The sequence below is a fragment of the Mucilaginibacter achroorhodeus genome, assembly GCF_007846095.1.
In the GTDB taxonomy this organism is placed as follows: Bacteria; Bacteroidota; Bacteroidia; order Sphingobacteriales; family Sphingobacteriaceae; genus Mucilaginibacter; species Mucilaginibacter achroorhodeus.
In genome coordinates this window covers 688337-878358 of the sequence record NZ_VOEI01000002.1, presented here as the reverse complement: position 1 = coordinate 878358, position 190022 = coordinate 688337, and the positions used below count along the sequence as shown (strand labels likewise).

Below are 190022 nucleotides of genomic sequence, written 5' to 3'. Positions count from 1 at the left end.
AGGGTCTTCTTCAGATTATGAGCCATTAGCTCAGAGCCTAAGTCATAGTTCACCCTGCCTCCTCGCGATCTTTTATCCTACTAAAATAATTATGCAAATCTAAAGGAGCTTGTCGAAGACCTTTTGCAATGACAGGTGGTTCGACAAGCTCACCATGACTAAAGTTATATTCTCAGTCTGAACTGATCGCAGATTTTTATAAACTGTTATTGGCCTGCACCCATTAAAGGCGCAAACTTCTTGCTGTAATCCTGTAGCTGTGCATTTAGTTTATTGTGCAGATCGGTTTGATGTGCTTTCTCGGTGTTTTCAACCAAATGATTAAGCACTTGCATACCTATCTGTACATCGCGCAAAGGCACACGTTGCGCATCACTTTGTAACAGGTGGTAAAAATAACCGAACTGGTCCATCAGGTATTTATCAATGTTTACAGCCATTTTGTTACCCAGCTTGTTATCACCAAGGTTATAGGCCATCTGCGCCAGGTACATTTTACGGCCCGCCATATCTATAAACGGATAAAGGTCATCAGGCAACTCATTGTCAAACTTATGCAGCACTTTAAGCGCTTTATCATTTTGGCCGTTGTTATAAAGTGTAGTAGCCAAATCAAGAAAGGTAGTCGTAAGCACAGGGTAGAACATACTTGTAGATTCGGGATCAAGGTATCGCGCGGTCTTAAACTTGCCGAACTTAAATTTGTTCATCACATTATCATACATCACATCGGCATTTACCTTGCTTAACTGATCGTGATTAGCGGTATCAGCTTTTAAAGGCAATAACCGGTAGGTAAAGCCTTCTTTATACAGGTATTGCTGCAAGCCCATCAAATTGTTTGTGCCTACGGTAGTTGCAAAGCAAATAGGGCGTTTCCAGTTGTTGTGCGCCAGGATGTCTATTACCGCGAGATCATCCTTGGTAATGTAGTTTGATGTGTATTTCCACTCGAGTGTATCAGCCAGTTGAGCTTTTTGCGCTGGAGATATCACTTTGTTTTTAATTACATCATCGGCATTAATGGTAAGTTTAAAGTCTTTGGTTGGCAGGTAGTTCACATATTCGCCGCCCTGGCTCTGGCCCTGCATGCTTTTATCGTCAGATGTGATAAAATCAAATATCTCCCTTAATTCCACAGCGCCCTTGATACCGCCATCGTTGTAATAGATCACATCGCGCACGCCATCCTTATATTTATTATATGGCATGGTAATGGGCAGCGGAGCAGAGGCGTTCATGGGCCGCTGCATCTGGCGAATGTACCATGCACCGCTAAACAGGCTTAGATTTACAATACGTACATCCGGCCTTATGCCCTCAACTTCCTGGTCGTACCATAACGAGTAAGTATCGTTATCGCCATAGGTGAACAAAATGGCATTTGGCGGGCAGGATATAAGATAGTTATAAGCCATATCGTGCGCCGTCATTTTGGTAGAGCGGTCATGCCCGCGCCACTCTTGCTTAGCCATTAATACAGGTGCAATAAGCAAGCAAACTGCGGTAGCAATGTAAGCGGCTTTTTTAGCATCTACCTTTTTACGGATGCCATCCGTAAGCGCAATTACTGATAGGCCTATCCATATTGCAAATGCGTAGAATGACCCTACATAAGAATAATCGCGTTCGCGCGGCTGCACCGAGGGCTGGTTTACGTAAAATACAACGGCCAGCCCGGTAAAAAACCAAAGCAAAACCACAACCAGCGCATCGCGTTTGCGGCGTTCAACATGGTAAACCAAACCTATTAAACCCAGTATCAAAGGGATGCCGTACAACGGTGTGTACGACGGGTTGCTGGTTACATTTTGTGGAAGATGTTTACCGCTGTCAAAAATACCGGTAGTCCAGTTGCCATCAATGCTTTCGGTGCTTTGCTGCCCGTCAACATCGCTGTAACGACCTGCATAATTCCACAGGAAATAGCGGAAATACATTTGGTATATCTGCCAGCTAAACATCCATTTCATGTTATCTGCAAAAGTAGGTGCTTGTCCTTCGGGTATCTGTCCCCAGCCACGGTAAAATCCCTGATCGCCGGGGTCTGTGCTGTACATCCGCGGGAGTATGGTATTATGGTCATACTTGTAGCCTAAAGTTTTTCCGGCTACTTCGTATTTTTTTTCGCCTTTTTGGTAGATGGTACTGCCTTCTACCTGGTCTGTTACCTGCGCATCAAAGTACTGCCCGTAAAGTAGTGGGTTTTCGCCATACTGGATGCGGTTAAGGTAGCCATACAATGTAAAAGCATTATCGGGATGCGAGTTATTCAAATTAGTATTTGCTGTAGCCCTGATAGGGATATAGGCGAAAGAGCCATAACCAAGATAGATGAACGCAACGCACAAAAATGCCAGGTTTAACACCGGTTTATTTTTGCGGATGCTGTAAACAATGCCGAACACGATAACACCTATCAATAAAAGGAAGAATACGATAGCCCCGCTGCCAAAGCCCATTCCAAGCGAGTTCACAAAATACAGATCAAAAAAAGCTGCAAATTTGATAGTATAACCTCTGATGCCGTATTGTACGAAGCCAAGTATTACAATACCCGTTAAAAACGCCAGGAAAGCGCTCCATGCCGTAATGTTTTTATATCGCCTAAAGTAATATACCAATGCAATTGCCGGTATGGTTAACAGGTTAAGAAGGTGTATACCGATGGATAAACCCATTACATAGGCAATAAAAACCAGCCATTTATCGGCACCGGGCTCATCAGCGTGGGCATCCCATTTCAATATCGCCCAAAAAACGACTGCGATACAAAGTATAGATAGCGCAAATACGATGGTCTCTACTGCTGAGAACCAAAAGGTATCGGTAAAGGTAAAAGCCAAAGCGCCTACCAAACCAGCGCCCATTATCACCGTGGTTTGTGCATTACCAAAATCCTTTTCGCGGCCAACCAGCAGTTTTTTGGCAAGTGCGGTAACGGTCCAGAACAGGAACATTACGGTAGCACCGCTGGCAATGGCAGCCATGGAGTTGGTGTAAAATGGCACCTTGGTATTATCGCCCATGGATAGCAGCGAAAATACTTTGCCCAGCATGGCAAATAACGGATAGCCCGGCTGGTGCGATACCTGCAAACGGTAAGCGCATGATATAAATTCTCCGCAGTCCCAAAAGCTTACGGACGGTTCTAAAGTAAGGATAAAGGTGGTGGTAGCTATTAAAAAGCATAGCCAGCCAAGTAAGTTGTTAAGTTTTGTGTATTGCATGCGCCACAGTAAAGTTTAGCTGCGGCAAATATCAATAAATAATGCCTTGTTTTAACTTAATGCTAACATGGTTTAACAATTTTAACAGAATTTAACCATGTAGATGTTGTTTGTGGTTTCTATAATCCGGAAATATCGTGGCTCTCTACGAGTATAAATTTTAATGTTACAATAAATAACGCTTAATTTGTTGCGTATGCAAAACAACTACTTAAAGCTTGCAGGTAAAAGCATAGCATTTTGCGCAGGTATTATGTTTACTGCCTTAACAGGCAAGGCACAATCGGTATATCTGCCGCAGTCATATCAGTTCTATCAAAAATTTAATGCGGATATCTATTCAAAAAGCAGTAGCATGCATACATCGCTAAGGCCGTTTTTGATAGACAGCACCATTAGCAACCGCTACAATCAGCTGATGCAAATGGGTGTGGATAGCAGCCGTAAAAGTTGGTTCTTAAGAAAAGTCTTTAACGAACATCTACTGGATATCAGAAACAAAGATTGGACATTCTATGCCGATTATTTGCAGGACAATACAATTGGTCACGATTTTTCTGAAACCAACAAGCAGCCTATACTATTTAAGCCTCTTGGGTTCGGTTTTACATCTCGCATAGGTACTAATACACGTGGTTTTCAATTAGGTGGTACGGTTGGTAAAAAGTTTTCTTTTTACACCAGTGGATATGAGAATCAGGCAGCTTTTCCGGCTTACTATACTGAGTATGTGAGTAAGAAAGGTTTTGTACCCGGCCAGGCATATGATCGTAATCTATCAAAATCATACCGCGATTTTTCTTACGCAACGGCAATTATCTCCTATACACCAATACAGCAGTTAAACATCACTTTAGGGCAGGATAAAACCTTTATAGGTGATGGTTATCGCTCAATATTGTTATCAGATTTCGCCGCCAATTATCCTCTGTTGCGTTTAACCGCCAACGTGGGCAAATTTCAGTATATGATGATGTGGACCTATCTGCAGGATCTTACCCTGCCGAAGTTTGATACCTTTGGCAGCAACCGCCGCAAATGGGGTGTTTTCCATTATTTAGATTACAATGTTAATAATAGCCTGTCATTTGGTTTCTTTAACGCGTACATAGCCCCCGAAGCGGATGACCAGGGTAACCGCCGCGGGTTTGATGTAAACTTCGTTAACCCGATTTTATTCTCAAGCAGCCTTGGGCCATCATCACAACCCGGCAATGCGTTGGTTGGCTTTACGGGCAAATACAAGATATTTGATAAACATGCAGTGTATGGCCAGTTGCTGTTCGATCGTACAAAAGCCGTAGATGCTGCAAACAATAATGTTAAGAACACAGGTGGAGTGCAGCTGGGTGTAAGAGGTGCTGATATATTCGGCGTAAAGGATTTAAACTATCTTGTGGAGTACGATGCGGTTAAGCCTTATACTTACTCCAGCCCGCAGGTGATCAGTGCATATACTTTCTATAGCCAACCGCTTGGTGATCCGCTTAGCGCAAACTTCCGTGAGGTTGTAGGCTTGATGAACTATACTTATAAACGCTTTGATTTTCAGGGCCAGTTGATGTACGCCAAATACGGCCTGGATGCCACTGCCGCTGACAATGCCGGACGCGATGTTACCAAACCACTTGTACCTACCGTAAACAGCACTAATATCGGCCAAGGACTAAATACTAACTTATACTATGCTGAAGGAACAGTCTCCTATTTGTTAAACCCTAAGTACAACCTACGTTTTGAATTAGGCGCTTTGTACCGCCAGGAGAAAAATGTGCAAACAGATAAAAAGACCACCATGCTTACTTTTGGTATTAAAAGCAGCTTCAGAAACCTGTATCACGATTTTTAATCTAGTTTGACAAGGGCTATCCGGTAATAAAATACTGTAGTGCTCACCATTTTATCTGTACCTGTCACCATTTCTTAGCAACGATTTGTGCTCACTTTTGTATTGTATTAAAACACATAACAAACATGAGCACAAACAAAATTGCATTAATAACAGGCGGAAGCAGGGGCCTTGGTAAAAACGCTGCACTTAAAGTAGCGTCAAAAGGTATTGATGTTATCATTACCTACCGTAGCAAAAAAGAAGAAGCAGAAGAAGTTGTAAACCAGATACAGGCCGCAGGCCAAACAGCCGCTGCGCTTCAATTGGACACAGGTAAAGCATCTCCATTTGCCGGCTTCAAAGATCAATTGGTAAAAACCCTGCATGATACCTGGGGACGTGATAGTTTCGATTTCCTGGTGAACAACGCCGGTATAGATGCGGCATCACCTTTTGCACAAACTACTGAAGAAGATTTTGATAATCTTTTCAATGTGCACTTTAAAGGGGTTTACTTCCTTACTCAAACTTTGCTGAATAACATAGCCGACGGTGGCCGTATCATTAACCTATCAACCGGTTTAACGCGCTTTGCAACGCCCGGTTACGCTGCCTACGCATCTATGAAAGGTGCTATAGAGGTGTTCACTAAATATCTGGCTAAAGAGTTGGGTAGCCGCGGCATAGCTGCAAATATGGTAGCACCGGGTATCGTTGAAACCGACTTTACCAAAAAAGCTTTTGATAGCCACCCGCAAATGCACGAATTTATTTCGTCTATCACGGCCTTAGGTCGCCCCGGGGTACCAGACGATATTGGCGGCGTAATTGCGTTTTTATGTACCGAGGATGCCCGCTGGATAAACGCGCAGCGCATCGAAGCATCGGGAGGGATGTTTTTGTAAGGGCCCCTTCTCAGAATTTGTCATTCTGAGCAGAGCGAAGAATCCATTATACATTAGGCGGCGATTAGGACTTCACTACGTTCAGCATGACAAGTAATATTTAAGCCACTCTCTTTTGGAGAGGGGTGAGGAAGACGCTGGAAAATAAAAGAGATGGTTCAACTACGAGCCATCTCTTTTTTGTTTACTATCTTTCGGCCTAAATATTTGGATATGGAATTTGGCCGCGTACCCGAGCACGAACTGGCGAATATCGATTTCTCTTTACCTCCCGATCCGGCGTTTACTACCGAAACACTCGCCCGCGCCGATAGCTCACAGCCTTTGCAAGTGCATGTAGGCTGCGCCAAATGGGGCCGTAAAGAATGGGTGGGCCAGATCTATCCGCCCAAAACAAAGGATGCCAATTTTTTAGATGAATATGTTAAGCATTTCAACTGCATTGAACTGAACGCTACCTTTTATCAAACCTACGGGCCCGATACCATCTCTAAGTGGAAAAACAAGGCAGATTCAAATCCCGATTTTAAGTTTTGCCCAAAATTTTCGCAAAGCATCAGCCACATCCGCAGGTTAAAAAATGCAGATGATATTACCACCGCCTACTACGAGGGCGTTATGGCTTTTGAGGAAAAGCTTGGGCCTATGTTTCTGCAACTGAGCGATAACTTTAGTCCTAAAAGCCTGCCGGAATTAACAGCTTACCTGGAGCATTTGCCTACCGACGTGCCAGTTTATGTAGAGCTTCGGCATAAAGACTGGTATGCTGTGCCCGAAAACCGGGAGGCGGTTTTTAACCTGTTCAGGAGGTTGAATATCGGCTCCATTATTACGGACGCCAGCGGACGCCGCGATTGCGTACACATGATGCTTTCAACCCCTCATGCGTTCATTCGTTTTGTTGGTAACAGTTTACATACAACAGATTATAGCCGTTGCGATGAATGGATAGACCGCATAGCTCAATGGAAAGAACAAGGCTTGCAATCCGTGTGGTTTTTTATGCATCAGCACGATGAACGCTACTCGCCCGAACTGGCTGATTACGTAATAAAGAAAATGAACGAACGTCTTAATGTAAACATCCCAAGGCCTAAATTTATTGATAAGGGCTTGTTTGGTTGAAATTCAAAGGGTTATGTTTACAACAAAAAACACCATTATTCTGAGTGATAATGAAGAATTTGCTAAACTTTATACAAGTCGCAGATCAGATGCTTCACATGCGTTCAGCATGACAGATTTGGAATAACAAAAGCACAGACAAAACGCCGCCGAACAAAATGCTGTATAGTGTAACGTGCGGATAGTACAGGCATTGCTACAGCACAAACATTGTAGCGCGTTACCGTAGCTGCGAGTTTTATTGATATTTTGTTTATTAGATTGGTATCAATGAGCTCGCTTGGGCTCGGTTTTCTTTGGTTACTTTCTTTTTTGCGTAAAAAGGAAAGTAACATCCACTGGGATAAATACAACTCACTCCCATTGCTAACGAAGAACTAATTGGCTGATAGCTACTATCGCCGAAAGAACCTCTACGTTGCTTAGATTCGCAATTATGGTAACCGCATTTAATTCTATATTTGCAGCATGAGCAAACTTTGGCAAAAAACCACCAACGTTGATAAATTAGTTGAGAACTTTACCGTAGGCCGAGACCGTGAACTGGATAACCAGATGGCGGCTTTTGACGCTTTAGGCTCATTGGCTCACACCCGTATGCTGGCATCGATCGGGTTGCTTAACAATGATGATCTTGCCCTTGTACAACGCGAACTTAAGGTGATCTACAACGAGGTACAGGAAGGAGATTTTGCGATCGAAGATGACGTAGAGGACGTACACTCACAGGTAGAATTGATGCTTACCCGCCGCATTGGCGAGGCCGGCAAAAAGATACACAGCGGCCGCTCACGTAACGACCAGGTTCTGGTGGATCTTAAACTGTTTTTTCGCCATCAGCTACAGCAGGTTGTTAACGAAACGGATAGTTTATTTAGATTACTGATACAGTTAAGCGAAGAACATAAAGACGTACTGCTGCCCGGCTATACACATTTGCAGGTGGCCATGCCATCATCGTTTGGGCTGTGGTTTGGGGCTTATGCTGAGAGTTTGGTTGATGATTTGGAGATGGTTTTAGCCGCCTGGAAGATCACCAATAAAAATCCTTTGGGATCCGCTGCAGGTTACGGTTCATCGTTCCCGCTAAACCGCACCATGACCACCGAGTTGCTCGGTTTCGACAGTATGGCGCACAATGTAGTATATGCCCAAATGGGGCGTGGTAAAACAGAGCGGATAATTGCGCAGGCACTGTCTTCAATAGCAGCTACTTTGGCAAAAATGGCAATGGATCAATGCTTGTATTTAAGCCAGAACTTTGCTTTTGTAAGTTACCCCGAGCATTTGACCACCGGCAGCAGCATTATGCCGCATAAAAAGAACCCGGACGTTTGGGAAATTATGCGCGGTAAATGTAACCGCCTGCAAGCCCTGCCAAACGATGTAGCTATGATGACAACCAACCTGCCGTCAGGCTATCACCGCGAATTGCAATTGCTCAAAGAGTTGCTTTTCCCCGCGTTTACAGATCTGATGGATTGCCTGCAAATGGCTAACTTCATGCTCCAAAATATCACAGTCAATAAAAATATTTTGGATGATTCCAAATATGCTTACCTGTTCAGCGTGGAAGAGGTTAATAAGGCAGTGTTGAATGGTACACCTTTCAGAGATGCATACAAGCAGATAGGTTTGGATATAGAGCAGGGAAAGTTTAATCCTGAGAAAACCGTTGCACACACACACGAAGGCAGCATTGGCAACCTGCAGAATGAGCAGATAAGTGCAGCCATGGATAAAGTGATCAACAGCTTCGACTTTAAAAAAGTTGAGGATGCGATAAGTTGGTTGGTTCGTTAAGTCAAGAGCCTGAATCAGGAAGTCTTAGGTTAGAAAAACGGTGAAATCATCATAAAAATCAGTGTAATCCCACAGCAAATGCACGGACGCAACAGAGCAGACATATATCCCGGACTGGAGGTTGACATCATCCTTAAAAAAGACCAGCGCAGCGGCAAGATTACCCGCGGCGTGGTGAAAGACCTGCTTACCAGTGCAACGTATCACTCGCGCGGTATAAAGGTACGTTTAGAAGATGGGCAGGTTGGCCGTGTTGCCAATATCGTTGAAGAAGATTAAATTAGGCCACATATCAGCCAGATGGTAACCCGCACCAAGCCCAACAAACAGATCATTTTCCGTGTAGATGCGCATTATCGCTTAATTATTTCCTTAGCGGTAGGTGTGGTCGCGTTTTTCTTATCGAGGCATCTCAAGTCGGTTCCAGAGATCACCTTAATTACCTGGATAGGCATTGCAACCAGCATTATTATACTGGATTGGGTGATTATTTTGGGGGCTCACCCGCGCGAGATCAGGAAAATTGCCAGTCTGGAAGATTCCAGTCGCACACTGATTTTTTTGGTGGTGCTCGCCTCGTCGTTAGTTAGTTTAGTGGCTATTTATTTGTTGTTAAGATCATCTAAAGACGTCCCGGAGGAAACAACGGCAGCGTACATTATATTAGCCATGGTAGCAGTGGTAATATCCTGGTGGTTGGTTCATACCATATTTACCATGAGATATGCCCACTTGTATTACAATAAGGATAGCGCTGGTAAAGAAGCTGGCGGACTCGATTTCCCCGGCGATATGAAAGATCCCGACTATCTCGACTTCGTTTACTTTTCCTTCGTGATCGGCATGACGTTCCAGGTTTCCGACGTTGAGATCTCGTCCCGCCGCATCCGCCGCCTGGCCTGGATGCATGGGCTTATATCCTTTGCATTTAACACTGCCATAGTGGCTTTGAGTATTAATGTCATATCGGGATTGGTATCTAAGTAAGACCGCTATTAGCACTTTTCTCTTTATGTCATTGCGAGGAGCGTCAGCGACGCGGCAATCTCATAGGTGCTTCTTTATGCTATTCCGATGAGATTGTTACTTCGCCATCCGGCGAATCGCATAGCCATTATTTTTTTATTCCCCTTCAATCTTAGAGTGTGTCTTCGTATCATTCATCAGCCAGTAAACAGCTAACGAAATACCGATGCAGAACGTAACATACCAGTAAAACCACTCCTCGTGATGGTTATTCTTAAAAAGTAAGCCGATGTATTCTGCAGTACCCCCGAAAATGGAAACTGCAATAGCATATGGGAAGCCTACGCCTAAAGCACGGATATGCGCCGGAAATAACTCTGCTTTTACCACAGCGTTAATGGACGTATAATTACTCACAACCATCAACGCGAAGGTGATAAGCCCAAAAGCGAGCCAAAAATTAATGGTATTGCTCAAAAAAGTGAGTATAGGAATGGTGGTTAAAACGCCCAATATGCCAAAAGCTTTAAGCATGGGCTTGCGGCCTATCCTGTCTGAAACATAGCCATACAACGGTTGCAACAGCATAAACACAATGAGTGTTAGGGTAGAAATGAGTGTTGCATCGCCCTTATCAAAACCGCTGGTGTTTACCAGGAATTTTTGCATGTAAGTGGTAAAGGTATAAAAGGCTACAGTGCCGCCAAGTGTTAAACCTATCACGGTTAAAACCTCACGCGGATGCTGGCTGAGTGCTTTTAGCGTGCCGCGTAATTCGGGCTTTTTAGTTTCGCCTTCAAAAGTTGCAGATTCCTGCAGGCTTCTGCGGAGGTACATAACAATAATGGCCAATGCGGCACCAATTGCAAAGGGTATGCGCCAGCCCCAGCTGTGTAGCTGTGCTTCGGTCAAGAAAACGCGCTGCAATAGCACCAATACGCCCAATGCCAGCAGTTGCCCCATAATGAGGGTGACATATTGGAAGCTGGAATAAAAGCCGCGGTTTTTCTTGTCGGCCATTTCGCTTAGGTAAGTGGCGCTGGTGCCATATTCGCCACCCACGCTAATGCCCTGCAGCATGCGGGCAAGCACCAATAATATCGGCGCTGCCACGTTAATTTGGTTATAGGTAGGTGTTAAGGCTATCACTAAAGATCCGGCGCTCATCATCAAAACAGAAAACGTAAGCGCTTTTTTACGGCCGTGTTTATCGGCAAATGTTCCCATCAGCCAGCCGCCTATGGGGCGCATTAAAAATCCGAGCGCAAAAATACCGGCAGTATTTAGCAACTGCGCAGTTTGGCTTCCCTTTGGGAAAAAGGCACCCGCAAAGTAAAGCGAGAAAGCCGAATACACGTACCAATCATACCACTCAACCAGGTTACCTAAAGAGCCGCCAATAATAGAGCGGATGCGGCTTTGGGTTGTTGGTGGGTTGGTTGGCATAAGTGTTTATTGGTTTTTGACGAAGATAGTTAATTAGTTTGCTGATTGATTAGTGCTTCGTTAGGAATGTCAAGGAGCTTGTGAAGGTTAGTGGACGTACTTTCTTTTTCTCAAAAGAAAAGTCGCGACTTGGTAACGCGCTGCAATGGTTGTGCCGTAGCACTGCCTCTGCAATCCGCACGTTATACTATGTCGCATTTTTCGATATCGTTGGGTTTATGGCTATAACTTTTCTTGTTTCCTGTCAGGAAAGCTTTGGTGAGGTGTTTTTTATCTTGTAAATTCTAAAATTCTGTAAATTCTGATTCCATTTTCCTTATCTTCCCTCATGCTTTTCACCGAAGATTTTTTGCATTATGTGTGGCAGTTCAGGCTGTTTAACCGCATTAACCTGCGCACTACTGAGGGTGAAGAGCTGGAGATACAATCCGTGGGTTTGCACAATAAAAATGCCGGTCCTGATTTTCAAAACGCGCGTATCAGGATAGGGGAAACTACCTGGGCGGGCAATGCTGAATTGCATTTGTCATCATCTGACTGGCAGCGGCACGGACATACCACTGATGGTGCGTACGATAATGTGATACTGCACGTGGTTTACACTGACGATACGCCTTTAATGCGTGCTGACGGTAAACGTGTGCCTACGCTTGAACTTAAAGATCGAATACCTGCAGAACTGCACCACCGCTATCACAACCTGGTTTTTGGTAACCAAAGTATTATTCCCTGCGAGGGCAGCATCAGCACAGTTGATGGTATCACCATGCAAAACTGGTTAACGCGGATACTGGTAGAGCGATTGGAAAAGCGGTCGGAAGCGGTTATTGCCTCGCTCGAACAAAACCGTGGCGATTGGGAAGAGACATTTTACCAATTTTTGGCAGGTAATTTCGGTTTCAAGGTAAACGCCTTGCCTTTTGAATTGCTGGCCAAATCGTTGCCGCAAAATATACTGGCCAAGCACAAGAACAACGCCCTGCAGGTAGAAGCTTTGATCTTCGGGCAGGCAGGATTTCTGGACGGAGAATTGGAAGAAGCTTACCCCAAAGCTTTGCAGAGTGAGTACAACTTCCTCCGCAAAAAATACAACTTAATACCGGTTGAGAACCACCTTTGGAAATTCTTACGAATGCGACCGCAGAATTTCCCAACGGTGCGGCTGGCGCAGTTTGCCGCATTGGTATTGCAGTCCAACCACTTGTTTTCGAAAGTTTTAGAGATAAAGGAAGTAAAGGAAATGCGCGAGTTGTTCAGAAATATCAGCGTGAATGAATACTGGGAAACTCACTATCGCTTTGGTAAGGAAAGTAACGCATCATCAAAAAGCCTGGGTGCTGCTTCTGTCGATACGCTAATATTGAACACGGTTGTGCTTTTTCTTTTCAGCTATGGCAAGCACATGAAGTTGCAATATTATGTAAGCCGCGCTTTAAAAATGCTCGAAAATATACCGGCTGAACAGAACAATATCACAGATGATTTTGTTAACTTAGGGATCAAGATCAACTCGGCATTTGATTCGCAAGCGGTGATCGAACTGAAAAATAGCTACTGCAATTACAAGAAATGCCTGCAATGCGGCGTTGGTATTAAAATTTTAAAGCCAAATTGATATGCTACAACGGATAATCACCTTTTTTGAGCGCTACTCTTTTGGGGTATGCACTTACATTGGCGAGCGTTTAAATATATCTATCGCCAAAATAAGGTTGTTTTTTATTTACTCATCGTTTTTGGCGGTGGGCTTCCCGCTGGTATTTTACTTCTTCGCCGGCATCGTTTTAGATATTCGCAACTACGTAAAACGCAAACGTACAAGAGCTATTGATCTGTAGTTAAACTATCCCATCAAGCATTTTGATGTACAGCTTAATGCCGTGGCCTATCTCATCCACATAAATAAATTCATCGGCAGAGTGTGAACGCGCTGAATCTCCTGGGCCAACTTTAATACTTGGGATATCCAATAAAGACTGGTCCGAAGTTGTTGGAGAACCATAAGTTTTACGGCCTAATGCTACACCAGCTTGTACAAACGGATGATTTTTATCTATCGATGACGGTTTTAAACGAATGCTGCGCGGGCGAACCTCACAGTTAACGTGTTGGCGGATGATCTCTAATACTTCCTCATTACGATAAGCATCGGTTACCCTAACATCAACGGTAAAGGTGCAAGTAGCAGGTACCACATTATGCTGCGAGCCGGCGTTGATAATAGTCACCGACATTTTTATCGGCCCAAAAACTTCCGATTCTTTAGGGAAACGGAAATTGCGGAACCATTCGATATCTTTTAATGCTTTGTAGATGGCATTATCGCCTTCTTCACGGGCGGCATGGCCTGCTATACCAAATGAAGTACAATCCAATACCATTAAACCACGCTCGGCAATGGCAAGTTCCATCAGCGTTGGTTCGCCTACAATGCCGAAGCTCAATTCGCCTAATTCGGGGATGATCAATTCGAGGCCATTTACACCTGAGATTTCTTCTTCGGCAGTGGTAGCCAGGCAAAAGTTGTACTTAAGATCGGTGCGATTGTAATAGTAAAGGAAAACGTGGATAAGTGATACCAGGCAACCACCGGCATCATTGCTGCCTAAGCCGTAAAGTTTGCCATCTTCTATTTTGGCGTCATAAGGGTCGCGTGTGTAACCGCTATTGGGCTTAACCGTATCATGATGCGAATTAAGCAAAATAGTTGGCTTGCTCGCATCAAAATGCTTGTTCCAGGCCCAGATGTTGTTGAGCTTACGATGCGTTCCTACACCGTGGGTTTTTAGGGTTTGCTCTATCAGATCGGCAGTGCGATCTTCTTCTTTACTAAATGACTGTGTTGAGATAAGCTGCTGCAATAATTGCAGGGCTTGCTGCGACAACGTGGTAATATCTGACATAAAACGCTAAGGAATTCTCCTTACAATGAACGGCAAAATTACGGTTTTTGTTCAACCTCAGCAAAACAGCCATGTTATGAAAATGTAAAGCGACAAGCGTTAGCTGGCAATAGCCATTTCAGGAAACTCGATTTTGGTTGCTATAATGCAAGTATCATAACGTTTAATGCCTTTGTTATCAACAAAAGAAGATGTCTCTATTCGGCCCTCGATGTAGATCTTATTACCCGGCTGCAGTCTTTCAATAACATATTGGGAGATATCTGCAGTAACTTTTATCTGATGATTTTCGGTGTGCACCGTCTTATCGCGGCCTTTTTTAACCATTTCCAGCGTAGCAACAGTAAAGGCCCAGTAGCCCGTATTATGATTAGCGTTTTTGGTAACGGGAAGCGAAGAGACTTCTCCCAATAAAATGACTTTATTAACTCCTGTAGTTGTAGACATAATTTAGTGACCCCGATAGTTAAAATACCATCGGATGCGTAAAATTAATGAAGATTTTTATTTCTAAGAAAATTAATTTCTAAAATTTAATTAGAACAAAATTTCAATAACTAATCTAAAAGCAAAGTATCATCTTCATCGCCCAAACTTAGCTGGATCATGTCATTACCGGCTATACCTTCAATAGATCCTTTGATGTGTGCGGCATTCAGTAAAACTTTTTCCAATTGCTTTTCGCGTGCCTTCCACATTTTCTCCATGGCATCGCGTTCTTTTTGGATAGAGAGGCGCATGCTCATGTACCCTTCCCTTATGGCCTTCCATTGCTCAGAAAATTCGCTACTGGTGAGGTAATCGTAAAGCAGGTGCATTTTGTCGCCTTTGTTTTCCTGCGCTTTGGCCATATTGGCCAGCTTTATAACGCCATCACGCAAAATATAGGAAACAGCTTTTACTTCGTCAAAACTGCAGATCCAAACGCCATCACGTTCGCCAAAGCAATCCATGCCTTTGGGGTAGCATTGCGTAACAATAACGGCCACATCAACCCCCATGGCACGCATATCTTTCTTTAATTTCTCTATCCACTCATTAGAGAACGCGGTAGTGCGTTTACTTTCGTAGATGATGCGGCCGCATTCCTGCCCAAATTGGTTACGTACCGTTTGCACACAATCCGCACCGCGTACGCCCTTGCCAACCTCGCTAATCATATCAAACGGGAAGTAGTTGCGTAGTTGTTCTTCCAGTATCAGTTCCTGCGCTTCGCCCTGTAACTGCATTGAGCCTTGTTCGGCCCGGCGTTTCATTTCATCGGCCAGGCGTTTCTGGTCTTCCAGTTGCTTTTCAAGTTCTTTAACCTTCAACTGGTATTCGGTATCCTTAAGGTTATGCTTTTCGGCTTCCTGTTTGCGTATCTGTTCAGCAATATCAGCGCGCTGCTCCTGCAATTTACGGTGCAGGGCAACTTCCATCTCTTCCTCTTTTTGTTTAAGTGCCTGTTCGCGTTGCAGGTACTCCAATTCTTTCTGGCGCGATTCTTTCAGTTTTTCAGCACTGGCATTTACAGAGTTTTGCAGCATGGTTAACTGCGTTTCAAAATCTGCAGATATACTTTTGCGCAGGTTTTCTTCAAGGGCCTGCTGCAACTGTTTTTTCTCGCCGGCAAGGCGCTGTTCAAATTGCTCCTGCTGCTGGCGTGCCTGGTTACTAAACTGCTCCTCTTTTTTTCTAAACTCTTCTTCTTTCTGGCGGGTGTAATCCTGCATCTTCAGCCTTAGCTGCTGTTTATATTCCTCGGCCATTACTTCCTCAATCGGGAAGCCATGTCCGCAGCTTGGGCACTTAACTTCTGTAGCCATAATTTTTAATGAAAATCAAAGATAAACGGATTTTGCGGGTTTGTAAATTTAACCGCAAAGTGATGCTCAGCCTTCAACTACTTCTGCTTGCAGCATCAACCGCTCTTTATATTCTTTGGGTGTGATGCCTTCAAAGCGTTTAAAGAATTTGGTAAAGTTAGATGCATCAAACGTAAGTTTAAAAGCTATCTCTTTTACCGGGATATTTTGCTGCAACATCTCTTTGGCAATGCTCATCAGCTTATCCTCAAAATACCAGCACGGCGATTTACCGGTAAGTTGCTTAATGGTATTTGTTAAATGAGTAGGGTGGATGTGTAAGATCTCGGCAAGGTCGCGTATCTCAAACATCTCGGTTGTGCGCTCACTCAAAATATCATCAAGATGCTTATCCAACTCGCGCATGAAATCGGCAAATATCTCGTGCCGGCGGCTGAAGATCTTCTTTGGGATAGGAGTGGGCATGCCGCTATTGTTGGTTTTAAACAAATTAAACAATTATCACCCAAACAACTGTCATTTACAAGGTAAAAAGTCCAAGTTTTATGCTACTGGATCTGGCTCGGGAAAAACGTTGGTTTAGTTGGCGGTGGTATCTGCATCTCACTACTCAGATCAGGCAGCAGGTGCTGCAGTACGTTAGCCGGCATATTGCCAACGTCCATAAACGTCCAGGTTTTGCCTTTATCTTCGGATATACCTAAGAGGTAAGAGTGACTGATGTACCGCCCATTGATCATTTTCATTACCACTGTCTCGGGGAAAAGCACATGAACATTATCGCCTGTTTTGTAAAACGGGCCGGGTGCATTCACCCAACCATCAAACTGCATCACACCGCGGCCTTTTAGTTCTGCAGTACGTTCCTGCATTATCTTTTCCATGGTATCGCGGCCTCCCGATAATTTTACCAGCGGCGGGTAGCTCAGGCTTAACACCGTTTTAAAGTCACTGTTAAAGGTAGCCTTAGCAAACTTATCTGCCAGGCGTTTTACCAATACGGTGTCTTGCGCATAAGTGGTAACAGAACAAAAAAGTACAACACAAAGGCAAAGCAGCCTGATCATCCGGCAATTGAAGTTTTATGGGTATTGAATAAGTTATCGAGCGAAAATTTATTATGATCTGCAAATAAATACAACAACGCAAAATAAGCGCCGTAAATTATCTGCGTAAAAACGCTGTTCCATTGTTCCTGCATGCACGATCCGAATATCAGCGCCAGCATAATGGCCACGCCTAATATGTTAGCAAAACGGGTAAACAAGCCGGCAATAAGCAGTAACCCCGTTATCAATTCAAGAAACGGCAATACATAACTAAACGGTTGTACCAGCGCTGCCGGCAGCATTGTATCTGCGAAAGATTTAACCATACCTGCGCTAAACTTTTCCAGTTTTGGAATGCGCACCAGGCCATGGCCAAACATGCTGAAAGCAATTGGCAGGCGGGCAAGCAAATACGCAATATGGTACTTTTGCATAGCTTTACAGTTTAATTGGCTGCTGTGGCTGTGGAATAGTAAGGCTATGATTAAAATTCGGGAAGATCTGGTCCACCGCCTTTATAGATCCTTGGTTTAGGTCAAGAAAAGTCCAGCTTTTGCCCTGGTCTCCGCTTACGGCCAGCAGGTTGCTGGTACCCTGGAAACGGCCCTGCTTGGTTTTCATCACAATAGTTTCCGGTACAAGGCAGTGGATCTCTTTGCCGGCTTTATAGAACTTGCCGGGTTCGCCTATATTTATTTTTTCAAAGCTAAAGCCCTGCTGTTTCATTTGCGATAAACCGGTTGATAGCATTTGCAGCATTTTGGTTTTGCCACCCGCAATATCAATGGCTTTGGGATAGGTATGTGCTACTACGGTCTGGTAATCGCCTTTGATTAGCGCGTTGGCAACTGTTTGGGCATGTTTTTTAACCACTGCAGGGTTTTGTGCCATAGTTGCCGCAGGCAATACAAGCAATACCAATAGTTTTAAGTAAAATCTCATTTATTGTTTAGTTGGTTTTAAAAGCACCTTATTCGATAGGTCATCAGTGCCATCTATCTTATCGGTATGTGTTATCCCAAGGATGTTACTCACCAGGTTAAATACAGATACATTTTGGAAAGGTACAATATTTAAATGTTTTTTAAATGCCGGCCCCCAGGCAAAAAACGTAGCGTGCATGTCTTTTACTAAAGCCGGGTCGTAACCGTGCCAGCCGGGGTGGATCTCTCTTCCACTGTGCCAAATGTTAAAAACCCTGGGCCAGCGTGGTATCAGCAATATATCACCTATGCGGTTTTGCCAGTCGTCGGCAGCGCTGTAGTGTAAATGGGCAGGCGTATTGGTTTTAAGGTAAACATCGTAATCCTTAGCTTCTTTTTTAAGCGCATTATACGCTGCTGAAACGTCGCCTTTATTTTTAGCATAAAGCTCAACCAGGATCCCATCGCCTGAGATAACATATTTTGAGGTATCGATAGATGCCGGGATGCTGAGCGGATTTTTATCATCAACCCTGGTCATGCCGTGGTCTGATACAAAAATGTAGTTCACATCCTTAAGCCCGGTGGTTTTCACAGCTTTTTGCAGCTCGTTTACGGCTGAATCTATAAAATGCACTTCATGCTCAGTCTCCGGTGATTCCGGGCCGTGCAAGTGTGCGGCATGGTCAACCTGCGGAAAGTAAAAACTAATAAAATGCGGGCGTTTGTTGGCCGGCAGCTTAAGCCAGTCTACAACTGCCTGTATACGGTTGTGGATGTTTATTTTATCGTTGTAAACGTAATAGTAGGTTGGTTGTATGCCTTTTATCTTTGCCTCTGATGCTACCCAGTAAAAACTTGCAGAAAGCATTTTTTGCTGCTCTGCGCGCACCCATAATGGCGAACCGCCGTACCATGAGCCATCAGCCACTTTGTCTTTGTTGTTCATGGAGTAACGATCATCGCGCTTACGATCATAAAAAACGTTATTTACCAAACCGGAATGCGATGGATAAAGGCCGCTTACAATGGCGTAGTGGTTAGGGAAGGTTACCGAAGGGTAAGATGGTATCATTGACGATGCGCTTACGCCTTCACCGGCCAGGCGCAGCAGGTTATCGGCATGGTAGCGTTTGGCAAAATCATACCTGAAGCCATCAGCAGAGATCAGAATCACGTAAGGTTTTTTTTCCTGTGCTTTGCTGTTTTCCCTGCCGGGAATAACTTTTTGAACGGTATCTACAACCTTTTGTGCCGAACAAGTGAAGAATGCCAGCATTGCCAGCAGTAATAAGCTATAAAATTTCATCTCCGTATATGATTGGGCAAAATTATCTAAAGCAGGTTAAGATAATGTTTAATGAGCAATTTGTTACAAAATTGCTACACACGTAAAACCGTTGTTACCGTGCGTGTTTAACTGATTAAAACACTTACATTTAACTATGCGCAGTTGGAAAATTCTTATACCTGCATTTTTTGTACTGATGGCTGTGGGATGCAGCAAGCAAAAGCCACAGGTTTTTACCAGCGATTGCATCACTGATATCAATTGCAGCAAACCTACTTACCGCCATTTAATGGATAGTCTTAAATATTACAACGGTAAATTTGTAGAGGTAGAAGGCACATATCAGCAAGGGAAAAACCTGTCGGCTATTGTAAACGACAGCACCTTTTCTGATAAGGCCGCTAAACACGCGTTCTGGATAAATTTCTCTCCGGATTGTCCCTTATATAACAGTCAAACGCATAAAGGTTTCTTTGAAGCCAGCGACGGGCAGTTTATAACCATCAACGGCAGCCGCATGGCCGTTCGTGGCAGGTTGCAATTACGAAAAGCATCGGGCAGCAACCCCTACGTTGCCATTTTAAATGATATTGTTTACATAGCGTTGAAGTAAGATTGCTAAAACAATTAGCTAAGGAACAGGTTATTTAATAAAAACGATTTGTTATGGCTACCGATAAAAATAACACCAACGAAGAATTTGATAATGGCATAAAGGGATCAAATACAGTTAAAGACCCTGATGAGTGGACAACCGGGCACGAACCGATGACCGGCGCACAGCACTCTTACCTTAAAACTTTGTCTGATGAAGCAGGCGAGGAGTTTGACGAAACGCTGAGCAAGGCAGATGCATCAAAACGGATTGAAGAACTGCAGCACAAAACCGGCCGCGGTTTAGATGAAAATAATGTTGATTAAATTTCGATTTTAAGTCCGTCGTAAGCCAGTTCAATGCCGGCAGGTAATAGTGGGTTTACGTTGGCATGTTTTCCCAGGCGATGGCTGATGTGGGTGAAATAGGTTTTTTCAGCGCCTATTTCTTTTGCAAAGGCTATCGCTTCATCAAGGGTAAAATGCGAGATGTGATTTTCTTTCTGCAGCGCATTTATTACCAGTATTTTACTGCCTTTTATTTTCTCCTTTTCAGTATCTGATACCGTTTTTGCATCAGTGATGTAGGTAAAATCCTTTATCCTGAAGCCCAAAACCGGCAATTTGTAATGCATCACCTCTATTGGGGTAAAATGCACGCTGCCGATGTTGAATGTCTCCTTATCTATAGTGTGCATTTCTACCTGCGGGATGCCGGGGTATTTAAAACTATCAAAGATGTACGAAAACTCCCGCCTTAGGCCTTGCTGCACACGCTCGGTAGCGTAAATATCAATAGCCTTTTGCTGTTTATAATTAAACGCGCGTATATCATCCATGCCTGCCACATGGTCTTTATGTTCATGGGTAAATACAATAGCATCCAACGTCATTACATGCTCACGCAACATCTGGTATCTGAAATCTGGTCCGGAATCTATTACGATCGTTTTATCCTCGGCTTCTATCATAATAGAGGTGCGCAGGCGCTTGTCGTGCTTGTCTGCAGACAGGCATACGTCGCAAGTGCAGGCTATAACGGGTACACCCTGCGAGGTTCCGGTTCCTAAAAAAGTGATTATCACAGCTGCAGTTGGGTTTGTTTAAGTTGGTGTAAAAATGCAGCTTGTTTATCGTCGAGCAAGTTGTAATCTATCTCCAGCGTGCGGGCAAGCTCTGCCACCGCAGCAATTTTACTTTCCAGGTTGGCAAATTTGTTCACCATTACCACCTTGCTGTTCTGCAGCAGGCAGGCGTTGGTTTTAAAATTGCCCTTTTCATACCTCACCTTGTAACCGCTGCTTTTCAGCAGTAGCTCCAATTTCTCAAGCGTATGGTTGGTCATGGTGAGCATCGTTCAAAAATAGTAACATTTGCCGAGAGATAGGGTTTATAAACTTCTTAAAAAAGTTTATAAAGTAAGTTGCAGTCAGCAGGATTAAATCATATATTGTGATACCAATTGCTTACCCTGTTATAAATTATTGTACCCACTATGACCCACAAGCCCGAACGGTTTCTCGCGCTGGATGTATTCCGCGGAATGACCATTTGTTTCATGATCATTGTTAATACGCCCGGTAGCGGGGCAACGCCTTTTTCACCGCTTGAGCACGCCGCCTGGTTTGGTTTTACACCTACCGACCTGGTTTTCCCGTCGTTCTTGTTTGCGGTAGGTAATGCCATGAGCTTTACCATGAAAAAGTTTGACAACCTGAGCACCGGTGATGTTATCTACCGGATATTAAAGCGAGGGCTATTAATATGCCTTATCGGCTATCTGATGTCATGGTTCCCGTTCTTTAACCATACCCCTGAAGGATGGGTTTTTAGGCCGATAAGCCATACACGTATTTTAGGTGTACTGCAGCGCATCGGCTTATGTTACATTTTTGCGTCGTTAATTATCTACTTTGTAAAGAACCGCACTTCCATATTTATCATCAGCGCGTTTTTACTGGTTGGCTATTGGGTATTGCTGCTTATTTACGGCGATCCATCGGCACCTTTCGGTATGCTGACAAACGCAGGTACTTACCTGGATAAGTTTGTAATGGGTGATGATCACCTTTATCACGGGGAAGGTGTTCCTTTTGATCCTGAAGGGATATTAAGCACTTTACCGGCAATTGTTAATGTTATTGTAGGGTACTACGCAGGTAAATTTATCCAGGAAAAAGGTAAAAGTTACGAAACCATTGCCCGTTTAACTTTAATGGGCGCATTATTCATATTCCTGGCGCTTTGCTGGGGCATGGTTTTCCCGATCGGTAAAAAACTTTGGACAAGCCCTTTCACACTGCTTACAACCGGGTTAGATATGGTTATCATTTCAGCGCTCATCTACCTGGTAGAAGTACGGGCAAGCAGGGGCAAGTGGACATCGTTCTTTACTACGGTAGGTAAAAACCCACTGGCTATCTATATTTTATCTGAGGTCTTGATCATCTCTTTGTGGATGATAAAAGTTGGCGACACTAATGCAGTAGGGTGGGTAAACAATGTTTTCTTCCAAAAGATAGCCCCCGGCGCAATAGGCTCATTGCTGTTCGCTGTATGCTATATGCTGATATGCTGGTGTGTAGGTAAGATATTGGATGAGAAGAAGATCTATATAAGGGTATAATAAGACTTATCTTACCGACAATGTCATTGCGAGGAGCGGCAGCGACGCGGCAATCTCATAGGCAGACCCGATGCTGGTCCTTGGAGATTGCCACGCTACGCTCGCATGAATGTAAAACAAGAGAGGCGATGCATTTTGCACCGCCTCTCTTGTTTTATAAATTCTTACCTAACTTCTCCAACATGTCCTGCGGTACTTTTTGCAGGTCTAAAACCAGGAAGCCATCCAGGCAATCGGCAAATTTGGGGTCGATGTTAAAGCTGATGATCTTGGCGTTAAGGCCAATATATTGGCGAAGCAACACCGGTATCTTCATGCTGTGTGTTTCCACCTCGGATATTAGTGCATCAAGGCCTTTGAATGAATCGCTGGCTGCCATAAGTGCATCGGTATCTACGTTCTCAAAATTAACCTTGAATTTTTTACGGGGCTTAACCAGTTGCGCCATATCATGGTCAAAGTGGTTGCGGTTAATGTAATCCACTATCAGCGATTTACTGAACGCAGAAAAATTATTACTGATACTTACCGGCCCTATCAGATAACGGTAGCGTGGGTTATCTATCAAATATTTTAAAATGCCTTTCCAAAGCAGGAACAATGGCAACGGCTTTTGCTGGTATTCCTTACGAATCCATGAACGACCAAGCTCAAGGCTCTTTTTTAATACAGGAGTAAATTGCTCCTTCAGTTTAAACAGCTCGTTGATATAAAATCCCTTTTTACCAACGCTGTAGAAAATCTCGTCGCCAAGGCCTATACGGTATGCGCCTACAATGGCTTTACCTTCGGTATCCCAAATAAACAGGTGGTGATAATAAATATCATACTCATCCAGGTCGGTAGCTTTGTTGGTGCCTTCTCCAACCTCCCGGAAGGTGATCTCACGTAAACGGCCTATCTCACGTATGATGCAGGGTATCTCTGACGTAGGTACAATAAAAACCTCGTAGTTTTTTTCAACCCAAACGCGGTAATTCTCGCGCAGTGGCTCTACTTCCTTTTCCAGTTTTTCAGCCGGTGTTTCAGGGACTATCGCCTCGGGCAGTTTCTTAATCTTAAAAAGATTACGAGGGTTAAAGATCTTTTTTTCCTCTTCCAAACCGGCACCAAGGGCGTAAGTTTTGGCGCGCAGGTAGTTTAATATCTTGCCACTGTTGTTGTTATCAGGTATGTCATTAAACTTTATAGGCTTGCCAATACGCAGCTTAATGGTATGGCCCTGTTTGTTAAATAACTCTGATGGTAGCTTAGCCGTACGCAGGGTAGGGTGTATCATGCTCAGCAGGTTAAACAGCAGGCCATTGTTGCCATGAAAGTAAATAGGCACAACGGGTACTTTTGCTTTAGCGATGATCTTGCCAACAACCGGGTGCCACAACCTGTCTGTAACCTCACGTTTCTCTACCTTAAATGTAGAAACCTCACCGGCAGGAAAAATACCGATAGGTGTGCCGTTGTTCAACAGCTCTAAAGTGGTCTTTAATCCGCTGATGCTTGATGAATGTTCTACATTCTCAAAGGGGTTTACGGCCACAAAATAATCAGCCAGGTTGGGTATCTTTTTAAGGATAAAGTTAGCCATTAACTTAGCATCACTGCGTGCCATGGTTAATATTTTAAGCAATACCATACCTTCGATACCACCATAAGGGTGATTGGCAATGGCTATAAAGGCACCTTCTTTGGGCAGGTGTTTTAATTCGCTTTCATCAAAATCAATGGTGATACCGCAACCTTTTAAAATGGCATCCACAAATTCGGGGCCTTGTTTAGGTTGTGCCTGAGCAAAAAGCTCATTAACCTGGTTTATCTTCATCACTTCCATCAACAGCGCTGCCAGCCCGGGCATTTTCAGTTTATCCAGTTTAGTGGCTTTAGCAAACTCTTCGGTGGTTATTATTTTCATTTGTTAGGGGTAACGCTTAAAAATATCTTAAAATTACTATTTTAACGGCTTATTAACCTTATACAATACATGAAACCGCAGCTTAAGGAGCAATTTTCCATCACAAAAAAAGAATGGAACGGTTTGTTGATATTGCTGATAATAATAGCGTTGGTCTTAGCAGCGCCATACATTTATCAAGGCTTCCACAAAGATACTACAATTAATGAAAAGGCCTTTGCAGCCGCTGTGGCCGAACTTGAAAAGGCAAATCCTCAAAAAAAGAAAGCTGCCACACCCACAGCCTTATTTAAATTTGACCCCAATAGTGCCACTTATGCCGATTGGCAAAAACTTGGCTTAACTGCAAAACAGGCGCAGATCCTCAAAAACTACACCACTAAAGGCGGTCACTTCCGTAAGGCGGAGGACCTGCAAAAGATCTATGGTTTAACCAAGGTTGATTACGCCCGACTGGCCCCGTTTATTATCATAGATAAAGAAACAGCCAAGCCCGCAGGCATAGTTGAACTTAATTCAGCAGACTCTGCCAGACTTACAAATTTAGAGGGCATTGGTCCCGCCTTTGCCAAGCGCATTATCAATTACAGGCAGCGCTTAGGAGGCTTTGTAAACGAAGAGCAGTTGAAAGAGGTGTATGGGCTTGATGAGCTGAAGTACGCGGAGATAAAAAACCAGGTAAAGGTTGAACCGAAGAAGGTACGCAAGATCAATATTAACACTATAACCTTTGATCAATTAAGATTGATGCCATACCTTAACTACAAACAAGTTAATGCCATTATCGAATATCGAACCCAGCATGGGAATTACAGCGGGATGGATGATTTAAGCAATATTGCCATTATAGATGCCCAAATTTTGCGTAAAATTGAACCTTATTTAGTTTTTAAATGATAGAACAACAGATAAAGGCAGCTATCCGCGACATACCTGATTTTCCGAAGCCGGGAATAATTTTTAAAGACATAACCCCAATACTTAAGGACCCGGTGCTTTGTGAAAATATTAATAGCGCGTTTACAGAGAAGGTGAAAGATATGGGCATTGATGCCGTTGCCGGTGTAGAAAGCCGTGGTTTCTTGTTTGGTTTATCGTTGGCAACAAAGCTGGGTGTACCGTTTATTCCGGTGCGCAAGGCGGGTAAACTGCCGTATTCGGTAAACCAAAAAGTTTATGAGTTAGAGTACGGCACGGCTACCATTGAGATACATACCGATGCTTTTCAAAAAGGTGATAGGATACTGATACATGACGACCTGCTGGCCACCGGTGGCACCGTTACCGCAACCAGCGAACTTATTAAAGAAATGGGTGGCGAGGTGGCCGGTTTTAGCTTTGTAGTAGGTTTAAGCTTTTTAAAAGGCCGCGAAAAGATTGAACCGATAAGTGATGACATAATCATACTTGCGGATTACTAATCGCTAAGCCTGGCAATTGAAATTACTATAATCTTAACAACCATGATAGTGGCCTGTGCCTAATTTGAAAGGCACAGGCCTTTTTATTTACTTTTTAATAAAAACGTTTTGTTGTGAATTAATTCGGGGCAGATTTGTTATTATTACGATTGGGAAATGCCGTTTGCAACCATTTAAACGCAGATATTACTTTCCGCCGCCAATTATATATATGAAACTGTTTTTCAGGTTATTACTTGTTGCATCTCTTGTTACTCCTGTAATGGCATACTGCCAGCATGCAGATAGTTTGCTTAAAGTACTTAAAAATGAACTGGGCAAAAAGAAAGCGTATGACGACGCTAAAGAAGCCCGGATCGAAAAACTAAGAAAGCAATATGAACAGACCTCGATAACCGACCATCTTAAGCAATATAACCTGGCGTTGGCTTTATATGAGGAGTACAAATCTTACCAGTATGATTCGGCATACGTTTACGTAAACAAGTTAAGGGACATCAGTACCTCCATTAATGATATGTCCAGGGCTTACTACAGCCAAATAAAGCTTGGGTTTATCCTGCTTTCATCAGGCATGTTCAAAGAGACCTTTGATAGTATGCGAATGATAAACTCCGGTTTGCTTAGTGATAGCATGCGTAAGGAGTATTATTTTATCATGTACCGCTGTAACAGCGATCTGGCCAAGTATAATAGTGATAAGTATTTTACTCCAGACTACATTAAAGCGGCCAACGCCTACATAGATTCCGCCATAAATTTAACTGCGCCCGGTTCGGCAGAAAATATTTACTACAAAGGGTTAAAACATATTGGCAATAACGATAATGCAAAGGGTTCTGCTGAATTAGGGAAGCTGGTTGCACCTAACGTCCCCATATCCATGCATTTTAGGGCCATGATAACTTGTTCGCTGGGTTTAATATATGTTAGCAATGGCGAAAAGGAGAAAGGTTTGGAGATGCTTTTGCGATCGGCAATCGCAGATGTGCGGTCTTCTACTAAAGAGACGGTAGCGCTTTTCACGCTTGCCGAACAGCTTTATAAGGCAGGCAACGTAAAAGATGCTTATGAGTTTATACAGTTAGCCAAAGCCGATGCCGACTATTACGGTGCAAGGCAACGTAAAATACAAATAGGTGCCATACTGCCAGTAGTTGCTGCCGAGGAGTTAAATAATACCGAAAGTGAGAAAAGAACAATACTTGCTTATTTGGGGGCGATAGCGGCGCTTGCATCGATGGTTATCATTTTCCTGTTGATGATATACAGCCAGTTAAAGAAGCTAAAGCAAAAAGAGCGTATAATCGAAGAGAAGAATGAACTCCTGAAAAGTGTAAATAATCAATTGGTTGAGGATACGAGGATAAAAGAAGAATACATAGGGCAGTTTTTTAAGATCATATCCGGTTATATACTTAACATAGAAAAACTTAAGGTATCGGTAGAAACCAAGCTTTCCATCAAAAAATATGACGAGATACGTGCAATTATCAACGGTGTAAATATTAAAAAAGAGCGCGAAGCATTATACCACAGCTTCGACCATATATTCCTTAAGATCTTCCCAAATTTTGTTGCCGTTTTTAATTCTCAGTTTGAAGAGAAAGATCAGATATGGCCGCATGAGCACGAGGTATTGAATACCGACCTAAGGATATTTGCACTCATCCGCATGGGCATCAGCGATAACGAAACAATAGCCAAAATACTCGAATACTCGGTAAACACCATCTACGTTTATAAAATGCGCATTAAAGCCAAAGCAAAAAATCCGGAATTATTTGAACAACGGATAATGGATATCAAAGCAGTAGATAGCATTGAATAACGCATTCAAAATTGTAGCATTTCTGTTACTTTAATAACTATTTAAGCCTCATTTTTCTTTAAAAAAAGCCTTTTTTGGTTCATAAACGCTTATATTTTTCATGTGTTTATAAATATTAAGTATTTAAAAATCAGTATATTAAGTAACAAAAAAGTTATATTTTTTTTCAAAGAAGGGTTGGCTATAGTTTATCAGGAAAAGGAGCTACATATTTGTATATAGAAAAGGTGTTTTAATAAGTATTCTTAAAACGTGTTTTCATTAAAGCGACCAATCGCTTCAATTATAGACCAATTATTTAGTAAAATTAATTTATCAGGCCGAATTGCGGCGAAACGTACCGGGCGGTTTTACCGCATAGGTGCGGTGCTTGATGTAACCGTTAAAAACACGCGCTTGTATAAAGATCTTTATATAACCAATTATTAATTAAACCACAAACTATGCAATTTAAACACTTACTCGCATTTTGTTTTCTTGCTATAACTTGCCTGTTTGTTCAGCCGGCCATGGCCCAGAACAAAACCATTACGGGTAAAGTTACCGACAAGAAAGACAACTCGCCATTGATTGGCGTATCGGTAGGCGCCCCGGGTGGGGTAGGCACCCTAACCGGTGTTGATGGTAGTTTCAAACTATCTGTCCCTGCAGGCGTAACAAGCCTAAATTTCAGCTACATCGGTTTCAAGCCGCTTACAGTTGCAATTAACGGTCAAACTTCATTAAACGTAAGCCTTGAGTCGGCAAGCACCAACTTAAGCGAGGTTGTAGTTATCGGTTACGGTACGCAACGTGTTAAAGATGCTACAGGTTCTGTGGCTTCATTAAGTCCTAAAGATTTTAACAAAGGTGTTATTGCTACGCCAGACCAGTTGCTTCAAGGCCGTATCTCAGGCGTGCAGGTAACTCCGTCAAGTGGTGAGCCCGGCGCAGCTTCAACCATTAATATTCGTGGTGCGGGTTCAATCCGTGCTGGTGATGGTCCATTATATGTTGTTGACGGTATTCCATTGGATAACTCTGGTGCTACTGCAGGTGGTTATGGCGTTGGTGCAGGTAGCTCTACCGCACGTAACCCATTAGCGTTTTTAAACCCTAATGATATTGAAAACATTTCGGTATTGAAAGATGCATCATCAGCTGCTATTTACGGATCACGTGGTGCTAACGGTGTAATTTTGATAACAACTAAAAAGGGCCGCAAAGGCCAGGGCGTTCAGTTCTCAGCAAGCACCAGCTTGGCTAACACTGCAAGCCGTTATGATCTGCTTGGTCGCGATGAGTTCCTTAAAGCGGTTGCCGCTGTAGGTTCAAATGCAGCGCCGGCATCTGAAGGCGGTATTGATTATGGAGGTAACACAGACTGGCAAAAGCAAATATTCCGCACAGCTATTTCTCAAAACTACAACGTGAGCTTTGGCGGTGGCAATAATACAGGTAATTATCGCGCGTCTGTTGGTTATGACGATCAACAGGGTGTTGTTAAAAACTCGGCTTTAAAGCGTTTAAATGCCCGTTTTAACGGTGGCCAGTCTTTCTTTAACGACAGGCTTAAGTTTGAATTACAATCAACTTTTTCAAACGTAAAAGACCAGTTTGCTCCTATATCTGATAACGCCGGCTTTAATGGTAGCTTAATTGGTGCAGCTATACAGCTAAACCCTACGGTACCGGTATTTGATGATCAGGGTCGCTATTTTAACCTTAATGGTTACGAAGCCGGTTTTCCAAAAGGTAATACCTTCCGTAACCCAGTATCATTGTTAAATCAAATTGATGACCGCGATAACGTAAACCGCTATTTAAATAACCTTAGCATGACAGTTAAACTGTTTGAAGGTTTATCATACAAAGGAAATATCGGTGCAGATATATCACGCGGTTTAAGAAAAACTTTCTACGATCCAAACGTTATCGGTTATACTGACGCAATTGGCATCAGACAAGTAAATTATCCTTCTCCAACAGGTAATGGTACTGCTATTTACCAATACGGTCAAACTACCAACTGGACAACGGAGCACACTTTGAATTATGACAAAAAGTGGAAAGATAACAGCTCTTTAACAGTATTGGCCGGTTATTCTTACCAAACATTCAGAAGAGAGAATTATAACGAGTTTGGTTTCAAAACCGGTACTGCCGGCAAATTAGTTAAGGACATTAACGATTTTCAACAACATACGCCGTACCCGGTTGGTGATACTGCAACTTACCGTTTACAATCGTACTTTGCACGTGTAAACTACAGCTATAAAGACCGCTACATTATTACCGGTACTATCCGTCGTGACGGTTCAAGTAAATTTGGTACCAACCACAAATACGGTAACTTCCCCGCTGCCGCTGTTAAATGGCGTATCAGTAACGAAGATTTTATGCCTAAAGGCGGTTTCTTCGATGATTTAGCCTTAAGAGTAAACTGGGGTAAAACCGGTAACCAGGAGTTCCCTCCATACTTGTCAAAAACTGTAAAACAATTACAGGATTTCGGCGGAAACTCTGTAGCCCGTTTGTACCAGGGTAATGATGACCTTAAGTGGCAATCAAACATCACTTATGGTGCAGGTTTAGATTTCACTTTCTTAAAAGGCAGGGTATCGGGTTCGGTAGATTACTTTAATAAATCTGTTAACGACCTGCTGTTCTTACAGGATATTGCACAACCTTCGTTCTCTACAAGGGTATACGTAAACCTTCCTGCAAAAGTTGAGAATAAAGGTGTGGAGTTCAACGTAAACGTTGCTGCTGTTCAGTCTAAAGAATTTACCTGGGATATCGCTTACAACATGAGCTTTATCAAAAGTACAGTTAGTAACTTTAAAGGCAGGCAGATCGTGACCGGTAATATCGATGGCCAAGGTTTATCTGGTGCCTATTCACAAGCAATTGTTGATGGTTACCCATTGTTTACATTCAATGTACCTAATTATGCAGGTTTAGATGCAAACGGTTTCGGTATCTATCCTCAAGGTATTGACGTACTAACCCTGCAAGGCAGTCCTAATCCTAAATTCACTGCTGGTTTAACCAACAGCTTCGGCTACAGAAACTGGACTTTCAGCTTCTTCCTTAACGCAGCAACCGGTTTCCAGATCTACAACAACACTGCTAATGCGTTCTTCTACAAAGGTAACCTGGTTAGCGGTCGTAACGTAACCAAAGCAGTAGCTGCTACAAACGAAAATCCGCTCAACTCTGGTGAGGTATCAACGCGCTTCTTAGAAAAAGGTGATTTCTTAAGATTAAGCAACGCTACTTTGGGCTATACCTTCAATCTTAACCAGAGCGTTTTCAAATCATTCCGTCTTTCTTTAACCGGTCAAAATCTGTTCTTGATCACCAAATACAGTGGTTTAGATCCTGAGATCAATACCGATAAACAAAGAAATGACGTAGCTTCAAGAGGTATTGACTACACGGCTTACCCCAAAGCACGTATCTTCACATTAGGTTTAAACGCAAGTTTTTAATAACATGACAAAGAAAAATATAATCTCACGTGCAGCCATTTGCGGTTTAGTGGTGCTGGCTGTTACCGGTTGTGCAAAACTGGATGAGAAACTTTACGGATCAAAGTCTTTTGACGATCCAAACGCTAAAGCCGGGGCTGCCGACCTGAACGGTGTGTACTCGCAATTATTTGGTCAAACAGATCAGGCAAACACCTACGCTTTACAAGAGCACCCAACTGACGAAATGATGGGCCCAACCCGCGGTACAGACTGGGGCGACTTTGGTACATGGCGTAAATTGCATACACACACCTGGACACCGACACACAACCAGGTGAACGATACCTGGGATCAGTTAAATATTGGTGTGTTCCGTGCAACACAGGTTATTTCTACAGCTTCTGATAATAACATCAAGGCACAGGCAAGTTTCCTTCGCGCTTATTTTATGTTCCAAATTGTTGACCTATATGGCCAGGCACCTTTCCGTGATCCAAACGCGCCGGTGTCATCTATTCCAACTGTTATGAGCCGCCCGGAAGCTACAGCATTCATCATCAAAGATCTTGAATTTGCTGAAGCAAACCTTGCTGCAACATCAGCCAATATCGGTGTAGCTAACAAAGCAGCAGCAGACGCGCTGCTTGCTAAAGTGTACCTTAACAAAGCTGTTTACACTGCAACAACTGTTGGTGGTCCATTCACTTTTGCAAAAGATGATATGGATAAAGTTATCACTTATGCTAATAAAGTAACCGCTGCCGGCTACCAGTTAGAGCCTGCCGGTAAATACTTCCAGGATTTTGCCTGGGATAACTCAGAGCAATCTCGTGGTAACATATTTGGTTTTTACAACACCACTACCAGTGCACCTGCATCAGCAAAAAATCGCTGGAGAATGGGCTTGCACTACAACCAGACACCCGATGGCTGGAACGGTTTTACAACTCTTGCAGACTTCTACAACTCTTTCCAATCAACAGATGAGCGCCGTGGTGTGGCATATCCTGGCTTAACTGATAAAGTTGGTTTAAGGGCAGGTTTTGCAGTGGGTCAGCAATACGGCCCAGGTGGTAAAGCTTTAACTCAGCGTAGCGGTAAGCCACTTATCTTTACACCTGATGTAAACCTTAACTTCTCTACTGAGGCACAAGGTATCCGTGTATTCAAATACTTCCCGCAACCATCAGCCAACAATACCGTTAACGATGATAACTCATCAAACGATTACGTTATCTTACGTTACGCCGATGTAATGTTAGAGAAAGCTGAAGCTATCTTCCGTGGTGGTACCGATCCTAACGGCCAAACTGCTTTGGGTATCATGAACATGATCAGCACGCCTCGTGGTGGTAAAACTTATACTTCGGTAGCGGAAGCAGACATACTTGCTGAACGCGGCCGCGAGCTTTACTGGGAAGGTTGGAGAAGAAACGACCAGATCCGTTTCGGCAAGTTCAACGATCCGGTTGACCAGCGCCCTAACGCATCAGACAAAACACGTACTTTATACCCAATTCCTCAGCGTGCGGTTGATACCAATCCTAACCTGAAACAAAACCCGGGTTATTAATAAATTAATTGAAACGAGCTTTCTAATTAATTATATTTGATTTTAACAGAACGTAGCAAAGAAATTTGCTACGTTCGTTTTTTGAGAGCGATTTGTAATGCTTAAGAATAACAGTTTCTTACCCCTGATTTTTATTCTTTTTAGTTTTGCCTCCTGCCATAATAGCAGTGTGAGCGATACACTTTTTTCGTTGCAGGATAATAGCAGCGTAGGGATCGATTTTGCAAATAATCTTGATGTTCAGGACCGTACCAACGTATTCTCGTTCCGAAATTACTACAATGGGGGCGGGGTTGCAATAGGCGACATCAACAATGATGGGTTAAACGATGTGTACCTTACATCAAACCAAGGGGGCAACAAGCTTTATCTGAATAAAGGTAATTGGAAGTTTGATGACATAACCGATAAAGCCGGCGTTAAGGGAACCAAATACTGGAGCACCGGGGTTACCATGGTAGATATAAACGGTGACGGCTGGTTAGATATTTATGTTTGCCACAGCGGTAACATCATTGACCGAAAGGGTAATGAGCTTTTCATCAATCAGCATAACGGAACTTTTAAAGAGGAAGCTGCGAAATACGGTCTTGTAGATAACGGACTTTCAACCCAGGCGATATTCTTTGATATGGATAACGACGGCGACCTCGACTGTTTTATCCTCAACAATTCTTTCAGGCCTATCGGTTCTTTCGATTTTAGCCAAAACCTGCGCGCAGTAGTTGATCCGCTTGGCGGCGCAAGGCTTTATCTTAACGATGGCGGGCACTTTAAAAACATTACCCAGCAAGCAGGTGTCTATTCCAGCGATATTGGCTTTGGCCTGGGCGTTTCTGTAGCCGATGTAAATGATGACGGTTACCCGGATATCTACGTTTCAAACGACTTTTTTGAACGCGATTACCTATACATCAACCAGCATAACGGAACCTTTAAAGAGGATATCCAGAACCAGATGGGGCATCTGAGCCTTGCATCCATGGGATCAGACATTGCCGATATCAACAACGATGGTAACCTTGATATTTTCACTACCGAGATGCTACCCGAAGGGGACAAAAGGTTGAAGAAAATGACATCGTTCGAATCTTTCGATGTGATCAAATTAAAACAGCACGACGGTTACTTTAATCAGTTTATGCAGAATTGCCTTCAACTGAACAATGGTGATGGCACATTCTCTGAAATAGCCTTTAGCGCAGGTGTACCTGCTACCGACTGGAGCTGGGGGGCGCTTTTTTTTGATATGGATAACGATGGTTGGAAAGACATTTTCGTATCAAACGGCATATATAAAGACCTTACGGACCAGGATTATGTAGAGTTTTTGGGTAACCGTGAGAATATGGACAAGATAGCCGAGAAAAAGAAATTTGACTACAAGGATTTTACCGAGAAAATGGTTTCTACGCCGCTTGTCAACTATGCATATCACAACAATAAGGATCTTACATTTAGTAATAAGGCTATAGATTTTGGTCTTGATAAACCTTCTTTCAGCAACGGTGCTGCATACGGCGATCTGGATAACGATGGCGACAACGACTTAATAGTTAATAACGTTAACATGCCGTTGTTTATCTACAAAAGCAACGCTGAAAAACTCAAAAATAATTTTATACAAATAAAGCTACAGGGCACATCTTTGAACCGTTTTGGTGTGGGTGTAACGGTTAAGGCATTTGCCGGCAAAACCGCGCTTACTTACTACCACCAGCCAACCCGTGGTTTCCAGAGCAGTACATCACCAAATTTACTTACCATGGGTTTGGGTAAGATCAATAGGCTCGACTCTTTACAGATCATTTGGCCGGGTGGTTTATACCAAACCGTCAAAAATGTAAACGCCAACAAGATTTATACTTACAAGGTAACTGATGCAAAAAGTAAGTATAACTACGTAAAGCCTGCTGTAAAAGCAATGTTTGTTGAAACCGAGACCACCCTGTTTGATTCGATTCCAAAGCATACAGAGGATAATTTTATAGACTTTGATAACGAGCGCTTAATGTTGCAAATGTTATCTACCGAGAACCCTTACATGGCCAAGGGAGATGTAAACAACGATGGCCTGGAAGATTTTTATTTCGGTAATTCTAAAGAAAATGCCCCAGCTATTTACATACAACAGCGCAACGGAGGCTTTAAAAAGGCTAACGTGCCTGATTTTGAAAAACAGGTGTACCTTGAGAATGCGGGCGCTGCCTTTGGCGACTTTGATGGCGATGGTGATCAGGACCTGATCATCGGGGTTGGGGGTAATGAAGAAGAGGCCGGTACAAATATTTACTATCCCCGTTTTTATGAAAACGACGGAAAGGGTAATTTTCACCGCAATGCGCAAAAGGCGATACCGGTAGCAGTAAATACTTCGGTAATAGTGGCCTGCGATTATGATAAGGATGGGCACCCAGATCTTTTTATCGGTGGCAGAAGCGTACCCGGCACCTATGGCGAATCGCCAAATTCTTACGTTATGCATAATGACGGCACCGGCCGATTTACTGATGTTACTAAACAGGTTTTAGGCACTGATAAACCGGGGATGGTAACAGGTGCCGCCTGGGCTGATCTTGATGGGAATGGCTATCCAGACCTGGTTATCGCCGGCAATTGGATGGGTGTAAATATTTATCGTAATAACGGCAGAAGTTTCACCCAGGATAAGCAATTGGAAAAATACAAAGGATGGTGGAGCAGTCTTTCAATTGCCGATGTTAACGGCGACGGTAAGCCCGATATACTGGCGGGAAACCTTGGCTTAAACAGCAAGTTTAAAGCCACCCCGCAAGAACCTATGCAGCTTTTTGTTAAAGATTTTGATGGTAACGGCACAAAAGAATGCGTTGCATCTATCTATCGCGAACACCAGCCATATGTGTTTCATATGAAGCCAGATCTGGTAGGGCAAATGCCTGTTTTAAAGAAACAATATTTGCGGTATAATGATTACGCCGGAAAAACCTTTAGCGAAGTGTTTACTAATGAGATGCTAAAAGGGTCAGAAGAGCATGAAATAACCCACATGGCATCTACCATTTTTATGAACAATGGCAGTGAATTTAAGCCTGTGTTGATGCCTTACAATGCCCAGCTATCAAGTGTTAACACCATTTTATGCGATAATATTGACGGCGGAAAAACGCCTGCTGTTATACTTGGCGGCAACTTCTATGGCTTTAAGCCCGAAGTTGGAAGGCTTGATGCCAGTTACGGGCAGGTATACAGATACACGGATAATGGTTTTGAGTATTTTGCGCCTAAAGAGAGCGGCATTAAACTTGGTGGGCAGGTGCGCTCATCGCTGGTTATAAAAAGTGCTGCCGGCAAAAAATATTATCTGTTTGGGTTTAATGATGATAAGCTAAGGGCTTACAAACTACGTTAAGCAATATGCCAAAAGCAAAGCAACGGAAGCGGGAAGAGCGGAAAACGATTTACAAAAAGCTGATGATACTGTGCAGCCTTATAGGCGCCGGCCTTGCTATTTACAGTTCTTGTAAAACCCAAAAAGAAGGCAGCGGCATTTTTAAATCGCTTAGTGCAGATAAAACTAACATCAGTTTTGTTAACCGTAACATAGCTACAGATTCTGTAAACATCCTGGATTACCTGTATTTCTACAACGGAGCCGGTGTTGCTACAGCCGATTTTAATAACGATGGCTTAGAGGATATTTATTTTGTATCAAACCAGGAAAGCAATAAGCTGTACCTCAACAAAGGAAATCTGAAATTTGAAGATATCACTGCTAAAGCCGGTGTTGCAGGTACAGGTAGCTGGAAAACCGGTGTTACGGTAGTAGATATAAATGGCGATGGTTACAAAGATATTTACGTAAGCGTGGTGTCTAATTTTAAAACCTTCAAAGGTAAAAACCAACTCTACATAAATAACGGAGACCTTACATTTACCGAATCTGCTGCTAAATACGGCCTGGCTTTTTCGGGCTTTTCTACACAGGCATCTTTCTTTGACTACGACAAAGATGGCGACCTGGATATGTTTTTGCTTACATCATCTGTACATAGCAACGATACCTATGGCGACAGCACCCAGCGGTTTAAAGTAAGCCATGATGCAGGCGATCATCTTTTCCGCAATGATAACGGCCACTTTACCGATGTTACTGAAGGATCAGGCATCTACTCCGCGCCAATTGGTTACGGCCTTGGTGTAAGCGTAGGCGACCTTAACAACGATGGCTGGGATGATATTTATGTAAGTAACGACTTTTTTGAGCAGGATTATTATTATCTGAACCAGCGTAACGGCAAATTTAAAGAAGAACTGAAAAGCGCCTTTGGGCATACCAGTTTATTCTCCATGGGAAACACTCTTGCCGATGTAAACAAGGACGGCCACCTGGATGTGATAAGCACCGATATGCTGCCCGGCGAAATGAAGGCCCTTAAATCAACCATCAACGATGAGCCGCTGGATATTTACAATCAGGAAGTTAATGCCGGGTATTATTATCAGTATTCAAAAAATAGCCTGCAATTAAATGTAGGCAACGGGAAAAAGTTTGTAGATATTGCCCTGTACTCAGGCATGTCCGCAACAGATTGGACGTGGTCGCCACTGGTGTATGATTATGATATGGACGGCCGCAAGGATATGTTCTTTTCAAACGGCATCAAAAAACGTTTAAATGATATGGATTACCTTAAATACCTGGGCGATCCTAACGTTATAAAAGACTTTAAAACAAGTCGTTTCTTCGATAGGGAAAAAATTAACCTGATGCCTGATGGGCAGGTGCATAATTATCTCTACAAAGGTGGCGACGAATTGAAATTCAGTGATATATCTGCAGGTAACGACATGGTTCAAAATTCCATCTCGGCAGGTGCCGTTGCCGTGGACCTTGATAACGATGGCGACCTTGAATTGGTAACCAACAACATGGACGAACCGGCTTTTATCTATCAAAATTTAACGATGGAAAATGCCAGGGACGTAAAACCATCATTTATCAAATTAAGTGCTAAATACACCCCGCAAAATCCGGATGCAATAGGTGCTAAGTTTTTTGTAAGGTCGCAGCAACAAGTAGATCACCAGGAGATACAAACCAGTACCGCATACGCAAGCACACAAGGTAGTAACTTGCTGTTTACGTTTGCTGCAAATGATAAGCCGTTAGAAATGATGGTGGTTTGGCCGGACAATTCTTACCAGTTGATAAAGGATTTCGCAATGGGTAAGAAAACGGTTATAAATTACAAAAAAGAAAATACCCAATCATCTGCAGATATCAGCACAACAATTAATGATTTTATCAAAGGTGAACAGCAGTTTAGTTATGTTGATGTAAAGGCAACTGTTTTAGCCAATGTTGCACCCTTTGAAACACCAGATTTTAACTACTACAATTTACTACCCCATAGCTACCTGCCACATATTCCCGCCATTGCAGTAGCTGATGCCAACAATGATGGAATAGAAGACATTTATGTTGGCGGTATAGCCGGGGAAGATAAATACATTTTAGCCGGCAATAAGGATGGGAAGTTTAACAAAATTGCTGTGGAAGCGTTTGGTGCCTTTAAAGATATGGCCGACGTTGATGCGGAATGGATGGATGTCAACGGCGATGGCTTAAAGGACCTGGTGGTGTTAAGTGCCAGTCATCCGTTTGCTGAGGTTGAAAAACGTAATCAGCCACGGTTGTTTATCAATAAGGGTAATCTTAAGTTTGAGGCTAAAGAATTACCAAAGATAGCTGCCCAGCCATCGCAGGTATTCACCTATGATTTTAACGGAGATGGTTTGCAGGATATGATGCTGGTAAGCGCTGTGCCGTTCCGTAATTACACCATGGAGTCGGAATCAGTGGTGTTGCTTAACAACAGAAATGGAGATTTTATTGTTGCACCCAAAAGTGCCTACAAGGAACTTACCAGTTTAAAATTCGTGACAGATATAAGCGCGACCGACGTAAACGGCGATGGTGTAAAGGATATTGTTGTGAGCGCTGAGTGGCAACCGCTGCAGGTGTTTATCAACAAAAATAAAAAAATAAGCAGACAGGCGATTCCAGGGCTTGATAAAGCTAAAGGTTGGTGGCAAACAGCGTTGGTAACAGATATTGATGGCGATGGCAAAGCTGATATACTTGGTGGCAATTGGGGGCTGAATAACAAATACAATGTTACGCCCGAGCAACCGCTTTACGCTTACAACAGCGATGTTGATAATGATGGCAAAAACGACCTCATAGTATCTTATTACTACGAAAGCAAATACTATCCTTTTCGCCCCAAAAATGATCTGGAGCAGGAATTGCCTTTCCTGAAAAAGGAATTCTTAAGCTTCCAGAAGATGGCAGATAAAACTACCGAAGAAATATTTAAAGATCAGTTGGATAACAATAGCCGATTAGAAGCTAATCAATTTAACACCATGTTCTTTAGCAACATGATGAACAGTAAAGACGGAGTTGCCCTCCCATATCTTTATCAGCAGGCGCCTGTAAAAAAAATCGTATCTCTCAATAATGAAGAGAACGATATCTTGATCAATGGCAATTTTTGGGGTGTTGTACCTTACGAAGGGAAATACGATGCGCTGGGTCTTGTCTCAACGCATTATGACAAGAACACAAAGCAATTCAGCAAGCCGCAATATTGGGTAAATGCACTTATCAATTCGCAGGAGTTAACGCATTTTTATCCTTATAAAACCGTTACAGGCAGCAGTTTCATAGCTACAACTTATGATGGTAAACTGGTTTTAGTAACCAGATAGCTAAAAGATAGGCGACGAAAGTACTGTGACCCACTTAGCCGTATCAGGCTGAAACATCCTATCGGTTACCAATAGTTCATACGGCATGGCGGGTGAAGTAAGATGATGGTCTTTTTGATATTGTTTCAATTTCCTGAAAGCGTTTTTAACGGTTTGTGGTCCGCCGGTAATGGTGGTTTGTAAGGTATTGCCGCCCAAAACCATTTTATTAACAAAGATATCTTTGTTGCCGGTAACAGGTTTATCAACAGGCAAGGCAACCATCACTTGGTAGGCGTGGTCGTCTGTTTGATGCACGTTAAGCATGGGAACACCTGTTTGTTTTATATTTTGTTGCTTGGCGTAAAGTTTAAGCTTATCTACAAATTGATATACCAAATTGCTTTGAGGGTATTCCTTTAAGTTTGTAGTGGTAACCAGCATAAACTCAGTCATTATCTTTTCAACTCTGAATTTAAATCCATAAATGTTACTATCTGTCTGCATAAACTTTTTAAAGCTTACCAGTATCTGCTGCATATCATCACGCAGCTTTCTCATTGCAAAATATTGTTTAACGCGTGTGATCGGATTTAAGGAGCTTTGTATTTCGGCGTTCCATTGAACGTTACATGCAATTTCTTCAGTACTGTTGTAGCTGAGTTTGCTATCCGCATCTAAATCTCCCTTTTTTAATTTGGCCATTACACTGCCATAGGTGCTATGGTGCAGCTTAACATCAATGTCTTGGAAAGTGTAATTTACGCTATCGTTAGTTTTAATTTTACCCGGCCACCATTTTTGCCAGGGTGCTTTGTTTACTAAAAATCGGGCTACGTTTAAATCATTAGCATCAACCTCTACGTTGCTGGTTACCTTTATATATTGTGGTATGATAAAGTAGATACTTACAACAAAAAGAAAAAGCAGGGCGGTGATTAGTAGAGCCGGTTTCTTCATAATTTACACAGCAAATTGGCACCAATAGCGCTTATTGGCAAGGGGCTAAAATTAGCTATTTAAAGTGGTAAAAATCAACCTCAAAAATGCTTCGTTATAGCCACAAAAGCTTTATATTTATCTTTTAAATACAAACACCAATTTGAAGTTGTACCGCGGTTGCAGCTTTGTATATACCTGTTTTTTAAGCTATGAAGCGTTTTTTATTACTGATTGCCTGTATTGCGGCCTCGGTTTCGTCATGCAAAAAAGCCGACTACCAAAAGGTTACTCATAACCCCGAACTTTATCGTATTACCGTCAAAAAGCTTAATGATATCGTATTAGAAAATAACTTTCCGCCCGTAATCGCCTCACGTAATTACGTATACGCAAACATTGCCGCATATGAAGTAATTGCTGCCGGCGACCCTAAGCATTACCGCTCTCTGGCAGGGCAGATCAAACATATGCCCGCCACGCCTAAGCCCGAAAAAGGCAAGGATATAGATTTCCAATTTGCTTCATTGCTATCCTTTTGCTATGTGGGTAACGCTGTTACCTTCCCGGAGGGAAGTATGTTTACTTATGTTGATGAATTGAAGCAAAAAGCAAAAGATGCAGGTATGCCATCTGATGTTTTTGAAAATTCTGTAACATATTCAGATTCTTTAGCCAAAGCAATTATGCGTTGGAGTAAGAAAGATAATTATGCGCAAACACGTTCGGCCAGCAAATACACTGTAGTACGTAAAGACGGTCGCTGGATACCTACTCCGCCAATGTACGCTCAGGCGCTTGAGCCTCACTGGGGAGAGATAAGGCCGATGGTATTAGATTCGGCATCGCAGATACCTGCACCCGAGCCACCGCCCTACAACATGGCGGACAAGAACAGCGTGTTTTATAAGAGCGTAATGGATGTTAAAGGAAAAGTAGATAGCCTTACAACAGACCAAACCCACATGGTTGATTTTTGGGATGATAACGCTTTTAAACTGAACGTTATAGGCCATGCCTCTTTCGCCACCAAAAAATTTGGACCGGCAGGGCATTGGATGAACATTGCGGGTATTGGTTCAAAAATGACCAATGCTGATTTTAACACCACCGTAGCGGCTTACACAAAGGCTTCTATCGCGGTGTTTGATGCCTTTATTAATTGCTGGTACATTAAATATCAATCAAATAGTGTACGCCCCGAAACGGTGATCAACAAACTCATCGATCCTGACTGGAAACCACATATCCAAACACCCCCGTTTCCTGAATATATCAGCGGGCATGCAGTAATATCAGCTGCAGCTGCAGAGACTTTGACTGATAGTTTTGGTGATAAAAAAGCTTACACCGATGCTTCTGAATCTGAGTTTGGCATACCGCCCCGTTCATTCAAGTCATTTAGGGATGCTGCACGGGAAGCATCTATGTCGCGTGTGTATGGTGGTATCCACTACAAAATAGCTTGCGACATCGGCACCCAGACCGGTATCAAAATAGGCGATCTGGTGAACCAAAAATTACAAATGAAGATCAAGTAAACCAATCGCTATACATGAGAAAGATTTTTGCTTTACTTACCGGCCTGGCCGTCACCGCTGGTGCGTTGGCCCAAAGCGTTAACCCCTGGGTTATCAAAGCCGATAAAATAGACCCTAACAACTATTACGGTATCACTGTAGCAAACGGTATGATCGGTATCGTATCATCGCCCGAGCCTTTTAAGGTTAAAAACGTTGTGCTGGCAGGTGCGTATGACCTTTACGGCCGTGGCAGGGTAAGTAATTTCTTGAACAGCTTCAATCTGCTGAACATGTACCTGGAAGTAGACGGCAAACGGCTTGACGGCAAAATGGTGAGCAACTACCGCCAGGAACTGGATATACAGCACGCCGCCATGACCACAACATTTGATTACGGCGATAAGGCAACTATCAAATATACTTATTACTCTTTGCGCCAGTTGCCATTCACTGTATTAACAGATGTAAGCATCACGGCAAAAAAGGCTATCAACATTACCGCTGCCAGTGTAATGGAAGCCCCTGACGCTTTAAAGGAAGTTCAAAATTATTATAACGAGATAGACAGGCCGCATGTAACCATCAGCCTCTTAACGTCCACAGCAAAATCGCCGACCGGCAAATTGCAACTGTGTGCTTCAACCTCGTTTTTATTTAACGAGGAGCACGGCAAAGAGCCCCGCGTTATCCACGAGATGTGGGATAACAACATGCACCTGATGAAATTCAGTAAAGCCATCAGCGTCGGGCAAACTTACAAGTACGGCGTTACAGGTTCTTCCATCACATCCGCCCACCACGCCGACCCGCTCAACGAGGCTGAACGCCTAACCATCTTCGCCAAGCTGGAGGGAAAAGACAGGCTTATCCAGTTTCACAACAAAGCCTGGGACGAGCTTTGGAAAAGCGATATTCAGATAGAAGGCGATGCGCAGGCGCAGCAGGATGTACACAGTATGCTGTATCACCTGTACTCGTTCTCGCGTGCGGGCACGGCATTATCACCGTCGCCAATGGGTTTATCAGGATTAGGCTATAATGGTCACGTTTTTTGGGATACTGATCTTTGGATGTATCCTGCTATGCTGGTACTACACCCGGAGATCGCGAAGTCTATGGTTGAGTACCGTTTTGAACGCTTGGAGAATGCAAGGAAGAACGCTTTTTCGCATGGATATAAAGGCGCTATGTTCCCATGGGAGAGTGCGGATAGTGGGGTAGAGGAGACACCGGTTTGGGCACTAAGTGGTCCGTTTGAACATCATATAAGCGCCGATGTAGGTAACGCAGCGTGGCTTTACTATTGCGTAACGCAGGACAAACAATGGCTGCGCGAAACAGGCTGGCCGCTACTTTCTGCCACTGCAGATTTTTGGGCAAGCCGGGTAGAACGCAATGGCCCGGGGCATTACGATATTAAAAATGTGGTGGCTGCAGATGAATGGGCCGAGAATATCGATAACAATGCCTTTACCAACGCCGCTGCAAAAGCTAACCTGATGAACGCTGCAGCCGCGGCACAAGTTTTAGGTATCCAGGCTGACACCGATTGGGTAAATGTGGCCAACAACATCCCGATCCTGAAAATGAGCAACGGCGTTACGCAGGAACATGCCCAATACAAAGGCGAAGGGATCAAACAAGCTGATGTAAACCTGCTGGCCTATCCGCTTAAAACCATCACTGATCCTGCGCAGATCAAAAAAGATCTGGAATATTATGAAACCCGCGTTCCTAATGAAGGTACCCCAGCCATGACGCAGGGTGTGTTTGCACTGCTTTACGCACGCCTTGGCAACGGGCAAAAAGCTTACCACTGGTTTAAGGATGCCTATGAGCCTAACCTCAATCCACCTTTCCGGGTAATTGCAGAAACAAAGGGCGGCACCAACCCATATTTTGCAACCGGTGCAGGCGGTATCATCCAGGCTATGCTAATGGGTTTCGGAGGTCTGGACATTACATCAACCGGTATCACTCAGATCAGGAGCGCACTTCCTCCGAACTGGAAATCGCTTAAAATAACCGGTGTAGGAATAGAGAAGAAAACTTATACGGTGAAATAATGGTGTTCACGTTCACGGCATGAACACCGTGAACGCCCGTGAACGCTGACAAAATTTTGTCAGTTTGTGATATATCAGTGAAGCATCAGGTCTATTTTAGTCGTAAATACTAACAAATTGTGCTTAAAATAGTTAAATAAGGATGAGTAAAGCAGCTATCATAACCGGCCTTTCAGTAATTGATACCGACCGGGTAATAGAAATGGCATGGGAAGACCGTACGCCCTTTGATGCCATTAAAGCGCAGTTTGGTTTAACGGAAAAAAATGTGATAGACCTGATGCGGAGACAAATGAAACTCAGCAGCTTTAAAATGTGGCGGGCCAGGGTGCAAAGCCGGCGCACCAAACATTCAAAATTACAGGTTGATGGAACAGACAGGTTCAAATGTAACCTTCAAAGGCAGATAACTTTGAACAAAATAAGTAAGCGGTAAATAGTAAATCGCAAATTCATTTTTTCTTTTGGCAACGGTATTTTTCTAAATTGCCTATATGAAACGTATCTGCTTGCTTATCACCTTGCTATTATCATTATCTGCATCAGCACAAACCACTATTAAGCAGGATGCCAATATTGCCGGGATGGTGAACGAGATTTCAGCAAAAAACATTGAGGCCATTGTGCGTAAACTGGTAAGTTTTAAAACACGACACACATTAAGCGATACCATAAGTAAAACAGAGGGTATAGGTGCTGCCCGTAATTGGGTCAAAGCCGAATACGAGCGATACGCAAAAGCATCCGGCGGCCGTATGACGGTGATGTTTGATGAATTTACACAGCCAAAGGGTAGCCGTATAGACAAGCCAACGCCTATGAAAAACGTTCTGGCTGTTTTAAAAGGAACTGATACTGCTGATAAACGTGTGTACATTGTTTCGGGGCATTATGATTCAAGGGCTACGGATGTAATGGATGCAAAATCTTTTGCTCCCGGTGCGGTTGATGACGCATCCGGAACGGCCGTTTCGATGGAATTGGCAAGAGTTATGGCAAAACAAAAATTCCCGGCTACCATCATATTTATGGCTGTAGTGGGCGAGGAGCAGGGGCTGTATGGTTCTGCCAACGTAGCCAAACGCGCTAAAGCTGAGGGCTGGCAGATAGATGCCATGCTGAATAACGACATTGTAGGTAATACCTACGGTATGGAAACCGGTTTGAAGGATAACCGCAGTGTTCGTGTTTTTAGCGAGGGCGTGCCTGCTGCAGAAACTGAGAAAGAAGCTGCTATTCGTAATTCTGTGGGAGGGGAAAATGATAGTCCGGCACGCGAACTGGCCCGTTATATTAAGGAAGTTGCAGAACGTTATGTTGAGCAACTGGATGTGAAATTGATCTATCGCCGCGACCGGTACCTGCGTGGTGGCGACCATACGCCGTTCTCTCAACAAGGTTTTACCGCGGTCCGTATCACTGAGATGAACGAAGATTTTAACCGCCAGCACCAGGATGTCCGTAAAGAAAAAGGCGTTGATTATGGTGATCTGCCCGATTTTGCCGATTAAGATTACACCCAAAAGGTAGCGAGGATGAATCTATCCGTATTAGCTAACCTGGCATTCGCGCCCGGCAGGCCGCAAAATGTCGGCATTGTTACCAGCGGCTTAACTAACAAAACGCAGCTAAAATGGGAAGCACCCAAAGGCGGCAAAGCACCCGCAGGTTACTATGTTTTAATGCGCGAAACCATCAGTCCTTTTTGGGAAAAGAAAATATTTGTAACCGGAACTTCTGCTGAGATTGGCTACTCCAAAGATAATTACCTGTTTGCTGTGCAGGCTGTTGATGCAGATGGGCACGAAAGTATACCTGTATTTCCTAAGCCTGTGAGGTGAGATTTAAATCTTGCAGGCACTGGTCTAAGGTTGCACCTTAGACCTAAAATCGAGCAAGTTTTCAGCTTGCATAAAGACAAATCTTTCAATGGGAAGAAAATATAAATTCCATACTCATCATGATATTTACTTTGTAAGTTTCGCCACAGTAAACTGGGTAGATGTTTTTGTGCGTAGAGTTTATTGTGAAATTATAGTTGATAGCTTGCGCTATTGCATCACTCATAAAAGTCTTGAGGTTTATGCCTGGTGCATTATGTCGAGCCACGTTCATTTGATCATCAGTACAGAAGAAGGAAATCTATCAGATATCATGCGCGATCTCAAACGCCATACTGCTAAAGCTATTCTTAAGGAGATAGAAGAAAATTTGCAGGAAAGTAGGCGTGATTGGATGCTTTGGATGTTTAAGCGAGCAGGCGAACGAAATCCTAATAATGAAACGTATCAGTTTTGGCAACAGAATAATCATCCTGTGCAGCTTCTACAAATGAAATGATGCAGCAACGCTTGGATTACATACATAATAACCCGGTTGAAAGCGGTAGCGTATCATTTCCTCCAGATTATCTGTATAGCAGCGCAAAAGATTATTATACAGATGAACCTGGGCTGGTGCCGGTGTTACAGTTAAGCTGAAAGCTTAACATATTTTAGGTCTAAGTTGGAAACTTAGACCAGTGCATAGAGATTTAAATCTTACAGGCACTGGTCTAAGGTTGCAGGCACTGGTCTAAGGTTTCACCTTAGACCCCAAATCAAGCAAGCTTTCAGCTTGCGGTATATCTAAATCTTCTCTTTCTTCTCCTCTGCTTCCTCAACATCATCGCTATCTGCAATTAACGGTTGTTGCTGCGCATAAGCGTTTTCATCCAATTGTATTTGCAAAAATATGGGGAAGTGGTCCGAATCATAATTGTTTAATCGCTTAAGGCTCCTTAATTTAAAATGCCGGGAGATAAACGCATGATCTAAGGGGAAACGCATAAAAAAGTGATGCGCGTTAAATGAATTAAAGAACCCTCGGCCACGGCGTGGATCAAGCAGGCCACTCATCTTCAGGAAAAGGTCGGTGGTATGGCTCCAGGCTACATCGTTAAGGTCGCCGGCTACAATAACAGGTATATTGCTTGCCTTAGCGAGATCAGCCACTAAAAGCAATTCCTTATCCCTTTCGGTCGATCTTAGATTTTCACCAGGTGCGGGTGGCGTAGGGTGCACTGCATAAAACTGAACCAACTGGCCGTTGCGCAATTTTATCTTGGTATGTATAGACGGGATATCTTCCTCAACAAGGTAATGTACCGCCGTATCCACCAGTTCCAATTTTGAGTAGAGCAATAAGCCATACATATTCTCCAACGGCACTTTCTTTGAAAAAGCATACTTTCCAGATAAACTATTTGTTTCCGCATCCCACCTGTTGTTCGCTTCCAATAGGATCACCACATCGGGGTCGGCTTTTGCTATCTCCTTTAAACAGCCTTGCGTGTTGGTGTTGGTTTGCAATACATTGGCTATCATGATGCTCAGGCTTTTTTCACTGTTGGTGTCGGTGGCCTTAAGAACCTGTTTTTTACCCAATGGAGTAAAAGGGATGATAAGCCACGCCAGGTAAATAATGTTAATGCCTAATAGCAATACTTGCAGATATTTGAAGGTAGGAGCGCCATTATAAAGGGCAAGCAGCAAAATCACCGCCAATATATTTAGCAGGAGTTTTTGCAGTCGAGGGTAATCAAACACCCTAAATATCCAATAATCATGGCGTACGAGGGGCAGCAGCGTAAAAGTAAATAATAAGCAGGTAAATATGCCAAGGGCAGTATCCATAGGTCTCCGTTATAACGTTAAGGCTATGAGATAGCAATTCCAGGCACAAAATGTTTTAGCTCATCAAACTCTCGTAAGTTTCACTGGTGCGGTGTGGTTGGCATTCCACTGGCAAACGTAAACGCTTTTATCCTCATCAATGCATACATCATGGCCATGCATAAAGGTTGCATTTTTAGCCTGTAAGGTTTGCTGCAACAAACCATTTTTATACACCGGGGCCATGCCGCCGGGGTTAGAAACTACTTTATTATCCTTATCTAAAATGGTAACAAAGCCCGATCCATCGAACTGCTTGCCCTGCGCGTTTTTAGACCAGCACACGCCAGCGTAGATATTGTCGTCGTTGATTACAGCGCGGCAAACATACATACCGGGCAGATCGATCCGTTTAATGAATTTGCCATCCATGGTGAATACTTTAAAGCAGTTTTCCTCGCGCGAAGTGCAAATGAGCACAGGGTTGTTTTTATCCCGTGTGTCCACCGTAATACCGTGTGCATTCCGCAGGTTATGGTCCGGATTGGTGTTGTGATGCCCGCCGAAATGATGAATGTATTGCCCTTTAGCGTTATATTGGATGATATAATCAGATCCATAACCATCGGCCACATAAATATCGCCGTTGGGCGCTACTGCCGTTTCGGTAGGTTTAAAGGGCTCATCATCTTTATAGATACCGATGGTGCGCGGGTGACCAATAGAAAATATCAGTTTGCCATCGGTAGTGGTTTTTAAAACCTGGCCGGCTTGCCCGTAAGTGCCGCCGGTGCGGTCTAATGCCCAGCCGCAATCGGTAAGCAAAAGAAAATCTTCACCGCCTTCTTTGCTGATGGTGAGGCCGTGCCCGCCGGGTAGCGAGGTGCCCCAGTAATCAAGCAACTTGCCCGATTTATCAAAAATGAGCACATTGTTATGCGTATGGTCGCCCAGCATAATTAAACGTCCCTTGCTGTCCTGTACCATTTCGTGGCAGTTGGCAAGCGGCGTATTGTTTACGCTTATTTTAGCCCAGCCTTTGTCAACCTTGTAGGTGAATCCATTATGGCCGATAAGCTGACCGTCAGCAGGTTTATCTTTATGCAGTATGGTAAAACCTTTAGCGGTTGATGCGGTAGTGGCTGCAGCAGTTGCAATGGCGGCCGACTTTAAGAAGCCTCTGCGGGAGTTGTTCATAAACAGGTATAAATGGTATTAATCCAAAAATACGCGTATTGGCTGTTTATGCAAGTTAAACTATAAATAAATGGTGTTTAGTCTTCGTCGTTTTTCAACTGATCGATCTTCAGTAAACGGCGCACCAGCCTGAAGATGATGTATACACATATTGGCGCCGCCACAACATCAATGGTGTAATGGATGTGTTGTACCAGTAACAGCACCATCAGGATAGCTGCTGAAATAAAGGCCACTATCTTATCATTACGCTTTTCTAAACACAGGTAGATAAGCACCATGGTAGAGGTATGGCCCGAGAAGAACAGATCGCGGGTGATGACGGTGTTGCCGTAAAAGAAACCGGTCAAGGGGTCAATTAAATGGATAAGGCCTTTTGGGGGATCTAAGGAGACAAACAAGATGGTAAGCATCCTGGCCAGGTTAACAAATATCAACGACCATACGTAATTGATGTAAATAACCGGGTTATACAATGCCCTGATCAGGATAAGCAAACCCATTCCCCATATCAAAGTAAAGATAATGATGGAGACATCATGGGCCGGGATATGATCAAGCACCCAGTCGTTAAGTTCAGTACCTTTTCTGTTTTGGATATAGTTAAAGAAGAACGGCATCCCAAGCAGCATAACTGCCACGATAGATGAACCTATAAGCAGCTTATCGCGTTTTTTGGGCGATTGCAAAGCAGATACCCATGCTTCCTTAATAGTCCTCTTATGTTTCGGTGCCACTGTATAAATTAAAAGAGCGCAAAGTTAAAAAAAGGCATCAATATTAAGGAGTAGTTATCTCAATATAAAGTTGGAGTTATTTACGCATTCCTCCATTATGAAAAGTAATCTCCCCTCTTTGCGCAGCAGAAAGAGGGCAGGGGGTGAGTAAACTATTTTTCATTACCCAGGCAACCCGGGGCATTATACTAAGCGTAATCACTATAAAAACCACCAAATACATTTTGATATGAAAAAGTACATTTTAGGTATTTCGTTGATGTTTGCTGTAATTGTAATTGCCGTTGCAGCATGCTCAAAGTCAAATAGCAACCCAACGCCTTCGTCGCCAACAACGCCAACAACGCCGGGCGGTGGTACCACCAATGCGGTAAGTATTAAAAACTTTGCCTTCTCACCGGCAAGTATCACCATTAAAAAAGGGCAAAGCGTTACCTGGACAAACGAAGACTCCGCCCCGCACACAGCGACTGAAGATGCGAATGCTTTTGACAGTGGCAGCCTGGCTACCGGCGCAAAGTACAGCAAATCATTTGATGCAACGGGCACATATACCTATCACTGCACGTTCCACTCGAGCATGGTGAACGCAAAGGTGATAGTTACAGATTGATCAGAATTTTTATTAGCCGATAAGTAGAATAGTGTAGATTGCGTAGCCCCGAAAGGGGCTTTTTTATTTTAAACCGAAAGCTTGTTTTACCTAAATTATTTAAGCTTTCACAACTTATGGTTATAACATGTCTTAAACTTTAACCCTAAATGGTACGTATTTTAATTAAGTTGTTTGAAATTTGATTGAATAACGGAACTTAGCGAACCTAATTTGTAACGATGCAGCAACCACCAGTACCGCAGAATGAAATGGAAAGGGTTTTAGAACTTTCCGATTACGATCTTGATTACACCAGCTTTCAAGACTCTTTTAAAGATCTTGCCAAGCTTGCAGCAAAGGTGGCAGGCACTAATATATCACTGGTAAACCTGATAGATTCATTTACCCAGTGGAGTATTACCAACCACGGCTTGGATATTGAACAGATGCCGAGGGAAGAATCGGTGTGCCAGTACACCATTATGGGTGATAGCTCATTTGAAATTAAGGACCTTACAGCCGATGACAGGTTTAAAGATCGTTTTTATGTAACGGGTAATCCTAACGTTAAATATTACTTTGGTGTTCCGCTTACCACAGAGGAAGGCCGTAACATAGGCGCACTTTGTGTGCTTGACCAGGACGTGAAAACACTTTCGCCTGAAAAGGTTGAACTTCTTAAGATCATCGCTAATGAGATAGTTAACCGCTTAAGGGCACATAAGGTAATTGTTGCGCTTAGAGGCAAACTCAAGGAAGCTAATGAGACCAAAAAGAAGGTGGCCCACGATATTCGCGGCCCTTTGGGCGGTATAATTGGCTTAGCGCAAGTAATCAGCGAGCAGGGGCACGAGAATGAAATTGACGAAGTATTGGAATTTATCAACCTCATACAACGTAGTGGTCGCTCACTGTTAGAGCTGGCAGACGAGATACTTACCGTGGAGGCACCTACCCGTGAGCTTAAAAGTGACGAATTCAATTTAGTTGTATTGAAGGAAAAACTGGAACAGCTTTACATGCCGCAAGCGCGTACCAAGGGTATCAATTTCACTATCAACACTTCGGTGAATGCGGCAACCATACCGTTCTCGCGCAATAAGTTGCTGCAGATCATTGGTAACCTGATCTCCAATGCCATGAAGTTTACGCCTAAGGATGGAAGGATAGGGGTCGATCTAAGCCTAAAACAGGGCGAAACTGAAAATATTTTACAGGTTAACGTAACCGATACCGGTGTAGGGCTAAGTAAAGATGCAATAGAAAAGATATTGAGCGGTAACGCAAAATCAACCGATGGTACCGGCGGGGAGCACGGTTACGGCTTTGGTCTGGCTTTGGTAAAACACCTGGTAGAATCATTAAAGGGCAACATGCGTATTTATTCGGAGCAGGGCAAAGGCGCAAGTTTTGAGATATTATTGCCTCAAACAGTTAGCAAGTAACCTTTTTAATACACGTTTTGCTGCTTGCTTTTATTTGATAACTTTGGTTTAAACCACATTATCAAACCAAAAACTTATTTAATGGAAAAGCAACATTTAAGCAGGCGCCGTTTTATCGCCACGGGTGCGTTTGCCGCAGGCGGATTGTTACTGGCCTCAAAAGCTGGCAAAGCCGCCGGTTTCGCCGGTGCATGGGCTAAGCCAAATTCAATGATCAATGGTGTGCAGATAGGTGTTATTACCTATTCGTTCCGCAGCATGCCGGGCACGGTCCAGGATCTGCTTAAGTATTGCCTCGACTGCAACATTAACGCCATTGAATTAATGGGCGACGCCGCCGAAGAGTACGCTGGCGCACCCAAGCGTGATGCCGCCCAAAGCTGGCAGGATTTTGCCCCAAAAATGGCCGAGTGGCGTGCATCGGTACCAATGGACAAGTTCAAAGAGCTGCGCAAGATGTACAATGATGCCGGCGTAACCATCTACGCCTGGAAACCTAATGCCCTGGGTGCCAAAAATACCGATGCTGAGATTGATTACGCTTTTAACGCGGGCAAAGCCTTGGGTTGCACACATGTAACCGTTGAGCTGCCGGACGAAGCGCAAACCAAACGCCTTGGCGACCTGGCTGCCAAGCACAAAATGATGGTAGGTTACCACGCACACACGCAGGCAACACCTACTTTGTGGGATACCGCTTTAAGCCAATCAAAATACAACGGCATTAACCTGGATATTGGTCACTATGCATCCGGTACAAGCAGCAGCCCGGTACCGTTCATCGAGAAATATCATGATCGCATTACCAGTATGCACATTAAAGACCGCAAATTTCATGACGGCCCAAATGCGCCATGGGGCGAAGGCGATACACCAATAAAAGAGGTGCTGCAATTGATGAAGAAAAACAAATACAAATTCCCGGCTACTATAGAGCTTGAGTACAAAATACCAGATGGCTCTGATGCTGTTGCCGAAGTGAAAAAATGCCGTGCCTATGCCGCTGCCGCGTTAGCGTAAATTAGTATGTCAATGTGAACTTGTATAAGACCTTCTGATTAGCGATGGTTCCACAAGCTCTGCATTACACTTCTATTTGCCATGTTGTACATACCAACATGGCCTTTTTGTTTTATCTTAGTCTCCATGAAAAAACTCCTTTACCTTTTCCTTTTGATGATCGCAGCCAGTGGTTGTCATAAAGCCATTTACGATATGAACCGCGGCGAGCTGAAGATTGCTAAGAAAGACACCTACCAGGTAGAGTATATTACAGATATACCTGCAGGTGCGAAAGCCAAAATGTATTACATAGGTGCCAAAAACGTGCAATACTATGAAGAAGAATACATCGGCAAATTTGATAAAACTTACACCATCAAATCGGGCAAGGCTATAAAGTTCACCGTTGATGCCAAATTACCCAAAACAACGCCGGAGTTGAGCGTGCGCACCATGGTGAAGGTTGACGGTGAGGTTGTTACAGATCAAACGCAATCCGGTACCAATGTTAATTTTAGCTTTCAATTCAAATTGCCATAAATGGTATACCCGCAGCTTATTGCTCATATCAACCGCCACGTATCGCTTACGCCTGATGAGGAGGTTCTATTGTGCGATAGTATGCAGTTGCTTAGCGTAAAAAAGAAACAGATCATCCTTGAGCCGGGCAAACATTGCAAAGGCGAATACTATGTTTTGAGCGGGCTGCTACGCCAGTACTATGTTAATGCTAAACTTAATGAGCAAATAGTACAGTTTGCGCTGGAGAACTGGTGGATTGCCGACCATGACAGCCTGGTGAATAATCTGCCGGCCACAACTTATATCCAAACAATTGAAGCCTCCGAGATATTGTTACTGCCTGCCAAAGACAAAGAACGATTACTTGCCGAAATACCTGCTTTGCAAAAGTATTTCAGGCTGATGATGCAGCGCGCATTTGTGGCTTCGCAACGCCGCATAGGCTTCCTGTTCAATCAAACGGATGAAGAACGATATCGCTACTTCATCGGCCTATTCCCCGATTTTGTGCAGCGTGTACCGCAATACATGCTGGCATCTTACTTAGGTTTTACGCCGCAATTTCTGAGCAGGATAAGAGCTAAAAGAGAGACAGGAAAGTAAGAATCAAGAATCAAGACAAAGAACCTTGTATCTTGATTCCTGATTCTTGTCGTCTTGGTTCTCTTTCTTAACCTCAGTTCATTTTTTGAGGGGTTGTTTGTTCGCAATTTTGGTTTACAAATCAAAACAAACTACACCATGAAAAGAGTAGATCTATTTAAGACCCTTCCCGAGGCTTACAAAACGTTTCTTTCGCTTGAGAACTATGTGAACAGCACAGAGCTAACACCTATACACAAAGAACTGATAAAAATACGTGCATCTCAGCTTAATGGCTGTGCCTTTTGCCTGGATATGCATAACCGTGATGCACGCAAACTGGGCGAAACCGAGCAACGCCTTTACACCATTAGCGCCTGGAGGGATACGCCATTTTTCGATGAGAAAGAGCAAGCCATCCTTGCCTTTGTGGAGGAAGTTACACTGATAAGCAAAGGAGGTGTGTCTGAAGCCACCTATGCCAATGCCGCCGAAGTATTAGGCGAAAAGTACGTGGCGCAAGTATTGGTGGCCGTTATTGCAATCAACAGCTGGAACCGCATCGCCATCAGCACGCACATGCAGCCTGCCTTGCAAAAGTAATTTGAGCCGGTACGTTATTGTTGAAAAGCCACATAGCTTAACTATGTGGCTTTTGCATTTATCTGCTAACGTTTATCGATCACCGGGAACAGCGAAATACGCAGCCTTGTACAACCATAAGGTATCAGTGTGAGTTCTTCCTCGTTCTTATCTGTTACAAAGTTCCAGATGTTACCGTAGGGCTGGGGGCCGGCCGTTTCATTATACAACTGCCAGGTAGGGATTCGCCTGCCCTTGGTTTTGAGTTGGATAGGGGCCGCGGCTTGCGTCCATGGGTAGCTGCCTGCCGGCTTAACGTTCTCAACTTTGTAAGCTTCGGCCAGTTTATTATCATCCACACGTATCAAACCGTAGTTCCAGGGTGTGGTAGGCAACACTTCTAAATAAGTGCTACCATATTCCTGCGGGTCTTTGGTGTTTTGCACTTGCTTTTCCTGCTCACCTATTTTTAATGCGTAAACTATCGGGCCGCGCTCTACCGACATTGAATTTTCATACCAGGTATTTTTGAAAATATGCATCGGCAGGGTTAGCTCTACCACGTCTCCGCTTTTCCATGTACGGTTCAGTTTTACAGTCTCCCCGGCTTTTGCCTGCTGTACTTCGCTGCCATTTACTTTAACGTTGGCAAGGGTGCACCATTTCGGCACCCTCAATTCAAACGGAAACGCCACCGTGGTTTCTTTTTTATCAAAACTGATGGTGAATTTAATGGCCTCATCAAATGGATAATTGGTCTCTTCCTTGATGTTTACTTTGGTATTACCCGCTACAACTGCGTCTACTTTGCTGGCAGAATATACCAGGGCGGCAATGCCTTTATCCGGCGTGGCATACCATAGATTTTGCACAAATTTTGGCCATCCCTGGTGCATGTTTGATGTGCAGCAAGGGTAGCCTGTTAGTAAGCCGTAGCAAACGTCGGTACCATCGTGGTTAACGTCAAAGTTGCGGGTTTGGCGGGTAAGCATTACCTGGTTAGCCTGCTGAAAATATTGGTGCGTGTTGTAATCGGCGCTGATCTGGGTAGGCAAGGCGTTAAAAGCAATGCGCTCCAGGTGGTCGGCATAGTTAAGGTCGCCGGTAATGGCAAGGCCGTTTTCAAGCGTGTACATCATCTCTACAGCGGTACAGAGTTCTGATCCCTGCGTGGGATTGTTGCCGTGGAGAGATTCATCAGCGCCAAACAGCCCCGGTACCGACTCGTCAAATTTGCGAAGGTCCTTAAAGGCTTTAACCATGGCATCAGTGTATCGCGCTTCAGGGTGGTGCTGGTAGTAAATTATCGGCTCTTTCATGCCTTCGGCAAGGTTAACACCGTGGATGCTGTAATCGGTTGATAGTAGGTCGGTGTTCAGGAAGGCATTGGTATAGTCAAACGTTTGCTTGTGAATCAGGTCGCCCAGATCAAGCAGAAATTTATCTCCGGTAATGTTGTATAGCCAGTAAACCATTGCCAGGTTATCGCCGCCACGGTAACGCGCCCAAAACGTCCAGTGGTCCAATGGTTTCGATGGCAGTTCCTTTAATTGATATTTAAAGTATTTGGTCATCAGGTTTATTACTCTATTATCGCCCGTGGCAGAATAATATTGCTGCATCACTTTCAGCATCACCATTTTTGGCCACCAGTCCTGCGCATTATCACGCTGTATGCCACGCTCGGGGCCAAGGTCATGTTCAGGGCCAAAATAGCCGTCGGGGCGCTGGGTTTTAATGCTCCATTCTATCCACGGCTGTACCTTAGCAATTAACGCTTTGTCCTGTAGTATATAAGCCAACGGTAGCAATCCGTCTATCCAATAAGGGCCTCGTTCCCACATGTCGCCGTCGCCGCCGAGCCAGCCGTTGCGTTTGCCCATCACAAGCGGGTATAGCTTATCAAGATTACCCGTAGCGCCATTTTTTGCTCGTACCAGCATTTCGCGCAGCCAACCCTGCGGCTTTATGGCACCCAGCGGAAGCTCGATGTAAGGGCTTTGCCTTAACGGAGCTTTTGCCATGGTATATTGTGTAGGCATACTTTTCACTTGCGCAGATGAGCATAGCGTGCACGCAGCCAATGCCAGCGTTAGGGTTAACTTTATTCTCATAAAATAGGTTTTAAGAACTCGACCATACAATAATAGTCAAACAGACAGTTAAAACAAAGCGTCTGTTATTTGTAAGAAAACTCCATTCAGTTTTAAACCGACAAACAAGGTGGCTGCATCATGGTTTAAGCTATTAGTTTAATCATCAACCCAAATGAATTTAGCCGAACTTAAAAATACCGCAAGCCGTTTGATGGCTCCAGACAAAGGTTTGCTTGCTATGGATGAGAGTATACCTACAGCCAACAAACGTTTTGAGCCGCTTGGCATTCCACTAACAGAAGAATACCGCCGCAAGTACCGCCAGTTGATCGTCACCGCGCCGGGACTTGGTGAGTACATTAGCGGTGCCATCTTATTTGACGAGACCGTTCATCAGAAAACAGATGATGGCCGCTTGTTTTTAGATGTATTGAAAGAGCAAGGTATCATCCCCGGTATAAAGGTGGATGAGGGTACGGTGCCTTTTGACGGCTTCCCGGGTGAAACTATTACCGAAGGGCTTGATAAGTTAAGCGAACGCTTAAAAGCTTACCACCAACAAGGTTTGCTGTTTGCAAAATGGCGCGGGGTTATATCTATAACTGATAAAACGCCAACAACCGCGGCCATCAAAGCTAACGCGTTTACGTTAGCGCGCTATGCTGCGCTTTGCCAGCAGGCAGGTATAGTGCCTATTGTTGAACCCGAAGTATTAATGGATGGCGACCATTCTTTACAGCGTTGCCTTGAGGTAACAACCGAAGTTCTGCATGCTGTGTTCAACGCTTTGTACGAGCAGAAAGTAGCCTTTGAAGGGATGATACTGAAACCAAACATGGTTTTGCCGGGCCTAAAAGCCGCTGACCAAAGCAACGCCAAGGAAATTGCTGATGCTACGGTAAACTGTTTTTTACGCACAGTGCCTGCTGCTGTGCCTGGCATAGCGTTCCTATCCGGCGGACAGGAAGCTGAGCTGGCAACTGAGCGCCTTAACGCAATGCACCAGCAATACGATAATGTTATGCCCTGGGCGCTTACCTTTTCGTTCTCGAGGGCTATACAACAGCCAGCACTTGATAAATGGGCCGGTAACGATGCCAACGTTGCCGAAGCACAAAAGCTTTTGGTAAACAGGGCGCGGTTAAACAACATAGCACGCCGCGGCGAGTATACGCCGGATATGGAAAACGAATAAAATGCAAAGGCCTTTAACATTGTTAAAGGCCTTTTGCTTTTAGTGATCCCATTTAAAGTCGGCAATATCAAATTCCATTTGCCTGCTACCTTCGTTGTAAAATTCTGTTTCTATCAACAGTTTTTTGTGTGTCTTAAGGTTTTTTATGAAACCGCCCGCTGAGCTTATGAACATAACGTTTCCGCTCTGGTCTGATGGGCCTGACGTTGAGTAAGTTTTTGCCTTATCTGAATCAAACCTGGCTTTTAGTGAACCACCATCAATTCCCATATTAAATTGCCCCTTACTAACATTAAGCATTACTTCATTTTCGCCGCCTTTTTTTCTTACAAGAATGCTGGCAGTTACACCACCATCGTACGGGAAATCAAATTGAAGTTGCTGATTAGCTTCGATTGATGCGAAATAAGTTTTTTTGGAAGTCATTTTGTCTTCTTCCTCGTGATACTTCCATTTTGCTGAGTCTGTTGCAGTGGGTTTCTTTTCAACGTGCCCGGCAGCATTTGAGGTTGTGTCAACTTTAGCAGTGTCTGCTGATAGCGAATCAGTGTTTTTACTGTTGTTGCTTGGGGATTGACAGGCAGTAAAACTAAAAATTGAGACAAATAAAATAGTTTGTAAGGTTGGTTTCATGTATAAGGGTTTATGTTAAAGCAGTAAAGATAAAAACAAACAGGGCAATATCAACTGCGATATTGCCCTGTTTATTTTTTGTGCACCCGACGAGATTCGAACTCATATCATCAGAACCGGAATCTGACATTCTATCCATTGAACTACGGGTGCGGTTGCGTGCAAAGATAGACTATTTCGAAACCTTTAAAAATATGAAATGAGTTTAATTGTCTTGATTTATTTAACGGCCCATTCATGTATGCCTGTCGAATTATCAACCGGCAGGTCAATTTCCATACGCAGGGCGGTAGTGTTAACCGGTTCAAAATCAAGCGTGTTAAAAGCATCCTTACTAACATTGTAAGGCTCTTTGTTTTTTACCGGCACCCATTGGCCATCTTTTTTGTACAATATCCTGTATGATTTTGGTATGCGGCAACCTCCCCACGGGCCATCATCATACCAATAAACTTTAGATTGACTAACTGTGTGCTCTTTGTCAAAAGTGTATTCTACAAACTCGGTAGTGTTTTTTGCAGGCCACCAGTGCATGTAAGGGAAATTGGTATCTTTTGAATCTGCCGGATCGTATTGGTCCTTAATGGCCGCAAACATGCGTTTGTTCTTTAAAGATGCCGTTACCGTACTTGTGCTCGCAATGGTTGGTGCCGGCTTTGGCCTCACGGCCGATGCCTCGTAAGGTATCCATACCGTCATTTCGCTTGGGCCGCGGTTAGCCCATGCAAAGTATGGTATAGCCTTTACCGTTTGGTTGGTTTGGGTAATGTTGTCGCTTTTTAATTGCCTTGCAGCACCAACACCTTCAGTCGTTATTACATCAACGCCATTTAATAAACCGGCCTGGTAAGTTGCGTTTGCAATTGCGTTTTTATCAACCATCAGGTTTTGTATCAGGCTGTCCTTGTTATCAGGCCCCTCAAGGCAGTAAACAATTGGTCCGCGCTCAAAGGCAAAACGTCCGCGATCGTCTTTTACCTGTTGGTTAGCCAGTACCTTTTCGATCTCCATCGGTAGGTTAAGCGTTACCTTGTCACCTTTTTTCCATTTGCGTTTTAGTACTGCGTATCCTTTTTCAGTTGTATAAGATTGTACAGCACCGTTTATAGCTAAAGTTACAGGGGCCGATTTCTGATCCGCGTACGAATACAGATCGCCCGGTACCGGTTGTTGTTTAGCCCATCCCGGTATGCGTATGCGAAGCGTAAAGTCGCCTGCTTTGTCAGGGTTAACAGTAATATCAACCTTACCTTTCCAAGGATACTCTGTTTGCTGAACAATATTCACATTACCTTCCTTTAACTTGATGTTGCTGGAGTTGCTCATGAACAGATTGATGTAAAGATCATTATTATTTTTGGCGTAAACATAGCCCGGCAACGATGGCAAAAAGCGTGTCATGTTGCTGATACAGCAGGCGCAGCTTATCCAGGCGCTGCGTTGATGCTGATACATTGATGCCAGCGGGTTAGGGTAGAAGAACCTGTTACCGCTAAGCGATACGCCGGATAGTAAGCCGTTATAGAGCGTTCTTTCCAGTACGTCGATGTATTTAGAATCGCCATGGAGCATGAACATACGGCTGTTCCAATAAACATTACCAATAGAAGCACAGGTTTCCGCGTAAGCCGACATGTTTGGCAATTGGTAAGCCTCGCCAAAAGCTTCGCCGGCTCCTGTGGCACCTATGCCACCGGTTATGTAAAGCTTTTTGTTGACCACATCCCCCCATATATCATCAATGGCAGCCAGGTAAGTTTTGTTGCCGGTTAAGGCTGCAATATCTGCCATGCCAGTGTACATGTAAGCAGCCCTTACCGCGTGGCCTTCGGCCTCATGCTGGTCAACCACTTTTTTGTCGGCCTGGTTGTATGGGTCACCTTTGGGGCCACGTACATCCAGGAAAAACTTAGCCAGGTCAAGATATTGCTTGTTGCCGGTTACCCGGTACATCTTAGATAAGCCAATTTCTACGATCTGGTGCCCCGGATATTCCTGCAATTTTCCCGGCCCAAACGTACGGACCAGCAGATCGGCATTTTTTATGGCAATGTTCAATAAACTACGTTTGCCCGTTGCCTGATAATGGGCAACGGCCGCCTCGTACAGGTGACCCGCATTGTACAATTCGTGACTTAACTCTTCTTCCTTTTCCCAGCGTTTGGCACCTATCCACTCATGTGGTTTTTTGGCGTTAACCGTTCTAAAGGTATAAAGGTAACCATCAGGCTCCTGCGCAGCGCCGATGATATTGATAAGGGTATCAACATACCGTTCTAACTGCGGGTTCTTTTTATTTTGGATGGAGTAAGAAGCGCCTTCAATGGCTTTATATACATCGGTATCATCAAACGGAAACTCGCTTAGCTTGTCGCCATCCAATTTTTTGGCTGCGCGCAAAAAGTTATCCATGCGGCCGTTTGCTTTGCATTGCGCCAGCACGTACGGTATGGTCACTTCGGCGTTGACCTCCATTTTTGGCTCCCAAAAGTTATCATTCACGTGCACGCTGGTAAACGGAACGGGCTGTATAGGGTAATCGTTCTGTTGCGCCAGGGCAGGGGTAAAGCTGGCTGCAAGTATTACTACAAGCAAACCGAAGGCTTTTTTATTATTTGTCATTATCAATAGTTTCAATTAGTTTTTAACCATGCGGCTGCCGTAAACAGGGCCTGCGCTGTTATCTTTTTTAGGCACCAATTTGATGGTTACTATATGCTTGCCTTTGGTTAGTTCAATAGGGATAATATAGCTAATATCATAAAAGCGGCTTTCCTTGTATTGGTTAAGGTCTTCGGTAGCCAGTTTTATACCATCGATAAGGATATCGAACGTTCTGCCACGGTTATCCATACCCCAATAGCTGTTTATTAATGTGTTTTGAGCGTTGGCATCAACCTTCATGTTAAATTGCAGGTAGCCACCGTTTTCGGTAGATCTCCATTTACGCTGGTGCTCCTCACCGGTTGTAGCATTCTCGCCGGTAAAGTCATGGTCGCGTTCGGGCTGCATTTCGCCAAAACGAAGCAGGTCCATAGTGCGGGCTTCCAATTCCTGCTGCTTTTTCTTTTGCTCTTCATAAGCCTTCTGCTGCACTGCCCAGGTCTGCGGTGTAAAAACATCCCAATAAACCGAATAAAACTGGTCCTGCGTTTGATTGAACGGCATCAGCGTAACCTCTTTCGGTTTTGAGGTGTTGATAGTGCGGAAGGTTAATTGTTTTTTATCAACCATTTGCAGCCACTGGTTAGGGTCGGTATCGGTGGTTACAAAAACCGGTATGCCGTCAAGCGGATCGGGTTCTGTGGTGCCCAAGTTCCCGGCAAGTAATACCGGGCCATAAAATACTGCCCGCCTGTTTGGATTATCAGGCATAGCTTCGGTGTACAGGTTTTCGGTGGCAGTGAAAGCTATTTTATCATTGTTGCGCCATTTACGGTTGATCACAAAATAACCCTGGTTATCAGGTGTAAGCTTTTGTGCTACGCCATTTACTGCAACGCTTGTATTGGTTGCCCATTTAGGCTTGCGGATACGGATAGCCATAGCAAGCGGCTTTTTAGTATTCACAATAAAAGTGCTTTGGCCCTCATTAGGGAAACTGCTTTGCTGCGTTAAGGTAAGACCTTTTGCCTGCCAGTTTAAAACCGATGGTATAAAGAGGTTTACGTACAAACTGCCATCCGCACCGCGGAAATAAATGCTCTCATTGTATTTCACGTGGTTTTCCATGCCAGAGCCAACGCAGCAGGTAAAGTCATTAAAAGGCGTACTAAAATGTTTGTTTCCACCCATGCGCAGCGGTACAAAGTAACACATCATACCATCAGCATGGTTCTGAGATGCCAGGATGTGGTTATATAAGCCTTTCTCATAAAAATCCATCAATCTCGCCGACGGATCAACCGCAAACAAATGCCTTGTAAGTTTAAGCATATTGTAGGTGTTGCAGGTTTCAGTAGTATTATCGGTGAGTTTGTCGTTTAACTTGTCCGGCTCGCTCAGGTACTCGTAATTACTGTTACCTCCGGTGGCGTAGGAGTGGTGGTTAACAATGGTTTCCCAAAAGAAGTCGGCAATGGCTTTATCCTTTTTATCGTTGGTGATCTCGTAACGGCGTGCGCTCGCAATTATCTTAGGGATCTGCGTGTTGGAGTGTTTGCCCGGCAAAATGTCTTTACGCTCTGCCAGCGGATCGAGGATTTTTTTGTCGTAAAATTTGTAAGATAGCTCCAGGTATTTTTTGTTGCCATTTATGGCGTATAGGTTAGTGAGGGTTTCGGCCATGCCACCGTACTCGCATAGCAGCATTTCCTGCAGTTTTTTATCGTCAAGATTTTTGATGGTCTCACCGGTCCAGTCGGCCATCTTTTCGCAAATCGTTAAAGCCTGTTTATTATTACAATACAGGTAAGCATCAAGCAGGCCGGCCATTACCTTGTGTACGGTGTACCATGGCGACCACCCGCCGTTAAGATCAAAACCGCGCGAGCGGATGTCTCCTTTGCTAACTTCGGCCCAAATGGTATCTTCCTTAGGAATAGCACCTATGTAACCCGTTTTACGGGCAACCTGGCATTCGTTAAGTTCACTTACAAGATAGTTGGCACGTTTAAGAAATTCTTTATCACCGGTAGATGCGTAGTGCATGGACACTGCCGATAGGTAATGCCCCAGCGTATGCCCCGCAAGACCCGAAGATTCCCAACCCTCATACAACTTACCTTTTGCTTTTAGTCCTGAGTGCGTGCGAAAAGACGACAATAGTCTATCAGGCTCAACTTTTAACAGGTAGGCAACATCAGCATCCATTGCTGTTTTAAATGGACTTGGTAGTAGCTTAACATCGGTAAGGTTAAAAGAGTAAGCTTTAACCGGCACAACAGGTGCCACCTTCATACGCTTATCGTTCCATTCGGGTACGTAAGACTGCGCTTTCGCCATTTGCCCAGCTGTTAAAATGGCCAAAACGGATAAACTAAACCTAAGAGTTTTATTAATGATCATACTGTACGTAATATTTAGGAAATCAAAATCCTAAATTAGTGTTGATTTTACAATTAATTTCGTAACAATCTTGCAGTTTATAGCAGTATTTTATCTCAATTAAATATTATGAGTGGTTTACTGCTTTAAACAGAGATAAGATACTGTTATGCCTCTTAAAAATATCGGTTTAATAAATATAGCTAATATTAAAGCGAATATACACAGCGAGTTAAGATACGGGCACAAGTGGCAAAATTCATAAATAAAATAAGTAACGTGTAAAGGTAATTTTACGTGTTCAATACACAATAATTGTTACATAGTTATTAACCCCAATTAAATTTATGATGCTTAAACTTTTACTTAAGAGGATTATTTTGCCTTTGGTAACTGTGTTTGCGGTTTGCCTTAACGCAAACGCACAAACCATTACCTTAAAAGGAAAGGTAACAGATGAGAAGGGCCTGCCAATAGCGGGCGCTTCGGTAAAACTGAAAAATACCGGTAGCGGTACCACTGCATCCGCAGAAGGTAATTTTACAATCAGTTATTCAGGCAGGCCAAATCTGGCCGTTTCAGCCATCGGCTACACAACCCGTGAGGTAAGCCTAACCGGACAATCGCAGCTAACTATTGCATTGCCCGAAGACAACAAAGTTTTAAATGAAGTTGTAGTAACCGCGCTTGGCATAAAGCGCGATAAAAAGATCCTTACCTACAGCACGCAGGAGATTAAAGGGGATGTTCTTGCCCAATCTAAAGAGCCCAACCTGGTTAATGCCATTGCCGGCCGGGCTTCTGGCGTGCAGGTAACCAGTTCATCTGGCTCTCCGGGTAGCTCATCGCGTATAGTGATACGTGGCGGCTCGTCTTTTTTTGGCGATAACCAGGCGCTGATGGTAATAGACGGTGTTCCTGTAGATAACTCAGAAACCGGCAACTTAAACTCGGGCCCGGGTACAAACCGCATCGCGGATATCGATCCATCTATTATTGCCAACGTAAATATACTTAAAGGTGCTGCCGCAACCGCGCTTTACGGCTCGCGTGGTGCTAACGGCGTTATTATCATCACCACCAAAAATGGCGGCTTAAATAAAAAGCCGGTAATTAATTTCTCGTCAGGTGTATCTTTTGAAAAACCTTTGCTACCTCAATTGCAGAACAAGTACTCGCAGGGTACTAACGGCGTATACTATGATGGCGAAAAACAAAAAACCAGTCAATCATGGGGCGCAAGGATGGATACATTGAAGATAAACGGTCAACCAGCCAAAGTTTACAACCAGTCCGACCTGTTTTTTAGAACCGGCCATACTTACAACAATACAGTTAGCATTGGTGGTGGTGGTGCCGCGTCAACGTACCTTATATCTTATTCAAATTTAAACCAGCAGGGCACCGTGCCTACCACGCAGTTTTTACGCAATACCTTCTTTGCCAAGTACAGTGCACAGGTATTAAAAAACCTGAACACCACCTTTCAATTAAACTACAGCAATTCGCAAAACGACAGGCTGCCTGAGGGCTATGCCCTTGAAAGCCCCGTTTGGACGATATTTACCGCGCCGGTGTCATATAACCTGCAGCCATACCTAAATGCGGATGGTACCCAGCGTTTATATCGCTTCTCGCGTAACAACCCGTACTGGGTGTTGGATAATATCAAGAACCATGCAGGGGTAAACCGGTTTTTACCAACCTTTACTGCAGATTACAAACCGCTTTCGTGGTTAACGGTAACCGAGCGTTTTGGTGCTGATGTTTATACCGAGATGGACAGGTATCATGAGTCTACCCAATCGGTATCAAACCCTAATGGCAGGTTGGTTGATAACAATACCACATTCAGGCAATACAATAACGATTTCATAGTTAGTGCCAACAAAACCTTTGGCGATTTTAATGTGGATGTGTTATTGGGTAATAACATCTTATCAACCTACTCAGAAAATACTTACGCAAACGGCGTTGGTTTAACCATCCCGGGCCTGTATAATATGGCTTCTGCTTCTACAGTAAAATACAGCGAGGCGTCTTATTTACAACGCAAAATCGGTTTTTATCTGCAATCAAATATCGATTACAAACGCTTCCTGGTATTATCGCTAACCGGTAGATATGATGGTAACTCGGTACTGTCAACAGATCATAACTTCTATCCGTACGGATCTGCAGCAACCAGTTTCATCTTCTCTGAGTTTTTTAGCCCGGAGCTTTCGCAGGTCATGAACCTTGGTAAGTTAAGGGTTTCTTATGGTACAGTAGGTAATGATGGCAGCATTGGTCCATACAGCTTACTTACACCTTACAATAGCGTTACTATCCGCAATCTGGCTTTCCCTTATGGAGGCCAATCCGGTTTCCTTGTATCGGATGTGTTGGGTAACGCAACTTTAAAGAACGAGCGTATCAATGAATTTGAAGCTGGTTTTGAGGCAGGTTTCTTCAACAACAGGATCAGCCTTGAGGCATCTTATTACAGCAAAAAAACTATTGATGGTATCATACCTTCTGTATCAATTACGCCGTCATCCGGTTATGCAGCAACAAGTGTAAACTCAGCAATTATGCGTAATAGGGGTATAGAGGTTTTATTAAATATCAACCCTGTTAAAACACAAAGCTTTAGCTGGGATATGACGCTTAATTACACACGCAACCGTAATAAGATATTATCTATCTACAAAGACCAGCAGCAATTAGGTAATGGCTTTACTAACATTATAGTTGGCCAGCCTTACGGCGTTATTTATGGTACCAAATGGGCACGTAATGCACAAGGTAAATTGTTAATTGACGATAACGGACTTCCGTTTGCTGCTGATGAGCAAGGTATCATCGGTAACATCAATCCGGATTGGATAGGTGGTATCAACAACAACTTCAGATACAAACAATTTAACTTGAGCTTCTTCTTCGACTTTAAGAAGGGTGGCGATATCCAAAACAACGTAGACGGTTATGGCTATTTCTACGGTACCCCTAAAGTTACCGAAGACCGTGGCCCACGTGTTGTTGATGGTGTTAACGCTACTACAGGGCAACCAAATACGGTTTCTGTGAACGGCCAGGCGTATTACCAACGCGCCAATGGTGTTTTAGAATCGGTTATACAGGATGGCAGCTATGTAAAGCTTCGTAACGTTAGCTTGGGCTACACAGTAAAACCATCATGGCTGGCAAAAAGTCCGTTCAAATCAGCAACATTGAGCGTAACCGGCAGAAACCTTTGGATACATGCCCCTCACTTTACCGGCGGCGACCCTGAGGTAAGTTCATTCGGCTCATCAAATGGTGCTCAGGGTATTTATTCATTCTCTGTACCAACCTCAAGATCTGTTGATTTTACGCTGAAGGTTACACTATAATTTAACATCTATTAAAGAGATCGTCATGAAATATAAATATATCATATTGATAACATGTGTATTTACTGCCTTAACCGGCTGTAAAAAATACATAGACGTAAACAAGGACCCAAACCGCCCTGTAGACGTTAAGGAGTCGCTTATGTTAGCACCTGTTGAGGCTGCAATTTCACAAAACATTGTTGCCGGTGGTAACCTGCCCATTGTAATGCAGGAGTACATGCAGGTAATTGCTCTAAACCAGGTACCCCCCAACCTTGATACTTACCTGATGTACCACCAGGATATGGATGGCGATTGGTATAACTACTACGTGCAGGTAATGAATAACCTGGTACTGCTTAATAAAAAGGCAGAAGCAAACGGTAGTAACAATTATGCCGGTATATCTAAAATATTACTTGCTTATAGTTTAGGTTCAGCTACAGATGCCTGGGGCGATGTGCCTTTCTCAAATGCATTTAAAGGTATAGATGGCCTTAATGTTACTTACGATAGCCAGGAATCAATTTATAACCAGATCCAAACGTTATTAGATAACGCTATTGCTGATATTGGCAAAGGAAGCACTGTTGTGCCTGCAGGTGATGATTATTACTTCAATGGCGACATGACCAAATGGAAAAAAGTTGCCTATACGCTTAAGGCGCGCTATTACATGCACTTAACAAAAGCGCCGGGCCGCACCGCTGCTGCGCAGGCGCAGCTTGCCCTGGCGGCTTTGGCAAACGGTATGGCAAGTAATGATGATGATATGAAAATGCCGTTCAGCGGGGCAGCAGGGGCAGAAAATCCATGGCAGCAAAATTTCTTACCGGCATCTACATTAGTATTAGCCTCAACCGTTGTTGACGGTTTTAAAACCCGTAATGATCCGCGTTTAACCAAAATGGTTGCACCGGCAATTGAGACCGGGTTGTACAATGGCCGCGTGATAGGTACCGATGGTATTGGTAGCTTACAGTCATACTCATTAGGGGGGGCCTTCTACGCCAGTACCAGCTCAAATAACTACATTCTTAACTATTCAGAAGCATTATTCTTGAAAGCCGAAGCTACGCTTATCGTATCTGGAGTAACAGCCGCACAGCCGGTTTACCTGGCAGCAGTGCAATCGCACATGTCTAAATTAGGTATTGCCACAACAGATGTAGCCAACTACCTTGCATCGCGCGGCACTTTAACCACCGCCAATGCGTTAAGGTTAATAATAGAAGAAAAGAATGTAGCTAATTTCCTTTCTATGGAGAATTATACAGATTGGAGACGTACTGGTTATCCTGCTTTAACAAAAGTTAAAAACGGCTTGTCAGACATACCTCGCAGGGTGTTATATCCTCAATCAGAGATCACAGTAAATCCGCAACCTCAGCAGAGCGCAAAGCTTACTGACAGGGTTTGGTGGGACGCGCAATAAGCATTAATTAGCAGGCAATGATATATTTTTTAGATTAAGTGGTTAAAATACGGTCATTGTCTGCTAAATTGTTATGTCATATGTTTTTTAAAGTAAATTAGTTTTGTAAAAATTTTTAATAATGATAAACTTCGAATGGAAGGGCGTGTTCCCTGCTGTAACCACCAAATTCACTGATAACGACGAGTTAGATTTTAATGCTTTTGATATTAACCTTGATGCCCAGCTTGAAGCCGGTGCCGAGGGTTTTATTTTAGGCGGATCGTTAGGAGAAGCCAGCGTTTTGTCTGATGATGAAAAATTTGCGCTGCTTAGACATACGGTTGAATATGTACAGGGTAAAGTACCGGTATTGTTGAATATTGCCGAGCAAACCACAAAAGCGGCTGTGGCTTATGCACAAAAAGCATATGACAATGGTGCTGATGGTTTGATGGTATTACCTCCCATGCGTTACAACAGCGACCCACGCGAAACTGTAGCTTATCTTGCTGCTATTGCAAAAAGCACCAAGTTACCCATCATGATCTACAACAACCCTGTTGATTACAAGATCGAAGTTACTTTGGATATGTTTGAAGAACTTGCTGCTTACGATAATATCCAGGCGGTTAAAGAATCAACCCGCGATGTATCAAATGTAACCCGTATGATCAACCGTTTTGGCGACAGGTTCAAGATCTTTACCGGTGTTGATCCTTTAGCAATGGAAAGCCTTGTAATGGGTGCTGATGGTTGGGTTGCAGGTTTGGTTGATGCCTTCCCTAAAGAGACCGTTGCTATTTACCGTTTGGTAAAAGCCAACAGAATTGCTGAAGCATTGGAAATTTACCGTTGGTTCTTGCCTGTATTAGAGCTTGATATTCACGCTAAACTGGTACAATATATTAAATTGGCAGAAGTTGCCACCGGTATAGGTACCGAAAACGTACGTGCACCTCGTTTACCATTAATTGGTACTGAGCGTGAGCGTGTACTTAAAGTTATCAACGATGCGCTTGCTAAAAGGCCTCAATTGCCTGTAGGAAGCTGGGGTGCTGTAACCGAGATGGCTGTTTAATATATATGGCAAGTAAAACTTTTTTCTGCGTTGATGCTCATACCTGCGGTAACCCGGTAAGGTTGGTTGCAGGTGGTGGCCCTACTTTACAGGGCGACAATATGAGCCAGAAACGCCAGCACTTTTTAAAAGACTACGACTGGATACGCACCGGGCTGATGTTTGAGCCGCGTGGCCATGATATGATGTCGGGAAGTATCCTGTATCCGCCTCATGATCCGCAGAACGATGTTGCCGTGCTGTTTATTGAAACCAGCGGCTGCCTGCCGATGTGCGGCCACGGTACTATCGGTACCATAACCATCGCCATTGAGGAAGGTTTACTGCAGCCAAAGGTTCCCGGCGTTGTACGTATGGAAGCCCCGGCCGGTTTGGTACTTATAGAGTACAAACAGGAAGGTAAAAAAGTAACCTCAGTTAAACTGAGAAATGTAGCTTCTTACCTTGCTGCAACTGATCTGGAAGTTGAATGTCCTGATCTGGGTATGCTTAAGGTTGATGTAAGTTACGGTGGTAATTACTATGCCATTGTTGACCCGCAGCCAAACTTTAAGGGACTGGAGAATTACACCGCAGGGCAGTTAATTGCCTGGAGCCAGGTATTACGCAAACGCATTAACGAAAAATACCAGTTTGTACATCCGCAGGATCCAACAATTAACGGCTGTTCGCACATCCTTTGGGCAGGTGCAACCTTATCTGAAGATGCTACTGCACGTAACGCAGTGTTTTATGGCGATAAAGCTATTGACCGCTCGCCTTGTGGTACCGGCACATCCGCGCGTATGGCACAATGGTTTGCCAAAGGTAAGCTTAAGGTAGGCCAGCCGTTTGTACACGAGAGTATCATCGGCAGTAAATTTATTGGTAAGGTTGAAGATGTGGTTAAAATTAACGACATCGATGCCATTATACCAAGCGTAGAAGGCTGGGCCAGGGTTTATGGTTACAACACCATCAAAATTGATGATGACGACCCTTATGCACATGGTTTCCAGGTGATCTGATACATGGCATCAAATCGTAATTTCCTTTTAAATTAATTTAGAACTTCATATCCTCCGGCCCTGCCGGGGGATTTATAGCTGAATACAGATGGCAAATGTGCTCATAATTGGTGGTGGTATTATAGGACTCAGCACGGCTTACTATTTACAAAAGGCCGGGCATGATGTTACTGTTTTGGATAAGGGCGATATGCTTGACAGCTGCTCATACGGTAATGCGGGCATGATTGTTCCTAGCCATTTTATTCCGCTGGCAACGCCCGGCATGTTATCGCAAGGTATCAAATGGATGTTTAACAGCAAAAGTCCGTTTTATGTGAAGCCGTCTTTAAACCCCGATCTGATCAAATGGGGACTTAAATTCATGAAAAAGGCTACGGCCGATCACGTAGAACGTTCTGCTGTTCCGCTTACAGAACTTTCTTTGCTGAGCAAAAAATTGTACGAAGACCTTAATGCCGAACCGGGTTTTGATTTTGACCTGGTTGAAAAAGGCATCCTGATGTTCTACAAATCAGAAAAAGCTGCCGAAGAAGAAGCGCACCTGGCAGAAAAAGGCCGCGAGTTAGGCCTTGATATGGCAGTATTGAACGTTGAAGAATGTAAGCAACTGCAGCCTAACTTAAAGCTTGATGTATTGGGCGCCGTGCATTACCGTTGCGATGCGCACCTGTCGCCCAACAAACTGATGACTGCTTTAATAAAATATTTAAAGGCATCGGGCGCAAAATTGCTGAGCAATACAGAGGTTACAAAAATTGAAAGCGATAACGGTAAGGTTACTGCCGTAATTGCCGGTAGCCAGAAATTTACGGCTGATGAATATGTGATAGCAGGTGGCTCATGGTCGCCGGCAATTGCCAAAATGTTGAAGGTAAATGTATTGCTGATGCCGGGTAAAGGTTATTCTTTTAATGTGCCCGACGAGAGCGGCACCATGCACATTCCGGCGTTGCTTGCAGAGGCGAGGGTTGCCATTACACCAATGAACGGCGGCCTGCGCTACGGTGGTACCATGGAACTGGATGCAATTAACACCCGTATCAACATGAATAGGGTAAAAGGTATCGTAGAATCGGTACCTAAATATTTCCCTGACCTGAAACCTGCGGTTCCCGAACAGAAAGATATTTGGTTTGGCTTCCGCCCGTCTTCTGCGGATGGCTTGCCTTATATAGGCAGGACAAAAAACTATGGAAACTTAACGCTGGCTACCGGCCACGGCATGATGGGCCTTAGCCTTGGTGCTGCCACCGGTTTATTAACCAGCGAGATCATCTCGGGCAAAACAACTACCATCAAAGTAGCAGATTTTGCGCCGGATAGGAACTGATTTTATTTAATGCCCCTACGTTCAACTTGTATATAAAGTTAAGCCCGCTCATCGCACAGATGTAGCGGGCTTTTGTTTTGTAATATATAATATTTTATTGGCCTAATTTTCAACAACTTATATTTTAGTTTTCATAAGTAAGAATTAATATATGTTAAAAAATTACCTATTGTTGCCCGTATTTTAACCTAATTCATAATTTATTTAGCAAAATATGTTAAGTAATGGTAAATTAACGGTGAAATCAGAGCAGCATCATGAAAGTATTACAATTTACCATCCCGGTACCGCACGATAAGAGCGTTATCGCAGAAAAGGTTTTGTTGCCTTACCACTATCCGTACCTGCACCGTCACAAAGAGGTACAGCTTACCTGGATCCAGCAAGGTGAAGGTACGTTGATTGCCGGCAATAATATGCACGATTATTCTGCGGGTGATATGTTTCTGATCGGGGCCAATCTGCCGCACGTTTTCAAAAGTAATCCGGAGTATTTTGCGCCTAATACCAACAAACATATAGAAGCATTAACTATCTTTTTTGATCCGCAGGATGTGCTGGCTCCGCTGTTTAATTTGCCGGAGTTAAAACCATCCCTGATGTTCATCCAGCAGTATCAGCAGGGAGTTAAGATACCACATGATGTGATCGACAAGCTATCTCAAATCATGATAGCCTTACAAAAATCCGGTGGTCCGGATCAGTTGGTGCAGTTTTTTCAATTGCTCAAAACGCTTACCAGCATTAAAACCAAGCTTTCACCATTATCAACTTACGGCAACCTGCCCGGCATAACAGAGAACGAGGGGATACGGATAGGTAATATCTACAACTATATTATGCAGCACTATTCAGAATCAATTACCCTTGAGGATGTTGCTAAAGTTGCTTACATGACTCCGGAATCTTTTTGCCGTTATTTTAAAAAGCATACCGGCCACACCTTCGTTTCGTTCTTAAATGATATCCGTATCAATGAAGCTTGTAAAAAACTGATATCCCACAAATTTGAAAGCATCAACACTGTTGCTTACAAATGCGGCTTTAAAAGCATCACCAACTTTAACAGGGTTTTCAGGAGTGTTATAGGTAATTCGCCACGCGGCTATCTCGATTCTTATAACAACAACATGATAAGCCTTAACCGGGCTGCAGGTTAATTGCCGCTTTACATTTACGCTTAACTAAAACTATTGTGCTAACCCTTAAAACTTTTGTGAAAGGATTTTCCTTTCACGCGCTGGCATTTTGCGCGTTTAGCGCCGCTGCCCAAACCCCGATAAACACAAACCTTTACGAACAAACCAGCGAAATGGCCGGCACCATTATCAAATATGGGCAGGACATGAACGCCATTCGCGACTTTTATTCGCCTTATTCTTATAATGACAGGGGCGAAGATCAGTGGCGGCAGGATGTGATCAACTCGCCGGAGCAGCGCAAGCGTTTAACCGAGATTGATAATGATTACCTTAAACAAATGGCTGCTGTTGATTTTAACAGCATGAGCATCTACGGTAAGGTAGATTATATCTTGCTGAAGAAACGTATCAACGCCGATCTTAAAGATCTGAATAAAGAAGGCGACTTATATAATCAGGCAGCCAAGTACATTTCTTTTGCCGACGGAATATACGCCCTTGAACAGAAACGTCGTCGTGGCCAGTACCTGGATGGTGAGAAGGTCGCCGCTGAACTGAATACGATCTCGCAGCAGTTAAAAGCAGATACCATAAATTGCGGCAAATTGCAATCAGTTGATATGCCGGTAGCCAAAACCCTGCAAGCAGAATTGCGCGGACTAAAGGGGAGGTTAAAAAGTTTTTACAGCTTTTATAACACATATGACCCGGGATTTACCTGGTGGGTTCCGCAGCCTTACAAACAACTGGATGAAGCGCTTGATAAATACAGTAAGCTGGCTTTAACAAAGGGAAAACTAAATACCACACAAAAGCCGGATAACAGTGGTATTAAGGGCGTACCCATTGGCAGGCAGGATCTGATAAACCAACTGCAAGCCGAACTGATACCTTACACGCCGGAAGAACTGATAAAACTTGCTAACCAGGAGTTTGCCTGGTGCGATAAGGAAATGCTAAAGGCATCACAGGAAATGGGCTTTGGCAACGATTGGAAAAAAGCTTTAGAGAAAGTAAAGAATAGCTATGTGCCTGTTGGGCACCAGCCGGAGCTGATCGTTAAATTATATAACGATGCGATAGATTTTATCAAACAACGCGACCTGATAACCATACCGCCCCTTGCCGAAGAAACCTGGGGCATGGTCATGATGTCGCCGCAAAGGCAGTTGGTTAATCCGTTCTTTACAGGGGGGAAGGAGATCAGTATCTCGTACCCAACCAACAGCATGAATTACCAGGACAGGCTGATGAGCATGCGTGGCAATAATCCTTATTTCTCGAGAGGAACTGTACAGCACGAGTTGATTCCCGGCCATAACCTGCAATATTTTATGAACAGCCGTTACAAAGCCTACCGCCAGGATTTTGGTACACCGTTTTCAGTTGAGGGATGGGCTTTATACTGGGAGTTATTGCTATATGATAAAGGCTTTGCCAAAACACCCGAAGAGCGTGTAGGAATGCTGTTCTGGCGCATGCACCGCTGTGCACGTATCATATTCTCGCTTAACTATCATTTAGGTAACTGGACACCGCAGCAATGTATCGACTTCCTGGTTGACCGCGTTGGACATGAAAGAGCTAACGCCGAAGGTGAAGTAAGGCGGTCGTTCGAAGGCGGCTACAGTCCGCTTTACCAGGTAGCTTACCTGGTGGGTGGCCTGCAACTTACAGAATTAAGAAAGGAACTGGTTGATAGCGGCAAAATGACCTTTAAGCAATTTCATGATGCGGCGATGAAAGAAAACCTGATCCCGATTGAAATGCTGCGGGCTACGCTAACCAATCAGCCGCTTACCAAAGATTTTACCACCAGCTGGAAGTTTTACAACTTCAGTAAATAATTAAACAGATACACCAAAGCCCGCCGTTTGGCAACAATTATGGAGAACAATACAACCTTTAAGCCTTCACTAAAATTGATGGACGCTACCATGCTGGTGGCAGGCAGTATGATAGGGTCGGGTATATTTATCGTAAGCGCAGATATTACCCGTAATGTTGGCAGCGCCGGCTGGCTGATGTTTGTGTGGCTTATCACCGGTTTTATGACGTTAACCGCCGCGCTCAGCTACGGTGAGTTGAGCGCTATGTTCCCGCGTGCGGGTGGGCAGTATGTTTACCTCAAAGAAGGATACCGACCCATTGTGGGCTTTCTATACGGCTGGAGTTTTTTTACCGTGATACAAACTGCTACCATTGCCGCAGTAGGTGTGGCCTTCGCTAAGTTTACAGCATACCTGGTACCGCAGGTAAGCGAGACACGCGTAATTTTCGATGCCGGCTTTGTAACCGTATCACCGGCGCAGTTGCTGTCTATCGTGGTCATTGTTTTCTTAACCTGGATAAATATGCATGGGGTTAAGAGCGGTAAAATAGTACAAACCGTTTTTACCATCGCCAAGCTGCTCAGCTTGTTAGGGTTGATTGTTTTTGGACTATTTGCTTTAAAAACATCTGTTTGGGACAAGAACTGGCAAAATCCTTGGGATATGCACCGCCTTAATGCCGATGGCTCAGTAGCGCAGTACACCACTATTGCAGCGCTTGGCGCCATCGCATCTGCCATGGTGGGTTCTATCTTCAGCAGCGACTCGTGGAATAATGTAACCTTTATTGCCGGCGAGATCAAAAACCCAAAACGCAACATCGGTTTAAGTTTGGCTTTGGGTACGCTCATTGTAACAATCATTTACTTGCTCATTAACGTGATGTATACCGGTGTGCTGTCTTTACATGAAATTGCCGCTGCTGACAGGGACAGGGTGGGTGTAGAAGCATCGCGCCATATATTTGGCAGCGCGGGTACAGTTATCATTGCGCTATTGATCATGGTATCAACCTTTGGGTGTAATAACGGATTGATCATGTCTGGCGCGCGGGTGTATTACTCCATGGCTAAAGACGGACTGTTCTTTAAAAGTGTTGGCACGTTAAATAAAAACTCGGTACCGGGAATAGGCTTATGGCTGCAGTGCGTTTTTGCCTGCCTCTGGAGCCTCAGTGGTAAGTATGGTGACCTGTTAGATATGATCTCATTCGTGGTGGTTATATTCTATGTACTTACCATCATCGGCATATTCATCCTGCGTAAAAAGCAACCCAATGCCGAGCGGCCTTACAAAGCATTCGGTTATCCTGTACTGCCAATCATCTATATCATTATGGGCTTGGCGTTCTGCATATTATTGATCAAATATAAACCTGCTTATACGTATCCCGGATTGATCATCACCCTTACAGGTATCCCTGTATACTATTTAATAGGTGGCAAGAAACAGATAGCAGATCAATAAATGCCGTAGCTATTAACCGCTTTTTGACTTTTATCGATGTTTGGTGTAATCCAACAGGATAAAATAATGCTATAATTGGTTAGGAATTTTGGTGATACGTGGCAAAAGCTTAATATTTTTGTTGTGGCATAATGCCGTTATATTATAAAAACAGATCTGCCATGGCTAACAACTTTAAAGACGTAAGTGTAGAGGAAATAAAATCGATCATGCAGCGCTCACAAGCTGCATTTGAAGCATATCAATTAGTAAGTGCCGAAGAAAAGGCAAAGTTTTTAGACGCCATTGCCGAAGAGATTGAGGCCTTAGGCGATAACTTGTTGCAAAAAGCTTCGGAAGAGACCAACTTGCCTTTGCCGCGCCTAACCGGCGAACGCGGCCGCACTACCGGCCAGCTGCGTATGTTTGCAGAAATGCTGCGCGAGGGCAGCTGGGTTGAGGCAAGTGTTGATACTGCCCTGCCAGACAGGACACCATTACCACGCGCTGACATCCGTAAAATGCTTATACCTCTTGGTCCGGTGGTGGTATTTGGTGCCAGCAACTTTCCGTTTGCCTATTCAACAGCAGGTGGTGATACCGCAAGTGCACTGGGTGCGGGTTGTTCGGTAGTAGTAAAAGCTCACCCTGCCCATGCGGAAACATCAGAAATGGTTTACCAGGCAATTAAAAAAGCTATTGCACGCACCAACATGCCGGAAGATGTTTTCCAGCATGTACACGGTACATCGTTTGAGTCGGGCAAGACTTTGGTACAGGCTGATGAAACAGCAGCAGTAGGCTTTACCGGCTCAACCGTGGGCGGTTTGGCTTTAGTGAAGTATGCATCAGAAAGAAAAAAACCTATCCCGGTATTCTCTGAAATGGGCAGCATAAACCCTGTTGTGTTTTTACCCGATACCCTTAAGCAAAACGCCGCCGACCTGGCTGCACAATATGCAGGATCCATCACTTTGGGTATGGGACAGTTTTGTACCAACCCGGGCCTGATGCTGGCGGTAGAGGGCGAAGGATTGAACGAGTTTTACAAACACCTTGGTCAACAGATTGAACAGGTTAAACCGGCCAATATGTTGCACGCAGGTATCCATGAGGCTTATGAAAAGAAAAGCAGTGCTGCCCTTGAGCAGGAAGGCGTAACTGATGTTGCCAAAACTACAACAAGCGCTACAGATATACAGGCAGAACCAACGGTAGCTACCGTAGATGCAGATACTTTCCTGAAAAATCATCTGCTGCGTGAAGAAGTATTTGGTCCCTTCTCGTTACTGGTGAAATGCAAAGATGAGCAACAATTGATGCAGGTTTTAAAAACGGTATCTGGCCAGCTTACTACCACGGTTATGGGTACCGATGCTGATTTTACAGCGCATCCTAAATTAATACAAATGCTGCCATCATTAACCGGCAGGGTGTTGTTCAACGGTGTACCAACAGGCGTTGAGGTATGTGCCAGTATGGTGCACGGCGGCCCTTTTCCGGCAACTACTGATAGCCGTTTTACTGCGGTAGGTATCAACGCAGCTAAAAGATGGGTGCGCCCGGTGTGTTTCCAAAACTGTCCTGATACTTTGCTGCCAATGGCCTTGCAACAAGCCAACCCAACCAACATCTGGCGCTTGTTTAACGGCGAATGGAAAAAATAAGCCATTAATTTATTTGATATTTGCATGCCGGTTACTCAAATAACCGGCATGCTTAATTTTATACCATGAAGCTTCAACTTTTCGATAAACAGGTTTATGAACAACGCCGCAGCGTTTTAAAACAAAAAATGAGCGGTAAAGGCATCATCGTTTTAATGGGAAACGATGAAAGCAGTATGAATTATAAAGACAATACCTTCCCCTTTAGGCAGGATAGTAGTTTCTTGTACTACTTTGGGCTTGATGTGGCGGGTTTGGCTGCCGTAATTGATACCAATAGCGGCGATGAGATCATTTTTGGTAATGACCTTACTATTGACGACATCGTGTGGACGGGTACGTTGCCATCGGTTAGCGAAATGGCTGCATTGGTAGGCGTATCTAAAACCCAAGCTTATCCGCAAATTGCAGCGTATATCGGCAAAGCAACGTCGGCCGGCAGACAGGTCCATTTGTTACCGCCTTATCGCCCGGAAAATAAAATAAAACTTGCATCCTGGTTACAAATTGACTTGGATGGTCTTAAAAATTATGTTTCTGTTGAACTGATCAAAGCGGTTATCAGCCAGCGGGTAATAAAAACACCGCTTGAAGTTGCCGAAATTGAGAAAGCGGTTAACACCAGCGTTGATATGGAGCTTGCAGTGATCAGATCGGCACGCGCGGGTATGCGCGAGTACGAACTGGTGGCTAAAGCCCATGAGCTTGCCATTGCAAACGATTCGCGCTTGGGTTACCCTGCCATCATTACCAAACACGGGCAAACGCTGCACACCCATTATTACGGCAACGTGCTGTCTGATGACGATATGGTACTTGCCGACATTGGCGCCGAAAATGCCATGCACTATGGCGGCGATCTTACCCGTACTTTTCCGGTAGGTAAGCAATTTGATACCCGCCAGGGCGAGTTGTATGATGTTGTGGTTCAGTCAATGGATCATGCAATCAGCATGCTTAAACCGGGCGTAAGGTACAAGGATATCCACCTGCAAGCCTGCCAGAAACTTGTTGAGGGGTTGAAAACCGTAAACCTGATGAAAGGTGACGCAGAAGAAGCCGTTGCAGCCGGTGCGCATACCATGTTCTTTCAATGTGGTTTAGGCCACATGCTGGGCATGGATACGCACGATATGGAAGACCTTGGCGAGCACTATGTAGGTTACTCTGATGTGCTTAAGAAGGAAACAGAAATTTTCGGCTTAAAATCATTGCGATTAGGCCGCGAGTTAGAGGCCGGTTACGTACTTACAGTTGAGCCGGGTATTTATATCATCCCTGAACTAATAGACCGCTGGCAGGCCGAAAAGAAATACCAGGAATTTATCAATTATGAGGTGTTGATTACCTACCGCGATTTTGGAGGTATCCGTGTTGAAGATAACTTCCTGATCACTGATACCGGCAGCCAGTTATTAGGCAAATACCTGCCTAAAACAAGGCAGGAGATAGAAGCGCTGAGAGCGTAACGCCGGATCTTACAGATAATATCAAAGCAGCCTGCATCTTATTAATGCGGGCTGCTTTGTTAAATGCCTGCTATGATGTGTTAATTTACAGCCATTTGCTTGCTGCACTAATCGCTATTTTTAGCCATTACTAAAGTTATGGCAAATCAATACCGATCATTATTCTCCGCAATCTTTATCCTAACCATATGCACTGCGGCCAGCGCGCAGCAAAAAACTGCAACGCCGTATCTGCCAACACACGCAGAGGTGTTGCAAAATTACAAGGCCGCTGATGCGCTTGATTCGGCGCTTAAGAAAGTGCCTTATTTAACAGGCATCAGGCCCAATTGGGAGCAGGGAAGCAATGAGTTTTGGTACGGTAAAAAAACAGCTAACAATCAAACAGCATACATTTTGGTGGATGCTGATAAAGGTACAAGAGCCACACTTTTCGAAACAGGCCAACTTAGCAGCAATGTTAGCCGTTTAACAGGGAAGCCTGTAAAGGACGGTGTTTTCAGGGTTGAAGAAATGTTTTTTAGTCCGGATAAAAAGCAGGCAACTTTTAAAACTCTGGGTGCATGGCTTAAATATGACCTCGCAACAAAAAAAATTGAACTTACCAAAGATTCCATCCACCGCCGGTATGATAACGACAAGCCTTTACAGGAAAGGCATTTCCGTTGGGAAGGCGCCAATACCGATTCTATTTCTCCCGATAAAAAATGGATAGTGGCTGTAAAGGGCGGTAACATTGTTGTAAGATCTGCGGATAAGCAAACAGAAATTAAATTGACAACTGACGGCAATGCAGAAAAGCCTTACGGCGAACTGGCCTGGTCGCCGGACAGCAGGCACTTGGTTGGTTATCGCATTGATCCGCGTGAGGCAAAAAAGGTTTATTACCTGCTTAGTTCTGTTCCTGGTACTACACGTGCTGTTTTAAAATCACATGATTATGAGCAGCCGGGTGATGAATTTACCACCTATGAGCAGTACCTGTTTAACATCGATACAAAAACCGGCATTAAAACAGATGCGGAGAAGATAGATTTCTTTGGCGCCCCAAGGCTGCACTGGCGTAACGGCAATAGCCGCTATTTTACTTACGAAAAAGCCGATAGGGGTCACCAGCGTTTTAGGGTGATTGAGGTTGATGTTAACACCGGCAAAACCCGCAACATCATCGATGAAAAAACAAAAACCTTTATTTACGAGCAGAGGATATTCACTTTTTATGATGCCAAATCCCACAAAATAGTTTGGGTGACGGAAAAAGACGGCTGGCGCCATGTTTACATGGTTGATGAATTAACCGGAGCCCAAAAGCTGGTAACCAAGGGCAACTGGGTAGTACGCGATGTGGACAGTGTTGACGTTAGCAAAAAACAGATCTGGTTTAGGGGCAGTGGCAGAAATGCAGGAGAAGACCCTTACCTGATGTATTTTTACCGCATCAATTACGATGGCGGTAACCTGGTAGACCTAACACCGGAGAGGGGGAACCACAACATTGTTTTCTCTCCTGATAGGAAATATTTTGTTGACACCTATTCGCAGGTAAATGTAGCCCCTAAGGTGGTGCTTAAAAACACGGCCACCCTTAAAACTGTGGCTGAATTGGAACATGGTGATGTTAACCAACTCCTTGCTACCGGTGTTAAACTGCCCGAAGTTTTTGTTGCAAAAGCCAGGGATGGTAAAACGGATATTTGGGGCGTAATTTATCGCCCGGCTAATATGGATCCGCAAAAGAGCTACCCGGTAATAGAGAATATTTACGCTGGTCCGCAGGATTCATTTGTACCCAAAAGTTTTTCGGTGGTTAACGAGATGCAGAGCATTGCGCAGTTAGGTTTTATTGTGGTGCAGATTGATGGAATGGGTACGGCAAACCGCTCAAAAGCTTTCCATGATATTTGTTGGCAAAACCTCGCCGATGCAGGTTTCCCTGATCGTATTTTGTGGATGAAGGCGCTTGCTGCCAAATACCCACAGGTTGATATCAGCCGGGTGGGTGTGTACGGCACGTCTGCCGGCGGGCAAAATTCATCGGGCGCGTTGCTGTTCCATCCTGAGTTTTACAAAGCCGCTGTATCTGCATGTGGCTGCCATGATAACCGTATTGATAAACAATGGTGGAACGAGCAATGGATGGGTTACCCGGTTGGCCCGCATTATGAGCAACAGTCAAATATTACCAATGCCGGTAAATTACAGGGCGATCTGATGCTGATCGTGGGCGAAGCTGATAATAACGTGCCGCCCGAATCAACCTACCGTTTTGCAGATGCGCTGATCAAAAGCAATAAGATGTTCGATTTTCTGATGGTGCCGGGCATGGGCCACAGCGATGGCGGGCCATACGGCCGAAAAAAGAAGAAGGACTTCTTTGTAAAACACCTACTGCATGCCGAACCTCCTGCCCGTAATGTGAATGAGATGGCAGCCAATTAGGGTGGCATTTGTTTGATGTTAAGCCACAGTCATCACCCCGTTTAAAGGCGTGATGACTGTTTTTTAATAAAGCGTGGTTAACAACAATTTTCTTTTGTAAAATTTAAGTGTTTTTTATACATTTATATTGTTAATCTTTTATATTTGATATTGTAATACCGGCGCGAAGCCAAAGTAGTCACGAGATCAAAATTTCCTATTCCTGTTGATGGCATTAGGACAGAACCAATTATAAACAATCAGCAATATAGTTGATCTACTGCTTTTAGGCGCGGATCTTAAATTCTGAATTTAATAAGTGTTATTTTAACAATAAAAATGGATTTGAACCAATATGTTATTGGTGTCGATTACGGGACGGACTCTGTGCGTTCTGTTTTGGTCGATGCTTCAAACGGGCAGGAGCTTGCATCTGCCGTACACGAATATCAGCGCTGGAAAAAAGGGCTATACTGCAAACCTGCTGCTAACCAGTTCAGGCAACATCCGCTCGATTATATTGACGGGCTGGAGCAAACTATTAAAGAATGTATCAAGCTTGCCGGTGGCGATAAAATTGCGGCTCAGGTAAAAGGTATATCTGTTGATACTACAGGCTCATCGCCTGTTGCGGTAGATGAAGCAGGTACGCCCCTGGCTTTACTACCAGAGTTCGAGAGCAATCCGAACGCCATGTTTGTACTTTGGAAAGACCATACCTCTACCAAAGAAGCTGCAGAGATCAATGAACACGCCACAAAGTTTGATACCAACTATTTGCAATACGTAGGTGGTATTTACTCTTCGGAGTGGTTTTGGGCAAAGCTGCTTCACATATTACGTGTTGACGAACAAGTTAGGTCGGCATGTCATTCGTGGGTAGAGCATTGCGATTGGGTGCCATTTTTATTAACTGGTGGCAATAATGCCGCAGAAATAAAACGCAGCCGTTGCGCTGCAGGGCACAAAGCGCTATGGGCCGAAGAATTTGGTGGCTTGCCGCCAGATGATTTCTTTTCGTCGCTTGACCCGCTGTTGGCAGGATTTACGGGCAGGTTATTTAAGGATACTTACACATCTGATGTTGCTGCCGGTACAATAAGCCAGGAATGGGCGGACAGATTGGGCCTGCCAGCCGACGTGAAAATTGGCGTTGGTGCTTTTGATGCACACATGGGGGCCGTTGGCGGGCAGATAGAACCCTATCACCTCAGCAAGGTAATGGGTACATCAACCTGTGATATTTTGGTTGCACCAGCTAATGAAATTGAGGGTAACCTGGTAAAAGGTATCTGCGGGCAAGTAAACGGATCGGTTATACCGGGTATGATTGGCTTAGAGGCTGGTCAGTCAGCGTTTGGCGATACATATGCATGGTTTAAAAACCTATTGTCATGGCCACTTAACAATCTTCTCGATCAAACAAAATTGATCACTCCTGAAGTGGCAGAGGCATTGAAAGCCGAGATGCTGGATAAGATCATTCCTGAATTAAGTAAACAAGCAGCCGCCTTGCCAATAGATGAGGTGAATGAACTGGCTATAGACTGGTTTAACGGTCGCCGCACCCCCGATGCTAATCAACTGCTTAGTGGCGCCATTACAGGCTTAGGGTTGGGGTCTGATGCGCCGCGTGTTTTCCGTGCACTGGTAGAGGCAACCTGTTTTGGTGCTAAAAGTATTGTCGACCGTTTTATCCGCGAGGGTATCCCGGTTAAGGGCATCATCGGCATTGGTGGTGTTGCCAAAAAATCAGAATTTGTAATGCAAACCATGGCCGACGTATTGGGCATGCCTATTCGCATCCACCAGCACAAACACACCTGCGCTTTGGGGGCCGCTATGTTTGCTGCGGTTGTGGCAGGCGTTTATGAAACGGTAGAACAAGCAATGGACGCAATGGGCGGTGGGTTTGATGTGTCTTATGAACCTAACGCAGCAAATCACGAGGTCTATAACCAGCGTTATCAGCAATACGGGGCCTTAGGTGATTTTATTGCCACGCAGGTATCTAAAAAGCATGAGGTGGAGGCCGGCGAAACTTTATAATGATGAGCAAGTATCAACATATCAAACAAACGGCTTACGAAGCCAATATGCAGTTACCACAGCTCGGGCTGGTGCTGTTTACCTTTGGTAATGTAAGTGCAGCAGACCGTGATCTGGGTGTGTTTGCCATTAAGCCAAGTGGTGTTCCATACAGCCAGCTAACGCCGGAGAAGATGGTGATCGTTGATTTTGACGGTAACACTATCGAGGGTGACCTGCGCCCATCATCAGATACTTTAACCCACGCGGTTTTATATAAGCATTGGGAAGGTATCAATGGTATAGTACATACTCACTCTACCTACGCTACCGCATGGGCGCAATCGCAACGGTGTATACCCATTTTCGGTACAACGCATGCCGACCATTTAACAACAGACATACCCTGCGCGCCACCAATGAGCGATGAACTGATACAAGGTAATTATGAATACCAAACCGGTTTTCAAATACTGGATCATTTCAAAGAGAAAGGGTTAGACCCTAAAAAAGTTGAGATGGTATTGGTAGGTAACCACGCTCCTTTTACCTGGGGCAAAACAGCTGAGAAAGCCGTTTATAACAGCGCCGTGCTGGAGTCGGTTGCGCAAATGGCCTATCTTACAGAGCAGATCAACGCCAATGCACCACGCCTTAAAGACGCACTCATAAATAAGCACTATCAGCGCAAACACGGTCCGGATTCATATTATGGCCAATAGGGTAATGTTAAGGAGTATTGTTATAGCGCTCATTGCCATAATGCTTAGCGATAACCTCGCGAAAGCACAAAGCGTTGCGCTAACGCCGCCAATGGGCTGGAACAGCTATAACTGTTTTGGCTCGGCAGTGCACGAAAGTGAGGTGAAAGCCAATGCTGCCTATCTTGCCAAATACTTAAAGCCCTATGGCTGGCAATATATAGTGGTCGATTTTCTTTGGTCATACGATAACCCTCCGGGAAGTAAGATCGGCAATCCATTTCAGCAAAATTTATATGATGGCTCTTTTATACCCTGGCTAACTATGGACAAGTGGGGGCGGTTGCTGCCGCAGCCTACAAAGTTTCCGTCGGCCTTTGGGGGTAAAGGGTTTAAACCACTTGGCGATTATGTGCATAGCCTGGGTTTAAAATTTGGCATACACGTAATGAGAGGCATCCCGCGGCAGGCCGTTTGGTCAAAAACACCTGTACTGGGTGCAAAGGGTATCACAGCAGATATGATCGCCGATACCACATCCAAATGCGAGTGGATGAACCATATGTACGGCCTGGATATGAACAAGCCCGGTGCGCAGGAATATCTCAATTCCATCCTTGACCTGTATGCCTCATGGGGTGTTGATTTTATTAAGGTGGATGATATATCCCGCCCATACCATGCCGCCGAAATTGAAGGTTACGCCAAAGCTATAAAACACAGCAAAAGGCCGATGGTGCTGAGCATTTCCCCGGGTGAAACTCCAGTAAAAGAAGCCAACCATGTAAAACAGTATGCCAACCAATGGCGTATGGCCGATGATTTTTGGGATAGCTGGAAGGAGTTGATGAACATGTTTAACTATGCCCGCAACTGGCAGGGCATTGGCGGCCCTGGCCACTGGCCAGATTGTGATATGCTGCAGATTGGCAAGCTATCAAAACGCGGCCCGGTAGGCCCCGAACGTTACAGTAGGTTTACCGATGATGAATTACTTACCCACATGACCTTCTGGTGTATTTTCCGTTCGCCGTTGATGATGGGTGGCAACATGCCAGAGAACCGCCCATTTGATCTGAAATTGTTGAATAACCCTGAGGTATTGGCCGTTAACCAAAAAGGCGAGGATCCTAAAGAACTTTACCACAACAACGAAAGCATGGTGTGGTATTCAAAGGTACCTGCCTCAAAAGATATTTATGCAGCCGTTTTTAACCTGCAGGAGAAAGACGGTGAGGTGGCCCTCGATCTTAATAAACTTGGGATGGTTGGAAAGATAGCTATTCGTAACCTTTGGGAGAGGCAAAACGCCGGCACTCATCAAAATACATATCAGCAAAAAATTAAAAAACATGGTGCAGCCCTGCTAAGGTTGTCGCCTATCAATAAATAACAAAACATAAAACATGATAGATCTTAAAAGCTTTGAAGTTTGGTTTATAACCGGTAGTCAGCATTTGTACGGAGAAGAAACCCTGCGTTTGGTTGCAGAGCACTCGCAACACATAGCCAGCGGTTTAAATGAAGCTAAAAACATCCCTGTAACTGTGGTTTACAAACCGGTTGTTAAAAGTCCGGAAGAAATATATGCAACGCTTTCTGCAGCAAACGTTGCCGAGAACTGTATCGGTATCATCACCTGGATGCACACTTTTTCGCCGGCCAAAATGTGGATAAGAGGTCTTAGCATCCTGCAAAAACCAATGCTGCATCTGCATACGCAATATAACCGCGATATACCATGGAGTTCGATAGATATGGACTTCATGAACCTTAACCAAAGCGCCCACGGCGACCGCGAGTTCGGTTTTATTGTATCGCGCATGCGCAAGAACCGTAAAGTAGTTGTTGGCCACTGGCAAGACCCGGAAGTGTTGGGCCAAATTGATACCTGGTGCCGCGCCGCTGCCGGTTGGCACGATTGGCAGGGCGCTAAATTTGCGCGTATAGGCGATAATATGCGCTATGTTGCGGTAACTGAAGGTGATAAAGTAGAGGCCGAATTAAAGTTTGGGTACTCCGTTAATACTTACGGTGTAGGCGACCTGGTAGCGGTGATCAATAGCGTAAATGAATCAGAGATTGACACACTGATCAAAGAATACGAGGCTACTTATACCATGGATGCTTCGCTGCAAAAAGGCGGCGATAAGCATTCTTCTGTTTATGAGGCAGCAAGGATAGAGCTTGGTCTGCGCAAATTTTTAACAAACGGTGGCTTTAAAGGCTTTACCGATACGTTTGAAGACCTGCACGGAATGCTGCAATTACCGGGTATAGCTGCACAACGCCTGATGGCCGACGGCTTTGGCTTTGCCGGTGAAGGCGACTGGAAAACCGCTGCTTTGGTGCGTGCCTGCAAAGTAATGGGTTCGGGTTTAGCAGGTGGTAACGCCTTTATGGAAGATTACACCTATCATTTTGACCCTAATAACGCACTGGTTTTAGGTTCGCACATGCTGGAGATAGATGCATCATTAAGCAATGGCAAGGCCAGGCTCGAAGTGCATCCGTTAGGTATTGGCGGTAAGGCAGATCCTGCGCGTTTGGTTTTTAACGTGGCTGCAGGACCGGCATTCAATGCTTCTTTGGTTGATATGGGTAACCGTTTTAGGTTGATTGTGAATGAGGTGGAAGCTATTGACCCAATAGAAGACCTGCCTAAATTGCCGATAGCAAGGGTGTTATGGAAACCACTGCCGGATATGAAAACCGGTTGCGCAGCGTGGATATACGCAGGTGGTGCTCACCATACCGCGTACAGCCAAAACCTCACTGCAGAGCACATGCAGGATTTCGCGGATATGGCCGGCCTCGAGTTTATCCGTATCGGAAAAGATACTAAATTGCCTGATCTGCTTAACCAGCTGAGATGGAACGACAATTACTATAAAACCAATTAAATGTTCTATACCTAATTAAACCAATTACCACCGATTAAATTATTGAGGAGAACCTAAAATGAATGAACTAACCAGAGCAGACTACGCCGTTTTTTTGGTGTATTTTGTTATTGTTTCACTGTATGGCTTTTGGGTGTACAAGCGCAAGCACAATGCGGATGCGACATCAAAAGATTACTTTTTGGCCGAAGGTTCATTGACCTGGTGGGCCATTGGTGCATCGCTAATTGCATCAAATATCTCTGCCGAGCAGATGATAGGCATGAGCGGCTCGGGCTTTAAAATGGGGCTGGCTATATCAACGTACGAGCTGATGGGCGGCTTAACGCTGGTGATAGTGGGCATATTTTTTATTCCGGTTTACCTGCGCAATAAGATCTTTACTATGCCGCAGTTTCTGCATGAGCGGTACAACGGAACGGTAGCCATGATCATGGCGGTGTTCTGGCTGTTGCTTTACATTGTGGTGAACCTGATGTCTATCCTTTACCTGGGTGCATTGGCCGTTAGCGGTATTTCGGGCATCGGTATCAATATATGTATTGCTTTCCTTGCTGTGTTTGCCATCATCATCACCCTGGGCGGTATGAAGGTGATTGGTTATACTGATGTTATCCAGGTGTTCTTCCTGGTATTGGGTGGTTTGGTAGCCAGCTACATCGCTTTGAATTTGTTAAGCGAAAAATCAGGCACAACCGGTATCCTGAACGGATTAACCATCATGAAGCGCGAGGCCGGCGATCACTTCCACATGGTTTTCAAAAAGGATAATCCTAATTACCTTGATCTGCCCGGCCTTTCTGTATTGATAGGCGGTATGTGGATCGTAAATCTTAATTACTGGGGTTGTAACCAATACATTACACAGCGTGCCCTTGGCGCAAATTTGAAAACGGCGCGTGGTGGCTTATTATTCGGGGCGTTCTTAAAGATCCTGATGCCGGTTATCGTGGTTATCCCTGGCATAGCTGCCTTTGTGCTTTATCAAAAGGGGATGTTCCACCAGGAAATGTTAAGTTCAAAAGGCACGCTTGATGTTAACAAGGCTTACCCATCACTGCTTAATCTCCTGCCATCCGGGTTAAAGGGGCTATCGTTTGCAGCTTTAACAGCGGCTATTGTAGCATCACTGGCGGGTAAGGCAAACAGCATCGCCACTATCTTTACGCTCGATATTTATAAAAAGGCAATCAATCCTGCTGCTAATGACCGCCAGCTGGTTAACCTGGGTAAGATATCAGTGGTAGTAGCTATGCTTTTGGGCGTACTGATGTCTTTGGTAATTGGTGAGCAATTGATGGGCGAAGGCAAACAGGGCTTCCAATACATACAGGAATATACAGGCTTTGTATCCCCAGGTATTTTGGCCATGTTCCTGTTGGGCTTCTTTTGGAAAAAGGCTACATCAAACGCCGCTTTATTCTCTACGATCGGCGGTTTTGTATTCTCGGTATTCTTTAAGTTCCTGCCGCATTTTGCCAATCTTAAGTTCCTGTCGCCTTACGGCTTCTCTAAGCTCAACGCCGACAAAGTTTATGAGATCCCATTCCTTGATCGTATGGGTTTTGTATTCCTGATCTGTGTTGGCGGTATGTACATAATTTCTAAAATTGAAACCGCAAAAGGCGTTAAAGCAAATGGCCTTGAAATAGATTCAAGCATGTTCAAAATGTCGAGGGCCTTTACCGCAGGCGCAGTAATCGTTGCAGGTATTTTGGTAGCTATTTATACCTTATTCTGGTAATATCGAATATTGATCAATGCAAAAGGCAGGGTGGTAAGCCCTGCCTTTTTACATTCATATTTTTAAAGAATTACTTAACTGATAAGATTGGTAGGATTAGGTATAAAATTAAGGAACGCCTGGAACTTGGCGTAGTACTTCTGCATATTAAGCTGGTAATAAAACGCACCTCTTTTTGAGCCCGACTTGTCTTTTTCTTCCTGCTTAACCAATAGTCCAGTAGAGAGCACCCTTTTACTAAAATTACGTTTATCGATCTTGGTATTGTAAACACTTTCGTAAAGTATTTGTAGCTGTGGTATCGTAAATCTGCCCGGTAGCAATTCAAATAAAATAGGGTGCAGGGCAGCTTTGTAACGGATGCGTTTAAGCGCCAGTTCAACCATCTCCTGCTGGTCAAATATCAATTTGGGCATCTTTTTTAACGGGAACCACTCGGCATGATAATCATCATTAAGTTGCTGTTTGTACTTGTTGATATCTATAAGGGCGAAATATGCGGTAGAAATGGTGCGCTCAACGGGATCGCGGTTTGGTTCGCTAAAGGTATGCAACTGTTCAAGGTACATGCCATCAAGACCGGTAAGCTGCTTTAAAACCCTGTTGGATGCTTGCTCAAGGCTTTCGGTCATCTTGGCGAAACCGCCCATCAGGCTCCATTTTCCCTTTTCGGGCTGAAAGCCTCTTTTTATCAGCAGTATCTTTAACGTTTCACCGTCAAATCCAAATACCAGGCAGTCAATAGCTTGTACAATACGGGCTTCATTGTTATAGCCGGTCATTTATAATTGTGTTAAAATTTCTTTGTAAAAATATCATTTATAACGATAAATTTTCATGCTGGTCAACACATGTTAAAACAAGTGTATATAAAACATCAATTTGCCGGCTTATTGAGTCAGCTCAAATTATCATGATCTAAAAATCTTATAACCATAAAGTGTTGTTTATAAATTAATTAAAGTTGATGCAACTATCCCATATACTTGACTGTAGAGCAAATTATAAAATTTAAAAATAAAGTGTTTTTTATACAATTAATTTTTATCTTGTGCTAACGTTTAGCTCGTAGCTAAATACCAGTTATAAAACAGCCTCTCAAAGTTAGAGTTGCTTACGGCCTAACCAGCCTTGTTCTTGCTTGATCACATCATTAAATACACATAATGAAATTGCACTTTTTTACATGCTTTGGTGCTTTGTTATTTTCTGTAGCTATTGCACGGGCGCAAACCACTGTTGATATCGATCTGAAAAATACGGCAGCAGATCCAGTTATCAGCAAGTATATCTACAGCCATTTTGCCGAGCATTTGGGCCGAGGGATTTACGATGGTTTTTACGTGGGCGATACCTCTAAGATACCTAATACCAATGGTGTGCGTAACGATGTTGTAGCAGCGCTAAAAAAAATGAAAATCCCATCGCTGCGCTGGCCGGGTGGCTGCTTTGCAGATACTTACCATTGGAAAGATGGCGTAGGCCCTAAAGACAAGCGTCCGGCTATTGTTAATAAATGGTGGGGCGGCGTTGTAGAGGATAACAGCTTTGGTACACATGATTTTCTTAACCTCTGCGAGTTATTGGGTGCTGAGCCGTACGTTGCCGGTAACGTTGGAAGCGGCACTGTGCAGGAACTGGCAGATTGGGTACAATATACAGGCTCTGATAATAAAAACCCGATGTCTGACCTGCGCAAAGCTAACGGCAGGGATAAGCCCTGGAACGTGAAATTCTGGGGCGTTGGTAACGAGGCCTGGGGATGCGGTGGTAACATGACGCCGGAGTATTATGCTAACGAGTTTCGTAAGTACTCAACCTTCATGGGCAGTTCAGAAGGGAAAACCAAGATATTCCGTGTTGCATCAGGCGCCAGCGATGATGATTACAACTGGACAGAGACCTTGATGAAGAACATCCCGCAACACCTCATAGAAGGTGTGGCCGTGCATCATTATGCTGTTATCGAGTGGAACCATAAAGGCCCTGCAACAGGCTTTAGCGACGAGCAGTACTTTACCACCATGCAGCGCACCCTGCAAATGGACTCGCTGGTTACCAAGCATGCCCGTATTATGGATAAATACGATCCAAAGAAAAAGATCGCGCTTGTAGTTGATGAATGGGGTGGATGGTATGATGTGGAGAAAGGTACCAACCCGGGTTTCCTTTACCAGCAAAATACAATGCGCGATGCTATGATAGCCGGAACAACGCTAAACATCTTTAACAACCACGCCGATAGGGTACGTATGGCTAACCTTGCGCAATGTATTAATGTACTGCAGGCGGTTATCCTTACCAAAGAGAGCAAAATGATACTTACCCCTACATATTACGTAATGGAAATGTACAATGTGCATCAGGATGCTACCATGCTGCCAACACGTGTAAGCAACACCGATTATAGTTTCGGTAAAGACAAGTTGCCGGCCGTATCAGCATCGGCTTCAAAAGATAAGGATGGGGTAGTGCATGTTTCTTTAACCAATATCGATCCTGCTAAAAAGCAAACCATCACGCTTAATTTAGATGGTCAGAGCTTCAAAAACGTAAGCGGTACTATCCTTACATCAGCTAAAACCGGCGATTGCAATACTTTCGCTTCGCCAGACAAAGTTAAAGAGGCTGTTTTTAAAGGCGTCGTAGTTAAAGGCAATAAGGTAGAAGTGACGCTACCAGCTATTTCGGTAGTGGTACTTGCACTCAAATAAGATTTGAGTAATTAACGTGTTTTTTTTGTGTTTAAAAGGCGTTGGTGAGAGCGCCTGATAATTGTTTCAGTTTGTTAGTTTACACGGCCGGCATTGGATAAAACCGATACCGGCTTAGTGTATTTTATACAGCCGTATCACGTCCTGCTAAGGATTAATGTAAATGTCGTTAAAACAGTTGTTTTAAGCATGAAATTTCATTATAAATTCGCTTTTTTAACTGCCTGCTTAGTGTATTTATCCTATTGTAAAAAATACACTATTATCCGCGTCATTCAGACTTTTTTTCTCTTTATCCTGCTGCTTTTTTAGCGTTTTAGAATTTTAATCTGAAAATTTTAAATAAACAGGGTAATTCTCTAAAGTTTATTGTAATAGTAGCATGTGTATCTGTGGTTGCTGACATTTGATTTTAACCAAGCACATATTGCTATTTGATCACAGCCGCATAAATATCAGCGGCATTAAATAGAATACTTTATGAGAAACCTGGAGATTACCCAAACGATCACCGATCGTTCGTCGCAAGTAGTGGAGAGTTACCTTAAGGATATAGCCAAGGTGGACTTGATAAACGTAGAGGAGGAAGTATTGCTTGCCCGCAAAATAAAGCAGGGTGATAAGGCCGCTATGGAACGTTTGGTAAAGGCTAACCTGCGCTTTGTGGTATCCGTAGCAAAAAAATATCAGCACCAGGGTTTACCACTTGCAGATCTGATAAGCGAAGGTAATACAGGCCTCATTATGGCTGCGCATCGCTTTGACGAAAGCAAGGGCTTCAAGTTCATCTCGTTTGCCGTGTGGTACATTCGCCAGGCTATAATGGATGCCATATCGCAGCAAACCCGTACTGTACGTTTGCCGGATAACCATATCAACATGCTTACCAAAATGCGTAAATACGAAAGCACACTTGAGCAGAAGTTGCAGCGCGACCCACGTGCCGAAGAACTGGCAGAAAGTATGCAGGTACCTGCTTACAAAGTAAAGGATTCTGTTATGCACAGCGGGCGTACCGTTAGTATGGATATGCCGGTTGGTGGTGAGGATAGCGATTTTACCCTATCAGACCGTTTAACCGACTGGGAAGAGGCTGATTTTTGTGAGATAGATACTAAATCAAGAAGTTACTACGTAGAAAAACTGATGTCGCAACTGAGCCAGAAGGAGCGTGCCGTTATAGAGCTTAGCTTCGGCCTTAAAGGCGACTACAGCTTAACACCTATAGACATAGCTTTAAATTTCGGTATCTCATCAGAACGGGTGAGGCAATTGAAAAACTCCGGCATGAGCAAACTCGCCGAACTTGCATCGCGCAAAATGGCGCTATTCTTTTAAAAACCAACTGATCTAACTATACACTGAGAAAGGTTGCTGCGTGGTTGCGGCAGCCTTTTGTTTTTGCAGTAGGGTATAAAGAAAAGGGCTGTCACGTTTTTTCGTGGCAGCCCTTTGTCTTACTAACTAAACTATTTACTAACTAAACTAACTAATATTTTAAGCATAATGCTTAATCAACTCTTGCGGGCCATTGGGTTAACTACTCCCATCCGTTTGAGTGATACAAAGGTGTCACTAAAAGCGATGTGTTCTATAATATTTTATTTATTTGGTTGTTTAATCTTTAAATGGTTATCTTGATGGAAAATTATTCCGCGCCAACGGTAGCCATTCATCCAATTTTAGAATAATATTTTAACGATGCTTAATTCGCTTGATAGTACCGATATCAGAATATTGCAGCTTTTGCAAGAAAACGCGCGTTTAACTAACAAAGAAATCGGCGAACGGTTGAATAAAACGCCCACACCTATATATGAACGCATTAAAAAACTGCAGGAGCAAGGTTACATAAAAGGGTACGTTGCTATCCTTGATCATAAAAAGATAGACCGTGGTTTGATGGCTTTTACCCAGGTACAACTTCGCGACCACTCTGCAGAAAACCTGAACCACTTTGTAGAAGAAGTGATCACCTTTGAAGAAGTGCTGGAGTGTTACCAGATGTCGGGCGGGTTTGATTTCTTCCTTCGTGTTGCCGTTAAGGATCTCGATACCTACCATGATTTCTTGATGAAGAAGCTTTTCAATGTAGTGCCCCTGGGTTCGGTACAAAGTACCTTCGTATTAAAAGAAGCCAAACGGGAAACGAGCTTTCCGATAACAATGCCGAAAGGGAAGTAGAGCCTCACCTATATCCTCTACAATGGAGAGGACTTTAACCCCGTTATTGCGAGGAACGAAGCAATCTCTTTAAGACAAGCTTGTGCTTTAATTAACGTAGGCCCGCTCATTGCCGCGGAAGGCTACTTCTTTTGTCTTGAAACAAAAGAAGCAAAAATTCAAGTCAGCAAAGAGGCTTCTTTGCCGCACGAGGCCTTAACCCTGCAAACCGGTCAGAACCACGGGCTGCAACATCTTGCCCCCACTTCGTTCGCGCAAGGCTATCGCTTCAGGCAAGTATTGCTATGCCCTTCCCACCACACAGGCCAACGTCGTCTTCCCGCTTTCGCCCGAAGCTTTTTTTGCTGACAGGTAGAAAAAAACATAAAGGATCAAATAACTATAGTGACAAACCCGAGATCACCGAAAAAATGCGACATAGCGTAACGTGCGGCAACCACAGGCATCGATAAACCAGAAACATTGAGCGCGTTACCAATTCGCGAGTTTTTTCTATGGTTACTTTCTTTTTAGCGGAAAAAAAGAAAGTAACATCCACCGACGATTCATATTACTCACTGGCATTCCTTATGATGTGCTAAAAAGGCGATTGCTTGAACCGCAATGACGCATGAAGATATGATCACTTTTAAAACGTCTGTGTCACCACCTTCGCCGGTGCATCCAACCTTGTACTTTTACGGTTGCCATTCACGGTCATGTGTACAATATTTAACTGATCGTTATAAAGGCTTTGTAGTAAAGTAACCTGCGCATCAATGGTTTTTGGAGTGCTGTTTATCTTGTTCGATTCCAGGTAAACGTTCACAGCCTCTCGATTAATCTCGAAACCCAAATAGTTCAAAGGCAGTACGGCTGAATTAGCCTTGAGCTGCAGGTGGCTGTTGATGTAATTTTTAACCAAAGCGTCCATTGCTTTATGCATGTCTTCGCGACTGAGGTCTGCTTTGGTATGAAACTGCTTCTCCAGCGCCAGCTCAAAATCATCGGTAAAAATGGTGCATATCACCTCCATTTGTTTATCGTTGCCGTTAAAACTTATGTCGCTGGTGCTAACGTGCAGTGGGTGAAAGTTTGCCTTTGCAGGCGCCTTGCCCAATAACGGAAGGAATGATATGTAACAATATAGAAGAGATTTGCCTAAAAACGAGGTCATAGCGGTGCCGGAGTTCATTTATAATCAAAAGCTGCTAAATTTACGGTTTCATTCAAAATTTAATATGTCTGATATTGGTTTTTATTTTGGACTGGGATGGAAACACATTATCAGCACCGATGCCTTAGACCACCAACTATTTATATTGGCTTTGGCTGCCGTTTACACTTTTGGCAATATAAAACAAGTACTGATACTGGTTACCGCATTTACAATAGGCCATTCGCTAACGTTAGCGTTAAGCGTTTTAGATGTGATACGTTTCCCCGGCAAATGGGTAGAGTTTTTGATCCCATGCACCATTTTCCTTACGGCTATCAATAACCTTTGGCGGGTAAACCAAAAAAATGGCGGTGTTAACACCAATTACTGGTTAGCTCTATTTTTTGGGCTGATACATGGTATGGGGTTCGCAAATACCATCCGCATTATGCTGGCTAAAGATGAAAGTATTGGATGGGGCCTGTTCGGCTTTAATCTTGGCTTAGAGGCGGGGCAGATAGTTGTAGTGGCAGTTATTCTGTCATTAGCTGCCTTATTCATCGGCTTTTTGCGCGTTGCAAGGCGCGACTGGGTGTTTTTTATCTCAGCCGGGGTTTTTGCATTATCCGTACAGATGGCGTTTGAAAGATTGCCTATTTAATTTAAATTTGATTCTTTAACCCACATAACACATGAAGCGAATATTTACCAGCTTTCTACTTACGGTAAGTATAGCCGGTGCAGCAATTGCACAGGATATACAAAACAACCCGGGCAGCAATCACGGTAACAAGTTTGAGCAGTTAGGTACCATCTTAAGTACGCCTAATGAGCAAAGAACTGCCAGTGGTGCCCCCGGTGCCAAGTACTGGCAGCAACGGGCAGACTACAACATTAAGTGCGAACTTGATGAGAAGAACCTGAAACTTACCGGTACTGAAACCATTACCTATTTCAACAACTCGCCTGATCCGCTAACCTACATCTGGTTACAATTGGATGAGAACGAGCACAGCAGCCTGCGTAATAGCGGTTACCAAACCAGCTCTACCATGCCGCGTGCAACTACTACACAAAACGTTGATAAAACAGAAGTGCGTGCCGGCGATTATGATAACGGCCTTGGTGATGTGATTACCCGTCTGGTTGATGCAACAGGCAAAAAACTGAACTACACCATCAATAAAACTATGATGCGTGTTGACCTGCCTGCGCCATTAAAGCCGGGTGCTCAGTTTGTTTTCACTGTTGATTGGAACTATAAAATATCAGACCGTATGACGGTTGGCGGCCGTGGTGGTTACGAGTATTTCCCTGAGGATGGCAACTACCTGTTCACCATGACACAGTGGTACCCACGCCTTTGCGTTTACAGCGATTTCCAAGGATGGCAAAACCACCAGTTTACCGGCCGTGGCGAGTTTGCGCTAACCTTTGGTAATTTCCGCGTGCAAATGACCGTTCCGGCAGACCACGTAATTGGTGGTACCGGCGAGTGTATCAACTATGCTGCTGTATTAAGCCCTGCCAAGCTTGCACGCTATAACAAAGCTAAAACATCAGCAACTCCTATAGAAGTTGTTACCCTGGCTGAAGCTAAAGCGGCGGAGAAAGCACCTTCAACAGCAAAGAAAACTTGGGTTTTCCAGGCTAATAACGTTCGCGACTTTGCCTGGGGATCATCACGTAAGTTTGTTTGGGACGCTATGGGCACTAAGGTTGGTGGCCGCAACGTAATGGCCATGAGTTATTATGGTAAAGAGGCTTACAACCTTTACAGCAAATACTCAACCCGTTTGGTAGCTCACACTATTAAAACTTATTCTGATTTTTCTATCCCTTACCCATATCCGGTTGCCCAGTCTGTAGAGGCATCAAACGGTATGGAGTACCCGATGATATGCTTTAACTATGGCCGTACCGAAAAAGACGGCACTTACAGCGAAAGCACTAAGAACGGTATGATAGGGGTGATCATCCACGAGGTTGGTCACAACTTTTTCCCGATGATCGTAAACAGCGACGAGCGCCAATGGACCTGGATGGACGAAGGCCTTAATTCTTTTGTTGAATATTTGACCGAAGAGCTTTGGGATAACAAATTCCCGAGTAAAAAAGGCGCAGCCTACACCATTGTTGATTACATGAAGCTGCCTAAAGATGAACTGGAACCGGTAATGACTAACTCAGAGAACATTGTAAGGTTTGGCCCAAATGCTTATTCAAAACCTGCTACCGCGCTGAACATCCTGCGTGAAAGCATCATGGGCCGCAAGCTGTTTGATTATGCCTTTAAAGAATATGCACGCCGCTGGGCATTTAAGCACCCAACACCTGCTGATCTGTTCCGTACCATGGAAGATGCCAGTGGTGAAGATCTTGACTGGTTCTGGAGAGGCTGGTTCTATGGAACGGATCCGGTAGATATCTCTTTAGACTCGGTTAAATATGCTAAGGCAGATGTTAATGCTAAAGTGCCTGATATGAGGCCGCGTAACGCGCCTAAAGTTACGCCGCCGCAGGTAAATGCTTTTGAGGATATATCAAAAGTGCGCAACCGTACAGATAAAAACATCAAATTCCAAACCGACCGTGATACCGCCACGCAGGATTTCTACTGGAAATATGATCGTAGTTTGGTAAAGGTTGATACCGCTAAGTTTGAAAAGATGGTTAAGGCGATGCCGGCTCCGGAGCCTTTTGTGGAACCATTGAACGATGCGGACAAAGCCAAATACGATGATAAGTATTTCTACGAGATCAACGTTAGCAATAAAGGTGGTTTAGTAATGCCGGTGATTGTTGAGTTCACCTATAAAGATGGCAGCAAATGGGTTGATCGTATACCCGTGCAGATCTGGCGCCTGAACGAGAAGCATGCTTCAAAGTTCTACATCCTGGATAAAGAAGTGGCATCTATAAAACTCGACCCGATGCGCGAAACTGCCGATATTGATGAGACCAACAACTATTGGGGTAAGGCACCGGAGAAGTCTAAATTCCAGTTATTCAAACAAAAAATGAATGGTCCGGTGCGTGGCCAGTCAAGCGGGCTTAATCCTATGCAGGTTTCAGCCTCCAAATAATTGAACTTTTTTGTCAAAGGCGGCGCTGATTAAGCGCCGCTTTTGCGTTTTATGGCACTTGTTAACATTGGCTTAATGTAGCGTTGTATTTCAAATTGCTGATTATTAATTAGTTAATATATAGTTCCAATTCAATTCTAATGCCGTTCTAATGAACGCTTAACAAATGGGTAATCTGCACGGGAGACTTTTGTGGGTAAATAATGTACCCCAAAATGAAGAAATTTTACCTGATCATTGTTACCCTGTTCTTGGCAGCAGCGGCTAACGCTCAGATCACCACCTCCACCATCAGTGGTAAAGTGGTTGACCAGCGCGGCCAATCTATGCCCGGTGTTACCGTATCCGTTTTAAACAATAGTACCGGCACACGCTACGGCTCACAAACCAACAGCGATGGCCGTTACACTATTCCTAACATTAACCCAGGTGGCCCTTATACAATATCTGCCACTTTTGTTGGTTCTAAAAAAGACGAACGTACTGATGTTAACCTTTCTTTAGGTAACGCTACTTTTAACTTCCAGCTTGTTGATGAAACAACAGCACTTAAAGAAGTTAGGGTTGTTGCAGGCCCATCTAAAACCGGGGCCAGTACACGCATCAATCAAAGCCAGATCCGTAATATGCCTACCATCAACCGTAGCTTACAGGATCTTACACGTACTACTCCCCAAAGCAACAATAACTCTTTCCAGGGTACCAACTTCCGCTATAACAACGTAACGCTTGATGGTGCTATTAATAACGATGCTATCGGCTTCAGCCCATCATTAGGTGGCCAAAGCAATGCATCTGGCCAGGTAGGTAGCAGTACCCGCACCAGCCCGGTGTCATTAGATGCAATACAGGACATTCAGGTTTTGGTGGCCCCTTACGATATCAAGATTGGTAACGTGTTAGGTGGTAGTATAAACGCTGTAACCCGCAGCGGTACAAATGATTTTACAGGTTCAATTTATGGTTTTGGCCGTGGCGCCTTCCTGGTAGGCCCAAACAATGCTTCGGCTGCTGCCGGTGGCGACGGTTCTAAACTGCCAAGCTCATTCCATGATTATCAAACAGGTATCCGCTTAGGTTTCCCTATCATCAAAAATAAATTGTTCTTCTTTACCAACGAGGAGATCGCCCGCCGTCAGGATCCTGTTATCCGTGGTGCAGATGGTACCGGTTCTACACAGATCCTGTCATTGGCAGACGCACAGGCTATATCAGCTAAATTTGCTGCTGCAGGTTTTGATGCAGGCACTTATGGGAATACCAGCATCTACTCAAACTCAAACAAATTCTTTAACCGCTTAGATTGGAATATCAACGATAATAACCAGTTAACTATCCGTAATAATACCATTACATCAACCGCTACCAACCTTGAGCGCGATCAGCAAAACTTCCGCTTTGGTGGTATAGATTATACTTCGCATAATAACTCAACTTCAACCGTTGCGGAGTTAAAATCAAGGTTATCTAATACTGTTAACAACAGTTTGGTATTAGGTTATTCAAACGTACATGATTATCGCGACCCTAACTCAAATCCTGCTTTACCGCAGATAGAGATAACTGGCAAAACGCCTGGTACTACCATCTTCCTGGGTACCGACCGCGAGGCTGCTATATTTGATATGCACCAGAAGACTGCTGAGTTTACCGACAACCTTACATGGACTAAAGGCAAACATAACTTTACCTTTGGTACTCACAACGAGTTTTACAACATCACCTACAACTTTGTAAACTCCTGGAACGGCCGTGATGCATTCAAAAGCGTTGCTGATTTCTTAGCTGATAACCCATCACGTGTACGTGCTAATTACAATTACACAAACAACACACGCGATTATATTTTAAATAACCCATCTGCACAGTTTAAAGTAAACTTACTGAGCTTATACGGCCAGGACGAGATACAATTGACTGATAACTTTAAGTTGACTGCAGCGTTGCGCGTTGATTATGCAGATGTGCCTAACAAGCAACCGTTAAGCGATAAAACTACAAACGCCCCGGTTGATGCCAACTACGGCAACACCTTTACTTATACCAAGCCAAAGGATATTAAACAGAACTACTTAAATAACTTTGAGTTTAACCCGCGCGTATCATTCAACTATGATGTCAACGGCGACCAAAGCGTTATTTTACGCGGTGGTAGCGGCTTGTTCACTGGTCGTGTACCGTTTGCCTGGTTTGGTTACGCATTCTACAACAACGGTAAAACCTACGGTGCTTACGATGGTAACCCGCCCGCAGCCGGCCCAACTATTGTTAAGGCCCCTGCTAATGGTGGTGCACAAGCAGCACAAGACAGAGGTGTTAACATCACCAACGCGGCTGGTGCAACCCAGGTTGACCTTATTGACAATAATTTTAAGATGCCGCAGGTTTGGAGAAGCAGCTTAGCGCTTGACTATACCACAACCGACCAGTGGAGATTTACCATAGAAGGTATTTACACCAAAGTTATTCATGACCTAAAGTTTCAACAGGTTAACGTAACTGATAAAGTTGCTTATTATCCATACGATACACAGCAACAACAGCCTATCTTTGTTAACCAGAAAATAAACCCGCTTTACACAAACGCTTACCTGCTATCAAATACCAGCCAGGGCTACCGTTATAGTGCAACAGCACAGGTGTCTAAGAATACCCAGTTTAACCCAATGTCTTCATTGAACTTTATGGTTGCTTACACCTACGGTCATTCAAAAGATGTAACCAACGGTATCCGTAACTCAATGGAATCAAACTGGCAGTTGAACCAGGCATTAAACCCTAATAATCCGGGTTTAGCTAATTCAAACTTTGATATCCGTAACCGTATCGTATCTACAGTTAACTTTAAACATGATTGGGATGCCGCTCAAAGATTAACCGCTAACTTCAGCTTCTTCTTTAGCGCACAATCTGGTAACCCTTATACTTACGGTTTCTACCCAAGCGCTATCGATGGCACAGGTCAGCAAGTTAGCTTGGCCTACATCCCTAAAAAAGGAGAAACAGTCAACTTCTTTAATAATATAACAGGTGGTGCTACCGCAGCACAACAGGCAGCCGCATTCGATGCGTTCATCGACAACAGCAAATACCTGTCATCGCGCCGTGGTAACTTTACACAACGTAATGCTGCCTTTACGCCATGGAACAACCAACTTGATTTCCGCTTTGCGCAGGATTTCAAAATAGGTAACGGTAAACGTAAACAAGTGATCACTTTTACCTATGACATCGTAAACCTTACCAATCTGTTAAACAAGAAATGGGGACAATACTATTTCTCTGCTAACACCTTTAACTCTACCGCGAGCGTTGGTTTAACTCCTATTAAGGCTGCTACACCAACATTTGCTAACGTGCCGACAACGTATCCAAAATATACGTTTGCCGACCCGGGATTGCCTTACTCTGTTGACCTGTTCGCTTCACGCTGGCAGATGCAGTTTGGCTTGCGGTACGCCTTCTAACGGAAATTCTTTTTTCACGCGTTCTTTATATTAATTTAATCAAAACGCCCGCAACCAAAAGTTGCGGGCGCTTTTGCGTTATATGGTGAGTAAAGTTCATGAGTTGACTCACCCGGTCATCGCTCCGCTCGACCACCCTCTCTTCGCTTTGCGAAAAGAGGGTATAAGCAAGAAAAGAATTTTTCACTCTTTTTGCGAAGCAGAGAGAGTCGACGAGCCGAAGGCAATGTCGGGGTGAGTGAAAATTCAGGATTTAACTCACCCGGTCATCGCTCCGCTTGACCACCCTCTCTTCGCTGCGCGCAAAGAGGGTTAGGAGCAAGGAAATGAAATTCTTCACCCTCTTTGCGAAGCAGAGAGGGTCGACGAGCCGAAGGCGATGTCGGGGTGAGTCAACTATTCAACAAAAAAGTCCCCTCCAACAGGAGAGGACTTTAATCAAAAAGTTCTATTTAAGAAACTTTACTTTCCAAACCCGTCCGGTTGGAAATCAAGCGAAACCGAGTTCATACAAAATCGTTTTCCGGTTGGTTTTGGTCCGTCGTCAAAAATGTGGCCCAGGTGTGAGTCGCAACGCGCACACAGCACTTCAGTGCGATCCATTCCGTAAGTGTGGTCTTCTTTGTATATAACGGCATCCTTGCGCGATGGCTCAAAGAAACTTGGCCAACCGCAATCGCTGGCAAATTTAGCATCAGAGCGGAAAAGCTTGTTGCCGCAAACTGCACAATAGTAAGTGCCTTTTGCATTGGCATTCCAGAATTTACCAGTAAAGGCACGTTCCGTTGCAGCTTCGCGAGCTGTGGCATAGAGGGCCGGGGGTAGTATCTTCTTCCACTCGGCATTACTCACGTTTAAATGCCTGGTGTCTGTGTTAGAATAATAAGGATTATTTGCGTGTCCCTTGCTACTCTTTAAGTTTTGTGCCGATGCTGCGGCAGTTACGCCCATGCATATAGCCAGGGCTATCATTAATTGCTTCATTAGCTTTTAAGCTTGTTTTTAAATACTTTTTTAAATTTTTCCAGTTCGGGCTGTATCACATACTTACAATAGGGCTGGCTGCCATTTTGGTTAAAGTAGTTCTGGTGATAATCCTCGGCTTTGTAGAACACTTTAAAAGGCGCTACCTGGGTAACGATATTGCTCTTGTATACTTTTTCGGCGTTTAGTTTTTTAATGTAATAGTCTGCCTTTTGCTTTTGGGCGGCATTGTGGTAAAAAATGGCCGAGCGGTATTGCGTACCCACATCATTACCCTGGCGGTTAAGCTGTGTTGGATCATGGGCTACAAAGAAAGCCTCTAATAATTCGTCATAGCTGATCACTGATGGGTCATATACAATATTACAAGCTTCGGCATGGCCGGTTGTACCGGTACAAACTAATTTGTAAGATGGATTGGGCACCTTGCCGCCGGTAAAGCCGGACGTGACGCTTTTTACACCTTTAAGTTGCTGAAACTTTGCTTCGGTACACCAGAAACATCCGGTTGCGAAGGTCGCCGTATCCAGCTTTGCAGCTGTATACTTAGCAGCAGGCTTGCTGCCTGCAAAAGCCGTTGCAGCGAACAATATAGTACAGATAAATAATGCTGATTTTTTTAACATGGTGGCTGTATTCTTGGTTTATTATTATAAACGAGATTTTGACCTGTACGAATTTACAAATTAAGCCATTAACTTGTTTATGATATCACGCTGACAAAACAAGCTCACAACCATGCAAACTCTTAACGCACCTGCAAGTTGTAAATAGTACATAAAAACTAAACTATGGAAAATAATAATGCACCTGTGTGGTTTATAACCGGTTGTTCTACCGGCTTTGGTCGCGAACTGGCAAAACTGCTTTTAGATAAAGGCTACAATACGGTTATTACTGCACGAAATCCTGACAAAATCAAGGATATCGCCGATGGGCACAATGAGAACAGTCTTGTATTGAAACTTGATGTTACCGATAAGGCACAAATAACCGACGCAGTTAAACAAACTATTGACAAGTTTGGAAAGATAGACGTTTTGGTTAATAATGCAGGTTACGGATATTTCACCAGTATTGAAGAAGGAGAGGAAGATAAGATCCGCAACCAGTTCGAGACCAATTTCTTTGGTTTAGTGAACATGACGCAAGCGGTATTGCCACATATGCGCGATCAGCGCAAAGGCCATATTGTTAACTTTTCATCGATAGGTGGTCTGAGGGCGTTCACTTCTACAGGATTTTATCATGCTACAAAATTTGCGGTAGAGGGCTTGTCTGAATCATTGTCGCAGGAAGTAGGGGCGCTTGGCATTAAAGTGTTACTGGTGGAGCCTGGGCCATTCCGTACTGATTGGGCAGGAAGGTCAACAGAACGCACTGAAACTAAGCTCGACGATTACAAAGATACTGTAGGCAAACGTATGGCGGCCAGTTTGGAAGGCAGCGGCAAGCAAGTAGGCGACCCTGTTCGTGGTTCTCAGGCAATTATTGATGCTGTTGAAGATGGCGATACCAAATTGCGCTTGCTATTGGGTAAGATGGCCTTTGATATGGCTAACGAAAAGCTGGACATGCTGAAGCAAAACTTTGAAGCCTATAAAGAGCTCACCCTGGGAGCAGATTTTCCTGAAAACGAGCGATAAAAAGAAAAGCCCCGAATAGGGGCTTTTGCTTTTTATAACAACCGCGTTGTCATTACGAACGACAGTGAGAAATCTTCTACGCGCGATACTTACGATTTAGAAGATTTCTCCTCGCTGTCGCTCGTTCGAAATGACAATTGCTTTTATCTTTTGCTCCTCCACCAGCCGGCCGAGGCTGGTGGCTTACACGTTAAACCTAAAGTGCATAACGTCACCATCCTGCACAATATAGGTTTTGCCTTCAATGCCCATTTTGCCGGCTTCTTTAATAGCCGCTTCAGAGCCGTTGTGTTTTACAAAATCTTCGTATTTGATCACCTCAGCGCGGATAAAGCCTTTCTCAAAGTCGGTATGGATAACACCGGCCGCTTGCGGAGCCGTAAAGCCTTGTGTGATGGTCCATGCACGTACTTCTTGTACACCGGCGGTAAAGTAAGTAGCCAGGTTAAGCAGTTTATATGCCGCTTTGATCAGCTTATTCACGCCCGATTCAGTTAAACCAAGGTCATCCAAAAACATCTGGCGCTCTTCAAAAGTATCCAGCTGAGAAATTTCAGACTCTATTTGGGCAGATATAATTAATACCTCGGCGTTTTCGTCTTTAACAGCTTCGCGTACTTTGTCAACATAAGCGTTGCCTGTGTTTACAGCAGTTTCGTCAACGTTACAAACGTATAAAACTGGTTTGGCGGTAAGCAGGTGCAGGTCTTCAATGTATTCTTTATCTTCTTCGGCAACAGGTGCAGTACGGGCAGATTTACCAGCCAACAGGTGCTCGCGGTAAACCAGCGCAATTTCATAAGCCTTTTTGGCTTCTTTATCGCCACCGGTTTTTGCCATTTTTTCAACCTTCTGAATCTTTTTCTCGATAGATTCAAGGTCCTTAAGTTGTAGCTCGGTATCTATGATCTCTTTATCACGGATGGGATCAACAGAACCATCAACATGTATCACGTTATCGTTATCAAAGCAGCGTAAAACGTGTATAATAGCGTTGGTAGCGCGGATGTTGCCCAGGAACTGGTTACCCAAACCTTCGCCTTTGCTGGCACCTTTAACAAGGCCGGCAATATCCACAATTTCAATAACGTTAGGTACAATGCTCTTCGGATTTACGATCTCAACAAGCTTTGTAAGGCGCTCATCCGGAACGGTGATAACACCTACGTTTGGTTCAATGGTACAGAACGGAAAGTTAGCCGCCTGCGCCTTTGCATTTGATAAACAGTTAAAAAGTGTAGACTTACCCACGTTTGGCAAACCCACTATACCACATTGTAAACCCATTATTTATTTTTTGAATCAAGATTTCAAGAGCCAGGAATCAAGAAAAGAATCTTGTTTCCTGATTCTTGTTTTCCTGCCTCTTTTAAAAGCGCAAAGATAACAGAAAAAATGCCTTGAAATTTGAAAAAATAAACGACTTTTGCGGGCGGAAAATCCACAGGTAATAAGGTATTAACATGTAAAATTTTAGGTTTATGGAAGAGATGGTTGAACAGATAGAATTACTGCTGGAACAAGATGATAAAAATCAGTTGCAGGAATATTTGAACAACTTAAATATCTCTGACGTTGAAAGCCTGATTGATGAATTACCTGAGCACGGTGCTAAATTTATTGAGACCCTCAATATTAACCGTGCGGTAAACGTATTCCGCATTTTAGATTTCCCTACGCAGGAGCGTATCATTAAGAAACTTCCGGGTAATAAGATAGCAGAGCTGATAAACGAGTTGCCTCCGGACGACCGTACTTCGCTTTTTGCAGAGCTGCACGGCGATGCAGTTAAAACGCTTATCCTGCACCTTTCACCCGCCGACCGTAAAGAGGCTTTGAGTTTGCTTGGTTATGAGGAAGACAGTGTTGGCCGTTTAATGACGCCAGATTATGTGGCCGTGAGAAAAAGCTGGGATGTGAACCGAGTTTTATCGCACATACGCCGGTATGGAAAAAACTCCGAAACTATCGACGTGATCTATGTGATAGATAGCGGTGGTGTACTGCTTGATGACATTCGCATCCGCGATATTTTATTGGTTGATCCTGAAACGAAAGTAAGTGAATTGATGGACGGGCGATCTATTTCCCTTAGTGCCAACGACCCGCAGGAAGAAGCCATCAATGTTTTCAGGATGAATAACCGCACTGCTTTGCCGGTGGTAGATGCCGAGAATATTCTTCTGGGTATTGTTACCGTGGATGACATCCTTTGGATCGCTAACGAAGAATATACCGAAGACATCCAGAAAATTGGTGGTACCGAAGCTTTGGATGAGCCTTACCTGGACATAAACCTATTCAGATTGGTTAAAAAAAGGGTTAGCTGGCTTATTGTTCTTTTTCTCGGCGAAATGCTTACAGCGACAGCTATGGGACATTACGAGCATGCCATAGGTGAGGCTGTTGTTTTAGCATTATTTGTACCGCTTATTATTTCGAGTGGAGGTAACAGCGGTTCGCAGGCCTCAACGCTAATAATACAAGCAATGGCTTTAGGAGAGGTGACCCTTTCTGATTGGTGGAGAGTGATGCGTCGTGAAATTCTCTCAGGTTTACTGTTAGGAGCAACATTGGGTATTATTGGTTTTTTAAGAATATTCGTGTGGACATTTTTTAGCAATATTTACGGAAACGACTGGATGACTGTAGCTGGTATAGTGTCATGCGCTTTGGTTGGCGTGGTGCTATGGGGCTCTTTAGCTGGATCAATGCTTCCGCTAATTCTGAAAAAGTTGGGTGCCGACCCTGCAACGTCTTCAGCGCCTTTTGTTGCTACATTAGTAGATGTGACCGGCCTCATCATATATTTTTCAATAGCGGTATTATTCATGCCCGGAATAAATAAATAGCGTAGAGGTTTTATTTAGTAACGTTAAACATGTTAAGGTTTAGGTATTTAATCATATCTTTAAGATAAATAATCACACCTTAAACACAATGGAATTTAACGAAAACATTACGCCGGTACAGCCATCTGCTCAACCTCAATTAATTTTAACAGAAAATGCGATCTACTACCTTAAAAAAGCCGGCGATTGGGCCTATTTCCTGGGGATAGTTGGTTTTATCGCTACCGCCTTTATCGCATTAGCTGCGCTTTTTGTTGGGACAATTATGACAACAATGGCTACAATAAACCCAATGATGGGGGCTGTAGCAGGCATGGGTGGATTAATAACCGGTATTTACCTTTTAATAGCGGCGGTAAGTTTCTTTTTCGCGCTGTACCTGTACCAGTTTGGTAACCGTATTAAAAGTGCAGCAGCAACTTATAATACCGATGAATTAACCAATGCCTTAGGAAAACTAAAGTCGTTTTTTAAGCTATGGGGTATAATTACCATCGTATATATTTCTCTCATGATATTAATATTTGCCGGCAGCATTATAGCAGGTATCGGTGCAGCCTCTGCCATGAGGGGTTAAAGAATTAATCATAAAAGAAAACCCCGCACCTTTAATAAGGGCGGGGTCTTTTTATTAATTAAGGGGTTGAAAATCTTACTTGTTAGAATGAGAAATCTTCATCGGCAGGAGCGGCTTCAGGGCTTTCGCTAAACTCGTAACGTTTTTCGGTTACATCCTGATGAGCTTTGATGTATTCTACCGTGTCTTTAAGGCCTTCAGCAAATTTTTCAAAGTCCTCTTTGTACAGGAATATCTTATGTTTGATAAAAACACCATCCTCAAGGCGTTTTTTGCTCTCGGTAATGGTTACGTAATAATCGTTAGACCTTGTTGCCTTAACATCAAAAAAATATGTCCTTTTACCGGCTCTTACCTTTTTTGAATAAACCTCTTCGCGCTCTCTGTTGTCAAAATCTCCCATATTTGTGCTTAGTGTAATAGTTTTGGTGCTATAAAAATATATAAAAGTGTTGCAATTGCAAGTATTTATTCACAAATATTAAATTTTTATAAAAACTTTTACGCTGTTTTGCTGTATAGAGTTACGCTTCTTCCTCCTCTTCGAGCAATTGTTTTTCATAAAGCTCAAAGTAAGCACCTTTAAGCTCCATGAGAGCATCGTGGGTGCCTTGCTCTATGATCCTGCCATCATCAAGTACCAGAATGTTATCAGCGTTTTTTATGGTAGATATGCGGTGGGCTATTATAATACTTGTTTTACCCTGCATAATTCGGCCAAGGTTGCTCAAGATCTCCTCTTCGGTACGGGTATCAACGGCAGATAAGCAATCGTCAAATATTAAAACCTGCGGCTGCTTTACAATAGCGCGCGCAATACTCACGCGTTGCTTTTGGCCGCCTGAAAGGGTTACACCGCGTTCGCCTATCAGGGTATCAAATCCTTGCTCCAGTTCCATGATGTTGCCATAAACAGCAGCATCTTTTGCGGCCTGTTCAACTGCGGGCATATCTAACACATCAGCGCTGAAGGCAATATTATGTGATATTTTATCAGAGAACAGAAAAACTTCTTGTGGCACAAAACCTATTTGCGAACGATAGTTGTTCAGGTTAAGGCTGTTGATAGTTTTGCCGTCGATAACGATCTGTCCGCTGCTAACATCATACATCCGCATGATGAGGTTGGCAATGGTTGATTTCCCCGACCCTGTGCGCCCGATGATGGCCACCATTTCACCTGGATTTACTGTAAAAGACACATTTTTTAGGGCGGTGATACCTGTATCGGGGTAATTAAAGGTTACGTTATCAAATTCTATCTTACCTGCAACCTTATGCAATGCCGCAATGGGCGAAATGATCTCCGGTTTTTGGTGCAAAAATTCGTTGATACGTTTTTGTGAAGCAGCAGCCCGTTTTATCAAAGAGGTTACCCATCCCAGAGAAATTACCGGGAAGGCCAACATATTGAGGTAAACAATAAACTCGGCAATGTTGCCTGATGTGATGTTACCCTTCATTACTTCAACCCCGCCAATGTACATGGTTATCACATTGCTTAACCCTATCAGTAATAACATAGAAGGGAAGAAAATGGCCTGTACCCTTGCCAAAGCCATGCTCTGGGTTTTATAGTCCTCACTTTCGGCAGCAAAGCGCTGCCTCACAAAATTCTCGCGCACATAAGAACGTATCACCCTGATGCCCGAAAAATTCTCCTGCACAAAACTTGATAAGCCTGATAACCTTTGCTGTATCTTTTCGCTACGCGTTTCAATAATGGTGTTTACGTGGAAGATAACCACTGCGAGGATAGGTAGGGGCAGAATAGAAAATATAGCCAGCCTGACGTTCACAATAAGCATGGCATAAATAACCAGCGCAAACAATACCACCGTGTTGATGCTGTACATGATGCCCGGGCCAAGGTACATGCGCACGCGGCTTACGTCTTCAGTAACGCGGTTCATCAGGTCGCCAGTATTGTGACGACGGTAAAACGCCAGCGATAGCACCTGGTAGTGCGCGTAGATCTCATTTTTAAGGTCATATTCAATGTGGCGCGACATCAGGATAATAGTCTGCCGCATAAAGAACAGGAACAAACCCCGCAACAACGCCAGAATCAAAACCAGCATGCCGAAGAGTAACAGGCTCGATCCAAAAATATCGTAGATCATTTCCTGGCGGTTAAAACCCGAGAATAATTGATAAACGCCGATATTATCAGTAACCAGGTCAAACGCTACACGGATAACCTGCGCAGGCAGCACCCCAAAAATGTTTGATATCACCACAAATAATACACCCGGGATAAGGCGCCAGCGATATTTGTAAAAGAATTTATTTAGGTAAGCGAGGTCTTTCATTAGATAACCAAAAGTACGGTATGCTATATTATAAAGCAACCATGCTTAAGTCATCCTTTTGATGCTTGTATTAAAAGCATTCTCAGATCAATAAATGTAACGCTCAATAATTATCCTTTCGCTCCCAGCTATTCTGTCGTTGCAGAAGTCATCAAAACACAATTTACACCGTTTGACTTCAATATTAACTTAGCCTAATTTCCACTCTTCTGTTTCGTTGGCGGCCTTCTGCAGTGCGGTTGCTGGCAACCGGTATGGTGCTGCCAAAAGGTGTGGTGACAATTTTTGCAGCAGAAACGCCCTTGCTTACCAAGAAGTCCTTTATTGCGTCAGCGCGTTTTTGCGAAAGCTGCCAATTGGGTACACGGCTCCCTACGGCATCGGCGTGGCCACGCAGTATAATAGGGTAGTTACCTTCTACAAGCAGTTTAGCTAATTGCGTAAGCCTCTCATTGTAAATAGGTCGCAGATTAGCTTTTGCGAAATCAAATTGCAGGTTTTTGGTCATAGCCGCCACAGAAAGCCCTGCCTTGTAACGGCGCACGGCATCGGGCGACATTTTCATATGTTTATTTACTGCAATGGCATTAACACTTACAAGCAATAAAATAGCTGTAAAGGCTGCGATCATATTTTTCATAACTAACTAATTTGGAGTGTAAAACAAGATTCAACAGAATAATGGGTTCCTGCAACTATTTGTTTTACAGGTTTTTGCAATTGTATACCTCTGTGTGAATATATGTGAACCTTTGTTGCTATCGTGAATAGCACTATTTGTTTTGATGGAAATTAATTATGAGCTGACGATATGGGTAATACCGGCCTTCAGCCTAATGCCTGCCGGGTTATTGGTGCATGGCGTGTGCCGCAGGTAACGCGCATCAATCTCAAATTTTAATCAACCTTTAATGACCCGTATAGCTAACTAAACTTGTCACAACAAAAAAAACCGCTACTTTTGCAGTGCTGATTAATAATTGCTGATACATGTCTGCACAACAAACAACCGATAGCATATTTAGCCAACTTGAGGCTTATGGCCACCAAAAGGTTGTGTTTTGCAGCGACCCTCACACTGGCTTAAAAGCTATCATTGCCATACATGATACCACTTTGGGCCCTGCTTTTGGCAGTACCCGCATGTGGACTTATCGTACCGAGGCCGAAGCATTGTATGATGTTTTGCGCCTTTCAAAAAGCATGACCTACAAGTGCGCCATTGCCGGTTTAAACATGGGCGGCGGCTATTCTGTGATCATAGGCGACTCGCGACGTGACAAGTCTGAAGCGATGATGCGCAAATTTGGCCGTTATATCAAGAACCTTAATGGTGAATTTATAACGTCAGAAGATGTAGGCACCAGTCCGCGTGATATGGAATATATCCGCATGGAGACAGAGCATGTTACCGGTATCCCTGAGAGTTTAGGCGGGAGCGGCGACCCTGCACCGGTAGCAGCAAAAGGCGTGTTGATGGGCATTAAGGCGGCTGTACGTGAAATGTATGGTAACGACACTATTACCGGTCGCTCCGTAATTGTGCAAGGTATAGGCCATGTTGGCGAAACATTGGTGAAGCTGCTTCGCGAAGAAAATGCCAAGGTTTATGTAAGCGATATTAACGAGGACAGGGTTAGGCAGGTATCAAAAAAATACGGTGCCGAAGCAGTATCAAATAACTCGATATTTGATATTGATGCTGACATCTATTCGCCATGTGCGTTGGGTGCAACTATCAATACGCAAACCATCAGCAAGCTTAAAGTGGGCATTATTGCAGGCTCTGCCAATAATCAGTTACAGGATGAGGATGAACACGGCAAAATGCTTTTAGATAAAGGTATACTATTTGCGCCGGATTACGTTATTAACGCAGGTGGTATTATAAATTGCTATTCGGAATTGCAGGGATTTAGCAAACGACGCACCATGCAGCTTACCGAAAATATTTATGAAGCTACCCGCAACGTTTTAAAACTTTCTAAGGCAGAAAACATTTCTACCATTGAAGCGGCAAACAAAATTGCTGAAAAACGTATTGCAGACATTAGAAAAGTAAAATCAACCTATTAGAAATTATCATACGGCCAATTTAAGAGGATAAACAGGCCATAATCGTTCTTACAAAAATGCTAAACAGAAGACACCTTAGGGTAAAAGTGTTACAATCGCTTTACGCGTATCATCAGTCGGATACCAAAGACATTAAACTTTCTGAAAAAAACCTGCTAAACGGTATCGACCAGGTTTTTGAAATGTACATCTGGATGTTATCGCTTATTAACGAGACTATCGAGTACGTATCCCGCGACGCGGAAGAGAGGGCAAACAAACACCGCCCAACTGCCGAAGACCTTAACGTTAACCAAAAGATCTTAACTAACCGCTTTTACCTTTCGGTATTGGATAACAAGGATTACCTAAATGGTATCCGCAAATACAAAATAGATTGGAGCTTTGACCCGGAGCTGGCCAAATCACTTTTTACAAGCCTTAAAAATTCACCGGAATACGCCGAATACCTGGCAAAAACTGACGATACCATTCAAAGCGATAAAGACATTATCAAGTTCATCTTTAAAAAGGTGATCTTAAAATCGTCGTTAGCGGAGCAGGTTTTTGAAGATAAATTTATTTACTGGCCTACTGATAAAGAGGTTTTGCAGGCACTGATCGCCAAAACCTTTAAGAACTTTGCTTCAGAAAACTTTGCAGAGAATAAACTTGCAGAAATTAGTGGTAACTGGACAGAAGACCGCGAATTTGTGGTAAACCTGTTTGAGCAAACTATCAGGCACGACGTAGAATACCAGGCTTTAATAGCCGAAAAGACCCAGAACTGGGAGCCCGACCGTATTGCTATGATGGATACTTTGCTGATGAAGATGGCTATTGTAGAGTTTATTAACTTTACATCTATCCCGGTTAAAGTAACCATTAATGAGTACTTGGAGATCTCAAAGGAGTTTAGTACGCCGAAGAGTAATTCGTTTATAAACGGTATTTTAGATAAAATTTTAGCAGAATTAAAAGCCGGTAACAAGGTGCGCAAATCTGGCAGGGGATTAATTGAATAACCATTATTACAGTTAAATATGAAAAAGTTTTTTTTATGCATAGCAGCAGCCGGTTTAATGTTAACCGCCTGTAACCAGGGCGCAAAACATGACGCATCTACCGCTGCAGATACCACTGCAAGCGCAGCGCCAGCTGCCGCAGATGTGGCAAATGCACCTGTTATTAAACTGGATAAAGACACGCATGACTTTGGTAAAATAAAAGAAGGCGAAAAAGTAACTTATGCCTTTAAATTTGTAAACAGCGGTAAGTCGCCATTGATCATAAAAGATGCTGTTGCAACATGTGGTTGTACCACACCGGAGTGGCCAAAGGCACCCGTACAGCCCGGTGCCGCAGGCGAAATCAAAGTAACCTTTAATAGTGCGGGTAAAGTAGGCTTACAGGATAAACAGATAACGGTTACAGCCAATACTAACCCTGCACAAACAATGATGCACTTAATTGGCGAAGTAACTGCCAAATAACACAAAAAGCTAAATGGGTTATTGTTAATTCAGTAAGTCATTAAATCAATAATTTAATAATTAATTTAGATGATAAGTACAATTTTATTACAAGCCGGCGGCGGCATGGGAGTTCAGCAGTTGATCATGTTTGGTTTAATTGCAGTAGTGTTCTATTTCTTTATGATCCGTCCGCAGGTTAAAAAGCAAAAAGATCAAAAAAAATATACCGAAGAACTTAAAAAAGGCGACAGGGTTATTACTACAGCAGGCATACACGGCCGCATTTACGAGGTTGCAGAAACTACCTTTGTTGTTGAGGTTGAGAATGGCGCACGCATTCGTTTTGATAAATCAGCTATATCGCTTGATGCATCGAAAGCGCTGAACACACCGGCTACTGTTAAGTAAGGCTTTGCTGAGGTAAAAGGCTAAAGGTAAAGGGCGAAAGGTTTCTCTTTCGCCTTTTTGTTTATGTGCTGTAAAATTACCTTTCGCCTTTTATCCACAAAGTGTACCTTTAACCTTTAACCTTTAGCGTTTAACCTTTCGCCTTTAACCTTTTACTCAAAGAAGAAATGGCCATTATCAAACTATCAGCAATAGAACGGCGGCGGTTATCGGTTTTTGTAACCTGCCTTGTTTTTGCTGTGTTTGCCTGGTTGTTTACTGCGCTTTCTAATACTTATAAATTTACCATACGGCAAATTATTAATTATAAAAATCTGCCTCAAAAAAGGGCCTTTTATCCGCTTCAGGCAGATACTGTCAGCGCCATTGTGCAGGGCACAGGCTGGCAAATGCTTTTCTCGAAGGTTGATTACAACAATAAACCCATCAATGTTGATCTGCACACGTTAGAGACCAAAAACTTTATTGTTATCAGTCAGCAATTGAAGCAGATAAACGCTAAGAAAGATCTTAATCACGAGATCATAGCGGTAAACCCCGATACGCTTTTCTTTGATTTTAGTAACCGGATCATCAAGCGGGTGCCTGTTGAGGTGGTTAGTGACATACAGTACCAAAAGCAGTTTTCGCAATCAAACGACCTCATGATAAAGCCGCGGTATGTAACCATCAGCGGCCCGGCAGAAGTGCTGGCAAAAATAACAAGCTGGAAGACGGATACGGTTAAACTTCAAAATGCGAATGAAGATTTTATTGGCAGGATAGCATTGCAAAAACCTAAAGAGGGAAACCTGGCAGTCATCCCGAGAGCGGTGACTTTGACCATCCCGGTTGATGAGTACACCGAAAAAACATTGGAGATACCGGTAAAGGTGATCAATAACCAGCGGTATTATGATGTTAAGGTTTTTCCGCAAAAGGTAAAGGTTACGTTTACAACATCGCTTACGGATTACCCCGAAATGAACGAGGACGATTTTGAAGCAGTTGCCGATCTTGACCTTTGGCGCCATAACGGTTACAGCACTTTGCCTGTGAAAGTTACGCGCATGCCATCTTATAGCAAAGTCACCAAGATAGAGCCGCAGGTAATTGATTTTATCATAAAAAAATAATGCTTAAAGTAGGGATAACAGGTAACATCGGCAGTGGCAAAACCACCGGTTGCAAGGTATTTGAAGTGCTGGGTATCCCGGTGTTTTATGCTGACGAAGCTGCCAAAAAGGTAATGATAGAAGATGACGTGCTTATCGATGCTATCAAAGCTGCTTTTGGTAACGAGGCCTATTACGAAGATGGCTCACTTAATCGTAAACACATTGGCGGGATTGTTTTTAACGATAAACAGCGATTGGAAGAACTTAATGCCCTGGTGCATCCCGCCGTGTTCAGGGCTTTTGATGTTTGGGTAGAGGAGCAAGCGGATGCTCCTTACGTTTTAAAAGAAGCCGCAATTTTATTTGAGAGCGGCTCATACAAAAAATGCGACCGTAGTATTTTAGTTGCCGCACCGCTGGATATCCGCATTGACCGGGTAATGAAGCGCGATGGGGTTACCGCTGATGAAGTAAAAAGCCGGGAAGCACGCCAATATCCGCAGGAAAAAAAAATGGAACTGGCGGATGACATTATCATCAATGATGATAGCGAACTGGTAATCCCGCAGATGCTAAAGCTGCACGAATTGTACTTGTCGCTCGCTAATAACAAATGATCTTAGACGATTTTATTGCTTACAACATCAATGGCCTTTATTGCCGTTATGCTGATTTTTACCTCGACCCGCCGCAGCCGGTAGATAACGCGGTAATCTCACATGCTCATGCAGATCACGCCATTGCCGGGAACCATAACGTTTACGCTACGGAAGCTACCCTGGCTTTTATGGAATTGCGTTATGGTAACAAGAAGGCCAAAGTAAGTTACACGGTACCTTATCATACACCCTTTAAAATAGGAGAGGTTCAACTCACCTTTATCCCGGCGGGCCACATGCCCGGCTCTGCACAGATATTAATGGAATACAAGGGCGTTAGTTACCTGTATACCGGCGATTATAAACTGCAGCCCGACGATACCTGTGAACCCATTGAATGGGTAAAAGCCGATGTGCTGATCACCGAAACAACTTTTGCCGACCCATCAACTCAACACCCCGACCCAGTAAAAGAGATCCAAAAGCTAAATGACATCAAGATAAATATCCTGTTGGGCGCATATAGTTTAGGCAAAAGCCAGCGCCTCGTCAGCATGATCAATAAATATGCCCCTCACAAAACTGTGCTGGTACATCATCGCATAATGCCGATAAACGCGGTTTATAAAAAGCTGGGCTATGATATTGGCGCACACCAAGTGTATAACCGCAAGCTGATGAAAGAGCAGAAGGAGTACGTTTACATTGTGCCACCCTTTACATTCGATAGCTACATAAGGGCTACGGGTGTTAAGCGGCTATTTGCATCAGGCTGGAAGAACCTGCAGGCCAACGCGCAGGATACCCTTTTTATATCAGACCATGTGGATTGGAACGATATCCTTGAGGCCGTAAAGCAGGTTCAACCTCAGCAAATATGGACCTTGCATGGTGATGGGCGACAATTAAAGGAATATTTTAAAAACGATATTTTTGTCAAAATCATTGGATAATGCTGCAGGAGAATGTCGACTACTATATCAATGCGGATGGTAACTTCGTTTTTACAAAAGAATACCATTTAAAACGCGGATATTGCTGCAAAAACAAGTGTTTGCATTGCCCCTGGCACTACGGCAGGCCCAAGCCGGGCGAACAACCTAAAAATAAATAGGTTATATTTGCGGTTCAATTTTCGGTTATTATGGGAATAGAAGAAGATATCAAAAGCACCAATTTTGAGGACAATTACCATAAAATGGTTATCAACCTCGGCTACACGTCGGGCTGGATAAATAATTACATGCGCCCGGCTTTTGAGAAACACAACTTAACTCAGCAGCAGTTTAATATCCTGCGTATTTTACGTGGTCAGCACCCAAAACCGGCCACTGTGAATATGCTTAAAGAGCGAATGATAGATAAAATGTCTGATGCCTCACGCATTGTTGATCGCCTGGTGCAAAAAGGACTGGTATCGCGCTGCACCAACTCAAGCGACCGCCGCGCTGTAGATATCCGCATCAGCGATGAAGGCCTCGCCATCCTCAAGAAAATGGATGTCGACTTCAAAACAAAAGATCTCTTCAAACAAAACCTCACCGAAGAAGAAGCGGGCCAGCTAAGCGATCTGCTGGATAAGATGAGAGGGTAGGAGAAAGTAAAAAGTCAAAATTTAAAAGTCAAAAATCAAAATCTACCAGAGCGGGAGCGAAGATGATTAAATATGTCATCGCGGGGAGCGACAGCGACGTGGCAATCTCATCGCGCTCAAACCACCCTGTCATTTCGAACGAGCGACAGCGAGGAGAAATCTTCTACGCTTCATTTCTCGCTCGAAATAAAATAATTTCTAAGTTATCGCCCTCTTTGCGCAGCAGAGAGGGTCGACCAGCCGAAGGCGTCGTCGGGGTGAGTAGACACTCATATTCTTCGAGTGCTCTCCTTCAAAAAGTATTTCTCTGATACCACGTAAAACCAAACGCAAATAACCACCCAACCAAACTACCATACAAAGCGCCAAGCACAACATCTACCGGAAAGTGCACGCCTACGTAAACCTGCGCAAAGCTTATTGTAGCGGCCCACAAAATAGCTAATGGCATTATCCATTTATGGCGTTTATAGAAGATGATTCCCAGGAAAATGGCTATTGCAAAGTGGTCCGTAGCATGCGTGGATGGGAAACTGTAGCCCGTACCACATGGCACGCGGCTGATCACGGCGGCACTGGTATAAGGGTCGCGGCAAGGTCTCAGTCGGTGCACCGCAGGTTTGATAATGCTGGCGCTGGTAAAATCGGCAAAGCCTGCAGATAAGACCAGGAAAAGTACCAACACTGCACCTTGTTTCTTATACCGCCAAATGCTGAAACCGATAATGAAAACATACAGCGGTATCCAAAATTTTGCATTACGCATAACCGGCAGCACAGTATCAAAAAATGGGTTAGCCCACTCATGGTTTATGATGTAAAATAAATGCCTGTCCAGGTCGAGCAAAAAATCGGGCATTGTGGTTTGTTTGAATGCTTTATACGTTAATGATACCGGCCCAAATATATGTGAATTTTACGCTGCCATAGTTTAATTATTGCTATTTTTGCGGCTTAACATCTATATACGTTTTGACACTCATAAAATCAATTTCAGGCATTAGGGGCACCATAGGTGGCGCTGCAGGTGAAGGCCTAACCCCGTTAGACATTGTTAAATTTACTTCTGCTTACGGCAGCTGGGCTGTAAAACGCTCAGGTGTAAAAAAGATAGTGGTTGGCCGTGATGCACGTATATCAGGCAGCATGGTTAACAACCTGGTAATTGGTACGCTGCAGGGCTTAGGTATTGATGTGATTGATCTGGGCCTTTCAACAACGCCAACCGTTGAGGTTGCCGTGCCTGATGAGAAGGCTGCAGGTGGCATTATTCTTACTGCCAGCCATAACCCAAAACAATGGAACGCCCTTAAATTGCTTAACGAGAAAGGTGAGTTCATCAGCGATACCGATGGCAAAGAGGTATTGGATATTGCAGAACGCAGCGATTTTATTTATGCTGATGTTAATGATCTGGGTAAGCATATCCATGATGATAGCTACCTGCAAAAACATATTGATAAGGTTTTAGCATTGCCTTTGGTTGATGTTGAAGCAATAAAAAAAGCCAATTTTAAAGTTGCCATTGATTGCGTTAATTCTACCGGTGGCATTTTTATTCCGGCTTTGTTAAAAGCTTTAGGTGTACAAACTATTCATGAACTGTATTGTGAGCCTGATGGTCACTTCCCGCACAACCCGGAACCGCTGCCCGAGAACCTGGTGGCGCTTTCAAAAGAGGTAACAAGCAAAAACGCTGACCTGGGTATTGCCGTTGACCCTGATGTTGACCGCCTTTGCTTTGTTTGTGAAGACGGCAGCATGTTTGGCGAGGAATATACTTTGGTGGCCGTTGCTGATTTTGTGCTGAAACATACTAAAGGCAATACGGTATCAAATCTTTCATCAACCCGCGCGCTGCGCGATGTTACCGAGAACCATGGCAACGAATACTTTGGTGCCGCGGTAGGTGAGGTGAATGTAGTGAACAAGATGAAAGAAGTGAACGCCATAATCGGTGGCGAAGGTAACGGTGGGGTGATCTACCCTGAATCGCATTACGGTCGCGATGCACTGGTGGGTATAGCTTTATTTTTAACGCACCTGGCTAATTACGGCAAGCCGGTATCAGTATTAAGGAAATCTTATCCGGGATATTTCATCTCTAAAAATAAGATCACTTTAACGCCGGAGATGGATATTGACAGCCTGCTTTTAAAGGTCGAGGAGAAATACAAGAAACAGCCGCACAGTACTATTGATGGCTTAAAGATAGAATTTGATAAGCAATGGGTACACCTGCGCAAATCAAATACGGAGCCTATCATCCGCATTTATTCAGAGGGAGATTCTGAAACAGGTGCTGATGGCTTGGCCAACAAGATAATTGCTGATATAAAAGAGATTTTGAACTTGAACGAATAGAAATACTGTTCGCCGGATTGGAGAACCCTGCGGATAATGTTTCTATTTTTTACTGACTTATATTTATTAAAAAAACGATGCGAGTTTATTTCGACAACGCCGCTACTACCGCGCTTGACCCTGAAGTGTTAAAGGAGATGTACAAAGTGATGGAGGGCCAGTTTGGCAACCCATCATCTATCCATGCCCACGGGCGCGAGGTGCGAACGTTGATAGAGAGATCGCGCAAAACCATAGCCAACCTGCTGCATACATCGCCCGCGGAGATATTTTTCACCAGTGGCGGTACCGAAGCTGATAACACTGCCATCCGTTGCGGTATTATTGATCATAAGCTTACGCATGCTATTACCACTAAGCTTGAACACCATGCCGTTTTGCACACGCTGCAAGCCATGGAAAAAGCCGGTGCAATTAAGTTAAGCTATCTTGATGTTGATGATAAAGGAAGCGTTGATTATGATCAGCTTGAGAAACTGTTGCAAAATAACGAACGCAGCTTTGTATCACTGATGCACGCTAACAATGAGTTAGGTACACTTACCGACCTTGAACGCGTTGGCGATATCTGCGAAGCGTATAATGCCCTTTTTCATAGTGACACCGTACAAACGGTAGGTCATTACAAACACGATCTGAGCAAATTGAAGTTGCAGTTTATGGTTTGCGCTGCACATAAACTTCACGGACCAAAAGGTGTCGGCTTTTTGCACATCAACCATAAGGTTAAGATAAACCCGATGATTTACGGTGGTTCGCAGGAGCGCAATATGCGTGGCGGCACCGAAAATGTTTACGGTATTGCAGGTTTGGCCAAAGCACTGGAAATTGCGTATGCCGAAATGGACAGTCACCAGGCCTATATCCAGGATCTGAAGTCATACATGAAGGCAAAACTGGAGCAGGATATCAGCGGCGTTAAATTTAACGGCGAAACAGATCCGGCTAACAGCCTTTATACCGTATTAAACGTATCCTTCCCTGAAATGGAAATGGCTGACATGCTGCTGTTTAATCTGGACATTGCCGGTATATCTGCATCGGGCGGTAGTGCCTGCAGCTCTGGTACCGACATTGGTTCACACGTGTTAACCGCTATAGGCGCCAATCCGGATAGGCCATCTGTGCGTTTTTCGTTCTCAAAATACAACACTAAAGACGAAGTAGACTACACTGTCGCTAAATTAAAAGAACTCTGCTTGGTAAGCGCATAATCGCTTATAAATTAAACAAAAAAGACGCGCCTTCGGTGCGTCTTTTTTGTTTATAACTCGATCTATTCCTACTTGGAGCGGGCTGCGACGCCCTTGAGCGATGGCTGGGAGGGGTTATATACACTGTTCGAGTTCCACAACGCCCCGTTAGGAGCCACCGCTTTGTAGGCGAGGTTTGAAAGCTTCTTCTTGCTCCGAAGGAGCTACCCCTTTTACCTCAATGATAAATCAGTTATTCGATTAAATAATTTTCTTATTTAGAAAATTGGCAGGGCTATTGCTAATGTTAGTGTATCAATTTAAAAACAAAACCTATGATAACTAACAACGAAAACAACTGGAATAATGATGAGAACCAAAACCAGGGCTACACAAATTCTAACGATAATATAGACGATAACCGCCTTGATGATACCGAGGGTGGTGGCAATACCGTCGACGAAGACGATTTGGACGACCAACAGTTGGACGAAGATTATGATGATGCAGACTTGACAGAAGATACCGACTTAGAAGGTACAAATGCAGGTTACACAGGTAACATTAATTCGTCTGTCGATGATCCGAATGAGATACCTGAAGAAGGCGAATCAGACAATGAGGGTACAGGCTACTCACAAACGAATGAGCAAAATCAGCCACGTGAAGGTGCAGATACATCATACAGCGAGCAAATAGATGTAACCCCGCCAGAGAAACATGAGTTTCCATCAGAAGGCGTGGCAACAAAAACAGACTTCGCCAGCCGCGACCTTGGCCGCACAACCGGCCGTATGGTAGGCCACGAGCCGGGTACAGAAGGCATTTAATAGCCGAATGAATATAATTGAGTGTTAATAAAGAATCAGAAGTTTAAATATCTTCCTTAACATTCAAAAACAAAAAGCAGTACCAATCGGTGCTGCTTTTTTATTATAAGACAAAACTTAGCATCACTGTTCATTATCTTAGTCGCTTTGTGTTTAGATCATAAATATGCCTAAAAAGTCCTTTCTCCTTTGTCTGTTCCTCCTTTGTCTAACAGTAGCCTGTAATCGCAAAACCGACCTTTACAAAGTTGTTGGGGTAAAAGACGGTGATACTATGGTATTATTATCGCCGCAATACCAGCAGGTTACTGTGAGGCTGGCAGAGGTGGATTGCCCGGAGAAAAGTCAGGCATTTGGGCAGGCTGCGAAGCAGTTTACATCAGATCTTTGCTTCGGTAAAATGGTGAAACTCATCGTTAACAATAATGACCGTTATGGCCGCACTGTGGGCTGGGTTGAACTGGAAGACGGTACCAGCGTAAATAAGCAACTGGTAAAAAACGGTTATGCCTGGCAATACCGCGCCTATTCAAAAAGTATGGAAATGGCCATGCTGGAGCAGCAGGCCCGCCAAAGCCGGCTCGGGCTGTGGCAGGATGCCAACCCTACACCGCCCTGGAATTTTAGGAAAGGAGAACGCGAAAACCGCGTGGAAAACAAACAAGATAAGCCAAAGAAAAAGCGGACGCACAGGAAACGCCGCCGCAAGCACCTGGATACGGTTGCTTTTTAAAACGCGGCACATTACTTATCTTGCTTGCAAATACCTCACACTCAAAAATGAAAGTATTTAAAGCTGTCATCTGCCTGGCGTTTACAGGCGTGCTCATTTGGGCATCGCAAACCAAATTTGGCGACATACCGCCCCTGGGAGATTTCCTGAACCCCTCAACCGGTTTTTGGCAAAATGCTGAAAGTAAGAACATCCGCGCTTCCGAAAAATTGAAATTAAGCGGTCTGCAGGACGAGGTGACGGTGCAGTTTGATGATAACCGTATACCACACATCTTTGCTAAAAACAACCACGACCTTTATTATGTGCAAGGTTACCTAACTGCCCAGGCCCGCCTTTGGCAAATGGATATCCAAACGCGTAGTGCGGCGGGGCGTTTGTCAGAAGTTGTTGGTCCGAAGGCTTTACAACTTGATCGTTATCACCGCCGCATGGGCATGACATTGGGTGCCGAGCATACACTTGCCGGCATCATGAAAGACCCTGTAATGAGTAAAGTGATACAAGCTTATAGTGATGGGGTTAATGCTTACATCAAGCACCTTAAACCCGGTGGTTATCCCCTGGAGTTTAAATTGCTTGGCTATAAACCCGAAGAATGGAAACCTATCAACTCTGCATACCTGCTTAAATTGATGTCTGAAACGCTGGCAGGTGGTTCAAACGAATTAGGCCTTACCAACGTGCTGAATAAATACGGCGCTAAGATCACCAATGATCTTTTTCCGGATTACCCCATGCATGAAGATCCGGTTATCCCTGCAGGTACAAAATGGGATTTTAAACCGTTAACAATTCCACAGCCTCCCGCAGCTTTTAAGGCGCAACTGATGGCCGCTATGCAAAACAAGGAAAAGATTGAAGGCATCGGTAGCAACAACTGGGCGGTAAGTGGCTCAAAAACCGCAACCGGTTTCCCTATACTGGCTAACGATCCGCATTTGAACCTTACTTTTCCATCCATATGGTACCAGATGCAAATGGTTGGCCCGGATGCAAATGTTTATGGCGTTACTTTGCCCGGCGCGCCTTGTGTGGTAATTGGCTACAACCAAAAAGTGAGTTGGGGCGTAACCAACGTAGATGCCGATGTGCTGGACTGGTATCAGGTAAAATTTAAGGATAGCACCCGCACCCAGTACTGGTATAACAATAAGTGGAATAAGGTTGAGCGCAAGATAGAAAAGATAAAAGTTCGCGGCCAGGCCGACGTTATAGATACCGTTCTGTACACGCACCATGGGCCCGTGGTTTATGATAACGCAGCTATGCAGGAGAAAGGCCGCTCAAACGTGCCTGTAGGTAATGCCCTGCGCTGGATAGCCCATGACGAAAGCGACGAGTTTAAAACGTTTTATCTGCTAAACCGCGCAGGCAGTTATGCAGATTACCGCAAGGCCCTGACTTACTATACCGCCCCCGCGCAAAATTTTGTATTTGCATCTGTTGATAATGATATCGCTATTACGCCCAACGGTAAATTACCGCTCAAGTATAAAGACCAGGGCAAGTTTATCCTCGATGGCAGCAACACAGCTAACAACTGGCAAGGTTGGATCCCGGCCGACCAAAATCCAACCGTTAAAAACCCGACGCGTGGTTTTGTAAGCTCCGCCAATCAATCATCAACAGACCAAACATATCCGTACTACATCAACTGGAAGTTTGAGGGTTACGAACGCGGTAAGCGGATAAATGATAGGCTGGGTACCATGAAAAAAGCTACTGTCGATAGCCTGCGCCTGTTGCAGATGGATGATTACAGCATCCGCGCGCAGGATATTTTACCAACCATGCTCAGATACATGGATGCTACCAAACTGGATGATTACCAACTGGCCGCTTTGGATTCTGTGAAGCGTTGGAACAAGTTTTTTAAAGCCAGCTCGGTAGGCGCGAGCATTTTTCAAAACTGGTGGCATAAGCTTTATGAGTTTACCTGGCGGGATAATTTTGGCAGTAAAGACACAGTGTACTATTACCCCACAATGGACCGCACCGAAGCTTTGTTGATGAAAGAGCCAAAGTCCGTTTGGTTTGATAACAAACGCACGCCAGCAATGGAAACCGCTAACGATGTGGTAATGGCATCATTCACTGCCACGGTTGACGAGCTGATGCGCAACTACGGGAAAATAGGCCCTGATTGGGCTTGGGGAAAGGTGAAAAGCTTTGAGGTTGCACATCTTGGTAATGTGCCGGGCCTTGGCTCCGGTAAATTTGAATCCGGCGGCTCAGGGTCCACCGTTAATGCCCTTATTGATGGACATGGTCCATCATGGCGAATGGTGGTACAGTTGGGGCCGCAGCCGCAAGGCTACGGTATACTACCCGGCGGGCAGTCCGGAAACCCCGGCAGTTTCTATTACGATGATATGCTTAAAACCTGGCAGCAAGGCCGGCTTAATCAATTACTATATCTGCATTCGGCAACAGAGAAGTCGCCACGCATTAAAACAACCTTAACCATTAGCAAATAGAAATATGTTATTCGGCATTATACTTTTATTGGCATTTGTTTGCGGCTACCTTATCCCGTGGTGGGCGGCATGTGCATTGGCGTTTATTGCTGCCATCATCTTCGGCAGAACATCAAAGCAGGCATTCTGGTCGGGCTTTGGTGGTTTGGCCATTGCCTGGGCAGCGCTGGCTTTATTAAAGAGCATCCCCAACAATCATTTATTAGCAACCCGCGTAGCACAAGTGTTCCATCTTAAATACTGGTGGGCCATGTTAGCCATAGCTGTTTTAATAGGTGGGATAGCAGGCGGTTTTTCGGCCTTATCTGGACTGTTGGTGAGGAAGGTGTTTGAGAAGTAGTGTTGCTTATAATTAAAAGTTTATAGCACTTTCTCTTATGCTAATTAAGAAAGCGCAATCATCAATATAAAAGCAATGATCACAGAAAGGAAACAAAACCCTATGCATAGATATTGATGCTTTTTTGTCACCAAAACACTATTCTGATCTTGTATTAACGACTCATGCCTTTTTTTATTAATATAAATAAACCTTAATAAAAAATAGTATGATAAACCTAAACCCGCCCCTACAGGCGTCGGAATTGAAGTAAATTCAATTACTTTAAGCCTAAAATTTGCTATTTGAAATAACGAGATTGACCAAAAAAGCAGGGAAAATGACAACGCATACAGGGCCCTTTCCAATGGAGAACTCCAATTACGTTTACTGTGGTGATCTTCATACCATTTTGTAATATTAATTAAGAATAAATCAATTAATCTCAAGTTATTCTTGCGCTTAGATTTTGCTGCCCAATTTTAATAAATACTGGCGAAATAAAAATCAATTCCCACCAATGGTCGAAGTTTTCAACTTTGATCCTAAAATAAATTAAGCTTTCAGCTTAACGCAAAAATGCCCGAACCATCAGATCCGGGCATTCAATTTAGATAAACTATTTCTTATTTAAAACTATCCAAAGTAGCTTTCAACTTAACTACTGCAGCGTTGGTACTGGTAGCGCGGTTAAATATCTCACCAGAAGTTACGCTATCGCCATAAAATTCAGCATTTGCAGATTTGTTGATGGCCAGGTTTGAACCATTTACGCTGATACCGGCAAATAAGCCTTTGCTGCGCGAGTAGCTGTAAACTTCTGCTTCCAACTTATAATCTGTGCTGGCGGTTGAGCTACGGCCAACCGGACCTGCCGCTGCAGAGATGTCGCCACCAATAGTGAAATCGCCGTCCTTAACTTCGGTAAGTACGCCTTTGTGGTGGAACACCAAAACCATATCAACAGATTGCACACCGATCTGGAAACCGATGCTGCCACCTGTAAGCGTAACAAATACAGGGTCGCTCCATTTACCATCGGCAAGTTTAACCATGGCAAGGCCTTGTCCGCGTTTGCCGCCTATACCAAAACCGGCATTGATCAGTTTCGGGATGATCACAATACCTTCATACTCTTCAATTAACTGATGCGGAATGGTTTCCTTCATCTTGCTAAAATCCTTCAGTACAGCGGTGGCTTCATTTATTTTTTTGATCCCCTTTTCTTGTATTGCAGTGGCCGATGTAAGAACGATAAACGCACTTAACAGTAGGGGTAGGCCTAAAAATTTAAAATTTTTCATATCGATGTATTTTATTGTGAAATTATAACTCCGAACGGGAGTATTTGTTGCGGGGATTAAGTCAAAATTCAAAATTAAAAAGTCAAAAAAAATAAAGTTTACATACATATTTTAAATCTGCACATCTGCCTATTTGATCACGATAGCTATCGGGACCGCACATTTATATATCTTTGCCACTTGATGGTAAAGCCGGATAAACAACAGGTATTTTCTATAGGTAGCCAAACAGCGTTCAGCGAAACTGCATTGCAGGTTTTCCGCTATCAGGCTGAGCATAATGGATTGTACAAACAGTTTGTGGATGGTTTAAGCGTTCGTCCCGAAGATGTAAGTTCTATCGATAGAATCCCTTTTTTACCGGTCGAATTTTTTAAGGCACACAATGTTGTGGCTACTACCGGGAAGCCTCAGATCACCTTTACAAGTTCGGGCACTACCGGTATGATCACCAGCAGTCATCATGTAAGCGATGTAAGTTGGTACGAAGAAAGTTTTCGCAAAGCGTTTGAAATATTCTACGGAGCTATTAAACAATACACTGTGCTGGCATTACTGCCCGCTTACCTGGAACGCGAAGGCTCATCACTGATCTATATGGCGCAGGATATGATCAACCAATCCGGCAACGCGGATAGTGGCTTTTACCTGTATAATCATCAAGACCTTTACCAAACTCTGCTAAGGCAGCAAGCCAATGCTAAACCAACCTTGTTGATAGGAGTAACCTTTGCGTTGTTGGATTTTGTTGAAAACTACAAACTCGACTTTCCTGAACTGATCGTAATGGAAACCGGAGGTATGAAGGGCCGTCGCAAGGAAATGATACGCGAGGAATTGCACCAAACACTTTGTGCCGGCTTCGGCGTAAAGCACATCCATTCTGAATATGGAATGACGGAGTTACTTTCACAAGCTTACTCAAAAGGCGATGGGATATTTAACTCTCCGCCCTGGATGCGCATCTTAACGCGTGATACCAATGATCCGCTAACGCTTATAGGCACGGGCAAAACCGGTGGCGTTAATATCATCGACCTCGCAAATATCAACTCGTGTTCGTTCATTGCCACGCAGGATCTTGGTAAGATCTATCCGGATGGCTCATTTGAAATATTGGGCCGTTTTGATAATTCGGATATTCGCGGGTGTAATTTGCTGGTTAGCTAAGGCCTCCCCAGTAACATACAAGAAAGAGTAGCAATAAAATTTAATAAAATTCCTCTCCTTTGGAGAGGGTTTGGGTGAGGCAAAAATATTGCTATTTTTGCCCGCATCATTATATCAAGATTATGATAGATAAATTCTTAAACGAAGAGCAGGACCCAAAGGCGGTTGAAAAGGTTTATACCCGTCTGGTAGACTTGCTTAATACCGGTGAGGAGATCATTTACATTGCGGTGCAAAAAAAGCCGTTGGTAAACCTGTTTCCTGATTGTATTGCTATAACCAACAAACGTATCTTATTCTTTACGCCGGCTAACCTTGGCCTTTCTATCAAGTTTGTTGATTTTGTTTGGAAGGATGTGGTTGATGTTTACACCAAAGAGGAAATTATAGGTGCAGTGTTCAGCATCAAAACTGTTGGCGGTGGCGAAATGGGTGTTGATTACCTGCCGAAAGTACAAGCCCGTAAACTATATCAATATGCGCAGGAGCGTAAAGAGGCCGAACGTGAGCTGCGCCGCCAGCGTGAGTTGGAAGAAAAACGTGCCGAATCTGGTTCTATCCAGGTAGATCATCCGGCACAGGCAGTTTTCCAACCGTCTGCACCGGTTGTACAGCAACCACCCGCACCGGCGCCAGCACCGGTAGAGCCACCTTCGCCTGCACCTGTTTTTGAAGAACCTAAAAAAGACGAACTAACCGAAAAGTTAAAACGCCTAAAAACATTGTTTGAAAGCGGATTGATCTCTCAGGAAGAATATAACCAGAAAAAATTAGAGTTGCTTAGTGATTTTTGATGTTGGAGATTAGTGATAGAAGATTAGAGATTAGTTGAGTTTTTCGTTATATCTAATTAACTAATCTCTAATCACTAAATTAACCTATCATCAAAGCTAAATGGGTGAGTATTTAAAATACTCACCTTTTTTATGTCGGGGTGCCAGGGATTAATGAGGTAATTGTATTCCTGCGGTACAATGGCTGATGGCACCTTCATCATCAGGTATTTGGTTTCCTGGATAAACTGGTTACCTATCTGTTTTAATTCCGCCGGTGATGATGCATCCTGCCAGTTGGTGGGCAGGGTAGAAGCATCTAACTTTAATATGCTATGCTCAGGAACCTTAATCTCGGCTATGCAAAAGTTTGAGGGCGTAATTAACGGCTGCATGTGTACCAGCACCTCCAGCATGGCAAGCGCCCTGCTCGATGCAAGGTAAACCATTGATCTGCCTTCACTGTTCCAGCGCCCGCCGTACAAACGGGCACCCGTACCGGTAAGGTCATTAATGTAGCGGCAGTTGCTAATGCGATAGAGTATCATTAAGCAAAAATACCGTACTCGATACGGCCAAGCTCTTTAAAAACCATATCAAAACCTGCAGAGGTATCTAATATGGTAACAGGTGCTTCGCCATTAAATACCAGGCTTGGGGTTTTAATCCAAATCTTAAACTTATCCATAGAGCCAAACACTTCCTCGCCGCGGGCATAAAGGCGTGCCAGCTCAACGGCTTTTTCAGCATACTCAGTTTTGATGATGGCATCATCCTCATAACGTTGCAGGGTGCGCTCTGATATGTGCAGTATGTTGGCTAACTCTTGTATGCTTAATGATATTTTTTTGGCAAGTGCCAACAGCGTTTTTTTAGGAAAACCCTGCCTTGCAAGTTTGATAATATCAAACTCTGAAGATGACCTTGCAGGCTTAGTGCTTAGCAGATCATAAAACGGGGTTACTGAACTTTGGGTAATATAAATTGCCATTGGTTCATTAACCTCGTTTTTTGCTGTATGTTTTGTTTTGTACGACATTTATCCAAAAATAAATACAAAATGTCGTAATTGCAAATTATTCGGCCACAATTAAAAAGTAATTCTTCTTACCTTTTTGTACTATCAGGAATTTGCCGTTTATCAACTGCCCGTTTGTATAAACATCCTCAGGAGTATTTATTTTTACACGGTTAACGGATACACCGCCGCCTTGTATCATCTTCTTAGCTTCGCCTTTTGATGGGAATACAGTTGATTGAGCCGCCAATAGTTCGGTTGCGTTTATACCTGTTTCAAATTCGCTTTTAGCAACGGTAAAGTTTGGTACGCCATTGAACAGGTCTAATACCTCGCCATCGTTCAATTCGTTTAAAAACTCAATACCCGCATTGCCAAATAAAAATTCAGATGATTTTATCGCTTTTAAAAACTCAGCCTCACCATGTACGCGTATGGTTATATCTTTCGCTAACGCTTTTTGTAAAACGCGCAGGTGAGGGGCGGCATCATGTTCTGCCTCCATCGCCTCAATGGTTTCAAGGGTGTGCAGGGTAAATATCCTGATGTATAATTTTGCATCAGTATCAGTAGTATTTAACCAAAACTGGTAGAACTGGTATGGCGATGTACGCGCAGGATCCAACCAAACGGCACCGCTCTCTGTTTTACCGAATTTGGTACCATCAGCTTTTTTGATCAGTTGGGTAGTTAAGGCGTAAGCCTCGCCCGCATCTTTACGGCGGATAAACTCGGTGCCGGTAACAATGTTACCCCACTGGTCGCTGCCGCCCATTTGCAGCACACAGTTTTTATTCTTCCACAGGTAGTAAAAATCGTATCCCTGTACTAACTGGTAAGTAAACTCTGTAAAAGACATGCCGGTATCACCTTCAAGGCGTTTCTTAACCGAGTCTTTGGCCATCATGTAGTTTACCGTAATGTGTTTACCTACGTCGCGGATAAAATCAAGAAAAGTAAAGTTTTTAAACCAATCGTAGTTGTTAACCATCTCGGCGCTATTGGCGCCGCTGTTAAAATCTAAAAAGCTTTTAAGTTGCTCTCTAACGCAATTGAGATTATGTTGCAATACATCCTCAGAAAGCAGGTTGCGCTCGTCAGATTTACCGGATGGATCGCCTACCATGCCGGTAGCGCCGCCCACCAAAGCATATGGCTTGTGGCCCGCGCGCTGAAAATGTATCAGCGTCATAATCTGCGTAAGGTGGCCAACATGCAGCGAATCAGCCGTAGGGTCGAAACCGATATAGCCGGATGCCATACCTTTATTAAGTAGTTCCTCGGTTCCGGGCATAATATCATGCAGCATGCCTCTCCAGCGTAGTTCTTCAACAAAATTCATAACTATAATAAAATGAGCAAATATGCGAGGTGCAAAGCTAAAAATAGATGTCGGATTCTAAATGTGCAATTTTCAGATGTGCAGATTAAAAAGGTAAAACTTTCAAACACATATTCTAATCAGCAGGTATGCGCATTTGTAATCTGCACATCATCTCCCCGCATCTGCATATCTGAGATCTGCACATCCTCATATCTGCACATTTGGTTTTCCTCACAATTTTGCTTACTTTTCGTTATATACCTATATGAATTTTCTTTCGCATTATTATTTTGACCGTGATACCGCCAACTGCTACTTTGTATTAGGTACCGTATTGCCCGATCTTTTAAAGAATGCTGATAAAACCATTATACTGCATCCCGAGAAGTTAAAACATCCTGATAAAAATGTGAACACTATTATTGCCGGCTGGAACAAACACCTGGAGGTTGATAAGTATTTTCACAGTGATGACTTTTTCGTTACCCATTCGCATAATTTAAAAAAGGAACTTGCGCCGGCTATTATTGGTTCGCCGGTAAAGCCATTCTTTTTAGGGCATATCGCTATCGAACTGATATTGGACAACCTGCTTATTACCACCGGTGAAATAGGTATCAACGAATTTTATGATCATTTAGATAGCTGCCAGGAAGATACCATAGCGGAGTTTTTAAGTTTTGCGGAAATGAAAGACCCAAATAAATTTCTGCGGTTTTACCGCGAGTTTAGGCAAAGCCGCTACCTGCACACCTATATTAATGTAGACCAGATAACCTATGCCTTAAAACGTATTTGCATGCGTGTTTGGCGCAATCCTTTTACCATCCAGCAAGAGGCTGATATGACAGCTATACTATTGGGGTACCGGCTTGGTTTAATGAGTAGCTTTATGGATGTATTCAATAACATATCCGCCAAGCTGATTTCCCCCGCTCAAATTTGAAAAATTGCCTGCATCAGCATGATGTTTACGGCGGCGGTACTCACTTTTGTGAATAACTTACTCATCAAAAGTGCTTAAAAACCAATATTTAACATTTATTTTTCTTTTATATACCAAAAATATATCTGTACCTTTGCAGTCCCAATTGTATTGGGAAAAAGGAGAATAAATTTTTAATGGCAAAAAAACAAGAAGCAGAAAAAGAATTAAAAGCGAAGCAGGCAGAACTGGAGACAGTATCTGGTGCTCAAAAAGAAACTGTTGAATCGGAAGCAGATTCAATTTCGATCGAAGACATCAAGTCTCAGATCAATGTTACACCAGACCAGGATTTTGACTGGGATGCTGATGACAAAAAATTTGGTAACTACAGCGATAGCGACCGTGAGAAACTTGAAGCTTTGTATGATGGCACTTTCAGCTCTATCAACAAAGGCGAGATCATCTCTGGTACAGTTGTAAGCATCAATAACAAAGATGTGGTATTAAACATTGGCTTTAAATCTGATGGTTTAGTATCAGTTTCTGAATTCCGTGACATGCCTGAGCTTAAAGTAGGCGATGTTGTTGAAGTATTTGTTGAGTCGCAGGAAGATGCTAACGGTCAGTTGGTACTTTCACGTAAACGTGCTAAAACACAAAAATCATGGGAGCGCATTAATTCAGCTTTAGATAACGATGAGATCATCACCGGTTTTGTAAAAAGCCGTACAAAAGGTGGTTTAATTGTTGATATCATGGGCGTTGAAGCCTTCTTACCAGGTTCACAGATCGATATCAAACCTATACGTGATTACGATGTGTACGTTGGTAAAACAATGGAATTCAAAGTTGTTAAGATAAACCACGAGTTTAAAAACGTTGTGGTATCGCACAAAGTGCTTATCGAAGACGATCTTGAAAACCAAAAAACTGAAATTGTGGCCAAACTTGAAAAAGGCCAGGTATTGGAAGGTACCGTTAAAAACATTACTGACTTTGGTGTATTCATTGACCTTGGTGGTGTTGACGGTTTACTTCACATTACAGATATATCTTGGGGCCGTATCGAGCATCCACGCGAAGTTCTTGCATTGGATCAAAAGATTAACGTTGTTGTTCTTGACTTTGATGACGAGAAAAAACGTATCGCCCTTGGTTTAAAACAACTTACTCCACACCCTTGGCAGTCATTGGATGAGAACATCCAAATTGGCTCTAAGGTAAAAGGCAAAATTGTTACCGTTGCAGATTACGGTGCATTCTTAGAGATCATCCCTGGTGTTGAAGGTTTGATCCACGTATCAGAAATGTCATGGTCTCAAAACCTGCGTAACCCACAAGAGTTTTTGAAAGTTGGTGACGAAGTTGAAGCACAAGTTTTAACTTTAGACCGCGACGAGCGCAAAATGAGCCTTGGTATCAAACAATTAACTCCAGATCCATGGCAAAATGCAGGTGAGAAATATGCTGTAGGTACTCAGCATGTTGCTACCGTTAAAAACATGACCAACTTTGGTGTGTTTGTTGAGCTTGAAGATGGTATCGATGGTTTGATCCACATCTCTGATCTTTCATGGTCTAAGAAAATTAACCACCCTAACGAATTCACTAAAGTTGGTGAAAAATTAGACGTGGTAGTATTAGAGCTTGATATCGAGAACCGTAAACTGAGCTTAGGCCACAAACAGCTTGAAGAAAACCCTTGGGATACTTTCGAAACTGTATTCACCATCGATTCTATCCATGAAGGTACTGTTATCAAAGTAACTGATAAAGGTGCTATCGTAGCTTTACCTTACGGTGTTGAAGGCTTCTGCCCAACCAAACACCTGGTTAAAGAAGACGGTAAATCTATCAAAGCTGAAGAAACTGCTGAGTTCAAAATCATCGAGTTCAACAAAGAGAACAAGCGTATTGTAATTTCACACTCACGTATATGGGAAGAAGCTCGTGCTGATGCTCGTGTACAGGATTTCGAAAACCGCAAAAAAGAGGCAAAAACTGCCAGCAATGCTGTTAAGAAAGTGAAAGAATCAGTAGAAAAATCAACTTTAGGCGATCTTAGCGTTCTTGCTCAATTAAAAGAGCAAATGGAAGGCGCAGAAAGCAAAGCGGCTAAAAAACCGGCTGCTCCTGCTGCTAAGAAAGCAGAACCAGAAGCTGACGCAGCTACTGAAGAAGAGACTGAAGAAGTTTAATCTTTTAAAGTTTATACACAAAGCCCTTCCGAGTAATCGGGAGGGCTTTTTTATTGCGCTGGAAATAGATTTTAGAGCATTCTAAGCCAAATCATAATTCCTATAATCACCAAAAAATTTTACCTTTGCCCAAATCCAACCAAACGATGCAAAACCTGACGCTGCTCGACGGACAAAAATTTCAGATCACTATTCAGCGTTTATGTCGTCAGTTAATTGAAAATCATAACGATTTCTCAAACTCAGTTTTAATTGGCGTGCAACCGCGCGGCATTTACCTTGCCAAACGCGTAGCTGAAGAACTACGCAAGATATTACCACACAGTACCATTGAACAGGGCGACCTGGATATTACTTTTTACCGCGATGATTTCCGCAGGCAGGGAGCACCATTGGTGCCCAACCAAACACGCATTGATTTTATTATTGAAGGTAAAAGGGTAATTATGATGGATGATGTATTATGGACAGGCCGCACTATCCGCGCAGCTATGGATGCCTTACAGGCTTTTGGCAGGCCCGAAAAGGTTGAGTTACTTGCCCTGGTAGATCGACGATATTCGCGCCATATACCGGTTTCTGCAGATTACGTTGGTATAGAGGTTGATTCAATAGCATCTCAAAAGGTTGTGGTAAGCTGGAAAGAAACCGATGGCGAAGACAGGATTGTTTTGGTATCTGAGGTTAAAGAAGATTAAATATAGGATATGTCATTGCGAGGATTCCCGATGAATATCGGGAGACGCGGCAATCTCATAGCAATACATATACGCCGGTCCTGCGGGGAGATTGCCACGCTATCGCTCGCAATGACATGGTTTAAAAGTTGATAAAAACAAATGGCAGGACTAAGCACACGTCACCTTTTAGGAATTAAAGATCTGAACCGTAATGATATCGAGAAGATATTTGAAACGGCCGATAATTTTAAAACGGTGCTTAACCGACCTATCAAAAAAGTACCATCGCTTCGCGATGTTACCATTGCCAATATTTTCTTCGAAAACTCAACCCGTACCCGTTTATCATTTGAACTGGCCGAGAAAAGGCTATCTGCCGATGTGGTGAACTTTGCTGCATCTTCATCATCGGTAAGCAAAGGCGAGACTCTGATAGATACCGTTAATAACATCCTGGCGATGAAAGTGGATATGGTGGTAATGCGCCATCCATACGCAGGTGCCGGCATTTTCCTGTCTAAACACGTAAATGCACAAATAGTAAACGCCGGCGACGGGGCTCACGAACATCCTACGCAAGCATTGCTTGATGCTTTCTCTATCCGCGAGCGCTACGGTGATGTTGAAGGCAAAAAGGTGGTGATTGTAGGGGATATACTGCACTCGCGTGTGGCCTTGTCAAACATTTTATGCTTAAAGCAATTGGGTGCAGAAGTAATGGTTTGCGGGCCTACAACGCTTATTCCTAAATATATTGGCTCTTTAGGTGTCAAAGTTGAGCATGATCTGAGAAAAGCCCTTAACTGGTGCGATGTAGCCAACATGCTGCGTATACAGTTAGAGCGCCAGGACATTAAATATTTCCCATCGCTACGTGAGTACACCATGATGTTTGGTCTTAACAAACAGATACTGGACAGTCTCGATAAAGAGATAACAGTGATGCATCCCGGCCCCATAAACCGTGGTGTGGAAATAACCAGCGACGTGGCCGATAGCAAACAATCTATCATCTTAGACCAGGTAGAGAATGGCGTGGCAATTCGTATGGCCGTGCTTTACTTACTTGCAGGTCAGCAGGTATAATGTATTAACAAATTCCCTTGATTAAGCCTTCATCCTGGTGAACAGACAGACAAAGTTCTTTCAGTGGTAAGGTTTCTTGTTCATTGCCCTGGCCCCAAAAGGTAACTGTTTGCTCAGCCAGGTTCAGCTTTACATCCCATATATAGCGGATGTTACGCATGTTCCATTTTTTTACAAGTTTGCCGCTCCAGTTGTAGGCAACAACAGCTGTAGCACGGTTATCAGCAAACTCAAACATCCAGTAACTATGGTCGGCCCATCGTATTACCTGGGTTTCCGGTGGGTTACCAAAATCATCATTACTTTTAAGGGATATGCCGGTAAAGCCCTCGGGCATACTATTGGGGAGATTTGTTACAGGGACGGTTTCTATAAATGGAGCCATTAGATTTGGATTAGGTTATTAAGCTAATTTACTAATAATAAACTAAGTTATCCAATAGCTATCTTTAATTTTTGGTTAAATATAACCTTAAAAAGGGTGATTTTAGCTTTTTTAATTGCCCCGATCTTGTCAGATTACTCAAAATTTAATTTAAGATCGGCTATACATTAGTAGCTTTATTTAGGATATTTTTAGCTGCTGCTTGTCCGCTGCTTAATGCTGCTTCAACGGTTCCCATGGCAGTACCATCGTACAGATATTCTCCGGCAAAGAAAATGGTATCCTCAACAGCTTTACTTAAGGTAACGCGCCCAGCAGCTGTATTAACCTTATCATAAGCGTAAGAACCCCTCGTGAAGGGATCGGCTATCCAGTTCATGATCCTGCAGGCAGTTAGTTTGCCTTTAAGTTCGTTCACATCCCTTTTAAATATCAAGGCTAAAGATTGCAAGCCTTCATCTCGCAGCTCATTATCACTCATGTTGGCTTTTTCCAGTGCCCCCGGGCCACCTATCCAGCCGGTAAGTACTTTAGATCGGTCGGGCGCCTGTGTCCACCAGGTAGGTATCGCCTCCTCGCTGAACAGATAACCCATTTGCTCAACACTGTCTCCTGTTAGGCTACGTGTGGTATCATCCAGCCAAAAAGCATCGTCAAAAGCAAATAGCAGCTTGATAACTGTGCCAAATCCCATCTGCCCTATGGCAACTTCATGTTCAGTTAGGGATGGCTCAAATTTAATAGCTCCTGTTTCTCCGGCGTTGGCTTTGAGTACACCTAACGGAACGGCTATGAGCAGTTGCTCTGCCTCGTAAACAGTACCATCATTGAGCATGGCTGAAACATGCCTTTGTTGCCAGTTGATTTGACGAACAACAGCGTTGAGAAAGATTTGCCCGCCATTACTGCGGCAGCTTTTAGCCAGATAATTTATCAGGCTGCAGTAACCGCCATCTATCCGGCTTTGCGCTTCATAATCCTCATGCTCCCACTCATTGCGCAAAGCAAAGGTGCTGGCATCGCGCGGGTCTGCAGTGTCGTAGCCCGAAACAAAAGACCATACTGAGCTGCGCATTTCTGCGTATTTATCGCCGCTAAAATGCTGTTGCATAAAATCCCAAACCGGTATATCCTGCTCAACCTCGTTCAGGTGCTTAGTGAGCAGGTCCCAGTCGGCAATTACCATCTCATTTTCCTCGAACTTACCGTTTCGATAACGCCACATTTCAGCATCTGCGCTCCGGTGTTTTATACCGGCTTCTCTAAGTAAGTTAAGGGTTACAGGTAAGTTACCGTGTATAAATTCGGCACCAAGCTCGGTCTCCTTAAAAAATGATTCGTTGTTAACGGTGTAAACACGGCCACCTGTACGGTTACGGGCTTCTAAAACGGTCACTTTTTTACCGGCCTTGGCCAGCAAATGCGCAGCCATTAGCCCGGCAGCACCGGCGCCAACAATCAGGACTGTATTTTTCATAGATAGGTTTTGCAAGGTAAAACTAATAGTTGTAACATGCAAAAGCGAAGCGCTTCAGCACGATGCTATGCGCAAAAAGGGTAAAGAAAGGATCACTCCCTCTTTGCGAAGCAGAGAGGGGCAGGGGATGAGTCAACTATCTAAACAAACTCGCTAATTAATCCGAAAATATTACTTAATCCTCTCTTCGGGTTTTATGTTAATTTAGCGCCAAAATGTTATCGCCAAATGAAACAGTATTTTAAGGTTGATGAGTGGAGAATTATAGAAGAGGGCTTTAATCCTCATTTCAATAAAGTTGCAGAAAGTGTTTTTAGTTTAGGGAATGGCCGCATGGGTGGCCGTGCCAATTTTGAGGAAGCTTACAGCGGCGAAACGTTGCAGGGGAATTACGTTGCAGGTGTTTATTATCCCGACAAAACCCGTGTGGGCTGGTGGAAGAACGGTTATCCCGAGTATTTCGCAAAAGTGCTTAATGCCGCTAACTGGATAGGTATCGATGTTTCTTTGAACGGTGAACAGCTTGATCTTGCTAAATGTAAGGTGCTAAACTTTAGGCGCGAGCTGAACATGAAGGAAGGTTACCTGAAGCGAAATTTCAGGGCGGTGACAGCTACCGGTAAAGAGGTTGAAGTAGAGAGCATCCGCATAAACAGCCTTGCCGATGACGAGGCCGGCGCCATCAGCTATTCTATTAAACCGGTAAATTTTGGTGGTTACATCAAACTTACCCCATCTATAGATGGCGATGTGGTTAACAAAGATGCCAACTACGACGAAAAGTTTTGGGAGGAGGTATCTAAACACACCTGGAACGATGGGGGTGTGTTGCAAATGCGCACCAAGAAAACAGGTTTTGAAGTGGCTACCGGGATGAAGTATCATGTATCGGTCGATGGCGAACCTGAACACATTGAAGCCGAACCGGTAACACGTGAAAAGTACATCGGTACCGAGATAAGGATGGAGATAAAGCAAGGGCAACGCGTTACCTTGTGTAAATATGCCGCTAACCTTTCATCACAAAATCATCCGGCTGATGAGATGATGGGCCTTACGCAGGAGTTTTTAGAGCGTATATGCCACAAAGGTTTTGATGCCATGCTGGCAGAACAGGCAGCTGCCTGGGTCGAAAAATGGAAACAGAATGATATCATCATAGAGGGCGATGCAGCAGCGCAGCAGGGTATTCGCTTCAATATCTTCCAACTGAACCAAACTTACACCGGCGAGGATGACCGCCTTAACATTGGCCCTAAAGGCTTCACTGGAGAAAAATACGGTGGCTCAACTTATTGGGATACCGAAGCTTACTGCGTTCCGTTTTACCTCGCTACTGCGCCCCAAAAGGTATCGCGTAACTTGCTGCTTTACCGCTACAAGCAGTTAGGCAAGGCTATTGAAAATGCCAAGCTTTTAGGCTTTAAAGATGGTGCTGCCCTTTACCCGATGGTAACTATGGATGGTACCGAATGCCACAACGAGTGGGAGATAACCTTTGAGGAGATACACCGCAACGGCGCTATTGCCTTCGCTATTTTCAATTACGTTCGCTACACCGGCGATGAGCAATACCTGGCAGATTATGGCTTAGAAGTATTGATCGCTATCTCGCGTTTCTGGGCACAACGGGTTAACTGGTCGGCACAGCGCCAAAAATATGTGATGCTGGGCGTAACCGGCCCTAACGAGTATGAGAACAACGTTAACAACAACTGGTACACCAACACCATAGCCGTTTGGTGTATGCGCTATACGCTCGATGTAATAGGTAAAGTAAAGTCTGCAGATCTTGCCAAATACAGCGAACTTAAATACCGGATAGGTTTTAAGGAAGAAGCCGAGACGGCACATTTCCGCGATATCATCGAGAAGATGTACTATCCTTACGATGATAACCTAAAGATATTTTTACAGCAGGATAATTACTTGGATAAAGAGCAGACCCTGGTTAAAGACCTTTCCGCTTCAGACCGTCCGTTAGTGCAAAAATGGAGCTGGGACAGGATATTGCGTTCGCCGTTCATTAAACAGGCTGATGTATTACAGGGCTTGTATTTTTTTGAGGATGAATACGACATCGATACCATTCGCCGCAATTATGATTTTTATGAGCCGCGTACAGTGCATGAGTCTTCACTATCACCTTGCGTGCACTCTATCATAGCGGCCAAGCTGGGCGATATTGAAAGAGCTTACCAATTTTACCTGCGCACGTCGAGGCTGGATATTGACGATTATAACAACGACACAGAAGACGGTTGCCACATCACATCAATGGCCGGCACCTGGATGAGTGTTGTAGAAGGTTTTGGCGGTATGCGTGTTAAAGATGGGATGTTGTCCTTTGATCCGATGCTGCCCGCGGAATGGAAAGCACTTTCATTTAAAGTAGGCTTCAGAGGGGCGTTACTAAACGTTGAGATAAGCAAGCAAAGCGTTGTTATCAAAACCGATTCAGAAGAAGCCATCAGGCTCAAAGTGAATGGATCGGAGGTCAGCGTGAGCAGTGAGGCTTCTTTGGATTTAGAAAGATAACACAATATCAAGAAGATCCTGTCATTTCGAGCGAGCGGAAGAGCGGGATTGTGCTTTAGGGCGACGAGAAATCTTCTGCGAGCGAAAAGCACGCGTAAGTGCGTGAAGAAGATTTCTCCTCGCGGTCGCTCGTTCGAAATAACAGTGCGGAAAAGGACGCGTTTAGTTTTTCGCTGCGCTCAGAATGACAAATAGAATTAAGTATGCCAACCAACAAACTCATCATCTACCAACTATTACCGCGCTTGTTCGGTAACCAAAATACCACTAACAAATTCTATGGCTCGGTAGAAGAGAACGGCGTTGGCAAGCTTAAAGACATTAGCACAAAGGCCCTGGCTGAGATAAAAGCCATGGGCTTTACCCATGTTTGGTATACCGGGGTAATAGAACACGCTACCATGACAGATCATTCTGCCTTGGGTATCACTCCTGATGATCCCGATGTGGTGAAAGGTCGTGCCGGTTCGCCTTATGCTATAAAAGATTATTACGATATAGCCACCGATTTTGCGGTTGACCCTGAGTTTCGCATCTCAGAGTTTAAAGAACTGGTCGGTCGCACGCACAAGGCGGGCATGAAGGTAATCATTGATTTTGTGCCTAACCACGTGGCCCGTACCTACGGCTCTGATGTAAAGCCCGATGGAGTGCGCGATCTTGGTGCAGACGATGATACATCCGGTTACAGCCAGCATAACGATTTTTACTATATCGCTGGCCAGCATTTCCAGGTACCGCAAGGTTACAATCCGGGGGGGGATGAGTTTAGCTCACCGCTAAAAGACGGCAAGTTTGACGAGTTCCCTGCCAAAGCAACCGGTAACGATGTTTTCAACGCAGCGCCATCTATCAACGATTGGTTTGAGACCATCAAACTTAACTACGGCGTTTACCGCCCGGACGGACAAAGAAATGAGTTGCAGGAGATACCGCCGTTATGGAACAAAATGCGCCATATCCTCAGTTACTGGGCCGATATGGGTGTTGATGGCTTTCGCTGCGATATGATAGAGATGGTACCCGTTGAGTTTTGGGCATGGCTAACTCCGCAAATGAAACAGGCTTATCCCGGCCTTATCTTCATCGGCGAAGCTTACGATAAAAACCAATACGGTAATTATATTCATAACGGCGGCTTTGATTACTTGTACGATAAGGTTGGCTTATACGATGCTATCCGCAGGCTTACCTGTAATGATGATGGTGCCAGTACCTGGGAAATAAACGCTGTGTGGAACCACCATACCGCCGGCATTGATGAGCACATGCTGCGCTTTATGGAGAACCATGATGAACAGCGCATTGCCAGCGGGTTTTTCGCAGGCGATGCTATGCTGGCCGTTCCCGGGATGATCGTAAGCGCTACATTGAACACTGGTCCGGTTATGATATACGCCGGGCAGGAAGTTGGCGAACCGGCCGTTGGTGCGCAAGGCTTCAGCGGCGATGACGGCCGCACCACCATATTTGATTATTGGTGTATGCCGGAACTACAAAAGTGGACAAACAACGGCGCGTTTAACGGTGGTTTGTTATCTCCGCAGCAGAAACAACTGCGCGAGTTTTACGGCAAGCTACTTAATGTGACCGCTAAGAATGATGCCTTAAGCAACGGCGAATTTTACGAGCTGATGATGGCCAATGAGCAGCAGCCGGGGTTTGATACAAAGCTTTACATATATGCACGTTACACGGCTGATGAAAAAGTACTGGTTATCGTAAACTTTAATCGCGAAGAACGCAGCTTAACTGTGCAGATATCTGATGATCTTATATCAAAGCTTGCTTTGCAAGGTGCCAAAACATTTACCGATCTGTTAACAGGAAAAACGTTTAACACCGATAATATCAGCAACGGTTTGCAAATTGAAATAAACGCGATGGACGGTCTATTACTTGCAGTAAAAGCCGATTAAACTTTGCGGAAGTAGGCATGCAGGTAGCTATTGCCGTACAAGGCGGTGATGGTTTCCGGCTTGTTTGTTAAAAACTCATCGCAGGCCATTTTTACGCCAGGTGCAATATTGGGCATGATCCCGTTTTCGGCGGGGTCGTTGTAATCCATCAGTACACACAAAGCGCCCGGCGACATGCGCGGATAAACGCTGTTAAGGCAATGCAGCATTACTTCTTTATGTTCTTCAGCATTGCCGCCAAAACCACAATCAATGTGAACAAAACACAGCTTTTCGGGTAATTCGATAGGCAAGGTGTCGAAAAAATTCCCCTTGTGTATTAACGGCAACGGAAGCCCCGCGCTTGTGAAATTTTCTTTCAGCTTGTTTTCTATATCACCTTTAAATTTAAAAGATACGCCAAAACTATCGTAAACGTGCAATTGCACCTTTGAACCGCTATCTGTTATAACTTTACCAAATAACGCAGCACATTGGCCTGTAAACGTGCCCAGCTCCACAACATCACCTTCAACCCCGGTGTTTATTACATTTGTTAACAGGTGGTAATAATTGATGCGCTGCTCAACGGTGTTCATGTCAACTTGGTTGTCCAGCTCTTGTATCTGGTAGCCCGTATCTAAATACCTTAAGCCTTTATTAATAAACTTAATTAAAGGCGCTAACTTACCCGGTGCCGAGGCATAAGGTGGCTTGGTGATAAAATAATTGTTCACGTTAAAATATTTAAACCGTACCCCCTAAGGTATTATTATATTCTTAAAAATGCAGCCCTGTCTTAAAAGCATATTTTTGGCGTAATAATGGCATATAAAGTCAATAATTAAACAGATATTAGCTGTTACCAATAATTAAATTGATAGTAATATCATGCGCTGTAATGATAAATTAAAAACAGGGCATATTGATTTTTTTGAAAGAATATGGCAGAAAATGTACCTGACCCAAATCCTGAATTGATAACGGCGAAGTTGCTGCAGGTGGAAGAAATTGCGGTTGATGAGGAAGAGTTTCACCATCTTAACAACCCGGCAGAAAGCATAAAACCCATTGTAAAAAAATATCTTGGCACACCCAACCATGCCGAGAAAGTGGGTAACAGAATATTCTTTAGTGATGGCGATGCCAAAGTGGAGATCGTGGTGGTCACCAACGAGATCATCCGTGTGCGTTTAGCGCCTCACAGCGTTTTCTTAGAAGAGTTTTCTTATGCGGTTGAAAAACTGCCCCAAAAGCATGTAGATTTTACTTTGCTTGAAAATGAACTGGAATACCGTGTTTCAACTTCTGAGGTAAACTGTCATATCCGTAAGGCAGATTTCTTTATATCGTTCTCTGATAAGGATGATCATATCACTGATGCTGATGCCGTACCCATGCACTGGGAAGAGAATACCCAGTTTGGTGGTTACTACGTGTATTGCACTAAAACCACCCAAGAGCAGGAAAGCTTTTTTGGATTAGGCGATAAGGCCACAGAGTTTAACCTGCGTGGCAAGCGTTTGAAGAACTGGAATACCGATGCTTACTCATTCGGGTTCAACCAGGATCCGCTTTACCGTGCCATCCCGTTCTACATCAGTTTAAATGAAGGCATTGCTCACGGTATTTTCTTTGACAATACTTTCAAAGCACACTTTGATTTTGGATCTGAAGACCGCACCAAAACCAGTTTCTGGGCTGATGGTGGCGAGATGCAGTATTATTATATCCACGGCCCGCACATGATGGATGTGGTGAAAAACTACCATCTGCTTACCGGTACGCACCCTATGCCGCCGCTATGGGCGCTGGGTTATCATCAATGCCGATGGAGCTACTATCCCGAAAATAAGGTACGTGTAATAGCAAATGGTTTCCGCAAGAACCGCATCCCTTGCGACGGTATCTACCTGGATATCGATTATATGGATGGCTACCGTTGCTTTACTTGGAGCCCTAAATATTTTCCTAACCCCAAGAAGATGATCGCTGATTTGGCCGAAAGCGGCTTTAAAACGGTGGTGATCATTGATCCCGGTATCCGCGTGGATGATAATTACTGGGTATTTAAGGAAGGGAAGGAGAAAAAATATTTCTGTCGCCGTTGCGATGACTACTTTATGGAAGGCCACGTTTGGCCGGGCCGTTGCCAGTTCCCTGATTTTACCCACCCCGAGGTACGCGCCTGGTGGGGTGACCTGTTCGAAGGTTTGGTGGAAACAGGTGTTGCAGGTGTTTGGAATGATATGAACGAGCCGGCTGTATTTGGTTCGGGTACCTTCCCGGATGATGTGCGCCACCAGTACGATGGTTACCGTGGATCGCACCGTAAGGCACACAACGTTTATGGTATGCAGATGGTGCGCGCAACTTATGAAGGTTTGCGCAAGCAAATGAAAAATAAACGTCCATTCACCATCACGCGTGCCGGTTATTCGGGCGTGCAACGCTACTCGTCTGTTTGGACCGGTGATAACGTGGCATCATGGGAACACCTGAAGTTAGGGAATATCCAGTTGCAGCGCTTATCAGTATCAGGTATCTCATTTTGCGGTACCGACATAGGTGGCTTTAGCGGCGAACCTGACGGCGAATTGTTTACCCGATGGATCCAGATGGGAACATTCTCTCCGTTCATGCGCGCTCACTCTGCCGGTGATACCAAAGAGCGTGAGCCCTGGAGCTTCGGCGAGCCGTTTACATCTATTAACCGTAAATTTATAGAGTTACGTTACAGGCTTATCCCTTACCTGTACTCAACATTTTGGGAGCACCATCGCTATGGTTTTCCTATTCTGAGACCGGTGCTGATGCACGAGCAGGAAGTACTGTCTAACCATTTCCGCCAGGATGAATTTACTTACGGGGATAAAATATTGATATGCCCTGTTCTGGAGCCGGGACAAAAGAGCCGTAACGTGTATTTGCCAAAAGGTACCTGGTACGATTTCTGGAGCCTGGATGCAGTTGAGGGAGGTAGCGAAATAACTGTACCAACACCTTTAGACGTGATGCCGGTTTTCGTAAAGGCAGGCTCTGTTATTCCTGAATATCCGGTGATGCAATATACGGGCGAAAAAGAAATTGAGGAGGTGAAACTTAACATCTTCTACACTAACTACGAGGTCAATTCCTTCCTTTTCGAGGACTACGGTGAAACCTTCGCATACGAGCAGGATATTTATCTGGAGAAGAAATTTGTTGTGAACGGTGATGCCAACAAACTAACCATCAAACAAAGCATGGAAGGTTTGTACACCCCGCGTTACGAAGGATATCACTTTAAAATAAACGGCTTGCCTTTCGTGCCATCAAAAATTATAGCTGATGGTAAAGAGATAGGCAGCATCAGCGTAAATGCCGATAAAACCTACGAGTTTAAATTTACTAAGAACTTTAAGTTTATAGAGATATTTGGGTAGACTCACCCTGTCCCGATAGCTATCGGGATGCGCGACCCTCTTTCCGCTTGCGGAAAGAGGGTAAGAAAACAAACAGCCCTAACATTGTTGGGGCTGTTTGTTTATAAAATCATGTCAATTGCGAGAAGCGTAGCGACGTGGCAATCTCATCGCGTTTGAAATACCTGTTAAGAGATCGCCGCGCTATCGCTCGCAATTACAACTTATAAGTTTTTGTCATGCTGAGAAACGAAGCATCTGCCTGCGTTCATTGCCAGCGTTTAGATTCTTCGCTGTCGCTCAGAATGACAAAAGCTTTAATAAATCCCCTTCCCTGTAGAGGGGTTGGGGAGAGGCTTTCTCAGGCGTTTTTCTTTTTAAAGAAACATCTCCTTCTAAAGTCTGTTCTATAGTGATATATTTAGTTACATTTACTGTAACCGATTTACCGTTGGGCTTAAGCACCCGCACTCACTATGGCAAAACAAACTTCCAAACCAACCGATAAACTTACCGAGAGCAAACCCGTTAAAACCAGCAAAAAAGCAGCGACAAAAACTGTTGAAACAGCCCCTTCTGTAAGTGAACAAGTAGCGGTTAAAAAGCCTGCGGCCAAACGTGCTGTTAAGGCAAAAACTGATGAAACGGCACCTGTTGCTGATCAAAAGCCTTCAAAGGCAAAAGCTAAAAAGCTTGAGGTGGTGCAAAGTACAACGGGGTTAAAACCTGTTGAGCCATATAGCCGCTTTACCGATTTTGATATAGACCTGTTTAAGGGTGGTAAGCATTACAAACTTTACGAAAAGTTTGGTTCGCACGTGGTAGAGCATCATGGTGTGGTAGGTACGTATTTTGCCGTTTGGGCACCGAATGCGCAATATGTATCGGTTATAGGTAATTTTAACGGCTGGAACAGTGGTTCGCATTCGCTTAACCCTCGTTGGGATGCATCAGGCATTTGGGAAGGTTTTATCCCTCATGTAGGCGTCGGCGAAACTTATAAATACTTCATTAAATCATCAAGCGGTGAAACGCTGGAGAAAAGTGATCCTTTCGCTTTGCGTTGGGAGATTCCTCCGCATACGGCTTCCATTGTTGCTGATACTTTTTACGAGTGGAAAGACCAGGACTGGATGGCAAACCGTTACAAGCATAATGCGCTGGATAAACCATATTCTGTTTACGAAATGCATTTGGGTTCATGGGCGCGCAGTTCGGAGAGTCCTGACGAATTTTTAAATTATCGCCAGGTAGCAGAAAAACTGGTACCCTACATTACCGAAATGGGCTTTACACATGTAGAGTTTATGCCTTTGATGGAGCACCCTTATTATCCAAGCTGGGGTTACCAGATCACGGGTTTCTTTGCCGCTTCATCGCGTTATGGAACGCCGCAGGATCTGATGTATCTGGTTGAAGAACTGCACAAAGCGGGCATCGGGGTAATTTTCGATTGGGTACCTTCGCATTTTCCCGGCGATGCACATGGTTTATACCGGTTTGACGGTACACATGTATACGAGCATGAAGATGTGCGTAAAGGTTTCCACCCGGATTGGAAATCCTATATATTCAATTATGGTCGCAACGAGGTTAAGGCTTTCCTCATCAGTAACGCATTGTTTTGGTTAGACAGGTACCATATCGATGGCCTGCGTGTTGATGCTGTGGCATCCATGCTATATTTGGATTACTCCCGCAACCACGGCGAGTGGGAACCAAATATTTTCGGTGGTAATGAAAATCTTGAAGCCATTGATTTCCTCAAAGAGTTTAACTCAACCGTTTACAGCAACTTCCCCGATGTGCAAACCATTGCCGAAGAATCTACATCCTTCAGCGGGGTAAGCAGGCCGGTATTCACCGGTGGCCTGGGCTTTGGTATGAAATGGATGATGGGCTGGATGCACGATACCCTTAAGTATTTTGCCCGCGACCCTATCTACCGTAAATACCACCAGGATCAGCTGACCTTCAGTTTGGTCTATGCTTTCACTGAAAACTTTATGCTGCCGTTCTCGCATGATGAGGTAGTTTACGGCAAAGGATCCATGATAGGCAAAATGCCCGGCGACGACTGGCAGCGCTTTGCTAACCTGCGTGTGCTATACAGCTTTATGTTTACACATCCCGGTACCAAACTGCTGTTTATGGGCGGCGAGTTTGCACAAAGCGAAGAATGGAACTTCCAGTATTCATTAGACTGGCATTTGCTGGAGTATGATAGTCACTTCGGAATAAAAGAAACCGTTAAGGCACTTAACCAGCTTTACAGATCAGAGCCAGCGCTGTATGAGAAAGCGTTCGACTGGACAGGCTTCGAGTGGATAGATGCAGGTAACTATGAGCAGTCTATACTGGTGTTCATCCGCAAAGGTATTGATCGCGCAAATGACCTGTTAGTGGTTTTGAATATGACACCGGCGGTTCATCATAATTACAGGATAGGGGTACCTGCTGCAGGTAACTGGCAGGAGGTGTTTAACTCTGATAAGAAAGAGTACTGGGGTGGTGGCGTAGGCAATTTTGAACCACTCGCGTCTGAAAAAGAAGAATGGAGCGGTCGCCCTGATTCCATCACTATCACTATACCGCCTTTAGCAGCTGTTGTATTTAAACGTAACGACGCATCTTCGGCTAAAGCGAAAGGAGATAAGGCATGAGTGATGGGCGCGGCAAATTCTTTTACCTGTATCTGATAGGTGGTACGGTAGCCTTAGCATTGCTGGCGTACAGCATCATATCAACGTTTCCGGAAGTGAGTTACGGCGGTGCGTTGTTCTATATCATCCCAACGCTTTTGTTATATTACATGGCTTATAAAACCTACCATGTAAAAAAGGACGGCGAATTAATGTGATAATGCGTTTTTGACAGAGCGATGGAAATGATCAAGTTACTTTTGTACAATGTCGGTATTAACAGCACCTGAAAAGATAATTGCATACCCTTTAGCTAACTTGGCCGGCAACCGTACAGATATAACGGTTTACGCAGCCAATGGCGTTGATATCGTTATCGATGCTGCTTTTTTGAAACCACACCGTAAGGATTACTTTTTTATGGCGCTGGTTGAGCAGGGAGATAGCAGGCATTGGATAGATTTTTTGCCCTACACAATTAAACCCGGGCATTTCTATTTTACTGTTCCTCAGCAAGTACATCTTAAAGAAGAGAGCAAACCAATGAAAGGCTATGTGCTTAGCTTTACCGAAGCGTTTTTGATGCTGGAGGAAAACCGAACTTTGCGTAACCTGCCAATTATTACCAATCCTTTAAGCATGCATGAACTGATTTTAAGCGACGATGATTACGCTTATTTACAGGATGTGCTAAGCAAATTAACCAACGAATATAACGCAGGTGGCGTTTGGCAAAATCAGATGCTTGCATCGTGGCTGAGGGTAGCACTAATCTATCTAAGCAGGCTCTACAACGAGCAGTTTGGGGAACATAAAGTAAATCAGAATTATTGCTTAAGTTTATTCAGGAAATTTCAGGAACTGATAGGGGAGCACTACGCCACTACTCATGATGTAGCTTCTTATGCCGACTTATTAAATATTACGCCGGGCCATTTAAACGATAGTGTTAAACAGCACAGCGGCAAAACAGCCATCGGCCATATACACGACCGGCTATTGGTTGAGGCAAAACGCAGCCTGCTGCATACTGCGCTATCTGTTAAGGAGGTGGCCGACCAGTTAGGTTTTGAAGATGCCGCTTATTTTAACCGTTTCTTTAAACGCCTTACTAATACTACCCCAATGGCTTTCCGGCAACAAATCCGTGAAATGTACAATTAATGCCTTGCAATGTACAGCGGCCGTAAACCTGTGCTGCATTAGCTTTGCATTATGGAAAAACAAACTGTTTTAATAACCGGTGCCAATAAAGGTATTGGCCTGGAAACCGCCCGCCAGCTGGCTGTTGCCGGCTACCACATCTACCTGGGCTGCCGCGATGAAGTACGCGGTAACGAAGCCGTTGAGCAATTGCATAGCGAGGGTTTAACTAATGTTGAGCTATTGTTGATAGATGTTATCGACGATGAGTCCGTACAGCGTGCTTACGAAACTTTATCTGCAAAAATAGATCACCTGGATGTACTGATCAATAATGCAGGTATCCCGGGAAGCATCCCGCAGCCGGTGTTAAATACACCTATCGAAACTTACCGCAAGGTATATGAAGTGAACGTTTTCGGAGTGGCTCGCGTAACAAAAACCTTTGTGCCGCTAATGCAGAATTCGCCAAACCCGCGGATAGTTAACGTTACGTCAGACCTGGGATCGCTTGGCTTGCATACAGACCCAACATGGAGACATTATGAGGTAAAAACTGCTGCCTATGGTCCTTCAAAAAGCGCACTTAACGGGTACACTATTGCTTTGGCTTATGAGCTTAAAAATTTCAGGATAAATGCAGTTAACCCCGGCTATACTAAAACCGACTTTAACAACAACCAGGGCTACAAAACCGTTGAGGACGGTGCTGCTCCGATTGTTAAATATGCCATGATAGATAAGGATGGCCCAACCGGCGGTTACTTTAGTGATTACGGTGTTACGCCCTGGTAAGGTTAAATAAAAGATGTCATTGCGAGGATCCAAATGAATATCGAGAGACGTGGTAATCTCATAGGCAGTTCAGTATGCTTGTCCTATGAGGTTGCTTCTCCGCCAGCCGGCGGATCGCAATGACATGTTTTTTATTTCTCTTCATCCAGCAATCTCCGCGTTTCTTCTAACCCATTCTTTTCATCTTTAGGTAGTTCAGGGTACTCTGGTTTCATCTCTTTTAGCGTATGCAGTACAATGGTAGAAATAGCTATCCTGGTAAACCATTTTTTATCTGCAGGCAACACATACCATGGACATTCTTTTGTGCTGGTTTCTTTAATTGCTGTTTCATAAGCTTGCATGTAATCCTTCCAGCGTTCACGCTCTTTGATATCTGCAGCGCTAAATTTCCAGTTTTTCTCCGGGTCTTCTATGCGTTTTAAAAAGCGTTCTTTTTGTTCGTCTTTAGACAGGTACAGAAAGAATTTAATGATCACTGTTCCGTTTTCGGCTAAATGGCTTTCAAAGTTGCGGATACTCTCGTAACGTTGCTGCCAAAACTTTTTATCAATGTCGTCCACCTTTTTTATGCCGGGGATATTTTCCTTTAAGATAAATTCCGGGTGTACTTTAGTTACCAGTACATTCTCATAATGCGATCGGTTATGTATACCAATGCGTCCACGCTCGGGAAGTGATTTATAATGTCGCCACAAAAAATCATGTTCATAGTCCTCGGCACTTGGTTGTTTAAAACTGTACACCTGGCAGCCCTGCGGGTTTAAGCCCGACATGGTATGTGCGATGGCACTATCTTTCCCTGCTGCATCCATCGCCTGAAAAATGATAAGCAACGACTTGGAGTTTGCTGCATATAAGCGATTCTGCAGCTTTGCAGTTTCCTCGATCAGTTCGGCTAACAGGTCTTCGGCTTCTTCCTTTTTAAAATTCAAAGTGTCATCCGTACTGTAATCATCCAGCGAGAACTTCTTGGTATCGGCAACTTTAAAACGTTTGATCAGATCTTTCATGGTAGTATTAAGCAGGGGAGAGGGCAGAATGTTTTTGTTTGTTCGCAAGAAGGATTCTTGCTTTGTTTTGGATCGAAGGTATAACCTTCGACCAGTGAGTGGCACTTTTAAGTTTGCAGATAGCTTCGTGCCTCACAATGACACCTTGTGAAAAAAAGTGTGGGCAAAAAAAAGCCCCGCAATTGCGAGGCTCTTTCTTATAAGTGGCTAAAACTTACAGTTTACCAATTTCCTGAACAAGGTCAATCAGTTTGTTTGAGTAACCCCACTCGTTATCGTACCAAGATACAACTTTAACAAAAGTGTCGCTAAGTGCAATACCAGCTTTAGCATCAAAGATAGATGTGCGTGCATCACCTTTAAAGTCTTCTGATACTACTTCGTCTTCAGTATAACCTAAGATGCCCTTAAGCTCACCTTCTGACGCTTCTTTCATAGCAGCTTTAACTTGCTCGTAAGTAGCAGGAGTTTTTAAGCGTGCAGTTAAGTCAACTACAGATACGTCTGCAACCGGAACGCGGAATGACATACCTGTTAATTTGCCTTTTAACTGAGGTAATACCAAGCCTACAGCTTTAGCAGCACCTGTTGATGAAGGGATGATGTTCTGGTAAGCACCACGGCCACCTCTCCAGTCTTTAGCCGATGGGCCGTCAACTGTTTTTTGAGTTGCAGTTACTGCGTGGATAGTGCTCATTAAACCTTCTTCGATACCAAATTTATCATCCAATACTTTAGCGATAGGCGCTAAACAGTTGGTAGTACATGATGCGTTTGAAACGATGTTTTGATCTGCCTTTAATTGTTTGTGATTAACACCCATAACAAAGGTAGGGGTATCATCTTTAGCAGGCGCGCTCATTACTACTTTTTTAGCACCGGCGTCGATATGTTTTTGAGCGGTTTCCTGGGTAAGGAATAAACCTGTTGATTCGATGATCACTTCAGCACCAACTTCATTCCATTTAAGGTTTGCAGGATCTTTTTCAGCAGTTACACGGATAGTTTTACCGTTAACCACAAGGTGACCGCCTTCTACAGCGATGGTACCTTTAAACTGGCCGTGAGTTGAATCGTATTTTAACATGTAAGCCATGTAATCAGGCTCAACAAGGTCGTTGATACCTACTACTTCAACATCTGGTCTTTCAATAGCTGCTCTGAAAGCCAAGCGGCCGATACGGCCAAAGCCGTTGATTCCTATTTTCATGATTTTTAATTTTTGCTTGTATAATAAGTCAATAAGTGGTTTATAGGTTCTTTAATAATATCATTTACAACCACGCCGCTTTGCTTTGCAGCCTCGTGCAGGTACTCCTGAAAGTTTGAGGCCACACTACCGGCAAAATGCACAGGGGTATCGGGATGCTTTTTTTGTAGTGGTACTATGTAAGTATCCATCAGTTTTTTAAACCCGGTAGTTATCACATTTTGGATGTAGGCATCCTGTTTGTTTTCCAGGTAAAAATCACTGAAAGAGCTTAAGAACAGCGCAGGCTGCTTTTGGCGGTAAACCTTCTCGAGCAACGTTTTACGGTCGGCATCGTAGCGTTGTACAAATTTCTTTTTAATGTTAGCCGGTAGGGTCTCATTCATAAAACCCTTTATCAACTGCCGGCCAAGCCAGTTGCCGGAACCTTCATCTGCCAGCACGTATCCCAGGCCGTAATTATTACTAATTACCCTTTTACCATCGTACCAGGCGGCATTGCTTCCGCTGCCACAAATACTGATGATGCCCGGCATGTTACGGCAACAAGCTATGGCTGCACCTTCAATATCGTGCCCTATATGCACCTTGGCGAACTTAAAAAAAGTTGAAAAGGCGGCATGCACAATGCGCTGCAGCTCGGGCGTTGATGAACCTGCACCATAAAAATAAATGCGCTTTATTTCTTCGGCATGGTGGATAAGGTTGATGTTCTTGTTAAAAAGTTGTACGATGTACTTTTCATCGCTAAAATAGGGATTTATGGCGGCGGTATTGAATGATGCGACGGTTCTCGTCTTATCGGCTAATCGCCAGCCGGCATTGTTAGATCCACTATATACAACTGCAACCATTTATATCGATAATATATCTGACATTTCCATCAGATCCTCTTCCAGTTTAAACTGATGTTGGGTTAAGGCCTCTTCGAGGTCGGTTAATTTGATATGATTGGCCTCCAAACCAACCATCTTTTGTGTTTCGCCTTTTATTAAGGCATTTACGGCAGCAAAACCAAGGCGGCTACCCAGTATCCGGTCAAATGCCGACGGACTGCCACCGCGTTGTAAGTGGCCTAAGATAGTAACTTTTATATCGTAAAACTTAACCTGTTTCCTAACTTCTTCGGCAAGGTCATAAGCACCGCGTTTATCACCCTCTGCAACTATAACAATACTTGATGACTTTTTATTGTACTGCCCAGCCTTAAGATTCTCTATAAGATGCTCAATAGCCGTATCGCGCTCGGGTAATAAAATAGCCTCTGCTCCGCAGGATATTCCTGCACGCAGGGCAATAGCACCAGAGTCGCGGCCCATAACCTCTATAAAGAAAAGGCGGTCGTGTGCATCTGCGGTATCGCGTATCTTGTCAATAGCTTCGATTACGGTATTGGTAGCGGTATCAAAACCCAGTGTGTAGGTTGATCCGTACAGGTCGTTATCTATAGTACCGGGTACACCTATAACAGCTATATCAGGGTACTTTTTTGAAAAACGCAGCGCACCGGTAAATGTACCGTCGCCACCAATTACAACAAGGCCGTCAATGCCGTTAGCTTTTAAGTTTTTATATGCGGTTTCCATACCTTCATCAGTACGGAATGGTAAGCATCTTGCGGTTTTAAGAATGGTACCCCCAAGGTTAAGTATATTACTAACCGAGCGTGGGTCCATGTCATACATATTATTGTCGATAAGCCCCTGGTAGCCCTGGCGAACACCGGCTACGTGCAAGCCGTTATATATAGCGGTACGTACAACAGCCCTGATGCATGGATTCATGCCCGGGGCATCACCACCTGATGTAAGGACTGCGATCTTCGAAATTTTCTGCATCTTCTCTTTACTCAAGTAAATTGTAGTGCGAATATAAGGTGTCAGATTTACACCATTAAATTTATTTTTTATTTTTACAATAAGATTTAACAATTATCTTAGACCAATAAACCTAAAATTAAACCAACATTGGAAGTTAAGTTACCTACGTTTAACTCCGTATTCTCGATAGACTGTGTCATATTTGGATTTGAAGCGGGGGAGTTGAAAATATTGCTTATTGAGCGAAATGAGGAGCCTTACAAAGACTGGCTTGCATTGCCCGGCTATATTGTGGAGCAGGACGAAAGTATTGATAATGCTGCCGAGCGGATATTGTATGAACTTACCGGCCTGCGCGACCTGCACATGCAGCAGTTCCACACCTTCGGCGAAGTGAACCGCCACCCCCAAGGTCGTGTGATCACTGTAGCCTACTATGCATTAATACGTATTAACGGGCAAAAAGAACTGAAGCCCATTACACAATATGCTAAAAGCGCTTTCTGGCATCCCGTTAATGAATTGCCAAAATTGGCGTTTGACCATACCGAGATCTTCCAGACAGGGTTTAATAAACTGCGTCGCCGTTTAAATTATCAGCCTATTGCGTTTGAGTTGCTGCCCGAGAAGTTTACACTTACCCAACTGCAATCCCTTTATGAGGCCGTGCTTAACAAAAAGTTGGATAAACGCAACTTCCGTAAAAAGATGCTGAGCTATGGTTTCCTGAAAGAGCTGGACGAAAAGCAAAAAGGCGTATCATATCGCGCTGCGAAACTTTACAAGTTTGACCGCCGTAAATACACCAAGATATTCCAGAACGAATTGAACCTGGATAGCTAAAGAGCTCCAAGAGGTCAAGAGTCAGGGATCAAGAAGATAGTAAGAAAAAGAAAGCCGCCTGTTTAAAACAGGCGGCTTTTATATTATTAAACATCCGGATGTCTTTTCTCTTGAATCAAGACATCCGGATTCTGATCAAACTACGCTTTAGTAGAGGCAGCTTGCAGGTGGTATTTAACCAAATTATCTATAGGAGAGCGGATGATGCTGCCAACGGTCATGCCGTTTTCAACACAAACCTCTTCAAGTACGTTACGGAAATTGTAACCAACAGAACCTATACAGTTAAACGTATAGCGTTGATAATCCGGGTAATGTTTAACCAGGTTGTTAAAGAAATCAACAAAAGACGTACGTACAAGGTTACGCGAATACTCAATGTTTACGTTGTTATCGTAAACAAATTTGCTAAAGCTTGCGCAGAAACGGTTTGCACGCGGTTGGGTGTAAACTATCTCGTTAATATCATCAGGGGTAAGTTTAAACTCTTCCCAGAAAATTTTGCGTACCGCCTCAGGCATGTAGCCGCGCAGGTAATCGATTAATAATTTTTTGCCGATGTAACAGCCGCTTCCTTCATCACCAAGGATGTAAGCACCTGAGTCAATATTATGGGTAATTTCGCGGCCATTGTACAGGCAGGTGTTTGTACCTGTGCCTAATATGGCGGCAAAACCTTCTTCATTGCCAAGCAAAGCGCGTGCAGCAGCAAGCAGATCGTGTCCAATGTTTACTTTAGATTTATCGAAAACCACTTGCATGGCATCTTCAACAACCTTACGCATCTCGGGTGTTGAGCAACCGGCGCCGTAGTAATTAACTTCTGTGATTTCTCCTTTGTTCAGGTCTGTAGGCAGGCTTTCTTTTAAAGACTGGATAATGTATTCTGTGTTTGAGAAGTACGGATTATATCCTTCGGTATTGAAATACACCTTTTTACCATCTTCGGTAACTAAACACCAATTGGTTTTGGTAGAGCCACCGTCAGCAATTATGATCATAAAATAAGTTTTTAAAATTGGCTAAAAGTATGATTAACTTATTGTAAATAAAACACTAAATTATTTAAAAAAGTAAAAATCTGATACACAGTGAATAAACTTTTGTTTGAAGCTCAAAATGAAATATTTTTGATGCTGATAAGTACCTGGCGAATGCCTTGTACCAAGAAAATTCTCCTCTCAACAAATTTTTGGTTATAATATCAATTTTGCAAAAAATGCAAGCTTGTTACAGGTTACAATTATATACAATATTTTGATAATAATTTATTTGCGATATTTTTTTACGTTAGTTATCTTCATACCGTATTTGCCAATGTTACCCGCTGCTAAAAACAGCGAATCCCACCTCTTAAACCTGTCATCTGATTTAACTTGTTTAAAGCCTTGGCTTTATTTTTGAATACGTATGTCAATTTATAATTTTGGCGCCCCAATGCAAATTTTCATGAAAAGTTATCTATGCTGTATACAGTTTATATAAGTGCCGCTGCCACCCTTTTAACCACAAATGAACTCAAAGACCTGCTTGTAAAAAGCCAGTTACGCAATTCAGATTTTGGTATAACCGGTTTATTATTATATAATAATGGTGTTTTTATGGGTGTTATAGAGGGGAACAGGCAATATGTTACAAAACTATTTGACAATATAGAAAACGACACTAATAATACAGCAGTTATAAAGCTTGCAGAGCAGCCGATTACAGAGCGCCAATTTGATACGTGGACGATGTCTTTTAAAACAAATGGTCCGGATGGATTAAAAAATATACAGGGCTATGTGCAGCCACACCAGATCTGTCTACCTGTGAATATTGATAGGCGGGTGGCAGAACTTGTGGAGACTTTCTTCACCTGCGATAAATAATTGCTTATTATGAACCAGGCTATTGCCTAATCCAACCTGTTTTTGCATATTTGCACCGCGAAAAATTTTGCGATGGTCCCGTAGCTCAGTTGGATAGAGCAACTGCCTTCTAAGCAGTAGGTCTTTGGTTCGAATCCAAACGGGATCACTTAATGTTACCCTCAAGATATACAAAAAACTCTCTAAATAGCTTATTTAGAGGGTTTTTAATGATCAACTGTTTTAGGTCTTTTAAAACAAAAATTATTGCGCCGCATTTTGAGAAACTCACTCGGGGTGACATAATGAAAGGCTACAGGCTTAAATTGTAGCTTTTCTTTTACACGTATGCTCTTCTACACTATGGGTCATAAATTAACTTGGCGCCTTAGTGATAAAGCCATTGTTGTATTATCTAAATTGTTGTCTTATCCAAAACGCTGTCATAATCCAAATGGATTAAAACAACACATAAAAGCCGCTTTAATCAATTTTAAAGCGGCTTTTAAATATTGACCTATCAGATCAAGGTAAATCAATTGCGGAATAATTCCCACTCGGAGAATTGTAGGATAGAACCTGATTGTACTGAAGTAACATTAAGCCGGTAATACGCGTAGCTGGTTGTATTGCTTATGGTATAGGTTTGTTTCAGGAAGCGCGATGCAAAGGATTGATTTGTCTTTGTGTCAAGCGTGGTCCAGGTGGTTCCGTTGTTAGATCCTTGTAACGTCCAATTCTTCGGATCGCGGGCCGGAACGTCATTAGCCGAGGTAATGGTATATTTAACCACCGTTGCAGCTACATTTGGTTTAAATTGCACCCAGCCAGAAGCATGCTGCGTTAAGTATTTAGTGGCAGTATTATTATCGATAAGCATGGTATACTCTTCACCTGACGGCGACCCGGTTTGATACTGTGCGCTTAGCGTGCCTGAGTAATCGGTCAGATCTGCGCCCGAAGGGGCGGTTGTAGTAGTTGTGCCACCATCCAGGGCGGTAAATATGGCATCACTGTAGGTTTTATTTTTGTTGGCTGCAAATACCATTATGCCTGCCTTATCCGGGCTTGGGTGCCATTGGGCCTGCGCGACAGCGCTCGATTGGCTATTGTCATCATAGGACATGCCAAGCATTAGCTTGGCATTGCCAAGTGTGTTTGCCCAGTAATTAAACCTTGAAGTGTTATCTTCAAAGTAACCCATATCCATTACAAAATTAAGGTACTGGCTTAAGGCAGTTTCGCGGAAAATAGGGCCAGGAGCACCACCGTCATAAAAGGCACCTAAATACATTTTTGTTGTGCTGTTGGTTGAAAGCGGCCCAAAGTACTTACCTAATTCTTTGATCAGGTTGCGGTAATTAGTATTATCTGTAGCGTTATGCTCAACATCCAGCGAAATACCATCAAGCCCTACAGTATTTACGCAATCATTTACAAAAGATGCAAATTGAGTGTAATTATAAGCTGTTCCGTTATACGTGGTAAACGGGGTTGCTGTGCTCCATGAAGAAGCATCATCAACATTCATCAATACCTTTACACCCCTTGACCGGAGCGTTTGAATATCCTGTAAAATCTGCCTTTTGTTCTTGTAGTAAGCGTTTTGCATCCATCCCGAATTGTAATGTACGGTATCTGCCAGTTCCCATAATGTACCTTCAAAAATCACTACAACGTTGGCTTTATCGGTAAAGGTAGTTAAGGGTAAAACGCCCTGTTTTGCAGGCGTTACGTCAAATGCATAATAAGCAACTTTGTTTTGCCCCGCAGCTGGTAAAGCCTGCGTTGATAACCGCGAAAATTTAGCATTAGCTCCCATATCTTCAGCAGATTTACCTGGTGATAGGTTGCTTAAAGTTTTATCTTTTCTGCAAGCAGCATTGAACATCAGCAGGCAGCCAAAAGCCGCCAACTGCAGTGGGTACATTTTTTTCATAATGGTTTATTATAAGTTAAAAATTGGTTTAATATTTAATGCTTTTAGTGCTTAAGCATTCATATTTTATCTTTCTCTAATCAGTCTCTAATATCTATTGCCTGAAGGGAAAAATTTAGTCACATAGGTTTAATTCAATTTTAGGGAATAACCTACAATTAATATTGATGCAAATTTGCATAGTGTTAAACCGTATTTGCATATACAGAAAATGTTATTCCGTAAGGGAGTATTAGCTGCGCCACATATGATGCAGCATACTTAGACACTTGAAAGTTCTAATATTGATCTGCAAATGGCAACCGGCTAAGTCTTCCCATCGAACATTTAAACCTGCGCGCTGTTAGTGAAATATGAAGATACTGCTCACAGGTGCAACCGGTTACATAGGCCGCAGGCTTTTACCGGCGTTGATAGATGAAGGTCATCATGTTATTTGCGTGGTGCGTGATAAGTATCGCTTTGATACCAAAAGGTACAAGCCCGGCTCGGTGACCGTATTTGAGGGAGACCTGATGAAACCTAAAAGTTTTGACGACTGCCCTAAAGACATCGACGCCGCATACTATCTTGTACACTCCATGAATATGAGCGGGGGCGATTTTAGTAAAGAGGAACGTAAATCTGCCCAAAATTTTGTGGCATTACTGGATAAAACTAAAGCTAAGCAGATCATCTACTTAGGCGGTATAGTTAATGAAGAGCATCTGAGTAAGCACCTGGCCAGCCGCAAAGCTGTGGAAGACGAGTTGCGTAAAAGCAAAGTGCCGGTAACAGCCTTAAGGGCTGGCATTATTGTAGGCTCAGGAAGCGCATCGTTCGAGATCATTCGTGATCTGGTGGAAAAGCTGCCGTTTATGATCGCTCCAAAATGGATAAAAACAAAGTGCCAGCCTATAGCTATACGCAATGTTATACAGTTCTTAAGCGGCGTACTGGGTAAGGATTTCACTTACGACAAACACTTTGACATTTACGGGCCGGATACGCTTACTTACAAACAAATGCTTGAGCGTTTTGCCAAAGTACGTAAGTTGAAACGCAAGATTATTACTGTGCCGGTATTTACGCCCCGCTTATCATCTTACTGGTTGTACTTTGTTACCTCAACGGCTTACCCATTGGCTAAAAACCTGGTAGACAGCATGAAGGTTGATGTGATAGGAGGGGCTAATGAACTACCTGAAAAACTGCACGTTCATTTGATACCTTACGAGGAAGCCATAAAAATGGCGTTTGAAAAAATAGAGCAGAATCTCGTTCTCTCCAGTTGGAATGATGCGGGAAACAGCCAGATCTTCCGCAAAGGTTTGTCAAAGCATATAGAGGTACCAAAGTTTGGTGTGTTTAAAAACAAACAGACCGAAAAAACGAAAAATACCGACGACGCACTAAAAAGGATCTTTGCTATTGGTGGCCGTAACGGCTGGTATTACGCCAACTGGCTATGGGAGTTCAGGGGCTTTATTGATAAGTTGTTCGGAGGAGTTGGCTTAAGGCGTGGTCGTAAAAATGCTTCTGAAACATCAGTAGGGGAGGCGCTTGATTTTTGGCGGGTGATACTGGTAAGTAAAGAGGAAAAACGCCTGCTGCTTTACGCTGAAATGAAACTACCCGGCGAAGCCTGGCTCGAATTTAAGATAAATGATAAAAATTGCGTAGTACAAACGGCTACCTTTAGGCCCCTGGGGCTTGCCGGCAGGTTGTATTGGTACGCCATGCTGCCTTTCCATTTCTTTATTTTTAAAGGTATGCTGCATCATATCGCAGCTGGTTAAATAGCTTATAATTAATATTTTATCATTTTTGATCAGGGGTTTATCTCAGGCTATAACCCTATTTTTATTTCTTTGTTTGGAATTAGTCTAAATAAACTATTTTTGCCGCAGAAATATTTGTACTAAGCCCATGCTTTATATCACTGCCGAACAAAAAACTAATACTACTCCGTTAAAAAATCTGTTACTCGTATCAATATTGCTTATTGTGTCTATGATGATACCTGCCCGCCTTCTGGGGCAGGAAAATACAAAAGCAGATCTGGCTATAACTGTCACCACCCTTGATGGCGCACCGTTAAGCTATGCAACCATTACTATTACCGGTGGTAAAAGCGGCCATACTGATGAACAGGGTAAATTTATAGCTAACAATATTAAACCTGGAAAATACACCATCACAGCCAGCATGGTAGGTTACCAAACGGCAAGCAAAAATGTGGATGTAGCCGTCGGCCAGAGTTTAGACGTAGTCTTTACCCTCCAACCCGGAAACTCATTATCAGAAGTAGTTGTTACCGCAGGCCGAAAAGCAGAAAGTATTAAAGAAGTACCTTCATCGGTTAGCATCCTCAATGAGCGCCAGGTTAAAGAACAAATGAATATTAACCCATCTGTTGCGGCCATATTAGGCAATACTATTCCGGGCCTGGGCGTTGCAACCAATAAGGCTAATAACGCCGGCCAAACTCTTCGCGGCAGGCAGGTTTTAGTGCTTATTGACGGTATACCGCAATCAACACCATTGATGAATGGCAGTCGTGATATACGTACGATCGATCCTGCAGTGATCGAGCGTGTAGAAGTAATTAAAGGCGCCACCTCCATTTATGGAAATGGTTCTGCAGGTGGTATCATCAACTTTATAACTAAAAAACCGGTAGCGGGCAAAAGCTTTACAGGCCTTACCAGCGTGGGCATCAGCGGCAATGTGGTACATCCGGCTAATACTTTGGGTTACCGTTTCTCGCAGATGTTCTCGGGTAATATAAATCGTTTCTCTTACGTGGTTAGCGGTACGGTGAACTATACCGGCGTACAAAAAGATGCTAAGGGAAATGTGAATGCACAGCCGGATGGTTTGGGCCAAAGCAGAACGTATAACGCATTTGTAAAATCCAACTATAAAATAAATGATAACAGCGACGTAACTGCATCCTATAACCTTTACACCAGCACGCAAAAAAGCGATTACGTTAACGTGATTGGCAAGTACGGCGTAAAGCCTTCGGTTGGGCAAAAGGGAGATGACCCCGGCGAATCTGCAGGCACGCCTTACAATCACAACGTGTTGCTAACCTATCAAAACCGTGCATTACCGCTCAACTCATCAGTTGATCTATCTGCATACTACAACGGTTTCCAATCCATGAACCGCTATGTAGCGCAGGGTTCTGCATGGTATGGCCCCGGTCAAACCAAGATACAATCGTACAAAAAAGGTGTGCGCCTTACCTTAAATACACCCTGGAAGCTGGGTAACTGGGGCGATGGCAACGTCACCTACGGCCTCGACCTGCTGAACGACCGCACCAACCAGATCCTGACCGATGGCCGCGTTTACATACCTGATATGAACATGGTTAACCTGGCGCCATACGCACAAATGAAACTGGATATATTAACCAACCTGGTATTTAAGGCTGGTATCCGTTACGAGAATGCAACTGTGACAGTTAAGGATTACAGCACTATTGCCAAAGGCCCTAACAACCAGGGCAGCATACCGGTTACAGGCGGTAAAATACCTTACAATGCTACAACCTTTAACGCAGGTTTACGCTACAACAAGTATGATCTATTTAACCCCTTTGTGAGTTTCTCCCAAGGTTTTGCCATTACCGAACTGGGACGGATCTTAAGGAGTGCAACAAGCAACACTATTGAAACCATCAATACCAAACCGGTTATCACCAACAATTACGAGGCTGGTTTTAGCAGCAGGTTGGGCATCGTTAATTTAACGGCGGCTTATTATATCAGCACGTCAAACCTGGGTGCCAACCTGGTTGACAATGGTAACGGTGTATTGGTTGCCCAGCGCGAACCGGAGAACGTACATGGCTACGAGCTTACTGCTGATGTGAATTTAAGTCAGCAATGGTCGGTAGGGGGCAGCTACGCCTATGTTGAGGGTAAGTCTAAGCAGCCTAACGGGGCACAGGTATACCTTAATGGTTTACGCATAGCACCGCCAAAGGCTACCGGTTATTTAGGCTTCCGCTCTGATAATAAATTTGACGTTAAGCTTTACTGGATCTATACCGGTAACCGCGACAGGTTTGCTGTACGCTCAAACGGCTTGTACGCCAATAGCGAAGGCCCGGTTAAGTCCATAAACCTGTTTAACCTGGGTGCTAACTATAAGTTCAACACAAAGTTTTCGGCTGGTTTGGGTATCGAGAATTTATTTAACAAAGCATACTACCCGGTGGTGGCCCAGTACCGTGCCATGGATGCAGACTACGCCATGGGCGTGGGCACTACTGCCAACCTCAACTTATACTATAGCTTCTAAAAACGATGATAAAAAAGATATTTCTTTGGTTGCACCGATGGCTGGGCTTGGTAACTGGCATAGTGGTTATTATTGTAAGCATAACGGGCTGCATCAATGTGTTTGCAGACGAACTAAAGGAATATTTTTATCACGACAGGTACTTTAACCAATCTGTACCGCAACCTGCGGAGCGCTTAAATTTCAGTACGTTGCTTGACAATGCGCAACAGTCGTTGGGTAAAAAGTACAAATTATCGCGGTGCGAAGTTTACCCTGCGGCCAATCGCAATTGGGTTTTCAGGGCAAGTAAAACTAACCCTAAGGGTTTTGGTCATTGGAATTATTATAAATACTACTACCGCGTTTATGTTAACCCTTATACCGGCAAGGTTGTATTTATAGAAGATACCAAAAACGAATTCTTCCAGTTGATGTTGAGCCTCCACCTGAACCTACTGCTCGGCGATCAGGTAGGCAAACCTATTACCGGTGTATCTGTAGCCTGTTTCTTCGTGATCTTGGTAAGCGGGCTTATCGTCTGGTGGCCAAAACGTTTAACGATCAAGGGCTTTAAAGGAAAGCTACAGATCAAACGAAATGCAGGACCAAAGCGCTTAAATTATGATGTGCATAACGCGTTTGGCTTTTATACTTTAATTCCTGCTATGATTATTACTATGACGGGGCTCGTCTTCGCCTTTGATTGGGCAGATAATGCCGTTAAGTTTATTGCTGATGGCGGGCAAACAGTTAAGAAGCGAACTATCCCAAAATCATCCCCTGCAAAAGCATACAAAACAATCGCTATCGATAGCGCTATAAATGCCCTGCTGCAGAAACATAATACGGCCGATGTTTTTGCTATCCGCCTGCGCGATAAACCTACCGATCCATTTAATATACAGGTAAGGCTTGCCGCCAACAGAACGCATGAGTTTGAGTGGTACTATTTTGACCGAAACACCGGCCTGCAACTGCTGCATTACAGCAATGCCGATGTTAAGGGTGGTGAAAAAATAAGAAGCCTTAATTACGATCTGCACACCGGCGCTTATGCAGGTTTACCAACCAAAATGCTGGCTTTTTTGGCATCGCTGGTTTGTGCATCATTGCCTGTAACCGGTTTTATGATATGGTACAATAAGCGGCAAAAAAAACATAAAAAAACATAAAAAAACACCTATCGGCAGGCGCAGGCCAGCTATGGTTGGCGCTTAAATAATCATCTAAAATTCCACCAAACAGCTGTTTTAGGTGGGTCACCGATGGTGTAAGGTTCTCCAATTTTGGGGATGTTCAAAGGCATATTCACTTTCCCGGCAGCTGGTACTAACTTTTCAACGGCCTCATTCCAGGGATGTGAGGCCTCAACAAACTTACCCCAATGCACCGGCTCCAACATTTTTGCATTCAGATCTACAGCAGCTTGTGCGGCCTGGCCTATCCATAAATGCGTCCATGGATAATTAGGGCTGTATTGTCCGCATTCCAAAAGCGCCAGATCAAAGGGCCCATATTTTTCGCCTATCTCTTTAAAGTGGGGGCCGTAGCCGCTATCGCCGCTGTAAAAAATTTTGTATTGAGCGCTTTGTATCACATAGGATGCCCACAAGGTCTTGTTTCTGCTGGAGTAAGTGCGGTTACTTTTATGCTGCGCTTTGGTAGCTGTGATTTGCAACCCGCCCGGCAAGGTTGTAGATTGGTCCCAGTTTAGTTCGATGATTTTCTTAGGGTTAAAACCCCAGTATATGAGGTTTGAACCTACTCCCAAAGGCACTACAGCTAATTTTACACGGCTTTTCAATTTTTTTACGGTTTGGTAATCCAGGTGATCATAATGGTCGTGTGATATCAGCAATACATCAATAGTTGGCATATCGTCAGCGTGGTAATGCCCCGTTCCTGCAAAAGCGCGCATTACACCCGGAATAGGCCCTGCGTGGTTATTAAGTATGGGATCAATAAGGATGTTGCCCTGCAAAGTCTTTATCAGCAACGAAGAGTGTCCGAACCAAACCACGGTAGGCGCTGTGGGCGTTAAAGCGTTAAGATCTGTTTTTACCCAGGGCATTGGCCGCGATGGCCTTACCGTTTTTGGCTTATGGGTACGCAGAAAAAGAAGGCTGCGCTTTTTTGTCGTATCAGCCTGTTCGGCCAGGTTTTCAAAAGAACCGTTCTTGTAGTTGGGCTGCTCTTCCAGTTTGGTAACGGCGGCTTTGTTTGGGTTTCTGCCAACTGATTTAAATAACCTGCAACCCGTAATTGCAATCAATAGCAATACAAAAAAATAAACACCCAAACGGCTTCTGATCATAATCGTATGAACTCAATAACGATTATTGGCGATAATTATTTTCTTTCAAAGTAATTTAGGCGGGTTGCAAGATGTCATCAATTCTCGACCATACACATTAAATTACCGCCTTTTTTTGTGCTGATTAAATGGCATGAAGTGGTAACGGTGATGATGTTGCCGTTTTTTGTCTTGAATGCAAATGAAACACATTTATTGATGCCGTGAGTCAATGCGCGGAGAGTGCTATAAGTTTCTATTTTGTGTTCAGGGGGGCTGATATCAAGCAGGTTCATCCTTAAAAACTCTTCGCGGTTGTATCCATAAAAACTTAACGCAGCTTCGTTAACATCGGTAAAAGCCATGGTGCGTGCGTCGGTAATCCACATAGGGTGGGGGTTTTCTTCAAAATAGCCATGGTATCGCTTTTCGCTTTCGGCAATGGTGGCAGTGTTTGAGCGGATGAGGTAATAGAGAAAGATGCCGGTAATTAAAACATAAGCAATGCCTTTTACGCTGCTCAAAAAAAGCATCAATTCAAGGTCAACATGATCGCGTAGGGCAAGCAACAGCTTATCGCTCAGGGTTATCCATATTATCCCCGCGATGACGTATAAGATCGCAATTTTTAACGCTCCCGATCGCATGATTACCAACTTTTCATGTCAAAGTATAACTACGTAACGCCAGGTTGGTTCGGTTTTATTTACAAAAGACTTTAAATTTAAATTTTAGGATCCTCTTGGTGATTACCAATGTTAAGGCGATCATGTTTTTAATCAGGATTTAAAAAATGCAAGCATTTCTTCCAGGCCGTTGGGCGAGTGCATCAATTCCGTCTGCTGTAACGTAACCGCTGCTGTTTCAGCGGCGCGCTTACGCATGCTGGTTTCGTAATTGGCAATAGCAGCCAAGGAATCATTAAAGAGAGGGCCGGTTAAGGCTTCGGCTAATTCAAGGGCATCCAGCATGGCCATGTTAACACCCTCGCCTGCGTACGGTGGCATCAAATGTGCAGCATCACCAATAATAGTTAAATCAGCTTGTGCCTGCCAGTCCTGATCAAGTGGCATACAGTATTGCGGTCTCGGAATAATCGGCGACTCGGCGTTTTCGAATAGCTCAAGCCAGATGTCGCTCCATCCTGCAAACTTGGTTTTGAACCAGTTTGCTACCTCTTGCGGTTTGGTGAAATCAATCCCTGAGGTAACGGCCCAGTCCTCTTCACTCTTAAAGCCAACGTAAAAAGCTATGCTGCCATCGCCTTTTGAACTTACAATTAGTGTACAAGAATCGCCAAGAGTAAATATTTTGCCGCCGTTTAGGAGTTTCATAATCCTTGGTGCTTTTTCAATGGCATTGTAAACAGCACCTTCTATAACGGTGATGTCAACAAAAAATGCTTTGAGTGTGGTGAGGTACGGGCGTATTTTAGAGTTTGCACCATCAGCACCAATCACTATGTCGGCCTCAGTAGCATACTCATCGTTGAAAGCAATAAGCCATTTATTTTCATTCCGTTGCATAGACTGAAACCGTTTGTTCCACACAATTGTGCCTGGCTCCAATGAATCGATTAGTATGTCTCGTAACGGGCCGCGGTCAATTTCCGGGCGCGCATCTGCACCTTCGCGGCTTTCCGTATCTCGCAGCAGGGGTTTGGCATGTTTGTCGGTGATAGTCATCAAGTCGGCACCAGGGCGATAATGTTTTTCAAACTCACCCATCAAACCGGTGGCGTTTAACGCTTTCAAGCCTGATTCGTAATGGAGATCTAAAGTGGCACCCTGTACTCTTACAGTGCGGTGTACGTCTCGTTCATAAACCTTAATATTTAATCCGCGCATTTGTAACAGGCGTGCAAGGGTAAGCCCTCCTGGCCCACCACCTATAATAGCTATGTTCTTATTTTTTATGGATGTCATTGGTGATTTTCTTATTATAAACTAAAAACCCTGTTAGATTAAATGACGATCATTAATGAAGAACCTTTTAAATGATAAAATTTCAGTAGCTCATGTAATAAGATTTGTCGCTTTATCACCATATTTAGGCTAATTTAAAATTGATGAGAAAATTAATATACTGCCTGCTTATTTTTGGCGCCTTTTATTCCAAGGCCTCGGCTCAAACATTTTCTGCCGATGATTTTAAAGCCAATTTAGGCAAAACCAAAACCTTGTGCGATGTTGTTGCATCGGTTAGAACATTTAGCGATACGCTAACGTTGATAAATATGGGTGGTGCCTACCCTGATCAGAAATATACCATTGCCGTAAAAGGCGATAAGATAAAAATGGATTGGCCAAGCCTTGAAGGCAAAAATATTTGTGTTACCGGTGTTTTTGCCTTACATAAGGACAGGCCCGAAATTGTTGCCACGGAACCAAAGCAAATTGAGTTAAAGTAAATAAGGATGAAGCAGAGTTTCTTATGATGAAATTTGGATGAAAAAGTTTAAATGTATCATTTACAGATGCTTTAAATTTTATAACTTGAACCCATCTTAAACCGTCACAATTTATTACCCAGTGGTTATTTATTTAACCATGTATAATAAACTTAATGAGTATTCTTACTGATAATATATATTTCGGCGAGCCTGGTAACGAAGTGTTGATACATCATGTGTTTGAACAACGTGTTACTGAACATCCCGAACTTATTGCGGTTCAATTTGGGAATGACAGCATTACCTATGCCGAGCTTAACGGTAGGGCTGATAAGTTGGCCCGTGTTATAAGTGCCACCTCGCCTGAAGCTTCGGTTATCGGTATCAGCGCAACGCGTTCTGTTACAACTATCATAAGCTTATTTGCTATTTTAAAGGCCGGCAAGGCTTATCTGCCGCTCGATCCAAGCTTTCCTGCAGATCGTTTAGAGGATATCATAGCCGATTGCGGCATGGATACCTGCTTGTCGCCGGCAAGCGACGCCGAAGTATTCAGACAGATCGTTAAGAACGTTTTGGTTTCTGACGAGCCTTTACCCGCTGTTCATCAGCCTGAAAAGGTTGCAAAAAACAAAGTTGCGTACATCATTTACACATCAGGCTCAACGGGTAAACCTAAAGGTGTTTGTGTTGGCCATGCGGGTGTTGTCAATCTGATCAAATGGCATTACAAGATATCCCCGTACCTTTCTGCCGGGCACAAAATGCTGCAGTTTTCGCCGCTGATATTCGATGCATCCGTAATGGAGATCTTTTGCACGTTAAGCGTAGGCGGTACGCTGGTATTGGTAGATGAGGCAACACGGATAGATCCAACCAGATTGCTGCGCTATATAAATGATCAGCAGATCAACAGGATCAACGTTCCGTTTGTGGCGCTGCAGTACTTAACTGAGGCCGCCGATGCTGAGCAATATTTCCCGGCATCTTTACAAGAGGTAATAAGCGCGGGTGAACAACTTAAGATAACGCCGCAGGTATTAAGTTTTTTTAAGGCTTTGCCAAATTGCGTGTTTTACAATATGTATGGCCCAACAGAGGCCAGCGTTTGTACCACAGGATTGAAATTAGATGGCCCGGCCGAGAGCTGGCCATTGCTGCCGAACATAGGTAAGCCGTTAGATAATGTAAGCGTACACATCCTTAATGATGAACTGAAAGAGGTTCCTCAGGGCGAACAGGGTGAGCTTTGCATAAGCGGCATTTGCCTTGCCTACGGTTACCTAAACCGCCCCGACCTTACTGCAGAAAAATTTGTTGATTGGACGGATGCCAACGGAAAAATCTTCAAAATATACAGAAGCGGCGATCTGGGCTTCTACCTGCCCGATGGAAACATAGAATATCTTGGCCGCAAAGATACGCAGGTAAAGATAAGAGGTAACCGGGTAGAGCTTGGCGAGATAGAAGTGGTTCTAAATCAATTGCCTGGCATACAGCAGGCCGTTGTGGTAGCCAGGGAAGATGTACCCGGCCAAAAACGACTGGTAGCTTACCTGATCGCCAGCGGCAATAAGAACGAAATATCATTTCTGCGAGAAAACATAGAACAGAAGCTGCCCGATTACATGATGCCGGCTGCATTTGTATGGGTAGATGATTTTATAAAAACTACAAGCGGTAAAATAGACCGAAACAGGCTGCCCGCGCCTGATATGCAGCGCCCCGAGCTTTCGGTGCTTTATAAGGCACCGTCCAACAATGTCGAAAAGAATATTGCAGGTTATTGGGCAGACTTACTGCAATTAGATAAAGTTGGCGTTTACGATAACTTTTTTGAGTTAGGCGGTAACTCCATCCTGGCTTTAAAAACCGTAGCTGCGCTTAAAAAGCAATTCGGTTATACGCTACCGATAACAAAGCTTTACCAGTACCCAACGGTTAACGGCATAGCCTCATATATTGATGGCAACAAAAATGTAGCAAAGGTTACCGCTGTTAAGAGCAAGCGCGATAAAAGCAACAACGATGTTGCCGTTATCGGTATGGCCGTACGTTTTCCCGGCGCCAACACGATCTACGATCTGTGGAATTTACTGACAGAAGGCCGCGAAACCACATCATTTTTTACTGATGATGAACTGGATGCAAGCATCCCGCAGCACATCCGCAATGCAGCCAACTATGTTAAGGCTCGAGGTATAGTAGAGAACGCCCAAAGCTTTGATGCTGCTTTTTTCGGTATAAACCCAAAGGTAGCCGAACTGATGGATCCGCAGCAGCGAGTGTTCCTGGAGTTGGCATGGGAAGCTTTAGAGACCAGCGGTCACCTGCCCGGTAAATATGACGGCCCGGTAGGGGTTTTTGCAGGGGTGGGCAACAATACTTACTACACCAATAATGTACTATCCAATACCGATAAGATCGAGAATATCGGACGCTTTTTAACGGCAACTATTAACGAAAAAGATTACATAGCTACCCGCACCGCGTATGAGTTAAATCTTACCGGCCCTGCGGTAAGCGTACACGCAGCCTGTTCAACCTCTTTGCTGGCGATAGCGCAGGCTGCGGATAGCATCCGTAATGGGCAATGTAACGTGGCGCTGGCTGGCGGCTCTTCTATAAGTGCGCCTATTAAAAGCGGGCATCTTTATCAGCAGGGAACCATGCTAAGTGCCGATGGCCATTGCCGCCCGTTTGATGCCGAAAGCGATGGCACCGTGTTTAGTGATGGTGCCGGCGTTGTGGTGCTCAAAAGTTTACAGGAAGCCGAACGCGATGGCGATCGTGTTTACGCCGTTTTAAAAGGCGTTGGCGTTAACAACGATGGCGGTGGCAAAGGCAGTTTTACAGCACCAAGTGCAGCCGGGCAGGCAGGTGCTATTGCAATGGCTATCGCCGATGCAGAAGTTAAGCCGGCTGATATCTCCTACGTAGAGGCTCACGGTACAGCAACTGCATTGGGCGATCCTATTGAAATTGAAGGACTTAACCTTGCCTTTGGCAAACAGGAAAAGAACCAGTACTGCGCTATCGGCTCCATTAAAAGTAACATGGGGCATTTGGTAGCCGCAGCAGGTGTGGCGGGTTTCATTAAAACAACGCTGGCGCTGTTTTACAAGCAGCTACCGGCTTCGTTATATTTTACCAAACCTAACCCAAATATCGATTTCAGCGACAGTCCGTTCTTTGTGAACACGCAGCTTCGCGAGTGGGAAACAAATGGTAAACGCATTGCCGGGGTAAGCTCATTTGGGGTAGGCGGTACCAACGTACACGTTATCCTGGAAGAGTATGATAACGAAGTGCGATCATCAGGCGAGAGCAGGCCGCTGCAATTGATAAGCTGGTCGGCAAAAACGGCTACAAGTGCCTCGAAATTTGCAGACCGACTGTATCATTACGTTAAAAATAATCCGGAAGCTCCATTAGCAGATATTGCCTATACACTGCATACCACGCGAAATAATTTCAAGGAGCGTAATTTTATCTTAGCTGCTGATAATGATGATCTGCTGGAAAAGCTGACCAACTTTAAGCTCGATATCACCAATTCAAAAGTAATTAGCCAAAGCGCTACTGAAGTAGTGTTTATGTTTCCCGGCCAGGGCGCGCAGTACCTGAACATGGGCCGCGAGCTTTACGTAGGCGAACCTGTTTTTGCTGATGCAGTAAATGAATGCGTAGCCTTATTGCAAGGCACCGGCCAGGCCGATATCGCTGATGTGATATATGCACCGGGATCGCCGGAGGCAACAGAAAAATTAAAGAATACTTTTTACACCCAGCCAGCTATTTTCATTACATCATACGCTATGGCCAAGCTGTGGATGAGCTGGGGCGTTGAGCCAACAATATTTGTGGGCCATAGTATTGGTGAATTTGTTGCCGCTCATTTTGCCGGCGTATTTAGCCTGGCCGATGCTTTGAAACTTATCACAGAGCGTGCCCGATTAGTGAGTGAAGCTCCGGAAGGGGATATGCTCTCGGTACGGTTAACGGCGCAAGAACTGGAAGCTATCTTGCCACAAGATCTTTCTGTAGCTGCCATCAATAGTAAAAAACTAACCGTAGTGGCAGGCAAAAAGGAGGCCGTTGCTGCCTTTGCAAAAGTATTGGACGAACGAGGTACATCGGGCAGGTTATTGCAAACCAGCCATGCCTTCCATTCAGCCATGATGGATGACATCGTTAAACCTTTTGAGCAGATTGTAAGGTCGGTAAAGATAAATTCGCTGGTTAAGCCTATCATGTCTACTGTTACAGGCAATTGGTTAACAGAAGCAGAGGCTTGTGATCCGGCTTACTGGGCTGATCATTTGCGTAAAACCGTACGTTTTGCAAATGCGATTGAAAAACTTGCAGAAGATAAAGGACGTGTTTATCTTGAAGTTGGTCCGGGCCGAACGCTGGCTACACTGGCAGCACAGCAAACAGCAGATAAGCCGGTAGTCACTATCGGGGGGATGGATAACAGCAATAACCAATCGGAATATCAATCCGTATTAAAGGCCGTTGGGCAGTTATGGTTAAACGGCATCGAACCAAATTGGAATGAGTTTTACATTGGTCAGCGTAAGCGGTTGCGATTACCTGCTTATGCTTTTGACCGGAAAATATATTGGGTGGAACCTGCTACAATAAACCCCGCAGGCATGGTAAATTACCAGCCGGAGGAAATAGTACCAGATACGCCACCCGCTAAAATTGAAGAAGATACTACACCAAGCATGATAACGAGAAAAGATTTTCTGGCCGAAAAACTTCAGGGCATTTTTACGGATGCCGCAGGTATTGATATTGACAACGCCTCTGCCGATGTAAGTTTCCCTGAAATTGGGTTCGATTCGCTTTTGCTAACCCAGATAGCCACCAATCTTAAAAAAACCTTTAATGTAAATATCACGTTCAGGAAACTGTTTGAGGATTATAATTCGATCAACCTGCTGGCCGACTTCCTGGATAAAACACTACCGACAGACCAGTTTGGGCCACCGGCCTCAGCTAAAAAAGCCGCCGCTGCACCGCAATCTCAGCCGGTTTATGCGCAGGCCGCTACACCGCAACCGGTAGCATTTTATCCGCAGGCAGCAACAGCTCCTGTAACTGGTGCCGGTAGCGAGATGGCTTTAAATATGATCAGTCAGCAGTTGCAGCTGCTGGCTACGCAAATCGCGCACTTACAAGGCGGCGAGGTTAAAACAAAAACCGTTACGCTGCAGCCACCGCCCCTGGCTAACGAACTGAAAGGCGAACCTGTAGCGCCGCCGGTGTTAGAACCCGAGCCGGAAGTAACAGCCGAAGAAATGGTGGAGATAAAAAAACCATTTGGCGCCACTGCACGCATAGAGCGCAAAGTGCAGGAACTTGATGAAAAGCAATTACAGTGGTTAGAAGATCTTACCAAACGCTACAACGATAAAACCCGCAAAAGTAAAGAGCAAACGCAGGAACATCGTGCCTACATGGCTGATCCACGCGTAGTAAGTGGGTTTCGCCCGCTTACCAAGGAACTGGTTTATCCGGTTGTGATCAACCGCTCAAAAGGCAACCGATTGTGGGATGTTGATGGCAATGAATACATCGATGCGTTAAACGGTTTCGGCTCAAACATGCTGGGTTACCAGCCGGATGTTTTGAAGAAGGCTATTATAGAACAAATAGATAAAGGTTACGAAATTGGCCCGCAGCATGAGCTGGCAGGTCCGGTTTGTAAGCTGTTGTGCGAATTTACCGGTCATGACCGTGCTGCCCTTTGTAACACCGGTTCTGAGGCTGTATTAGGTGCAATGCGTGTTGCACGTACAGTAACAGGTCGCTCACTTATCGTGGCTTTCAGTGGTTCATACCATGGTATTATGGATGAAGTTATTGTTCGTGGTACCAAAAAATTAAAGACGTTCCCGGCTGCATCCGGTATCCTGATGGATAATGTGCAGAATATGCTGATACTGGATTACGGTACCGATGAGGCATTGCGCATCATTAAAGAACGTGCGGATGAAATTGCCGCCGTACTGGTAGAGCCGGTGCAAAGCCGCCGGCCTGATTTTCAGCCAATAGAATTTTTGAAGCAATTGCGCACGCTTACCGCAGACGAGGATATTTGCCTGGTGTTTGACGAAGTGATCAGCGGTTTCCGTTTCCATCCCGGTGGTACACAGGCTATTTTTGGCATCAAAGCCGACCTGGGTACCTACGGTAAGGTGATAGGAGGCGGTATGCCCGTAGGTGCTATCTGCGGCAAAAAAGAATACATGGACGCTCTTGACGGAGGTTTCTGGGACTTTGGCGATAGCTCGGTGCCAGAAGTAGGCGTAACCTATTTCGCAGGTACATTTGTTCGCCATCCCTTAGCGCTTGCGGCTACCAAAGCTTCGCTCGAATACATGAAAGAGCAGGGCCCGTCACTACAGGAAAAACTTACGGCAATGGCAACCCGCCTGCGCGATGGTTTTGCAAAAGTTTGCAGCGATGCAAATATTCCTGTTACAACCGTGGGTTACGGTTCGTTGTGGCGCATTAAGTTTTTGGAAGATGTACCATACAACGAGTTGTTATTCACCTTAATGCGTTTGCGCGGGGTGCATATCCTGGATGGTTTCCCATGCTTTATGACTGATGCCCATACCGAACAGGACGTGGATTTCATGATAGAGCAGTTTAGGCAGAGCATACATGAAATGGTTGATGTAGGTTTCTTTAAATTTACATCGGCAGAAAACCATGTACAACTCGTTGCCAACGGCACCGTAAATACAAACGGCACGGCAAGCAATGTAAATTTAGAAGCGATGAACACCCCGCCAGTAGAAGGCGCGAAGCTCGGCCGCGATAACGAAGGTAACCCGGCATGGTTTGTAAAAGATGAAGCAGACCCAACTAAATACGTGCAGTATAACATTAATAATAACTAATGCTAAACCAAACCCTTACTGATAATCCCCGGGTTAGGGTAGAAGACTTTAATCCGTTTGCAGGGCCGGAAATAGCCTTGATTGCACCGGCGACCGAACCGCAGATGGAGATCTGGACGTCGTGCCTCATAGGTGGTAACGATGCCAGCTGTGCATATAACGATTTTGCTACTATAGTACTCTCCGGCGAAGCTTTTGATAAAGAAGCTATGCTGAAGGCTGCACAAGCTTTAAGCGACAGGCACGAAGCGCTGCGCAGTGTTTTTAGTGCAGATGGCGCACATATCATTATTTACAAACACCTTGATGTTTTAGTAGATTATCACGATATATCCGATCAGGATGATGAACAAAACCGTGATTTTGTAAAAAACTATTGCAGGCAGTTAGCCATCACTGCTTTAGATCTTAAGAACGGCCCGCTGTTTAAGATAGCACTGATCAAATTAAATGATACTGAGCACCAGGTAATCTTACTTACCCACCACATTATCTGCGATGGCTGGTCGATGGGGTTGATCATGCAGGACCTGGGTAAGCTTTACAACGCCTTTGCACAGGGCGTTGAGCCAAACCTGCCATCGGCACCGCATTTCAGCGTTTTTGCCGTGGAAGAGGCGAATGCTAAGAACAGTGCTGAACACCTTGCTACCGAGCAATATTGGGTAGAGCAGTTTAAAGGCAGCGATCATTTGCTTGATATACCTACCGATAATCCGCGCCCAACGCCACGTACTTTTAAAAGTACCCGTGCAGACTACGGTTTGGATACCCAATTGGTTGCCGACCTGAGGAACCTCGCCCGTAAAACCGGTACCAGTTTGGTAACAGCTATTTTGGCATCGTTCGAGGTGTTTTTACACCAATTGACCGGGCAGGACGAAGTGATTGTAGGTTTACCTGCCGCCGGCCAAGCAGCAACCGGTAATTTTGGTTTAGTAGGGCATTGTGTTAATTTATTACCACTGCGCAGTTTTCCGCATGGTGCACAAACGTTTGCCAATTATTTAAAAGACCGTAAAAGCACCATTTTAGATGCTTACGATAACCAACAATACACCTTTGGCAGCTTACTGAAGAAACTGGCCATCCCGCGCGATCCTTCCCGCTTGCCGCTTGTGCCAATAATGTTCAATATCGATATCGGTATGGATGAAGGGATAGGTTTCCATAACCTCAAACATCGCTACATCAACAATCCGAGGGAATATGAAACGTTCGAGATATTCCTCAACGTTACGGATAATAAGGGTACACTTACTTTTGAGTGGTCATACAATACACAGCTTTTCCAGGCAGCTACCATTACCCGTTTTATGCAGGAGTTTGAGCACCTGCTGCGTTACGTGGTCAAAACACCCGACGTACTGATAGGCAAACTGCCTTTGATGAACGCAGAACAGGTGCGCGAGCAGCTTAACCGCTGGAATAATACCCGTGTTAATTATCCGCGCGATAAGCCATTGAATAAGATCATCAGTGAAACGGCAATGCAGTATCCTGATAAGGTGGCATTAAAGTTTGGTAAAGAAGAATACACCTATGCAAAGCTGAATGACAAATCAAATCAGTTTGCCGCGGTATTGATAGAGAATGGGGTAAAGGTAGCCGATAAGGTTGCTATTTCTGTTGACCGCGATGCCGACCTGGTTATTGCGCTTCTGGGTATTATGAAGGCCGGAGCAACCTACATTCCGCTCGATCCGATATTCCCCATCAACCGTATCAACTACATGCTGGAAGATTCGGCTGCTGTTGTATTGGTTACTACGAAAAAATATAGCGGTAAATACATTTCCAACGCTAAAGAGCTGTTGCTGGATGATATCATGCCTAAGCTTGGCAATTATGCTGATAGTGACCCGGCCGTAGTTGTGCAAGGCGAAGACCTGCTTTATATCCTGTATACATCCGGTTCTACCGGGCAGCCCAAGGGCGTGCAGATAAAGCATCATAACGCAGTTAATTTTTTATACAGTATGCAAAAGCAGCCGGGGCTAACCGCTGCTGATAAATTGCTTGCTGTAACTACCATTAGCTTTGATATTGCCGGGCTGGAGCTTTGGCTGCCATTAATAACCGGTGCACAAATTGTGCTTGCAGATGCCATTATGGCTAAGGATGGCCAGGAGTTATTACAAACCATCCGTAACGAGCAGATAACCGTTATGCAGGCTACGCCTTACACCTGGCGTATTATGCTTGAAGCTGGCTGGGGTGCAGAGCAGGTGAAGGTAATTTGTGGTGGAGAGGCCTTGCCGATGGACCTGGCACAGCGCATACTGGAGCGCGCCTCATCTTTATGGAACGTTTACGGGCCAACGGAGACCACTATCTGGTCTACCCTTAAAGAGATCAAAGCATCAGACGGTTTTATCAGCATTGGTAGACCGATAGATAACACTTACATCTATATTTTAGATAAGTTTCAAAACCCGTTAGGGCCGGGTGCTGCAGGCGAGATCTACATAGCGGGCGAAGGTGTTGCCAAAGGCTATCTTAACCAACCTGCGTTAACAGAAGAGAAATTTGTTCATGATCCATTTGATACCATAACGCCTAACCCCGTCATGTACCGCACCGGCGACCTCGGTACTTTTACTGCCGATGGAGACCTGATGTACATATCACGGATAGATGCGCAAGTTAAAATACGGGGTTACCGCATTGAAACGGGCGAGATCGAATTCAATCTTGGGAAGGAAGAGGCTATTAAACAGGCCGTAGTGGTTGCCCGTAATGATAAGAACGGCGTGGCCAAACTGGTGGCCTATGTGTTGCTGAACGATAACTTTAAAGGCATTGAAAACCCCACTGATCTGATCCAGAAATGGCGCACTGATCTGAGAAACTCGGTGCCTGACTATATGCTGCCGGATAACTTTGCCATTATTGATGAAATGCCGATGACGCCTAACGGCAAGGTGGATAAAAAGGTGCTGGCAGCCAGCGATATTGATGCTGCAGAAACGGTTAAATACGTAGCACCAACCACCGATACCGAAAGGTTGTTGTCAACTATCTGGAAAGAGCTATTAGGCATTGAGCAGGTGGGTATCAATGATAACTTTTTTGAGTTGGGCGGCCACTCGCTTATTGCGGTAAAAGTTATGGCACGTATAGAACAGGAAACAGGCGAACGCTTACCGCTTGCCATCCTGTTTGAAAACTCTACCATCGAAAAGCTTGCCGCCGTTATGGATAGCGATGTGTCTGCAGTATCATGGGATTCTTTGGTGCCAATAAAGCCGACCGGTAGCAAAGTGCCAATTTATATTGTCCACGGAGCAGGGTTAAACGTTTTGCTGTTTAACACGCTGGCCAACAATGTTGATGATGAGCAGCCTGTATATGGCTTACAGGCAAAGGGCCTTAACGGTGTAGATGAGCCTTTAAACAGGATGGAGGATATGGCGGCCCATTACGTTTCTTCCATCCTTGCACAAAATCCGGATGGTCCTTATGCTTTGGCGGGTTTCTCGTTCGGCGGATTAATAGCCTTTGAAATGGCGCGCCAAATGAAAGCGCTTAATAAAGATGTACGCATGCTGGCTATGTTTGACACCTATGCTTACCGTACACCGCATTACGATCCATGGGCGACCAAACAAGTGAAACGCGGGCTATATTTAGGGCGTAAAGTTTGGCATAGCGTTACCTTTAAAGATGGTTTCCTTAAAACCATTCGCAAGCGCAGTGAGGCCATTAAGAGAAGTTTGGTAAGGTTATTCTGGAAATTGAGGCACGGCGAGAAGCAAGATCAGGTAGGTTTTTTCGGTTACTCTAACCGTATTGATGAGGCTAATAACTTGGCGCAGAAGTATTATCTTATCGCTCCATCAGATCTGGAAATCGAGCTTTTCCGCGCGGAGACCCGTTCTTACTATCTCGATGACTATGAATATATGGGATGGAGACCTTATGCTTTAAAAGGTATCAACATCCATAGCGTTCCGGGTGAACATACTACCATGTTTAAAGAGCCAAACGATAAAATATTTGCCCGTGTATTGCAGGATTGCCTTGATAAGATCAATTATTAAGGCGGTTTGGGACAGCTCACAAATATTTTTATTGAACAGGTAATATGGCTCAGCCAAGCTGATTTTAAATTGCCCGGCAGCCGGGAAGCCCATCTTTGGCGGATAAACATTCCGGAAAATCTGTACCGGTTGAATGAACTGCGGGCAATTTTGCAACCTGATGAATTGCAGCGCGCGGAAAAGTATCATCAGCTTAAAGACAGGCAGCGGTTTGTGGTAAGCAGGGCACTGCAGCGAATGATATTGGGGAAATATCTCGATCAAGATCCCGAAGCTTTACGATTTGTTTTAGGCGATAATAAAAAGCCCTATCTGCTTAAGGATGACGGAACGGCTGTTCATTATAATGTATCACACTCCGGCGATTGGATAGCACTTGCAATAGCATCATCGCCGGTAGGCGCAGACGTTGAATTTATTGATCCTGAATTTCCGTTTGATGATATCCTGCCCGACCATTTTAGCGAAACTGAGATCGATTTCATAAAATTAAACGAAAGCACACAAAGATTTTATCTGCTTTGGACACGCAAAGAGGCTTTTTTAAAAGCGACAGGGCAGGGGCTTGGTGAACATCTTATAATTACGCCAGCGCTTGATGGCGCGCATGAACTTGCTGACGCGTTGAGTGGCAATGCTAATAACTGGAAATTACAAAGCCTGGTACTTAGCAATAATTACTTATGTGCAGTAGCAATGGCCGGCGAATGGGAACTTAAAAGTTTCGTCGTTAATTTTCGGTAGCTAAAGAGCGGACGCTATCCCTTGGCATTGTTTTAAGGTTGCTTATTTCGCTTACCCTCTCTGCTGTTTGCAGCCACTTTTTCTTGTCGCTATTTTTTAAATTGTTGATGCGACTTGTATCTGCCTTGGCAAAATACTCAACAATGTTTTTCTGTAAGTCGGGCGATACTGTTTTATAACCCTGCTCTTGTAATTTTTCTAACAGCTTGGCATAGGTGTTATCAGCCAGGTGATAATTGCCTAACTGGGTTGGCTCACCGGTATCAAAGTTAATATCGGGTAATACAAGTGAATTGGTTTGCACCTCCGCAAGTGCTGCGTGATAGTTCTTCAATATAGCATCAAAGCTTTGCGCAAATAATTTTTGCCCCTCTTCGCCGGGAGATTTAAACTTTAAAGCCTTTAAGGGGCCAACCTTTGGCAATATCCCTATCAGGAAAACTGCGGCTTTAGCCCAAAACTTAGGTTCCTGCCGTTGTTTACCAAACTCAAGATTAAATGCCCGCCTGGTCATTTTATATTGAAACTCTTTGGCTGTAATACCCGGGTTAAGTTTTGATATCTGATCTTTGTTTGATTCGTAAGCAGCCTTGGTCAATTTTGGAAAAAGATTGCGTACGCCCCAGCGCATGGTGTTTATATCGGCATCGATATTACCGAAAATAGTATTCAGGTTGCGCCCATAGGTCTTGTAAAAGGCACGTTCTAAAACCGGCACGGAGATATTGAAACCTATAAAATCATGATAACCTTCTGATGTATAGCCGCCCTGCCCAATTTGCAAAACATCATAGGCAAATTCCATGCGACTGTGCGACATATGGTTCTCCTCGTAAGTAACCACGTTGCCAAATTTCTTTTGCAGTTTAGGGTAAACAAGCGGCACGTTGAGGTTTGTAGACATGGAATGGCCGTATTTGTCTGCCATATAGTGTGACAAAGCACCAAGTGCAAAGGCGTATTCGTTGATATTTTGGGCATCATTTATCAAATTAATGATAAAATCTCCGCTACGCACGTAATGCAGCAGATCGGTAAAGAATGCGTTGCCTAAAGGCATGTAACCCATATCGGCAACTATGCTGCCGCCATAAGCGTAGGAGTGGGCCTTTATCATTTCCTCGCGGGTAGCATTGGGGTATTTTTCTTTGATCATTGGGTACAGCACAGGCTTCCATGATGCATCAATGATGGCCTCATGCGCCAACACCGAATAGGCTTTAGCCTGCCTGCTTGCCAGGCAAATTAAAAGCACCGAAAACACATAAACCCGAATGGCGCGAAACGTTAACATTGCAGTAGCTATATTGCGATAACAACCGCAAATCTATCCGCAGTGTTTTACCTGTAAGTAACAATATTGTAAATGTTACGATAGGGCTTAATGTGAATGACCGGAATTAGTGAATGATGGAATGAGCGAGTGCAGAGGAAATACAATAATCACTCATTTCATCATCTAAGGCCTATTTTTTCTCGTTGTAAATGCCAAATTCTGCAATGCTGGGCTGGCTCTCGGCCTTATCTATTGTAACGCGCACTTTGTTGCCCCAAACGGTATTGAAGCGGTGTACCTTTACACGTTTGGCAATGTCACCGGTGGCCAGCGGTTTCCAAACACCGTTTTGCAGGTACTCTATATGGTAATTGCTGATGTTGCTTTTAGGTTCGGTAAGTCCTACGGCGTTAAATTCAGTATCGCGGCCAAGGTCAACTTCCCACCATGGGGTTTTTACGGTGCTATTTGAGGTCCATGAGGTGGTAAAATCGTCATCGTTGGCAAAGTCCATAATGTTCATATCATCGCTCCAGCTGCTGTTGGTTGGTTTACGTTTTGCCAAATTGGTAGATATGATAGGCTCGCCGGTTGGCGCAAGTTTAGGTGCAGCTGCATTGCCTTTCCATTGCTTACCTATTTCTTTTAACGCAGCGATGGCATTATCGTCAAATAAGCCGTCGCGATTTGGTGCCACATTCAGGATGTAATTACAACCCGCATTGTTTAGCGTGGTTAGTTCGTTAACCATCTTAGCCGGGTCTTTAACAGCGGTGGTTGGGAAGTTGGTTTTCCAGAACCAGCTTGATTGTAAAGGCAAACAAGCCAACGATGGCATAATGTTGTTGCCTTTATCCAAACGCTGGCCGGCACCCATTTCATAGGTTTTGATATCGCTGTAAAACAAACCCTCGGCAGGATATTTTGCACCATTCAGGTCCATCACCACACAATCCGGTTGTAACGACTTTATCAAACGGTATACATCCTCAAACGGGATATCGTCATAGCTGATACGGCTCCATGGTGCATCCCAGCCGTCAATTATCAGCGCTTCTATTTTTCCATATTTTGTTAAAAGCTCAGTCAATTGTGCTTTCACCATCTCAAAATGTTTTGGGGTGATAGAGTTAGGACGTAGCTTATGATGCGTATCCAAAATAGAATAGTACAGCATTACCTTCAACCCATTCTTACGGAAAGCATCAACATATTCCTTCACCACATCGCGCTTTAACGGACTGTTCATCACGTTGTAGTCGGTAGTTTTGGTATCCCAGATACAGAAACCGCTGTGATGCTTTGTGGTAAGGCAACCGTAGGTCATGTTAGCGCTTTTAGCAGCTTTAGCCCATTGGTCGGCGTTAAGCTTTTTTGGGTTGAACATCGCCGGCGAAGCTTCAGGATCAGGCCAGTCTGCATCCCAGTAGGTAGGCATATTAAAATGTATGAACATCCCAAATTTAAGGTCGACAAAGCGCTGTTGAAGCGTAGAAAGATCTGTTTTAGTTTGAGCTGAGCAATAGAACGTTGTAGTAAGCAGTAATACAGCGGTTAGCAGTTTCTTCATGGTCAGGAGAATGTAGTTCTCCAAATTAAGTGATATTTTTTGAAGGTTGATTAAAGGATTTTTGCATGATGATATGTTTGATTGGCAGATGAAGAATAAAGAGATGTGTTTCTCCACTGGTCGAAGTTTTTAACGTCGACCTAAAGTATTGCAAGCATTCTGCTTGCGTGTTAAGCTGTAAGCTTAACACATTTCGGGTCGGAAGTTACACTGCGCTAAACTTCGACCAGTGAATGGTCATGCTGCTCACTACCGTTCCTAACGGAGACCCTCTCTCAAATTGAATTTACATCTCCTTTCCCAGTACTTCATCAACAATACCAAACTCCTTTGCTTCGGCGCCTATCATCCAGTGGTCACGGTCTGACACCTGATGAACGCGTTCGTAGGTTTGTCCACTGTGTTTGGCAATGGTTTCATAGAGCTGCTGTTTGATGATGGCAATCTGTTTTGCTGCTATCTCCACATCAGAGGCGGTACCTTGTGCGCCGCCTGAAGGCTGGTGCAGCATTACTCTTGAGTGCGGCAATGCGGCTCTTTTCCCCGCGGCACCTGCACATAAAATAACAGCCGACATAGATGCTGCCATACCTGTACATATGGTTGCAACGTCAGGATTGATGAATTGCATGGTATCATAAATTCCGAACCCTGCATATACCGATCCACCGGGTGAATTGATGTAGATCTGTATATCGCGCTTGGCATCCGTAGACTGCAGGAACAGTAGTTGGGCCTGTATAATGTTAGCTACCTGGTCGTCAATGGCAGTACCGAGGAAAATGATACGGTCCATCATCAGGCGCGAGAACACGTCCATTTGTGTGATATTCATCTGTCGCTCTTCCATAATGGCAGGGGTGAGTGAGGCTGTGATATTAGCGTTGTTTACCCGCGCAATAAAACGGTCTACGTGCAAACTTTGGACATGGCGATGCCTCACCGCGTACTTGCGGAACTCATTTGTGTTCATTTCTTAAATTTTAAGGGTTAACGTTTAAAGAAGCTAAGGACAAGATCTTTAAAACTTTGATGTTGTGGTTGGATAAACAGTTGCTTATGAATATCCTCGATCTGTGCACGAAGTGATTCACGGCCATATTGGCGAACTATGTTAAGCGTCCGCTTATGCAAGTTTACTTCCGTACCTAAATCCGGATTAAGGATTAGCCGTGCCTCCATCAATAATGCATCACTGGTGGGAAGCACACCATTTACATAGTCGTCTGTTATTTTGGTATTATTCAACGAAGTCCGCATATTCTAAGGATTGTTGCTTAACCGTTTCTCTCACTTTCTCAAGGCATTTATACTTTTGCACAGTAACCGACCGTTCACCGGCATAGCCAAATTTTTCTGCCACATCACGCATGGCAAGCTTGTCGTAATAAAACGCACTTAACAGATCCATACAGCGCTTGCCGGCTGTTTGCAGGTAATGCAGTATTTTTTTGGTCGATGGCTGTTCGTCGGCTTCATCAGCTATATCAAACGAATTATCGTCTATGGATTTTAACTCAGTTTGCTGATTAAATTTCTTGAACCAAAGATGCTTTGCAATGCCGGTGAGATAAGCTTTATTATTTGAAACCTCAAAATCGCCGGCGATAACCTTTTCATAGTACACAACTAACGCATCATGGAAAATATCTTTGGCGTCATCAAAAGTGCCGCCCATCCTGGCCACATACTTCGCCACTACCGGGAACATGCTTTTATAAAGCTCCGTTAGTAATTGCTCTCTGCTTGTTGTGCTTACCATATCCTTGCTTTTATAATGATGTGCGGTAGGAGAGGGATATATCACCGTAAAATTGCAAATAATTTTAAGCTATGGCAAAACCGTCATTCTGCCCGAAGCTTTTTTGCTGCCAAGAAGGAAATAAAAGTAAGAAGGTAAATTATAAGTACAGTGATGGACCTAAGATAACCGAATTCATGCGGCCTTCGCAAAAGGCGATAGCCACAGGCATTGCTTTAGCAGAAACTTTAAAGCATTTTGCGGCAGCCGCGAGTTTTCTTTTTGGTACTTTTTCTTTTGCGGAAAAAGAAAAAGTACATCCACTGACTTTGATAATTTACTGCCGTTCCCAATTGAGAACTGCTTATTCGGTTACCGCACTGTAGTTCTTGGCAGTGACACCTTATTTTATAGACGCAATCGACCTGTCATTTAACGGCTCACATCTTAAACACAAAATAATCCTTTGCATTATGATAACAAATATCAGCGATCACTTTTCCTGTCCATTCTATATCATTAGGTAATTCCCCGTTCTCTATATCCTCGCCGAATAAATTACACAGTAACCTGCGGAAATACTCGTGCCGTGGAAATGACAGAAAGCTACGCGAGTCTGTAAGCATGCCTACAAACCTGCTTAGCAAGCCCATGTTTGATAGCGCGTTGATCTGTTTGGTCATACCGTCCTTTTGGTCTAAAAACCACCAAGCCGAGCCGAACTGTACTTTACCGGCCATCGACCCATCGTTAAAATTACCGGTCATGGCAGCCATTACTTCATTGTCGGCGGGATTGAGATTGTAGATGATGGTTTTGGCCAGCCTGTCATCTTTATCCAACCTGTTCAGAAAACGGGATAAGGCACGCGCCTGACTAAAATCGCCAATAGAATCAAAGCCGGTATCCGGGCCTAATTTGCTTAACAAACGGCTGTTGTTGTTTCTTAAAGCACCCAAATGATACTGCTGCACCCAGCCTTTTTCGTGATGCCACAGTGCCAGGTTAAAAAGCATAGCCGATTTAAATTTTACCTTTTCTGCATTGGTAACAGGCTTTTCTGATCGCACCTTTTCAAATATGGTTCTTATCTCCTCGTCGGTATAGTCTTCGGCGTAAATGTGCTCCAACCCATGATCGGCCACCATGCAGCCGTTGGCCGCAAAGTAATGATGGCGATTTTTGAGTGCGTAGAGGTAATCATCAAAATTAACGATTGGCGTATTAGCCACTTCCTCTAACCGGGTAATGTAGGTATTCAACGCGGCTACGTCCTCTATGTACATGGCCTTATCCGGCCTAAAAGAAGGAAACATCTTAACGGTACCGCCTTCTTTTTTCAATTTCTCGTGATGGGACAGATCATCCAGCGGATCATCGGTAGTGCAAACCACCTCAACGTTCATTTTTTTAAGCAACTGCTGCACAGAAAAGTCGGGTTGTTGTAATTTGGCTGAGGCATCCTCATAAATATAATCTGCAGTGCCGGCCATTAACCTCGAATCGATATTGAAATACCTGCGTAACTCCAGATGTGTCCATTGGTATAAAGGGTTTCGTAGTGTATAGGGCACAGTTTCCGCCCATTTTTCAAACTTTTCAAAGTCTGATTTTCCGCCGGTTATATATTCTTCACTGATACCGTTTGCCCGCATGGCGCGCCACTTGTAATGGTCGCCGTAGAGCCAGGCCTGGGTAAGGTTGTTAAAGTTGATATTGCCGGCTATCTGATTAGGCGGCAGGTGACAGTGGTAATCTATAATAGGCATGTCTTTCGCATAATCATGATACAGGCGACGGGCGGTATCAGAGTGCAGCAGAAAGTCATCATCTAAAAAGCTTTTCATACAAGGCTAATAATAAGGCAATGTATTGTATTAAGTTAAAATTCAAAAGTCCGAAGTCCAAAAACTTGAAATTTGATTTATCGGATAGTTAACTCACACCGACATCGCTTTCGCTCGTCGACCCTCTCTTCGCTACGCGAAAAGAGGGTAAGCAGAAAAATTATTTCTTACCCTCTTTGCTGCTTGCAGCAGAGAGGGTTGCGCACGAAGTGCAGCTGGGGGAGTAACTTATTACGCATGCAACTCCTTATTAATCACACGCCCAAATTGGCAAATATCTCTTTAATGGAAAAGTTAGCTCCACAAACATGTTCATCAGCCGCACCGTAGTAAATGGTGAGCGTATCACCATCATCCTGCAGTACATGGCCGTTGGTAAACACCACATGCCCGAAAAAACCGGTTATCTCGTATGGTGCAATAGGCTCCATGATAGGTTCAACGGAGCGTGCCAATACTTTTGAAGGGTCGTTTAGATCAAGCAAAACTGCGCCCAGACAGTAGCGGTGTTCACGGGTGGCACCATGGTAAATCTCCAGCCAGCCCTTTTCTGTTTTGATGGGTGCGGCGCCTGCACCAACCCGGCCGCTGTCCCACATTCCTTCGCGGGTTTTAAGTATGCATTTGTGGTTACCCCAATGTTCGCCATCAGGCGATTCGGCAATCCAAATAAAGTTGCCGCCTATATCAACACTGCTGGGGCGGTGCAAAGCGTAATATTTACCGTTTATCTTTTCCTCAAAAATAGCTACGTCTTTGTTGTGCGGCGGCAATATCATGCCGTGCTCTGTAAACGTTTTCCAATCAGCGGTGGTGCGCATACCCACACCTACGCCGCTATCACTAACGGCAGTAAAGGTGAGATAGAATTTATCTTCCAGTTCGATAACCCGGCAATCTTCTATACCAAAGGTTTGCAATGGCCCTTTACCAAACAGTTTTGGATAACCTTCGGGTTCATAAAACTTAATACCGTCATCGCTGCAAAGCAAGCGCAGGTGCGATAGGGTGGTGAGGTAATCCACACCTTTGTAACGCACAACACGCGCATCCGTAGCAATCAGGTCGGCATCGTTAAGCGCAATTTCCATTATCTTGGTTTCCCCGGTTTCGGTAAGTATCGGAAAGGATACGTGTACCTCATTCTGCTGCGGCCGCTCGGCAACACGTACAAGTAACCAGGTCTTCCCTTCGTACCTGAACACCCCCGGGTTTAACAGGCAGGCAATGAGCAGGCCATCGGTACTGGGTTTAAGATCTTTGGGAGAAAGCAGTGGGTTTTGCGGAAATCGTTTAGCAATGTCGGCCATAACAGGTATATATTAAAGTATAACAGTCGGCATCTGCAATGGTTTAGACCATATGTAAAACAGGTAATATATTACATAAAAAGAGCCCCGGAAGTCCGGAGCTCTTTCGATTATATAAAACGAGCAATTTGAAATTAGTTGCCTGTGCTGCGTGGCACTGTTGGCGCACCCACCGGCGTTGTACTTGGCGCTGTTGGCGAAGTTGACGGCATTGGTGTTGGTGTAGCCGGTGTTGTACCAGGCATGGTTGATGGTGTGGTACTTGGTACACCCGGAGTTGTTGGTGCCGGCATGGTTGGTGATGTTGGCGTAGTTGGCATTGTAGGGTTTGTAGGTGTAGTTGGGTAACTTGGGTTTGTAGGATTTGTTGGCGTGTTAGGCGTTGTAGGCATAGCAGGCGTTGTAGGGTTTGTTGGCGTATTTGGTACTATAGGCCTTGTTGTCCTGGTCTTTTGTTTTTTTGGAACAGTGTCCTGATTAGCAGTTAATGCCTTATTATCAAAAGTTGCCTTGCTAATTACATTGCTGGTGTGGTTTTTTGCCATTGCATAATTTAAACCGATCGCTGCGATCGCTGTCGCCATTATTGCACTCATCTTTTTCATAGTAGTATGTTATTAATGGTTTATATTCTTAACTAAAGAATAACATTTACCATGCCAAAGGATAATAATTTACATATTTTATTGGTTTTGCGCTTAAAGTCGCACGTTCTACTTAATGATCACCTTGGTTGCCCCGTAGCCAAACTTTTCCTTTTGAGCGTCCATAAAAGTTTGCACTTTTTGGTTTTTAGCTAATAGCTTATGCAATTCGTGCCTTAAAATTCCATTGCCTGCACCGTGTATAAAAGTTATCTCATGCATCTGGTGTACAATGGCCGCCTCAAGCGCTTTCTTAAATCGGTCTACCTGAATATTCAATATCTCAGAGCTACCTAAAAAATGATGGTCATCACGCAGTTTTTCTATATGCAGGTCTATCTCTGAAGCAGGTTTTTGCACTTCCTGCTTTTCTTCAGCCGGTTTAAAAAAGCTTTCCTTTAGTTTTTCAGCATCAATAATCAGTTCGGGTTCGTCCAACCGTATCATCCAACCTTGCTGCTTAATAAAGGGGATGGTCTTCTTGGCTCCTGCAAAATCCTTGGCCTTAAACTGCTCGTTTACATCAAGCGGACTTAATGCCGGCTGGTTCTGCTTGGTAAAAAACAACGCGCGGAACGTAAATTTTGGCCAAAGCTGCAGATCAGATAATTTTGCAGAATAAATTTTGGCAACCCCTTGAGGCTCAACCATGCCTGCAAATTCGCCTTTGTACTGCTTGTTCTGCTCTGAAGTTAGCGTTAGCAAAAGCTGGTATGATGTTTCGTTAACCAGGTAAAAATGCACTAATGAATTAGCGTGCGCATCTGCTATCACAGCCACATGTACACCGCTGCTTTTAAATTCACCGGCAGGGGCTTTAACTTCCTGTACGATCTCTTCGTTATGGCTGTCTTCGCCACGGCCATGTACAAAAGTTACTTTATTGGAAAGCACCGGTATCTCAAAATCATCGTCTCCGGTAACACCGATCATTTGCTCATCAATAATGCGCGTTACGTAGCCTTCCATCTTCTCGTCAACAAATCGCACAAAATCACCTAATTTATATTTCATGGCACAAGTATAAGTTAAACATGGCTTTTCTAATCAACATTTAACCGTCAGTTTTGGTTGCAAATATGTTTGTTTCATACATTTGCCTTACCTATCTACATTAATAATGACTACCTCTCACAACACCAACGCCGCTACGCTTAAGCGCATTTTTTTGCATCATCTTGACCGTATTTATAGTGGCAAATGCATTTTGCGCAAGCATGCAGACAGCCTGATAGAGCAAGCATCCTTTAAAGGCTTGAAGTTAGCCCTGCAGGAATTTGCCGGCGATGTGGTAAAGCAAATTAAGCGTATGGAAGAAATTTATACGCTGGTTAACGCAAGTCCGTCGGCAGAACAATGCAACCCCATCAGCAATATGGTTAATGATGACTTTTGCATGGACGATAACCAGGACCTGCCGGTACTGAATGATCTTGACCTGATGCTATACGTGCAGATACTGGAACATATCAATATCACCTCATACCGTATGTTAATGATGCTTGCAAAGCAACTGCATTACAGCGAGGTTACGCAAATATTAACTGAAAATTTAGATGATTCTGCAGACAACGACAAGTTGTTTACACTCATAGCCAGGGAATATATCACTAAGGACAAAACCGCATAAAAAAACAAAGCCGGACTAAAAGCGTCCGGCTCTGTATAGTTATTTAATACCCCTACTAAAATAACTTATCACAAAGTAAAGGAATAACAGGGCAGCATACAATAGGGCCTTTGTAACAATTCGTTTACCTTTAAAGAAAACTTTAATACGGGCCAGAAACCCTACATTTGCTGCACTGAACCCACTATTTATCAATAAAACAATGTTTAAAAAATTATTTGTTACCGCATTGTTCGGCACGGCGCTGTTACAATTGCAAGCTCAAACGCTTTACCAGCCAAGGGATATCAAGGCAGCTTACGCCAAGGGTACCCGTAGCATGGATGGAAAGCCCGGATCAAAGTACTGGCAAAACCGTGCCCGTTACGAGATCTCAATAACTACAGCTCCTCCGACTTCGCTTGTAAAAGGTGTCGAGACCATTACCTACGTTAATAACAGCCCCGATACTTTGAAAAGGCTGAACATGAAACTCATCCTGAACATTCACCGCCCCGGTGCTGCAAGGATGGGTAACACCAGCCCTGATTATTTAACGCAAGGTGTACAGGTAGATGACTTTAAAGTTGGCGGCCAAACCAGCAAATGGAATAACGACCAAAGATCATCTACCAACGAGATGATCGCTCTGCCAAAGCCCTTGATGCCACATGATTCTGTTAAGCTGGATATCACCTGGCACTTTGATGTATCAAAACAAAGCGGCCGTGAGGGTATGATAGATCAGACAAGTTTCTACCTTGCTTACTTCTACCCGCGTGTATCTGTTTATGATGATTACAATGGCTGGGACCGCGTAGCATTTGTAGATGCACAGGAGTTTTATAACGATTTTAACGACTATACCTTAAACGTAACAGTACCTAAAAACTATGTTGTTTGGGCTACCGGTACGCTGCAGAACCCAACTAAGGTATTACAGAAAGATATTAACGAGCGCCTGCAAAGATCATTCACCAGCGACAGCACCATACATGTAGCTACCGCCGATGAAATGACCGCAGGCAAAGTAACTGCCCAAAACGAGACCAACACCTGGACCTGGACTGCCAACAACATCAGTGATATGGC

152 protein-coding genes and 2 tRNA genes (1 of these 154 cut by a window edge) are annotated in these 190022 nt (G+C 43.9%); 98 read left to right on the top strand and 56 right to left on the bottom strand.

Features of this window, described 5'->3' with window-relative positions; all coding sequences use genetic code 11:
- Positions 1–206 precede the first annotated feature (206 nt).
- A complete protein-coding gene (locus FPZ42_RS09790; RefSeq protein WP_146270785.1) occupies positions 207–3230 on the bottom strand; it encodes a glycosyltransferase family 117 protein in 3024 nt (1007 codons plus the stop codon).
- 196 nt (positions 3231–3426) lie between these two features.
- On the opposite strand from FPZ42_RS09790, the gene FPZ42_RS09785 reads away from it, so the two are divergent.
- From FPZ42_RS09785 to FPZ42_RS09760, 6 genes are all read left to right on the top strand, one after another.
- Positions 3427–5079, top strand: coding sequence for a gliding motility protein RemB (locus tag FPZ42_RS09785; RefSeq protein ID WP_261382263.1), 1653 nt, complete (start codon positions 3427–3429; stop codon positions 5077–5079).
- A 125-nt stretch (positions 5080–5204) separates the two neighbouring features.
- Positions 5205–5966, top strand: a complete 762-nt coding sequence (locus tag FPZ42_RS09780; RefSeq protein ID WP_146270783.1) for an SDR family oxidoreductase — start codon at positions 5205–5207, stop codon at positions 5964–5966.
- A 213-nt stretch (positions 5967–6179) separates the two neighbouring features.
- Positions 6180–7091, top strand: a complete 912-nt coding sequence (locus tag FPZ42_RS09775; protein WP_146270781.1) for a DUF72 domain-containing protein — start codon at positions 6180–6182, stop codon at positions 7089–7091.
- 468 nt (positions 7092–7559) lie between these two features.
- A complete protein-coding gene (gene argH / locus FPZ42_RS09770) occupies positions 7560–8894 on the top strand; it encodes an argininosuccinate lyase (protein ID WP_146270779.1) in 1335 nt (444 codons plus the stop codon).
- A 78-nt stretch (positions 8895–8972) separates the two neighbouring features.
- Positions 8973–9173 (top strand): YwbE family protein, encoded by a 201-nt coding sequence (locus tag FPZ42_RS09765; protein ID WP_146270777.1) that lies wholly within the window; start codon positions 8973–8975, stop codon positions 9171–9173.
- A gap of 21 nt (positions 9174–9194) precedes the next feature.
- Positions 9195–9881 (top strand): DUF1345 domain-containing protein, encoded by a 687-nt coding sequence (locus FPZ42_RS09760; RefSeq protein ID WP_146270775.1) that lies wholly within the window; start codon positions 9195–9197, stop codon positions 9879–9881.
- A gap of 135 nt (positions 9882–10016) precedes the next feature.
- On the opposite strand, the gene FPZ42_RS09755 is transcribed toward FPZ42_RS09760, so the two are convergent.
- Positions 10017–11306, bottom strand: coding sequence for an MFS transporter (locus tag FPZ42_RS09755; RefSeq protein ID WP_146270773.1), 1290 nt, complete (start codon positions 11304–11306; stop codon positions 10017–10019).
- Positions 11307–11634: 328 nt separating this feature from the next.
- On the opposite strand from FPZ42_RS09755, the gene FPZ42_RS09750 reads away from it, so the two are divergent.
- Entirely contained in the window at positions 11635–12921 is a 1287-nt protein-coding gene (locus FPZ42_RS09750) for a DUF2851 family protein (protein ID WP_146270771.1), read from the top strand.
- 1 nt (position 12922) lies between these two features.
- Positions 12923–13144 (top strand): PspC domain-containing protein, encoded by a 222-nt coding sequence (locus FPZ42_RS09745; RefSeq protein ID WP_146270769.1) that lies wholly within the window; start codon positions 12923–12925, stop codon positions 13142–13144.
- Here FPZ42_RS09745 and FPZ42_RS09740 read toward each other — a convergent pair whose 3' ends face one another.
- The 8 genes from FPZ42_RS09740 to FPZ42_RS09705 all read right to left on the bottom strand — a co-directional run bounded on the left by FPZ42_RS09740 (position 13145) and on the right by FPZ42_RS09705 (position 19298).
- Positions 13145–14209: a M20 family metallo-hydrolase gene (locus FPZ42_RS09740; RefSeq protein ID WP_146270767.1), complete on the bottom strand. Its 1065-nt coding sequence runs from the start codon at positions 14207–14209 to the stop codon at positions 13145–13147.
- A gap of 99 nt (positions 14210–14308) precedes the next feature.
- Entirely contained in the window at positions 14309–14656 is a 348-nt protein-coding gene (ssb, locus tag FPZ42_RS09735) for a single-stranded DNA-binding protein (RefSeq protein WP_146270765.1), read from the bottom strand.
- A gap of 110 nt (positions 14657–14766) precedes the next feature.
- Complete coding sequence (locus FPZ42_RS09730; RefSeq protein ID WP_186458733.1) at positions 14767–16017, bottom strand: DUF2130 domain-containing protein; 1251 nt, start codon at positions 16015–16017, stop codon at positions 14767–14769.
- Positions 16018–16083: 66 nt separating this feature from the next.
- A complete protein-coding gene (locus FPZ42_RS09725) occupies positions 16084–16482 on the bottom strand; it encodes a helix-turn-helix domain-containing protein (RefSeq protein ID WP_146270763.1) in 399 nt (132 codons plus the stop codon).
- Positions 16483–16565: 83 nt separating this feature from the next.
- Complete coding sequence (locus FPZ42_RS09720; protein ID WP_146270761.1) at positions 16566–17084, bottom strand: hypothetical protein; 519 nt, start codon at positions 17082–17084, stop codon at positions 16566–16568.
- The gene (locus tag FPZ42_RS09715; protein ID WP_146270759.1) at positions 17081–17500 is read right to left on the bottom strand and encodes a DoxX family protein; all 420 of its coding nucleotides are present in this window, start codon (positions 17498–17500) and stop codon (positions 17081–17083) included. Before FPZ42_RS09715 ends, FPZ42_RS09720 begins: the two co-directional genes overlap by 4 nt.
- 4 nt (positions 17501–17504) lie before the next feature.
- Positions 17505–18008 (bottom strand): hypothetical protein, encoded by a 504-nt coding sequence (locus FPZ42_RS09710; RefSeq protein ID WP_146270757.1) that lies wholly within the window; start codon positions 18006–18008, stop codon positions 17505–17507.
- Positions 18009–19298, bottom strand: a complete 1290-nt coding sequence (locus FPZ42_RS09705; protein WP_146270755.1) for an alkaline phosphatase family protein — start codon at positions 19296–19298, stop codon at positions 18009–18011. It lies immediately after the preceding gene.
- Positions 19299–19434: 136 nt separating this feature from the next.
- Here FPZ42_RS09705 and FPZ42_RS09700 point away from each other — a divergent pair, with 136 nt between their 5' ends.
- Both FPZ42_RS09700 and FPZ42_RS09695 read left to right on the top strand, forming a co-directional pair.
- Positions 19435–19893: a hypothetical protein gene (locus FPZ42_RS09700; protein ID WP_146270753.1), complete on the top strand. Its 459-nt coding sequence runs from the start codon at positions 19435–19437 to the stop codon at positions 19891–19893.
- A gap of 53 nt (positions 19894–19946) precedes the next feature.
- The gene (locus FPZ42_RS09695; protein WP_146270751.1) at positions 19947–20201 is read left to right on the top strand and encodes a DUF3072 domain-containing protein; all 255 of its coding nucleotides are present in this window, start codon (positions 19947–19949) and stop codon (positions 20199–20201) included.
- Here the strand turns inward: FPZ42_RS09695 and FPZ42_RS09690 are convergent.
- The gene (locus tag FPZ42_RS09690; RefSeq protein WP_146270749.1) at positions 20198–20959 is read right to left on the bottom strand and encodes an MBL fold metallo-hydrolase; all 762 of its coding nucleotides are present in this window, start codon (positions 20957–20959) and stop codon (positions 20198–20200) included. The two genes, FPZ42_RS09695 and FPZ42_RS09690, sit on opposite strands and share 4 nt — an antisense overlap.
- A complete protein-coding gene (locus FPZ42_RS09685; protein ID WP_315898392.1) occupies positions 20956–21219 on the bottom strand; it encodes a hypothetical protein in 264 nt (87 codons plus the stop codon). Before FPZ42_RS09685 ends, FPZ42_RS09690 begins: the two co-directional genes overlap by 4 nt.
- Positions 21220–21369: 150 nt before the next feature.
- On the opposite strand from FPZ42_RS09685, the gene FPZ42_RS09680 reads away from it, so the two are divergent.
- Positions 21370–22500, top strand: a complete 1131-nt coding sequence (locus tag FPZ42_RS09680; RefSeq protein ID WP_146270746.1) for an acyltransferase family protein — start codon at positions 21370–21372, stop codon at positions 22498–22500.
- Positions 22501–22654: 154 nt separating this feature from the next.
- Here the strand turns inward: FPZ42_RS09680 and FPZ42_RS09675 are convergent, their stop codons facing one another.
- Entirely contained in the window at positions 22655–24409 is a 1755-nt protein-coding gene (locus FPZ42_RS09675) for a lysophospholipid acyltransferase family protein (RefSeq protein ID WP_146270744.1), read from the bottom strand.
- Positions 24410–24478: 69 nt separating this feature from the next.
- On the opposite strand from FPZ42_RS09675, the gene FPZ42_RS09670 reads away from it, so the two are divergent.
- The 7 genes from FPZ42_RS09670 to FPZ42_RS09640 all read left to right on the top strand — a co-directional run bounded on the left by FPZ42_RS09670 (position 24479) and on the right by FPZ42_RS09640 (position 39445).
- Positions 24479–25306, top strand: a complete 828-nt coding sequence (locus tag FPZ42_RS09670) for a helix-hairpin-helix domain-containing protein (RefSeq protein ID WP_146270742.1) — start codon at positions 24479–24481, stop codon at positions 25304–25306.
- Complete coding sequence (locus tag FPZ42_RS09665) at positions 25303–25830, top strand: adenine phosphoribosyltransferase (protein ID WP_146270740.1); 528 nt, start codon at positions 25303–25305, stop codon at positions 25828–25830. Before FPZ42_RS09670 ends, FPZ42_RS09665 begins: the two co-directional genes overlap by 4 nt.
- 211 nt (positions 25831–26041) lie before the next feature.
- Positions 26042–27661 carry a DUF6377 domain-containing protein gene (locus tag FPZ42_RS09660; protein WP_146270738.1) on the top strand — a complete coding sequence of 540 codons (1620 nt, stop codon included), beginning with the start codon at positions 26042–26044 and terminating at the stop codon, positions 27659–27661.
- Positions 27662–28170: 509 nt separating this feature from the next.
- The gene (locus FPZ42_RS09655) at positions 28171–31134 is read left to right on the top strand and encodes a SusC/RagA family TonB-linked outer membrane protein (protein ID WP_186458732.1); all 2964 of its coding nucleotides are present in this window, start codon (positions 28171–28173) and stop codon (positions 31132–31134) included.
- Positions 31135–31138: 4 nt separating this feature from the next.
- Positions 31139–32689: a RagB/SusD family nutrient uptake outer membrane protein gene (locus FPZ42_RS09650; protein WP_146270734.1), complete on the top strand. Its 1551-nt coding sequence runs from the start codon at positions 31139–31141 to the stop codon at positions 32687–32689.
- A 169-nt stretch (positions 32690–32858) separates the two neighbouring features.
- Positions 32859–36080, top strand: a complete 3222-nt coding sequence (locus FPZ42_RS09645) for a VCBS repeat-containing protein (protein ID WP_186458731.1) — start codon at positions 32859–32861, stop codon at positions 36078–36080.
- A gap of 5 nt (positions 36081–36085) precedes the next feature.
- A complete protein-coding gene (locus tag FPZ42_RS09640; RefSeq protein WP_146270730.1) occupies positions 36086–39445 on the top strand; it encodes a VCBS repeat-containing protein in 3360 nt (1119 codons plus the stop codon).
- On the opposite strand, the gene FPZ42_RS09635 is transcribed toward FPZ42_RS09640, so the two are convergent.
- Positions 39446–40384 (bottom strand): hypothetical protein, encoded by a 939-nt coding sequence (locus tag FPZ42_RS09635; protein ID WP_146270728.1) that lies wholly within the window; start codon positions 40382–40384, stop codon positions 39446–39448. It lies immediately after the preceding gene.
- A 191-nt stretch (positions 40385–40575) separates the two neighbouring features.
- On the opposite strand from FPZ42_RS09635, the gene FPZ42_RS09630 reads away from it, so the two are divergent.
- The 7 genes from FPZ42_RS09630 to FPZ42_RS19380 all read left to right on the top strand — a co-directional run bounded on the left by FPZ42_RS09630 (position 40576) and on the right by FPZ42_RS19380 (position 46432).
- The gene (locus FPZ42_RS09630; protein ID WP_146270727.1) at positions 40576–41904 is read left to right on the top strand and encodes a vanadium-dependent haloperoxidase; all 1329 of its coding nucleotides are present in this window, start codon (positions 40576–40578) and stop codon (positions 41902–41904) included.
- Positions 41905–41918: 14 nt separating this feature from the next.
- Entirely contained in the window at positions 41919–43952 is a 2034-nt protein-coding gene (locus FPZ42_RS09625; protein WP_186458730.1) for a glycoside hydrolase family 65 protein, read from the top strand.
- A gap of 142 nt (positions 43953–44094) precedes the next feature.
- Positions 44095–44388: a TIGR03643 family protein gene (locus tag FPZ42_RS09620; RefSeq protein WP_146270725.1), complete on the top strand. Its 294-nt coding sequence runs from the start codon at positions 44095–44097 to the stop codon at positions 44386–44388.
- A 58-nt stretch (positions 44389–44446) separates the two neighbouring features.
- On the top strand, positions 44447–45463 hold the full coding sequence (locus FPZ42_RS09615) for a M20/M25/M40 family metallo-hydrolase (protein WP_261382262.1): 1017 nt from the start codon (positions 44447–44449) through the stop codon (positions 45461–45463).
- Positions 45464–45487: 24 nt separating this feature from the next.
- Positions 45488–45793: a fibronectin type III domain-containing protein gene (locus FPZ42_RS19385; protein ID WP_261382261.1), complete on the top strand. Its 306-nt coding sequence runs from the start codon at positions 45488–45490 to the stop codon at positions 45791–45793.
- Positions 45794–45881: 88 nt separating this feature from the next.
- The gene (locus FPZ42_RS09610) at positions 45882–46292 is read left to right on the top strand and encodes a transposase (protein ID WP_261382260.1); all 411 of its coding nucleotides are present in this window, start codon (positions 45882–45884) and stop codon (positions 46290–46292) included.
- On the top strand, positions 46289–46432 hold the full coding sequence (locus FPZ42_RS19380) for a hypothetical protein (protein ID WP_261382259.1): 144 nt from the start codon (positions 46289–46291) through the stop codon (positions 46430–46432). The genes FPZ42_RS09610 and FPZ42_RS19380 overlap by 4 nt, the downstream gene beginning before the upstream one ends.
- 147 nt (positions 46433–46579) lie before the next feature.
- Here FPZ42_RS19380 and FPZ42_RS09605 read toward each other — a convergent pair whose 3' ends face one another.
- From FPZ42_RS09605 to FPZ42_RS09595, 3 genes are all read right to left on the bottom strand, one after another.
- Positions 46580–47626: an endonuclease/exonuclease/phosphatase family protein gene (locus FPZ42_RS09605; RefSeq protein ID WP_146270723.1), complete on the bottom strand. Its 1047-nt coding sequence runs from the start codon at positions 47624–47626 to the stop codon at positions 46580–46582.
- Positions 47627–47689: 63 nt separating this feature from the next.
- On the bottom strand, positions 47690–48802 hold the full coding sequence (locus FPZ42_RS09600; RefSeq protein ID WP_146270721.1) for a twin-arginine translocation signal domain-containing protein: 1113 nt from the start codon (positions 48800–48802) through the stop codon (positions 47690–47692).
- A 77-nt stretch (positions 48803–48879) separates the two neighbouring features.
- Positions 48880–49539, bottom strand: a complete 660-nt coding sequence (locus FPZ42_RS09595; RefSeq protein WP_146270719.1) for a phosphatase PAP2-related protein — start codon at positions 49537–49539, stop codon at positions 48880–48882.
- A gap of 229 nt (positions 49540–49768) precedes the next feature.
- On the opposite strand from FPZ42_RS09595, the gene FPZ42_RS09590 reads away from it, so the two are divergent.
- The 6 genes from FPZ42_RS09590 to FPZ42_RS09565 all read left to right on the top strand — a co-directional run bounded on the left by FPZ42_RS09590 (position 49769) and on the right by FPZ42_RS09565 (position 54288).
- Positions 49769–50152, top strand: coding sequence for a cupredoxin domain-containing protein (locus FPZ42_RS09590; RefSeq protein WP_146270716.1), 384 nt, complete (start codon positions 49769–49771; stop codon positions 50150–50152).
- Between the two features lie 221 nt (positions 50153–50373).
- Positions 50374–51579, top strand: a complete 1206-nt coding sequence (locus FPZ42_RS09585; protein WP_146270714.1) for a GAF domain-containing sensor histidine kinase — start codon at positions 50374–50376, stop codon at positions 51577–51579.
- 81 nt (positions 51580–51660) lie between these two features.
- Positions 51661–52599, top strand: a complete 939-nt coding sequence (locus tag FPZ42_RS09580; protein ID WP_146270712.1) for a sugar phosphate isomerase/epimerase family protein — start codon at positions 51661–51663, stop codon at positions 52597–52599.
- A gap of 126 nt (positions 52600–52725) precedes the next feature.
- Positions 52726–53121 (top strand): hypothetical protein, encoded by a 396-nt coding sequence (locus FPZ42_RS09575; protein ID WP_146270710.1) that lies wholly within the window; start codon positions 52726–52728, stop codon positions 53119–53121.
- Positions 53122–53706 carry a Crp/Fnr family transcriptional regulator gene (locus FPZ42_RS09570; protein ID WP_146270708.1) on the top strand — a complete coding sequence of 195 codons (585 nt, stop codon included), beginning with the start codon at positions 53122–53124 and terminating at the stop codon, positions 53704–53706.
- A 138-nt stretch (positions 53707–53844) separates the two neighbouring features.
- Entirely contained in the window at positions 53845–54288 is a 444-nt protein-coding gene (locus FPZ42_RS09565) for a carboxymuconolactone decarboxylase family protein (RefSeq protein ID WP_146270706.1), read from the top strand.
- 65 nt (positions 54289–54353) lie between these two features.
- Here the strand turns inward: FPZ42_RS09565 and FPZ42_RS09560 are convergent, their stop codons facing one another.
- A complete protein-coding gene (locus FPZ42_RS09560; RefSeq protein WP_146270704.1) occupies positions 54354–56381 on the bottom strand; it encodes a beta-L-arabinofuranosidase domain-containing protein in 2028 nt (675 codons plus the stop codon).
- A 154-nt stretch (positions 56382–56535) separates the two neighbouring features.
- On the opposite strand from FPZ42_RS09560, the gene FPZ42_RS09555 reads away from it, so the two are divergent.
- Positions 56536–57558: a class I fructose-bisphosphate aldolase gene (locus FPZ42_RS09555; RefSeq protein ID WP_146270702.1), complete on the top strand. Its 1023-nt coding sequence runs from the start codon at positions 56536–56538 to the stop codon at positions 57556–57558.
- A 39-nt stretch (positions 57559–57597) separates the two neighbouring features.
- Here the strand turns inward: FPZ42_RS09555 and FPZ42_RS09550 are convergent, their stop codons facing one another.
- The 4 genes from FPZ42_RS09550 to FPZ42_RS09535 form a co-directional block, all read right to left on the bottom strand.
- On the bottom strand, positions 57598–58191 hold the full coding sequence (locus FPZ42_RS09550; RefSeq protein WP_146270700.1) for a hypothetical protein: 594 nt from the start codon (positions 58189–58191) through the stop codon (positions 57598–57600).
- Between the two features lie 81 nt (positions 58192–58272).
- Positions 58273–58344 (bottom strand) — tRNA-Arg (locus FPZ42_RS09545).
- Positions 58345–58410: 66 nt separating this feature from the next.
- A complete protein-coding gene (locus FPZ42_RS09540) occupies positions 58411–60813 on the bottom strand; it encodes a glycoside hydrolase family 127 protein (RefSeq protein WP_186458729.1) in 2403 nt (800 codons plus the stop codon).
- Positions 60814–60828: 15 nt separating this feature from the next.
- A complete protein-coding gene (locus FPZ42_RS09535; RefSeq protein ID WP_261382258.1) occupies positions 60829–63135 on the bottom strand; it encodes a glycoside hydrolase family 127 protein in 2307 nt (768 codons plus the stop codon).
- A gap of 389 nt (positions 63136–63524) precedes the next feature.
- Here FPZ42_RS09535 and FPZ42_RS09530 point away from each other — a divergent pair, with 389 nt between their 5' ends.
- From FPZ42_RS09530 to FPZ42_RS09455, 16 genes are all read left to right on the top strand, one after another.
- Complete coding sequence (locus FPZ42_RS09530; protein WP_222431557.1) at positions 63525–66551, top strand: SusC/RagA family TonB-linked outer membrane protein; 3027 nt, start codon at positions 63525–63527, stop codon at positions 66549–66551.
- A 25-nt stretch (positions 66552–66576) separates the two neighbouring features.
- Positions 66577–67968 carry a SusD/RagB family nutrient-binding outer membrane lipoprotein gene (locus tag FPZ42_RS09525; protein WP_146270696.1) on the top strand — a complete coding sequence of 464 codons (1392 nt, stop codon included), beginning with the start codon at positions 66577–66579 and terminating at the stop codon, positions 67966–67968.
- Between the two features lie 121 nt (positions 67969–68089).
- Positions 68090–69028 carry a dihydrodipicolinate synthase family protein gene (locus FPZ42_RS09520; protein WP_146270694.1) on the top strand — a complete coding sequence of 313 codons (939 nt, stop codon included), beginning with the start codon at positions 68090–68092 and terminating at the stop codon, positions 69026–69028.
- A gap of 5 nt (positions 69029–69033) precedes the next feature.
- Positions 69034–70035, top strand: coding sequence for a 4-hydroxyproline epimerase (locus FPZ42_RS09515; protein ID WP_146270692.1), 1002 nt, complete (start codon positions 69034–69036; stop codon positions 70033–70035).
- A gap of 88 nt (positions 70036–70123) precedes the next feature.
- Entirely contained in the window at positions 70124–71368 is a 1245-nt protein-coding gene (locus FPZ42_RS09510) for an NAD(P)/FAD-dependent oxidoreductase (protein WP_146270690.1), read from the top strand.
- Between the two features lie 257 nt (positions 71369–71625).
- The gene (locus FPZ42_RS09505) at positions 71626–72528 is read left to right on the top strand and encodes an AraC family transcriptional regulator (protein WP_146270687.1); all 903 of its coding nucleotides are present in this window, start codon (positions 71626–71628) and stop codon (positions 72526–72528) included.
- A 56-nt stretch (positions 72529–72584) separates the two neighbouring features.
- Positions 72585–74357, top strand: coding sequence for a DUF885 domain-containing protein (locus FPZ42_RS09500; RefSeq protein WP_261382257.1), 1773 nt, complete (start codon positions 72585–72587; stop codon positions 74355–74357).
- A 39-nt stretch (positions 74358–74396) separates the two neighbouring features.
- Positions 74397–75809, top strand: coding sequence for an APC family permease (locus tag FPZ42_RS09495; protein WP_146270685.1), 1413 nt, complete (start codon positions 74397–74399; stop codon positions 75807–75809).
- A gap of 161 nt (positions 75810–75970) precedes the next feature.
- On the top strand, positions 75971–77455 hold the full coding sequence (locus FPZ42_RS09490) for an aldehyde dehydrogenase (NADP(+)) (protein WP_146270683.1): 1485 nt from the start codon (positions 75971–75973) through the stop codon (positions 77453–77455).
- Positions 77456–77520: 65 nt separating this feature from the next.
- Entirely contained in the window at positions 77521–78924 is a 1404-nt protein-coding gene (locus FPZ42_RS09485; RefSeq protein ID WP_146270681.1) for an aminopeptidase P family protein, read from the top strand.
- 138 nt (positions 78925–79062) lie between these two features.
- Complete coding sequence (locus FPZ42_RS09480; RefSeq protein ID WP_146270679.1) at positions 79063–81363, top strand: S9 family peptidase; 2301 nt, start codon at positions 79063–79065, stop codon at positions 81361–81363.
- A gap of 318 nt (positions 81364–81681) precedes the next feature.
- The gene (locus FPZ42_RS09475) at positions 81682–83391 is read left to right on the top strand and encodes a ribulokinase (protein ID WP_146270677.1); all 1710 of its coding nucleotides are present in this window, start codon (positions 81682–81684) and stop codon (positions 83389–83391) included.
- Between the two features lie 2 nt (positions 83392–83393).
- Positions 83394–84092, top strand: a complete 699-nt coding sequence (locus tag FPZ42_RS09470; protein ID WP_146270675.1) for an L-ribulose-5-phosphate 4-epimerase — start codon at positions 83394–83396, stop codon at positions 84090–84092.
- A gap of 4 nt (positions 84093–84096) precedes the next feature.
- Positions 84097–85464: a glycoside hydrolase family 27 protein gene (locus tag FPZ42_RS09465; protein ID WP_222431556.1), complete on the top strand. Its 1368-nt coding sequence runs from the start codon at positions 84097–84099 to the stop codon at positions 85462–85464.
- A gap of 13 nt (positions 85465–85477) precedes the next feature.
- Complete coding sequence (gene araA / locus FPZ42_RS09460; RefSeq protein ID WP_146270673.1) at positions 85478–86974, top strand: L-arabinose isomerase; 1497 nt, start codon at positions 85478–85480, stop codon at positions 86972–86974.
- Between the two features lie 58 nt (positions 86975–87032).
- A complete protein-coding gene (locus FPZ42_RS09455; protein WP_146270671.1) occupies positions 87033–88718 on the top strand; it encodes a sodium/sugar symporter in 1686 nt (561 codons plus the stop codon).
- Between the two features lie 74 nt (positions 88719–88792).
- On the opposite strand, the gene FPZ42_RS09450 is transcribed toward FPZ42_RS09455, so the two are convergent.
- A complete protein-coding gene (locus FPZ42_RS09450) occupies positions 88793–89500 on the bottom strand; it encodes an NUDIX hydrolase (protein WP_146270669.1) in 708 nt (235 codons plus the stop codon).
- Between the two features lie 384 nt (positions 89501–89884).
- Between FPZ42_RS09450 and FPZ42_RS09445 the strand changes: the two genes are divergently transcribed.
- The 3 genes from FPZ42_RS09445 (at position 89885) to FPZ42_RS09435 (ending at position 93616) form a co-directional block, all read left to right on the top strand.
- Complete coding sequence (locus tag FPZ42_RS09445; RefSeq protein ID WP_146270667.1) at positions 89885–91432, top strand: alpha-N-arabinofuranosidase; 1548 nt, start codon at positions 89885–89887, stop codon at positions 91430–91432.
- A gap of 480 nt (positions 91433–91912) precedes the next feature.
- Positions 91913–92770 (top strand): sigma-70 family RNA polymerase sigma factor, encoded by an 858-nt coding sequence (locus FPZ42_RS09440; RefSeq protein WP_146270665.1) that lies wholly within the window; start codon positions 91913–91915, stop codon positions 92768–92770.
- A 363-nt stretch (positions 92771–93133) separates the two neighbouring features.
- Entirely contained in the window at positions 93134–93616 is a 483-nt protein-coding gene (locus FPZ42_RS09435; RefSeq protein ID WP_117392836.1) for an Lrp/AsnC family transcriptional regulator, read from the top strand.
- Between the two features lie 628 nt (positions 93617–94244).
- Here the strand turns inward: FPZ42_RS09435 and FPZ42_RS09430 are convergent.
- A complete protein-coding gene (locus FPZ42_RS09430) occupies positions 94245–94790 on the bottom strand; it encodes a DUF6702 family protein (RefSeq protein WP_146270663.1) in 546 nt (181 codons plus the stop codon).
- A 46-nt stretch (positions 94791–94836) separates the two neighbouring features.
- Here FPZ42_RS09430 and FPZ42_RS09425 point away from each other — a divergent pair, with 46 nt between their 5' ends.
- The 3 genes from FPZ42_RS09425 (at position 94837) to FPZ42_RS09415 (ending at position 101307) form a co-directional block, all read left to right on the top strand.
- A complete protein-coding gene (locus FPZ42_RS09425) occupies positions 94837–95415 on the top strand; it encodes a HupE/UreJ family protein (protein WP_146270661.1) in 579 nt (192 codons plus the stop codon).
- A gap of 31 nt (positions 95416–95446) precedes the next feature.
- Entirely contained in the window at positions 95447–97840 is a 2394-nt protein-coding gene (locus tag FPZ42_RS09420; protein WP_146270659.1) for a M1 family metallopeptidase, read from the top strand.
- A 215-nt stretch (positions 97841–98055) separates the two neighbouring features.
- The gene (locus tag FPZ42_RS09415; RefSeq protein WP_146270657.1) at positions 98056–101307 is read left to right on the top strand and encodes a TonB-dependent receptor; all 3252 of its coding nucleotides are present in this window, start codon (positions 98056–98058) and stop codon (positions 101305–101307) included.
- Positions 101308–101769: 462 nt separating this feature from the next.
- On the opposite strand, the gene msrB is transcribed toward FPZ42_RS09415, so the two are convergent.
- Together msrB and msrA are read right to left on the bottom strand one after the other, a co-directional pair.
- Positions 101770–102291: a peptide-methionine (R)-S-oxide reductase MsrB gene (gene msrB / locus FPZ42_RS09410; protein WP_146270655.1), complete on the bottom strand. Its 522-nt coding sequence runs from the start codon at positions 102289–102291 to the stop codon at positions 101770–101772.
- Positions 102291–102917 (bottom strand): peptide-methionine (S)-S-oxide reductase MsrA, encoded by a 627-nt coding sequence (gene msrA, locus FPZ42_RS09405; protein WP_146270653.1) that lies wholly within the window; start codon positions 102915–102917, stop codon positions 102291–102293. The genes msrB and msrA overlap by 1 nt, the downstream gene beginning before the upstream one ends.
- Before the next feature lie 165 nt (positions 102918–103082).
- Here msrA and FPZ42_RS09400 point away from each other — a divergent pair, with 165 nt between their 5' ends.
- Complete coding sequence (locus FPZ42_RS09400) at positions 103083–103937, top strand: oxidoreductase (protein WP_146270651.1); 855 nt, start codon at positions 103083–103085, stop codon at positions 103935–103937.
- 183 nt (positions 103938–104120) lie between these two features.
- Here the strand turns inward: FPZ42_RS09400 and ychF are convergent, their stop codons facing one another.
- Positions 104121–105224, bottom strand: coding sequence for a redox-regulated ATPase YchF (ychF, locus tag FPZ42_RS09395; protein WP_146270649.1), 1104 nt, complete (start codon positions 105222–105224; stop codon positions 104121–104123).
- A gap of 194 nt (positions 105225–105418) precedes the next feature.
- Between ychF and mgtE the strand changes: the two genes are divergently transcribed.
- Both mgtE and FPZ42_RS09385 read left to right on the top strand, forming a co-directional pair.
- Positions 105419–106789: a magnesium transporter gene (mgtE, locus tag FPZ42_RS09390; protein ID WP_146270647.1), complete on the top strand. Its 1371-nt coding sequence runs from the start codon at positions 105419–105421 to the stop codon at positions 106787–106789.
- Positions 106790–106877: 88 nt separating this feature from the next.
- A complete protein-coding gene (locus tag FPZ42_RS09385) occupies positions 106878–107366 on the top strand; it encodes a DUF5362 family protein (protein ID WP_146270645.1) in 489 nt (162 codons plus the stop codon).
- A gap of 82 nt (positions 107367–107448) precedes the next feature.
- Here FPZ42_RS09385 and FPZ42_RS09380 read toward each other — a convergent pair whose 3' ends face one another.
- From FPZ42_RS09380 to FPZ42_RS09370, 3 genes are all read right to left on the bottom strand, one after another.
- Positions 107449–107769 (bottom strand): DUF3276 family protein, encoded by a 321-nt coding sequence (locus FPZ42_RS09380; protein WP_146270643.1) that lies wholly within the window; start codon positions 107767–107769, stop codon positions 107449–107451.
- Positions 107770–107890: 121 nt separating this feature from the next.
- Positions 107891–109678, bottom strand: a complete 1788-nt coding sequence (locus FPZ42_RS09375) for an ABC transporter ATP-binding protein (RefSeq protein WP_146270641.1) — start codon at positions 109676–109678, stop codon at positions 107891–107893.
- A 184-nt stretch (positions 109679–109862) separates the two neighbouring features.
- Positions 109863–110318 carry an OmpA family protein gene (locus tag FPZ42_RS09370; protein ID WP_146270639.1) on the bottom strand — a complete coding sequence of 152 codons (456 nt, stop codon included), beginning with the start codon at positions 110316–110318 and terminating at the stop codon, positions 109863–109865.
- 350 nt (positions 110319–110668) lie between these two features.
- Between FPZ42_RS09370 and FPZ42_RS09365 the strand changes: the two genes are divergently transcribed.
- The 9 genes from FPZ42_RS09365 to FPZ42_RS09330 all read left to right on the top strand — a co-directional run bounded on the left by FPZ42_RS09365 (position 110669) and on the right by FPZ42_RS09330 (position 116906).
- Positions 110669–111754 carry a Glu/Leu/Phe/Val family dehydrogenase gene (locus FPZ42_RS09365; RefSeq protein WP_146270637.1) on the top strand — a complete coding sequence of 362 codons (1086 nt, stop codon included), beginning with the start codon at positions 110669–110671 and terminating at the stop codon, positions 111752–111754.
- Positions 111755–111810: 56 nt separating this feature from the next.
- Complete coding sequence (gene nusB / locus FPZ42_RS09360) at positions 111811–112758, top strand: transcription antitermination factor NusB (protein WP_146270636.1); 948 nt, start codon at positions 111811–111813, stop codon at positions 112756–112758.
- A gap of 18 nt (positions 112759–112776) precedes the next feature.
- On the top strand, positions 112777–113226 hold the full coding sequence (locus FPZ42_RS09355; RefSeq protein WP_146270634.1) for a DUF1573 domain-containing protein: 450 nt from the start codon (positions 112777–112779) through the stop codon (positions 113224–113226).
- 69 nt (positions 113227–113295) lie between these two features.
- The gene (yajC, locus tag FPZ42_RS09350; RefSeq protein ID WP_146270632.1) at positions 113296–113616 is read left to right on the top strand and encodes a preprotein translocase subunit YajC; all 321 of its coding nucleotides are present in this window, start codon (positions 113296–113298) and stop codon (positions 113614–113616) included.
- A gap of 167 nt (positions 113617–113783) precedes the next feature.
- A complete protein-coding gene (locus FPZ42_RS09345; protein WP_146270630.1) occupies positions 113784–114731 on the top strand; it encodes a CdaR family protein in 948 nt (315 codons plus the stop codon).
- Positions 114731–115330 (top strand): dephospho-CoA kinase, encoded by a 600-nt coding sequence (gene coaE, locus FPZ42_RS09340; RefSeq protein ID WP_146270628.1) that lies wholly within the window; start codon positions 114731–114733, stop codon positions 115328–115330. Before FPZ42_RS09345 ends, coaE begins: the two co-directional genes overlap by 1 nt.
- Positions 115327–116265 (top strand): MBL fold metallo-hydrolase, encoded by a 939-nt coding sequence (locus tag FPZ42_RS09335; protein ID WP_146270626.1) that lies wholly within the window; start codon positions 115327–115329, stop codon positions 116263–116265. The genes coaE and FPZ42_RS09335 overlap by 4 nt, the downstream gene beginning before the upstream one ends.
- Positions 116265–116426: a DUF5522 domain-containing protein gene (locus tag FPZ42_RS19190; protein ID WP_186458728.1), complete on the top strand. Its 162-nt coding sequence runs from the start codon at positions 116265–116267 to the stop codon at positions 116424–116426. Before FPZ42_RS09335 ends, FPZ42_RS19190 begins: the two co-directional genes overlap by 1 nt.
- A 30-nt stretch (positions 116427–116456) precedes the next feature.
- Positions 116457–116906, top strand: a complete 450-nt coding sequence (locus tag FPZ42_RS09330; protein ID WP_146270624.1) for a MarR family winged helix-turn-helix transcriptional regulator — start codon at positions 116457–116459, stop codon at positions 116904–116906.
- A gap of 292 nt (positions 116907–117198) precedes the next feature.
- On the opposite strand, the gene FPZ42_RS09325 is transcribed toward FPZ42_RS09330, so the two are convergent.
- Positions 117199–117765, bottom strand: a complete 567-nt coding sequence (locus tag FPZ42_RS09325) for a phosphatase PAP2 family protein (RefSeq protein ID WP_146270622.1) — start codon at positions 117763–117765, stop codon at positions 117199–117201.
- A 113-nt stretch (positions 117766–117878) separates the two neighbouring features.
- On the opposite strand from FPZ42_RS09325, the gene glmM reads away from it, so the two are divergent.
- The 6 genes from glmM to FPZ42_RS09295 all read left to right on the top strand — a co-directional run bounded on the left by glmM (position 117879) and on the right by FPZ42_RS09295 (position 124846).
- The gene (gene glmM / locus FPZ42_RS09320; RefSeq protein ID WP_146270620.1) at positions 117879–119270 is read left to right on the top strand and encodes a phosphoglucosamine mutase; all 1392 of its coding nucleotides are present in this window, start codon (positions 117879–117881) and stop codon (positions 119268–119270) included.
- A gap of 77 nt (positions 119271–119347) precedes the next feature.
- The gene (locus FPZ42_RS09315) at positions 119348–120484 is read left to right on the top strand and encodes a cysteine desulfurase family protein (protein ID WP_146270618.1); all 1137 of its coding nucleotides are present in this window, start codon (positions 119348–119350) and stop codon (positions 120482–120484) included.
- A gap of 314 nt (positions 120485–120798) precedes the next feature.
- A complete protein-coding gene (locus FPZ42_RS09310) occupies positions 120799–121293 on the top strand; it encodes a hypothetical protein (protein WP_146270616.1) in 495 nt (164 codons plus the stop codon).
- Between the two features lie 274 nt (positions 121294–121567).
- Complete coding sequence (locus FPZ42_RS09305) at positions 121568–122026, top strand: thermonuclease family protein (RefSeq protein ID WP_186458727.1); 459 nt, start codon at positions 121568–121570, stop codon at positions 122024–122026.
- Positions 122027–122073: 47 nt separating this feature from the next.
- The gene (locus FPZ42_RS09300; protein WP_146270612.1) at positions 122074–124506 is read left to right on the top strand and encodes a penicillin acylase family protein; all 2433 of its coding nucleotides are present in this window, start codon (positions 122074–122076) and stop codon (positions 124504–124506) included.
- Between the two features lie 4 nt (positions 124507–124510).
- Complete coding sequence (locus tag FPZ42_RS09295) at positions 124511–124846, top strand: hypothetical protein (RefSeq protein ID WP_146270610.1); 336 nt, start codon at positions 124511–124513, stop codon at positions 124844–124846.
- 605 nt (positions 124847–125451) lie between these two features.
- Here FPZ42_RS09295 and FPZ42_RS09290 read toward each other — a convergent pair.
- Positions 125452–126129 carry a lipid-binding SYLF domain-containing protein gene (locus tag FPZ42_RS09290; RefSeq protein ID WP_146270608.1) on the bottom strand — a complete coding sequence of 226 codons (678 nt, stop codon included), beginning with the start codon at positions 126127–126129 and terminating at the stop codon, positions 125452–125454.
- A gap of 183 nt (positions 126130–126312) precedes the next feature.
- Between FPZ42_RS09290 and FPZ42_RS09285 the strand changes: the two genes are divergently transcribed.
- Positions 126313–127299 (top strand): acyl transferase, encoded by a 987-nt coding sequence (locus FPZ42_RS09285; RefSeq protein ID WP_146270831.1) that lies wholly within the window; start codon positions 126313–126315, stop codon positions 127297–127299.
- Positions 127300–127421: 122 nt separating this feature from the next.
- On the top strand, positions 127422–128093 hold the full coding sequence (locus tag FPZ42_RS09280) for a PH domain-containing protein (RefSeq protein ID WP_146270606.1): 672 nt from the start codon (positions 127422–127424) through the stop codon (positions 128091–128093).
- 74 nt (positions 128094–128167) lie between these two features.
- On the opposite strand, the gene FPZ42_RS09275 is transcribed toward FPZ42_RS09280, so the two are convergent.
- From FPZ42_RS09275 to tyrS, 3 genes are read right to left on the bottom strand one after another with little or no spacing between them, the layout of a single operon-like run.
- Positions 128168–128620, bottom strand: coding sequence for an RES family NAD+ phosphorylase (locus tag FPZ42_RS09275; RefSeq protein ID WP_146270604.1), 453 nt, complete (start codon positions 128618–128620; stop codon positions 128168–128170).
- Positions 128620–129111, bottom strand: coding sequence for a type II RES/Xre toxin-antitoxin system antitoxin (gene parS, locus FPZ42_RS09270; protein WP_146270602.1), 492 nt, complete (start codon positions 129109–129111; stop codon positions 128620–128622). Before parS ends, FPZ42_RS09275 begins: the two co-directional genes overlap by 1 nt.
- Before the next feature lie 37 nt (positions 129112–129148).
- Complete coding sequence (tyrS, locus tag FPZ42_RS09265; RefSeq protein WP_146270600.1) at positions 129149–130432, bottom strand: tyrosine--tRNA ligase; 1284 nt, start codon at positions 130430–130432, stop codon at positions 129149–129151.
- 247 nt (positions 130433–130679) lie between these two features.
- Here tyrS and FPZ42_RS09260 point away from each other — a divergent pair, with 247 nt between their 5' ends.
- The 4 genes from FPZ42_RS09260 (at position 130680) to FPZ42_RS09245 (ending at position 135306) form a co-directional block, all read left to right on the top strand.
- Positions 130680–131360 carry a hypothetical protein gene (locus FPZ42_RS09260; protein WP_146270598.1) on the top strand — a complete coding sequence of 227 codons (681 nt, stop codon included), beginning with the start codon at positions 130680–130682 and terminating at the stop codon, positions 131358–131360.
- 176 nt (positions 131361–131536) lie between these two features.
- A complete protein-coding gene (gene rpsA / locus FPZ42_RS09255) occupies positions 131537–133540 on the top strand; it encodes a 30S ribosomal protein S1 (protein WP_146270596.1) in 2004 nt (667 codons plus the stop codon).
- 146 nt (positions 133541–133686) lie between these two features.
- The gene (pyrR, locus tag FPZ42_RS09250; RefSeq protein WP_146270594.1) at positions 133687–134238 is read left to right on the top strand and encodes a bifunctional pyr operon transcriptional regulator/uracil phosphoribosyltransferase PyrR; all 552 of its coding nucleotides are present in this window, start codon (positions 133687–133689) and stop codon (positions 134236–134238) included.
- A 141-nt stretch (positions 134239–134379) separates the two neighbouring features.
- A complete protein-coding gene (locus FPZ42_RS09245) occupies positions 134380–135306 on the top strand; it encodes an aspartate carbamoyltransferase catalytic subunit (protein WP_146270592.1) in 927 nt (308 codons plus the stop codon).
- A 4-nt stretch (positions 135307–135310) separates the two neighbouring features.
- Here the strand turns inward: FPZ42_RS09245 and FPZ42_RS09240 are convergent, their stop codons facing one another.
- Positions 135311–135691 (bottom strand): hypothetical protein, encoded by a 381-nt coding sequence (locus FPZ42_RS09240; protein WP_146270590.1) that lies wholly within the window; start codon positions 135689–135691, stop codon positions 135311–135313.
- Between the two features lie 160 nt (positions 135692–135851).
- Positions 135852–137168 (bottom strand): flavin monoamine oxidase family protein, encoded by a 1317-nt coding sequence (locus FPZ42_RS09235; protein ID WP_146270588.1) that lies wholly within the window; start codon positions 137166–137168, stop codon positions 135852–135854.
- Between the two features lie 228 nt (positions 137169–137396).
- Here FPZ42_RS09235 and FPZ42_RS09230 point away from each other — a divergent pair, with 228 nt between their 5' ends.
- Positions 137397–139706, top strand: a complete 2310-nt coding sequence (locus FPZ42_RS09230) for a glycoside hydrolase family 65 protein (RefSeq protein ID WP_146270586.1) — start codon at positions 137397–137399, stop codon at positions 139704–139706.
- A gap of 203 nt (positions 139707–139909) precedes the next feature.
- The gene (locus tag FPZ42_RS09225) at positions 139910–141625 is read left to right on the top strand and encodes an alpha-amylase family glycosyl hydrolase (protein ID WP_146270584.1); all 1716 of its coding nucleotides are present in this window, start codon (positions 139910–139912) and stop codon (positions 141623–141625) included.
- Here FPZ42_RS09225 and FPZ42_RS09220 read toward each other — a convergent pair.
- A complete protein-coding gene (locus FPZ42_RS09220; protein ID WP_146270582.1) occupies positions 141622–142341 on the bottom strand; it encodes a hypothetical protein in 720 nt (239 codons plus the stop codon). The two genes, FPZ42_RS09225 and FPZ42_RS09220, sit on opposite strands and share 4 nt — an antisense overlap.
- Positions 142342–142548: 207 nt before the next feature.
- Between FPZ42_RS09220 and FPZ42_RS09215 the strand changes: the two genes are divergently transcribed.
- From FPZ42_RS09215 to FPZ42_RS09195, 5 genes are all read left to right on the top strand, one after another.
- Positions 142549–145029: a glycoside hydrolase family 31 protein gene (locus FPZ42_RS09215; protein ID WP_146270580.1), complete on the top strand. Its 2481-nt coding sequence runs from the start codon at positions 142549–142551 to the stop codon at positions 145027–145029.
- Positions 145030–145484: 455 nt separating this feature from the next.
- On the top strand, positions 145485–147671 hold the full coding sequence (gene glgB / locus FPZ42_RS09210) for a 1,4-alpha-glucan branching protein GlgB (protein WP_146270578.1): 2187 nt from the start codon (positions 145485–145487) through the stop codon (positions 147669–147671).
- Positions 147668–147868: a hypothetical protein gene (locus FPZ42_RS09205; protein WP_146270576.1), complete on the top strand. Its 201-nt coding sequence runs from the start codon at positions 147668–147670 to the stop codon at positions 147866–147868. Before glgB ends, FPZ42_RS09205 begins: the two co-directional genes overlap by 4 nt.
- A gap of 49 nt (positions 147869–147917) precedes the next feature.
- Positions 147918–148814: a helix-turn-helix domain-containing protein gene (locus FPZ42_RS09200; protein WP_146270574.1), complete on the top strand. Its 897-nt coding sequence runs from the start codon at positions 147918–147920 to the stop codon at positions 148812–148814.
- A gap of 51 nt (positions 148815–148865) precedes the next feature.
- A complete protein-coding gene (locus tag FPZ42_RS09195; protein ID WP_146270572.1) occupies positions 148866–149588 on the top strand; it encodes an SDR family oxidoreductase in 723 nt (240 codons plus the stop codon).
- Positions 149589–149719: 131 nt separating this feature from the next.
- Here FPZ42_RS09195 and FPZ42_RS09190 read toward each other — a convergent pair whose 3' ends face one another.
- The 4 genes from FPZ42_RS09190 to pfkA form a co-directional block, all read right to left on the bottom strand.
- A complete protein-coding gene (locus FPZ42_RS09190; protein WP_146270570.1) occupies positions 149720–150601 on the bottom strand; it encodes a polyphosphate kinase 2 family protein in 882 nt (293 codons plus the stop codon).
- A 214-nt stretch (positions 150602–150815) separates the two neighbouring features.
- Complete coding sequence (gene gap / locus FPZ42_RS09185; protein ID WP_146270568.1) at positions 150816–151811, bottom strand: type I glyceraldehyde-3-phosphate dehydrogenase; 996 nt, start codon at positions 151809–151811, stop codon at positions 150816–150818.
- 5 nt (positions 151812–151816) lie between these two features.
- Entirely contained in the window at positions 151817–152665 is an 849-nt protein-coding gene (locus tag FPZ42_RS09180; protein ID WP_146270566.1) for a hypothetical protein, read from the bottom strand.
- Positions 152666–153649, bottom strand: a complete 984-nt coding sequence (pfkA, locus tag FPZ42_RS09175) for a 6-phosphofructokinase (RefSeq protein WP_146270564.1) — start codon at positions 153647–153649, stop codon at positions 152666–152668. It abuts the gene before it with no gap.
- 129 nt (positions 153650–153778) lie between these two features.
- Between pfkA and FPZ42_RS09170 the strand changes: the two genes are divergently transcribed.
- Positions 153779–154474 (top strand): NUDIX hydrolase, encoded by a 696-nt coding sequence (locus FPZ42_RS09170; RefSeq protein ID WP_146270562.1) that lies wholly within the window; start codon positions 153779–153781, stop codon positions 154472–154474.
- 140 nt (positions 154475–154614) lie between these two features.
- Here FPZ42_RS09170 and FPZ42_RS09165 read toward each other — a convergent pair whose 3' ends face one another.
- The gene (locus tag FPZ42_RS09165) at positions 154615–155475 is read right to left on the bottom strand and encodes an N-acetylglucosamine kinase (RefSeq protein ID WP_146270560.1); all 861 of its coding nucleotides are present in this window, start codon (positions 155473–155475) and stop codon (positions 154615–154617) included.
- Between the two features lie 462 nt (positions 155476–155937).
- Here FPZ42_RS09165 and FPZ42_RS09160 point away from each other — a divergent pair, with 462 nt between their 5' ends.
- Both FPZ42_RS09160 and FPZ42_RS09155 read left to right on the top strand, forming a co-directional pair.
- Positions 155938–156345, top strand: coding sequence for a BLUF domain-containing protein (locus FPZ42_RS09160; protein ID WP_146270558.1), 408 nt, complete (start codon positions 155938–155940; stop codon positions 156343–156345).
- 74 nt (positions 156346–156419) lie between these two features.
- Positions 156420–156493 (top strand) — tRNA-Arg (locus FPZ42_RS09155).
- A 366-nt stretch (positions 156494–156859) separates the two neighbouring features.
- Here the strand turns inward: FPZ42_RS09155 and FPZ42_RS09150 are convergent.
- Positions 156860–158263 carry an EndoS/ChiA family endoglycosidase gene (locus tag FPZ42_RS09150; protein ID WP_146270556.1) on the bottom strand — a complete coding sequence of 468 codons (1404 nt, stop codon included), beginning with the start codon at positions 158261–158263 and terminating at the stop codon, positions 156860–156862.
- A 353-nt stretch (positions 158264–158616) separates the two neighbouring features.
- Here FPZ42_RS09150 and FPZ42_RS09145 point away from each other — a divergent pair, with 353 nt between their 5' ends.
- The 3 genes from FPZ42_RS09145 to FPZ42_RS09135 all read left to right on the top strand — a co-directional run bounded on the left by FPZ42_RS09145 (position 158617) and on the right by FPZ42_RS09135 (position 163713).
- Positions 158617–160041: an SDR family oxidoreductase gene (locus tag FPZ42_RS09145; protein WP_146270554.1), complete on the top strand. Its 1425-nt coding sequence runs from the start codon at positions 158617–158619 to the stop codon at positions 160039–160041.
- A gap of 130 nt (positions 160042–160171) precedes the next feature.
- Entirely contained in the window at positions 160172–162559 is a 2388-nt protein-coding gene (locus FPZ42_RS09140) for a TonB-dependent receptor (RefSeq protein WP_261382256.1), read from the top strand.
- Positions 162560–162564: 5 nt separating this feature from the next.
- Positions 162565–163713, top strand: a complete 1149-nt coding sequence (locus FPZ42_RS09135) for a PepSY-associated TM helix domain-containing protein (protein WP_146270552.1) — start codon at positions 162565–162567, stop codon at positions 163711–163713.
- A 50-nt stretch (positions 163714–163763) separates the two neighbouring features.
- On the opposite strand, the gene FPZ42_RS09130 is transcribed toward FPZ42_RS09135, so the two are convergent.
- The 3 genes from FPZ42_RS09130 to FPZ42_RS09120 form a co-directional block, all read right to left on the bottom strand.
- Positions 163764–164855, bottom strand: a complete 1092-nt coding sequence (locus FPZ42_RS09130) for an MBL fold metallo-hydrolase (protein WP_146270550.1) — start codon at positions 164853–164855, stop codon at positions 163764–163766.
- A 77-nt stretch (positions 164856–164932) separates the two neighbouring features.
- Complete coding sequence (locus FPZ42_RS09125; protein ID WP_146270548.1) at positions 164933–165481, bottom strand: PAS domain S-box protein; 549 nt, start codon at positions 165479–165481, stop codon at positions 164933–164935.
- A gap of 132 nt (positions 165482–165613) precedes the next feature.
- Positions 165614–166759: an FAD-dependent oxidoreductase gene (locus FPZ42_RS09120; protein WP_146270546.1), complete on the bottom strand. Its 1146-nt coding sequence runs from the start codon at positions 166757–166759 to the stop codon at positions 165614–165616.
- A gap of 143 nt (positions 166760–166902) precedes the next feature.
- Here FPZ42_RS09120 and FPZ42_RS09115 point away from each other — a divergent pair, with 143 nt between their 5' ends.
- The 4 genes from FPZ42_RS09115 (at position 166903) to FPZ42_RS09100 (ending at position 178933) form a co-directional block, all read left to right on the top strand.
- On the top strand, positions 166903–167244 hold the full coding sequence (locus FPZ42_RS09115; RefSeq protein ID WP_146270544.1) for a hypothetical protein: 342 nt from the start codon (positions 166903–166905) through the stop codon (positions 167242–167244).
- A 155-nt stretch (positions 167245–167399) separates the two neighbouring features.
- Complete coding sequence (locus FPZ42_RS09110; protein WP_146270542.1) at positions 167400–174146, top strand: polyketide synthase; 6747 nt, start codon at positions 167400–167402, stop codon at positions 174144–174146.
- On the top strand, positions 174146–178189 hold the full coding sequence (locus FPZ42_RS09105; RefSeq protein WP_146270540.1) for a non-ribosomal peptide synthetase: 4044 nt from the start codon (positions 174146–174148) through the stop codon (positions 178187–178189). The genes FPZ42_RS09110 and FPZ42_RS09105 overlap by 1 nt, the downstream gene beginning before the upstream one ends.
- A gap of 6 nt (positions 178190–178195) precedes the next feature.
- The gene (locus tag FPZ42_RS09100) at positions 178196–178933 is read left to right on the top strand and encodes a 4'-phosphopantetheinyl transferase family protein (RefSeq protein WP_146270538.1); all 738 of its coding nucleotides are present in this window, start codon (positions 178196–178198) and stop codon (positions 178931–178933) included.
- On the opposite strand, the gene FPZ42_RS09095 is transcribed toward FPZ42_RS09100, so the two are convergent.
- From FPZ42_RS09095 to FPZ42_RS09075, 5 genes are all read right to left on the bottom strand, one after another.
- Positions 178920–180227, bottom strand: coding sequence for a zinc dependent phospholipase C family protein (locus tag FPZ42_RS09095; RefSeq protein WP_146270536.1), 1308 nt, complete (start codon positions 180225–180227; stop codon positions 178920–178922). The genes FPZ42_RS09100 and FPZ42_RS09095 overlap by 14 nt on opposite strands.
- 172 nt (positions 180228–180399) lie before the next feature.
- Complete coding sequence (locus FPZ42_RS09090) at positions 180400–181779, bottom strand: alpha-L-fucosidase (protein WP_146270534.1); 1380 nt, start codon at positions 181777–181779, stop codon at positions 180400–180402.
- A gap of 286 nt (positions 181780–182065) precedes the next feature.
- Positions 182066–182752 carry a ClpP family protease gene (locus FPZ42_RS09085; protein ID WP_146270532.1) on the bottom strand — a complete coding sequence of 229 codons (687 nt, stop codon included), beginning with the start codon at positions 182750–182752 and terminating at the stop codon, positions 182066–182068.
- A gap of 17 nt (positions 182753–182769) precedes the next feature.
- Positions 182770–183039, bottom strand: coding sequence for a hypothetical protein (locus tag FPZ42_RS09080; RefSeq protein WP_146270530.1), 270 nt, complete (start codon positions 183037–183039; stop codon positions 182770–182772).
- Positions 183020–183541, bottom strand: a complete 522-nt coding sequence (locus FPZ42_RS09075; RefSeq protein ID WP_146270528.1) for an RNA polymerase sigma factor — start codon at positions 183539–183541, stop codon at positions 183020–183022. Before FPZ42_RS09075 ends, FPZ42_RS09080 begins: the two co-directional genes overlap by 20 nt.
- A 71-nt stretch (positions 183542–183612) precedes the next feature.
- Between FPZ42_RS09075 and FPZ42_RS09070 the strand changes: the two genes are divergently transcribed.
- Complete coding sequence (locus FPZ42_RS09070; RefSeq protein ID WP_146270526.1) at positions 183613–183906, top strand: hypothetical protein; 294 nt, start codon at positions 183613–183615, stop codon at positions 183904–183906.
- Between the two features lie 54 nt (positions 183907–183960).
- Here the strand turns inward: FPZ42_RS09070 and uxaC are convergent, their stop codons facing one another.
- The 4 genes from uxaC to FPZ42_RS09050 all read right to left on the bottom strand — a co-directional run bounded on the left by uxaC (position 183961) and on the right by FPZ42_RS09050 (position 188335).
- Positions 183961–185367, bottom strand: a complete 1407-nt coding sequence (gene uxaC / locus FPZ42_RS09065; RefSeq protein WP_146270524.1) for a glucuronate isomerase — start codon at positions 185365–185367, stop codon at positions 183961–183963.
- Positions 185368–185621: 254 nt separating this feature from the next.
- The gene (locus FPZ42_RS09060) at positions 185622–186677 is read right to left on the bottom strand and encodes a glycoside hydrolase family 130 protein (RefSeq protein WP_146270522.1); all 1056 of its coding nucleotides are present in this window, start codon (positions 186675–186677) and stop codon (positions 185622–185624) included.
- 134 nt (positions 186678–186811) lie between these two features.
- On the bottom strand, positions 186812–187282 hold the full coding sequence (locus FPZ42_RS19185) for a hypothetical protein (protein WP_186458726.1): 471 nt from the start codon (positions 187280–187282) through the stop codon (positions 186812–186814).
- Positions 187283–187390: 108 nt separating this feature from the next.
- Positions 187391–188335, bottom strand: coding sequence for a Smr/MutS family protein (locus FPZ42_RS09050; RefSeq protein WP_146270520.1), 945 nt, complete (start codon positions 188333–188335; stop codon positions 187391–187393).
- Between the two features lie 106 nt (positions 188336–188441).
- Between FPZ42_RS09050 and FPZ42_RS09045 the strand changes: the two genes are divergently transcribed.
- Both FPZ42_RS09045 and FPZ42_RS09040 read left to right on the top strand, forming a co-directional pair.
- Complete coding sequence (locus FPZ42_RS09045) at positions 188442–188951, top strand: DUF892 family protein (protein WP_146270518.1); 510 nt, start codon at positions 188442–188444, stop codon at positions 188949–188951.
- A gap of 202 nt (positions 188952–189153) precedes the next feature.
- Positions 189154–190022 carry the start of a M1 family metallopeptidase gene (locus FPZ42_RS09040; RefSeq protein WP_146270516.1) on the top strand. The gene runs 1018 nt beyond the window's last position, so 869 of the gene's 1887 nt are visible here — the first part of the coding sequence; its start codon is at positions 189154–189156; its stop codon lies off the right edge, out of view.

Excerpts from the sequence above, each read along its gene's own strand:
- FPZ42_RS09600 (WP_146270721.1), bottom strand. The coding sequence starts at position 48,802 with ATGAACAACTCCCGCAGAGGCTTCTTAAAGTCGGCCGCCATTGCAACT.
- FPZ42_RS09365 (WP_146270637.1), top strand. The coding sequence starts at position 110,669 with ATGTCTGCACAACAAACAACCGATAGCATATTTAGCCAACTTGAGGCT.
- FPZ42_RS09700 (WP_146270753.1), top strand. The coding sequence starts at position 19,435 with ATGCGCAGTTGGAAAATTCTTATACCTGCATTTTTTGTACTGATGGCT.
- FPZ42_RS09660 (WP_146270738.1), top strand. The coding sequence starts at position 26,042 with ATGAAACTGTTTTTCAGGTTATTACTTGTTGCATCTCTTGTTACTCCT.
- FPZ42_RS09465 (WP_222431556.1), top strand. The coding sequence starts at position 84,097 with ATGTTAAGGAGTATTGTTATAGCGCTCATTGCCATAATGCTTAGCGAT.
- FPZ42_RS09790 (WP_146270785.1), bottom strand. The coding sequence starts at position 3,230 with ATGCAATACACAAAACTTAACAACTTACTTGGCTGGCTATGCTTTTTA.
- glgB (WP_146270578.1), top strand. The coding sequence starts at position 145,485 with ATGGCAAAACAAACTTCCAAACCAACCGATAAACTTACCGAGAGCAAA.
- argH (WP_146270779.1), top strand. The coding sequence starts at position 7,560 with ATGAGCAAACTTTGGCAAAAAACCACCAACGTTGATAAATTAGTTGAG.
- FPZ42_RS09780 (WP_146270783.1), top strand. The coding sequence starts at position 5,205 with ATGAGCACAAACAAAATTGCATTAATAACAGGCGGAAGCAGGGGCCTT.
- FPZ42_RS09280 (WP_146270606.1), top strand. The coding sequence starts at position 127,422 with ATGATAGATAAATTCTTAAACGAAGAGCAGGACCCAAAGGCGGTTGAA.
- FPZ42_RS09745 (WP_146270769.1), top strand. The coding sequence starts at position 12,923 with ATGCTACAACGGATAATCACCTTTTTTGAGCGCTACTCTTTTGGGGTA.
- FPZ42_RS09430 (WP_146270663.1), bottom strand. The coding sequence starts at position 94,790 with ATGAACTCCGGCACCGCTATGACCTCGTTTTTAGGCAAATCTCTTCTA.
- FPZ42_RS09775 (WP_146270781.1), top strand. The coding sequence starts at position 6,180 with ATGGAATTTGGCCGCGTACCCGAGCACGAACTGGCGAATATCGATTTC.
- FPZ42_RS09590 (WP_146270716.1), top strand. The coding sequence starts at position 49,769 with ATGAAAAAGTACATTTTAGGTATTTCGTTGATGTTTGCTGTAATTGTA.
- FPZ42_RS09705 (WP_146270755.1), bottom strand. The coding sequence starts at position 19,298 with ATGAAATTTTATAGCTTATTACTGCTGGCAATGCTGGCATTCTTCACT.
- FPZ42_RS09750 (WP_146270771.1), top strand. The coding sequence starts at position 11,635 with ATGCTTTTCACCGAAGATTTTTTGCATTATGTGTGGCAGTTCAGGCTG.
- parS (WP_146270602.1), bottom strand. The coding sequence starts at position 129,111 with ATGTCGTACAAAACAAAACATACAGCAAAAAACGAGGTTAATGAACCA.
- FPZ42_RS09550 (WP_146270700.1), bottom strand. The coding sequence starts at position 58,191 with ATGAAACCAACCTTACAAACTATTTTATTTGTCTCAATTTTTAGTTTT.
- FPZ42_RS09180 (WP_146270566.1), bottom strand. The coding sequence starts at position 152,665 with ATGGTTGCAGTTGTATATAGTGGATCTAACAATGCCGGCTGGCGATTA.
- FPZ42_RS09230 (WP_146270586.1), top strand. The coding sequence starts at position 137,397 with ATGAAACAGTATTTTAAGGTTGATGAGTGGAGAATTATAGAAGAGGGC.
- FPZ42_RS09515 (WP_146270692.1), top strand. The coding sequence starts at position 69,034 with ATGGCAAGTAAAACTTTTTTCTGCGTTGATGCTCATACCTGCGGTAAC.
- FPZ42_RS09330 (WP_146270624.1), top strand. The coding sequence starts at position 116,457 with ATGGGAATAGAAGAAGATATCAAAAGCACCAATTTTGAGGACAATTAC.
- FPZ42_RS09640 (WP_146270730.1), top strand. The coding sequence starts at position 36,086 with ATGCCAAAAGCAAAGCAACGGAAGCGGGAAGAGCGGAAAACGATTTAC.
- FPZ42_RS09755 (WP_146270773.1), bottom strand. The coding sequence starts at position 11,306 with ATGCCAACCAACCCACCAACAACCCAAAGCCGCATCCGCTCTATTATT.
- FPZ42_RS09520 (WP_146270694.1), top strand. The coding sequence starts at position 68,090 with ATGATAAACTTCGAATGGAAGGGCGTGTTCCCTGCTGTAACCACCAAA.
- FPZ42_RS09730 (WP_186458733.1), bottom strand. The coding sequence starts at position 16,017 with ATGGCTACAGAAGTTAAGTGCCCAAGCTGCGGACATGGCTTCCCGATT.
- FPZ42_RS09495 (WP_146270685.1), top strand. The coding sequence starts at position 74,397 with ATGGAGAACAATACAACCTTTAAGCCTTCACTAAAATTGATGGACGCT.
- FPZ42_RS09140 (WP_261382256.1), top strand. The coding sequence starts at position 160,172 with ATGCTTTATATCACTGCCGAACAAAAAACTAATACTACTCCGTTAAAA.
- FPZ42_RS09605 (WP_146270723.1), bottom strand. The coding sequence starts at position 47,626 with ATGGATACTGCCCTTGGCATATTTACCTGCTTATTATTTACTTTTACG.
- FPZ42_RS09105 (WP_146270540.1), top strand. The coding sequence starts at position 174,146 with ATGCTAAACCAAACCCTTACTGATAATCCCCGGGTTAGGGTAGAAGAC.
- ychF (WP_146270649.1), bottom strand. The coding sequence starts at position 105,224 with ATGGGTTTACAATGTGGTATAGTGGGTTTGCCAAACGTGGGTAAGTCT.
- FPZ42_RS09615 (WP_261382262.1), top strand. The coding sequence starts at position 44,447 with ATGAAACGTATCTGCTTGCTTATCACCTTGCTATTATCATTATCTGCA.
- FPZ42_RS09145 (WP_146270554.1), top strand. The coding sequence starts at position 158,617 with ATGAAGATACTGCTCACAGGTGCAACCGGTTACATAGGCCGCAGGCTT.
- gap (WP_146270568.1), bottom strand. The coding sequence starts at position 151,811 with ATGAAAATAGGAATCAACGGCTTTGGCCGTATCGGCCGCTTGGCTTTC.
- FPZ42_RS09785 (WP_261382263.1), top strand. The coding sequence starts at position 3,427 with ATGCAAAACAACTACTTAAAGCTTGCAGGTAAAAGCATAGCATTTTGC.
- FPZ42_RS09345 (WP_146270630.1), top strand. The coding sequence starts at position 113,784 with ATGGCCATTATCAAACTATCAGCAATAGAACGGCGGCGGTTATCGGTT.
- FPZ42_RS09290 (WP_146270608.1), bottom strand. The coding sequence starts at position 126,129 with ATGAAAAATTTTAAATTTTTAGGCCTACCCCTACTGTTAAGTGCGTTT.
- araA (WP_146270673.1), top strand. The coding sequence starts at position 85,478 with ATGATAGATCTTAAAAGCTTTGAAGTTTGGTTTATAACCGGTAGTCAG.
- FPZ42_RS09120 (WP_146270546.1), bottom strand. The coding sequence starts at position 166,759 with ATGACATCCATAAAAAATAAGAACATAGCTATTATAGGTGGTGGGCCA.
- FPZ42_RS09240 (WP_146270590.1), bottom strand. The coding sequence starts at position 135,691 with ATGGCTCCATTTATAGAAACCGTCCCTGTAACAAATCTCCCCAATAGT.
- FPZ42_RS09540 (WP_186458729.1), bottom strand. The coding sequence starts at position 60,813 with ATGACAAATAATAAAAAAGCCTTCGGTTTGCTTGTAGTAATACTTGCA.
- mgtE (WP_146270647.1), top strand. The coding sequence starts at position 105,419 with ATGGAAGAGATGGTTGAACAGATAGAATTACTGCTGGAACAAGATGAT.
- FPZ42_RS09200 (WP_146270574.1), top strand. The coding sequence starts at position 147,918 with ATGTCGGTATTAACAGCACCTGAAAAGATAATTGCATACCCTTTAGCT.
- FPZ42_RS09110 (WP_146270542.1), top strand. The coding sequence starts at position 167,400 with ATGAGTATTCTTACTGATAATATATATTTCGGCGAGCCTGGTAACGAA.
- FPZ42_RS09620 (WP_146270725.1), top strand. The coding sequence starts at position 44,095 with ATGAGTAAAGCAGCTATCATAACCGGCCTTTCAGTAATTGATACCGAC.
- FPZ42_RS09685 (WP_315898392.1), bottom strand. The coding sequence starts at position 21,219 with ATGACCAACCATACGCTTGAGAAATTGGAGCTACTGCTGAAAAGCAGC.
- FPZ42_RS09440 (WP_146270665.1), top strand. The coding sequence starts at position 91,913 with ATGAGAAACCTGGAGATTACCCAAACGATCACCGATCGTTCGTCGCAA.
- FPZ42_RS09610 (WP_261382260.1), top strand. The coding sequence starts at position 45,882 with ATGGGAAGAAAATATAAATTCCATACTCATCATGATATTTACTTTGTA.
- FPZ42_RS09450 (WP_146270669.1), bottom strand. The coding sequence starts at position 89,500 with ATGACCGGCTATAACAATGAAGCCCGTATTGTACAAGCTATTGACTGC.
- FPZ42_RS09315 (WP_146270618.1), top strand. The coding sequence starts at position 119,348 with ATGCGAGTTTATTTCGACAACGCCGCTACTACCGCGCTTGACCCTGAA.
- FPZ42_RS09355 (WP_146270634.1), top strand. The coding sequence starts at position 112,777 with ATGAAAAAGTTTTTTTTATGCATAGCAGCAGCCGGTTTAATGTTAACC.
- FPZ42_RS09090 (WP_146270534.1), bottom strand. The coding sequence starts at position 181,779 with ATGAAGAAACTGCTAACCGCTGTATTACTGCTTACTACAACGTTCTAT.
- FPZ42_RS09630 (WP_146270727.1), top strand. The coding sequence starts at position 40,576 with ATGAAGCGTTTTTTATTACTGATTGCCTGTATTGCGGCCTCGGTTTCG.
- FPZ42_RS09370 (WP_146270639.1), bottom strand. The coding sequence starts at position 110,318 with ATGAAAAATATGATCGCAGCCTTTACAGCTATTTTATTGCTTGTAAGT.
- pyrR (WP_146270594.1), top strand. The coding sequence starts at position 133,687 with ATGCAAAACCTGACGCTGCTCGACGGACAAAAATTTCAGATCACTATT.
- FPZ42_RS09655 (WP_186458732.1), top strand. The coding sequence starts at position 28,171 with ATGGCCCAGAACAAAACCATTACGGGTAAAGTTACCGACAAGAAAGAC.
- FPZ42_RS09420 (WP_146270659.1), top strand. The coding sequence starts at position 95,447 with ATGAAGCGAATATTTACCAGCTTTCTACTTACGGTAAGTATAGCCGGT.
- FPZ42_RS09225 (WP_146270584.1), top strand. The coding sequence starts at position 139,910 with ATGCCAACCAACAAACTCATCATCTACCAACTATTACCGCGCTTGTTC.
- ssb (WP_146270765.1), bottom strand. The coding sequence starts at position 14,656 with ATGTCTACAACTACAGGAGTTAATAAAGTCATTTTATTGGGAGAAGTC.
- FPZ42_RS09115 (WP_146270544.1), top strand. The coding sequence starts at position 166,903 with ATGAGAAAATTAATATACTGCCTGCTTATTTTTGGCGCCTTTTATTCC.
- FPZ42_RS09310 (WP_146270616.1), top strand. The coding sequence starts at position 120,799 with ATGATAACTAACAACGAAAACAACTGGAATAATGATGAGAACCAAAAC.
- FPZ42_RS09125 (WP_146270548.1), bottom strand. The coding sequence starts at position 165,481 with ATGCGATCGGGAGCGTTAAAAATTGCGATCTTATACGTCATCGCGGGG.
- msrA (WP_146270653.1), bottom strand. The coding sequence starts at position 102,917 with ATGTTAAAAAAATCAGCATTATTTATCTGTACTATATTGTTCGCTGCA.
- FPZ42_RS09205 (WP_146270576.1), top strand. The coding sequence starts at position 147,668 with ATGAGTGATGGGCGCGGCAAATTCTTTTACCTGTATCTGATAGGTGGT.
- FPZ42_RS09215 (WP_146270580.1), top strand. The coding sequence starts at position 142,549 with ATGGCAGAAAATGTACCTGACCCAAATCCTGAATTGATAACGGCGAAG.
- FPZ42_RS09715 (WP_146270759.1), bottom strand. The coding sequence starts at position 17,500 with ATGCAAAAGTACCATATTGCGTATTTGCTTGCCCGCCTGCCAATTGCT.
- FPZ42_RS09285 (WP_146270831.1), top strand. The coding sequence starts at position 126,313 with ATGGTAAAGCCGGATAAACAACAGGTATTTTCTATAGGTAGCCAAACA.
- FPZ42_RS09425 (WP_146270661.1), top strand. The coding sequence starts at position 94,837 with ATGTCTGATATTGGTTTTTATTTTGGACTGGGATGGAAACACATTATC.
- rpsA (WP_146270596.1), top strand. The coding sequence starts at position 131,537 with ATGGCAAAAAAACAAGAAGCAGAAAAAGAATTAAAAGCGAAGCAGGCA.
- FPZ42_RS09075 (WP_146270528.1), bottom strand. The coding sequence starts at position 183,541 with ATGGTAAGCACAACAAGCAGAGAGCAATTACTAACGGAGCTTTATAAA.
- FPZ42_RS09380 (WP_146270643.1), bottom strand. The coding sequence starts at position 107,769 with ATGGGAGATTTTGACAACAGAGAGCGCGAAGAGGTTTATTCAAAAAAG.
- FPZ42_RS09245 (WP_146270592.1), top strand. The coding sequence starts at position 134,380 with ATGGCAGGACTAAGCACACGTCACCTTTTAGGAATTAAAGATCTGAAC.
- FPZ42_RS09695 (WP_146270751.1), top strand. The coding sequence starts at position 19,947 with ATGGCTACCGATAAAAATAACACCAACGAAGAATTTGATAATGGCATA.
- FPZ42_RS09625 (WP_186458730.1), top strand. The coding sequence starts at position 41,919 with ATGAGAAAGATTTTTGCTTTACTTACCGGCCTGGCCGTCACCGCTGGT.
- FPZ42_RS09400 (WP_146270651.1), top strand. The coding sequence starts at position 103,083 with ATGGAAAATAATAATGCACCTGTGTGGTTTATAACCGGTTGTTCTACC.
- FPZ42_RS09675 (WP_146270744.1), bottom strand. The coding sequence starts at position 24,409 with ATGAAAATAATAACCACCGAAGAGTTTGCTAAAGCCACTAAACTGGAT.
- FPZ42_RS09535 (WP_261382258.1), bottom strand. The coding sequence starts at position 63,135 with ATGGCGAAAGCGCAGTCTTACGTACCCGAATGGAACGATAAGCGTATG.
- FPZ42_RS09050 (WP_146270520.1), bottom strand. The coding sequence starts at position 188,335 with ATGAAATATAAATTAGGTGATTTTGTGCGATTTGTTGACGAGAAGATG.
- pfkA (WP_146270564.1), bottom strand. The coding sequence starts at position 153,649 with ATGCAGAAAATTTCGAAGATCGCAGTCCTTACATCAGGTGGTGATGCC.
- tyrS (WP_146270600.1), bottom strand. The coding sequence starts at position 130,432 with ATGAATTTTGTTGAAGAACTACGCTGGAGAGGCATGCTGCATGATATT.
- msrB (WP_146270655.1), bottom strand. The coding sequence starts at position 102,291 with ATGAAGCAATTAATGATAGCCCTGGCTATATGCATGGGCGTAACTGCC.
- FPZ42_RS09480 (WP_146270679.1), top strand. The coding sequence starts at position 79,063 with ATGGCAAATCAATACCGATCATTATTCTCCGCAATCTTTATCCTAACC.
- yajC (WP_146270632.1), top strand. The coding sequence starts at position 113,296 with ATGATAAGTACAATTTTATTACAAGCCGGCGGCGGCATGGGAGTTCAG.
- FPZ42_RS09525 (WP_146270696.1), top strand. The coding sequence starts at position 66,577 with ATGAAATATAAATATATCATATTGATAACATGTGTATTTACTGCCTTA.
- FPZ42_RS09070 (WP_146270526.1), top strand. The coding sequence starts at position 183,613 with ATGGCAAAACCGTCATTCTGCCCGAAGCTTTTTTGCTGCCAAGAAGGA.
- FPZ42_RS09085 (WP_146270532.1), bottom strand. The coding sequence starts at position 182,752 with ATGAACACAAATGAGTTCCGCAAGTACGCGGTGAGGCATCGCCATGTC.
- FPZ42_RS09325 (WP_146270622.1), bottom strand. The coding sequence starts at position 117,765 with ATGCCCGATTTTTTGCTCGACCTGGACAGGCATTTATTTTACATCATA.
- FPZ42_RS09470 (WP_146270675.1), top strand. The coding sequence starts at position 83,394 with ATGAGCAAGTATCAACATATCAAACAAACGGCTTACGAAGCCAATATG.
- FPZ42_RS09485 (WP_146270681.1), top strand. The coding sequence starts at position 77,521 with ATGAAGCTTCAACTTTTCGATAAACAGGTTTATGAACAACGCCGCAGC.
- FPZ42_RS09760 (WP_146270775.1), top strand. The coding sequence starts at position 9,195 with ATGGTAACCCGCACCAAGCCCAACAAACAGATCATTTTCCGTGTAGAT.
- FPZ42_RS09135 (WP_146270552.1), top strand. The coding sequence starts at position 162,565 with ATGATAAAAAAGATATTTCTTTGGTTGCACCGATGGCTGGGCTTGGTA.
- FPZ42_RS09260 (WP_146270598.1), top strand. The coding sequence starts at position 130,680 with ATGAATTTTCTTTCGCATTATTATTTTGACCGTGATACCGCCAACTGC.
- FPZ42_RS09165 (WP_146270560.1), bottom strand. The coding sequence starts at position 155,475 with ATGATCATAATTGCTGACGGTGGCTCTACCAAAACCAATTGGTGTTTA.
- FPZ42_RS09435 (WP_117392836.1), top strand. The coding sequence starts at position 93,134 with ATGCTTAATTCGCTTGATAGTACCGATATCAGAATATTGCAGCTTTTG.
- FPZ42_RS09095 (WP_146270536.1), bottom strand. The coding sequence starts at position 180,227 with ATGTTAACGTTTCGCGCCATTCGGGTTTATGTGTTTTCGGTGCTTTTA.
- FPZ42_RS09060 (WP_146270522.1), bottom strand. The coding sequence starts at position 186,677 with ATGGCCGACATTGCTAAACGATTTCCGCAAAACCCACTGCTTTCTCCC.
- FPZ42_RS09235 (WP_146270588.1), bottom strand. The coding sequence starts at position 137,168 with ATGAAAAATACAGTCCTGATTGTTGGCGCCGGTGCTGCCGGGCTAATG.
- FPZ42_RS19380 (WP_261382259.1), top strand. The coding sequence starts at position 46,289 with ATGATGCAGCAACGCTTGGATTACATACATAATAACCCGGTTGAAAGC.
- FPZ42_RS09045 (WP_146270518.1), top strand. The coding sequence starts at position 188,442 with ATGACTACCTCTCACAACACCAACGCCGCTACGCTTAAGCGCATTTTT.
- FPZ42_RS09150 (WP_146270556.1), bottom strand. The coding sequence starts at position 158,263 with ATGAAAAAAATGTACCCACTGCAGTTGGCGGCTTTTGGCTGCCTGCTG.
- FPZ42_RS09080 (WP_146270530.1), bottom strand. The coding sequence starts at position 183,039 with ATGCGGACTTCGTTGAATAATACCAAAATAACAGACGACTATGTAAAT.
- FPZ42_RS09710 (WP_146270757.1), bottom strand. The coding sequence starts at position 18,008 with ATGAGATTTTACTTAAAACTATTGGTATTGCTTGTATTGCCTGCGGCA.
- FPZ42_RS09455 (WP_146270671.1), top strand. The coding sequence starts at position 87,033 with ATGAATGAACTAACCAGAGCAGACTACGCCGTTTTTTTGGTGTATTTT.
- FPZ42_RS09190 (WP_146270570.1), bottom strand. The coding sequence starts at position 150,601 with ATGAAAGATCTGATCAAACGTTTTAAAGTTGCCGATACCAAGAAGTTC.
- FPZ42_RS09720 (WP_146270761.1), bottom strand. The coding sequence starts at position 17,084 with ATGATCAGGCTGCTTTGCCTTTGTGTTGTACTTTTTTGTTCTGTTACC.
- FPZ42_RS19185 (WP_186458726.1), bottom strand. The coding sequence starts at position 187,282 with ATGAAAAAGATGAGTGCAATAATGGCGACAGCGATCGCAGCGATCGGT.
- FPZ42_RS09305 (WP_186458727.1), top strand. The coding sequence starts at position 121,568 with ATGGTATTATTATCGCCGCAATACCAGCAGGTTACTGTGAGGCTGGCA.
- FPZ42_RS09650 (WP_146270734.1), top strand. The coding sequence starts at position 31,139 with ATGACAAAGAAAAATATAATCTCACGTGCAGCCATTTGCGGTTTAGTG.
- FPZ42_RS09725 (WP_146270763.1), bottom strand. The coding sequence starts at position 16,482 with ATGCCCACTCCTATCCCAAAGAAGATCTTCAGCCGCCGGCACGAGATA.
- FPZ42_RS09475 (WP_146270677.1), top strand. The coding sequence starts at position 81,682 with ATGGATTTGAACCAATATGTTATTGGTGTCGATTACGGGACGGACTCT.
- FPZ42_RS09130 (WP_146270550.1), bottom strand. The coding sequence starts at position 164,855 with ATGATCAGAAGCCGTTTGGGTGTTTATTTTTTTGTATTGCTATTGATT.
- FPZ42_RS09740 (WP_146270767.1), bottom strand. The coding sequence starts at position 14,209 with ATGTCAGATATTACCACGTTGTCGCAGCAAGCCCTGCAATTATTGCAG.
- uxaC (WP_146270524.1), bottom strand. The coding sequence starts at position 185,367 with ATGAAAAGCTTTTTAGATGATGACTTTCTGCTGCACTCTGATACCGCC.
- FPZ42_RS09585 (WP_146270714.1), top strand. The coding sequence starts at position 50,374 with ATGCAGCAACCACCAGTACCGCAGAATGAAATGGAAAGGGTTTTAGAA.
- nusB (WP_146270636.1), top strand. The coding sequence starts at position 111,811 with ATGCTAAACAGAAGACACCTTAGGGTAAAAGTGTTACAATCGCTTTAC.
- FPZ42_RS09160 (WP_146270558.1), top strand. The coding sequence starts at position 155,938 with ATGCTGTATACAGTTTATATAAGTGCCGCTGCCACCCTTTTAACCACA.
- FPZ42_RS09570 (WP_146270708.1), top strand. The coding sequence starts at position 53,122 with ATGGTATACCCGCAGCTTATTGCTCATATCAACCGCCACGTATCGCTT.
- FPZ42_RS09275 (WP_146270604.1), bottom strand. The coding sequence starts at position 128,620 with ATGATACTCTATCGCATTAGCAACTGCCGCTACATTAATGACCTTACC.
- FPZ42_RS09195 (WP_146270572.1), top strand. The coding sequence starts at position 148,866 with ATGGAAAAACAAACTGTTTTAATAACCGGTGCCAATAAAGGTATTGGC.
- FPZ42_RS09555 (WP_146270702.1), top strand. The coding sequence starts at position 56,536 with ATGAATTTAGCCGAACTTAAAAATACCGCAAGCCGTTTGATGGCTCCA.
- FPZ42_RS09300 (WP_146270612.1), top strand. The coding sequence starts at position 122,074 with ATGAAAGTATTTAAAGCTGTCATCTGCCTGGCGTTTACAGGCGTGCTC.
- FPZ42_RS09415 (WP_146270657.1), top strand. The coding sequence starts at position 98,056 with ATGAAGAAATTTTACCTGATCATTGTTACCCTGTTCTTGGCAGCAGCG.
- FPZ42_RS09530 (WP_222431557.1), top strand. The coding sequence starts at position 63,525 with ATGATGCTTAAACTTTTACTTAAGAGGATTATTTTGCCTTTGGTAACT.
- FPZ42_RS09680 (WP_146270746.1), top strand. The coding sequence starts at position 21,370 with ATGACCCACAAGCCCGAACGGTTTCTCGCGCTGGATGTATTCCGCGGA.
- FPZ42_RS09575 (WP_146270710.1), top strand. The coding sequence starts at position 52,726 with ATGAAAAAACTCCTTTACCTTTTCCTTTTGATGATCGCAGCCAGTGGT.
- FPZ42_RS09665 (WP_146270740.1), top strand. The coding sequence starts at position 25,303 with ATGATAGAACAACAGATAAAGGCAGCTATCCGCGACATACCTGATTTT.
- FPZ42_RS09445 (WP_146270667.1), top strand. The coding sequence starts at position 89,885 with ATGAAATTGCACTTTTTTACATGCTTTGGTGCTTTGTTATTTTCTGTA.
- FPZ42_RS19190 (WP_186458728.1), top strand. The coding sequence starts at position 116,265 with ATGCTGCAGGAGAATGTCGACTACTATATCAATGCGGATGGTAACTTC.
- FPZ42_RS09580 (WP_146270712.1), top strand. The coding sequence starts at position 51,661 with ATGGAAAAGCAACATTTAAGCAGGCGCCGTTTTATCGCCACGGGTGCG.
- FPZ42_RS09635 (WP_146270728.1), bottom strand. The coding sequence starts at position 40,384 with ATGAAGAAACCGGCTCTACTAATCACCGCCCTGCTTTTTCTTTTTGTT.
- FPZ42_RS09375 (WP_146270641.1), bottom strand. The coding sequence starts at position 109,678 with ATGAAAGACCTCGCTTACCTAAATAAATTCTTTTACAAATATCGCTGG.
- FPZ42_RS09295 (WP_146270610.1), top strand. The coding sequence starts at position 124,511 with ATGTTATTCGGCATTATACTTTTATTGGCATTTGTTTGCGGCTACCTT.
- FPZ42_RS09335 (WP_146270626.1), top strand. The coding sequence starts at position 115,327 with ATGATCTTAGACGATTTTATTGCTTACAACATCAATGGCCTTTATTGC.
- FPZ42_RS09505 (WP_146270687.1), top strand. The coding sequence starts at position 71,626 with ATGAAAGTATTACAATTTACCATCCCGGTACCGCACGATAAGAGCGTT.
- FPZ42_RS09560 (WP_146270704.1), bottom strand. The coding sequence starts at position 56,381 with ATGAGAATAAAGTTAACCCTAACGCTGGCATTGGCTGCGTGCACGCTA.
- FPZ42_RS19385 (WP_261382261.1), top strand. The coding sequence starts at position 45,488 with ATGAATCTATCCGTATTAGCTAACCTGGCATTCGCGCCCGGCAGGCCG.
- FPZ42_RS09670 (WP_146270742.1), top strand. The coding sequence starts at position 24,479 with ATGAAACCGCAGCTTAAGGAGCAATTTTCCATCACAAAAAAAGAATGG.
- FPZ42_RS09765 (WP_146270777.1), top strand. The coding sequence starts at position 8,973 with ATGCACGGACGCAACAGAGCAGACATATATCCCGGACTGGAGGTTGAC.
- FPZ42_RS09385 (WP_146270645.1), top strand. The coding sequence starts at position 106,878 with ATGGAATTTAACGAAAACATTACGCCGGTACAGCCATCTGCTCAACCT.
- FPZ42_RS09510 (WP_146270690.1), top strand. The coding sequence starts at position 70,124 with ATGGCAAATGTGCTCATAATTGGTGGTGGTATTATAGGACTCAGCACG.
- coaE (WP_146270628.1), top strand. The coding sequence starts at position 114,731 with ATGCTTAAAGTAGGGATAACAGGTAACATCGGCAGTGGCAAAACCACC.
- FPZ42_RS09565 (WP_146270706.1), top strand. The coding sequence starts at position 53,845 with ATGAAAAGAGTAGATCTATTTAAGACCCTTCCCGAGGCTTACAAAACG.
- FPZ42_RS09490 (WP_146270683.1), top strand. The coding sequence starts at position 75,971 with ATGGCTAACAACTTTAAAGACGTAAGTGTAGAGGAAATAAAATCGATC.